Origin of the sequence: Flavobacterium orientale (assembly GCF_014638005.1) — a bacterium.
Classification (GTDB): Bacteria; Bacteroidota; Bacteroidia; order Flavobacteriales; family Flavobacteriaceae; genus Flavobacterium; species Flavobacterium orientale.
The window spans coordinates 62,624-293,309 of sequence record NZ_BMFG01000002.1; the positions used below are offsets into that span (position 1 = coordinate 62,624).

The 230,686-nt window shown below is 35.8% G+C and carries 204 protein-coding genes, 4 tRNA genes and 1 pseudogene; 102 read left to right on the forward strand and 107 right to left on the reverse strand.

What is annotated here, in order from left to right; genetic code table 11:
* Positions 1 to 435: 435 nt before the first annotated feature.
* From IEV15_RS02805 to IEV15_RS02885, 17 genes are all read right to left on the reverse strand, one after another.
* Positions 436 to 645, reverse strand: a complete 210-nt coding sequence (locus tag IEV15_RS02805; RefSeq protein WP_188360988.1) for a hypothetical protein — start codon at positions 643 to 645, stop codon at positions 436 to 438.
* Between the two features lie 182 nt (positions 646 to 827).
* Positions 828 to 1,625, reverse strand: coding sequence for an endonuclease/exonuclease/phosphatase family protein (locus IEV15_RS02810; RefSeq protein WP_188360989.1), 798 nt, complete (start codon positions 1,623 to 1,625; stop codon positions 828 to 830).
* A 145-nt stretch (positions 1,626 to 1,770) separates the two neighbouring features.
* Entirely contained in the window at positions 1,771 to 2,214 is a 444-nt protein-coding gene (locus IEV15_RS02815; RefSeq protein WP_188360990.1) for a hypothetical protein, read from the reverse strand.
* Positions 2,204 to 2,599: a helix-turn-helix domain-containing protein gene (locus IEV15_RS02820; protein ID WP_188360991.1), complete on the reverse strand. Its 396-nt coding sequence runs from the start codon at positions 2,597 to 2,599 to the stop codon at positions 2,204 to 2,206. Before IEV15_RS02820 ends, IEV15_RS02815 begins: the two co-directional genes overlap by 11 nt.
* Before the next feature lie 12 nt (positions 2,600 to 2,611).
* A complete protein-coding gene (locus tag IEV15_RS02825) occupies positions 2,612 to 3,151 on the reverse strand; it encodes a hypothetical protein (RefSeq protein WP_229734080.1) in 540 nt (179 codons plus the stop codon).
* 390 nt (positions 3,152 to 3,541) lie between these two features.
* Positions 3,542 to 4,573, reverse strand: coding sequence for a hypothetical protein (locus IEV15_RS02830; RefSeq protein WP_188360993.1), 1,032 nt, complete (start codon positions 4,571 to 4,573; stop codon positions 3,542 to 3,544).
* 2 nt (positions 4,574 to 4,575) lie between these two features.
* A complete protein-coding gene (locus IEV15_RS02835) occupies positions 4,576 to 6,882 on the reverse strand; it encodes an AAA family ATPase (RefSeq protein WP_188360994.1) in 2,307 nt (768 codons plus the stop codon).
* Positions 6,875 to 7,090: a hypothetical protein gene (locus IEV15_RS02840; protein WP_188360995.1), complete on the reverse strand. Its 216-nt coding sequence runs from the start codon at positions 7,088 to 7,090 to the stop codon at positions 6,875 to 6,877. Before IEV15_RS02840 ends, IEV15_RS02835 begins: the two co-directional genes overlap by 8 nt.
* A gap of 1 nt (position 7,091) precedes the next feature.
* Positions 7,092 to 7,310, reverse strand: a complete 219-nt coding sequence (locus IEV15_RS02845) for a KTSC domain-containing protein (protein ID WP_188360996.1) — start codon at positions 7,308 to 7,310, stop codon at positions 7,092 to 7,094.
* 5 nt (positions 7,311 to 7,315) lie between these two features.
* The gene (locus IEV15_RS02850) at positions 7,316 to 7,867 is read right to left on the reverse strand and encodes a hypothetical protein (RefSeq protein WP_188360997.1); all 552 of its coding nucleotides are present in this window, start codon (positions 7,865 to 7,867) and stop codon (positions 7,316 to 7,318) included.
* A 2-nt stretch (positions 7,868 to 7,869) separates the two neighbouring features.
* The gene (locus tag IEV15_RS02855) at positions 7,870 to 8,208 is read right to left on the reverse strand and encodes a hypothetical protein (protein WP_188360998.1); all 339 of its coding nucleotides are present in this window, start codon (positions 8,206 to 8,208) and stop codon (positions 7,870 to 7,872) included.
* A gap of 2 nt (positions 8,209 to 8,210) precedes the next feature.
* Entirely contained in the window at positions 8,211 to 8,642 is a 432-nt protein-coding gene (locus tag IEV15_RS02860) for a hypothetical protein (RefSeq protein WP_229734081.1), read from the reverse strand.
* A 15-nt stretch (positions 8,643 to 8,657) separates the two neighbouring features.
* Positions 8,658 to 9,713, reverse strand: coding sequence for a type I restriction endonuclease (locus IEV15_RS02865; RefSeq protein ID WP_229734082.1), 1,056 nt, complete (start codon positions 9,711 to 9,713; stop codon positions 8,658 to 8,660).
* A 7-nt stretch (positions 9,714 to 9,720) separates the two neighbouring features.
* A complete protein-coding gene (locus IEV15_RS02870; RefSeq protein WP_188361000.1) occupies positions 9,721 to 9,927 on the reverse strand; it encodes a hypothetical protein in 207 nt (68 codons plus the stop codon).
* Positions 9,928 to 10,174: 247 nt separating this feature from the next.
* On the reverse strand, positions 10,175 to 10,534 hold the full coding sequence (locus IEV15_RS02875) for a YegP family protein (RefSeq protein WP_188361001.1): 360 nt from the start codon (positions 10,532 to 10,534) through the stop codon (positions 10,175 to 10,177).
* A gap of 418 nt (positions 10,535 to 10,952) precedes the next feature.
* A complete protein-coding gene (locus tag IEV15_RS02880) occupies positions 10,953 to 11,621 on the reverse strand; it encodes a response regulator transcription factor (RefSeq protein ID WP_188361002.1) in 669 nt (222 codons plus the stop codon).
* Between the two features lie 6 nt (positions 11,622 to 11,627).
* A complete protein-coding gene (locus IEV15_RS02885; RefSeq protein WP_188361003.1) occupies positions 11,628 to 13,277 on the reverse strand; it encodes a tetratricopeptide repeat-containing sensor histidine kinase in 1,650 nt (549 codons plus the stop codon).
* Between the two features lie 524 nt (positions 13,278 to 13,801).
* Here IEV15_RS02885 and IEV15_RS02890 point away from each other — a divergent pair.
* A complete protein-coding gene (locus tag IEV15_RS02890) occupies positions 13,802 to 15,382 on the forward strand; it encodes an NADP-dependent glyceraldehyde-3-phosphate dehydrogenase (RefSeq protein ID WP_188361004.1) in 1,581 nt (526 codons plus the stop codon).
* A 174-nt stretch (positions 15,383 to 15,556) separates the two neighbouring features.
* Here IEV15_RS02890 and IEV15_RS02895 read toward each other — a convergent pair whose 3' ends face one another.
* Positions 15,557 to 18,814 (reverse strand): S41 family peptidase, encoded by a 3,258-nt coding sequence (locus tag IEV15_RS02895; RefSeq protein ID WP_188361005.1) that lies wholly within the window; start codon positions 18,812 to 18,814, stop codon positions 15,557 to 15,559.
* A 912-nt stretch (positions 18,815 to 19,726) separates the two neighbouring features.
* Here IEV15_RS02895 and IEV15_RS02900 point away from each other — a divergent pair.
* From IEV15_RS02900 to IEV15_RS02915, 4 genes are all read left to right on the forward strand, one after another.
* Complete coding sequence (locus IEV15_RS02900; protein WP_188361006.1) at positions 19,727 to 22,555, forward strand: TonB-dependent receptor; 2,829 nt, start codon at positions 19,727 to 19,729, stop codon at positions 22,553 to 22,555.
* A 73-nt stretch (positions 22,556 to 22,628) separates the two neighbouring features.
* Positions 22,629 to 23,615, forward strand: a complete 987-nt coding sequence (locus IEV15_RS02905; protein WP_188361007.1) for a metallophosphoesterase — start codon at positions 22,629 to 22,631, stop codon at positions 23,613 to 23,615.
* Between the two features lie 2 nt (positions 23,616 to 23,617).
* On the forward strand, positions 23,618 to 24,670 hold the full coding sequence (locus tag IEV15_RS02910) for a phytase (RefSeq protein WP_188361008.1): 1,053 nt from the start codon (positions 23,618 to 23,620) through the stop codon (positions 24,668 to 24,670).
* 335 nt (positions 24,671 to 25,005) lie between these two features.
* Entirely contained in the window at positions 25,006 to 25,893 is an 888-nt protein-coding gene (locus IEV15_RS02915; RefSeq protein ID WP_188361009.1) for a dienelactone hydrolase family protein, read from the forward strand.
* Positions 25,894 to 26,557: 664 nt separating this feature from the next.
* Here the strand turns inward: IEV15_RS02915 and IEV15_RS02920 are convergent.
* The 7 genes from IEV15_RS02920 to IEV15_RS02950 all read right to left on the reverse strand — a co-directional run bounded on the left by IEV15_RS02920 (position 26,558) and on the right by IEV15_RS02950 (position 32,323).
* Entirely contained in the window at positions 26,558 to 26,875 is a 318-nt protein-coding gene (locus tag IEV15_RS02920; protein ID WP_229734083.1) for an HPF/RaiA family ribosome-associated protein, read from the reverse strand.
* 17 nt (positions 26,876 to 26,892) lie between these two features.
* The gene (locus tag IEV15_RS02925; RefSeq protein WP_229734084.1) at positions 26,893 to 28,068 is read right to left on the reverse strand and encodes a baeRF3 domain-containing protein; all 1,176 of its coding nucleotides are present in this window, start codon (positions 28,066 to 28,068) and stop codon (positions 26,893 to 26,895) included.
* Positions 28,069 to 28,449: 381 nt separating this feature from the next.
* Complete coding sequence (gene arsB, locus IEV15_RS02930) at positions 28,450 to 29,475, reverse strand: ACR3 family arsenite efflux transporter (RefSeq protein ID WP_229734093.1); 1,026 nt, start codon at positions 29,473 to 29,475, stop codon at positions 28,450 to 28,452.
* 362 nt (positions 29,476 to 29,837) lie between these two features.
* Entirely contained in the window at positions 29,838 to 30,449 is a 612-nt protein-coding gene (locus tag IEV15_RS02935; RefSeq protein WP_188361011.1) for an arsenate-mycothiol transferase ArsC, read from the reverse strand.
* Positions 30,450 to 30,708: 259 nt separating this feature from the next.
* A complete protein-coding gene (locus IEV15_RS02940) occupies positions 30,709 to 31,179 on the reverse strand; it encodes a DUF6428 family protein (RefSeq protein ID WP_188361012.1) in 471 nt (156 codons plus the stop codon).
* Between the two features lie 140 nt (positions 31,180 to 31,319).
* Positions 31,320 to 31,652, reverse strand: a complete 333-nt coding sequence (locus IEV15_RS02945; RefSeq protein WP_188361013.1) for an ArsR/SmtB family transcription factor — start codon at positions 31,650 to 31,652, stop codon at positions 31,320 to 31,322.
* Between the two features lie 440 nt (positions 31,653 to 32,092).
* Positions 32,093 to 32,323, reverse strand: a complete 231-nt coding sequence (locus IEV15_RS02950; RefSeq protein WP_188361014.1) for a hypothetical protein — start codon at positions 32,321 to 32,323, stop codon at positions 32,093 to 32,095.
* Between the two features lie 211 nt (positions 32,324 to 32,534).
* Here IEV15_RS02950 and IEV15_RS02955 point away from each other — a divergent pair, with 211 nt between their 5' ends.
* The 9 genes from IEV15_RS02955 to IEV15_RS02995 all read left to right on the forward strand — a co-directional run bounded on the left by IEV15_RS02955 (position 32,535) and on the right by IEV15_RS02995 (position 38,699).
* On the forward strand, positions 32,535 to 33,107 hold the full coding sequence (locus IEV15_RS02955) for a Crp/Fnr family transcriptional regulator (protein WP_188361015.1): 573 nt from the start codon (positions 32,535 to 32,537) through the stop codon (positions 33,105 to 33,107).
* 233 nt (positions 33,108 to 33,340) lie between these two features.
* Positions 33,341 to 33,730, forward strand: coding sequence for a VOC family protein (locus IEV15_RS02960; RefSeq protein ID WP_188361016.1), 390 nt, complete (start codon positions 33,341 to 33,343; stop codon positions 33,728 to 33,730).
* 12 nt (positions 33,731 to 33,742) lie between these two features.
* A complete protein-coding gene (locus IEV15_RS02965; RefSeq protein ID WP_188361017.1) occupies positions 33,743 to 34,114 on the forward strand; it encodes a MauE/DoxX family redox-associated membrane protein in 372 nt (123 codons plus the stop codon).
* A 98-nt stretch (positions 34,115 to 34,212) separates the two neighbouring features.
* Complete coding sequence (locus IEV15_RS02970; RefSeq protein WP_188361018.1) at positions 34,213 to 34,626, forward strand: VOC family protein; 414 nt, start codon at positions 34,213 to 34,215, stop codon at positions 34,624 to 34,626.
* A gap of 109 nt (positions 34,627 to 34,735) precedes the next feature.
* Positions 34,736 to 35,083 (forward strand): nuclear transport factor 2 family protein, encoded by a 348-nt coding sequence (locus IEV15_RS02975; RefSeq protein ID WP_188361019.1) that lies wholly within the window; start codon positions 34,736 to 34,738, stop codon positions 35,081 to 35,083.
* Between the two features lie 67 nt (positions 35,084 to 35,150).
* On the forward strand, positions 35,151 to 35,591 hold the full coding sequence (locus tag IEV15_RS02980; RefSeq protein ID WP_188361020.1) for an SRPBCC domain-containing protein: 441 nt from the start codon (positions 35,151 to 35,153) through the stop codon (positions 35,589 to 35,591).
* A gap of 114 nt (positions 35,592 to 35,705) precedes the next feature.
* The gene (locus IEV15_RS02985; RefSeq protein ID WP_188361021.1) at positions 35,706 to 36,098 is read left to right on the forward strand and encodes a DUF1801 domain-containing protein; all 393 of its coding nucleotides are present in this window, start codon (positions 35,706 to 35,708) and stop codon (positions 36,096 to 36,098) included.
* An 80-nt stretch (positions 36,099 to 36,178) separates the two neighbouring features.
* Positions 36,179 to 36,625 (forward strand): SRPBCC family protein, encoded by a 447-nt coding sequence (locus IEV15_RS02990; RefSeq protein WP_188361022.1) that lies wholly within the window; start codon positions 36,179 to 36,181, stop codon positions 36,623 to 36,625.
* 517 nt (positions 36,626 to 37,142) lie between these two features.
* On the forward strand, positions 37,143 to 38,699 hold the full coding sequence (locus IEV15_RS02995; RefSeq protein WP_188361023.1) for a T9SS type A sorting domain-containing protein: 1,557 nt from the start codon (positions 37,143 to 37,145) through the stop codon (positions 38,697 to 38,699).
* A gap of 35 nt (positions 38,700 to 38,734) precedes the next feature.
* Here IEV15_RS02995 and IEV15_RS03000 read toward each other — a convergent pair whose 3' ends face one another.
* The gene (locus IEV15_RS03000) at positions 38,735 to 38,905 is read right to left on the reverse strand and encodes a hypothetical protein (protein ID WP_188361024.1); all 171 of its coding nucleotides are present in this window, start codon (positions 38,903 to 38,905) and stop codon (positions 38,735 to 38,737) included.
* A gap of 117 nt (positions 38,906 to 39,022) precedes the next feature.
* On the opposite strand from IEV15_RS03000, the gene IEV15_RS03005 reads away from it, so the two are divergent.
* Together IEV15_RS03005 and IEV15_RS03010 are read left to right on the forward strand one after the other, a co-directional pair.
* Positions 39,023 to 39,409, forward strand: a complete 387-nt coding sequence (locus tag IEV15_RS03005) for a (deoxy)nucleoside triphosphate pyrophosphohydrolase (RefSeq protein ID WP_188361025.1) — start codon at positions 39,023 to 39,025, stop codon at positions 39,407 to 39,409.
* On the forward strand, positions 39,406 to 42,546 hold the full coding sequence (locus tag IEV15_RS03010; RefSeq protein ID WP_188361026.1) for a DUF3427 domain-containing protein: 3,141 nt from the start codon (positions 39,406 to 39,408) through the stop codon (positions 42,544 to 42,546). Before IEV15_RS03005 ends, IEV15_RS03010 begins: the two co-directional genes overlap by 4 nt.
* Positions 42,547 to 42,575: 29 nt before the next feature.
* Here the strand turns inward: IEV15_RS03010 and IEV15_RS03015 are convergent, their stop codons facing one another.
* Together IEV15_RS03015 and IEV15_RS03020 are read right to left on the reverse strand one after the other, a co-directional pair.
* Positions 42,576 to 42,821: a hypothetical protein gene (locus IEV15_RS03015; RefSeq protein WP_188361027.1), complete on the reverse strand. Its 246-nt coding sequence runs from the start codon at positions 42,819 to 42,821 to the stop codon at positions 42,576 to 42,578.
* Positions 42,822 to 43,181: 360 nt separating this feature from the next.
* The gene (locus IEV15_RS03020; protein ID WP_188361028.1) at positions 43,182 to 43,592 is read right to left on the reverse strand and encodes a hypothetical protein; all 411 of its coding nucleotides are present in this window, start codon (positions 43,590 to 43,592) and stop codon (positions 43,182 to 43,184) included.
* Positions 43,593 to 44,153: 561 nt separating this feature from the next.
* Between IEV15_RS03020 and IEV15_RS03025 the strand changes: the two genes are divergently transcribed.
* The 4 genes from IEV15_RS03025 (at position 44,154) to IEV15_RS03045 (ending at position 49,858) form a co-directional block, all read left to right on the forward strand.
* Positions 44,154 to 46,064, forward strand: a complete 1,911-nt coding sequence (locus IEV15_RS03025) for a M1 family metallopeptidase (protein ID WP_188361029.1) — start codon at positions 44,154 to 44,156, stop codon at positions 46,062 to 46,064.
* A gap of 77 nt (positions 46,065 to 46,141) precedes the next feature.
* Positions 46,142 to 47,464, forward strand: a complete 1,323-nt coding sequence (rseP, locus tag IEV15_RS03030; RefSeq protein ID WP_188361030.1) for an RIP metalloprotease RseP — start codon at positions 46,142 to 46,144, stop codon at positions 47,462 to 47,464.
* A gap of 381 nt (positions 47,465 to 47,845) precedes the next feature.
* Positions 47,846 to 47,919: transfer RNA gene (locus IEV15_RS03035), tRNA-Asn, on the forward strand.
* 400 nt (positions 47,920 to 48,319) lie between these two features.
* On the forward strand, positions 48,320 to 49,858 hold the full coding sequence (locus IEV15_RS03045) for a Fic family protein (RefSeq protein ID WP_188361032.1): 1,539 nt from the start codon (positions 48,320 to 48,322) through the stop codon (positions 49,856 to 49,858).
* 166 nt (positions 49,859 to 50,024) lie between these two features.
* Here the strand turns inward: IEV15_RS03045 and IEV15_RS03050 are convergent, their stop codons facing one another.
* From IEV15_RS03050 to IEV15_RS03065, 4 genes are all read right to left on the reverse strand, one after another.
* Positions 50,025 to 51,020 (reverse strand): glycosyltransferase family protein, encoded by a 996-nt coding sequence (locus IEV15_RS03050; RefSeq protein ID WP_188361033.1) that lies wholly within the window; start codon positions 51,018 to 51,020, stop codon positions 50,025 to 50,027.
* Between the two features lie 53 nt (positions 51,021 to 51,073).
* A complete protein-coding gene (locus IEV15_RS03055; protein ID WP_188361034.1) occupies positions 51,074 to 51,892 on the reverse strand; it encodes a UDP-2,3-diacylglucosamine diphosphatase in 819 nt (272 codons plus the stop codon).
* 221 nt (positions 51,893 to 52,113) lie between these two features.
* Positions 52,114 to 54,825 (reverse strand): cation-translocating P-type ATPase, encoded by a 2,712-nt coding sequence (locus tag IEV15_RS03060; protein ID WP_188361035.1) that lies wholly within the window; start codon positions 54,823 to 54,825, stop codon positions 52,114 to 52,116.
* Between the two features lie 208 nt (positions 54,826 to 55,033).
* On the reverse strand, positions 55,034 to 56,635 hold the full coding sequence (locus tag IEV15_RS03065) for a fumarate hydratase (protein ID WP_188361036.1): 1,602 nt from the start codon (positions 56,633 to 56,635) through the stop codon (positions 55,034 to 55,036).
* A 139-nt stretch (positions 56,636 to 56,774) separates the two neighbouring features.
* Here IEV15_RS03065 and serS point away from each other — a divergent pair, with 139 nt between their 5' ends.
* From serS to IEV15_RS03105, 9 genes and pseudogenes are all read left to right on the forward strand, one after another.
* Positions 56,775 to 58,046, forward strand: coding sequence for a serine--tRNA ligase (gene serS, locus IEV15_RS03070; protein ID WP_188361037.1), 1,272 nt, complete (start codon positions 56,775 to 56,777; stop codon positions 58,044 to 58,046).
* 145 nt (positions 58,047 to 58,191) lie between these two features.
* On the forward strand, positions 58,192 to 59,973 hold the full coding sequence (locus IEV15_RS03075) for a tetratricopeptide repeat protein (protein ID WP_188361038.1): 1,782 nt from the start codon (positions 58,192 to 58,194) through the stop codon (positions 59,971 to 59,973).
* 24 nt (positions 59,974 to 59,997) lie between these two features.
* Positions 59,998 to 60,327 carry a DUF4286 family protein gene (locus IEV15_RS03080; protein WP_188361039.1) on the forward strand — a complete coding sequence of 110 codons (330 nt, stop codon included), beginning with the start codon at positions 59,998 to 60,000 and terminating at the stop codon, positions 60,325 to 60,327.
* Between the two features lie 47 nt (positions 60,328 to 60,374).
* A complete protein-coding gene (gene rsmA / locus IEV15_RS03085) occupies positions 60,375 to 61,154 on the forward strand; it encodes a 16S rRNA (adenine(1518)-N(6)/adenine(1519)-N(6))-dimethyltransferase RsmA (RefSeq protein WP_188361040.1) in 780 nt (259 codons plus the stop codon).
* On the forward strand, positions 61,144 to 62,496 hold the full coding sequence (mgtE, locus tag IEV15_RS03090) for a magnesium transporter (RefSeq protein ID WP_188361041.1): 1,353 nt from the start codon (positions 61,144 to 61,146) through the stop codon (positions 62,494 to 62,496). The genes rsmA and mgtE overlap by 11 nt, the downstream gene beginning before the upstream one ends.
* A 70-nt stretch (positions 62,497 to 62,566) precedes the next feature.
* Entirely contained in the window at positions 62,567 to 63,343 is a 777-nt protein-coding gene (gene proC, locus IEV15_RS03095; RefSeq protein WP_188361042.1) for a pyrroline-5-carboxylate reductase, read from the forward strand.
* A 21-nt stretch (positions 63,344 to 63,364) separates the two neighbouring features.
* Positions 63,365 to 64,309 (forward strand): annotated as a pseudogene (locus IEV15_RS03100) (2-hydroxyacid dehydrogenase); the annotation flags it as partial.
* 51 nt (positions 64,310 to 64,360) lie between these two features.
* Positions 64,361 to 64,717 (forward strand): VOC family protein, encoded by a 357-nt coding sequence (locus tag IEV15_RS14690; protein ID WP_373282137.1) that lies wholly within the window; start codon positions 64,361 to 64,363, stop codon positions 64,715 to 64,717.
* A 50-nt stretch (positions 64,718 to 64,767) separates the two neighbouring features.
* A complete protein-coding gene (locus IEV15_RS03105) occupies positions 64,768 to 65,082 on the forward strand; it encodes a TM2 domain-containing protein (RefSeq protein ID WP_188361044.1) in 315 nt (104 codons plus the stop codon).
* 34 nt (positions 65,083 to 65,116) lie between these two features.
* Here IEV15_RS03105 and IEV15_RS03110 read toward each other — a convergent pair whose 3' ends face one another.
* Both IEV15_RS03110 and IEV15_RS03115 read right to left on the reverse strand, forming a co-directional pair.
* The gene (locus IEV15_RS03110; protein WP_188361045.1) at positions 65,117 to 65,470 is read right to left on the reverse strand and encodes a DUF805 domain-containing protein; all 354 of its coding nucleotides are present in this window, start codon (positions 65,468 to 65,470) and stop codon (positions 65,117 to 65,119) included.
* Positions 65,471 to 65,504: 34 nt separating this feature from the next.
* Positions 65,505 to 67,298, reverse strand: a complete 1,794-nt coding sequence (locus tag IEV15_RS03115; RefSeq protein ID WP_188361046.1) for a GNAT family N-acyltransferase — start codon at positions 67,296 to 67,298, stop codon at positions 65,505 to 65,507.
* Positions 67,299 to 67,473: 175 nt separating this feature from the next.
* On the opposite strand from IEV15_RS03115, the gene IEV15_RS03120 reads away from it, so the two are divergent.
* The 3 genes from IEV15_RS03120 to IEV15_RS03130 all read left to right on the forward strand — a co-directional run bounded on the left by IEV15_RS03120 (position 67,474) and on the right by IEV15_RS03130 (position 70,465).
* Positions 67,474 to 68,235 carry an exodeoxyribonuclease III gene (locus tag IEV15_RS03120; RefSeq protein WP_188361047.1) on the forward strand — a complete coding sequence of 254 codons (762 nt, stop codon included), beginning with the start codon at positions 67,474 to 67,476 and terminating at the stop codon, positions 68,233 to 68,235.
* Positions 68,236 to 68,357: 122 nt separating this feature from the next.
* The gene (locus tag IEV15_RS03125) at positions 68,358 to 69,323 is read left to right on the forward strand and encodes an OmpA/MotB family protein (protein ID WP_188361048.1); all 966 of its coding nucleotides are present in this window, start codon (positions 68,358 to 68,360) and stop codon (positions 69,321 to 69,323) included.
* 107 nt (positions 69,324 to 69,430) lie between these two features.
* The gene (locus IEV15_RS03130; RefSeq protein WP_188361049.1) at positions 69,431 to 70,465 is read left to right on the forward strand and encodes an NADP(H)-dependent aldo-keto reductase; all 1,035 of its coding nucleotides are present in this window, start codon (positions 69,431 to 69,433) and stop codon (positions 70,463 to 70,465) included.
* Between the two features lie 64 nt (positions 70,466 to 70,529).
* On the opposite strand, the gene IEV15_RS03135 is transcribed toward IEV15_RS03130, so the two are convergent.
* The 4 genes from IEV15_RS03135 to IEV15_RS03150 all read right to left on the reverse strand — a co-directional run bounded on the left by IEV15_RS03135 (position 70,530) and on the right by IEV15_RS03150 (position 75,054).
* Complete coding sequence (locus IEV15_RS03135; protein WP_188361050.1) at positions 70,530 to 70,814, reverse strand: hypothetical protein; 285 nt, start codon at positions 70,812 to 70,814, stop codon at positions 70,530 to 70,532.
* A gap of 113 nt (positions 70,815 to 70,927) precedes the next feature.
* Entirely contained in the window at positions 70,928 to 72,304 is a 1,377-nt protein-coding gene (locus IEV15_RS03140; RefSeq protein ID WP_188361051.1) for a PQQ-dependent sugar dehydrogenase, read from the reverse strand.
* Positions 72,305 to 72,538: 234 nt separating this feature from the next.
* Complete coding sequence (locus IEV15_RS03145; RefSeq protein ID WP_188361052.1) at positions 72,539 to 73,702, reverse strand: vWA domain-containing protein; 1,164 nt, start codon at positions 73,700 to 73,702, stop codon at positions 72,539 to 72,541.
* Between the two features lie 29 nt (positions 73,703 to 73,731).
* Positions 73,732 to 75,054, reverse strand: coding sequence for a hypothetical protein (locus IEV15_RS03150; RefSeq protein WP_188361053.1), 1,323 nt, complete (start codon positions 75,052 to 75,054; stop codon positions 73,732 to 73,734).
* A gap of 385 nt (positions 75,055 to 75,439) precedes the next feature.
* Here IEV15_RS03150 and IEV15_RS03155 point away from each other — a divergent pair, with 385 nt between their 5' ends.
* The 6 genes from IEV15_RS03155 (at position 75,440) to IEV15_RS03180 (ending at position 81,188) form a co-directional block, all read left to right on the forward strand.
* A complete protein-coding gene (locus IEV15_RS03155; RefSeq protein WP_188361054.1) occupies positions 75,440 to 77,239 on the forward strand; it encodes a tetratricopeptide repeat-containing sensor histidine kinase in 1,800 nt (599 codons plus the stop codon).
* A complete protein-coding gene (locus tag IEV15_RS03160; RefSeq protein WP_188361055.1) occupies positions 77,236 to 77,991 on the forward strand; it encodes a LytR/AlgR family response regulator transcription factor in 756 nt (251 codons plus the stop codon). Before IEV15_RS03155 ends, IEV15_RS03160 begins: the two co-directional genes overlap by 4 nt.
* Positions 77,992 to 78,157: 166 nt before the next feature.
* Positions 78,158 to 78,808, forward strand: coding sequence for a hypothetical protein (locus tag IEV15_RS03165; RefSeq protein ID WP_188361056.1), 651 nt, complete (start codon positions 78,158 to 78,160; stop codon positions 78,806 to 78,808).
* Positions 78,809 to 79,102: 294 nt separating this feature from the next.
* A complete protein-coding gene (locus IEV15_RS03170; protein ID WP_188361057.1) occupies positions 79,103 to 79,570 on the forward strand; it encodes a hypothetical protein in 468 nt (155 codons plus the stop codon).
* Positions 79,571 to 79,656: 86 nt separating this feature from the next.
* Positions 79,657 to 79,923 carry a helix-turn-helix transcriptional regulator gene (locus IEV15_RS03175; RefSeq protein ID WP_188361058.1) on the forward strand — a complete coding sequence of 89 codons (267 nt, stop codon included), beginning with the start codon at positions 79,657 to 79,659 and terminating at the stop codon, positions 79,921 to 79,923.
* A gap of 2 nt (positions 79,924 to 79,925) precedes the next feature.
* Positions 79,926 to 81,188 carry a type II toxin-antitoxin system HipA family toxin gene (locus tag IEV15_RS03180; protein ID WP_188361059.1) on the forward strand — a complete coding sequence of 421 codons (1,263 nt, stop codon included), beginning with the start codon at positions 79,926 to 79,928 and terminating at the stop codon, positions 81,186 to 81,188.
* 1 nt (position 81,189) lies between these two features.
* On the opposite strand, the gene radA is transcribed toward IEV15_RS03180, so the two are convergent.
* The 5 genes from radA to panC are packed head-to-tail and all read right to left on the reverse strand — an operon-like array spanning position 81,190 to position 85,944.
* Positions 81,190 to 82,551, reverse strand: a complete 1,362-nt coding sequence (gene radA, locus IEV15_RS03185) for a DNA repair protein RadA (protein ID WP_188361060.1) — start codon at positions 82,549 to 82,551, stop codon at positions 81,190 to 81,192.
* A gap of 5 nt (positions 82,552 to 82,556) precedes the next feature.
* Positions 82,557 to 83,702, reverse strand: coding sequence for an alpha/beta hydrolase (locus IEV15_RS03190; RefSeq protein ID WP_188361344.1), 1,146 nt, complete (start codon positions 83,700 to 83,702; stop codon positions 82,557 to 82,559).
* A 56-nt stretch (positions 83,703 to 83,758) separates the two neighbouring features.
* On the reverse strand, positions 83,759 to 84,727 hold the full coding sequence (locus IEV15_RS03195; protein ID WP_188361061.1) for a lysylphosphatidylglycerol synthase transmembrane domain-containing protein: 969 nt from the start codon (positions 84,725 to 84,727) through the stop codon (positions 83,759 to 83,761).
* A 4-nt stretch (positions 84,728 to 84,731) separates the two neighbouring features.
* Positions 84,732 to 85,082, reverse strand: coding sequence for an aspartate 1-decarboxylase (gene panD / locus IEV15_RS03200; RefSeq protein WP_188361062.1), 351 nt, complete (start codon positions 85,080 to 85,082; stop codon positions 84,732 to 84,734).
* Between the two features lie 13 nt (positions 85,083 to 85,095).
* Entirely contained in the window at positions 85,096 to 85,944 is an 849-nt protein-coding gene (panC, locus tag IEV15_RS03205; RefSeq protein ID WP_188361063.1) for a pantoate--beta-alanine ligase, read from the reverse strand.
* Positions 85,945 to 86,050: 106 nt separating this feature from the next.
* On the opposite strand from panC, the gene IEV15_RS03210 reads away from it, so the two are divergent.
* The 13 genes from IEV15_RS03210 (at position 86,051) to IEV15_RS03270 (ending at position 102,478) form a co-directional block, all read left to right on the forward strand.
* Positions 86,051 to 86,860 carry a glycogen/starch synthase gene (locus IEV15_RS03210; RefSeq protein ID WP_188361064.1) on the forward strand — a complete coding sequence of 270 codons (810 nt, stop codon included), beginning with the start codon at positions 86,051 to 86,053 and terminating at the stop codon, positions 86,858 to 86,860.
* 14 nt (positions 86,861 to 86,874) lie between these two features.
* Positions 86,875 to 88,464 carry a BamH family beta-barrel-assembly machinery protein gene (bamH, locus tag IEV15_RS03215; protein WP_188361065.1) on the forward strand — a complete coding sequence of 530 codons (1,590 nt, stop codon included), beginning with the start codon at positions 86,875 to 86,877 and terminating at the stop codon, positions 88,462 to 88,464.
* A gap of 6 nt (positions 88,465 to 88,470) precedes the next feature.
* Positions 88,471 to 90,318, forward strand: coding sequence for a glutamine--fructose-6-phosphate transaminase (isomerizing) (gene glmS, locus IEV15_RS03220; protein WP_188361066.1), 1,848 nt, complete (start codon positions 88,471 to 88,473; stop codon positions 90,316 to 90,318).
* 293 nt (positions 90,319 to 90,611) lie between these two features.
* Positions 90,612 to 93,416 carry a carboxypeptidase-like regulatory domain-containing protein gene (locus IEV15_RS03225; protein WP_188361067.1) on the forward strand — a complete coding sequence of 935 codons (2,805 nt, stop codon included), beginning with the start codon at positions 90,612 to 90,614 and terminating at the stop codon, positions 93,414 to 93,416.
* Between the two features lie 31 nt (positions 93,417 to 93,447).
* Positions 93,448 to 94,986 (forward strand): SGNH/GDSL hydrolase family protein, encoded by a 1,539-nt coding sequence (locus IEV15_RS03230; protein ID WP_188361068.1) that lies wholly within the window; start codon positions 93,448 to 93,450, stop codon positions 94,984 to 94,986.
* A gap of 217 nt (positions 94,987 to 95,203) precedes the next feature.
* A complete protein-coding gene (gene atpD / locus IEV15_RS03235; protein WP_188361069.1) occupies positions 95,204 to 96,715 on the forward strand; it encodes a F0F1 ATP synthase subunit beta in 1,512 nt (503 codons plus the stop codon).
* A 75-nt stretch (positions 96,716 to 96,790) separates the two neighbouring features.
* Positions 96,791 to 97,069 carry a FoF1 ATP synthase subunit delta/epsilon gene (locus IEV15_RS03240; RefSeq protein ID WP_188361070.1) on the forward strand — a complete coding sequence of 93 codons (279 nt, stop codon included), beginning with the start codon at positions 96,791 to 96,793 and terminating at the stop codon, positions 97,067 to 97,069.
* Positions 97,070 to 97,134: 65 nt separating this feature from the next.
* Positions 97,135 to 97,638: a hypothetical protein gene (locus IEV15_RS03245; RefSeq protein ID WP_188361071.1), complete on the forward strand. Its 504-nt coding sequence runs from the start codon at positions 97,135 to 97,137 to the stop codon at positions 97,636 to 97,638.
* 93 nt (positions 97,639 to 97,731) lie between these two features.
* Entirely contained in the window at positions 97,732 to 98,925 is a 1,194-nt protein-coding gene (locus IEV15_RS03250) for an aminotransferase class I/II-fold pyridoxal phosphate-dependent enzyme (protein WP_188361072.1), read from the forward strand.
* A gap of 41 nt (positions 98,926 to 98,966) precedes the next feature.
* Positions 98,967 to 99,356 (forward strand): GxxExxY protein, encoded by a 390-nt coding sequence (locus IEV15_RS03255; protein ID WP_188361073.1) that lies wholly within the window; start codon positions 98,967 to 98,969, stop codon positions 99,354 to 99,356.
* Between the two features lie 37 nt (positions 99,357 to 99,393).
* Positions 99,394 to 100,014 carry a dethiobiotin synthase gene (bioD, locus tag IEV15_RS03260; RefSeq protein ID WP_188361074.1) on the forward strand — a complete coding sequence of 207 codons (621 nt, stop codon included), beginning with the start codon at positions 99,394 to 99,396 and terminating at the stop codon, positions 100,012 to 100,014.
* 17 nt (positions 100,015 to 100,031) lie between these two features.
* The gene (gene bioA / locus IEV15_RS03265) at positions 100,032 to 101,297 is read left to right on the forward strand and encodes an adenosylmethionine--8-amino-7-oxononanoate transaminase (protein ID WP_188361075.1); all 1,266 of its coding nucleotides are present in this window, start codon (positions 100,032 to 100,034) and stop codon (positions 101,295 to 101,297) included.
* 23 nt (positions 101,298 to 101,320) lie between these two features.
* A complete protein-coding gene (locus IEV15_RS03270) occupies positions 101,321 to 102,478 on the forward strand; it encodes a beta-ketoacyl synthase N-terminal-like domain-containing protein (RefSeq protein WP_188361076.1) in 1,158 nt (385 codons plus the stop codon).
* Between the two features lie 49 nt (positions 102,479 to 102,527).
* On the opposite strand, the gene IEV15_RS03275 is transcribed toward IEV15_RS03270, so the two are convergent.
* From IEV15_RS03275 to IEV15_RS03285, 3 genes are all read right to left on the reverse strand, one after another.
* A complete protein-coding gene (locus IEV15_RS03275; RefSeq protein ID WP_188361077.1) occupies positions 102,528 to 104,945 on the reverse strand; it encodes a RemA C-terminal-like gliding motility protein in 2,418 nt (805 codons plus the stop codon).
* Positions 104,946 to 105,252: 307 nt separating this feature from the next.
* Complete coding sequence (locus IEV15_RS03280) at positions 105,253 to 107,712, reverse strand: RemA C-terminal-like gliding motility protein (protein ID WP_188361078.1); 2,460 nt, start codon at positions 107,710 to 107,712, stop codon at positions 105,253 to 105,255.
* A gap of 506 nt (positions 107,713 to 108,218) precedes the next feature.
* Positions 108,219 to 108,689, reverse strand: a complete 471-nt coding sequence (locus IEV15_RS03285) for a regulatory protein RecX (protein ID WP_188361079.1) — start codon at positions 108,687 to 108,689, stop codon at positions 108,219 to 108,221.
* Positions 108,690 to 109,058: 369 nt separating this feature from the next.
* Here IEV15_RS03285 and IEV15_RS03290 point away from each other — a divergent pair, with 369 nt between their 5' ends.
* Positions 109,059 to 109,607, forward strand: coding sequence for a GNAT family N-acetyltransferase (locus tag IEV15_RS03290; protein WP_188361080.1), 549 nt, complete (start codon positions 109,059 to 109,061; stop codon positions 109,605 to 109,607).
* Between the two features lie 128 nt (positions 109,608 to 109,735).
* Here IEV15_RS03290 and IEV15_RS03295 read toward each other — a convergent pair whose 3' ends face one another.
* From IEV15_RS03295 to IEV15_RS03310, 4 genes are all read right to left on the reverse strand, one after another.
* Positions 109,736 to 110,275, reverse strand: a complete 540-nt coding sequence (locus tag IEV15_RS03295) for a DinB family protein (RefSeq protein ID WP_229734085.1) — start codon at positions 110,273 to 110,275, stop codon at positions 109,736 to 109,738.
* A gap of 19 nt (positions 110,276 to 110,294) precedes the next feature.
* Positions 110,295 to 110,855, reverse strand: a complete 561-nt coding sequence (locus IEV15_RS03300) for a Crp/Fnr family transcriptional regulator (RefSeq protein WP_188361082.1) — start codon at positions 110,853 to 110,855, stop codon at positions 110,295 to 110,297.
* Positions 110,856 to 110,871: 16 nt separating this feature from the next.
* Positions 110,872 to 111,354, reverse strand: coding sequence for a RidA family protein (locus IEV15_RS03305; protein ID WP_188361083.1), 483 nt, complete (start codon positions 111,352 to 111,354; stop codon positions 110,872 to 110,874).
* Between the two features lie 198 nt (positions 111,355 to 111,552).
* Positions 111,553 to 112,221 (reverse strand): porin family protein, encoded by a 669-nt coding sequence (locus IEV15_RS03310; RefSeq protein ID WP_188361084.1) that lies wholly within the window; start codon positions 112,219 to 112,221, stop codon positions 111,553 to 111,555.
* Positions 112,222 to 113,055: 834 nt separating this feature from the next.
* Here IEV15_RS03310 and IEV15_RS03315 point away from each other — a divergent pair.
* Both IEV15_RS03315 and IEV15_RS03320 read left to right on the forward strand, forming a co-directional pair.
* Entirely contained in the window at positions 113,056 to 118,980 is a 5,925-nt protein-coding gene (locus tag IEV15_RS03315) for a RemA C-terminal-like gliding motility protein (RefSeq protein WP_188361085.1), read from the forward strand.
* A gap of 353 nt (positions 118,981 to 119,333) precedes the next feature.
* Positions 119,334 to 122,930 carry a RemA C-terminal-like gliding motility protein gene (locus IEV15_RS03320; protein ID WP_188361086.1) on the forward strand — a complete coding sequence of 1,199 codons (3,597 nt, stop codon included), beginning with the start codon at positions 119,334 to 119,336 and terminating at the stop codon, positions 122,928 to 122,930.
* Between the two features lie 21 nt (positions 122,931 to 122,951).
* Here the strand turns inward: IEV15_RS03320 and IEV15_RS03325 are convergent, their stop codons facing one another.
* The 5 genes from IEV15_RS03325 to IEV15_RS03345 all read right to left on the reverse strand — a co-directional run bounded on the left by IEV15_RS03325 (position 122,952) and on the right by IEV15_RS03345 (position 129,553).
* Positions 122,952 to 123,821, reverse strand: a complete 870-nt coding sequence (locus IEV15_RS03325; protein ID WP_188361087.1) for a cupin-like domain-containing protein — start codon at positions 123,819 to 123,821, stop codon at positions 122,952 to 122,954.
* Positions 123,822 to 124,027: 206 nt separating this feature from the next.
* The gene (gene bioB, locus IEV15_RS03330; RefSeq protein WP_188361088.1) at positions 124,028 to 125,110 is read right to left on the reverse strand and encodes a biotin synthase BioB; all 1,083 of its coding nucleotides are present in this window, start codon (positions 125,108 to 125,110) and stop codon (positions 124,028 to 124,030) included.
* A gap of 90 nt (positions 125,111 to 125,200) precedes the next feature.
* A complete protein-coding gene (locus IEV15_RS03335) occupies positions 125,201 to 126,523 on the reverse strand; it encodes an HTTM domain-containing protein (protein WP_188361089.1) in 1,323 nt (440 codons plus the stop codon).
* Positions 126,523 to 127,455, reverse strand: a complete 933-nt coding sequence (locus IEV15_RS03340) for a bifunctional riboflavin kinase/FAD synthetase (RefSeq protein WP_188361090.1) — start codon at positions 127,453 to 127,455, stop codon at positions 126,523 to 126,525. The genes IEV15_RS03335 and IEV15_RS03340 overlap by 1 nt, the downstream gene beginning before the upstream one ends.
* A gap of 100 nt (positions 127,456 to 127,555) precedes the next feature.
* Entirely contained in the window at positions 127,556 to 129,553 is a 1,998-nt protein-coding gene (locus IEV15_RS03345; protein WP_229734086.1) for a M43 family zinc metalloprotease, read from the reverse strand.
* A gap of 213 nt (positions 129,554 to 129,766) precedes the next feature.
* On the opposite strand from IEV15_RS03345, the gene IEV15_RS03350 reads away from it, so the two are divergent.
* On the forward strand, positions 129,767 to 133,054 hold the full coding sequence (locus IEV15_RS03350; RefSeq protein ID WP_188361092.1) for a zinc-dependent metalloprotease family protein: 3,288 nt from the start codon (positions 129,767 to 129,769) through the stop codon (positions 133,052 to 133,054).
* A gap of 52 nt (positions 133,055 to 133,106) precedes the next feature.
* Here the strand turns inward: IEV15_RS03350 and IEV15_RS03355 are convergent, their stop codons facing one another.
* The 4 genes from IEV15_RS03355 to IEV15_RS03370 all read right to left on the reverse strand — a co-directional run bounded on the left by IEV15_RS03355 (position 133,107) and on the right by IEV15_RS03370 (position 136,102).
* On the reverse strand, positions 133,107 to 133,622 hold the full coding sequence (locus IEV15_RS03355; RefSeq protein WP_188361093.1) for a hypothetical protein: 516 nt from the start codon (positions 133,620 to 133,622) through the stop codon (positions 133,107 to 133,109).
* A gap of 38 nt (positions 133,623 to 133,660) precedes the next feature.
* Positions 133,661 to 134,284, reverse strand: coding sequence for an aminoacyl-tRNA hydrolase (gene pth / locus IEV15_RS03360; RefSeq protein ID WP_188361094.1), 624 nt, complete (start codon positions 134,282 to 134,284; stop codon positions 133,661 to 133,663).
* A gap of 123 nt (positions 134,285 to 134,407) precedes the next feature.
* Positions 134,408 to 135,016 carry a 50S ribosomal protein L25/general stress protein Ctc gene (locus IEV15_RS03365; RefSeq protein WP_188361095.1) on the reverse strand — a complete coding sequence of 203 codons (609 nt, stop codon included), beginning with the start codon at positions 135,014 to 135,016 and terminating at the stop codon, positions 134,408 to 134,410.
* 144 nt (positions 135,017 to 135,160) lie between these two features.
* Positions 135,161 to 136,102, reverse strand: coding sequence for a ribose-phosphate pyrophosphokinase (locus tag IEV15_RS03370; RefSeq protein WP_188361096.1), 942 nt, complete (start codon positions 136,100 to 136,102; stop codon positions 135,161 to 135,163).
* Between the two features lie 226 nt (positions 136,103 to 136,328).
* Between IEV15_RS03370 and IEV15_RS03375 the strand changes: the two genes are divergently transcribed.
* The 3 genes from IEV15_RS03375 to IEV15_RS03385 all read left to right on the forward strand — a co-directional run bounded on the left by IEV15_RS03375 (position 136,329) and on the right by IEV15_RS03385 (position 137,100).
* Positions 136,329 to 136,408, forward strand: a tRNA-Leu gene (locus tag IEV15_RS03375).
* A 48-nt stretch (positions 136,409 to 136,456) separates the two neighbouring features.
* Positions 136,457 to 136,729 carry a GIY-YIG nuclease family protein gene (locus tag IEV15_RS03380; RefSeq protein ID WP_188361097.1) on the forward strand — a complete coding sequence of 91 codons (273 nt, stop codon included), beginning with the start codon at positions 136,457 to 136,459 and terminating at the stop codon, positions 136,727 to 136,729.
* Positions 136,730 to 136,827: 98 nt separating this feature from the next.
* Positions 136,828 to 137,100, forward strand: coding sequence for a GIY-YIG nuclease family protein (locus tag IEV15_RS03385; protein WP_188361098.1), 273 nt, complete (start codon positions 136,828 to 136,830; stop codon positions 137,098 to 137,100).
* A 113-nt stretch (positions 137,101 to 137,213) separates the two neighbouring features.
* Here IEV15_RS03385 and IEV15_RS03390 read toward each other — a convergent pair whose 3' ends face one another.
* From IEV15_RS03390 to aspS, 6 genes are all read right to left on the reverse strand, one after another.
* Positions 137,214 to 137,645, reverse strand: coding sequence for a LexA family protein (locus IEV15_RS03390; RefSeq protein WP_188361099.1), 432 nt, complete (start codon positions 137,643 to 137,645; stop codon positions 137,214 to 137,216).
* Positions 137,646 to 137,698: 53 nt separating this feature from the next.
* The gene (locus tag IEV15_RS03395) at positions 137,699 to 138,964 is read right to left on the reverse strand and encodes a Y-family DNA polymerase (RefSeq protein WP_188361100.1); all 1,266 of its coding nucleotides are present in this window, start codon (positions 138,962 to 138,964) and stop codon (positions 137,699 to 137,701) included.
* A gap of 128 nt (positions 138,965 to 139,092) precedes the next feature.
* Positions 139,093 to 139,596, reverse strand: coding sequence for a GNAT family N-acetyltransferase (locus IEV15_RS03400; protein WP_188361101.1), 504 nt, complete (start codon positions 139,594 to 139,596; stop codon positions 139,093 to 139,095).
* 215 nt (positions 139,597 to 139,811) lie between these two features.
* Positions 139,812 to 140,009: a cold-shock protein gene (locus tag IEV15_RS03405; RefSeq protein WP_188361102.1), complete on the reverse strand. Its 198-nt coding sequence runs from the start codon at positions 140,007 to 140,009 to the stop codon at positions 139,812 to 139,814.
* 86 nt (positions 140,010 to 140,095) lie between these two features.
* The gene (locus IEV15_RS03410) at positions 140,096 to 140,329 is read right to left on the reverse strand and encodes a hypothetical protein (RefSeq protein ID WP_188361103.1); all 234 of its coding nucleotides are present in this window, start codon (positions 140,327 to 140,329) and stop codon (positions 140,096 to 140,098) included.
* Between the two features lie 4 nt (positions 140,330 to 140,333).
* Positions 140,334 to 142,085, reverse strand: a complete 1,752-nt coding sequence (aspS, locus tag IEV15_RS03415) for an aspartate--tRNA ligase (protein ID WP_188361104.1) — start codon at positions 142,083 to 142,085, stop codon at positions 140,334 to 140,336.
* Positions 142,086 to 142,402: 317 nt separating this feature from the next.
* Between aspS and IEV15_RS03420 the strand changes: the two genes are divergently transcribed.
* Positions 142,403 to 142,756 carry a toxin-antitoxin system YwqK family antitoxin gene (locus IEV15_RS03420; protein WP_188361105.1) on the forward strand — a complete coding sequence of 118 codons (354 nt, stop codon included), beginning with the start codon at positions 142,403 to 142,405 and terminating at the stop codon, positions 142,754 to 142,756.
* 128 nt (positions 142,757 to 142,884) lie between these two features.
* Here the strand turns inward: IEV15_RS03420 and ahcY are convergent, their stop codons facing one another.
* Positions 142,885 to 144,201, reverse strand: a complete 1,317-nt coding sequence (gene ahcY, locus IEV15_RS03425; protein WP_188361106.1) for an adenosylhomocysteinase — start codon at positions 144,199 to 144,201, stop codon at positions 142,885 to 142,887.
* A gap of 137 nt (positions 144,202 to 144,338) precedes the next feature.
* On the opposite strand from ahcY, the gene IEV15_RS03430 reads away from it, so the two are divergent.
* From IEV15_RS03430 to IEV15_RS03455, 6 genes are all read left to right on the forward strand, one after another.
* Positions 144,339 to 144,977 (forward strand): 4'-phosphopantetheinyl transferase family protein, encoded by a 639-nt coding sequence (locus IEV15_RS03430; protein WP_188361107.1) that lies wholly within the window; start codon positions 144,339 to 144,341, stop codon positions 144,975 to 144,977.
* Complete coding sequence (locus IEV15_RS03435) at positions 144,974 to 145,693, forward strand: phosphoglycerol geranylgeranyltransferase (RefSeq protein WP_188361108.1); 720 nt, start codon at positions 144,974 to 144,976, stop codon at positions 145,691 to 145,693. Before IEV15_RS03430 ends, IEV15_RS03435 begins: the two co-directional genes overlap by 4 nt.
* Positions 145,686 to 146,309, forward strand: coding sequence for a nicotinamide riboside transporter PnuC (gene pnuC, locus IEV15_RS03440; RefSeq protein WP_188361109.1), 624 nt, complete (start codon positions 145,686 to 145,688; stop codon positions 146,307 to 146,309). Before IEV15_RS03435 ends, pnuC begins: the two co-directional genes overlap by 8 nt.
* Positions 146,270 to 148,384, forward strand: a complete 2,115-nt coding sequence (locus tag IEV15_RS03445; RefSeq protein ID WP_188361110.1) for a DUF4301 family protein — start codon at positions 146,270 to 146,272, stop codon at positions 148,382 to 148,384. Before pnuC ends, IEV15_RS03445 begins: the two co-directional genes overlap by 40 nt.
* Complete coding sequence (gene arfB / locus IEV15_RS03450; RefSeq protein ID WP_188361111.1) at positions 148,384 to 148,785, forward strand: alternative ribosome rescue aminoacyl-tRNA hydrolase ArfB; 402 nt, start codon at positions 148,384 to 148,386, stop codon at positions 148,783 to 148,785. Before IEV15_RS03445 ends, arfB begins: the two co-directional genes overlap by 1 nt.
* A gap of 307 nt (positions 148,786 to 149,092) precedes the next feature.
* Positions 149,093 to 151,306: a TonB-dependent receptor gene (locus tag IEV15_RS03455; RefSeq protein WP_188361112.1), complete on the forward strand. Its 2,214-nt coding sequence runs from the start codon at positions 149,093 to 149,095 to the stop codon at positions 151,304 to 151,306.
* A gap of 44 nt (positions 151,307 to 151,350) precedes the next feature.
* Here IEV15_RS03455 and IEV15_RS03460 read toward each other — a convergent pair whose 3' ends face one another.
* Positions 151,351 to 151,773, reverse strand: a complete 423-nt coding sequence (locus tag IEV15_RS03460; protein WP_188361113.1) for a Rieske (2Fe-2S) protein — start codon at positions 151,771 to 151,773, stop codon at positions 151,351 to 151,353.
* 159 nt (positions 151,774 to 151,932) lie between these two features.
* Between IEV15_RS03460 and greA the strand changes: the two genes are divergently transcribed.
* Positions 151,933 to 152,409, forward strand: coding sequence for a transcription elongation factor GreA (gene greA, locus IEV15_RS03465; RefSeq protein ID WP_188361114.1), 477 nt, complete (start codon positions 151,933 to 151,935; stop codon positions 152,407 to 152,409).
* A 10-nt stretch (positions 152,410 to 152,419) separates the two neighbouring features.
* Entirely contained in the window at positions 152,420 to 152,809 is a 390-nt protein-coding gene (locus IEV15_RS03470) for an HIT family protein (protein WP_188361115.1), read from the forward strand.
* Positions 152,810 to 152,837: 28 nt separating this feature from the next.
* Here the strand turns inward: IEV15_RS03470 and IEV15_RS03475 are convergent, their stop codons facing one another.
* Positions 152,838 to 153,986: a sensor histidine kinase gene (locus tag IEV15_RS03475; protein WP_188361116.1), complete on the reverse strand. Its 1,149-nt coding sequence runs from the start codon at positions 153,984 to 153,986 to the stop codon at positions 152,838 to 152,840.
* A 100-nt stretch (positions 153,987 to 154,086) separates the two neighbouring features.
* Here IEV15_RS03475 and IEV15_RS03480 point away from each other — a divergent pair, with 100 nt between their 5' ends.
* The 3 genes from IEV15_RS03480 to aat all read left to right on the forward strand — a co-directional run bounded on the left by IEV15_RS03480 (position 154,087) and on the right by aat (position 156,152).
* The gene (locus tag IEV15_RS03480; RefSeq protein WP_188361117.1) at positions 154,087 to 154,965 is read left to right on the forward strand and encodes a flavin reductase family protein; all 879 of its coding nucleotides are present in this window, start codon (positions 154,087 to 154,089) and stop codon (positions 154,963 to 154,965) included.
* A gap of 35 nt (positions 154,966 to 155,000) precedes the next feature.
* Positions 155,001 to 155,375, forward strand: a complete 375-nt coding sequence (locus IEV15_RS03485; RefSeq protein WP_188361118.1) for a DUF3127 domain-containing protein — start codon at positions 155,001 to 155,003, stop codon at positions 155,373 to 155,375.
* A 135-nt stretch (positions 155,376 to 155,510) separates the two neighbouring features.
* Positions 155,511 to 156,152 (forward strand): leucyl/phenylalanyl-tRNA--protein transferase, encoded by a 642-nt coding sequence (aat, locus tag IEV15_RS03490; RefSeq protein ID WP_188361119.1) that lies wholly within the window; start codon positions 155,511 to 155,513, stop codon positions 156,150 to 156,152.
* Here aat and IEV15_RS03495 read toward each other — a convergent pair.
* The 7 genes from IEV15_RS03495 to rplM all read right to left on the reverse strand — a co-directional run bounded on the left by IEV15_RS03495 (position 156,149) and on the right by rplM (position 163,743).
* A complete protein-coding gene (locus IEV15_RS03495; protein WP_188361120.1) occupies positions 156,149 to 156,712 on the reverse strand; it encodes a DNA-3-methyladenine glycosylase I in 564 nt (187 codons plus the stop codon). The genes aat and IEV15_RS03495 overlap by 4 nt on opposite strands.
* The gene (locus IEV15_RS03500) at positions 156,709 to 156,930 is read right to left on the reverse strand and encodes a VF530 family protein (protein WP_188361121.1); all 222 of its coding nucleotides are present in this window, start codon (positions 156,928 to 156,930) and stop codon (positions 156,709 to 156,711) included. The genes IEV15_RS03495 and IEV15_RS03500 overlap by 4 nt, the downstream gene beginning before the upstream one ends.
* 11 nt (positions 156,931 to 156,941) lie before the next feature.
* Positions 156,942 to 160,658, reverse strand: a complete 3,717-nt coding sequence (locus tag IEV15_RS03505; RefSeq protein ID WP_188361122.1) for a TraB/GumN family protein — start codon at positions 160,656 to 160,658, stop codon at positions 156,942 to 156,944.
* A gap of 184 nt (positions 160,659 to 160,842) precedes the next feature.
* Entirely contained in the window at positions 160,843 to 161,805 is a 963-nt protein-coding gene (tsf, locus tag IEV15_RS03510; protein ID WP_188361123.1) for a translation elongation factor Ts, read from the reverse strand.
* Between the two features lie 145 nt (positions 161,806 to 161,950).
* On the reverse strand, positions 161,951 to 162,757 hold the full coding sequence (gene rpsB, locus IEV15_RS03515) for a 30S ribosomal protein S2 (protein WP_188361124.1): 807 nt from the start codon (positions 162,755 to 162,757) through the stop codon (positions 161,951 to 161,953).
* Positions 162,758 to 162,901: 144 nt separating this feature from the next.
* Positions 162,902 to 163,288 carry a 30S ribosomal protein S9 gene (rpsI, locus tag IEV15_RS03520; RefSeq protein ID WP_188361125.1) on the reverse strand — a complete coding sequence of 129 codons (387 nt, stop codon included), beginning with the start codon at positions 163,286 to 163,288 and terminating at the stop codon, positions 162,902 to 162,904.
* Positions 163,288 to 163,743, reverse strand: coding sequence for a 50S ribosomal protein L13 (gene rplM / locus IEV15_RS03525; RefSeq protein ID WP_188361126.1), 456 nt, complete (start codon positions 163,741 to 163,743; stop codon positions 163,288 to 163,290). Before rplM ends, rpsI begins: the two co-directional genes overlap by 1 nt.
* A 311-nt stretch (positions 163,744 to 164,054) precedes the next feature.
* Here rplM and IEV15_RS03530 point away from each other — a divergent pair, with 311 nt between their 5' ends.
* Positions 164,055 to 165,077 (forward strand): LacI family DNA-binding transcriptional regulator, encoded by a 1,023-nt coding sequence (locus IEV15_RS03530; RefSeq protein WP_188361127.1) that lies wholly within the window; start codon positions 164,055 to 164,057, stop codon positions 165,075 to 165,077.
* A gap of 41 nt (positions 165,078 to 165,118) precedes the next feature.
* Here the strand turns inward: IEV15_RS03530 and IEV15_RS03535 are convergent, their stop codons facing one another.
* Together IEV15_RS03535 and polA are read right to left on the reverse strand one after the other, a co-directional pair.
* The gene (locus IEV15_RS03535; protein WP_188361128.1) at positions 165,119 to 165,436 is read right to left on the reverse strand and encodes a hypothetical protein; all 318 of its coding nucleotides are present in this window, start codon (positions 165,434 to 165,436) and stop codon (positions 165,119 to 165,121) included.
* Positions 165,437 to 165,513: 77 nt separating this feature from the next.
* The gene (gene polA / locus IEV15_RS03540) at positions 165,514 to 168,381 is read right to left on the reverse strand and encodes a DNA polymerase I (RefSeq protein WP_188361129.1); all 2,868 of its coding nucleotides are present in this window, start codon (positions 168,379 to 168,381) and stop codon (positions 165,514 to 165,516) included.
* A 230-nt stretch (positions 168,382 to 168,611) separates the two neighbouring features.
* Here polA and IEV15_RS03545 point away from each other — a divergent pair, with 230 nt between their 5' ends.
* Together IEV15_RS03545 and IEV15_RS03550 are read left to right on the forward strand one after the other, a co-directional pair.
* Entirely contained in the window at positions 168,612 to 169,844 is a 1,233-nt protein-coding gene (locus IEV15_RS03545) for a metallophosphoesterase (protein ID WP_188361345.1), read from the forward strand.
* A gap of 74 nt (positions 169,845 to 169,918) precedes the next feature.
* Positions 169,919 to 170,215 carry a thioredoxin family protein gene (locus IEV15_RS03550; RefSeq protein WP_188361130.1) on the forward strand — a complete coding sequence of 99 codons (297 nt, stop codon included), beginning with the start codon at positions 169,919 to 169,921 and terminating at the stop codon, positions 170,213 to 170,215.
* Position 170,216: 1 nt separating this feature from the next.
* Here IEV15_RS03550 and IEV15_RS03555 read toward each other — a convergent pair whose 3' ends face one another.
* Entirely contained in the window at positions 170,217 to 170,861 is a 645-nt protein-coding gene (locus IEV15_RS03555; RefSeq protein WP_188361131.1) for a polysaccharide deacetylase family protein, read from the reverse strand.
* Between the two features lie 41 nt (positions 170,862 to 170,902).
* Positions 170,903 to 174,106 carry a protein O-mannosyl-transferase family gene (locus tag IEV15_RS03560; protein WP_188361132.1) on the reverse strand — a complete coding sequence of 1,068 codons (3,204 nt, stop codon included), beginning with the start codon at positions 174,104 to 174,106 and terminating at the stop codon, positions 170,903 to 170,905.
* 212 nt (positions 174,107 to 174,318) lie between these two features.
* Between IEV15_RS03560 and IEV15_RS03565 the strand changes: the two genes are divergently transcribed.
* A tRNA-Gln gene (locus tag IEV15_RS03565) sits at positions 174,319 to 174,389 on the forward strand.
* A 42-nt stretch (positions 174,390 to 174,431) separates the two neighbouring features.
* Here IEV15_RS03565 and IEV15_RS03570 read toward each other — a convergent pair.
* The gene (locus tag IEV15_RS03570; protein WP_188361133.1) at positions 174,432 to 174,872 is read right to left on the reverse strand and encodes a retropepsin-like aspartic protease; all 441 of its coding nucleotides are present in this window, start codon (positions 174,870 to 174,872) and stop codon (positions 174,432 to 174,434) included.
* A 90-nt stretch (positions 174,873 to 174,962) separates the two neighbouring features.
* Here IEV15_RS03570 and IEV15_RS03575 point away from each other — a divergent pair, with 90 nt between their 5' ends.
* The 9 genes from IEV15_RS03575 (at position 174,963) to IEV15_RS03615 (ending at position 181,297) form a co-directional block, all read left to right on the forward strand.
* Positions 174,963 to 175,730 carry a TatD family hydrolase gene (locus tag IEV15_RS03575; RefSeq protein WP_188361134.1) on the forward strand — a complete coding sequence of 256 codons (768 nt, stop codon included), beginning with the start codon at positions 174,963 to 174,965 and terminating at the stop codon, positions 175,728 to 175,730.
* Positions 175,731 to 175,791: 61 nt separating this feature from the next.
* Positions 175,792 to 176,928 carry a 1-acyl-sn-glycerol-3-phosphate acyltransferase gene (locus IEV15_RS03580; RefSeq protein ID WP_188361135.1) on the forward strand — a complete coding sequence of 379 codons (1,137 nt, stop codon included), beginning with the start codon at positions 175,792 to 175,794 and terminating at the stop codon, positions 176,926 to 176,928.
* On the forward strand, positions 176,918 to 177,946 hold the full coding sequence (locus IEV15_RS03585; RefSeq protein WP_188361136.1) for an asparaginase: 1,029 nt from the start codon (positions 176,918 to 176,920) through the stop codon (positions 177,944 to 177,946). The genes IEV15_RS03580 and IEV15_RS03585 overlap by 11 nt, the downstream gene beginning before the upstream one ends.
* A gap of 78 nt (positions 177,947 to 178,024) precedes the next feature.
* Positions 178,025 to 178,112, forward strand: a tRNA-Ser gene (locus tag IEV15_RS03590).
* An 83-nt stretch (positions 178,113 to 178,195) separates the two neighbouring features.
* Complete coding sequence (locus IEV15_RS03595) at positions 178,196 to 178,999, forward strand: MotA/TolQ/ExbB proton channel family protein (RefSeq protein WP_188361137.1); 804 nt, start codon at positions 178,196 to 178,198, stop codon at positions 178,997 to 178,999.
* A 20-nt stretch (positions 179,000 to 179,019) separates the two neighbouring features.
* Complete coding sequence (locus tag IEV15_RS03600; RefSeq protein ID WP_188361138.1) at positions 179,020 to 179,436, forward strand: hypothetical protein; 417 nt, start codon at positions 179,020 to 179,022, stop codon at positions 179,434 to 179,436.
* A gap of 2 nt (positions 179,437 to 179,438) precedes the next feature.
* Positions 179,439 to 180,038: an ExbD/TolR family protein gene (locus IEV15_RS03605; RefSeq protein ID WP_188361139.1), complete on the forward strand. Its 600-nt coding sequence runs from the start codon at positions 179,439 to 179,441 to the stop codon at positions 180,036 to 180,038.
* A gap of 21 nt (positions 180,039 to 180,059) precedes the next feature.
* Positions 180,060 to 180,533 carry an ExbD/TolR family protein gene (locus tag IEV15_RS03610; protein WP_188361140.1) on the forward strand — a complete coding sequence of 158 codons (474 nt, stop codon included), beginning with the start codon at positions 180,060 to 180,062 and terminating at the stop codon, positions 180,531 to 180,533.
* 80 nt (positions 180,534 to 180,613) lie between these two features.
* On the forward strand, positions 180,614 to 181,297 hold the full coding sequence (locus tag IEV15_RS03615) for a porin family protein (RefSeq protein ID WP_188361141.1): 684 nt from the start codon (positions 180,614 to 180,616) through the stop codon (positions 181,295 to 181,297).
* Here IEV15_RS03615 and IEV15_RS03620 read toward each other — a convergent pair.
* The 4 genes from IEV15_RS03620 to IEV15_RS03635 all read right to left on the reverse strand — a co-directional run bounded on the left by IEV15_RS03620 (position 181,292) and on the right by IEV15_RS03635 (position 187,371).
* A complete protein-coding gene (locus IEV15_RS03620; RefSeq protein WP_188361142.1) occupies positions 181,292 to 181,897 on the reverse strand; it encodes a hypothetical protein in 606 nt (201 codons plus the stop codon). The genes IEV15_RS03615 and IEV15_RS03620 overlap by 6 nt on opposite strands.
* Positions 181,898 to 181,907: 10 nt before the next feature.
* On the reverse strand, positions 181,908 to 183,371 hold the full coding sequence (gene rpoN / locus IEV15_RS03625; protein WP_188361143.1) for an RNA polymerase factor sigma-54: 1,464 nt from the start codon (positions 183,369 to 183,371) through the stop codon (positions 181,908 to 181,910).
* A 107-nt stretch (positions 183,372 to 183,478) separates the two neighbouring features.
* Complete coding sequence (gene asnS / locus IEV15_RS03630) at positions 183,479 to 184,915, reverse strand: asparagine--tRNA ligase (protein WP_188361144.1); 1,437 nt, start codon at positions 184,913 to 184,915, stop codon at positions 183,479 to 183,481.
* Between the two features lie 44 nt (positions 184,916 to 184,959).
* A complete protein-coding gene (locus IEV15_RS03635) occupies positions 184,960 to 187,371 on the reverse strand; it encodes an efflux RND transporter permease subunit (protein ID WP_188361145.1) in 2,412 nt (803 codons plus the stop codon).
* Positions 187,372 to 187,501: 130 nt separating this feature from the next.
* On the opposite strand from IEV15_RS03635, the gene IEV15_RS03640 reads away from it, so the two are divergent.
* Positions 187,502 to 187,828 carry a DMT family transporter gene (locus tag IEV15_RS03640; protein ID WP_188361146.1) on the forward strand — a complete coding sequence of 109 codons (327 nt, stop codon included), beginning with the start codon at positions 187,502 to 187,504 and terminating at the stop codon, positions 187,826 to 187,828.
* A 2-nt stretch (positions 187,829 to 187,830) separates the two neighbouring features.
* Here the strand turns inward: IEV15_RS03640 and IEV15_RS03645 are convergent, their stop codons facing one another.
* The 4 genes from IEV15_RS03645 to IEV15_RS03660 all read right to left on the reverse strand — a co-directional run bounded on the left by IEV15_RS03645 (position 187,831) and on the right by IEV15_RS03660 (position 192,560).
* A complete protein-coding gene (locus IEV15_RS03645) occupies positions 187,831 to 190,320 on the reverse strand; it encodes a DUF5686 family protein (protein ID WP_188361147.1) in 2,490 nt (829 codons plus the stop codon).
* A 68-nt stretch (positions 190,321 to 190,388) separates the two neighbouring features.
* A complete protein-coding gene (gene frr / locus IEV15_RS03650) occupies positions 190,389 to 190,952 on the reverse strand; it encodes a ribosome recycling factor (RefSeq protein ID WP_188361148.1) in 564 nt (187 codons plus the stop codon).
* 45 nt (positions 190,953 to 190,997) lie between these two features.
* The gene (gene pyrH / locus IEV15_RS03655) at positions 190,998 to 191,705 is read right to left on the reverse strand and encodes a UMP kinase (RefSeq protein ID WP_188361149.1); all 708 of its coding nucleotides are present in this window, start codon (positions 191,703 to 191,705) and stop codon (positions 190,998 to 191,000) included.
* A gap of 78 nt (positions 191,706 to 191,783) precedes the next feature.
* A complete protein-coding gene (locus IEV15_RS03660) occupies positions 191,784 to 192,560 on the reverse strand; it encodes a patatin-like phospholipase family protein (RefSeq protein WP_188361150.1) in 777 nt (258 codons plus the stop codon).
* Positions 192,561 to 192,662: 102 nt separating this feature from the next.
* Here IEV15_RS03660 and IEV15_RS03665 point away from each other — a divergent pair, with 102 nt between their 5' ends.
* Positions 192,663 to 193,277, forward strand: a complete 615-nt coding sequence (locus IEV15_RS03665) for a thioredoxin family protein (RefSeq protein ID WP_188361151.1) — start codon at positions 192,663 to 192,665, stop codon at positions 193,275 to 193,277.
* Here the strand turns inward: IEV15_RS03665 and IEV15_RS03670 are convergent.
* The 7 genes from IEV15_RS03670 to IEV15_RS03700 are packed head-to-tail and all read right to left on the reverse strand — an operon-like array spanning position 193,269 to position 197,078.
* Positions 193,269 to 193,892, reverse strand: a complete 624-nt coding sequence (locus IEV15_RS03670) for a YiiX/YebB-like N1pC/P60 family cysteine hydrolase (RefSeq protein WP_188361152.1) — start codon at positions 193,890 to 193,892, stop codon at positions 193,269 to 193,271. The two genes, IEV15_RS03665 and IEV15_RS03670, sit on opposite strands and share 9 nt — an antisense overlap.
* Positions 193,889 to 194,221 (reverse strand): type II toxin-antitoxin system RelE/ParE family toxin, encoded by a 333-nt coding sequence (locus IEV15_RS03675; protein WP_188361153.1) that lies wholly within the window; start codon positions 194,219 to 194,221, stop codon positions 193,889 to 193,891. The genes IEV15_RS03670 and IEV15_RS03675 overlap by 4 nt, the downstream gene beginning before the upstream one ends.
* On the reverse strand, positions 194,194 to 194,361 hold the full coding sequence (locus IEV15_RS03680; protein WP_188361154.1) for a hypothetical protein: 168 nt from the start codon (positions 194,359 to 194,361) through the stop codon (positions 194,194 to 194,196). Before IEV15_RS03680 ends, IEV15_RS03675 begins: the two co-directional genes overlap by 28 nt.
* 44 nt (positions 194,362 to 194,405) lie before the next feature.
* Positions 194,406 to 195,101 carry a tRNA pseudouridine(55) synthase TruB gene (gene truB / locus IEV15_RS03685; RefSeq protein ID WP_188361155.1) on the reverse strand — a complete coding sequence of 232 codons (696 nt, stop codon included), beginning with the start codon at positions 195,099 to 195,101 and terminating at the stop codon, positions 194,406 to 194,408.
* Between the two features lie 3 nt (positions 195,102 to 195,104).
* The gene (gene uppP, locus IEV15_RS03690) at positions 195,105 to 195,899 is read right to left on the reverse strand and encodes an undecaprenyl-diphosphatase UppP (protein ID WP_188361156.1); all 795 of its coding nucleotides are present in this window, start codon (positions 195,897 to 195,899) and stop codon (positions 195,105 to 195,107) included.
* 45 nt (positions 195,900 to 195,944) lie between these two features.
* Positions 195,945 to 196,187: a DUF3098 domain-containing protein gene (locus IEV15_RS03695; protein ID WP_188361157.1), complete on the reverse strand. Its 243-nt coding sequence runs from the start codon at positions 196,185 to 196,187 to the stop codon at positions 195,945 to 195,947.
* Between the two features lie 15 nt (positions 196,188 to 196,202).
* Entirely contained in the window at positions 196,203 to 197,078 is an 876-nt protein-coding gene (locus tag IEV15_RS03700) for a cell division protein FtsX (RefSeq protein ID WP_188361158.1), read from the reverse strand.
* Between the two features lie 159 nt (positions 197,079 to 197,237).
* Here IEV15_RS03700 and IEV15_RS03705 point away from each other — a divergent pair, with 159 nt between their 5' ends.
* From IEV15_RS03705 to IEV15_RS03715, 3 genes are all read left to right on the forward strand, one after another.
* Positions 197,238 to 200,261 carry a leucine--tRNA ligase gene (locus IEV15_RS03705; protein ID WP_188361159.1) on the forward strand — a complete coding sequence of 1,008 codons (3,024 nt, stop codon included), beginning with the start codon at positions 197,238 to 197,240 and terminating at the stop codon, positions 200,259 to 200,261.
* Between the two features lie 138 nt (positions 200,262 to 200,399).
* A complete protein-coding gene (locus IEV15_RS03710) occupies positions 200,400 to 201,077 on the forward strand; it encodes a hypothetical protein (RefSeq protein WP_188361160.1) in 678 nt (225 codons plus the stop codon).
* A 92-nt stretch (positions 201,078 to 201,169) separates the two neighbouring features.
* Positions 201,170 to 201,841: a zinc metallopeptidase gene (locus IEV15_RS03715; RefSeq protein WP_188361161.1), complete on the forward strand. Its 672-nt coding sequence runs from the start codon at positions 201,170 to 201,172 to the stop codon at positions 201,839 to 201,841.
* A 187-nt stretch (positions 201,842 to 202,028) separates the two neighbouring features.
* On the opposite strand, the gene IEV15_RS03720 is transcribed toward IEV15_RS03715, so the two are convergent.
* Complete coding sequence (locus IEV15_RS03720; RefSeq protein WP_188361162.1) at positions 202,029 to 202,499, reverse strand: Lrp/AsnC family transcriptional regulator; 471 nt, start codon at positions 202,497 to 202,499, stop codon at positions 202,029 to 202,031.
* Between the two features lie 181 nt (positions 202,500 to 202,680).
* Between IEV15_RS03720 and IEV15_RS03725 the strand changes: the two genes are divergently transcribed.
* On the forward strand, positions 202,681 to 203,283 hold the full coding sequence (locus IEV15_RS03725; protein ID WP_188361163.1) for a tRNA (guanine-N1)-methyltransferase: 603 nt from the start codon (positions 202,681 to 202,683) through the stop codon (positions 203,281 to 203,283).
* Between the two features lie 3 nt (positions 203,284 to 203,286).
* Here the strand turns inward: IEV15_RS03725 and IEV15_RS03730 are convergent, their stop codons facing one another.
* A complete protein-coding gene (locus tag IEV15_RS03730) occupies positions 203,287 to 204,657 on the reverse strand; it encodes a saccharopine dehydrogenase family protein (protein WP_188361164.1) in 1,371 nt (456 codons plus the stop codon).
* 115 nt (positions 204,658 to 204,772) lie between these two features.
* Between IEV15_RS03730 and IEV15_RS03735 the strand changes: the two genes are divergently transcribed.
* Positions 204,773 to 205,156: a DUF423 domain-containing protein gene (locus IEV15_RS03735; protein ID WP_188361165.1), complete on the forward strand. Its 384-nt coding sequence runs from the start codon at positions 204,773 to 204,775 to the stop codon at positions 205,154 to 205,156.
* Positions 205,157 to 205,239: 83 nt separating this feature from the next.
* Positions 205,240 to 206,865 carry a phosphoenolpyruvate carboxykinase (ATP) gene (gene pckA, locus IEV15_RS03740; RefSeq protein ID WP_188361166.1) on the forward strand — a complete coding sequence of 542 codons (1,626 nt, stop codon included), beginning with the start codon at positions 205,240 to 205,242 and terminating at the stop codon, positions 206,863 to 206,865.
* A 74-nt stretch (positions 206,866 to 206,939) separates the two neighbouring features.
* Here the strand turns inward: pckA and IEV15_RS03745 are convergent, their stop codons facing one another.
* Both IEV15_RS03745 and IEV15_RS03750 read right to left on the reverse strand, forming a co-directional pair.
* Entirely contained in the window at positions 206,940 to 207,689 is a 750-nt protein-coding gene (locus tag IEV15_RS03745; protein ID WP_188361167.1) for a uroporphyrinogen-III synthase, read from the reverse strand.
* Between the two features lie 20 nt (positions 207,690 to 207,709).
* Positions 207,710 to 208,375: a DUF4271 domain-containing protein gene (locus tag IEV15_RS03750; protein ID WP_188361168.1), complete on the reverse strand. Its 666-nt coding sequence runs from the start codon at positions 208,373 to 208,375 to the stop codon at positions 207,710 to 207,712.
* 111 nt (positions 208,376 to 208,486) lie between these two features.
* On the opposite strand from IEV15_RS03750, the gene IEV15_RS03755 reads away from it, so the two are divergent.
* Genes IEV15_RS03755 through IEV15_RS03765 form a run of 3 tightly spaced genes read left to right on the forward strand, consistent with a single transcriptional unit; the run spans position 208,487 to position 211,013 of the window.
* Positions 208,487 to 209,212: a polyprenol monophosphomannose synthase gene (locus IEV15_RS03755; RefSeq protein WP_188361169.1), complete on the forward strand. Its 726-nt coding sequence runs from the start codon at positions 208,487 to 208,489 to the stop codon at positions 209,210 to 209,212.
* A gap of 9 nt (positions 209,213 to 209,221) precedes the next feature.
* Positions 209,222 to 210,562, forward strand: a complete 1,341-nt coding sequence (locus tag IEV15_RS03760; RefSeq protein ID WP_188361170.1) for a dihydroorotase — start codon at positions 209,222 to 209,224, stop codon at positions 210,560 to 210,562.
* Positions 210,563 to 210,581: 19 nt separating this feature from the next.
* Positions 210,582 to 211,013, forward strand: coding sequence for a DUF4296 domain-containing protein (locus tag IEV15_RS03765; protein ID WP_188361171.1), 432 nt, complete (start codon positions 210,582 to 210,584; stop codon positions 211,011 to 211,013).
* On the opposite strand, the gene IEV15_RS03770 is transcribed toward IEV15_RS03765, so the two are convergent.
* Positions 210,991 to 212,004, reverse strand: coding sequence for an NAD-dependent epimerase/dehydratase family protein (locus IEV15_RS03770; RefSeq protein WP_188361172.1), 1,014 nt, complete (start codon positions 212,002 to 212,004; stop codon positions 210,991 to 210,993). The two genes, IEV15_RS03765 and IEV15_RS03770, sit on opposite strands and share 23 nt — an antisense overlap.
* 139 nt (positions 212,005 to 212,143) lie before the next feature.
* Between IEV15_RS03770 and tyrS the strand changes: the two genes are divergently transcribed.
* A complete protein-coding gene (gene tyrS, locus IEV15_RS03775) occupies positions 212,144 to 213,451 on the forward strand; it encodes a tyrosine--tRNA ligase (RefSeq protein WP_188361173.1) in 1,308 nt (435 codons plus the stop codon).
* A gap of 33 nt (positions 213,452 to 213,484) precedes the next feature.
* Here tyrS and IEV15_RS03780 read toward each other — a convergent pair whose 3' ends face one another.
* The 6 genes from IEV15_RS03780 to IEV15_RS03805 form a co-directional block, all read right to left on the reverse strand.
* Positions 213,485 to 214,465 (reverse strand): LuxE/PaaK family acyltransferase, encoded by a 981-nt coding sequence (locus tag IEV15_RS03780; protein ID WP_188361346.1) that lies wholly within the window; start codon positions 214,463 to 214,465, stop codon positions 213,485 to 213,487.
* Between the two features lie 67 nt (positions 214,466 to 214,532).
* The gene (locus IEV15_RS03785) at positions 214,533 to 215,384 is read right to left on the reverse strand and encodes a T9SS type A sorting domain-containing protein (RefSeq protein ID WP_188361174.1); all 852 of its coding nucleotides are present in this window, start codon (positions 215,382 to 215,384) and stop codon (positions 214,533 to 214,535) included.
* Between the two features lie 97 nt (positions 215,385 to 215,481).
* The gene (locus IEV15_RS03790; RefSeq protein ID WP_188361175.1) at positions 215,482 to 215,814 is read right to left on the reverse strand and encodes a T9SS type A sorting domain-containing protein; all 333 of its coding nucleotides are present in this window, start codon (positions 215,812 to 215,814) and stop codon (positions 215,482 to 215,484) included.
* 93 nt (positions 215,815 to 215,907) lie between these two features.
* Positions 215,908 to 216,465, reverse strand: coding sequence for a hypothetical protein (locus tag IEV15_RS03795; RefSeq protein WP_188361176.1), 558 nt, complete (start codon positions 216,463 to 216,465; stop codon positions 215,908 to 215,910).
* 83 nt (positions 216,466 to 216,548) lie between these two features.
* Positions 216,549 to 217,928 carry a beta-helix domain-containing protein gene (locus tag IEV15_RS03800; protein ID WP_188361177.1) on the reverse strand — a complete coding sequence of 460 codons (1,380 nt, stop codon included), beginning with the start codon at positions 217,926 to 217,928 and terminating at the stop codon, positions 216,549 to 216,551.
* A gap of 24 nt (positions 217,929 to 217,952) precedes the next feature.
* The gene (locus IEV15_RS03805; RefSeq protein ID WP_188361178.1) at positions 217,953 to 220,760 is read right to left on the reverse strand and encodes a TonB-dependent receptor; all 2,808 of its coding nucleotides are present in this window, start codon (positions 220,758 to 220,760) and stop codon (positions 217,953 to 217,955) included.
* Between the two features lie 181 nt (positions 220,761 to 220,941).
* Between IEV15_RS03805 and IEV15_RS03810 the strand changes: the two genes are divergently transcribed.
* Positions 220,942 to 221,625, forward strand: a complete 684-nt coding sequence (locus IEV15_RS03810; protein WP_188361179.1) for a response regulator transcription factor — start codon at positions 220,942 to 220,944, stop codon at positions 221,623 to 221,625.
* Between the two features lie 59 nt (positions 221,626 to 221,684).
* Positions 221,685 to 222,725 (forward strand): sensor histidine kinase, encoded by a 1,041-nt coding sequence (locus IEV15_RS03815; RefSeq protein WP_188361180.1) that lies wholly within the window; start codon positions 221,685 to 221,687, stop codon positions 222,723 to 222,725.
* Here IEV15_RS03815 and IEV15_RS03820 read toward each other — a convergent pair.
* Complete coding sequence (locus IEV15_RS03820; RefSeq protein WP_188361181.1) at positions 222,702 to 223,766, reverse strand: glycosyltransferase; 1,065 nt, start codon at positions 223,764 to 223,766, stop codon at positions 222,702 to 222,704. The two genes, IEV15_RS03815 and IEV15_RS03820, sit on opposite strands and share 24 nt — an antisense overlap.
* An 86-nt stretch (positions 223,767 to 223,852) precedes the next feature.
* Here IEV15_RS03820 and trmB point away from each other — a divergent pair, with 86 nt between their 5' ends.
* The 5 genes from trmB (at position 223,853) to IEV15_RS03845 (ending at position 230,684) form a co-directional block, all read left to right on the forward strand.
* Complete coding sequence (trmB, locus tag IEV15_RS03825) at positions 223,853 to 224,527, forward strand: tRNA (guanosine(46)-N7)-methyltransferase TrmB (RefSeq protein ID WP_188361182.1); 675 nt, start codon at positions 223,853 to 223,855, stop codon at positions 224,525 to 224,527.
* 24 nt (positions 224,528 to 224,551) lie between these two features.
* Complete coding sequence (locus IEV15_RS03830) at positions 224,552 to 225,184, forward strand: LysE family transporter (protein ID WP_188361183.1); 633 nt, start codon at positions 224,552 to 224,554, stop codon at positions 225,182 to 225,184.
* An 8-nt stretch (positions 225,185 to 225,192) separates the two neighbouring features.
* Positions 225,193 to 225,531, forward strand: a complete 339-nt coding sequence (locus tag IEV15_RS03835) for an MGMT family protein (protein ID WP_188361184.1) — start codon at positions 225,193 to 225,195, stop codon at positions 225,529 to 225,531.
* A gap of 466 nt (positions 225,532 to 225,997) precedes the next feature.
* Entirely contained in the window at positions 225,998 to 227,851 is a 1,854-nt protein-coding gene (locus tag IEV15_RS03840; RefSeq protein ID WP_188361185.1) for a tetratricopeptide repeat-containing sensor histidine kinase, read from the forward strand.
* A 1-nt stretch (position 227,852) separates the two neighbouring features.
* Positions 227,853 to 230,684, forward strand: a complete 2,832-nt coding sequence (locus IEV15_RS03845; RefSeq protein WP_188361186.1) for a PAS domain S-box protein — start codon at positions 227,853 to 227,855, stop codon at positions 230,682 to 230,684.
* The last annotated feature ends 2 nt before the right edge of the window (positions 230,685 to 230,686 follow it).

Below are 230,686 nucleotides of genomic sequence, written 5' to 3' on the forward strand. Positions count from 1 at the left end.
TGGGTTGCCGGGAGGCACATAAAAAGATTTGTGCGGCGGTATTTTTTGCCACGGATTTAAACGGATTGCTGCGGATTAACGCGGATTTGGTTATTTCGTTTTAAGAGCTGCCTGATTTTGTTTTCCCCAGCCCTAAAGGGAGCAAAATCAGGACGTGTATCGTTATTTGGTTTTCAGTTGGGGGTTGGGTTGCCGGGAGGCACATAAAAAGATTTGTGCGGCGGTATTTTTTGCCACGGATTTAAACGGATTGCTGCGGATTAACGCGGATTTGGTTATTTGGTTTTAAGAGCTGCCTGATTTTGTTTTCCCCGTCCCTAAAGGGAGCAAAATCAGGACGTTTGTAGTTATTTGGTTTTCAGTTGGGGGTTGGGTTGATGGGGCTTAGAGAATGTTAGGAGGGAGTTTTGAATAAGCCTACTTCGCAGAACAAGGTTAATCTTCCCAGCTGCAGAGGGTTAGGCCTTTGTTTTTGGCTTCTTGGAGGGTGACTTTTACGGTTTCTTTTTTGCAGGCGTTAAGGCCGCGGCAGAATTCTTTTTTGTGGTATTTGGTGGCATTTTTGCTGTTGCAGATGTATACTTTTTCTGTACTTCCGGAGGTAAGTAGTAGCGTGAGCAAGAGTAGTGCAACTATTTTTTTCATCTTTTAGAATTTAAAAGGAATGGGGAAGATACGGAATTTTTTTGAGGGGTGGAGTGTTAGTTATCAAGCAGTAAGAATTGAGATGGGTTTTGTTTTCCTCCCCCCGACCCCCTCCAAAGGAGGGGGAGACTGGGTGGATATGCGTTGTGTGTTAGGTTTTGTAGCGTTTCTTTAGTTTTTGTTTAGAGGAGGTCGAAGGTGATCCAGATGGGGATGTGGTCGGAGATTTTTCGGGCTTGGTTGAGTGATTTAAAGTTCTCGTGGAAGGGGATGATTCCTTTTTGTTTGATTTTTATTTTTTGGGTGTGGTAAAAGATGTTGTCATAGGGTGAGGCGAGGCAATCTTGTTGGATGCATTTTGACCGCAGGGTTGTTTTTTGGTTTTCGAAGGCGGGTTGGTAGCCCATTTTTTTTAGTGGGTTGAATACGGTGTGTGTTTCGGGGCAATTGAAGTCGCCTACGAAGATTAGGTTTAGGTTGGGGTATTGTTCGGGTAGGTATTTGAAGTATTTGATTTCGGTTTCGGGTTGTCTTTTTTTGGTGATGGCGTGGAAGTTGACCACTGTAAATTGTTTGTTTTGGTATTGGAATGTGGCATAGAAGGGTTCGCGGTCGATTTCTTGGGCGTATTTTTTTTCGAGCCAGGGCTTGCCGATTAGCTTTACTTTGGCGGTTTGCCAGAGGTAGGCATAGCGTTCGGTTTTGTAGGCACTGCTGCTTGTTGGGTCGCTGATGGCATAGCTCCATTTGTTTCCGGTGCGGTTGAGCAGGTCGGTGAGTTGGGCTACGGCTTGGGCACCGCTTGGGTTGGTTACAATTTCCTGAAGGGCTATGATGTGGTAGTCTTTGATTTGTGAGGCGATGAAGCGTAGGGTGCTGTCGGATTTACTTTCTCCCAGGTTTTGGAGGTTCCAGGAGAGGAGGGTGGGTTGGGCGTTTACACCGAAAGCAAACAATAAAAGAAGTAATTTTAATTTCATAGGAATGTAAATTTAAATACTTTCTTGTTTGTCTGTTAAAAACCAACTTGATGCGAAAGCGGTTGAGAAAGTTCACCTATCAATTAATTTGCAGCGAAGTCAGAGACGAAGAGCGAGACTTCAGTCATGAGTTGTCTTCCCAATTTTATTCAATCAACTTATTAGGATTGATAACAGGTAAAATAAAACCGCTAAGGGCTGTGCCTTGAAATCGCGTCATCAAAATTCCTCTTGTGGTAGAATAGGTAATTGAGGCTAGAGCGTTACCAAGTGCCGGACTTACAGTCACCGTGTTATCTTGTTCTACTTTAGCCAATTCTTCGATATTCTCTACGTGAAAAACGTACACAAAACTGAATGCTCCAATGGCTTCCTCAGTATCTTCTTTGAGGCTTTTGGTTTCAACATTCACTGAAAAATCAGCTTTAATTAATTTATCGGGAACATTAAACCCGAGTTCAAAATTGACATTAAAAAGATGTCCGTTCACTTGGGTGACATCAAACTCGAAAGGACTGTTAATTTGTCCTTTGATGATTTTGAAATCAACAATTTCTATTTTTTCAGGTTGTAATAAATTAGCTGACATAGGCTAATGTTGATTTTTTAGGATTTGTTTTTGATTTTTTCCAAGTTTTTGTAAATGCAGCCGCATTACTGGGATTGTTGTTACGATATACGGTTACGTATCCACTTGTTCCTATAGGTTTGCGTTGTGGAACGTTAACAATAGGTTCTCCCAATTCTGCCTCTAGTTTGGCTAAAGAACGAATTGTAAAATTGTGTTCGCCAATTAACCATTTGTTAATTTCTGAGGGTCTTTTTTCCAGCTTTTCAGCCAAATCTTTTTGACTAAAACCGCTTTGTTTTAACAACTGATTTACCCGAACCACAATGTCTGCATACAACCTTGCGAATATTTTTGTTTCTTCAGGTGTTTCTGCTAAAATTCTTTGTGCTACTTTGCTTCTCATTGTTTTGTTTTTTTAGAGGATGATTACATCTGAACCATCATAATTAATAAGTTTCCTGTTTGTTTCATCTACACTGATTACACCTTCGCGAATAGCTTGCTCAATTCGCTTAGCAAATTCACAAGCTGCTCGCCATTCTAGGTGTAAGGAACTGGTTTGATTGGTTGGGCCATCTTTGATACCTCCATTGAAAAGTATAACGATATTGTTTGTAATTTTTAAGGCATAAAGCCTTAAGGGAAATTCAGGAAAATGATAGGTAATTTTTTCTACCGTTCTTTTTCCTTGAACAGGCAATCCTTTCACTTCGTTTTCGTCTCTGTTAAATAATTCATCTCTTGCTCCATGATGTTCTCCGATAGCTACTAACACAAATGACAACAACATTTGATTCGCTTCTTTGAATTCTTCTATCGCATCATACTTCTCAAAGAATACATCTGTTTCGTTGGTTTGAGCATCATCATACCGCACAGTATAAAAAGTGCATTTTGCACCTTCATCATCCCATACTTCTAGAGCAAATATATTCACTTTATTATTTGTTTGCAAACAAAAATACACTTTTAAGTGTATTTTGTGACTGTTTTAGTTTATTTTTTTAATTTGAGAAACCATTGTGACTGGATATTCTTTTTTCAGGTCTGTAAAATTAAAGACTCAATTTAATTTATTTGCTTTGAAGTCAGAGACGCAGAAACAGCTTGGGTAAAATTGATTTCATAATTAAAGTTGATTCTTTTCAATTATTTTTGTTAGAAGTTCAATAGTTTTTTCTTGCAAAGCTATCCTTTGGTTTATCTTGAAATACCAACATACTACTTCTCTTAAAATGATGATTGATAGTATAATGAAGATTACAATTAGCATCAAATACAATTCTGAGTTTTCCATACTATTTATTTTATTTATAAATTATTTAAAATCTGTTTTTAAATAAATTTAAATTTCTCCAATTTCCTTTTCAATTAATTTAAATTTATCCTTAATCTCTTCACCCATATAAAAATCTAATAGGTCTTTTTTGGTTAGCGTTCCAAGACTTAAAAAACGTTTCAAATATTCTTGATTAAATTCCATTAATAAAATGGATTTTTCCAATTGCTTTAAAATTGCTTTATTGTTTTCAATGTTATTTAGAACCAATGATTTTATGGAGTGAATTTCGTTAATGTCTTTAATAATTCTATTGACTATCATCGCCAAAACATCTTTGTCTAATTCTAATTCTTTCGCATTTAAAGCAATATCTCTTGCCAACATATAAGCAATCGCTAAGTTGGAATAATCTCCTTTTTGCGAATTAATAATCGCTACAAAACCCACTTCGGGAATGTAACCCACATTATCAAAGTTTTTGAGAATGGAATTATCTACTAATGAAATATCAAAAACAATCAAACTTACTTTTGCATCCCGATTTGCTTGCGATTCAATTAACTGACTCCAAGCGGTATCTGTTTTTCGAGTGAAAATTTCTTTGTTTTCGATTTCTCCAAATCGGATGCTTTTATCAAATTTACATTCAATAGCAATTTTTAAATCAGGTGACCCATTAACTTCACAAACAATATCTCCGGTTTTGTTTTTAGGTAAATTTCCGGCAGTATTTCCGGTTAAAAAAGCCCTATCTTTTAATCTTCTTTCAGAAAAATAGGTGTTTAAATAATCGGCTATGTCATCTTCGGCTAATGTTCCTTTAACAGTAGATTTATAAAACAACTCTTTTTTCATTTCGAAAATCATTTTCAAACTTTCTAGTTCTGTTCCTAACTCGTTATTGGTCTTGGCTAAAAAAGCAGAAATTCGATCTTCCATTAATGCTAAAACACCAATATAAATGGCACGAAGTAATTTTTCGTCTCTCTCCGTTGCAGATAAATTATCAAAGTAATTGAAAACGATTGGGTTTTCAATTTCAAATTCTTTGATTTCGATGCGTTTGAGTTGTTGGTTTATTTTGATTGTTGCCATAGTTAATTTATTGCTTTATTAAGAGCTTCAAAATGATTTCTGTCTTCTGTTTTTATAAATTCTACAAGAGTTGAACATGCGATTGGTATATCTGCTAAAAACTCACTTTGTTTTCCGATTCTATCAATATTATCAAGATGGCTGAAATAATGAAACGCTTTTAATATTCTTTTAGATTTTACTTTATTAAAAACTTTATCAGCTCTTGATTCTAATGGCTCACCACTTGGATATTTTGTTAGTGTATAAATTTCTGTAAACCTTCTTAAAATATTTGGCATCATAAGAAATTTTGGCGAATTATTTTTGTTAGGGTCATTATTAAATGTAATTATTTCATTAAATAAAAATTGATACTCTGATTCAAAAGAATTATAAACATTTGGTAAATTCTCAATATTTTTAATTCTAGAAATAAAATATCTTGATTCACTGTTTTTTGAAATTGGTAATTCCTTTAGAAGATTAAAAAACTCAAAACTATGCGTAGAAATAAATAGTTGTTTACATTTCACAATATTTAATAAGGCTTTTTGCTTAGGATCAGGATTGGGTCCCTTTCCAAAGAAAAACTCTTTAATAAATGAATTAATTTGAAATACATGATTAGAATCTAAGCTTGACATTGGGTCATCAATAAAAACAACATAGTCCTTAAATTTTCCAATTGATTCTAGTGATTTAATTGTAACTAAAAAATGAGAAAATGCAATAGCAGTTTTTTCCCCTTCACTTAAATTAGATGCATTTTCATTATCTCGCATTAATTTAAATTTATTAGTTTTATCATCTAACTTAATTTCTATATCAGCTCTACAAAGAAAATCTTGTATAAAGCTAGAGTATTGTAATGCACCTTCTTTGTCGCTTCTTTTTCTCGATTCATTCCAAAAAATTAAGTCTTCATATTTTTTAACTTTCAGATTAAGTTTTTCAATCTCAACAATAGCTTTATTATATTTTTTTTCTTTCAACAAATATTTTTCTCGTTTAAGGAATGAAGCTACTAGATGATTTTTAAATTTATCTCTTTTAGAATCTATTTCAATATTAAAATTTTCAGAAAAATTATTATTCTTTTTTATAAGTTCATTAAGGTTTTTTACTGTTTTTTCAATTTCTTCTATTTTCAATTCATTCACTTTACCCACATCGAAGTAAAGAGATTTATTAATTTTTTCATCAATCTTTACAAGTAAAAATTTAAGGTGCTTTTTATAAGCAAATAGTGATTTAGAAAATTGTTTGTTAAGAATTTTAAAGTTTTCTGTAAAACCTAAGTTAAAGTCATTGAAACTTGAAGGAATGTTTATGAGATTAATATTTTGTTCTTCCTGAAAAATCATTTTCTTTAGAATGTTAGCATTTTCTTTGAGTATTGAAGCTTCATTGTTAAAATAATCTTTAAGAAAATCAATTCTTTCTTTTGTAATTATATTGTCACAAAAAAGACATTTGCTATTTGGTTTGTGAAAATTTTGACCGTCTTTAACCCAAGTATATGTTTCTATATTACCATCAAGTAATTTATTTATTAATTCATTATCAGGAATTTTAGTTAAAATTTGGTTTGTCTTTTCAATTATTTCAGAGTAAGAATGAAAAAATTTAATCTCTTCGATTTTATCTTTTGGATTGCTGGTTTTAACAATTTCACTTAATGAAGAAAGTTGCTTTTTGTCTTTTATAATAAATGACTCAACATCTTTTTTAACATAATTAACTATCGGTTTTAATTGAGTTTTTGTAAAAGTTATTAAACTTAAAAAATCTTCATTTAATATTTTTTTTGCTAAAACTGTAAAATGTCCTGAATTTGCTCTATCATATACTTCAAACTCATCAATACTTTTCAAAAAATTAAATTTCTTTCCTTTTAATGTTTCTGATCCATTGATAGATTCGATTTGAGATTTTAATTGTATGACTTTGGCTTCATACTTGGCATTATCACCTACTTCAAATAAAATAGTTTTTGAGTCTGAAGTTGAATCTTTATGAGTACTAAAATTTAAATTTTCATAAATATAGTCCGAATTAAAAACAAGTATATCATATGGGAAATTATCTAAATTATTTGAAGAAAAAGAACCTTCTTTAGTTTTTATTTTAAATGAACCGTTTTGGTAACTTTCAGGAAGTTTTTTGTCTCGTAAAGAACTAAATATTCTAGATAATGTTGTTTTTCCTGAATAATTCCATCCATAAAAGATATTTTTTAAATTGAAATCTTTAATATTTGGAGATGTTACCCAATTAAAATCTTTGTAGATTCCAAAATCTTTTATTTCTTCTATTTTTTCAATCATATTTGAATTTTACATTAGAATTAATATAACTATTCAGTCCTGAACCTCTTCTCGCTAGTGACTTCATTTTTTCAACATGCATGCTTCCAGCTTTTCTGTAACTGTACGTATATGTACTTCCAGTACTAAATTTGACCGTAATATAGTCATTTCCTATTTCAAATCCATAAACTCCAGAATTTCCACTTGCATTTCTATATCGTTCCATATTATTTAAGCTTTTTAGTTTTGTAATTAGTGTTATTTCTTATGTTAGCTGAAAAATAGGTTCCATGTGATTTTGCATCCATTAACTCTTCATAAACATCAAATGAAACATTTGAATACTGGTAAACTCCTCCGTTATGAAATTCGATTTCTAGAATTTTATTATTCACATCATAGCCAATTGAGACTAAATTTGATGATCTTACTGATTTTCTTTCCATTTGTTTTATTTTTTTAATTCATCAATTTTAATTTTTGCTTCTTCAAAAGCTTTCTCAACTATTTGAAGATTTTCTATAAATATGGTGTTATCTGAGCCATATTTTTCAAGTTGTAAAAACCATGTAGTTTTTCCTTTATTTATCATATAACCAATCTTAAAACCATCTACAGTTGTAAATTTATTTTCAAGATACTCTGGGTTCGTTGCAAGATCTTTTTCAACTTCGCTTTTTAAAGAATTAATTGCTTTGATTACTTCTAGTAAATCAGAATATTCTATTGAAGCAGTTGAAGTACTGTATTTTCCTTGCTTTTCAATCTGGAAAAAATAACTAACTAAAGAACCTGAATTTATTTTTCTGATTCTTGTTTCAGACAATCCTCCATAAAGTGTTTTAATTCCTGAAAGCTTATAGTCGGTTAACTTGATTATACTTCCTGTTTTGGATGCAAAAGCATCAATTTTTGTTTTTTCTTTTTCAAGTTCTTTTTTTGTTTCTTGTGAGAAAGTAACAGTAGTTGCTATAAAGAGCAAAATGATTAAATAATTTTTCATAATTATTGGTTTAAAAAATTTTCAACTTCAATTTTTAATTTGATTAATTCATCATAATTTTTTTTAAATTTTGTAATTCTAGCTGATAGTTCTTCAGCTTTTAACTTTCTATCGTCTGTAAATCTATCAGGATGAACTTTTGTAATTAAAGATTTATAGAGTTCTTTTGATTTTGAAATACTAAAAACCATGTTTTTAAAAATAGATTTAAAATTATCTCCTTCTTTTTCAGATAATTTTTTTCTTATATTTCTTCTAAGTCTTCTTTTTTTGTTAGTTAACAAATAGTAAACTCCAAAAAGGAATAGAATAATTCCGAAATAAATAAAATATGTTTTCATGATTATCCGTTTAGCATATATTCCTGAAGGTTAGCAATTTCCTTTAGTGGAATCTGAAGTCCTTGTCTGTAATTTTTTCCAATAATAATCAAAGTGTCATATCCTAGAGCCATTAATTGTCTTACGAAAGCTTTACTTTCTATTACATATCTTGATATTTCAATAAAATCTGATTCTGTCAATCTTTCATCATTTTCAATTGTAATTTTAAAGCCACTTCTAAGATAAAAAGTACTTAGTTCATGCCTGAAATTTGGATTTCCGGGAGATGTTGTAACTCTGCAAAGTCTTTCTAAGTCTCCTTGAAAATAAGCTTCTCTAAAAACTAAATTGAATTGATTTAAAATTGTAACTCGTTCTAAATTTCCTTGTGAAACAACATCTACAATTCTGTTTAAAAATGTTGTTATTTTTGATAGTATGTTATCTGCCATATTTTCTTATTTTAATTATTCTTCATATAAATTCACCGTCTCCAACAACTCTTTTTCAAACAAATAAATATCATCAATGCTTTGAATGGCTTGTTTGGTTTCGTTTTTGTTGTCGTTGAATAGTCCGATGTATTTTTTGCTTCCGTTGAGGTGTAAGCGGCATAGGGGTTTTCGGTTGTTGTCGTCTAATAGGATGCCGAAATAGGATTGGGTGTCGCGGTGGACTATTCGTTCAACGGGAAGTTTTCTTCGGAGGATTGCGATTACAATTCGGAAGGCTTCCATTTCTTCTTCTGTGGTGGTTATTCGGTTTTCTTCTTCTAAAACGACATGGATTTGCTCTTCTTTTTGTTTCTGGGCTTCTTTGTTGAGGGCGGCATTTAATCGGTCGTTTATTTTTTCGCTGATGGATTGGTTGAAGCCTTTTTGCACTAGTTCTTTGAATTCTTCCATTACCTTTTCGGTAAGTCTACCGGAATATACTTTGTTGGCAAACAGTTTGACAAATTCTGCCGATGGGTTTTCGAGTTCGTTGTCAATTTGTTGTTTGATTTCTTTGGTATATTTTAGTGAGCTAGCATTGTTTACAATTTTATTGACATCAAAAGTGGATTTATGAAACTTGGCGATTTCATTTACTACATTGTCTTTCAAATTGGTTACTTCAAATTCAAAGAATGGCTTTTCATCCATCTTATTGGGATGTTCTAAGTCAGTGAAAAACTGGTAATGGATGCCGTTTGTCAATAATGAAAAGCGGGTTTTTGTTACATGGAAGTAGCGGAAAAGTTGTGAATTATGCACCGTTAACTTTTCTTTCCAGTTTTTGCATTCGATTATTAGTATGGGATCTCCATTTTGGTAAATGGCATAATCTACTTTTTCCCCTTTTTTAATGCCCAAATCGGCTGTAAATTCGGGTACGACTTCGGTTGGGTTAAAGGAATCGTAGCCTAAAATATTGATAAAAGGCAATACAAACGCGTGTTTGGTTGATTCTTCTGTGTTGATTTTGTCTTTTAGTAAGTTGATTTTTTCGGCTAGGGCTTTGAGTTGAGGTTGTAGTTCCATATTAAATTTATTTAGTATGACATTCATTACAACAGTAATAGCAGCCATTGGATTGTTTATACGTTTTTTTTGCTTCTTCTACAGCTTTGTTACAGGTTGCAAAAAGGCCTAAGTATAATTTGTTATCTACAATTTTTAGAAAGTTACAATCGGATGTATGTACTTCATGGTCTCCGTTTGGTTGGGCTTTTTTGTTTACGTAATAAAGCTTCATGAGTTATTTGTTTTTTGTTGCATAACAAACTTAAAGACATTCAAAATCACTTTTTTACGGTTTTCCGTAATGGGAGGATTTTTTTGAGCATTAAGCTATTTAAGATGCTTTGTTTTTTCTAGTAGGAGACGCTAAGAGGTGTAAACGGGTGCTTTTTCTTTTGTTTAGATTTAGCAGTTTTTGGGAAGGACAGGTCGCGACCTGTCCGTACGGGGGATTTGATTGGAGGTTGATTTGATTATTTTGATCAAGTTGCTACTATCTCGGCATTTTCGGCTTCTTTTCTTACCCGATTACTTGTTTTAAGGCAATCTTCAGCGTTGTTGAAGAGTTCACTAGTGCCAATTACTTTTTGGCTTCCCATAGAACGAAGCGTAAAAAAGTGTTTCTTTTTATGCGATTGGCTTATCTCGTAATTTTCTTTGTAGCTACTGTTCATTTTGACAGAGAGTATTTCGCCTAGGCAGCTTTGTTTGAATTCGTGTGGTGTTCCGTTGAGGAGGATGTGTCCTTCCGAGGTAAGGAGTTGGTAGAACCAGGTGTGGTTTTCTTGTTGTTGGATGGTGAAATGTGGCATTTTGGTTTTGGGTGGGGTTGTTTTTTTCAAAGTTAAGAGGTGTTGGGGTGGGGATTTTACGGGAAACCGTAATGGGGTGAAAAAAAGGCAAGAGGCAAGAGGCATGAGGCAAGAGGCAAGAGAAAAATTGGTTCCTGATATAGGTTGTTGTATATGTTTGAGGAAAGGGATTATGGGATCCCTCCTTACGTCGGGATGACAAACTGGGCGTGACATACGGGGGGAGACAAACTGTGTGGGGAGCTGCCTACTGCGTAGGAGGTTCCTATTTCGTCTTCGACATCTTGCGGAATGACAAACTGTGTGGGGAGTTGCCTACTGCGTAGGAGGTTTGCTTCGCCAGTTCGCTATCGCTCGTGTCTTCCGTCTGGGATGATACAATTTTGTCTGCGACATCCCGCGGAATGACAGTGTGGTCTTCGACATCTTGCGGAATGACAGGGTCTTTTTAGATAATACCTAGGTCTTTGGTGATGGCGATGAGGTGGATGGTGTTGTTGGCTCGGAAAAGGATTTTGAGTTTGCTTACTCGTTTTTCGATGGTGCTTTTGCTGTTGGGGGTGATGCCTTTTTGTTTGAAGGCGTTTTCCATGTCTTCTTGGGCGATTCCTGCTGCGAGGTGTTTGATGATTTCGATGTCGATGTTGTCAATGGCTGCCGCTGTTTTGTCTTGGAGTACGTGGGCTAACTCCGGAATAATGTAGGGACTGTCGGAGTTGTAGATGGTTTGTACTGCTTTTTTTAATTGGTAGATGCTGTCTCTGCTTTTGAGTATGAAGGCATTGATTTTTTGGTTGTCAAAAAGTGATTTGATGCGGTAATTTTTATCTTCCACCGAATATACCAAGACTTTTATGTTAGGTTGGATTTGTTTTACGGCGTCTATTAGTTGTTCGCCCGAGTGTAGTTTTACTTTCTTCCCATCGTCTTTAAAGGAAAGGTCGGAGATGAGTAGCTCATAGGGTTCGTTGTCGGCTACTGCTTTGCGAATTTTAAGCAGGGCTTCGTCACAATATTTGTCGTGGTGGATGGTGGTAATTTGCAATTCTGCCGTTACATGTTGTACAGCCAGGTTTATAGCATCAAGGTCTTCGGCGATTAAAACTTTTTGAAACATCGTACTTTATATTGGTATCATTAGTATTGCTTTGCATCCTTTTTGTAGGGATGTGTCAAAAGTAAGTGTTCCTTTTATGGCCTGAATACGGTTTTCCGCATTCTGTAGTCCGGATTTGTGATTTTGGGTGTTTTTTAGTCCGATTCCGTTGTCGGTGAATGTGATGACAAGCGTGTTGTTTTTTTCGGTGATGTCAATAATTACAAGGGTTGCCTGACTGTGTTTTGTAGTGTTGATAAGCAATTCCTGGACGACACGGAACAGTGCGATTTTTTTTTCTGCTGTGATTTTTTTCCAGTTTATTTCCTGATTTACTTTTCGAATCACGCTCCTGGTTGTATCGGTATAGCTTTCTATCATTTGCACCAAATCGGATTCGAAGTGCTCGTTGGTTCTGATGTCGCTGTTTTCTTTGGAAATGTCTCGTGTTCGTTTGTAGATGTTTTCCAGATTGTCGACCAGTAGTTCTTTGTTGTTGGGGTTTTCCAAGTTTTGTGTTTGAGCGTAGGTCATGGTGTTGAACACATCGTTTGCGAGTTCGTCATGGATTCGTTTGGAGATTCGTGTTTCGGTCAAATAGGTGGATTGTTGTAGTTTTCGTTTGTTTTTTGTTTGGTATAGTTTGTAAAGCAAGAAAGCAACAAGAATTATTAAACCTATCAAAATTAAAAGAAACACTTTTTGGTTTTTGTATTTTATGGCTTCTTGTTTGGCAAAACCGGCGTCGTATTTAATTTTAGCAAATTGATTTTTGGCTGTATTTCGCTCCCGATTGATTTGTTCGTTGCGTTCGAAATATTCTTCCAGGTATTTTTTAGCATCGGATTCGTTGGAATGGGTCGTCAGCCATTTTAACGCTTCCAATTTATCGTCAGGGCTGTTCATTTTTACTGCAGCCAGATAGGCGTTTAGGGCGTGTTTTTGTGCCAAAGCGACTTCTTTTTGATGGTAGTATTCTGAGAGGTGCATGTTGGAGGCGATTAACCCCATGTCGTCAGCGAGGCTGTCGCGAAGTTGCCATGCTTTATACATGTCTTCAAAACCGGTATTAGGGTTGTTTTTATAGTTGGCGTAACCCAGATTGTCTAACATTCTTGCATATTCGAGTGTGTTGTTTTTTACGCCTTCGTTTTCCAGTAATGGGTTGAGGAGCTGTATGGCTTTTGTATATTTTTTTTGTTCTAAATGGACGAGTGCTTTGTTGTTTTGAAACAGTAGTTTTTGGACGGTATCAATGGTTGCGTTTTGGGCGTTATTGTAATTCTCTATGGCCAACTGGAATTCGTCTTGTTTTTCATAGTTAATGGCGAGCATGTTATAGAGGTAGGGCCAATAGGTTTGGCCGGTATAGTTGGCTATTGCTTCGGTGAGTGTCTCTTCACATCCCGCATAGTCGCCATTGATTTGTTGGATATTGGCAATTTGATAGATGGTATAGGCCCATTGTTCGCCTTTGGTATCGGTGCAGTTGTTTTTGGCTTCCGTAAAATAATAGAATGCACTGTCTAATTGTAGTTTAGCCAAGTATATTTGTCCTAGTTCATTGTTTTTGCTGTATTGTTCGTTTTTGTTAAGAACGTTTTGCTCTTGACAGGACCATAGTGTTATGAGCCAGCAACCTATGAAAAAGGGGAAATAAATTGATTTGTGATTCATTTTTCGAAAGTAGTGAAAATTTGGTGATTAGTGGTTAGTGATTAGTGAATAGCTTGGTATTAAGATTGGAGTATTAAGTATTAAGACGGGTTGGGTGCTACCTGATTTTGTTTGCCCTACCTGAAGGTAGGCAGGCCCAGTCTGTCTAGGCAGAAGCAAAATCAGGGCGTTTGTAGTTATTTGGTTTTCAGTTGGGGGTTGGGTTGCTTGGGGGTAATCTAGAAGGTTTTATGAATTTTTTTTGCCACGGATATAGACGGATTTAAATGGATTAACGCGGATTTGGGTTATTTAATCTAGGCACACGTTGGGGTATTTCATTTTATTATTAAAATTTGCATTTACATCATTTTGAATGCACTATTCAGAAAATTAACTTCACGATTGGGTATTGATTTAGCGTGTTTTATCAAAAATTTCTGAAGTTATTCAGCTTGATTACTTTCTATATCGTTTTAGTTCATTTCTTTCAAGAATATACAACCCTCTTTTGGTTAAGAATTACTAGATTTATAGAAAAAACTATGAAAACGATTCCTTTGGCTTTTCAGATTGACACTCTTTTGCATCAAGATGCTTACTTAGTGGATGGTGTTTTGAAAAAATGGACAGGAGCAACAACTCCCGTTTATTCTACTATTTCCTCCACTTCCGACTATGCTCCTACCTTGTTGGGGACTATTCCTTCAATGGGAGAGGAATCGGCTTTTGAAGTGGTTTCAGCCGCAGAAAAGGCCTATGATAATGGGCAGGGATTATGGCCGACGATGAAAGTAGTTGACCGTATCAAATGTATGGAGACTTTTGTAACACAAATGAAGGCTACACGTACTGAGGTTGTGAAGTATTTGATGTGGGAAATTGGTAAATCATTACCTGATTCTGAAAAAGAATTTGACCGTACGGTCGATTATATTTATGATACTATTGAAGATTACAAACAGTTGGACCGGAATAGTGCCCGATTCACAAAGAGTCAGGGTGTTAATGCGATGGTGCGTAGAGGACCATTAGGGGTAGTGTTGTGTTTGGGGCCTTATAATTATCCATTGAATGAAACTTTTGCGTTGTTAATACCTGCCATTATTATGGGAAACACGGTTATTTTTAAACCGGCAAAGCATGGTGTTTTACTACTTTCTCCTTTGATGGAGGCTTTTCAAAACAGTTTTCCAAAAGGCGTTATCAATATCATTTACGGTAGAGGAAGAGAAGTTGCCTCACCGATTATGAAATCAGGAAAAGTTGCGGTTTTAGCGTTGATTGGAAATAGTACTTCGGCAATTGCTTTGCAAGACCAGCATCCGAATAAAAATAGGTTGCGATTAATTTTAGGGCTTGAAGCTAAAAACCCTGCCATCGTTTTGGCGGATGCTGATTTGGATTTAGCTATTCAGGAGTGTATTACAGGAACACTTTCGTTTAACGGACAACGGTGTACTGCTCTAAAAATAATTTATGTTCATGAAAGTATTGCCACAGAGTTCAACCGAAGATTTGCTGAAAAAGTAGATGCACTGCCTTTCGGAAATCCATGGGAAGAAGGTGTGCTATTGACTCCTTTACCGGAACAGGACAAACCCAATTACATTAAAGCATTACTAGATGATGCTCAACTTCACGGAGCAGCAATTTTGAATACGAAAGGAGGTCAGATTTCTGAAAATTATATCTTTCCAGCGGTTTTATTTCCTGTCAATAAAGAAATGCGTGTTTATCACGAAGAGCAATTTGGTCCTGTAATTCCAATTGTATCTTTTAAAAATATTCAAGAACCGCTTGATGATATGGCAGAGTCAAATTATGGCCAGCAAGTGAGTTTGTTTGGTCAAGATATTAGAACTATTGCTCCCTTGATTGATACGTTAGTGAATTTGGTATGTCGTGTAAACTTGAACAGTTCTTGTCAACGTGGTCCTGATATTTATCCCTTTACCGGGAGGAAAGATTCCGCAGTCGGAACTTTAAGTATTCACGATGCTTTACGCTCCTTTTCCATACGAACCTTTGTGGCCTCGAAGGACAACGCTTATAACAATGAAATTTTGCAGGCGTTGTTGAATAGTAAGGAGTCGAATTTTATTACGACGGATTATATACTTTGATGGAGGTGCTGAGTTATTGAGATGCTGAGGTTTAAAGCTTTAAAATTGTTTAAGAGTTTAAGAGTTTAAGAGTTTAAGGGTTTGAGGTGGGTTAAATAGGATGATTGGAGTTATATGGGTTTATTTTATAATAATCCAAACGGACTGTGACTGACAGTCCGTTTAGCTATTATATTATTTTTTCAGGAGTTCATTTACTGCTGCTTTGAGTTGTGCATCTTTTCCGTATAGAATTTCTTCATAAGGTGTGGCGACATTGATATCGGGTTCCAGTTGCAGGTTTTCCAGGGGTCTATTTTCTTTTACGCCATAGAAGGCAATCATGGGTATTCCGAAAACGAGGGTTGGATCAATTTGGGTTTCCCACCATACATACGTCATGGTTCCTGCAACGGGTTTACCGATTAATTTACCGGTTCCTTTCGCTCTGTAGGCATACGGAAAGCCATGAGCATCTGAATAGTTTCCTTCACTCATCAGTACTACACTTGGTTTGACCCATTTGTTTCTGGGTTCGCCACCACCACTTTCGAAGCCGTAAGGTTTAAATGTTGCATAGGTTTTGCCGTCCAGAAAGTTCGAGAGGTCTTCGTGCAAATTTCCGCCTCCATTAAAGCGAGTGTCTACAATCAATCCTTCTTTGTCGGCATTGAGTCCTAATGCTTCATCGTAAACCGTTCTGAAGCTTGCGTCGTTCATTCCTTGCACATGCACGTAACCTATTTTTCCACCACTTAGGGAGTCGGTCATTTTTCGCATGGTTGTTGTCCAACGTTTGTAAAGCAATGCATTTTCTGCGGCGGGGGTTATTGGTTTTACGATTTCATCCCATCGCTTTTTTTTGTCAGCGTCGTACACACTTACCAATACATTTTTTTTAACTTTTCTGTTTAACAGCACATTCCAATCTTTATCGGAAGTAATTTCTACGCCGTCAATTTTTTCAATGATGTGACCGGCTCTTATTTTACTTTGTGATTTATCGATAGGCCCTCCGGCAATTACTTCGGTTATTTTCAAACCGGCCGTTGTTGCTTTTTCATCATAGAAAAGTCCTAAACTGGCTGTTTGGTCACCATTTTCAGCTCGATGTGCATAGCGACCTCCGGTGTGCGACGCATTTAACTCACCCAACATTTCACTTAATAATTCCTGAAAATCGTAGTTATTGTTGATGTGTGGTAGGAAACGGGCGTAATTATTTCGGTACATTTCCCAATCCAAACCGTGGAGTTTCGGGTCGTAGAATTTATTTTTTACTTGACGCCACGCATGGTGAAAAATGTAGTTTCTTTCGCCCGCTGTGTTTACAATCATTTCTTCTGAAATCCCTACATTCGTTGTTTTTCCTCCCGCCGTTTCAATTTTCGTTATTTTTCCATCGGCTAATACAAAAAGGATTTTTCCGTCTTTGCTTAGTTCAATTGAACCGGATGAGCTGTTTGTTTTTGCCAAGGATTGTATTTCTTTGGTTCTAGTATCAAGGCTCCATACGTTGTGTTTGTCTTCATATCGAGCCATATAATACATTTTATCCCCATCGGGAGAAAAGGCATAGGATGTTATGTTTAGCGAACTTGGCGTTATGCGAACTTTTCGATTATTTAAATTTTTAAAATCGAGTACCAGTGGAGCGGGTTTTTCTTCTTTCGATTTATCTTCGTCTTTTTTGTTTTTTTCTTTTTCCTTGGCTTTTTCCGCTTTTTCTTTGGCTTCTTTTTCTTTGGTTTCTATTTCTTTTACCAATTCAAATTCTTCTTTGCTTAAGGTAAAGCGATCATATTCCTCTTGACTGAAAAAGACCGCATATATATCTAATTCTCGAGGACCTTGGATTGCCAATGGTTTTTTCCCTTCCCTGCCGGATGCCCATGTAAGGGCTTTTCCTTTGAGCATCCAATGTGGATTACTATCCACGAAACCACTTTTATTTACATTGATTCCGGGTTTGTTTCCTGTAGCATCGTACCACACTAAATGACCATTTCCAAATGTTCCTTGCGAACTGCGGGCGATAATTGATTTGCTATCGGGGCTCCATTCATAGTATTGGTCGCCATCTGCATAAGAGAAGTTTTCTCCCAGCGGAATAATTGTTCGTGCTGTTTTATTTTGTAGGTTGAACACTTTCAATTCATTGCGGTTTTCCAGATAGGCAATTTCTTTCCCATCGGGTGAAACCTGTGGTTGGAACTCATCTTTGTCGGTAGTAATGACACCTTCTTCATCAATTTGTGTTGCGGCAAAAAAGTAGGGGTCTTCTTTGCGATTGATTGTTGCTTTGTAGATGTCCCAACTTTCTCCTCTTTCCGTTGCGTAAAAAAGAGTCCTGCTATCTGAACCCCAGCTTATCGTTCTTTCTTGAGCGGGCGTGTTGGTAATTCGCTTGGTTTGGTTGTTGTCTGTTGAAGTCACAAATACTTCACCTCTAAACACAAAAGCAATTTCTTTTCCGTTGGGGGCCAAAGCCATTTCGGTAGCACCGTCTTTTACGGAAACAATTTTTTCCTCATTTCCTCTAAAATCAGCGTTGATCACTACATTTACTTTAGCCGGTTGTTGCCCTTCTGTCATTGTATATATTTCACCATTCCAGGTAAAGCAAAGCTTATCACTTTTGGAGCGGCTCAAGTGACGAACGGGATGGTCTTTGAAAAAAGTTAGCTGTACTTCGCTTTTGGTCGCTATATTTTTTTTAAACACATTTTGGGCTCCTTTTTTTTCGCTAAGGTAATATATCGATTTTCCGTCTGTTGAAAAAACAGGTTCGCGATCTTCCCCTTCGAAGTCACTTATTTGCGTATATTTTTCCGATTTAGTATTGTAAATCCAAATATCACGCGTTACGGAAGAGGTGTGCCTTTTTCTCCATTCATCTTCGTATCCTTTTCGATCTTGAAACACGATGTTTTCGCCTGTTGGATCAAAGTTGGCAAATTGCAATCCGGCAGTTGAAATCAAAATATTTCTACCACCTGATACCGGCACTTTGTAGAGTGCACGGAAGAGCCCTTTATTTGGGAATCGGACAGAGGATTGTAAATCATTTCTATTTCCGCTAAAAATCACTTCTTTCCCATCGGGAGAAAAAGCCGAAGGTATATCGTTTCCGGAATGCGTAGTTAAACGCAGAGCCTCGCCTCCTATTGAAGGCAGGACAAAAACATCAAGGTTTCCGTATCGATCACTGGCAAAAGCAATTTGTTTGCCATCGGGACTCCAAACAGGAGTAGCATCATATGCTTCGTGAAGTGTTAGCGGTGCTGCTATTCCTCCATTGGCGGCTACTTTAAATAAGTCGCCTTTATAACTGAAGGCAATTTCTGTTCCATCCGGAGACATGGCCGGAGTTCGAAGCCATAGGGGGTTATTTTGGGAAAAAGAAGCACAAGTGATTCCCAAAAAAGTAAAAAAATAATAGAAATTTTTCATTTTTTTCTGCTTGATTAGACGTTTTTATTGAATACAGACTGAAATTATACTCTTTTTTTGGGGCGTACTACTAATTCATTTTTTAAAGATAGTTAAATTTTTTTATTCCTTTGAGGTACTAAAGTTGTGTAATCAATAGTATAAGGTGAGCTGCCTACTGCGTAGGAGGTTCCTATTTCGTCTTCGACATCTTGCGGAATGACAAAACTGGGAGGTGAGCTGCCTACTGCGTAGGAGGTTCCTATTTCGTCTTCGACATCTTGCGGAATGACAAACTGGGGGTGAGCTGCCTACTGCGTAGGAGGTTCCTATTTCGTCTTCGACATCTTGCGGAATGACAAAACTGGGAGGTGAGCTGCCTACTGCGTAGGAGGTTCCTATTTCGTCTTCGACATCTTGCTGAATGACAAAACTGGGGGTGACAAACTTGGTGGGGCCTTAATCTCGCGTTTGATGCCATTATTAAGTACGGCTGGTTTTTTTCTCGCAAAGTCGAAAAAAAACGCATCAATATTTAGATACTTAGCTAGTTTATTTCGAGAACTTCTTTCTTTTTCAACTTACAAAATCCTTAATTTTATAACATTGAGCGAACAGGCGAAGCAATTGGTTATGGTGTGATTTAAAGATCTTGGGTTGTGTAATCCACAGTATAAAAAGAAGAAGCAGGTGTGTGCTATTGCGATTTTGTAGGTTCAATAAACAGTAATTTTTGGCTGTAGTTGTCTCACCTATTCTATTTACTGTAGTTGGAGCTTCTTTTGGAGTTACTATCACCTTTCAAATTAACATTTAATTAATAATCATTACAGAAAGTTAACTAAAACCCCTTTTAAACATAATTTTTGAATAACACCTTTTTTTTTCACATGGAGTAGTATTGCAGGATTAAAAAACTACAAAACAACTATGATGAAAAAATTATTTTTATTTGTACTACTTTTTGTTTCCGGTTGGGTAACTACAGCTCAGGAAAACGGAGTAATTTCAGGAAAAATTACAGAAACAGAAGGGAATTTTTCACTTCCCGGTGCCACGATTCGTTTGAATGTCGGAAACAAATACACCATTACTAATCAGAATGGGGATTATGAATTTTTAAATGTTCCGGCGGGAACCTATCAAATTGAAGTCACTTATATTGGGTATCAAAAGCTATCTAAGGAAGTAACAGTTACAGCCGGTAAAAACACAACGGTTAATTTTTCACTACTTCCGGGTTCAGAAGAATTATCGGAAGTTGTCGTTTTGGGAGACCGTTTGCGAGGTCAAGCCAAAGCAATTAACAAACAAAAAAGCAATCAGAACATTACCAACGTGATTTCTTCCGATCAAGTAGGTCGTTTTCCGGATGCCAATATTGGTGATGCCTTAAAACGAGTTCCGGGTATTACGATGCAAAATGACCAAGGAGAAGCCAGAAACATTATTGTTCGTGGATTAGCACCGAGTTTGAACTCGGTTACACTTAACGGCGACAGAATACCTTCTGCTGAAGGGGATAACCGAAATGTGCAAATGGATTTGATTCCAGCAGATATGATTTCCACTATTGAAGTAAACAAAACACTTACTTCTGATATGGATGCTGATGCTATTGGAGGTTCCGTAAATTTAATCACCCGTGCTACACCCAATGGCGAGCGTATCTCTGCTACCTTAGCCGGAGGTTATGGGCCTATTCGTGAAAAAGGTAATTATACAGCAGGATTTGTATACGGAAATCGTTTTTTTGAAAACAAGTTAGGGATGGTTTTCAGTGCTTCCTATAACAATAATGATTTTGGTTCTGATAACGTTGAAGCCGTTTGGGTTAGAGGCGAAAAAGATCAAGTTTATATTGAAGAATATGACATCAGAAAATATGATGTGCGACGTATTCGAAATTCTTTTGCCTTGGCAACAGATTATAAGTTCAACGAAAACAACAGCATTTATGTGAATGCGATCTACAATTTCAGAGATGACTTAGAGAATCGTTACCGTGCCCGTTATCGTGGTATTGATCCCATTTATGATGCCAATGATGACATAATTGGTTTTGAGGGTGATGTTAGAAGACAAACGAAAGGGGGAATCGATGACAGTAAAAACAAAAACAGACGTTTGGAACGACAAACCGTTCAAAACTACTCCATTGGAGGTGAGCATTTATTGACTTCAAAGTTGGATATGGATTGGTCTGTTAATTATGCCCAAGCTAGTGAAGACCGACCCAATGAACGATATATTGAATATCAAAACCGTGGCTTGGAAATGGATATGAATTTAGCGAATCCGAGATTTCCTTTGATTACAGCCGTAGGAGACAATGCTACTGAAGATTTTGAATTTAGAGAGTTGTCTCAAAATCAAGATTACACAGAAGAAAGTGAGTTGGGAGCCAAATTGAATTTCAGAATACCTTTTACAGCTATTGCCGATCAAAAAGGAAGGTTGCGTTTTGGAGCTCGTTTGCGAATTAAAGACAAAGAGCGAAATAATATTTGGTTTGAATATAGTCCAGTTGCTGATTTTGGTAATTTGAATACGCTACCGAATTCTTTTTATGGAGGCGAAAATTGGCAAGCCGGCTCTCAGTATATTCCCGGAACATTTGTGAGTAATTCCTTTTTAGGCGGTCTGGATCTTAACAATACCGATTTGTTTGATAGTGAAACCGTACCTTCAGAATACTTAGCCTTAAATTATAAAGCCAAGGAGAATATTTATGCCGGATATGTTCGTTGGGATCAAGATTTTAATGAAAGATTGTCAATGATAGCCGGATTACGTGTAGAGAATACGTATATTGACTATACCGCTAATTATATTTTAGATGAAGATGATTTAGTAGGAGAAATCAATAACACCAACTCTTACACCAACGTTTTGCCAAGTATCGCTTTTAAATACAATGCCGATAAAGATTGGGTATATAGAGCGGCTTTTACCACTTCAATTGCTCGCCCGGATTACTTTGCTTTGTCACCGTTTATTAGTGTTATTCCCGATGATGATTCTGCCATTGATGCCGGTAATCCAAATTTGAAAGCTACTTATGCTTATAATTTTGATTTGATGGTTGAAAAATATTATAAGTCTGTAGGGTTATTATCCGGAGGTGTTTTTTATAAAAACTTAAATGATTTCATTTATACGTACCGTGACAACCAGTATACTAATAGTAAATTTGCTGCTGATTTTCCGGGTCAGGTAAACCCGATTCCCGAAGTAAATCCGGGGAACTGGTCTTTGACACAACAACGCAATGGTGAGGAAGTGAGTGTTTATGGTTTTGAGGTAGCCTTCCAACGTCAATTGGATTTTATACCCGGTACTTTTTTCAAAGGTTTGGGTATTTATTTGAATTATACCTTTACAGAGTCAGACGCAAAAGGAATCACCAACTCTGATGGAGAGGCAAGATCAAATGTGAGTTTACCCGGAACGGCTCCACACATGTTTAACAGTTCGCTGTCTTGGGAAAACAATAAATTCTCCGCTCGTATATCATTGAACTACGCTGCTGATTATCTTGATGAGCTAGGTGGTGACGCTTTTGACGACAGGTATTATGACGAACAATTGTTTTTGGACGCCAACGCCTCTTATAAAATTACACAACGATTGCGGATTTTTGCAGAAGCCAATAACTTGACCAATCAACCGTTACGTTATTATCAAGGGATTTCTTCAAGAACAATGCAAATGGAATACTATCAAGCCCGATACAATCTAGGTTTGAAGTTTGACTTATAAGTTTAGGTTAGTTATATTCATAAATGTTTGACAGGGTTTTTAATCCTGTCAACATTTTTTAATTTTTAGAAAAATGAGAAAAAATCATCTAGTTTTAGTATTTCTGGTGTGCTTCCAATTTACACAAGCTCAAAAATATTTGGAAGAAGAAAAGTCAGGATATAAAGGCGGTTTTATTCCGGAATTGAAAATTTTGGAGGACAGCGAAAATTTTTTGGTATTGGGCGATTTCGGACGTCATGGCGATTATTACCAAAAAGATGTTGCCACACAAATGACAAAAGCTGCGGCTACTTTGGATTCTGATTTTGTCATCTCTGTAGGCGATAATTTCTATCCAAACGGTGTTCAGAGCACACAGGATTTGCAATGGACTGCCTCTTTTGAGTCTATTTACAGCAGTCATCAATTGCAAAACGACTGGTTTGTAACCTTAGGGAATCACGATTATAACGGGAATATTCAAGCTCAAATTGATTATTCACAAATCAGTCGCCGTTGGCAATTGCCGAACCAGTACTATAAAAAAATCATTGGATTGAAAAACGGCAGTAAGATGCTGTTGGTTTTTATTGACACCAATCCGTTTATTGACAGTTATCATTCGAAGGGCGATGAAATGGAAGCGAATGTGAAGCAGCAAGATACCACAGCTCAAAGAAAGTGGCTTATTGAGACGTTAAACACCACGGATGCGAGTATTAAATGGAAATTGGTTATCGGTCATCATCCCATGTATTCCGGTGGGAAGCGAAAAGACAATATTGACACCAAAAATATGGAGACTAAATTTGCCTCCCTTTTTGATCGCTACAAAGTAGATGCCTATTTGTGTGGTCACGAACATGATTTACAAGTTATCAAACCTAAAAACCGTTATACTACTCAGTTTTTGTCAGGAGCCGGTTGTGAGGTGCGACCTACGGGAACTCGCGAAGGTACCCTATTTGCCTTATCTGAACCCGGTTTTATGGCGTTTTCAGTGAATGAAAAAACGCTTTTGGTGCAACTTGTCACGGCAGCAGGAAAAATTGTTTACACTACCGAATTAAATAAATAAAAATGAAAAAATCAGCCTTGTTCTCCTTACTCTATTTGCTTACTCTTTCCTGCGGTGATAAATTAGCTCCGGTTAGAGAAGACGCTATATCGCCCACCGTTGTTACGCAGCCTACTCCTCATGATACGGATGATCCTGCGATTTGGATTCATCCTGAAGACGCCACCAAAAGTGTGGTTATCGGAACCGATAAGGATTCAGACGGTGGACTTTTTATGTATGATTTGAATGGAAAAATCATCAAAAAATCAATTCCGCTTCAGCGACCGAATAATGTGGATATCGCCTATGGGCTTCTTTTGGATGGAAAAAAAGTGGCTATTGCTGTGACAACCGAGAGGGAAACCAATAAAATACGAATTTTTTCTTTACCGGATTTAGTTGCCATTGATGGCGGAGGTATTGATGTATTTGTCGGCGAAGTCGAGCGTGATCCGATGGGTATTTCACTTTACACGCGACCTACGGATGGAGTTATTTTTGCGATAGTAGGCAGAAAATTTGGTCCATCAGGTACCTACTTGTGGCAATACCAATTGTCGGATGCAGGAAGCGGGACTGTTGGAGCGAACGTGGTCAGAAAGTTTGGTAATTTCAGTGGTAAAAAGGAAATAGAGGCTTTAGCTGTTGACAATGAATTGGGTTATGTGTATTGTTCGGACGAACAGTTTGGTGTTCGAAAATATTATGCCGATCCTGCTAAAAACGACAACACTGAATTGGCTGTTTTTGGTCAAAACGATTTTAAATCGGATCATGAAGGCATAGCTATTTACAAAAAAACAGCTACTACGGGCTATATTTTAGTGTCTAATCAGCAAGCTAATACTTTTGTTGTTTATGCAAGAGAAGGGGATTCCGGCACTCCGAATCAGCATACTATGTTGGCTGAAGTTCCTACTTCTACGGTTGAATGTGATGGAGCAGATGCTACGCATGTAGCATTAGGAAGTCAGTTTCCTAATGGTATGTTTGTGGCGATGAGTAATGGTATGACTTTTCATTTTTATGATTGGAACACGGTTCAAAAGGTGATTGATTCTCAAAAGAAATAAGTTTGATTTTCGAATCAGATTTCCACATTATGCGTCCTTTTGTGTGACAACTTGATTTTGTTTTTTTAATTGTTTACTTGATTTTCGTAAAAGTTTTCGAAAAGCTTGTTTTTAAGGTTGCACAAAAGGATTCGTGGTGTGGTTTTTAGGTATTAAGATGGGAGTATTAAGTAGTAAGACGGGGAGATTTAAGTATTAAGACAGGTTGGGAGTGATGGGTTGGGTTTTTTGTGAGATTTTGATTTATACGATTGGAGTGTTTGATAGATGAGTTTGTGCAGTAACGTGTTTACAACTTAAAGATTTTCACTACTTTAGTAAAAAGAAAAAGCACTATGAAAAAATTAACTAAAGAAGACATCAGTCAGGAGGTATTTGATTTGTATGATGACTATGCACACAACAAAATTGAGAGAAGGCAGTTTGTAGAACGTTTGTCTTTATATGCTGTAGGCAGTTTGACGTTGCCTTCACTTTTGAGTTTTATGACGCCTAACTATTTGGATACGCTCTTGATACAACCCGAGGATCCGAGATTGAAATCGGGCTATATTCATTATGAGTCGCCCAAAGGAGGGGGTAGCATCAAAGGACTTTTGTCGCAGCCTGTTTCCGCTACTAAAAAATTACCCGGAATTATTGTGGTGCATGAAAATCGCGGTTTGAATCCGTATATTGAGGATGTTGGACGAAGAGCCGCTGTTGATGGTTTTATCACTTTAGCACCGGATGCTTTATCGCCATTGGGTGGCTATCCCGGAAATGACGATGAAGGTAGGGAATTACAACGCAAACGTACCCGTGATGAAATGCTGGAGGATTTTATTGCGGCGTATGACTATTTGAAATCCCATAAAGATTGCAATGGGAAAGTGGGTGTTGTCGGTTTTTGTTTTGGGGGTTGGATTGCCAATATGATGGCGGTAAAGATTACAACGTTGCCGGCCGCTGTTCCATTTTATGGTGGTCAGCCTACTGCTGAGGAAGCCGAAGCCATTAAAACCCCTATTCAATTGCATTTTGCCGGATTAGATACACGAGTGAATGAGGGTTGGCCTGCTTTTGAGGCGGTTTTGAAAAAAAACAAGGTGGTTCATACGGCTCATTTTTATCCGGAAGTGAATCATGGTTTTCACAATAACACTACGCCACGATATGATGAGGCGGCGGCGGTTTTGGCTTGGTCGCGGACGATTGCTTTTTTTAAGGAGTATTTGGAGTGATTTTCTTGTATTTTGTATTTGTTATTGATTCAACCACGAAAGGATTCGTGCGGCAGCGGTGGAACTTATATGACTTATATGGTTTACATTTTTAGCCACATAGATACATAGGAAAAAAGGACATAGAACCAATGCTTAGTTTCGCATAGCTAGGTGTTACTTTGATTGAGCGAAGCGTCTTTAAAAACTATGAAAAACTATGTCTCTACGTGGTTAAAAAAATAGTTTAAGAGTTTAAAAGGTTTACATTTTTAGCCACATAGATACATAAGAAAAAAGGACATAGAACCAATGCTTGGTTTCGCATAGCAAGGTGTTACTTTGATTGAGCGAAGCGTCTTTAAAAACTATGAAAAACTATGTCTCTATGTGGTTAAAAAAATAGTTTAAGAGTTTAAAAGGTTTACATTTTTAGCCACATAGATACATAGGAAAAAAGGACATAGAACCAATGCTTGGTTTCGCATAGCTAGGTGCTACCTTGATTGAGCGAAGCGTCTTTAACAACTATAAAAAACTATGTATGTGGTTTGAAAAAATCTAAATCAGAATAACACTTATTTAAACTTATATGCCTTATATGGTTTAAAAAAAAAGATTAATACTGAGACAATAAAGTATTGAAAATCTTAAATGACTTCTTTGGTAAAATTTAAAACGTTGGTTAGTTGTTTAGTTTTCCCAAAACGGTTTCCAGTTTGTTTTTTAGTTTTCCAACAGCGTCTTTAGCGGCTTCGGCAAAGGTGTTGGCTTGTGTGGTTACGGCGATGGGTTGCATACCGGCTACACGTGCTTCCAATAGGCATCGTTTGTCGTTTTGGCCATTTTTGTGACCATTCTCATCGGAGAGGTGTACTTCCAAACGGGTTATTTTATCTTCAAATCTGCCGAGGGTGTTGTCTACTAATTCATTTATCGTTTCTTGTAGGCGTACTTCTTCTTCCTCTATATTGGAGGTGTTATATTGAATTGTCATGTTCATGTGTTTTGTTTTTATGGTTAATATCTAAAGATCGCCGCTAATCCCGTTTCAGAAGGCATTTGATCTGCGGGTAATACGATAACTGCCCCTCCCATTTTGGTGACCAATTCACTCATGTCATCGAGTAGGTCATCTACTCTCGGGTTGTTGATGTCTTTGTTTTGAGTGTTTCCCGTGGTTAAATTGGTAATTCGCATAGCAATAACACGATCGGCTTCAATAAGTAGGGTATCAATACGACCTTCCACAGCGGCTATGGCAACTTCTTTACTATTGTCACTCCCTTTGTTTCCTGATTTGGCCAGTTCGTATTTGTCTACTATTTGTTCGATTTTTTCCAAATATTCGGGTTCCATGATTTCCCAAGCTTTTTCTTTTAGGTTGTCAATAGTGGTTGCCCCCGGATTAAATTTGATACCTCGGTGTAACAGGTGTGGGTTTTTGCTCACTTTTTGAAACAAACTATGGTGTTCCGAAAGGGCTGTTAGAATCAATGGCCATCCTGTTGGTTTGGAGTACTTCTCATATATTTCTTGAGCAACTACCCGGAAATAGCGTTCGGTATCGTTGTTCATTTCTTCTTTTTTACCACCATGTCCGTGATGCATGTTTGCACTTTGACTTCCTGCACCACCATAGGACGCAACCGTCAAGTGTTTGTCGGTTAATTCATCACCCAATGCTTCTACCATATTTTGTGGTATCGTGGCATCCAATTCAATTTCCGTCAAATCGCGGTGGTTTCCTTCATATAGTTTTACGCCATTAATGCTCAATCCCAATACATGGAAACGGTCCATAGACTGGATGTACTGTCGCAATGGTTTGGTGTGGAAGCTATCCGCTACCATGGCTAGTTCGGAGGTGGTTTCTTGTAGTGTGACTACTTCAAAGAGGTCGTCGGCACTAAAAACGGCCAGTCCTTTTGTAGTGTGATTCCAAAAAGAGGCATCCTGACTCAATTTTTCAAACGGAGCCAAGTGTTCTTTGGTGGTTGCTTTGTCGTATTTCAACAAAAGTGATGCTTCCAATTCTTTTAAAAGGTTTTGAAATCGAATTGGGTCTTGGGCATTATCGGGATGACTTTGATGCGTTGGCATATACAACGAAAGGCAGGGTTCGGTTTGGACGTTTAGGAGTTTTTGAATGACTTCATGGGATACTTTCTGAATGGGCGTGGCTGTGTCTTGCATAGTGTCTGTTTTTATTGTTTTTGATTAGTTATACAAAGGAATTGTATAGTTGTAAAGTTACTTAAACAGCAGCCGTTTGGGTTATATAATTTTGAGGAAGGGTTATATAATTGCTAGGTGTGTTAGTGTTTGGGGATTTGGCTACGAAGAAAAGAGGGCACTAAGTTTTTTTTGCTTCGTAGCAAAGAAGTCACTAAGAAATACTATTTTTTAAAAATAGAAACAAATTAACCACATAGATACATAGGAAAAAGGACATAGAACCAATGCTTGGTTTCGCATAGCTGTGTGTTGAGCGAAGCGTCTTTTAGAACTCAAAATACTATGTATCTATATGGTTTTAAATAGGCAGGTTTCGCGGACTACACGAATTTTTTTGGTTTATTGTTCTTTAAAAGTGTGTTTTTGTTTGTTCGCGAAGGCGACTAGGGATAGCATTATGGGGACTTCTACAAGGACGCCTACGACGCAGACTAGTGCAGCGGGGCTGTCTAGTCCGAACAGGGCTATTGCAACTGCCACAGACAATTCGAAGAAGTTACTGGCTCCAATCATCGCTGCGGGGGCACAAACGGCATGGGTCAGCTGTAGTTTTTTACCTGAATACCAGGCTACAAAAAAGATAAAATAGGTTTGAATGATGAGTGGGATGGCAATGAAGACAATAATTAACGGATTGTTTACGATGTTTCCTCCTTGAAAGGCAAAAAGAAATACTAAAGTAAGCAGTAATGCGATGATGGATATCGGTTTTAATTTTGGTAGAAATACGTCGGTGAACCACGCTTTTCCTTTTGATTTTATTAGTGTTTTACTGGTAATAAACCCTGCTACTAAAGGCACTACTACATAGATGACAATACTCAAAAACAGCGTGTTGTAAGGTACGGTAATGTTGGTGATTCCCAGTAACAATCCCACAATAGGAACAAAAGCAACTAAAATGATTAAATCGTTTACCGATACTTGCATCAAGGTGTAATTTGGGTCGCCATCGGTTAAATAGGACCATACAAACACCATAGCCGTACACGGTGCAGCTCCTAATAAAATGGCTCCGGCGATGTATTCACCCGCCAATTCCGGGGAGATAAACGCACTGTAAATGTTGGAGAAAAACAACCACGCAAAAAACGCCATGGTGAAGGGTTTGATCAACCAATTGATGATTACGGTTAACACAATTCCTTTTGGTTTTTGTGTGACTTTCTTCAGACTTGAAAAGTCGATTTGCAGCATCATGGGGTAAATCATCATCCAGATTAAAATAGCAATCGGGATGTTTACTTTTGCGATTTCCATTTGACTTAGGAAGGTCATGGAGTCACCGGCGAGGTTGCCTAGGGCGATTCCAAATAGGATGCAAATGGCGACCCAGAGGGTGAGGTAGCGTTCGAAGAAGGCGATTTTTTTTGGAGGGGCTGAGTTGCTGAGTTGTTGATTTGCTGCCGTTTTTTGTGGGTCTGTTTTTTTCATAATCTGTTTTTTGAGAGGCTGAGTTATTGAGGTTGATCTTAGTTAAATTGTTTTCAGTTCTTATTCTTTACTTTTTTTCTTGATAAAAAAAGTAACAAAAAAATCAAGCCTCAACAGCCCTGTCTTGAAAACTACCTCGTCAGTCTCTCCGCAACCCAAGTCGCTCGTCGTGCCCCCGCCTGCCGGCGAGGCACGTCCTCGGCTATGAGGGTTGCTGCCGTTCCTTCCTTCGTTGTTTTCTACGTCAGTTCTGTTAGGGCGAGTTGACGTTCGTACTTATAGGGACATTTAATTTACATTTTTATCTGTGAAAAGACAAAGCTCATTTCGGTGGCGATTTGAAGGCTGCGTTCTTCGTATTTTTCGGCTTGTTGTGGGGTGTTGTCAAACGCTTTTGGGTCTTCATAGGTAATTGGTATTCGTAATTCGGCTCCCGCAATGAAGGGGCAACCGCCGTCTGCTTGTGAGCAGGTCATGATGGCTGCAAATTCGCTTTTGGGATTGAAGGCATTGTCATAGGTTTTGGAGAAACCAATGATGGGATTTGCGTTTTCGGCATATTTTATGGCGTAGATGGGGTTGGTTCCGTCGGCAATAGTTTGGATTTGGAAACCTGCTTTTTCCAGTGTTTTTGCGGCCATTGGAAACATTGCGGTTGCTTCGGTTCCACCGGAGTAACACAATACATTTGGAATTCCGTAATAGGCACCTGCCGCTTGGGCCCATACTTGTGATAAATGGCTTCTGCGGGAGTTGTGGGTGCAGATTAGGTTGAGGCGTATTTCTTTTTTATCGTTTACTTTGGATTGGATGTAGTTGATGAGGGGTTGGAGGGTTTGTTTTCTTTCCTTTGAGATAGTTGTTAAATCAAGGGATTTAATTATGGATTGGATTTTTTGGTACATAGTTTTTGGTGCTAATGTTCTAGTGTTGTTCTTGGTTTTATTGTTTTCAAATTAAGTTATTTTCTTTTTTCTTGATAAAAAAGAAACAAAAAATCAAGCCTTAACAGCCCTGTCTTGAAAACTACCTCATCAGTCTCTCCGCAACCCAAGTCGCTCGTCGTTCCTCCTCGGCTATGGGGGTTGCTGCCGTTCCTTCCTTCGTTGTTTTCTACGTCAGTTCTGTTAGGGCGGGAAAAACGTTAATGATTACACGATTTCCCTAACAACAGCCGCCGCCGGGGGTGCAAGAGCCGGATTGGTTTTGCATGTCGGATAGTTTCACTCTTGGTTTTTGGGTTGGGATGCCGCATTGGTCTTCGGCTAAACAAGCCGTTTTTTTGTTGACGAGCCTAAAGGTTTCGCCATTGAAGTCGAGGTCAAATTTGCCAATGGTTTCGCCTTGGTATTCCACTTCAATTTCATGGTCTTCGATGCCGAGGACTTTTTCAGATAAGGCAATTATTTTTGCTAACTTTTGTGGTTTTAAGCGATGGTCGTAGTCGTTGGCGTCCCATAATTGGAAGTTGACTACGGTTTCTTTGCGAACGGTGCCGCCGCAATCGATGAAGTTTTTGGTGATTAGACCTACTTCGGTTACGTGAAAATGTTCAGGAACGAAGGTTCCGTTTGGTAATTGGAAAGTAACGGTTTCTAGGGTAGAAAGGACGTTTTTGATTTGTGATAGTTTCATTTTTTTTGAGGTTTTGAGGTTCTGAGATTCTTAGGCTCTAAGGTTCTTAGGTTCTTAGGTTGTTCTCGGTTAATTTGTTTTTCTTTTTTTCCTCCCCCCAACCCCCTCCGAAGGAGGGGGAGACGAGACGGGCTTCTATTTTAACAACATTGTATTCTTTTATCATCCAGATGCGAATTGACAAGTTTGAAAAATGCTTTTACTTTGTCAAAGCCGGTTTCATTTATGCAATAGCAAATGGCGGCACCTTCTACGTTTCCTTTTATTAATCCTGCGTTTTTCAGTTCTTTCAGGTGTTGGGAAACGGTGGGTTGAGCCAAAGGTAGTTCGTTAACAATGTCACCACAGATACAACTCTCTACTTTGAGGAGGTATTCAATGATGGCGATTCGAGCGGGATGGCCCAGGGCTTTGGTTAAAATGGCCAGTTCGTTTTGACTGTCTGAAAAGTGATCGGTTTTGGTTGCTCCCATGATTGTATTATTATATTGCAATATTACGATATAATTTTGAATGGGGGATAATTTTTGTGGTTTTTTTTCAAAGTTTTAGGTTTAGAACGCAAAGATGGGAACGCGGATTTTACAGATTGGCTTCGCCAAATGCGGATGATTTTGATTTAACTACAAAGTTCGCAAAGGTTTATGCTAAGAACGCAAAGATGGGAACGCGGATTTTACGGATGGCTTCGCCAAACGCTGATGACGCAGATTTCTCGCAAAGTCGATAATTATCGGGAGCTAAGACGCAAAGATGGGAACGCGGATCCCGATAGTTATCGGGACGGGTGGCTTCGCCAACGCTGATGATGCGGATTTTTTGTAGACCCATTGCCCATTACCTTTTTAGAACCTCATCCACTTAGTGTCTTAATTCCTTTGTGGCAAAATTAAAATGCAGATGCGGCGGATTTCTATTTGTTATGTCTATGGGCAGAATTGTCATTGTCGTTGTCAGGAAATGATTTTCTTCGGAAAGACCGTCCCATGAAACGTCTGAAAAATGAGGTGCTTTGTTTTTCGGAAGGTAGTGTGTTGTCCACCGTAAAAATCCAAAATAGGATGCCGAATATCACCGCTAAGACGATGGTAAAAACCAACCACCAAGCCATGGGATTGTTCTCTAAAAATTGAAAAGGTTCCATAATTGCGCTATTTTAGGTTAGGTTATAAAATTAGGCTGTTTTCAGGGGATTGTCCTTATATAATTTGTTGAAAATGTTATATCATTCTTATGTTTCTGATGGGGTGTATTTTGTGTTAAATTCACTGTAGCAACCTTGTTAATTCGCTCAGTAACTGATTTTTTCACTGCATTTTTTCTTACATTCGCTTCTACATTTTTCCGATAGCAGTATGAACAAACCACTTTTATCGCACGTTTACCAGCACCCCTTAATCAATCCGCAAGAGCTCGACCGATTGATTGCTGCACATTATAAAGTCACCTTTAAAAAAGGAACCGTTGTTTTAGAAAAAGGGGAAGTTTCCAAAGGATACCTTTTGCTTGAAAGTGGTTTGATGCGTTCGTTTGCTTATGATTATAATGGGAACGACACTACCACCGATTTTTATTCGAAACATGAAATTGTGATTGAAGTTTTGTCGTTATTTCAACGCATTCCAAGTCAGGAAACTATTCATGCACTTACCGATTGTGAAGGTTGGATGCTTGATTTTGACGTGTTTCAAGAACTCTACCATTCCATTCCCGGTTTTTCGGAATGGGGACGCCTTTGGATGACCAACCGATTGTTTCACTTTAAACAACGTTCTGTGGAAATGGTTACGATTTCGGCAAAAGACCGCTACTTGCAATTGATTAAAGAAAAGCCGGAAGTGGTTTTGCATTCGCCGTTGAAATATATTGCGAGTTATCTTGGGATAACGGATAGTTCGTTTAGTAGGATTAGGAAGGAGGGGTTTTGAGGGGTGATTGGTGATTGGTGATGGGTAATGGGCTATGGGTAATGGGTGATGGGTAATGGGTAATGGGTTTTTTGGAAGTCTTAAACGAGTTTTCTACGATGTAATTTTTCCCCCAATTACCCATTACCCATAGCCAATTACCTTTTTGAAGTAAAGTGATTTCTTGTCATAGGGCAAGTAGGGTTCCCTTTTTTGCTGTTATATTTGTATGACTAACCAATAAATATAAAGTAATGAACACAAATTCAATCTGCTGGTTTGAGATTTATGTGGATGATCTTGAACGGGCAAAGCGGTTTTATACTGCCGTATTAGGTACAAAATTTCATGATTTACCGTCCCCTGACGGGAGTGACGAATTTAAAATGGCTTGTTTTTCATCTCCTGAAAACCAAGGGGTAAGTGGTGCTTTGGTGCAAATGAAAGAAACCCGAACTAACAACCCCGGCAATACCTCAACCATTGTTTATTTCCCATGCGAAGATTGTAGCGTAGAAGAAAGTCGTGTAGCGAATGCGGGCGGAACGGTACATTGTCCTAAAATGTCCATTGGTGAGCATGGTTTTATCAGTATTTGTCTTGATACAGAAAATAATACGTTTGGATTGTATTCCATGCAATAATTTATAGTTTCGATGAAAATTGCAAAATTAATTTTATTCACATTATTCGGATTGATGTTTATCAATGCCGGTTTAGACAAGTTTTTACATTACATGCCTGTTCCGGAATTGGAACCGGAAGTAATGAAAGTAGGCGAGGCATTTGGTTCCATCCTATGGTTACTACCACTAGTTGGAGCTGTGGAACTCATTGCAGGATTATTATTTCTCTTTCCAAAAACACGATTGTTGGGGGCTTTACTAATTTTTCCGGTTATGGTGGGAATCATGCTTCACAATGCCGTTTATATGCCGGAAGGATTGGTGATTGCAGGTGTGTTTTTCCTCATCAACCTTTGGGTGTTGTATGAAAATAAAGAGAAAATTAACGGGTTATTTGCTTAATGGTGATTGGTAATAATAGGTTTACTACCAAGAAAAAATTCAAACAACTAACCGATAACTGATACTTGACAACAGAAAACAGAAAACAGACAACAGACATGACACTAAATCCCTACTTAAATTTCGATGGAAATGCTGAAGAAGCTTTCCGATTTTATCAAACGGTTTTTGGCGGTGACTTAACCGTTTCCAAAATGAGTGATGCTCCAGGAGGAGAAAACTTACCGGAGCATGAAAAAAACAGAGCGATGCATGTGGCACTTCCTATCGGAAAAGGGCAATATTTGATGGCTTCGGATTGTTTGCCCAGTGCAGGACATGTGCTCAAGGTTGGCAACAACAATTATATTTCCATTACACCCGACAGTCGTGATGAAGCCGATCGATTGTTCAACGGATTGTCTGCCGGCGGAAAAGTAGAAATGCCCATGGACGATATGTTTTGGGGTGATTATTTTGGTTCGTTTGTGGATAAATTTGGGGTGTGTTGGATGGTTAATTATAGTGGTTAGTTTTTGGGGTCTTCGACAGGCTCAGACTGACAGTAGTGTATGAAATTGTGATTTATGTTATGATTGACGGTTTGGGTTTAAATTGTTTAAGGATTTTGATAATCATAAAATGACTATAAAAAGTATAGCACAAGCCTTTTCAAACGGGGATTTTCAAACTGTTTTTCCTTATCTTGCTGATACTATTGTATGGCAAGTGGTGGGTGAAAGTGAATTTCTCGGAAAAGAAGCCGTGATGCAGCAGTGTTTGCAAGTGGAAGCGTATTTCAATTCGGTAACCACGCAGTTTGAGACTTTACATTGTCTTGTTGATGGTCGGAATGTGGCCATCAACGGAACAGCGGCGTTTCACATCAATCAAAAACCGAAAGCGTTTGTTTGGGCTTGTGACTTATACGAATTTAATGAAGCGAATCAGTTGCAAAGCATTACGTCGTATTGCATTACAAAAAAATAAATAAAGTACCACGAATGCACGAATGAAAACTTAAATTCGTGTATTGGTAGCAAAAACAATAAAAAACATGAAACTCATCATCCAAGCTAAAATTCAAATTCAAAAACCCATTGCAACAGTTTTTGAAAATATCGTTACTCCCGAAAAAATGACGCAGTATTTTATAGGCAGCAGTACCGGTCGTATGGAAGAAAAGGCCGAACTCCTTTGGACCTTTCCTGAATTTGAGGAACAATGTCCGATAACTGTCACTGCCGTTGTTCCAAATCAGAAAATTGTGTTTGTTTGGGATACGGATATGGTTGTGACTATTCAATTAACGGAACAAGCGGACAAAAGTACGCTAGTTCATGTAACAGAAGACGGCAAAGAAAACAACGAAAAAGGCATCAAATGGTATGGCGGTAACACGGAAGGCTGGGCCAATTTTCTTGCGTGTTTGAAGGCTTTTTCGGAATATGATATCAATTTGAGAAAGGGGGCTTTTGAGTTTATGAAAAGGGGCTGAGGTAATAAGGTTCTGAGGTACTAAGGTACTAAGGGTCTAAGGTTCTGAGGTACTAAGGTTCTGAGGTACTAAGGTTCTAAGGTTCTGAGGTTCTAAGGTTTTAAAAAATTAATTATGAATGACACGATTCAACATTACATTGATCAACTTTCAACAGTAAGTGATCAGGAGATTGGGCAACAACTAACGGCACTTATTGATGCCAATTTATCGTTTACCGAAAGTAAAATTTGGCATGCACATCCCGTTTGGTTTATCGACGGAAATCCGATTGTGGGTTTTAGTAAGCAAAAGCCGGGCATGCGGTTAATGTTTTGGAGTGGTGCCGATTTTGAAGAAACCGCTTTGAAAGTTAGAGGCGAAAAGTTCAAAGATGCCTCCATTTTTTATACTTCAGCTTCCGAAATCAATGCGGATGATTTGAAACGTTGGCTCCAAAAATCGGAAACCATTCAGTGGGATTATAAGAATATTGTGAAGAGGAAAGGAAAGTTAGAAAGGCTTTGAGGTACTTTAGAAAGGTTCTAAGGTACTAAGGCACTAAGGCTTTGCAGACTTAGCACCTCAGCACATAAAAATAAAACATCATGAAAAAATTAAATTATTCTATAGCAATCCATGCAAAAGCGGACAAGGTTTTTGAAATCATGCTTTCCAAACCAACTTATGAACAATGGACGGCTGCATTTAATCCGTCGTCTACTTTTGAAGGGGGTTGGAACAAAGGCGACAAAATCTATTTCATCGGATTTGGTGAAGATGGGAAAAAAGGAGGGATGGTGTCCCGAATAGCCGAAAATATTCCCAATCAATTCCTCTCGATTGAACATTTGGGCATGTTGGATGGTGCTACCGAAATAACCGAAGGACCAATGGTTGAAAGTTGGAAAGGAGCTTTGGAAAATTATTCGTTTTCAGAGGCCAATGGTGTTACTACCGTTTCAGTGGAAACCGATACTAGTGAGGATTATGCTGATTATTTCAATGAAACTTGGCCTAGGGCGTTAGGTATTTTGAAGGGTTTGTGTGAGTAGGGTTTTTTAACCGCAAAGGACGCAAAGTTTTACGCGAAGGACGCGAAGTTTTTTTTAAAACATTAAGAAATTAAGACGCTTCGCTTTTTTTCATTAAGGGAAATAAGTTAGTTTAAGAGTTTAAGGGTTTAAGAGTTTAAGGGGTTTGAACACGGATTTAAAAAATTGGAGAAATAATAGCTCAATTTTTTTTAACATTAGGGAAATAAGACGCTTCGCTTTTTTTTCATTAAGGGAAATAAGTTAGTTTAAGGGTTTAAGGGTTTAAGAGTTTAAGGGTTTAAGAGTTTAAAAGTTTAAGGGGTTTGAACACGGATTTAAAAAATTGGAGAAATAATAGCTCAATTTTTTTTAACATTAAGGAATTAAGACGCTTCGCTTTTTTTCATTAAGGAAAATAAGTTAGTTTAAAAGTTTAAGGGTTTAAAAGTTTAAAACCTAAAAGTTTATCTTTCCAAAAAGCAACCTTTTTATCCTTTTTTCATCTTATCTTTATCAACTACTAACCTGAAGACCAATGCTTAAAAAACTACACGTCATATTTTTACTGTTTTCTTTTCATTTTGTTATAGCACAATCGGTGGAATGGGTGGCTACTCCGGCCATTGCAATAACCACTCCGGTTCCTTCGGGTTATATTTGTGCTACGGATGCGTTTGGCAATGCTTATTTTGCGGGATATAAAGACAATCCGTATTCCTATACCGAACTTTTTGGGAATTTGTTATATCAAAAATACACTACCTCAGGAACACTGCTGTTCTCCAAAACCATTAGCGAAAGAGCTGTTGTACATCAAATGCAAAGCGATTCCCAAGGCAATATGTTACTGGCCGTTGAACATTTGAATACGCTGACCTATGAAACAACCACGATTCCCAACGCAACAGGTTTACCACAACATGTGTTGCTTAAAATCAGTCCGACAGGGGATTTGTTGTGGCATAAAGTGTTGACTATGCCTGTTGTGGGGGTCAACACGTTTAAAGCCATTGCTTTTGATGTGTTAGACAACATCTATTTAGGTTATGACAATTACGGTACGTGTCACATTGAAAAGTTGAGTCCTGCCGGGGTTTCCTTGCAGTTGATTGTACAACAAAATGTGAATCGTTTGACTTCTTTGGCTGTTGATGCCGCCGGCAATATATATGCTACGGGTTCGTGTGCGAATATTAATTCCGTTTACGCAGGGGTGTTACAACCCACCAATTTTGATTATACCGTTTACTTGGTGAAATACAATGCGGCAGGTGTTTTTCAGTGGATTAAGTATGTGCAAGACATTACCTGTACGACACCGATGGTGCAAGTTGCTACTGATGGAAATGTGTATTGGGCTGCGGAGCTGTTTTTACCCGTACAATTGGGCACTATTCAACTAGAAGGTCCCACAACAGGAGGCTCTGATTTTTTCTTGGCCAAACTGAATGCTCTCGGTGAATATGTATGGGCAAGAGAAGTTCCCGGAGCCGGTTCCGTTGAAGTAGGCCACCATAATTTTTTACAATTGGATGCTTTTGGAAGTGTTTACCTTACCGGAACTTTGTCTGGCGGCATCACGCAATGGAATGAGCAAGTGACCACCAACACGGGAACCTTTTCAAACCGACAAATTTTGTTGTTGCGTTATTTGGATAACGGGGCTCTTATTTTTGCCTTTACGGCAGGAGGTGCTCAAAACGATTATGGCAATAGTATTGCCACCACCTCGACTGACACGGTTTTGCTTACCGGAAAAATGCAAGGCAACGCCACGCTAGGATGGTACACTCATACCAATGCGGATTCCTTTGGGTACAATCCGTTTTTGGCTAAAATTTCACCGATTACTTTGTCCCTTCCCGATTCGGAAACTACTAGCGTACGCATTTATCCCAATCCTGTGATGGATGTATTGACGGTTGAAACATCGCAAACCATTGTGGGGATAACGGTTTTTTCGTTAAATGGGCAACGGATGTCACTTCCGCAATTTGGGAATCAAGTTGATTTTAGTGGGGTGGCGAATGGGGTTTATGTGGTGGAGGTTGAGACGGAAATTGGGGTTAAGAGGGTGAAGGTGGTGAGGTAGGTATTCTGTTGTCGGTTGTCAGTTTTCAGAACAAATTATAAAATAAAGAGCTCTTCCCCTGTTTCAAAATCTTCTATTTTGAAATCTTCACTACAATTGTCGCAGTGGTAATAAATCACTGTCTTGTTTGGGAAATAGTCATCGTTTTTAACAACTATTTCTTCCCAATAGTCTTCATGGCAAGAGCATTTTTTGTGGGGAATCATTGTTTTTGAATTTAATTTAAGATTTATAAATTTTAATATAAATTTTTTCCTCTTTTGGTGTCAACATTTTTTTTTCGACTAAATTTACGAGAAATCTTTTTTTATTCTAAAAATATCATGCTAAATGTTACTTGTGCTATCATTGTTTTTGATAATAAAATTCTTGTTACTCAACGAAGTGAGAAAATGAAGCTGCCCTTGAAATGGGAATTTCCTGGAGGGAAGTTAGAAGAAGGAGAAAGTGAAATTGAATGTATAAAAAGAGAGATAAAGGAAGAAATAAATTTGGATATTGAAATCGTAAAAAAGCTTACAAGCAATATTCATGATTACGGAACTTTTAAGATTAATTTAATTCCTTTTGTAGCTTATCATCTTAATGGAGAAGTTAATTTGACAGAACATAAAGACTATATTTTATTGGAAAAGAAAGAATTATTAAATCTTGATTGGGCAGAAGCTGATTTACCGATAGTTGAGGAATTTTTAAAATTTGAATTATGAATCAAGGATTATATGAAGAACTAGTGACAAAACTAGTGGCTTATAAAATTAATGAGTTAGACAAAGACAAGTTTCAAGTTAAAAAGACTACGATAGATAAAGCAGAGGCAGCTCAATTATTATCTCAACATATTGGAAAAACTATAAAGCATGCTTTTTCACTGATTAAAGGAGAGGATACATTAGAAACTCAAATTGAAATTGCCAATAAAATCATTTTATTTCTGAAGGAAGAGCTTAATAAAGAAGAGTTTGAAGATGATTTAATTGAGACGGAGGGTAAAATATTAAAAGCAGTTTTCACAAAAGTCGACAATCACTTTACAGATTTAGATTTACATTTAAGAGAAATCACACCTTACACTAGATTAATACATAGTGAGCTTTTTACGGGAGGAAATTCTGGTACAACTTTAGAAAGTGAGTTAAGAAAAGAAATTTTGTCCTCAGATGAAATAGATTTACTGGTTTCTTTCATAAAATGGAAAGGAATTAGAATTTTAGAACGTGAATTATTAGAATTCACTAATCGTGGAGGTAAACTTAGAGTCATTACAACTACTTACATTGGAGCAACTGATGCAAAGGCAGTTGATTTTTTATCCACTTTAAAAAATACTGAAGTTAAGGTTTCCTATAATACTGGAAATGAAAGATTACATGCTAAGGCTTATTTATTTCAACGAAAAACAGGCTTTCATACAGGTTATATTGGTTCGTCAAACTTTTCTCGTTCTGCGTTAACTGATGGATTAGAATGGAATTTAAAAATAACTACTAAGGAAGTGGCCCATATTATCGATAAATTCAAAAAAACATTTGAAGCTTACTGGCAAAATTCTGAATTTGAATTATATGATAAAAACATTCATTCCGTAAAATTAGTGGAAGCTTTAAAGCAAGGAAAATTTTCAAAGGAATATACTTTTGCGACAACTTTTTTTGACATCAAACCATTTCATTATCAAAGTGAAATACTTGAAAAATTAGAAGTTGAAAGAACAGTTCATAACAGGTATAGAAATCTTTTAGTAGCAGCTACGGGAACTGGAAAAACAGTTATTTCTGCTTTTGATTATAAAAATTTTAGAAACATTAATAAATCTTCAAAGTTGCTTTTTGTTGCACATAGAAAAGAAATTTTGATTCAAGCAAAAGCAACTTTTCAAGGTGTTTTAAAAGATAATAATTTTGGCGACTTATGGGTTGATGGAATTGAGCCAAAATCTTACGAGTATCTTTTTGTATCAGTACAAACATTAAATAACAGATTAAAAGATTTAAAACTTTCTCCAAATTTTTTTGATTTTATTATTTTAGATGAAGCACATCATGGACCAGCATCTAGTTATAGACCATTTTTAAATTATTTTCAACCAAAAGTGTTATTAGGGTTAACTGCTACTCCAGAGAGAATGGACAATGAAAATATTCTTGAAGACTTTTGTAATCGTATTGCTGCTGAGATTAGACTTCCGGAAGCATTAAATAAAAAATTATTAAGTCCTTTTCAATATTTTGGTATAACAGACAGTATAGATTTGACTAATGTTAAATGGGAAAAAGGAAAGTATGTTGCAAGTGAATTAACAAGTTTATATACAAAAAATGATATTCGTGTTGGTCAAATAATTTCTAATCTGGATAAGTATACTAATAATTTAAATGATGTACGTGCCATTGGTTTTTGTGTGACTATTGAGCATGCTTCTTTTATGACTGAAAAGTTCAATCTAGCAGGTTTAAAAGCAGAATGTTTAACCGCCAAAAACTCTAAAGAACGAGATGTAATAAGAGAGAAATTTAGAAAAAAAGAATTCAATTACCTATTCGTAGTTGATATTTTCAATGAAGGTGTTGATATACAGGAAATAGATACTGTATTGTTTTTGAGACCTACTGAAAGTTTGACTATTTTTCTACAGCAATTGGGTCGTGGTTTGCGTTTAGCTGAAGGAAAAGATTGTTTGACAGTTCTAGATTTTGTAGGGAATTCTAGACCTGAATATGATTTTGAAAGCAAGTTTAGAGCACTTATTGGTAAAACAACTACTTCAGTTTTAAAAGAAATAGAAGATGATTTTCCACATTTACCATTAGGATGTTCGATAGTTTTAGAGAAAAAAGCTAAAGAAACAATTTTAGAGAATATAAGAAAAGCAACATTATTAAATGTAAATCAACTTATTGCTAAAATAAGGAATTTTCCACATCAAACAAATATGCCATTGACTTTGAAGAATTTCTTAGAATTTAATCATATTTCGATAGAGACAATTTATAAAAAAGATAGTTGGTCGAGACTATGTCAAAGAGCAGGTTTAATTGATGATTTTGATAGTAGTAATGAAAAGCAAATTTTTTCTGCCATAAGTAATAAATGGCTTTCTACAAATTCTACTAGTTATTTCAATTTTATTCTTAATCTGGCTAAGAAAGGATTTGATGTTAATTTGAATGATTTCGATGAGAATGGAAGAGCAATGTTATTAATGCTTTATTATGATATTTGGCAAAATCATGGTTTGTTCAAATCATTAGAAGAAAGTATTAAAGCAATAGGAAAGAACAAAGTTTTAGTAAAAGAAATAATTGAAGTATTAGAAATATTTTTAGATAGAGTTGACTTTAAAGAAATTGATATTAAATTACCATATAAACAACCATTGAAAGTTCACGCTAGATATACAAGAGATCAAATTACTGCAGCATTTGGGAAAACTACTTTTGAAAAAAAATGGCCAAGCAGAGAAGGAGTTTTAGAGATAGAAAATATAAATACAGAATTACTTTTTATCAATTTAATAAAATCAGAAGAAGATTTTTCTCCTACAACAATGTATGATGATTATGCGATTAGTGAAACTTTGTTTCATTGGCAAAGTCAAAACTCATCAAGACCAGAAATAGGAAAAGGATTGTCTTATATAAAACACAAAGAAAATAATAAAAAAGTATTACTATTTGTTAGAGAGAAATCGAGTGATGAAAATGGAAATACTATGGGTTATGTCTTTATTGGAGAAGCCCATTTTATTGAAAGTGAAGGAGCAAAACCAATGAATATTAAATGGGAACTCAAAGAACCTATGCCCAATTATTTGTGGAAAGCTTCTGCCAAACTATCTGTGGGGTAGTTTATGTCTGAAGGGTATTCATTTTTTAATTAATAAACCAACTCAAAATAATTCTCCAAAGCAATTTGAAACAATTCCGTTTCAATTTTGATGAGTTCTTCTTTGTAGTTCCAACCTTCAATGTAAGCTTCGTCTTCGGGGCAAATAGGATAACCGTGGAGTTTTCGGCTCAGAATATCACTCATTAAAACATTGTCGCAACTGTAATAAAGAGGATAATATTTTTCGATAAAATCCCAGTATTCTGTAGATGAATATTTTAATTTTGGTTTCATAATAATTGTGTTTATTCAAAATTATGCATTCCAATTTTTAGTAGCAGCCTACAATTGTATGCTTTTGTAATTATTTTGAAACATTCGGAATTAGTATTTGGTATTCCATTTTGGAATAATTGAGGAGAAGTTTGTTCCTTCCTCGTTTGTAAACAAACTATGAAGGAGGTTCCTATTTCGTCTTCGACATCTTGCGGAATGACATAACGGGGGGTGACTTGGATTATGGGATTGCTTCGCCGGTTCGCTGTCGCTCGAGTCCTCACGCCTCGACGGACACGCCTGCGTCTGATGATATACTACTTCACAACAGTGCCAAAAAAAACCCAACTTTCGTTTGGGTTTATAGGGTGTATTTGTTTAATACGCAATCGGCTTATCTGTCTTCAGCGGAATTTTAAAATGTGTTTTTACGAAGGCTTTCATTTGTTCGGTAGTCATTTTATCGGCTTCGAGGGTTTGGATGTAAAGGTTGTTGCATTCGGGGTTGGCTTTGATGAGGTCAAACAAGGCGGTTTTGGCTTGGGTTGGGCCAAAAAGTAGGGCTTCTTCATAGCCTTTAACCAGTACCAGTAAATCATTGTAGAAGGCTTGGTCGGTTTGGTTTTCTTCGTTGTGAATGGGGCTTTCGCTGCTTGCTTCTCCTTTTTTCTTAATTGGTAGGTAGAAGTTGGACTCCATAGAGGTGAGGAGAAATTCGCCGGTGGCGTTTTCGTAAATTTGGGCACTGGTGTAATCCATCCAAATGCCTATTCTTTTTTTTAGGTTCATGTTTAGTGTTGATAATGGGTTTAGGATTTAAATTTACGGAGAATAAATGATGGGGTGGGGTTATTGGGTTTTATTTAAGATTCTGAGGGTTGGTTTTTCTCGCATTAACGCGAAGGTTGGAACGCGGATCCCGATAGTTATCGGGACAGATGGCTTCGCCAACACGGATGGTGGCGGATTTTTTTACTGCAAAGTTGATAAAGGTTTACGCAGAGACGCTTCACTTTTTTTGGGTTTATTTATCTCAAGGGTTGGAAAGTTTGGAACGCGGATGACGCAGGTGGCTTTGCCAACGCGGATGGGGGCGGATTTTTTCCTCGCAATCCCGATAAAAATCTGGAGATGGGACGCAAAGGGTGGAACGCGGATTAGCCTATCGACGGACAGGTGAAGCGGATTTTTAAACTGATGTATAAATTCATGGCTTTTCGTAAATTAAGCGTCTCCACTTTTAAACTCTTAAACCCTTACTCTTTTAAACCTTTAAACGATTCTTAAATTTTTGCAAGGTGTTGAATGAGTTGCTTAATTTTCAGTACATTTGATTTTATTTTTTTACAAATGACTAAAAACCTACTACTTCTACTATCACTCTATACTTGTGTTTTGTTTTCGCAGGAGACACCCTCTGAACTTGCGGAATTGGCTCAAGCGGAAATGAAATCGGCTTCTTCTACTATGAATTTTGTGGCGAATGTCAATACCCAAAATTATGATATGGTTTATCAACGGTTGGAATTGACCGTAGATCCCGCGGTTTATTTTGTGAGTGGGAATGTGACATCGCATTTTGTGGCCAAGCAAGCCATGAGTACGATTACGTTAGATTTGGCTCATCAATTGACTGTTGGTTCCGTAATGAAAGGCAACACCTCTTTGGCTTTTACACAAGCCAATAATGAATTGGTGGTTACGTTAGCTCAGCCCATTGTAGCCGGAACGTTAGACTCCATTGCGGTAAGTTATGCGGGTGTGCCGCCTTCGGGTCAGCAGGCTTTTGCTACGGGAACACATTCCGGGACACCGGTGTTGTGGACGTTGTCGGAACCTTATGGTGCGAGAGATTGGTGGCCTTGCAAGCAAGATTTGAATGATAAAATTGAAGCGATTGATGTGTATTTGACTACTCCATCACAATATGTAGCCGTTTCCAATGGTGTAGAACAAAGTCAGGTGGTAAACGGTTTGACCAAAACCACGCATTTTGAACACAATTATCCGATTCCGGCGTATTTGGTTGCCATAGCCGTGACCAATTATCAGATTTTTACACAAACGGCCGGAACAGCTCCCAATCAGTTTCCGGTTGTCAATTATATTTATCCTGAGAGTTATAACAGTGCTGTAACGAGTTTGGCTCAAACCCTTCCAATTATGGATTTGTTTGAAACCTTGTTTGAAACCTATCCGTTTTCTGATGAAAAATACGGTCACGCTCAATTTGGTTGGGGTGGCGGCATGGAACACACTACGGTTTCCTTTATGGGGAATTTCAGTCGCGGTTTGATCGCTCATGAGTTGGCTCACCAATGGTTTGGCAATAAAATTACGTGTGGCACTTGGAAAGACATTTGGTTGAACGAAGGTTTTGCCACCTATTTGTCCGGTTTGGTCATAGAAAATTTAGATGGAGCTCCCAATTTTGTAAGTTGGAAAAACAGTTTGATTAACAACATCACCTCACAACTTGGCGGTTATGTCTATTTGCAAGACAGTGATTTAACGAATGTGAATCGTATTTTCAGCAGTCGTTTGAGTTACAACAAAGGAGCCATGGTGTTGCACATGTTGCGATGGAAATTGGGCGATACTGCTTTTTTCCAAGCCTTACGAAATTATTTGGCCGATCCTAATTTGGCTTTTGATTATGCGGTTACCACCGATTTGCAATATCATTTAGAAACTGTTTCGGGACAAAATTTAACCGAGTTTTTCTCGGATTGGCTGTATAATCAAGGCTATCCCACTTACACGGTAACGGCACAAAATATGGGCAATTTAGAAATGCAGGTGCAATTATTTCAAACGCAATCGCACCCGTCGGTTTCGTTTTTTGAAATGCCGGTTCCCATTCGCTTTATCGGCGTTAATGCCGAACAGTTTGATGTAGTTTTACAACATACTGAAAACGGTCAGTTGTTCACTGTGGCTGTACCTTTTGGAGTAGCTGACATCCAATTTGACCCGCAACGTCATTTGATTTCTAAAAACAATACGGCTACTTTGGGATTGCCTTTTGAAGCTATTGATGCACTTATTGAGCTGTATCCAAATCCGACTAAAGATTTGTTATCGATTGATTTACCGGCTTCCATTTCTTTTGAGAAGATGGAGATTTATTCCACTTTGGGGCAACAGGTGGGTGTTTCCACTTCGCCATCGTTTTCTATTGCTGCTCTTTCGGAAGGTATTTATCAAGTGAGAATCACTACTTCAGCGGGTGTATTTCATAAAAAAGTGATAAAAAAGTAAATCAGTTGCAGATAAACGCATCACTATTAGTAGTAAAACCTTATTTTTGTCGGCAATTTAGATTTTAACCCAATTAAATGGAAACATTGATTCAAATAGCACAATTGATATTGTGTTTGTCCTTCTTAGTTATTTTACACGAATTAGGACATTTTATACCAGCCAAATATTTTAAAACGAAGATTGAAAAGTTTTATCTTTTCTTTGACCCTTGGTTTTCTTTAGTAAAGAAAAAAATTGGTGATACCGAATATGGAATTGGGTGGTTGCCGATGGGTGGTTATGTGAAAATTGCCGGTATGATTGATGAGAGCATGGATAAAGAGCAATTGAAACAAGAGCCACAACCATGGGAATACCGCAGTAAACCGGCTTGGCAACGTTTGATTATTATCTTAGGTGGGGTTATTGTCAATTTCTTTTTGGCCTGGATTATTTATGCGATGTTGTTTATCAATCACGGTGATAATTTTGTAGACAATTCCAAGATCAAACACGGTATTGTGGTAGATTCTGTTGGGAATTTGTTGGGATTACAAAACGGCGATAAGATTTTAAAAGTAGACGGAAAAGTTCAGCCTAAATTTGAGCAATTGCCTATTGCTATTTTATTTGGTGATAACATTACGATTGAACGTGACGGTAAAGAGTTAACCTTTGATTTGTCTGATGAAGGCAAACGCGATGTGATTAAACGCAAAGGGAAAAACTTTTTGAATGCACGTGAGGAAACGGTGGTTGACAGTGTTGTTCAAGGTATGCCGGCTGCTTTAGCGGGTATGCAAAAAGGGGACAAGGTAGTAGGTGTTAATGGCAAACCGGTTGCTTATTTTGATGAGTTTACCGCTGAATTATCACAATACAAAAACGATTCGGTATCTATTGAAATACTAAGAAACAACGAACCTCTTACACTTAGAGCCAAAACTACAGCAGATGCTAAATTAGGTTTTAACAGTGGTCAATCGGTAATTAAGGATGCTTTTACGACAAAAGAAGTATCGGTTATGGAATCGATCCCTGCCGGTTTTACTAAGACGATTAACACCTTAACGGGACAAATAAAACAATTCAAGATTATTTTCAATACTAAAACGGAAGCCTACAAAGAAGTAAGCGGACCGTTACGTATGTTTAAGATATTCAAACCAACCTGGGACTGGACATTTTTCTGGTCGTTTACAGCGATGTTTTCGGTGTGGTTGGCGTTCTTAAATATCCTTCCAATTCCGGGATTAGACGGAGGTCATGCGGTATTTATCATCATTGAGTTGGTTACCCGTAAAAAACCAACCGAAAAAACATTGGAAATTGCACAAACGATTGGTGTGGTTATCTTATTGAGTTTGATGGCCTTAGTATTTGGTAACGATATCTGGCATTTGATAAAAGGCACCTAGATAAAAAAAACTGCAAACTTTTTGCGAATTTTATTTGTATAAAACATTTTTCGCTCTATATTTGCACTCGCAAAAAAGGTTATACACCTTCCTCCTTAGCTCTCCCGATAGCCATCGGGATTGGTTCGAGCTAAGAAGTTTAAGTTATAAATTGAAAGATTGAAAATATAGTAACCTATACGGTTATTCCTCCTTAGCTCTTCCGATAGGAATCGGAAAGTTAGAGCAAAGTAGGATAAAAGATTAAATTGAAAGATTGAAAATATAGTAACCTATACGGTTATTCCTCCTTAGCTCTTCCGATAGGAATCGGAAGGTTAGAGCAAAGAAGGATAAAAGATTAAATTGAAAGATTGAAAATATAGTAACCTATACGGTTATTCCTCCTTAGCTCAGTTGGTTAGAGCATCTGACTGTTAATCAGAGGGTCCTTGGTTCGAGCCCAAGAGGGGGAGCTTAAAAGCCTAACATGAAAATGTTGGGCTTTTTTTATATTTAGCTGTCATGTATGTTGTGGACGGGTTAAAACCCGTCCCTACAAAATGGGTCGAGCCTACGGCTCTTTGACGTTGGGCTGCAACTCATCCCATCAAAATGGATTTGAAAATAGACGGATTGAAACCCGTCCCTACCTTATACACTCAGATAAACATAATCGATTTTATATCGGTTACACTGCAAATTTGGGCTTGAGGTTAGATTTTCATCTGAATGATACCCAAGTTATGAAATATAAAAGTAGCTATTCTTTCCAAGAATAACTATTTTTCACCAATTTGTATTTTTTATAACTATTTTTCACCGATACTAACTATTTTTCACTTATTTTTGAATAATCATTTTTCACTAGGAAGTATGAATAGTAATCATTTCTCACTAAAAATAAGTGTTTTTCACGGTAGACAAGCTCCAGAAGAAGGAACCTTAGTTGGTTATGGTGCTTTAATAGAAAAATATAGACTACAGGTACCATTACCTAATCGATTGGCTCTAATCAGTACAAAAAAGCGACACTATTCAACAAATCAATGGCTGGTTCTTACTTCAAGACATGAACCTGAAGACACATTGTATAAACAACTAGTATTTGCCTTAAAATATGAGGGGGTAAATATGTTGTTCTTTAAAAAACTCTTTGAGAAACTTTCGGAAAACAACATCAAGGAATTGGTGCAAATAGAACCAAATGGTCAATATAGTCGTAAAATGTGGTTTTTATATGAGTGGTTAATGGGTACTAAACTAGCTATACCGGATTTAACTACCGGTAATTTTGTATACTTAATTGATGAAAATTTACAGTATGCCTCTCCAATTTCAATTAATTCCGGGAGGCATCGGGTAAAGAATAATTTAGCAGGGACCGTTGACTTTTGTCCGCTACTTTTTAAAACAGAAAAATTAGAACATTATATTGCTAAGAATAATGTAGCGAACATCGCTATGCTGGTGAATGGTTTTCGAAAAGACATTTTGTTACGAACATCTGCCTTTTTGCTTTTAAAAGACTCTAAGGCTTCATTTGGAATTGAAGGAGAAACACCCACTCAAAATAGAGCTGTGCGTTGGGGGAAAGCTATCGGGCAAGCAGGAACTAAGCCTTTAAGCAACGAAGAATTATATCGTTTACAACAGATTGTTATCGAAAACAGTCGTTTTATTACAATGGGTTACAGAACGGAAGGCGGATTTGTTGGCGAGCATGATAGAATCACAGGCGAGCCAATCCCGGAGCATATTTCTGCCTCCCCCAAAGATGTAACACAATTAATGAACGGACTTCTAAAAACCAGTAATCAATTAGAGTCAGTTGGGTTTCATCCTGTTCTAACTGCCGCAATAATTGCATTTGGCTTCGTTTTTATTCACCCTCTTGTAGATGGAAATGGTAGAATTCATCGCTATCTAATTCATCACTTATTAGCGGCTATGAAATACAGTCCGCAAGGAATAATTTTTCCCATATCAGCAACTATATTAGAAAGAATTGATGATTATAGAAGAGTACTAGAAAGCTACTCGCTTCCATTGTTAGATCATATTGAATGGGAGAAAACGACTAGCAATAATGTAAATGTGCTGAATGAAACCATCGATTATTACAAGTATTTTGACGCAACACCCCAAGCGGAATTCTTATTTGAGTGTGTAGATACGACTATTCATAAAACACTACCCGAAGAAGTAGCTTATTTACAAAAATATGACGAAATGAAGTTATGGCTTGACAATCTTTTTCAAATGCCTGATAGTATGGTCGCTTTGTTAATTAGATTTTTAGAACAAAATAATGGGGTACTCTCAAAAAGAGCTTTAGAAAAAGAATTTTCTGCCTTAACTCTTGATGAGATTACAACTATACAAGAACACTTCAAACGTGTTTTCGTTTCTTAATCCTAGTTATTGCATGTGGTTCTAAAGATCAAGTTGTAACCATTGAAAAGCATAGTAAGGCAATGAAAAGTAAGGTCTACATAGAGAATTTGTTGCGTTATCCCGAGATGGGTTTGAAATTGCCGGAAAATAGCAATAGTATCAAACATTGTTTCTTTCTCAAAAATCAATAGGGAGCATGATACGTATCAAACAAAAACTGCAACGTTTCGTTGATGTTGTTGGCTTCAATTGTCGGAGTTTCAGTCGAGGCATTTAACCAGTTTTCAATTCGGTCTTCGAAATTAGTTCCTACTTCAGAAAGCACTTGCACGCCTAGTTTTTTCAAAGCCGCGGCATTACATTCTTGTTCATAATGGTTTAAGATGGGAATACTGAGTACTTTCTTTTTGAGATACAAGGCTTCAGAAGGCGTTTCAAAGCCGCCACCCGTAATGATTCCGTGACAGGTTATCAAACTTTCATTAAAATACTGTTGGTTTACGGGATAGTAGGTAATGTTTTTGATGGTATGCTTCGTTTTTACCTCACTTAAAAACCAATGGAACTGCTGACCAGGGAGTTTATTAAAGGCTTTTTCCAAACAATCTTTGTCAAAGGAGGGTAAGTAAACTGTGATGTGTTTCAAATCTTTGGGTTCGGCTTGCAGGATTTCATCTTTAATTATGGGTGGATAAATAAAGGAATCATATTGTTCAAAATGTAATCCTATGTGTTTGGGAGATGGGGCATAATGTTTAAATATTGTTTCTCCTAAAAAGCTTTTCTTTTCGGGTCTTGGTGTCAATTCGGAGATAAAACTTGCTTGATGGCCAAATTGAACGGACTTTACTTTTTGCAGTTTACACGCCAAAGCTGTAACGGAATCAAAATCATTAATAATGACATCGTACTGCTTTAAAGGTAACGCTTTGGCATCTTTATACATTTGAATGGGTTTGATGTTCTGAGCTATCGCCAGGTAGTCTAAACCACCACATTTACTGTAAAGCAAACTACAGCCTTTACTTTTGTACTTCACGGGTAAGTCAACCGGTAACGTAGCATTGTTTCCGCTTAAAAAAAAGTCGACCGAACCAAATTTTTGTAGATGGGGATACAGCTGAATCGCTCTGCTGATATGCCCGTTCCCTGTTGCTTGAATTGCATAAAATAGTTTCATTGCTTATATTTTAATTTAATGGAGTAGTATGGTGTGAGTACCATTATTTGATGTTATTCGGATAAAATTTTAGTTACAACATCATTCGGACTATCTGTTTCGTTGGCTTCCTGATCAGCAAATTCCGCTTTTTGGTAGTGGTAAATACTCCATTTCTTTTTTTTGTATTCCAAGGCGGTCAGGTTCTCCACCCAATCGCCGCTGTTTAAGTACAACACTTTTCCGTGTTCGTTTGCCATTTCTTTCATTTGCGGTTTATGGATGTGTCCGCATACCACATAACTATATCCTTTTTCAATGGCAATTTCGGCAGCAGTAGTCTCAAAATCAGAGACAAATGCGACTGCTTTTTTTACACTGTCTTTAATCATTTTGGAATAGCTTCTTTTTTCTTTTCCGAATAGCACGCGTACCCAATTGATGAAACTATTAATCAGAATTAGTAAGTCGTAGCCTTTTCCGCCCAATTTGGCTAAGATTTTTGCGTAGCCTTTAGTGGAAGAATCGAACACATCACCATGAAAAATCCATGTTTTTTTACCGTCGAGTTCCAAGATTAATTTGTCTACCAGTTCAAAATTTCCTAAAATAAGGTCGGAATATTTGCGTAAGTTTTCATCATGGTTTCCGGTGATGTAAATCACTCGTGTTCCTTGGTTGGACATCTTTAATATTTGACGGAGTACGTTTCTGTGGGAAGCCGGAAAATAGCTTTTGCTGAAGCTCCACATGTCGATGATATCGCCATTCAATACAAGTGTTGTAGGGTGAATGGATTTTAAGTAGTGAAGTAATTCTTTGGCTTGGCAACCATAGGTTCCTAAATGCACGTCACTTATTACTACCAGAGGAATTGCTCTCTTTTTTTTCAAAATAAGTTTTTGCAAACATACAGCCGGTATGTTATGGGAATGTTTGGGGAGTATTATTATTTACTTACGGGTTGTTAAGTCTTGTTAAATAATTGATTGTAGGCGGGTTGCGGTTTGATTGTATAATTTTGGATTTGAAAATGTGCGGGATCAAACATGTCTGTTGTGGACGGGTTAAAACCCGTCCCTACAATATGAGTCGAGCCTACGGCTCTTTGACGCTACATTTTAATTACATTTTTTTTGTCATATCTAATGTGATACAAAAATTTGTATAATTCACCCATCCACAGAATAGAAGAAGCTAAGCCGGCAAACACGACAAACTCTGTAAAGGAGACGGGATCAAATTGAAATAAATCTTGAAAGAAAGGGATGTCAATAATCATAACTTGGATGATTATAGAGGCAATCAAACCTATATTTACCCATTTATTTGAGAATAGACCAATGGTAAAAGCCGAGTGGCGTAAGGATCGCATGTTAAACATATTAAACAATTGACTAAATGCCATGACTACAAAAGCGGCAGTTCTCGCTTTTTCGATTCCTTCCGGCAGGTAATATTTAAAAACACTTAACGCTACGGTCGCCATTAAAATAGCATTAATGATTAAAAAAGGCACCACACTTTTGTTTAAGATTTTCTCTTTGGGATTCATAGGAGCTTGTTCCAATTCATCGCCATGTCCTTTTTCAGTGGCCATAGTGGTCGTACAAGTTCCGTCGGTAACTAAGTTTAACCACAAGATTTGCGTAGCTGTTAATGGAATGGGCAATCCCATAAAAATAGCTGACAACAACGTAACAATTTCCGAAAAGTTGGTAGTGAGTAAAAAGAAACTGGTTTGTCTAACATTATTAAAAACTACCCGACCTTCTTCAATCGCTTTTACAATCGTAGAAAAGTTATCATCTGCAAGTACCACTTGAGCGGCATCACGGGCTACATCGGTACCCATAATTCCCATGGCCACGCCCACATCTGCTTTTTTTAGTGCAGGAGCATCGTTTACGCCATCACCGGTCATGGCAATCAGTTCTCCTTTTTCTTGCAGCGTGGTGGCGATTCGCAACTTCATCTGTGGGGTCAGTCGGGCAAAAACACGGGTTTCCATGATGGCTTTTTCAAACTCTTTTTCATCCAATTGCAGGAGTTGGGTTTCCGTCAAGCCTTGATGCGAAGCATTGTCGTCGTCCAGAATAATATGAGTCGCTTTTGCAATAGCAATACCGGTGTTGATGTGGTCACCCGTTGCCATAATCACTCGAATTCCAGCCTTGTGACAAGCATCTACGGCTTCTTTTACATCCGGACGAGGCGGGTCTATCATTCCTGCTATTCCCAGAAAAGTGAGTGCGGTTAAGTCATTGTCTTTTAGGTGGTCATGATTAGTTGTGGTTTCTTTTTTTGCTAATGCAATTACACGCATGGCATCACCAGACCATTGTTCTATTTGTTTTCTTATTTCATATTTTGCCGTTGATTCAAATGAGATGGTTTTATTTTTATGAGCCACATTCGTACACGCATCCACTATTTTTTCAGGAGCACCAATCACATAAATTTCTTTTTCTTCCCCATTTTGAACTAACGTAGCACGCATTTTAAGGGTGGCACTAAAGGGTAGGTCGTCAATTTTAACGCAATGGGTTTGTTTTTTGGGGAACACTCCTCCTTTGCGAGCTAATGCCAATAAAGCTCCTTCTGTGGGGTCGCCTAACAATACATAAGAGTCACTTTCAATATCATGACGGATATCGCTGTTATTGCTAAAAGCAGCTACTTGGAGCAATGCTTCTAAAACGGGTTGGTTTTCTATTTCCGTGATGTTTCCTTCGCGATGAAAGTTTCCGATAGGCGACCAACCTTCGCCGCTTATTTCCCAAGGGATTTCTCCCGGCACCATTACTTTTCTAACCGTTAATGTATTTTGAGTGAGTGTTCCTGTTTTGTCTGTAATAATGGTTGTAACCGCTCCAAGAGTTTCCGTGGCACTAAATTCGCGAACAATAGCATTTTGTTTACTCATATTGTGGGCTCCAATAGCCAGCACTATGGCAAGTACCGCCGGCAGTCCTTCCGGTATCGACGAAACCAAAGCGGCAATGGCAATCATTAGTGTTTCATCCAAGCTTTGCTTACGGATAAAGTAGGCTACAGAGAACAAGGTCAATGCACTGATTATTGCAATAAGTCCCATTTGTCTCGCCAGTTCGTTGGTCTTCTTTTGAAAATTAGTCAGACCGTGTTTGATAGAGTCCAGTGAATGGGCAATCTCTCCTAAAGCAGTCTTCATTCCTGTTCCGGTCACAATGGCTCTCCCGTAACCGCCGGAAATAAAGGTTCCTTTATAGACAGTATTTTTCCGATCGGCTAAGGGTAATTCATCCGGTAGGTCAATTGCCGATTTATTCACGGGTAAAGATTCTCCGGTAAGTGGAGCTTCAATAGCTCTGAGGTTTTTGGCTAAATAAAGTCGTGCATCTGCCGGTATGCTATCGCCTTCCTCTAGAATGATAATATCACCCGGCACAAGTTCTGCCGCTGCAATGGTTTTTTTTTCACCATCGCGAATGACTTTGGCGGTTGTTTTAAGATAGGATTTTAAAGAAGCTACTGCTTTTTCTGCTTTCCATTCTTGAATAAATCCAATAAATGTATTAATCAATATAACTGCCAAGATTACATAGGTATCCACTTCATGTCCGGTGAACCATGAAATTAAAGCGGCCATAAACAAAATCAGAATCAAGGTGCTCTTAAACTGTTTTAAAAAAAGCATCCACCAAGTTCTGCCTCCGGTTTCCTGAATTTCGTTTTTCCCATATTCTTGTTGCCTTTTGGGAATGTCGCTTTCAGAAAGACCGCTTTTTTCAGAGGTTTGAAAAAATTCAAATAATTCAGGAATGGTTTTTTGATAGGCTTTCATGTAATACAATTTATTAAATTGTAAGTTACTGATTTTATATTGTTTACGAAATGATAATTGTCATTGTGTCGAAAATTGGCGGGGTGAAAATCCATTCCTACAATATGGATCAAACCTAAGGCTCATTAAGGTTTGGACTAGTAGATTTTGATATAAAAAAAGTCCAACAATTGTCGGACTTTTATACGTATTACATTTTATAATGATTTTACAAATTTGCAAAGAAGTCATTTCCTTTATCGTCGGTAATGATAAACGCAGGGAAGTCTTTGATGGTGATTTTCCGAACGGCTTCCATGCCTAATTCTTCAAAATCGACCACTTCAACGGATAGGATATTTTCTTTTGCAAGAATCGCTGCGGGGCCTCCAATGGAACCTAAATAGAATCCGCCGTATTTTTGACAAGCATTTCGAACTTCGTCGGTGCGGTTTCCTTTGGCCAACATAATCATGCTGCCGCCGTGTTTTTGGAATTCATCCACATAAACGTCCATTCTGCCAGCTGTGGTTGGTCCGAAACTTCCGGAAGGCATTCCTTCGGGTGTTTTTGCCGGGCCTGCATAATATACGGGATGGTTTTTGAAATACTCGGGCATCGGTTTTCCGGCATCGAGTAGTTCTTTGATTTTTGCATGAGCGATATCACGGGCAACAATCAACGTACCGTTTAATTTTAATCGGGTTTTGATGGGGTAATTTGAAAGTTCAGCCAAAATCTCTTTCATCGGTCGGTTCAAATCGATGGTTACCGGTTCTTCTAAATGCGGAGCCGTTTCGGGCAGGAATCGTTTTGGGTTGGTTTCCAATTGTTCCACAAAAATACCGTCTTTGGTAATTTTACCTTTAATATTTCTATCGGCAGAACACGAAACACCCATTCCAACAGGACAAGAAGCCGCATGTCGCGGTAAACGAATCACCCGTACATCATGCGTTAAATATTTTCCGCCAAATTGAGCTCCAATGGCACTTTCTTGACAAATTTGTTGCACGCGTTTTTCCCATTCCAAATCTCGGAAGGCTTGACCGGCCATATTTCCTGTGGTTGGTAAATGATCAAAATAGCCTGCAGAGGCTTTTTTGACTACGGCTAAATTCGCTTCAGCGGAAGTACCGCCAATCACTAAAGCTAAATGATAAGGTGGACAAGCGGAAGTGCCTAAATCCATGATGCGTTCGCGTACAAAAGCTTCTAGCGATTTTTCGTTTAACAACGATTTTGTCTTTTGGTATAAGAAGGTTTTGTTGGCCGAACCTCCACCTTTTGCCAGGAATAAAAATTCATACGAACTTCCTTTTTTGGAATAAATATCAATTTGAGCCGGTAAGTTGGAGCCTGAGTTTTTTTCTTCAAACATCGAAATCGGTACAATTTGCGAATAACGAAGGTTTCTTTTTTGGTACGTATTAAAAATACCTCTGGAAAGCCATTCGCCGTCGTCAGCACCGGTATACACATTTTCACCTTTTTTTGCCATAACGATAGCCGTTCCGGTATCTTGACAAGAAGGCAATTGTCCTTCCACAGCAACAACCGCATTTTGTAACAGGTTGTACGCCACAAAACGATCGTTGTCGGTCGCTTCCGGGTCGTCAATAATTTTTCTAAGTTTTTCTAAATGCGAAGAACGAAGCATGAACGATACGTCGCTCAAGGCTTCTTCGGCTAATAAGGCAATTCCTTGTGGGTCAACTGTCAAAATTTCTCGGTCTCCGAGTTTTTCTACTTTTACAAAATCAGTTGTTATTTTGCGGTAGGCTGTATCGTCTTTAAGAATGGGATAAGCGTCTTGGTATATAAAATCCATAGTCATGTAATTAAAGTGTAAAGTTACCATTTATTGGGGAATTTGAAAATAGTAATGAAACGAAACTTGCTTGCAGAATTCATTTTCAACTCCCAAACATTTGTTTACCTTTGCTTTTTTAAAAATTAAGCTTCTCACTATGTTACAAATAGCCGTTATTCGGGAAAATAGAGATCAAGTTATCGCAGCTTTAGCGAAACGAAATATGGATGCCGTTACTTTGGTAGATACCGTTTTGAATTTGGATGAAAAACGCAGGGCTACACAAGTGGCTTTAGACAACGTGTTGGCGGAGTCTAATTTACTGTCAAAAGAAATTGGTGATTTGATGAAATCAGGTCAAAAGGACCAAGCGACTGCTTTAAAAGAAAAATCGACTTCTTTCAAAGAGCAAACGGCTCAATTGAAAGAAGCGTTGGAAAAATACACCACCGCTTTATCGGAAGAATTATATAAAATCCCAAATACGCCTGCTGCGATTGTTCCTGAAGGGAAAACGCCGGAAGATAACCTGACTGTTTTTCAAGCAGGAGCAATTCCGAAATTACATGAAGGTGCTTTGCCGCATTGGGATTTGGTAAAAAAATATGACATTATTGATTTTGAATTGGGAGTAAAAATCACCGGTGCCGGTTTTCCCGTGTACAAAGGAAAAGGGGCCCGTTTGCAAAGAGCTTTAATTGCTTATTTTTTAGATAAAAATACCGAAGCCGGTTATGTAGAATACCAAGTGCCGCATTTAGTTAATGAAGCATCGGGTTTTGGAACAGGACAGTTACCTGATAAAGAAGGCCAGATGTATCATGTTGGTGTTGATGATTTGTATTTGATTCCAACTGCTGAGGTGCCGGTAACTAACTTGTTTCGCGATGTGATTTTGAACGAAAGTGAATTACCTGTTTTGTGTACCGGTTACACCCCATGTTTTCGAAGAGAAGCGGGATCCTACGGAGCTCATGTTCGCGGGTTAAACCGTTTGCACCAATTTGATAAAGTAGAAATTGTACGCATTGAACATCCGGATAATTCCTATCAAGCACTTGACGGTATGGTTGAACATGTCAAAGGCTTGTTGGACGAGTTGCAATTGCCTTACCGTGTATTGCGTTTGTGTGGCGGAGATATGGGCTTTACTTCATCCTTGACTTATGATTTTGAAGTGTTTTCTACGGCACAAGACCGCTGGTTAGAAATCAGTTCGGTTTCTAATTTTGAAACGTTTCAAGCCAACCGTTTGAAATTGCGTTTTAAAGACAAAGACGGTAAAAACCAATTGGCACATACGTTGAATGGAAGTTCGCTAGCCTTACCAAGAGTAATGGCCGGCATTATAGAAAATTATCAAACTCCGGAAGGCATTGTCATACCGGAAGTATTGCGACCTTATACCGGTTTTTCAATTATTGACTAATTGTAAAATCGTTTAAAGAAGAGGTCCCTTTTACATCAAATGGGACCTTTTTTTATACAAACCCACATGGTTTTCGTTAATCTTACCCTAACGGGACCTTGATTTAGTAAAAAAAAGTTACTTTAGTGCCTAGTTTTTTTGAGTTATGTTACAACGTTGTATTCTTTTAGTTTTTCTTTTGACCGGATGGGTACATTTCGGCCAAAATGAGCAGTTGGCACAAAACTACTTTGATAGTGGTTCTTTTGAAAAAGCTTTGGTTAGTTATCAAGAACTATTGAAAACCAATCCCGGAAACGGCGTTTATTTTTTACGAACTATTGAATGTTACCAGCAATTGGAACAGTATGATAAAGCGGAAAAAGAGTTGAATGAACGTTTATTGAAATACAAACAAGCTTCGTTGTTGATTGAATTAGGTTATAATTATCAGCTACAAAAAAATACCACCAAAGCCGAATCGTTGTATCAGGAAGCACTTTCAAAAATTAAAGAAGCTCCCACCAATGTCTATTCCGTTGCTTCCACTTTTGAGAAGAAAGTACTGTTGCAGTATGCACTCAAAGCTTATGAAACGGCTTATGAAATAGATCCAAAATCCCGTTTTAATTATCAAATGGGTTTACTTTACGGGCAATTGGGTCAACCTGACAAAATGATTGAGAAGTTTTTAGATGAGTTGTATACTAATCCACAAAACAGTGTACTAATTCAAAATCAATTGTCTCGATTTATGAATGACGATACGGATGAACAATTTAATAATCAACTTCGCAAGGCCTTATTGATACGAGCACAACAAGACCAAGACCTTTTTTGGAATCAAATGTTGAGTTGGTATTTTGTACAACAGAAAGAATACGGCAAAGCCTTTATTCAAGAAAAGGCCATTTATAAAAGAGAACCGGAGACGTTTTCCAATATTGTTTCCTTGGGCGAAATGGTAATAGAAGCGGAAGAAAACGATTTGGCTAAAGAAATATTCAATTTTATTTTAGAAAACACCAATGATTTGGATTTGCAGATTCAATCCCATTATTATTTGATGCAAATGCAAATCGATCAGGCAGCAGAAAAAGACTATGCTACCATTGACGCTGCTTTGGAATTACTTCTGAAAAAATATGGGGTGAGTCCTTACACACTTTCTATCCAATTGATGCAAGCCAATTTTGCTACTTTCAAACGCAACAATCCCGAGCAAGGGAAAGCTATTTTGGATCGTACGATGGAGTTGCCTTTGAATCGTTTTCAATTGGCTGATGCCAAAATGGAATTGGCCGATATCTTATTGTTTGAAAACAAATTCAATCAAGCATTAATTTATTATACGCAAATCCAGGAGGATTTAAAAAATGATGTGATTGGACACGAAGCCAGTTTAAAAGCGGCAAAAACCAGTTATTTTAATGTTGATTTTGATTGGGCTTTGACCCAACTCAAAGTATTAAAAACAGCCTCTACCCAATTGATTGCAAATGATGCTTTGGAATTGTTTTTATTGATTAACGACAACACCGTGGCGGATTCTACGCAAGCAGCTTTAAAACGATTTGCCAAAGCAGATTTTTTGGTTTATCAAAACAAAAAAGCAGCAGCATTAAAAGAGTTTCAGACCTTGTTGCAGGAACACCAATCGGATGTTATTGCGGATGCTACGTTATTGAAAATAGGCACATTGCATGAAGACTTAAAAGACACTTCAAAGGCATTAGAAGCCTACCAAAAAATAATTGATGATTTTCCCGAAAGTATTTACAGGGATGAAGCCTTGTATTTTTCGGCCGAAATCTATCATAAAAAACTTCAAATGCCTGATAAAGCGAAAGCCTTGTATGAGAGCTTGCTTTTTAATCACCAAGACAGTATTCATTTTGTGGATGCGAGAAGAAAGTACCGACAATTGCGAGGCGACAGCAATTTGTAATTTTTTAATTTAACAGTAAAGCGTATGATTATTTATAATGTTACCATCAATATAGACAATAGTGTTCACGATAAATGGCTGCATTGGATGCAAACCAAACACATCCATGATGTGTTGGCTACCGGAAAATTTTCCACAGCCCGAATGGTTAAAGTTTTGGTAGAAGAAGAAGGGAGCGTTACCTATTCCGTTCAATATGTAACCGACAGTAAAGATAAGTTACAACGCTACTACACGGAAGATGCTCCGCGATTGCGTCAGGAAGGACTGCAGTTGTTTGCTGATAAAATGCTAACCTTTCGAACCGAATTGGAAGTGATTAGCGAGCATTTTTCAGAAGTTGCCATGCAGTAACTGTTTCAGCATCAAACCACATTTTTTAATGCCTAAACCCCATCAACATGGAACAAGTAAGAGCAAAAAAACACCTTGGGCAACATTTTTTAAAAGATGAATCCATCGCCAAAAACATAGCTGATTCGTTATCTTATTCCGGTTATTCCAAAATCTTAGAAATTGGTCCGGGAATGGGCGTTTTAACCAAATATTTATTAGAAAAACCCACCGAAACTTTCGTCATAGAAATTGATCGGGATTCTGTGGTTTATCTCAATACCAATTACCCTCAATTGGCCGGAAAAATCATTTCCGAAGATTTTTTAAAATATGATTTAGGAGCCGTTTTTGGTCAGGAACCATTTGCTATTATTGGTAATTTCCCGTATAATATTTCTACACAAATAGTGTTTAAAATGTTGGCTATGCGAAATCAGGTTCCTGAGTTTTCAGGGATGTTTCAAAAAGAAGTAGCCGAACGAATTTGTGAAAAAAAGGGTACTAAAACCTATGGTATTTTATCGGTTTTGACTCAAGCTTTTTATGAGGCTGAGTATTTATTTACCGTTTCCGAACATGTTTTTTCACCTCCACCCAAAGTGAAGTCGGGTGTATTGCGTTTAAGACGAAAAGAGAACTATCATTTACCGTGTGATGAAAAACTGTTTTTTGCTGTGGTAAAAACGGCTTTTAACCAACGCAGGAAAACACTTCGTAACAGTTTAAAAACATACCAACTGTCTGATAATTTAAAAGAAGATAGTATCTTTGACCTCAGACCGGAGCAATTGTCGGTTGAACAATTTGTGGCACTAACTCAAAAGATTGCGGCCAATGGAGTTTAAAATCAGCAGGGACTTTTTAGCTCAAATAGAGCAACTTATCAGTGAAAACAAGGGACAGGAACTCTATGATCTGCTCCATGACATTCACTATGCTGATATTGCCGAAATCATGGAAGAACTTGACCAGAAAGAGGCAAGTTATATTTTCAACCTATTAGATTCCGAAAAAACCGCAGAAATTCTTCTGGAATTAGATGAAGAAGTCCGCGAAAAAATACTTAAAAACCTAACGGCAAAAGAAATTGCAGAAGAGTTGGATGAACTTTCCACCGATGATGCTGCCGATATTATTGCTGAATTACCGCAAGAGAAAAAAGAGCAGGTAATCTCCGAATTAGAAGACGTTGAACACGCTAAAGACATTGTGGATTTGTTGCGTTATGACGAAGATTCTGCCGGAGGTTTGATGGCGAAAGAGTTGGTGAAAGTCAATGAAAACTGGAACGTACTGACGTGTGTCAAAGAAATGCGAATTCAGGCCGAAAACGTTTCGAGAGTACATTCCATTTATGTTGTAGATGAGGATGGTCGTTTAAAAGGGCGGTTGTCTTTGAAAGATTTATTGACTACTTCCACCAAAACACCCATTAGCGAAATTTATATACCGAAGGTAGATTATGTAAAAGTAGATACTAAGGATGTTGAGGTAGCCCGTATCATGCAGAAATACGATTTGGAAGCCATTCCGGTTGTAGATGAAATGGGACGATTGGTAGGACGCATTACTATTGATGATATCATTGACGTAATTAAAGAAGAAGCCGATAAAGATTATCAGTTAGCTGCAGGTATCTCGCAAGATGTAGAAGCAGATGATAGTATTTTAGAATTGACCAAGGCCCGCTTACCTTGGTTGGTTTTAGCACTTTTGGGTGGATTTATAGCGGTAAAAGTCACCGGACAGTTTGAAGGGGCGATGGAAAATTACAGAGTATTGTTTTTTTTCACACCACTTATTGCTGCCATGGCAGGTAATGTTGGTGTTCAATCTTCGGCCATTATTGTACAAGGTTTAGCCAACAATACATTAGGAGGGACTCTTTGGCAAAGGTTGTTTAAAGAGATGAAGTTAAGTCTTTTCAATGGATTGCTATTGTCGATAATTCTTTTATTTGGCAGTCATTTTTTATTAGGTCATGATTACATCATTGGAATTACGGTTTCTATTGCACTTATTTCAGTGATTGTTATTGCGTCATTGATTGGGACTTTTGTTCCCATTACATTAAATAAATACGGCATCGACCCGGCACTTGCAACCGGACCGTTTATCACCACGAGTAATGACATTTTTGGGATTTTAATCTATTTTTCTATCGCAAAAGCCATCTTAGGATTCTAAAATTTGTATTTTTAGTGAGCCAAAACCTGCTATTAGTTACTAACAGGGGCATAACCGTAAACCCTACGCCATGAACATTCACATTATCGGAGGAGGTAACTTAGGTGTTGCCATCGCCTTAGGATTAGCCAATTATACAACCGGAAATCAACTTACGATTACCCGAAGAAACACGGCTCAAATTGCCCATTTAGCAGCAAATGGAATTACTGTCTCCGGCAATAACATTGAAAATATTGCGAATGCCGACATGGTACTGCTTACTATTAAGCCCTATCAAGTGGATACGGTTTTAAACGAGATTTTACCGCATATTTCCAACAAAATAATAGCTTCAGCTGTGAGTGGCGTATCGTTGGAAACCTTACATCAAAAAACAAAAGGAGCACATCCGATAGTTCGGATTATGCCTAATATAGCTGCACAATTTGCCGAAAGTGCGACTTGTATTTCCTTTTCAGAACAAAACAAAGTAGCCGGAGCACAAGTAGTAGCCCTTTTCAATCAACTGGGAACGGCTGTAGTAATTGAAGAAAAACTCATGGATGCTGCTACTGTTTTGGGAGCTTGCGGCACTGCTTATGCATTGCGTTACATTCGTGCTTCGATGCAAGCCGGTATTGAAATTGGGTTTGATGCACCAACCGCTTTGGCCATTGCCTCGCAAACCGTAAAGGGTGCTGCAAAAATGGCGTTGGACGAAAAAATTCATCCGGAACAATTAATAGACCGAGTAACCACGCCACAAGGTTGTACCATTGTAGGATTGAACGAAATGGAACATCAAGGCTTTAGTTCTGCGTTGATTCGTGGGATTAAAACGTCGTTGCAGAAAATAAAAGAATAGTAGTTTATAAAAAAAGTAGTTTTGAATTCAAAAAAAATAAAGATACTTCATCTCGATTCCAATCACCCGCTTTTATGGGAACAATTGGAGGCATTGGGTTTTGAAAACCACCAGGATTTTACGTCTTCAAAAGAAGCCATTGAAGCTAGAATTAGGGATTATCAAGGTATAGTGATTCGCAGTAGGTTTAAAATTGACAAAACATTTTTAGACAAAGCGACAAATTTGGAATTTATAGCTAGAGTAGGAGCCGGTCTGGAAAGCATCGATTGTGATTATGCTCTATCCAAAAACATTCATCTCCTTGCTGCACCGGAAGGCAATCGCAATGCGGTTGGCGAACATGCGTTAGGTATGTTACTTTCGCTGATGAACAAATTAAACCAAGCCAATCAATCCGTAAAAAGCGGCAACTGGCTTCGCGAAGGTCATCGCGGCTATGAACTGGAAGGAAAGACTGTTGGCATCATCGGTTACGGCAACATGGGCAAATCATTTGCCAAAAAACTGCGTGGTTTTGATGTGAACGTTTTGTGTTATGATATTTTACCTTTTGTTGGTGATCAAAATGCCAAACAAGTCTCGTTAGAGGAATTGCAATTAAAAGCGGATGTGCTTTCACTTCATACGCCTTGGACATCGGAAACGGATAAAATGGTTAATGAAGCATTTATCAATGCGTTTGCAAAACCGTTTTGGTTTCTCAATACCGCTCGCGGAAGGTCGGTGGTGACAGCTGATTTGGTAAGAGCACTACATTCCGGCAAAATTTTAGGAGCCGGATTAGATGTGTTGGAATATGAAAAACTTTCGTTCGAAAAATTATTTGAAGGCGAAAAACCGGAGGCATTTACTGCTTTATTAGCAGCAGAAAACGTTTTGCTTTCGCCTCATATAGCAGGATGGACGTTTGAAAGTCATGAGAAATTAGCTCAAGTTATTGTAGACAAAATCAAAGCCATCTTTTTTCCAACAGAAGAAACAGCTGAACTAAAACGAGTAACCGGAATTGGCGGAATCTTTTTTAAATCAAAAGATTCCAAAAAATTAGTAGAATGGTACGGTAAACATTTAGGTTTAAAAACTGATCAATACGGTTCTACTTTTTGGTGGAAAGACAACGAGGGCAACGATTGTTCCACCCAATGGTCGCCATTTGCTGCCGATACCACCTATTTTTCACCTTCAGAAAAACCATTCATGCAAAACTTTAGAGTAGCCGATTTAGAAGGGCTTTTAGTAAAATTAAAGGAAGAAGGTGTAACAATTGTGGGTGACATAGCGACATATGATTACGGTAAATTTGCTTGGATTCTTGATCCCGAAGGAAATAAAATTGAACTTTGGGAATCTAATGATAAAGCCTTTTTATAATTTTTTTCTATTTTTATAGCAACTAACTAACCAATTTATATAAAAAAATCATGGAAACATCAAAACCAAAAGAAGAGTGGAACACATCAAAACCAAAAGAGGAGTGGAACACACCAAGTTATCCAAAAACACAACCAGAAAATAAAAAAATTGTAGCAGGTGTTTTGGCTTTGCTATTGGGAGGTATTGGAATACATAAATTTGTTTTGGGATATACTCAAGAAGGGATTATTCAAATTATACTTTCGCTAGTTAGTTGTGGTATATTAGGAATAATTCCATTTATTGAAGGAATTATTTACTTAGTGAAGACAGATGAAGAGTTTTACCATACTTACCAAGTTAATAAAAGAGGTTGGTTTTAAAAAAAGAAAGTCCCCATATTTGGGGACTTCTTATTTATTCTTGACCAATTTCATTAAGTTCAATATAACTGTTTTTTGGATCCGACCCATATTCATTAGGGCCTTTATCTCCTTCAGTACAAGCTAATATCAAATTGTATATAGGTATTAAAATATACCAACCGCTTTTACCTACATCGTGCATTCTTCTAACTCCAACAGCTATAGACGGAATAAGTACAGCAAGGCTATAAATGGTGTTGATAAACATTGTTTCAAAATAGACGTCAATAAATAATAAAGAGTAAGAGATAATAACATTGAATAAAACAAACATCCAATATTCTTTTCTTCGTGCTCTACCGTTGAATTCGGCATACTTCTGTAGAACTTCTAAATAATACTTCATATAATATAGTTAATTTAATGGTTACTTACTAAAATTATCCTTTCTCCTTCTTCTCTAATTCCGCTTGGAATTCTTCCATAACAGGTTTGACGGTGCTTTCCGGAATATCAGCAATTCGGATATACATTAAGCCATCCACTGCATTATTAAAAAGAGGGTCCACATTAAAGGCGACTACACGTGCGTTTTGTTTGATGTATTTTTTAATCAATACCGGCAGACGTAAGTTACCCGGTTCCACTTCATCAATAATTTTGTCAAATTTATTTAAGTCGGCCTCTGTTTCGTTAAATACAAAATCCTTGTCAGCATCTTTCAGTTTCACTTTGTATTCTTTTTTAGGATGAATGTATTGTGCGATATACGGGTCGTAATAATGCGACTTCATAAATTCAATCATTAACGATTTTGAGAAGTCCGAAAATTGGTTGCTGATACTAACACCGCCTATCAAGTATTTATGTTCCGGATAACGAAGTGTAGTATGCACAATGCCTTTCCACAACAAAAATAAAGGCATTGGTTTTTGTTGGTATTCATTGACGATAAAAGCACGACCCATTTCAATGGATTTTGACATGAAGTCATATAATTCCGGTTCAAATCGGAACAATTCATGAAGGTAAAATCCATCTATTCCATATTTTTCATAAATCCGAGAACCCAACCCCATGCGGTAAGCACCGGCAATAACTTTAGCTTCATCGTCCCACAAAAACATGTGGTGGTAGTATTTGTCATATTGGTCTAAATCCAATGATTCATTGGTGCCTTCCCCAACGGCTCTAAAAGTAATTTCGCGTAAGCGTCCGATTTCATGTAAGATATTCGGAATTTTATCTGCGGTAATTAAATAGACATGATAGTTTTTACTTTGTAATAAACGATAATCGCCTTGTTTAATCATGCTTATTTCCTCCAGAATCTTGTCGTGATTGACAGGTTTTGCAATTTCTTTCGGACTTTTAGGCATTTTTAAACTTGGTGCTGTCAATAATTTATTTCCTTTTTCAAAGGCATTGGCCAACATATACGTTTTACGTCTTAAAAATTCGGAATACGATTCAATCGTTTCGTATTCATTTTGTTCCGCAACCGAAATGGGTTTCCCAATTCTAACTTTGATGACTCTGTTTTTCTGTGTTAGTAATTCCGAAGGCAGTTTTGCTGTTCGAAATGTGTCGTTAATTTTAGAAAGAAAATAAAACAAACGGCTGTTTTTGGCGTGAAAATAAATAGGAACAACAGGTACTTGGGCTTTTCGAATTACCTTAATAGCCCCTTCTTCCCAAGGTCTGTCCACCACCAGTTTGCCGTCTCTATAGGTTGAAACTTCCCCTGCAGGAAACATACCCAAAGGTTTGCCATCACTTAAATGACGTAGTGTTTCTTTGATTCCCAATACGCTTGATTTGGCATCCTTATGATTTTCAAATGGATTTACCGGCATAATGTATGGTTTCATCGGTTCGATGCGGTGCAATAAAAAGTTGGCAATGATTTTGAAATTGGGTTCTCTTTCCAACATTAATTTCAACAACAAAATCCCATCAATTCCGCCAAGGGGATGATTGGAGACCGTAATATAAGGTCCTTCTTTCGGAATTCGTTTCAGGTCTTCTTCAGGGATTTCGAATTTAATTTCAAATTCGTCTAATATACCGTTCAAGAAAGGAACATCAGAGAGATGTTTGTTGCGGTTGTAGATGTTGTTTAAGGTTGAAATTTTAAGTACTTTCATTAAAAGCCATCCTACAAACGTTCCTAACACGCCGTATTTGTCGGCATGAATTGCTTTTGCAACCTCCTTTGCGGTAACAAGCCCCATAGTTGTTATCTGTTTGTTTAATTTTTGAGCGAACCACAAATATAGTAATTCTGCGTCTATTCGATTAAAAAAAGTAAACAAAAGCAAAAGTTGTTAAACATTTATTATAATTGATTTGTAGTTGTTGCATTCCTGCTGAGAATAGTTAATTTTGAAAAACTTTTAACTTTTCTACATGAAGATTATATCTTATAATGTAAATGGAATTCGAGCTGCAATAGCAAAGGGTTTTTTGGACTGGTTGCAGCATGCAAATCCTGATGTAATTTGTTTACAAGAAATTAAAGCTACTGAAGATCAAATACCCACCGAGGCCATTACTAATGCAGGATATCCCTATCAATATTATTTTTCGGCCCAAAAGAAGGGATATAGCGGCGTTGCCATTTTGTCTAAAATAAAACCCAATTTAGTGGTTTTTGGCACAGGGATTGAGCACATGGATTTTGAAGGCAGGAATTTGCGAGCTGATTTTGATACCTTTTCTGTCATGAGTTTGTATTTACCTTCAGGAACGAATAGTGACCGATTGGGGCATAAGTTTACCTATATGGATGATTTTCAAATGTATGTTAACACCTTGAAACAAGCGATTCCCAATTTGATTATTTGTGGGGATTACAACATTTGTCACGAGGCAATAGATATTCATGACCCGATTAGAAATGCCACCGTTTCCGGATTTTTACCCGAAGAACGCCGATGGTTGGATGGATTTATGAAGAGTGGTTTTATTGACAGTTTCCGACTTTTTAATAAGGAACCCCATCATTACAGTTGGTGGAGTTATCGAGCCAATGCACGAAACAATAATAAAGGATGGCGGATTGATTACCATTTGGTAAGTGAACCCCTTCGTGACCGAATAAAAAGAGCTTATATTTTGCCGGAGGCCAAGCATTCTGATCATTGTCCGATTGGAATTGAGATAGAGTAGAGATGGGAATGGCAATAGCAATGACAATAAGAATGTCAATAACACAATTTATTTGTTGTGCAGAGCAACAGAAAAAACTTTAATATAGCAGTGGATTACTTAACCTCTAAATAGTTTAAAAAATGATTAAAAAAATCTCAGTAGTACTGATAATAGCGGCACTTTCAACCTCGTGTGTTTCAAAGAAAGTTTACAATGATTTAGAAAGTAAATATGCGGCTTTGAAAAAGGAACAACGCCAATTGGAGGATCAAAATGAAGAATTGACTGCGGCTAAAAACAAGTTGGATACCGATTTGAAAGCGAATCAAGAGGAATTGGCTCGTATAAAAGCAGAACGCGATAAGTTGCAAAATGATTATACAGCGGCATCAAACAATTTGAAAGCTTTGCAGACTTCCTATGCGGCTTTAGAAAAAAATTCAGATGAAGCATTACAAGCTAACATGAAAAAGAACAGAGAATTGTTGGCTCAGTTGGATGCCAAAGAAAAGGCGTTAGCAGCAGAACAAGACCGATTGAACAAATTGCAAGCAGATTTACAAGATCGTTCGCAACGTATTAATGAGTTAGAGAGCATGATTGCTTCCAAAGAAGAAAGCATGAAACGCTTGAAAGAAACGTTATCAAAAGCCTTGAACAGCTTTGAAGGAAAAGGGTTGACCGTATATCAAAAGAACGGAAAAGTATACGTGTCTATGGAGAACAAATTATTATTCCAAACCGGAAGTTGGGCTGTTGGTTCAGAAGGACGAAGAGCTGTTGTTGAGGTTGGAAAAGTTTTAGCTCAAAACTCGGACATTTCAGTATTGATTGAAGGACATACGGATAACGATAAAATTTTAGGAACACTTGGCGGTGGAATTGAAAACAACTGGGATTTGTCCACTAAAAGAGCTACGGCTATTGTAACTATTTTAGCAGAGAACAAAGAAATCAATAAAGAAAACTTAACTGCAGCCGGAAGAGGAGAATTTGCCCCAATTGCATCGAATGAAAATGCAGAAGGAAAAGCTAAAAACCGTCGAATTGAAATTATTTTGACACCTAAATTGGATGAAATTTCTAAAATGTTGAATGATTTATAAAAATAGGTTCTGAGTCGCTAAGGTGCTAAGTTACTAAGGTTTTTCAATCTTTGCTTAGCACCTTAGCACCTTAGTATCTTGGCACCTTAGTATCTTAGCACCTCAAAATGAATTACACCACCCTTTCCCACACCAACATAAAAATCAGTAAAATCTGTTTAGGAACGATGACTTTTGGCGAACAAAACTCCGAAAGTGAAGCTCATGAACAATTGGATTATGCTGTTTCCAGAGGCATTAATTTTATTGATACCGCCGAAATGTATCCCATTGCAGCTCGAGAAGCGACTTTGGGTAGCACCGAGCGTTATATAGGAACTTGGTTAAAGCACCGAGGCAAAAGAGATGATTTGGTCATTGCTACTAAAATAGCCGGACCCAATCGCGGAATGGGATATATTCGTCAACCTCTGGATTTTTCCGCTAAAAGCATTCGTGAAGCGGTTGATTTGAGTTTGAAAAATCTACAAACCGATTACATCGATTTGTATCAATTGCATTGGCCGGAACGGGTGATGAACATGTTTGGTCAGCGAGGTGTGTCAACTATTGACTCAAATTGGAAAGAAAATTTCTTTGACATTTTGACTGTTTTTGACGAATTAATCAAAGCAGGCAAAATCAAACATATTGGTGTATCTAATGAAGCACCTTGGGCTGTGATGAAGTTTATCAGTGAAAGCGAAAAACATCAATTGCCCAGAATTGCAAGCATTCAAAATCCTTATTCCTTATTAAACCGATTGTTTGAAGTGGGATTATCTGAAGTTTGTATGCGTGAACATGTTGGTTTGTTGGCCTATTCTCCTTTAGGATTTGGGGTGTTATCCGGCAAACATTTAGAAAAAACAGTTCCCAATTCCCGCATCGATCTGTTTCCACAATTCACAAGATATACCAACGCCAATGCAACAAAAGCGACCAAGCGTTATCAAGAATTGGCTCAAGACAACGGATTAACACTTACGCAAATGGCTTTGGCCTTTGTGCAACACCAATCTTTTGTAACGAGTACCATAGTTGGTGCCACAACATTAGAACAACTCAAAACCAATATTGATTCGCATCAAGTTGAACTTTCTGAGAAGATAATTAAAGAAATTAACAGTATACAAGAGTCAATACCCAATCCTGCTCCGTAGGATTTTCATAAACTAAAAAGGTGTTCCAAACGGAACACCTTTTTTTTAAAAAAGAATTTTTAGATTATTTGTTCATGGCTTTTTTAATCACTCCTACAATGGCCAATAAAACACCGCCTCCAACACCGCCTCCTGCAATACTGCTAAGAATTCCTTCTAAGTCCATACTGCCTGATGTTGTTGCAAAGCCCATCATTCCCAATAATTGTCCACCGAGTGCACCCCCTAGTATTCCTACTATAGAATTTCCAACTTTTCCTAACGAAAGATTTTTAAATAGTGATCCTGCTAAGTTTCCTCCAACTGCACCACTGGCTAATTGAATCAGCAACGGGATTAGATTTTCCATATATAACTATTTTTTTGGTTAATTAAGGCTAATTTACCAAAAAAAATGTTAAATAATAACTGAAATAGTAAATTGAAAAGCAACTTATTAACACTTCTATCAACCGAAATACATTAGTTTTTCATTAATTTAGTTCTGTGCCATTCCCCATTAGCCGTTTCAATACTTAAGAAATAAATACCACTCGTAAGGTTTTGAACCGATAGTGTAGTTTCAGTACCGGTAGTTGGATGGAAGGTTCCCACTATTTTTCCCGACGCATCATTCAACACAATTTGTTTGATGGCCGATAAGTTAGGGTTTTTAAGTGTCACCATTTCTTCAGCAGGATTAGGGTAAACAGAAAACCCTTCATTTACAAAATCGGCTGTTCCCAAAGAAGTGTCGTTAATCTTGTAGATAATGCCACCGGAAACTCCGGCCACATACAATTCACCGTTAACATCTTCACCAAAAGTCGCTAGGCCACCTGAAAAAGGTGCTGTCCAAGTAATAGTGCCACCCGAAGTGGGAATCCAGCCAATTCTATTGGCACAATAATCGGCAAAGAAATATTTATTTTGAAAATTAGGGTATAACAAACCGGTATAGGAATAACCTCCGGTGACGGAACAATAGCCTCCTCCATAGGGATAGGTGGCAATCGGGAATTTATAATTTGCTATGGGTCCGCAACCCACAGTACTGAAAACGGAATTGCCTTCATAGCATTTCCAACCATAATTCAGCCCGGCCTCAGTTGGCAATGCTTTGTTTATCTCTTCCACTGAATTTTGTCCCACATCAGCAATCCACAAGTCGCCCGTATTTCTATCGAAAGAAAATTTCCAAGGATTTCGCACCCCCACAGCCCAAATCTCATCAGCTCCGGGAGTAGCTCCGGCAAACGGATTTCCGGCAGGAATACTATAAGGAGTGCCATTATCGACATCAATTCGCAACATTTTTCCTAAAAGGGAATTGATGTTTTGTGCATAATTCTGTGGATCGCCACCACTACCGCCATCACCCATTCCGATGTATAAATAGCCATCAGGACCAAAAGCCAAGGAACCGCCATTATGATTGGAATAAGGTTGTGAAACAGTCAATAAAATCTGAGCACTTGCCGGATTGGCAATGTTAGCATCCGTAGTGTTCACGGAGTAACGTGCAATCACGGTTGCTCCATCACCCACTCGGGTATAGTTTACATAAAAATAGCCATTGGTGGCATAATTGGGATGAAAAGCTAAGCCTAACAAGCCACGTTCGCCACCTGCTAAAACAGTAGTTGAAGGTATGGTTAAAAAATTGGTAGCGTTAATGGTTCCGTTTGCATTCAAAATTCGAATCGCCCCGCCGCGTTGTACGACAAATAAGCGGGAATCACCGGCATTTACGATAGCTACCGGACTAGAAAATCCGGTTGCGAAGGATTGCAAAGCAATGGATTGCGAGAAAAGAGTGGAAGTAATACAAAATAAGGTAAAAAGTACTAATTTTTTCATAGCAGGTTGTTTTTGGATTACTGTAAAATTACAAAAAAAAAGTACACCTTCTTAATTAGAAACAAGTTAGCTATTGATTGGGTTAAAATTTAAATGATTAACGTCACTTTTTGTATACTTCGTTTTTGAGTAATAGTATTCGTTTGTAGTAGTTTTTTTATCTCTAATAGCAAATAACATCAAAAAAACCGCCCCAAATTTCTTCAAGGCGGTTCAACCACAATCCAACTAAAATTAGTTCACCACTACATAGCCTTTTGCTTTGGCATAACTGTGAATAGACGTTGCCATCGCATTGCCCAAATCGTCTTGTGTTTTAGTGTTCTTCGATTCGTTGTCAATATATTCTTGACGTTTCTTAGCCAACTCCGCCATTTCTTTTTGAATGGTTTCTCGTTCTTTGGTTTTCTGCGTGATAATCGTTTTAATTTCTTCTTTCGATTTGTTCTTTAGTTCCGCCGGAAGTTCTTCTTCTTTCAAATTGTCTAAGGCTTTGGCATCGGTTTTAGCTTTATCCACCAAATCCCAACTGTCGTTTTTATATACTGCTTTCGATTTACTCACAGAACGTTCGGCCAAATTGGCTCCAGAGATCGATTGAGCATTGGCATCCTGCACTTCTTGGCTTCTTTTTTTCTCCATTCCTTTTGTACCATACCCAATATAAGTCGTATTCAACCGCACATTGCATTGCGAAATTTGATCATCATACGGCGTCACGATGTAGCGAACTTTGGCGTTGTAATCAATGTTAAAGTATTTTCCTTTGCCCACATCGGCACCGTCTTTCCAAAAGGTCGAAATCCCTTCGGCAGCATTTCCACAGAAAATTGTGTTGATAAATATGTCTTTTTTCAACGCATCGGCAATGGCTTCTTTGTAGTTTATACTTCCTTGATTGAAGGGTTCGTTACCGGCAATATAGACGAGTTTCATACTTTTTTGATGGTCGTCCCAAGTTAATTTATCAACGGATTCTTTGATTACAGCTCCGCAATATTCATAGCCACCATTGGTTCGCAACGCAAACAACTGTTCCGAAATCAAATCTAAATCGGTGCTCAACGGCGTAATTTGTCGGATGTAATTCGATTGTTCGCTCAATCCGCTATTGCCATATTCATACAGCGAGATTTGAATTTCAGGACTTTTTCCTTCGTACTTCAACGTGGTCAAGGTGTTCACAATGTTCCAAAGGCGTGATTTGGCTTGTTCAATCAAACCATTCATACTGCTTGACGTGTCTAACAATAAGGCTACTTGAATTTTGGTGTCGGCTGTCGCTACAACTGTTTGTTCTGGTTGCGGATTGATAGCTAACGTTTCGTTTTTCTTCTCACAATTGCTAAAGAGCATGCAGGAAGACAATAAGGCGATGGATAAAACTAAATTTTTCATAGTGTTGGATTTAAAAGTTGTAATTACAATTATTTTTGAAGGTTTTTGATGTCGTTTTCTATCGAAAGAATCATCAAACAAGTGGCAGTACAAAAGGAAGGACTTGTGATGCAGTGATGACCGTTCCAGCTCCCGTCTGCATTTTGAATTTGCATCATGCGGCCGCCGATGTTGTCATACCATTTTTTCCAGTCGTCGTCGTGATTGACCACCATCGATTCGCCGGTTTGAAGGAAGCTTAGGAATTCTTCCCCGCCGTTGTTGCCAAATCCGGATAATACATCGTCCTTCATCGCGGTTACTTTAGCAGAATTATAAACTTTATTTGCCACATCATACGACTTTGCTTTTTCTTTAGAATAACCCAATCGCTCTAAATTTTGCTCGTTCAAAACGGCATCGCGTTCAATTTTGCCTTCGGCTTTGGCTTTTTTAAATAATTGGTTGACTTCTTTGGCTTCTTCGGCACTGTTGCGAACGGAGCTGCTCACGGCATACAGCATAATTCCGGCTCCGTCTTCGGTTTTGGCTGACTGACTTTCGGGATTGTAATTGCTTTTTTGATATTCTCTGGCTTGTTGAATTTTGTCTTTATCGACTTTGATGCCTTCATTTTTAGCAGCCATTTCTAAACTGGAATTCGCAAAAGACGACTGTAAAACACCCGCCCAACCGGAGCTTCCGACTTTACCGGAATCGCCCATCGATTTTTCAATTTTATCGACACAAACCTGAATACCGTCTTTCACTCTTGCTTTAATGGACGCATTTTGTAAAGTAGGCAACAATTGGTTGAAGAATTGCAACGTGAGAATGGCATCAATGTGTTCGCCCAGTTTTCCTTGAATTTGCGTTCCACGAATTTGTGTGATGTAAGGAGAATTTTGGTTCTTTTCGATTTCATTTAATAAAAATAAAACTGATTTTTTAAGGGTTTCTTTGTGCTCGCCTTTTTCCATTGAATGGCCGCAACGGTACAATGCCATAGCTGACATTGCCGTTGTAGCAGGATCGGAAGAAACGGCGTGCGGATTTCTTTCGGATTGCTTGTTTCGAGAACCGGCTCCCCAACCCCCATCGGAGTTTTGGGCTTCAATGAGCCATAATTCACCTTTGGAAATGGTTTCGATGAATTTGGAATTCGTTTTTACTGTTGATGAACCTTCAATTGGTTGTTCGCCCATTAAGGACATAAATACACAGGGTTTTTCTTCGTCTTCCACAATTTCTCGTTGAGCGATTTCTTTTTTTGGAAGAAGTTCTTTCGTTGGTGCTGAATCATTTCCCAACAAATAAATAAACGGAACACAACTTACTAAAGCGGATATTCCAAGGATGATTTTTGATTTCATATGGTATTGATTTTGATTATTACTTATTATTTTGCCGCTGATTCGCTGATTTATTTTTTAACCACATAGGGGCATGTTTTTTATAGATTTTAGAGGCGTTTCACTTTACATTAGAAAAGGATAGCTATGTGAACCCAAGCATTGGGCTATATTTTCCTTTTTGCCTATGGTCTCTATGTGGTTAAGTGGCATTTATTATAAAAAAACTGCGAATCAGTGGCTTGTTACATCATCAGTAAAAAATGATTTTGCGTTTATTTTTTGATAAAATTACTTTTCATACTAATTCAACTTTGGGCGACTTGGTGAAACCCATTTTTGACTTGGTGAAATCGTTTTTTAAACCCGATTTTATTTTCGTACTTTACACTATAATATAAATGAGATGTATAATCAACTGAAAATACTACTGTTTACGTTGCTTTTCCCTTTGATGATGGTGGCTCAAGACAGCACTAAAACCAAATCAGGGAAAACTTCTGTGAGTAAAAAGGCAATAGAACTGACGGAAACTTTGTCTGAAAGCAATCCTACTGCCACAGCAGATAAATATGTGGAGTTGGCTACCGAATTGGATAAAAAAGGCGATTATACGAAAGCTGAAGATTATTTGAAAAGAGCTTTACCTCTTTATCAAAAGCAAAAAAATAAAGATAAAATAGCATCGACTACGCGATTGCTTGCACAAATTCAAGAGAAGCAAAAAAAGTTCAATCAAGCCATTTTGAACTATCAATCGGCCAGTGAAGATGCGATGGATAAGAGTGCTTCAAGAATTAACTCAAACGATGCAAGTCGCCTTCAAAATACGAGTCCGAAAGCCCAAGCCGAATACTTGGATTCCAACATCAAAATTTTAGAGAAAGAAGGAAAAAAAGAGGAAGCTGTAGCAGTGTACAAACAAAAAGCGGAGGTAGATTTAAAGTCAGATAACAAAGGCATGGCGATTGAAAGTTACGAAAAAGCCATTGCTGTTTCCAAAGACAAACCGGAAGAAGTGTTGAAATTGAAAAGCGAGATTTCGAAAGTCTATGCTTCGGAAAACAACTTGGATAAGGCGATTGAAATTACGAAAAACACCATTTCGGATGCGGAGAAATTAGGAAGTGTTTCGCAACAAATTGAGCAACAGCAAACGTTGGCGGGTTTGTATTTTAAAAATGAAAACCAAGATGATGCCATCGTTTTGTTAGAAGAAACCTATGATTTGGCTTTAAAAAACGGACGCACTTTTGATGCAAAGAAAGCGATGTTGGCACTTTCGGATTATTATAGAGCACAAGGCAATCAAACGAAAGCAATTGAATTATACGACAAATTTTTGAATGATTTTGATCGGATGGTGCAAGCGGATAGTTCGTTGGTGGATTCGAAGATTTTTCAAGTTACTGAAGAAAAAATCAAGCAATTGGAGAAAGAACGTGCGTTGAAAGATGAATTGATTACGAAGAAAAATAAGTTCAATTATGTGTTGATTGGTTCGGTGATTTTGATGTTGATTTTATTGGGATTGATTGCGAAAGCATTGTTTTCCATCAAAACCAAGAACAAAAAAATTGCATTGCAATCGTTGCGAAGGGAAATGAATCCGCATTTTATTTTTAATAGTTTGAATAGTGTGAACCAATTTATTGCTCAAAATAATGAGTTGGAAGCCAATAAATATTTGACTTCGTATTCCAATTTAATGCGGAATATGATGGAAACATCGAATAAAGATTTTATTTCGTTGTCCAATGAATTAGAGCAAATTAAGAAGTATTTGGATTTGGAACATTTGCGTTTTCAAGACAAATTTGAGTATGAAATTGTGGTGGATGAGAAGTTAGATTCGGATGCCATTTTGGTTCCGAATATGTTGATTCAGCCGCATTTGGAGAACGCCATTTGGCACGGTTTGCGTTACAGAGAAACCATAGGAAAATTGAAAGTGACTTTTGCGGAAGAAAATCAATTGATCAAAGTTTCGATTGAAGATGACGGAATTGGCGTAGAAAAAAGCAGGGAATTGAAAACACAAAACCAAAAAGTGCACGAATCCAGAGGATTAAACAATGTGGAAGAACGGATTAATTTGTTGAACGATTTGTATCATCAACAGATTTCGTATACCATTTCGTCGGGAACAGATGGCAACGGAACATTAGTCACGCTTTATTTTTCTAAAACCACCAAAGTTGTATGAACGATTTTCAAAAAATAAAAAGTGTCATTGTTGAAGATGAGTCGGCTGCTCGCGAAGCGTTGAAAAATTATTTGGCAAAATATTGTCCGCAAATCGAGATCATTGGCGAAGCACAAAACAGTCGGGAAGCGATTCCGTTGTTGCACGAACTACAACCGCAATTGGTTTTTTTGGATGTAGAAATGCCGTTTGGTAATGCGTTTGATGTGTTAGAAGGATGTAAGGATTTGCATTTTGAAACCATTTTTGTCACTGCTTTTTCGGAATATTCGTTGAAAGCGTTGAACCAAAGTGCAGCGTATTATTTGTTGAAACCCATCAGCATTGAAGAATTGATTTTGGCGGTTAACAAAGTGCAACAACAATTGATGAAGCAGGAATTGTTTAATCGAAATCAAATCATCGTACAAAATTTCCGCGAACCCAAAATCGAGAAGCAACAAGTCATTTTACCCACGTTAGAAGGTTTTGAAGTAGTTAAAATGGAAGAAATCGTCCGTTTGCGAGGCAATGGCAACTTCACCGATATTCATTTGGCCGATGGAACCAAAAAAATGGTCTGTCGTTTTTTGAAACACTTTGATGAAATGTTGGATTTTCCGTTTATGCGGGTGCACAAATCACATATTATTAATTTGAATTTTGTGAAATCGTACCACAAATCGTTGGGTGGTTATGTGATGCTTTTTGATGAAACGGAGATTGAGATTTCGGTGGGTTATAAAGAGGAGTTTTTGAGGAGGTTTAGGTGAGGTTTTTATATATGATCGAAGAAGTATTAATTTTAAAAGAATAAAAGAAAAGCTTTTAAACCATCAATATAGAACCAACTTTCATCAAATGTTATGATAAAACAGATGGAAGTGAAATTGAAGATTTAAAATTGATTACTAACATAAACAGCTAATAATTAAAAAAATGGATACTGTATATACGAAAACAAAACTTATTGCTCATCTTAATGCAATAAAACCTGTGGGATACACTCTTAATAGTGATTTGTTTTATGAAAAAGCAATTACAAATGCCATCATTTATATACGTTGTAGAGGTCAGGAACATTTCCCACATAGTTTTATTTTTAGTTCTATTTTGGTGAGGATTAGATTTACAAATGTCGAAAATATTTTTAATCAGGCATGTACAGCAACCAATAATACTGTATATCAAGCAGATGATGACGATCCTACCTTTAGCAAAGGGTTTTCTGGAAACGTAATAGGTCAAGCCAACTTTGATTCTTTATATGACAATGAAGTTTATGACGACCAATCATTTAATGTAGTTCGTCCACTTTTAGAACAAATGATCAATGCAGCCATACAATGGGCAAATCAAAATGATACACTACAAAATGCTTATAACAATGCCGAGTTGCTGTCTTTTGATGCACGATCAGATTTGTATTCTCAACCATTTCCTGCTAAATACATGATTGCTAAAAAATTAGTTGGAGCTTCGGATTATTCTAGTTATGCAACAACAGTAATTGCAAGTTACAACTCTAGAGGAGAAACAAATAAAGCAAACTTTTTACAGACCTTAAAAAACATATTAGATGCTTTATAATATCATAAAAACAATTTATAATAGAGAAGATTTGCAAGCTCACTTGGAGATTAAAGTTCAACTAGTTTATCTGAAATAGGAATTAATTTTTTATTCATAAATTTAAAAGTGATTTTAATAATTATAAAATCACGATTTTTGAAGATAGGTTTAGTAAAGAAGTTTATCCTAAAATGTTATAACTTTTGATCAATTTAAAATTTCTGTGAATTATAAGGAGGAGTTTTTGAGGAGGTTTAGGTGATTTTATTTGACTAAAATATTCTATAATTTATATATTTAATTATTCGGAAAATGAAAAAATTTTTAATCGTACTATTTTGTTCTACTTCTTCGCTGATGATGTCGCAAGAAATCATTTTTAATGAACCATTAAAATCTGAAATTGATTATTATCTCAGTAAAGAAAACATTGACGAGTTTAAAAATCATGAAAGAGCACTAATAATTGGCCAGCTTGACACAGATGAAAAAGGCACAAAATATTATATTTCAAATAGAATAGAATACTATCAAAAAGCTAAGGTTAATTTTTTTCAAACCTACAATGGTATTTATGTTTTTATAATTTTTAAAAACTATAGGTTATCTGAGTTGTCTCAAGCCTTTTATGATGATTTGGCTAAAAAACACTTTCCTGAGGCAGTAAAACATTTAGAGGAAAACGGTATGTATCTAATACAAAGTGGTTATCATCCAAGAGAAATTTATATAACTATTAAGGACGGAGTGGTTACGGATAGAGAGGAATATTCGAGGTAATAGCAATATTCTAAGATTTATAAATACCATTATAGTAGTATATTTGTTCAAAAATAACTACTTTTGATTAATATAATGGTATTTTTATGCTACATTCCATCAACGTAAAAGAAGTCAAAATCCAAATCGGACAGCTTTGTAAGGCCAAAAGAAAGGAATTTAACCTTACCCGAGAACAGTTGGCAGATGCTTTGCAAATGTCGAGAGCTACCATTCAAAACATTGAAAGTGGCAAAAATGCTACGTTGGATAATTTGCTCAAAATAGCCAATCACTTTCATTTGTTGGAAACCATTTTTGAGGGTGTTCAGTCGTTACACAATTCTTCATCAGATCCACTTTCATTATACTAAGTATGGCAACAACTCCTTTGATAGCAGTAGATGTTTTTGGTATAGAAATAGGGAAATTGGGGTATGATGCCGACCAAAAGAAATGTTATTTTCAGTATAATGCTGATTTTTTGGCATCCGGAAATTTTACTAACTTATTTCCATTTGTTTTTAAACGCATTCAATCGGTCCAGGTTTTTACACAATTTGAAGGTGAAACGTTTCGGGGACTTCCACCGATGATTGCCGATTCGTTACCCGATGTTTTTGGAAATATTATTTTTCAAGAGTGGTTTTCAAGAAGAGCACCTAACAAAAAAATTTCTCCTTTAGAACAATTGACGTATGTTGCCAATCGAGGAATGGGAGCATTAGAATACCGCCCGGTTCAAAACTTGCCTGAATCTGCTGCTATTGATGTCAGCGAAATGGTGCAGGTACTTGAAAAAGTGTTGCAATTAAAAGAGGAAACTACTGCCCATGAATTAAATGAGTTAGCTCTGTTTAACATTTTCAAAATAGGAACGTCTGCAGGGGGAGCACGACCAAAAATTTTAATTTCTGAACACAAAAGAACGAGGCAAATTGTCGCAGGAGATAAACATTTTTCAGATGATTATTTTCATTATTTAGTCAAATTGCATCTGCCGGAACAAGCTCCGTATCATCAGGAAAAGGTGGAATATGCTTATTTTTTACTGGCTCTACAAGCAGGAATTGAGATGATGCCTTCTAAGCTGATTGATGACAAACATTTTGCAACGCTTCGTTATGACAGACAAAATGGCGAAAAACAACATGTGTTAACCGCTTCTGGGTTAACGGGTTGGGATTTTACAAAACCGGAATATTCCAGTTATGAAAACGTGTTTAAATTGGCAACTACTTTGCAAGTGCCACACAAAGATTTACATCAACTTTTTAAACGAATGGTTTTCAATTTGATTTTTCAAAATAGTGATGATCATTTAAAGAATCACAGTTTTATCTTTGATAAAGAAAAAAACAATTGGCATTTAGCTCCGGCTTACGATATCACGTATGCTTTAAATCCGTTGTTGAACTACACTTCTGTTTCAAGGGCGTTATCTATCAACAACAAGCGTCAAAATATCAATTTAAAAGATGTTTTAACAGTTGCAGAAGCGTACGCGATTAAAAATCCAAAAGGAATAATTGAAGAAATTGAACAAGTACTATTGCAATGGCAAATAATTGCAAAAGAATTAGAAATTCCGGAAAAAATCACAAATAGGATTGAGAATGACTTTATGAAGTTGAGCTGATTTAACCAAACAATTCCCCTACCACATCTTCAATCTTCGCCACTAATTTCACTTGAATCAACGTGTCTTTCAACGAAATTTTATTGTATTTCGAGACAAAAATGGTAGAAAAACCTAATTTCTCCGCTTCCAAAATGCGTTGTTCTACACGGTTAACAGGGCGAATTTCTCCTGCTAATCCCACTTCTCCCGCAAAGCAAAAATCTTTACCAACAGGAATATCTTCGTTAGAAGAAAGAATAGCGGCAACAACTGCCAAATCAATCGCAGGATCATCCACAGAAATGCCGCCTGTCACATTTAAAAAAACGTCTTTCGCTCCCAAACGAAATCCGGCACGTTTTTCTAAAACCGCTAAAATCATGTTGAGTCGTTTGGCATTGTAACCGGTTGTGCTGCGTTGCGGCGTACCGTAAACAGCGGTGCTGACTAACGCTTGAATTTCAATCATCAACGGTCGCATTCCTTCCAATGTTGATGCGATAGCAGTACCTGAAAGTTCTTCGTCTTTATGCGAAATCAGTATTTCCGATGGATTGGCAACTTCTCGCAATCCCGAACCTTGCATTTCATAAATGCCAATTTCAGCCGTAGAACCAAAACGGTTTTTGAGCGAACGAAGAATTCGGTACACGTGATTTCGATCGCCCTCAAATTGCAGCACGGTGTCGACCATGTGTTCCAGAATTTTAGGTCCGGCGATGGTTCCGTCTTTTGTAATATGACCAATCAAAAGCACGGGAACATTCGTTTCTTTCGCAAATTTGATAAGTTCGGCCGTGCATTCGCGAATTTGTGAAATACTTCCGGCAGTGGATTCAATATAGTCGGTATGTAAGGTTTGAATGGAATCAATAATCACAATTTCAGGTTCCATTTCCTGAATTTGTTTGAATATGTTTTGTGTTTTAGTTTCGGTGAGAATATAACAATTGTCGCCGTTGGGTGTAATCCGTTCGGCTCGCATTTTTATTTGTTTCTGACTTTCTTCGCCCGAAACATATAAGGTTTTAAACGGTAGTTTCAAGGATATTTGCAATAGCAAGGTGCTTTTTCCAATGCCGGGTTCGCCACCCAAAAGCGTTAAAGAACCGGGAACCAATCCGCCACCTAACACTCGGTTTAGTTCACCATCAGTAGTGTCTAATCGAATTTCCTGAGAAGAGTCGATATCGCTGATTCGAAGTGGTTTTGGAGCTTTTTTTACTTCCGAGGAGGAAGGTTTCCAACCCGATTTTTCTTCTTTTTGAATGACTTCTTCCACAATGGTATTCCATTCGCTACAAGCATGACATTGGCCTTGCCATTTAGAAAATTGTGTACCGCAATTTTGACAGAAGAAAGACGTTTTAATTTTTGCCATTAGTATTACTGCATTTTCTTCATTTCCTCTGATTTGTCAAACATCATGTCTTTGTTTAAATCGCCAATAGGTTCTTTGTTGAAGGCATTGATATAGTATTTTTGAGCTCTTTTATAATCTTCTTTTTTCTCAAACATCAAAGCCAAATGATAGTCCGGCAACATTGATTTTGGATAATGTTTGCGGGCTAAAATGGACAATTCATCAAATTCATTATAGGCTTTGTTTCTCAAAATTGCGGCTTCAATCGCTTTAAAGTCATTCAAACGAATAGGCATACTGATGTTTAATGATTTTTCAAGCGTTTCATATTTATCAGACAAATACGTCACATAACCACTTTCCATTTTGACAATTTTTTCTTGAAATTCTACACTGGTAATGGGTTGGTATACGGCAAAAAATTGATATAACGCATTGGGAATGGCGTGTAACACAAGTGAATAATGAGATGCTCCTTTGAAATCATCAAATTTATAATTGAATCCCGTTTTAGTGATTTTAGACAAACCTTCATCTAATTTTTTAATGCGGGTTTGCATTTTTTTCAAATCACCATCGGCTGTAGCATGGTAGTAAAATATGGGTTTGGTGATTTGGTTGATTCTTTCCGGCAAGCGGTTTTCCATTTCGATGGGAAGTTCCGGGCTCAAAGAAATATAGGCATCAAAAAGAGGCGTTTCTTTATAAAGATAAATATTCAAAAAACCGGCAGTTGTGTCATGACCGGCAATTATTTTGAAGGGAGCGATTCGGTAATTTTTTTCAATGTAGGGAACCAGTTCCGTACCGATAAATTCAAAGAAAAGATTGCCTTTTTCTTCCGGAAGCCCGGTTTCTATAGAAACTTCACAATCGTCATAACGTTCTTTGTTTTTATTTTGTGAAATAGCCACAATAAAAACTTCGGGCATGTCGTCCCAATAATTTGAAAAGTCCAAAGCTCCTTGAAACGGGTTTACTAAATAGTCACCGTCTAACAACACGAGCAGCGGGTATTTTTTAGTTTTATCAAATCCATAGGATTTGGGAACAACGATAGTAATTTCTCTGTCTTCGCCTAATTTTTTTGAAGTAAATTGTTCGGTACTTTTTTGTGCAAATGAAGTAAAAACTACGGCTAAAAAAGTAAAAATGAGTGCTTTTTTCATCATGACTCGTTGCTGTTTAGAGATTAAAAAATAATTTTTAAAGCAGCAGCAAGATACTAATTTATTTGTTTTTTATGCAGGATAGGTAAGATTAAAAAAGACAAGAGTCCTAAGGCAACAATCATTAGGGTTTGCGAGGTCCAAACGATCCAACCAAAAGCATTACCGGCAGTTTCGGGAACGGCATACACCAATAAAATTTTAGAAATTAAAAAAGGGTAGGCACCAAAGCCGCTATTGGTAACTGTTATGGCAACGCCACCTGTAATAAACGCCATCAAAACAGCATTAAAACTCAAATTGGACGTTTCGGGTAAAGCAAAAATAGTGACATAAAACATTAAGATGTAGCACAACCAAATGAAAAGAGAGTGGAAAATAAACCAGCTCTTTTTTTTCATGGTGAGTACACTTTGAATGCCTTCCACAAGTCCTGCAAGTTTAGCTTTCAGGGCGAGAATCCATTTGTTGTTTGATTTTTTATAAAGCCACAATGCTAGGCTAAAACACGCTAAAGCCACAAAAGCCAGCAGTCCTAATTGTTTTACTGAAAGATGGTCTAAAACAAATTTTTTAAAAATATCATATTGAAGTACGATTGCCAAAGCGATAAAGCTCAACAAGAATATAAAATCAACAATTCTTTCAGCAATTATAGTTCCGAAGGCTTTGTCAAACGGAACGTCTTCGTATTTTTTTAAAACTAATGCCCTACTCACCTCTCCGGAACGTGGAATGGTCATGTTCATAAAATAGGCAATACAAACTGCCATAAAGTTGGAGCTTAGTTTGGGTTTATAACCTAAAGGTTGGAGCGTGAAACTCCATCGGTAGGCTCTGGAAAATAAGGCCATCATTCCAAAAAACAAGGAAATCAGAATGTACCAATAATTGGCATTTTGAAATTGAGATTTGATTTCCTCAATTTGTTGCGGTGTAAATTTGTTGTAGGTATAAACAATTAAAAATACTCCCAATGCAATTGGAAGCACAATGGAAAGCCATTTACTGATTTGTTTTTTCAACAGACTAAGTCAAAGAGTTATCTTTTTCGTTGGGGAAAACTAACGAAGGCTTGAAGGTTTTGGCTTCTTCAAAATCAAGGATTCCGTAAGAGATAATAATGATAATGTCCCCTTTTTGAACTTTGCGGGCTGCAGGTCCGTTAAGGGTAATCTCTCCACTATTTCTATTTCCTTTGATTACATAAGTTTCTAATCGCTCACCATTGTTGATGTTTACGATGGCTACTTTTTCGCCTTCTAAGATATTGGAAGCTTCCATAAGGGCTTCGTCAATAGTAATACTTCCGATATAATTTAAATCGGCACCAGTTACCGTCACACGGTGAATCTTGGATTTAACAACTTGAATTTGCATGGTGCAAAGGTAATTAATTTAATGAAATCGTATCTATCAATCGGATATTGTTAACAAAAACAGCAATAAAAGCCCTGTATTTTTTATTCTTTGATTTTCTAAAACAGGTTTTTAATGTGGATTCATCTGCAATTTCAAAATATTCCAAGGTGAACGTTTGGTGGTTTTGGAATACTTTAGTCACCCAATCGCTAACCTCTTTAGCACTTTTCGTGCCAAACTTTAGTTTTACCTGTTGTAATGTCTTGTAAATCAGAGCAGCATCTTTCCTTTCTGTGTCAGAAAGGCGTTCGTTTCGCGAACTCATTGCCAGTCCATTTACTTCGCGATGGATAGGGCAAGACACGATGTTTACAGGGATTTTATATTTTGAAACCAATTTTTTGACAATTTGCAACTGTTGGAAATCTTTTTCACCAAAGTAGGCATTGGTCGGTTGAACGATTTCAAAAAGTTTTTTTACCACAGTGCCCACCCCGTCAAAATGTCCGGGTCTGAATTTGCCTTCCATTTGAAACTCCAAACCATCAAAAGAAAATGGAGCTGCTTTTTCATTAGGCCTATAGAGGTCTGCAACTTCCGGTGCATAAATGACAACAGCAGGGTTTTGTTTTTCAATTTTTTGAATATCAGCTGCTAAAGTGCGGGGATATTTTACCAAATCTTCCGGGTTGTTGAATTGTGTGGGGTTGACAAAAATACTGATTACAGTTACTGTATTGTTTTTGGCAGCAGCATCTAAAAGTGACAGGTGACCTTGGTGCAATGCTCCCATTGTCGGAACAAAACCTATCGATTTGCGTGCTGCCCAAAAGGGCTTTAAATGAGTGGCTAAATCTGCTTTGTTTTTAAAAACGAGCATTTGTTTTGAGTTAAATAAGATGCAAACTTACTATTTTAGTAATTAACTCCATAAATTTTTGTAATTTTGCATGTTTTTAATCTAACCCATAAAAGTTCAAAACCTTATGAAGGACAAGAGGATATTGTATGTATCATCTGAGGTGGTGCCTTATTTAGCAGAAAATGAAGTTTCCAATATGTCGTATGACGTGCCGAAAATGATTAATGATCAAGGAGGACAGATACGCATTTTTATGCCTAGATATGGTAACATTAACGAGCGAAGACATCAATTGCATGAAGTAATCCGACTATCAGGAATGAATTTGGTTGTTAATGATTTGGATATGCCTTTGATTATTAAGGTAGCTTCCATTCCAAAAGAGCGAATTCAGGTTTATTTCATTGACAATGATGATTATTTCAAAAGAAAAGCAACGTTTACCGATGAATTGGGTGTTTTATTTCCCGATAATGACGAACGAGCTATTTTCTTTGCCAAAGGAGTTGTTGAGACTGTAAAAAAATTAAATTGGGTTCCGGATATTATTCACGTACACGGTTGGTTGGCTTCATTGTTGCCACTTTACTTGAAACATTATTACAAAAACGAAGCGTTATTCGCTGAGACAAAAATTGTAACTTCTGTGTATAGCCAATCTTTTGACGGTAATTTAGACATGCAATTGCTCAATAAAGTAGCATTTGACGGCATTTCAAAAGAGGCCGCTCAATTTTTGGCAGCCCCTAATTATGAAAACATAATTAAAACAGCCGTGATGCACTCCGACGCTGTAATAATTGCATCAGAAGGCGTTTCTTCAAGTTTAACAAAATTTATAGAATCATCAGAAAAACCTTTTTTACCTTTCGCATCGAAAGATCGTTTTGCAGAAATGTATACCGAATTCTATAAAAATACTGTATTACTCTAATTTTAAAATTTAGAATGTTGTCACATAAAAATTTATACAACGCACTAGTTGCCGTTTTTTTTCTTGCTTTCCTATCGTCATGCGACAAGGATTTTAACACCATTGGAGGTGATATTATCGGAGATGATCATTTTGATTTACTTGCTTATCGCGATGCTACATTAACCGCTTACAATCAGCGAGTAGGTGTGGTGCAAAGTAATAATTTGGATGTAAATCCTTTGGGCGTTTACAACAATCCCGTTTTTGGCAAAACGATTGCTCATTTTGTAACCCAACTTGAAGTAAGCTCAACCAATATTAATCCAACCTATGGAGAAAATATTGAAGTTGAATCGGTTGAATTAATCATCCCTTATTTTAGTACAAGAACAGATACCAATGATGATGGGGAAAGTACTTATGAACTGGAATCTATCTATGGTACTGCGTTATCTAAGATGAAATTGGACGTTTATGAAAACGGTTATTTTCTTAGAGACTTAGATCCGGATTCCAATTTCACGCAATCACAAAAATATTTCACCGACCAAAAAGCAGATTTTGATGCTAACATTGTTGGGAATCGTTTAAATGACGATGAAGCTGTTTCACAAAACGATGAGTTCTTTTTTGATCCTGCGGAGCGTGTAGTCACTACCGTTGATGAAGATGATGAGGAAAATGAAACCGTTACTCGTTCGGCACCGGCTATGGTTTTACAATTAAATAAAGACTTTTTTAAGACCAAGATTTTAAGTAGTCAAGGAAAGTCAAATATGGTGAACAACAATCTTTTTAAAAATTATTTTAGAGGGTTGTATTTTAAAATTGATGAACTTGGTGCATCTAATACATTAGCGTTATTAAATTTTAAACAAGGTAAAATTACCATTAAGTATAAAGAAGATGCTGTTTCGGGAGAGGAGACCACCCGAGTAGATAAAGTGGTTGAACTTAATCTTCTTGGGAATACCGTTAGTTTACAGGAAACAACAAATAGTCCTGCATATGAAAATGCTTTAGCCAGCAGTAATACTTCTACCGGCGACCCTAGTTTGTATCTTAAAGGAGGTCCCGGCTCCATGACAGTAATTGATTTATTTACACCGGAAGAATTAGAAGATTTACGTGCCAAAAGATGGTTGATCAATGATGCCAACTTAACGTTCTTTATAGAAAATACTACCATGAGTAGTGCTCCGGAACCGGATAGGGTTTTTCTATACGATTTGAATAATAAACGACCTTTGGTTGATTTTTTCATCGATATAACCACTAATGCAACAAACCCAAAAGAAGGAAAGATTATACACGGTGGTAGTATACAAAAAGAGGCAACTGAGGATGGGCGAGGTGTTTTTTACAGAATTCGAATTACCAACCATATTGCCAATATCATTCGTAGAGATTCAACGAATGTTAAGCTAGGTTTAGTGGTGACTGATGATTACAGACAGACCACAAATTATAGTAGAAAAAATGCTTTGCCGGAGGATTTGCTAAAAAGTGTTTCAGCAGGAGCTGTGATGAGTCCTTTAGGCACGGTGCTTCATGGAAGCCATCCTTCAGTGCCGGACGATAAAAAATTACGTTTGGAAATATTTTACACAAAACCTAATTAATATATTATGTGTGGAATTGTAGGCTATATAGGTAAAAGAGATGCTTATTCTGTTGTAATCAAAGGATTAAAACGCTTAGAGTATCGAGGATATGACAGTGCAGGAATTATGTTGCATGATGGCACTGATTTGAAAGTTTCTAAAACAAAAGGAAAAGTTACTGACTTAGAAATTAAAGCGGAAGCAGAAGGTACTATTTACGGAACAATCGGCATGGGTCATACCCGTTGGGCCACACATGGTGTTCCTAACGACGTCAATTCACATCCTCATTTATCAAACTCCGGTAAAATTGCTATTATACATAACGGAATTATAGAAAATTATGAGCCTTTAAAAAAGGAATTATCAAAACGTGGGTATGTGTTTCATTCCGATACGGATACCGAGGTTTTAGTAAATCTGATAGAAGATGTTCAAAAGCAAGAAAAAGTGAAACTTGGAAAGGCAGTTCAAATTGCTTTAAACCAAGTGGTTGGAGCCTACGCAATTGCGGTGTTTGATGTGGATAAACCGGATGAAATTGTTGTAGCAAGATTAGGTAGTCCTTTGGCTATTGGTATAGGTGAAGATGAATTTTTTATTGCCTCTGATGCCTCCCCATTTATTGAATATACTTCTAATGCCATTTATTTGGAAGATGAAGAAATGGCAATTGTACGTTTGCACAAACCAATTAAAGTTAGAAAGATAAAAGACGATACCTTAGTTGATCCGTATGTTCAGGAATTAAAAATGAACTTGGAGCAAATTGAAAAAGGAGGCTACGAGCATTTTATGCTTAAAGAAATCTATGAACAACCTAATGTAATTAAAGATACGTACAGAGGACGTCTTTCTTCCACCACCGGAATAATTAAAATGGCCGGAATTGAAGACAATATTGAAAAATTTCTTCAAGCCGACAGAATACTTATTGTAGCTTGTGGTACTTCCTGGCATGCCGGTTTGGTTGCTGAATATATTATTGAAGAATTTACCAGAATTCCTGTTGAGGTGGAATATGCCTCAGAGTTTCGTTATAGAAATCCGATTGTCAATCAAAAAGATGTGGTAATTGCCATATCGCAGTCCGGAGAAACGGCCGATACTTTGGCAGCCATAAAATTAGCTAAAGAAAAAGGAGCTTTTGTTTTTGGCGTATGTAATGTGGTTGGTTCTTCTATTTCCAGAGAAACGCATGCAGGAGCTTACACCCATGCAGGCCCGGAAATTGGAGTAGCTTCAACAAAGGCATTTACTACGCAAATCACGGTGCTTACATTAATTGCGTTACGATTAGCTAAAGCAAAAGGAACACTTTCTAAATCTGATTTTTTCAGGTATTTGAATGAATTGGAGTTGATTCCGGATAAAGTACAAGAAGCATTGCAGACCAATGATGAAGTAGAAAAAATTGCAAAAATTATAAAAGATACCAATAACAGTTTATATTTAGGTAGAGGCTATAACTTTCCCGTTGCTTTAGAAGGAGCTTTGAAGCTAAAAGAGATTTCGTATATTCATGCAGAAGGTTATCCCGCTGCAGAAATGAAACACGGCCCGATTGCTTTAATTGATGAACACATGCCTGTAATTGTTATTGCACCTAAACAAGGACACTATGACAAAGTGGTGAGTAATATTCAGGAGATTAAATCCAGAAGCGGAAAAATTATTGCAGTGGTAACAAAAGGAGATACGCAAGTAAAAGCTTTGGCCGACCACGTGATTGAAATTCCGGAAACCTCCGATGCTTTATCACCGTTGTTAACAACAATACCTTTGCAGTTGTTGTCTTATCATATTGCAGTGTTACGAGGATGCAATGTAGATCAACCCAGAAATTTAGCAAAATCAGTTACGGTAGAATAACCTAATTTGACAGATAATATAAGCAAGAGCGAGAATTTTTTCTCGCTCTTTTTATTTTGTTTAAAAATTGATAATTTTTGTTATTAATGTAAATATTATTTGTAAAATAGTATGAACGCATAGTATTTTTCGATTTTTTATTACATTCGTTACATATTTCACAATAACTGTCGTTACGAAAATCACAAATTCAACTCGCTTTTAGTGTTAAATATCACAAAAAACACCCTCATTTTTAATAATATCAAAATTATTTGTACTTTGGTATCTTAAACTAACAAAATTTCAACCTTATGAAAGTGTATTTATTTATTCTGTCATTGTTTATTTGTGGCGTCTCATTTGCACAAAGTACGATTTCAGGATCTGTTGTTGATGCAACCAATCAACCCATTCCTGGAGCAAGTATTAAAATTGTTGGCGAAGCCATAGGAACAGTTACCGACTTTGACGGTAACTTTACTTTGTCAACCCAAAAAAATCCACCTTATGTCATAGAGATATCAAGTATTGGATTTGCTTCTCAAAAAGTAAACATTACCAGCAGTTCTCAAAAAGTAGCTGCTCAACTTAGTGAAGAAGAAACCCGATTAAACGAGATTGTGGTGTCTGCTTCTCGAACACCGGAGCGAATTCTAGAATCTCCTGTAACCATTGAAAGAATGACTTTGCAGGAAATTAAAAACACAACATCTGCAACGTATTATGATGGTTTAGAAAATTTAAAAGAGGTGCATTTTAACACTAGTAGTTTAAACTTTAAATCAATAAATACCAGAGGGTTTGCAACTGTTGCTAATACACGTTTTATGCAATTGGTTGACGGAATGGATAACTCTTCTCCGGCGTTGAACTTTGTATTAGGAAACCTTATAGGACTTTCTGAACTAGACGTTCAAAGCGTTGAATTATTACCCGGAGCCTCATCGGCTCTTTATGGGGCTAATGCCTTCAATGGTATTTTATTTATGAATAGTAAAAGCCCTTTCACACATCAAGGAATAAGCTTTTATTCAAAATATGGACAAACGTCTCAAAAAATTGCCGGCGATAATGATTATTGGGATTTTGGAATTAGAGCAGCTCATGCTTTCACAAAACATTTTGCTGCAAAAGTTAATTTTACTTACCTAAGAGCAACAGAATGGATTCCTGCTGATGAAAGAAGTGTTTCAGGCGGAACTATTGGTCATGCAAACAACCAAAATTATGATGGATTGAATATATATGGAGATGAGGTTACTACGTTTATACCAAACGTGGGACAAGTTTCCAGAACAGGTTATGCAGAGCAAGATTTAAACGATAATAAATTGGAAAATGTAAAATTTGATGCTTCGATTCATATCAAACCTTGGGATGATGATTTTGAGATTATTGCAACCCACAAAATTGGTTTGGGAAATACAGTTTACCAAGGAGCAAATCGCTATCGTTTAGAAAACTTTAGAATGCAACAAAGTAAATTAGAAATCAAAAATAGAAATTTCTTTGTTCGTGGTTATATTACCACAGAAAACGCTGGTGATTCTTATGACATGCGTTTTGCCGCATGGAATGTGAACAGATCTTGGAAATCAGATCAAGAGTGGTTTACAAATTATGCAACTGCTTATTTAAATTCAAGTATATTTTTAGGAGCAGATGCCACTACAGCATCCGGCATTGCTAGAAATTTTGCTGACTACAACCAAGTGCCAGCTGCTTTAACAGGAATTTTAACACCATCTACTTCTCCATCAAGATTTATGCCCGGTACTCCTGAATTCCAAAATGCGTTGGAGGCTGTAACCGCAGATCCGGATTTAAGAACAGGAGCAAAATTTAAAGATGAATCCAGAATTTATCATTCCGATTTAAATTACAATTTTAAAGAAATTATAAATATTGCCGAAATTCAAGTAGGAGGTTCTTATAGAATGTATGAATTAAATTCCGATGGAACTATTTTTACGGATTACGACGGGCCAATCAGATACAAAGAATATGGAGCCTATACACAACTTCAAAAGAAGTTCTTAGCAGAGGAACGCCTAAAATTTACAGGATCTATTCGTTATGACAAATCTCAAAATTTTGATGGACAGTTTTCACCAAGAGTTTCTTTGGTTTATTCAGCAGGGGAACTTAAAAATCATAATTTTAGAGCTTCCTTTCAAACCGGTTTTAGAAATCCGACAACTCAAGATCAATATATTGGTTTAGATTTAGGACCATTTGCTTTAATTGGTTCAACTCCTGACAATTTATCTCGCTATGTTGAAACTTTAAACGTTAGTGCTCAAGGTCAAACATTTCCGGGTGTTGGTCCAACAGTGACTTTTACCGGAGCAGATGCTTATAACAACAATTTATATACAGCTTCCTCTGCAGCACTTTTTGCTGCTACTCAAAATCCAGGGGTTTTGGAAGTGGCCAATATCGCTTTAGTTAAACCGGAATTTGTAAAAGCTTTCGAAGTGGGTTATAAATCGGTTTTAGAAAATGGACTTTCTGTTGATTTGAATGCTTATTATAACATTTATGATGATTTCATGAGTACATCTCGTGTTATTAAGCCTTACTATGGAACCGTTGGTACCGATTTTACTGATCCGGAAGTACAACAATCATTACAGGCCTTAGCTAATGGTGACCGTAGAGTATATCAAGTATACACCAATACAACAGAAACTGTGAATTCACTTGGATTTGGTGTAGGACTATCTAAAAAAGTATTTGGTAATTATGAAGTAGGGGTGAATTATAACCATGCTCAGTTTGAGTTTGATCAATCAAAAGATCCTTCATTTATTGCCGGTTTCAATACACCTAAACACAGAGTAAAAGCATCTTTAAGCAATACGGAGCTATTTAAAAACTTTGGTTTTGGAGTGAATGCAAGATGGAGTGACGAATATTTGTGGCAATCTTCATTTGCAGATGGCTTGATACCTGCAGTAACTGTGTTTGATGCACAAATTACCTATGCTGTACCTACCATTAAATCAGTTTTCAAACTTAGTGGAGCCAATATTGGAGGTAATGATTATCTTCAAGTTGTTGGTGCAGGTAGAATTGGGCAACAGTATTTAATTGGATGGACAATTAATCCATAAGAAGTATTTAATTTTAAAAAAGTAAGAAACCATGATAAAAAATTTCAAATTGCTACTATTAGTTTCCTTAGGGTTTGTAGCTTGTAATTCAGATGAAGAAGATATTTCGGGTATTTTACCTGAAGAACCACCTGTAACCGCAGGAAGTGCCGATTTTTCAAAATATGTTGCTTTGGGAAATTCATTAACGGCGGGATTTAGCGATGGAGCTTTATTCATTAAAAGTCAAGAAAACAGTTATGCTAAATTACTCGCCGATCAATTTGAGTTGGCCGGTGGCGGAGAATTTAGGATTCCATTTATGAATGATAACGTAGGAGGTTTGCTTTTTGGAGGCATGCCTAATGCATCTTTCGGTCCCAGATTAATATTTAACGGTGCCGCTCCAATTCCTTTACCTGGGGGTACCCCTTCAACTGAAACGTTTAATGTTGTTAGTGGGCCTTTTAATAATTTAGGTGTTCCGGGAGCCAAGAGTTTTCACTTATTAGCTCCGGGTTATGGAAATCCCGCAAATCTGCCGGCAGCTGCAAATCCTTATTTTGTAAGAATGGCATCCGCTCCGGGAACCTCAGTTTTAGCTGATGCTATGGCTCAAAATCCGACCTTTTTTTCGCTGTGGATTGGGAATAATGATGTGTTAGGTTATGCTCTATCAGGTGGCGATGGAACAAATCCAATTACTGATGAAGCTACTTTTACTTTTGCTATAAATACATTAATTACCACTTTAACTTCAGCTGGTGCTAAAGGTGTTGTAGCTAATATACCCGATGTAAAAACTATTCCTCATTTTAAAGTGGTGCCTTTTAATCCTTTAAGTCCTTCTAATCCATCATTCGGACCAATGATACCGACATTGAATGCAACTTTTGCTCAATTAAATCAGGCTTTTGCATTTTTAGGAGTTCCTGAGCGTTCTATTCAATTTAACACAAATTCCAATAGCCCCGTGGTGATCCATGACGAATCGTTATTAAATATTTCCGCTCAACTTACAGCCGTTCTTCAAGGAGGTGGTTTAGATCCGGTTACTGCCGCTCTGTTTGGCAGTCAATTTGGACAATGTAGACAAGCCACAAATCAAGATTTATTTGTATTACCTTCTTCAAATATCATTGGTCAACTCAATACGGCTAGATTTACAACCTTAGTAGGTATGGGTGTGCCGGCTGCTACAGCAGGACAGCTTTCAATTAATGGTGTAACTTTTCCATTAGAAGACAAATGGGTGTTGTTGCCAAGTGAACAGGCAGATTTGGCTGCCGCCACTGCTACTTTCAATACAATAATTAAAAATGCAGCAGAGGGAGCTAATTTGGCTTTTGTTGATGCCTTTGCAATATTAACTCAATTATCTACTACAGGAATTCGTTTTGATAACTTTCACATGACGAATGCATTTGTTTCGGGAGGAGCTTTCTCCTTGGACGGAATCCACATTACGGCTCGTGGAAATGCCTATATTGCAAACAAATTTACGGAAGCAATTAATGCTACCTATGGATCTACGCTTCGAATGAATAAAATGAAAGATTTTCAAATTCATTACCCTCCTATTTTAAATTAATTTAAAAAATCCATTTTAAACCACCTCTAATCAAGGTGGTTTTTTGTTTTTATGTACTTTGTTTAAGCGTTAGGAGTCTATGATTAGAATAATTCAAAAAAACCTAAAAAAAACACGCATTTACTATTGATTTTATATTTTTAAAAATTATCTTTGCACTCTGAAAAAAGAGGTGTTTACCATAAACATAAATAGCTATTAAATAAATACATAAGCAATGTCAAAAGTAATAGGAAAAGTTTCCCAAATCATCGGTCCGGTAGTAGATGTAGTGTTTAACGCTAAAGATGCCGAATTGCCAAAAATTTATGATTCTGTTGAAATCACTAAACAAGATGGTACCAAGTTAGTTCTTGAAGTACAATCTCACATTGGTGAAGACACTGTTAGAACCATCTCTATGGACTCTACAGACGGTTTAAGCAGAGGAACAGAAGTGGTAGCTACAGGTGCTCCAATTCAAATGCCAATTGGTCCGGATGTTTACGGAAGACTTTTTAATGTAATTGGTGATGCCATTGATGGTTTAGGTGATTTGCCAAAAGCAGGTGCTGATGGAATTTCTATCCACAGACCGGCTCCAAAGTTTGATCAATTATCAACTTCTACCGAAGTTTTATTTACAGGTATTAAAGTAATCGACCTTATCGAGCCTTATGCAAAAGGGGGTAAGATTGGTTTGTTTGGTGGTGCCGGTGTAGGTAAAACAGTATTGATTCAAGAGTTGATTAACAATATTGCAAAAGGTCACGGTGGTCTTTCTGTATTCGCAGGAGTAGGTGAAAGAACACGTGAAGGGAATGACTTACTTCGTGAGATGTTAGAGTCAGGAATTATAAAATATGGTGATGATTTCATGCACTCTATGGAAAATGGAGGATGGGATTTGAATAAAGTGGATAAATTGGGGATGAGAGAGTCTAAAGCTACTTTCGTATTCGGTCAGATGAATGAACCGCCGGGAGCTCGTGCTCGTGTGGCTTTATCAGGACTTTCTATCGCTGAATATTTCCGTGATGGTGCAGGTTCAGACCAAGGGAAAGACGTACTTTTCTTCGTAGATAACATTTTCCGTTTTACACAAGCAGGTTCTGAGGTATCGGCTCTTTTAGGTCGTATGCCATCTGCCGTAGGTTACCAACCAACATTAGCTACAGAAATGGGAGCGATGCAAGAGCGTATTACGTCAACTAAAAAAGGTTCGATTACTTCTGTACAAGCGGTTTACGTACCTGCGGATGACTTAACTGAACCGGCTCCTGCAACAACGTTTGCTCACTTAGATGCAACAACCGTATTGTCGCGTAAAATTGCGGAGTTAGGTATTTATCCTGCAGTGGATCCATTGGATTCTACTTCAAGAATTTTAACTGCTGATATCTTAGGTGATGAGCATTATGATTGTGCACAACGCGTAAAAGAAATTCTTCAAAAATACAAACAATTACAAGACATTATCGCCATCTTAGGTATGGAGGAATTGTCTGAAGAAGATAAATTATCGGTATCAAGAGCTCGTCGTGTACAACGTTTCTTGTCACAACCTTTCCACGTTGCGGAACAATTTACAGGTATCCCGGGTGTTTTAGTAGATATCAAAGATACCATCAAAGGATTTAATATGATTATTGACGGAGAATTAGATCACCTTCCTGAAGCGGCTTTCAACTTGAAAGGAACTATTGAAGATGCTATTGAAGCCGGTCAAAAAATGTTAGCAGAAGCGTAAACCAGTCAGGAGTTGGTAGTTGGCAGTATTCACATAGGGCTAATTACTAATTACTAATCACTAATCACTGAAAAAATGATTTTAGAAATAATATCACCCGAGGCAGTTTTATTCAAAGGCGAAGTAATCTCAGTAACCGTTCCGGGAACTAATGGAGAATTTCAAATGTTGAACAATCACGCTGCTATAGTTTCTTCTTTAGGAAAAGGAACCGTGAGGTTTGAAGGAAATAATGTAAGCTTTTCTAAAGATGTTGCTGCTAAATTCAGTCAACAAGGTGCTACTTATAGCTTGGCAATCAATTCGGGAACGCTTGAAATGAATAACAATAAAGCTATTGTTTTAGTAGATTAAATTACATTTTTATAAAATACTTTAAAGTCATACAGCAATGTGTGACTTTTTTTTATATTTGATTAATGGAAAGCTATAGAACTATAAGCATCGAAAAGAAACCCATTTGGTCTGTAATTGTCGGGGCACTTCTTTATACATCTTCTGTTTATGTTTTTTATTTGGTTTTTCATTATTGGACCATAAGATGGATTGCAGTAGGAAACGAATTATTGCTTTTAGGATTGCTGTTATTTAATAGTGGCACCATGTTCTCAAGCACTAGAACTATATTGTTTGAATCAGAAAAAAAAGTAATTAAAATTCAATATTCGGTAGGAGCTATAAACCATTATTCTTATAAGATTACTGATTTAAAATATATTTCCGTATTTCTTAATCCTTCAAGTAAACAATTTGAGATCAATTTATGGTACAAAAAAAATAAACATATAAAACTAGCTTTGTTTAAACATTTTGAAATTGCTTTCGATTGCGGATTGAAATTTTCTAACATACTTGACATCGATCTTCTTGATGCTACACAAAAAGGAAATTTTAAATGGGTTGATAAATCTAATAGTCAGTAATTTTTCCAAAAGCTATTTCCCGCTTTTATCTTCAAACTTATTGCCGGCAGATTGGTTAGGTCTAGATTTGCTTTAACTTAGTATATTTGTATCATGAAGCCATTTCCAAATTCATTAGCACAAAAACTTACCCTTCGGGAGCAAAATGACTCGCTTCGGAAACTTGCCTCCAAAAATGGTTGTATTGATTTTTCTTCCAATGATTATTTAGGATTTGCGAAGAATGAGGAAATTTTTCATCAAACACATGCGTTATTACTTGAGAGAAATTTAAAAAGCAACGGAGCCACCGGATCAAGATTGCTTTCCGGGAATCATGCTTTATATTCAGAAACCGAAGCATACATCGCTCAATTTCACCAAATCGAAGCGGCACTCATTTTTAATTCCGGTTATGATGCCAACCTAGGGTTTTTTAGCTCCGTACCACAACGTAACGATATTATTTTATACGACGAATTGTGTCATGCATCCATTCGCGATGGAATTCAAATGAGTTTAGCCAAATCCTATAAATTCAATCATAACGATTTAACCGATTTAGAAAACTTACTCACTAAGTTCAGCACATCAACCGAAAACAAAAAACAGACAACGGACAACAGACAACGGACAACAGACAACGGACAACAGACAACGGTGTATATTGTCACCGAATCCATTTTTTCCATGGATGGCGATTCGCCGGATTTGGAAAAACTAGTTGCATTAACTGAAAAGTACAACGCTTATTTAGTGATTGACGAAGCTCATGCCTTAGGTGTTTTTGGGGAAAATGGGGAAGGTTTGGTTCAAAACTTACAACTTCAAGACAAAGTATTTGCTCGAATCGTGACTTTTGGTAAAGCCTTAGGATGTCATGGAGCTGCTGTTTTAGGTAGTCAGGAATTAAAAAAGTACCTCATCAATTTTGCCCGTAGCTTTATTTATACCACGGGTTTGTCACCTCATGCGGTGGCTACGATTTGGGTTGCCTATCAACAGCTTGCTAAAAGTCAAAAAGAAAGAGCATTGCTTTTTGAAAACATAGCTTATTTTAATGAAAAACTCCAATCTACTATTGTTACTATTCCATCCACTTCGGCGATTCAATCCGTCATATTAACCGGAAATGAAAAAGTAAGATTAGTCGCAAGTCAATTACAAGAAAAAGGGTTTAATGTTAAAGCTATACTCTCGCCAACAGTTCCGCTAGGTCAAGAACGCTTAAGATTTTGTTTGCATTCTTATAATTCGCAAGAAGAAATTTCTAAAGTTTTAAAATTGTTGAGTATTTTTGTGTTTTAAGCCACGGATAAAACGGATTTTAACAGATTTACACGGATGACATGACAAATTTATTACACAAATCTATTACCGATGCAATTATAAAGTCTTATTACAACGTTTATAATGAATTGGGATATGGTTTTCTTGAAAAAGTATATCAAAATGCAATGTTTATAGAATTGACATCGCTAGGTTATAAAGTTGAAGCTCAAAAACAAATTAAAGTGTATTATAAAAACAATCTTGTTGGAGAGTATTATTCCGATTTATTAGTTGAAGACAAAGTAATCGTGGAATTAAAAGCAACTGAACTTTTAATGAATGTACATATAGCACAAATAATGAATTATTTGAAAGCCACACCAATTGAAGTGGGTATGTTATTAAACTTTGGTGAAGAAAAAGAGTTTAAGAGAATAATTTATACAAATAACAGAAAAAATCAGTGATAATCCGTTGAAATCCGTTTTATCCGTGGCTAAAAATATGAAATTATTTATTACCGGAATTGGTACCGACGTAGGCAAAACCATCGCCTCCGCTATCATTTCCGAAGCTTTACAAGCCGATTATTGGAAACCTATCCAAGCCGGTGAATTGGATTTTTCAGATAAAGACAAAGTCAAATCGCTCTTGTCCAATTCCAAATCAGTCATACACAACAATAACTATGCATTGCAAACTCCCGCCAGTCCGCATTACGCAGCCGCAATTGACGGAATTTCCATTACCATAAAAAACATACAAGCACCCCAAACCAAAAACCATTTGGTCATTGAAGGAGCCGGTGGTATTTTTGTGCCTATCAATCAAACGGAGACGGTAATGGATTTGATTCAAACCGATTACAAAGTAATTGTAGTTTCCCGACATTATTTGGGAAGTATCAATCACACTTTGTTGACCATTGAAGCGTTGCAAAACAGAAAAATAAATATTGGAGGCATCCTGTTTTCCGGAGATGAAAACCAAGGAACGGAATCCATTATTTTATCCAAAACCGGCATCAAATTTTTAGGAAGAATTGACAACGAACCCTATTTTGATCAAAATGTAATTTCGTATTATGCCGAAAAATTCAAAGAGAACCTTATCAGCCTAATCTAACAATCCAACAATCTACTATGACGCTCTCCCAAAAAGATCAACTTTATAATTGGCACCCTTATACCCAACATCAAACCACCGGACTTTTACCGGCAATTGTGAAAGGAGATGGTGTTTATCTATGGGATGAAAACGGCAAACAATACCTCGATGCAATTTCCAGTTGGTGGGTCAATCCTTTTGGGCATTCCAACCCTGTTCTGGCCCAGGCAATCTACAAACAGCTGACTACTTTAGAACATGTTTTGTTTGGTGGTTTTACTAACAAACCGGCAGTTGAATTGGCGGAAAAGTTACTGGCTATGTTACCGTCCAATCAAAAGAAGTTGTTTTATTCGGATAATGGTTCCACCGCAGTAGAAATTGCTATTAAAGCCGCGTTGCAGTATTTCTATAATAAAGGAGAAAAACGCACCAAAATCATCGCTTTTGAAAATGGTTTTCACGGCGATACCTTTGGAGCAATGGCCGCGAGTGGCATTAGTTTTTTCACGGAAGCTTTTCAGGGCTCGATGCTGGAAGTGGTTCGAATTCCGATTCCGACTGCAGAAAATGATAGTTTGACGGTGTTGAATGACTTACTTCAAACCAATGAATTTGCAGCTTTTATCTTTGAACCCCTTGTTCAAGGAGCTGCGGGAATGGTGATGTATGAAGCCTCAGAATTGGACAAATTGATAGGGCTATGTAAAAAAAATAAGGTTTTTACCATTGCCGATGAAATCATGACGGGATTTGGCAAAACCGGAAAAACCTTTGCTTGTGATTATTTAACCGAACAACCGGATATGATTTGTTTGTCAAAAGCCTTAACCGGCGGAACTATTCCTATGGCTGTGACGAGTTTTTCACAACAAATTTTCGATAGGTTTTTATCTGAAAATGTCAATAAAGCTTTGTTTCACGGACATACATTCACGGGAAATCCAACCGGATGTGCAGCGGCTTTGGCGGCTATTTCCTTATTGGAATCTGAGGAAATGCAAAGCAACATACAACGAATTGCTGCACAGCATTTAGCATTTCAAAAACAAATTAAAGCACATCCTAAAGTAAAAACCACACGCGTTTTGGGGATTATCTTTGCTATGGAAATTGCATCCGCCGGTGACCAAAGCTATTACGGATCATTGCGAAACCAACTCTATGATTTTTTTATTGAACAAGGAATTATACTCCGACCGGTTGGTAACGTGGTTTATATTTTACCGCCATTTATAACTTCCAATGAACAATTGGAAATAATTTATACAACACTTTCAAAAGCTTTGGAGATAGTGTAAATTTGTATTCCAAAACTACACTATTGCACACCAAAATTGCCATAACATCACTTGCTTCTTTTTCGCCATTAGGTCAAACAAAATCTGCCCTTTGGAAAAGTTACCTTGCAAAAGAATCGCTGATTTCTGAAAAAGGAATTGGAAATACTTCGGCTTTAGTTGCGGCTTTGCCTGAGGCTTTGACTACAGAAGTGGAACAACTACGAAATTCTGATTCGAAATACAAGTTTTTAGATGCTTCTGTTTTGTATGCTATTGTAGCGGCTCGAGCTGCTGTAGCTCAAACGGATTGGTCAGCTACTTCTGATTTTGGCATCAATATCGGTTCGTCAAGAGGGGCCACCCGGTTATTTGAAAACCACCATGAAGATTTTTTAAAAACCGGAAAGGTTTCCACTTTGGCATCGCCCACGACCACTCTGGGAAATATTTCCAGTTGGGTGGCTCATGATTTGCAGTCTACAGGACCTGAAATATCGCATTCCATTACCTGTTCCACCGCTTTGCATGCGTTACTAAATGGTGTGGCTTGGTTAAAAAGCGGAATGGCTCACCAATTTTTAGTGGGAGGAAGTGAGGCTCCTTTGACTCCCTTTACCATTGCACAAATGCGAGCCATGAAGATTTATGCTTCCGAGCTTGCTGATTATCCGTGTAGAACGTTTGATTTTGACAAAACAAAAAACACGATGGTTTTGGGCGAAGGTGCTGCTGTAGCTTGTTTGGAAGTAGGTGAAAAGGCAAAAGCTTTGGCTTATATTGAAGGAGTTGGGTATGCTACTGAAGTTTTGCAACACGGTGTTTCCATTTCAACCGATGCGTTGTGTTTTCAGCGTTCTATGAAAATGGCATTGGGGACAGTTCGTCCGGAAGAAATAGATGTGATTGTTACCCATTCTCCGGGAACGGTGAAAGGGGATGTTAGTGAAAGCAACGCTATCAAAGCTGTTTTTGGATTAAAAAAACCTTTGCTGACCAACAACAAATGGAAAATAGGACACACGTTTGGTGCTTCCGGATTATTAAGTATCGAAATGGCCGTTTTGATGATGCAACACAATCACTTTATACAAGTCCCTTTTTTAAAGCACCAAGAACAGCACAGACCGATTCAGAAAGTACTAGTTAATGCCGTTGGTTTTGGTGGAAATGCCGTGAGTGTCTTACTCTCTTTAACATAAAAAAAAATACCGCTACTAGAGCGGTATTTCTTAATTAACAAGCAGTAAACTATTGAAGAATAATTTTACGGGTTACTGTTTTATTGTTTTCCAATGTTAGTTTTACAATTAAAAAGGCAGCATTTAAATCGAAAGCGTGGGTTACAAATTCCGACGTGTCAAGTGTTGTGTTGAAGTAAATTCGTTTACCTAAAACATCATAAATTTCTATTCCGGTAATAGTAGCAGCTGTTGATGCCGCTGTAATGGTTTTATTAGAACCATAAATCACGACACTTTCTTCATTAAATACAGGATTATTTACACTTAAAAGGGGGTTGATATAATGAACTTGGAAACGCTCATTAAAAGTACCCGCTATCGATGTAAATGTAAATGGACCCTCTTTTAAATTGTGATAGGTTTCAGTAGTGGTATCTTTGATATAGATAGCTTGGTTGGTATCAAAAAGTCCTTCTGCACTGTCGAGTTCAAAGGTGTAAGTTCCTGCCGTGGGCACTTTATAGCCTAAAGTCACAACATCTTGATTGGTAAAGGGTAATGCCCTGCCTTGTATGGTTGCATTTTTACCGTCAACGATAGTATAGATATCGATTGTGCTACTTGTAAAAGTCATGGCATCATACGTTAGGTCTAAATCATTGGATGCTCCTTCTATATAGCCCACTAAAAGCTGTCTAAACATGTTTGAGTTGGCTCCTTTGATATTAATCCAGTACCTGTCATATTCCTGAGTTAAAGGGGGGTATTGGTAATCATATATGGTATCGGATTGTGTGGTGTTTCCAACAGCGGTTCTATAAAACGTGGTGTTGCTTGTGCTTTGTTGCAAAATTCGCATACTGTTATCAAAACGCACATTGCCATCAACAAATAGTTTAGCAAAGAATCCCTGACCTGCGGCAATTTTTCCATTTGGTCTAAGGTTTTCTAATGGTGTTGTGGAAGTTGTAGTACTACCGGTTAGGTTCCAAGAAGCATAATCGGATTGTGAATAGGACCCTCCTGTATAAAGTGTGTTGGATGTCCAAAGGTATAACGTACTGATTTGTAATGATTGATTTATGGAGTTTCTAAGAAATCGTGTGGCATCAATAGCACTAGGATAGGGGTTTGCCAGTAATATGGTGTTTCCGGAAACATCTGAAGAACCATCAAAGATGTTAGCGGCCACAGCAATGGTACCATTGTTGGGCTTACCGTTGAAGGTAAACGATAACGTTCCGCCGGCTGCATTATAAGGAGCAATGTTCTTTACTCGTGTTATAAAACCTCGCCCGGGTGTTGTAGTGGCAAGATTTACCCAGCTGCCGTCCATAGTTCCATTCAAATTCCAAACGTATTTACGATCAAAATCTGCCGGTATTTGACTGGTTACGTTTTCTTGTACCGGGCTGCCCCAATACACATAATCCAAGCCTTTCATCGTGCGGGTAACTCTTGTCATTTGCAGGTTGTTGCCGGTATAAGTGGCATCTTCTTCTATTTGCACTAAGCTACCACCATTCTGAATGGTTATTGTTCCGTTGTTTACAATATCATGTCTTACGTTTACAAAGTTTCCGTCAGCAATAGTTAGCGAGCCTGAGGCAGTAACAATCAGTTTACACGCATCAAAACTAGCACCAGTATAAGGTCCTGCAATTTCGATTGTTTTAGCATTGTTGGGCAGTCCTTTAGACCAAGCACTTCCATCCCAAGTGGTAGTTAATAAGGAAAGGCAAGTGCCAAACACTTCTTCTACCAGATTGGTGTAATTGGCAGGGAAACCATTGATAGGCGTTACATTACTGTTACCCCCTTGAATGGTGATATTAATGGTTGCATTTGGATCTAAAAAGTAAAATTGACCTCCTGATCCTTGATTGATAAAGATACCGATAATGTCACCACCTACGATTAGGTTACCATTGTTTTGTATTTGCGAAGCGGTATTGGAATTTAAATTGCCAACAATGGCTACTTCTGCCATACCAAATTTGGTTGTACCGTCATTGGTATAATTACCATATACAACAATAATTGCAGAATCACTATTACCATTTCCTACGCTAAATGTACCGCCACTATTGACGATTACATTACCTTGAACGTTAATTCTTCGATTGTTGCTGATGTTTAAAGTACCGCTATTTCCATTAATGGTTGTGTTTCCGGTGTTGAGGTAGGGGCTTGTTCCGGAATGACTAATGTTTAAGGTGCCGTTAATTATCAAATTAGCGGGAGAAATCGAGCCATTTGCAGCAGTGGAAACGGTGTGGTTTAAAATGGTAATGGTATTGGTGTTGGTAAAAGAAGCAGCATAAGGTGAAACAGTTGCTGCCGCCCACGTAGTTCCATTATACACTTGCCAGCCGGCATTTGTGTTAAGATTAGTGTTGCCACTTGTTCGATAATCGCCTGAGACTTGCGAAAAAAGACTGCCGGTTGCGACCAGCAGAAACAGGAATACAAATTTTGTACGCATGGTTCATTTTAGATTTAGGGTTAATAGACAGTACAATAGTACAAAAAAAATTAATATAAATACACTTTATCGATAAAATATTACACTTAATCGATAAAAGTGTACACTTTATCGATGAGGCCTCGTAAACACTAGTGTTTATAAAATGTAAGAAGTTGTGTTATGTAGCGTAAGAATATGTATAGTATATTGCAAATCACTATTTTAACAATTGTTGAAGTAGGATGTCACTTAATAAATAACATAAAAAAACCGCAATTTTTCAATTGCGGTCAGTTTTTGTGTTAGGGTTGTAGAAATGGTAATGTTATTGGAATATGATTTTTTTCGTACTTGTTGTATTGTTTTCTAATGTTGTTTTTACAATTAAAAAAGAAGTAGTAGTTGTATGTATCGGCGTAACAAATTCATTGGCATCCACCATTGTATTTAAAAACAACTGTTTTCCTAAAATATCATACACTTCAATTGCTTTTATTTTTATTTCTTTTGAAGTAACATAGATAGATTGGTCCGCACCATAAACCAGCACCTCATTTTGGCTCATTTCATTTTTGCCGTAAGTAGTGTCTTCATTATCAAAAACCAATTCAAATCGGTTGTTAAAGGTGCCTGCTGCTGTGGTAAAGCTGTATGATGCACTTCTTATGTTGTGGTAGGTGTTCGTTGTTTTGTCATGGATATAGACAGGAAATCCTTTACTGAAAAACCCATCAACGCCATTGATTTGAATAGTGTATTGTCCGGCTTGCGTTGTTTTGTAGCCAAGGGTGATGACATCAGAGTTATTAAACGGAAGTGCTCTACCTTGAATTACTAAGTTTTTATCGTTCAATACGCTGTAAAAATCGATAGGATTCGATGTAAAACTTACACCGTCAAACGTATCTTCAAAGTTGTTGGTAGCACCTTCAATATAACCAACCATCATGTTTCTGAAGACACCATTGTTGTTTGACAGCAATAACCACAAACGATTCTTTTGTCTTTCAATGTTGATAGCTTGACTTCTTTCAGCAGAATTTTCCGTTCTGAAAAATTGGTCGTTGTTATCAATTTCACGCATGGTGTTGCTGAACGTAACCGTGCCGTTAGCTTTCGCTTGAACAAACATTCCTTGAGCGGAAGCAATTGTGCCTCTTGGATTTAAATCTTCGTTCTCCGGATCACTAGACGGAGGCGTACTAGCTCCACTTAGATTCCAGCTCGCATAATCCATAGCCGTATATTGAGTAGCTAAAGTATAGGCCGATAAGGAAGTCCAAAAATAGATAGTTCCTGATAAAACATCTGTATTAGCAATGATAAATGCCTCTGCATCAATACCACTTGGATAGGGATTAGCTATTAAATTATAATTTCCGTAATTAGTTGTTTCAGCATTGACAAAAGAAACAGGTACAGTTACCTCTCCATTGTTAGGCTTTCCGGAGAAAGTAAACGTAATAGGTGTAGCCGTTGTGTTGTAAGGAGCAATATTACGCACTCTGGTGATGAATCCATTACCGGGAGTTGGTGTAGTTGTTGTCAAGTCAAACCAGTTATAACTGGCTCCCGCTTGCCATCTGAATTTTTTATCAAATACTGTTGGAATTTGAGTCAGTACATTTTCCTGAACCGGTGATCCCCAATATACATAATCACTTCTTCGCATCGGACGCGTTGTTCTTTTAACAGTGATGTTGTTTCCTGAGAAAGACGATGCATCATCATTTTGCACTAAGCTCCCCTCGCTTTCTACAATGATAGCCCCTTGGTTATCAATACTGCCTGCAACTTCTACATAGTTGTCGGGATTGATAGTAAGAGTAGCCCCATTGTTTATTTTTAAAAAACAACTGCTAAATGAACCTGCTGAATAATCTTCTGCAATTACCACTCTCGTGTTAAGGTCAGGAATTCCATTAGTCCAATCGCCATCCCATGTAGTAAGCTTATTATCATATTCCACTACTCGAGTATGAGTATAGGAAGTATTGTTATAATAGGTAACATAGGTTAAACGGAATTGATACACACCCTCTTTGTTAAGATCCACACTAAACGGATTAGCGGTAGAAGTAACTTCGTTTAGATCCGGTTCTGTAACTATCCATGAAAAGCTTGTATTGGTTCCGGCCAATCCTACATAACTTGGTAGTAAGTCGGCAGTAAAAGCAGCGGCATTACAATCTGCAAAAGTCGCATTAATTACACTAATTAAAGAACCATTAGCTTCCATTAATTCTAGAAAGGATATAGGGTCACCAGGACCATTACCGTTACAGGTTGAAAACAATATCGTTCCTATGTAAACTCTTTTAGAAGCGTTACAGTTTCCATCAGGGGGTAGCAAACCATACGGGAATACTGAAATTGGCATATTAGCAGGAAATCGTAAATCCGCATTTCCTTGAAAATAAATGGAACCTTCATTTTCCGTAACTACCGTGGCAGAAGCATTTACATAAACGTTTTGGTTTGGTGATAAATACAATTGACCATTTATTGTTAAGGTACCAAATTGATAAGGCATAAAAACATTAAAACCAGTACTAGATGGTAATGTAATGGTGTGATCTGACGCTATTTCAACGTCATAATTGCCTTCATTTTGACCAGGGTAGTCTATTGCATCTTCCCAAGTTGTTCCATTGTATACTTGCCAACTGTTTGCATTATTCCAAGCAACGGGGCCGGCACCTTTAGTTCGATAATCTCCAATACTCTGACTAAGTACGCTTAAGGTACTTAACAGAGAAATAATAAGTAGTAATTTTGTACGCATGATTCGTTAAGTTTTTCATTATTAAATAATTGAAAACGTTATAGGGTTGGATTTGGAGAGACAAAATTCAGTACAAAAATGTGAGATGCCTATTTTTTTCGATATACAACATAGAAAATCGATTAAATGCGTTTTTTTGTGCATCTTGTTGTGTTTTTTTTAACGATTTTCAAAATGGTTTAAGATAAAACCAAAATAATCGACAAAATACACACTATGTTACGGATTTAACAAAATTTTGTAAATTTAATTCACACATCCCTAGGATATTTTTATTTTTAATAGAGAATTACGAAAAAAGTACCATAGTGGATGTAAAAAAAGGTAGTTGGTCGATGTTTTTTTGTTACGAGATTGTAAATAAATAGTTGATAATAAAGAATCTAAAGAACCAAAAGAATCTAAAGAATTGAAAAAAATAGGTGTAACCTGCCCGTCAGCTACGGATTAAAAATTGAATAATCAAACAATCTAATAATCTAAAAATCCAATAATCCTTCCCCAATCTATTTCCCCGAAAGCGATTTTACCTTAGCATATACCAAATCTGATTCCCAACCTTTGCGGAGGAGGTAGTCGCAACACTTCTTGAATTTTTTTACGGCATTGCGTTCTGTAGTGGTTTCCCAGATTCTTTCGGCGAGTTGCTCAAAGGTGTCATGGTATTCTTCAACCGGGAGGGTTTTTAACGCACTTTGGATTAACCGCTCGTTTAGGTGGCGTTGTTTCAATTCGTTTAGAATGCGGATTTTACCCCATTTTTTTTGATGGAACTTACTGATGGCAAACGTATGGGCAAACCGTTCTTCGTTCAAAAAGTTGTGTTGCAGTAAGTGTACTACAATTTCATCTTGCTGGAGGGTGGTCAACGGCAATGCCCGAAGTTTTTGGGTTACTTCCTGATGGCACCGCTCTTGGTAGGAACAGTAGTATTCCAGTTTTTTAACGCAATCCGAATAAGAAAAGTTTTTATCCATAACAAACCATCGTGTGGTGTTGCAAAAATACATTTATTTAAATAGGTACCGCAATTTTCATTCCATGTACCATTTGTCAAGCACTATCACCTTTTTGAAATAAAGACGCTCATGAAACCTTTTGTTTTAGTAGTGCTTACCTTTCTTTTTCTAACAAAAGAAGCAACCGCTCAACAACCAACAAAACAAAAGGAGGTATTGTTGATTTAGAGGAAAATTTTAGAGTGGTAGAACTAAAAGAGATGCCGGAGAAATAAAATAGTGTCCAAAAGATTTTGTGTAAATGGAAATAATGAAATGCTATCGCACTTTTATTATATTTGAATTGCTAAATGCAATCGAACAACACAAAAAGCAGAAAATAAGAAAATGGCAAGCCACAATTTTCCCATACTACAAACAGAAAAATTTGTACTCCGACAATTTGTCGAAAGCGACTTGTCGGCTATTTTCAAAGGATTATCAGATCCGGAGGTGATACAATACTACGGCATAAGTTTTAAAACCCTCGAAGAAACAAAAGAGCAACTGCAGTTCTTTGCCGATTTAGAAGCAAATGAAACCGGCATATGGTGGGCCATTTGTTCGTTAGACAATCAAACTTTTTATGGTGGTGGCGGATTTAACAATCGCAGCAAAGAACATAAAAAAGCAGAAATTGGATTTTGGCTACTGAAAGACTTTTGGGGTCAAGGCATCATGACCGAAATCCTACCGCTACTTTGCCAATATGGTTTTGACCACTTAGACCTACACCGAATTGAAGGATTTGTAGAAACCGAAAATTTCAAGTGCAAAAAAGCCATGCAAAAACTGGCGTTTAACCACGAAGGAACAATGAAAGACTGCGAAATAAAAGATGGAAAGTTTATAAGTATTGACATTTATGCCCTACTAAAAAACGATGGAGTCCAATAAATGGAACCCAATTGATTTTGAAAAAGGGTAGTAATAGGTTATATAACATAAATCCGTGACCATCCGCAATAATCCGTTATATCCTTGGCTAAATGAATACCCCCAACCCTACACGAGCAGGTTAATGACTACCGCCTAGTCATTTCCATTTTAGCCAAAACCCCATCCACTTGATGCAAATGCCGTACATTGTGATTGATTAAAAAACGAAAGGTATCGCCCAATTTAAGGGTAAGAAAGGAAAGGGTGGTTGTAATCTTTACCGCGTTCAAGCTAACATTCCTCGATTGGTTCAACAAGTCAAGAAGCTGCAGTTGCTGTAGTAAGAATTGGTCAATCACCTTTTTGTCCAATTGGGTACGAATCGGATTTTTACTTTTAAAAGTTTTCATTTTAACCATTTTTTCTTTCGGCAACATGCTTTTTGCAAAGTAGTCGCCTAAAAAGCTACTAGTGAATTCAGGTTCGCCATGTGAAGTGGCTGTTTTAATTTTGTGCTCAATTTGGGGTAAATAAAAAGCACCATACAAATTCAAATGCTCCAAACATTCCAAAATGTTCCACGAGTCGGGATGGTCTTTCCAAGTTAAAGTAGCCAAGTCGTAGTTTTTAAGTTGCTCCGCGTGGTTACTGTTTTTACGCGTTTGCTCGATAAGTACTTGTAGCATTTTTTCAGATTCCATGTTTTCAGTATTTGCAACAAAGTTCAAAAAAACAAAGGGTAAAAATCTTGATTGGCGTCAAGATTTTTTTTAAACGTGACAGCGTTTCAGCACTCATTCGCAGGTAGTTGGCGATGTAGCGACTTGGAATTTCCTGAAACAGTTGCGGACTTCTCTTTAACACCCGTTGGTAGCGTTCTTTAGGTGAGTTGGTCAACAAATCAATTTCCCGTTCCATTTGCTGCACCACTAAGCTTTCCATAATTTGAATCCACAGCGTAGCATTGTCGCCTTCTTTTAAAAATTGGTCCAATTGCTTTTTAGTAATGATTCGCACCACCGTTTTTTTTAGGGCTTGAATAAAAAAATCAGAAGGTTTACCGGTCAAAAAAGAGTCCAGCGAAGCAATCAAATTGTCTTTATAGCCAAATCGGATGGTTTGCTCTTCAAAATCATCCAAAATAAAGACACGTAAACTGCCGCTTTCCACAAAATAAACATTCGTGTCAATACTGCCTTTTACCTTTAGATATTCATTTCGTTCCAAGGTTATGGTTTTTTCAGAAAGTGCTATAATTGCTTCCATCGTGCTTTTTTATTACCTATTGCTGAAGAGAATGTTCTTTTTTTATCGTAAAAGTGGCTGTCAACCCCACACAAAAGTTCCGGGGTAATTTGTGTACCCCAAATAGAGCACGTGAGTGCTCCCCTTTGCTTCCCAATACGTTTACAAACAAATCGCTGGCACCGTTAGCTACCACAGGAGCATCGTCCCAATGGTCACCGGATTGAAAATAGATATCCAAGTGATTGAGTCCTACCAGTTGGTCAAAACCAATTTTTTTATCCACCTGAGCCAACACGTTTAAAGCACATAGTTCCATGGCTTTATAACCCTCCTCGGTGGTTAGTTCTTCCCCCAATCGTCCTTGATAGAAATAAACCTCGTTTACTATAGGAAATTGAATGGCCACATAGGCAATGTGTTCGCGAATATTCACGGAAACATAACTGCCACCCGGAGTGGAAACTTCGGGTAATGTAAGTTGCAGTTGTGCTAAAATTTCTTTCGGATTTTGGTGCATGGTTGCTGTTTTAAAATCGCCTTTTTAACTTATAATGACTTGTAATAACTTCAGTATATAAAAACATAAATGACTTATAGGGTGTATTTTAATTTATCATTTCTTTAGCCTATCAAAAATAAGCATTTGTTTAAAGCAAAAAAACCGGTCCGTACTGAAACAGTACAAGACCGGAAAAAACAAACCTAATTTTTAGGATTAGAATCGGTAGCCAATACTAAATTGAAAACTCGAGTTTTTAATTTTTCCTAGAGATTCTGAAGGTTCTTCTTCAAAGCCCTCTTCTTGCAAATCTTTATTGATATCGGTCAAACCAAGGTGATAGCGAGCTTGGAAAAACAAATTGTTTTTTAACTGATAACCCAAACCAAAATTCACGCCTACGTTTATTTTTTCAACAAAGTCTTTGATGTCTTCTTTTCCGGATTCATCGATGTTGATTTCATCCCCAAAATTGATGTTAACATCATAGTGGCTGTTGGCATGAAGTAAATAGCCTATTTGTGGACCCACTTCAAGGCTTAGGCCATCCGCAAAATGGTATTTAGCCATAACAGGAAGATTTAAATAACCCAATTCATATCTTTCTTTGGTGTCGAAAAGCGTAAATTCATCTTCATAGAAGAACGAAGATTTACCACCTTCCAACGAATACAAAAGTTCCGGTTGGATTGAAAATTTTTCAGTTATTTGAATGTCGGCAATACCACCAACATGATAACCGGGAATGGTTTTTACACCATCAATATCGCCGGTTAGGGTAGCCAGGTTCAAACCGGCTTTGGCTCCAAAAGTTACTTTTTGAGCAGCAACGTTAAGTGTTGTTAGCAACACTACTACTAGACTTGTGATTAGATTTTTTGTCATTTTTTTGATTGATTTAAATTACTACTTGTTGTGGGTTTGTTTTTTTAACTTTTACTAAGACTGAATATGTAACACTTTGTTACAGCCCCCGATTATTTTCGACAAAATTATCGGAAGTGTTGGATAAAAAAGTTGATTGAAATCAAGAAATTTAGTGCAGTTTTTTCAGTTTTTTGTATAGAAAACCGTTGAGTAACTGGAATAGGATGTATTTAATTAGCTTTACAGTTATTTTAGGACGGGTCAGACGGGTCAAGGACGGGTCAGTTTAATAGATAGTCCATAGATAAGCCATAGATACTCCCTATATAAGCCGTACATAAGCCATCAATGGTGACAGATTGTAACAAATAGCAGAGGTAGAAATAAAAGCAAACAACACAATGCCGACCAAAAGTAAGTATGGTTATTTAACTATAAAAAGATAGTCATTAAGCTGTATTGTTATTTCAGGAAGAGTCAAACTACTACTTGTCACACTAACTGGGTCAACTTGCCTCCGACAATACCTCGACATTACTTCGATGATACCCCGACGATACTCCGACGATAGTTCGACTTTAATGCGACGAAAAAAGTTTCGTAAATCAAAACACAAAGTCCAACAATCCAACCACCTTAACCCGAACCCTACTACATTTTTTTGTACGAATAATTTAACCCCACTGTTGCAATGGGCAGTAAACACAGCCCCATAAAAAACAATAATGCAACCATAATAATTTCCTAACTTAAGCCTCTTGTAAACTAGTGATTTAGTGCTATATTTGTAGCCCCCAAATTGCGTTAGCAAATACAAAACCAATAGCGGTTTTATAAAATATTTTTTTCTATATGAAATTAAGAATACTAGTGCTCGCTTTGTTCTCGAGCGTTTTGGGTTGGGGGCAGATTGCTGCTTGGGATTTTAATGGTGAAAATACTTTAGCTACATCTGCTGCTGAAGTTTATAATGGGAATTTAGATTCATCCAATTTGATTACAAGAGGAGCAGGGGCCGCAGCAAGTGCTGGAGCTAATTCTTTTCGAACTGTTGGTTTTCAAAGCAATGGTATTTCAACTGCAAATACTGATTATTTTCAGATAACTCTTTCGGCTGCAACCGGTTTTACTTTGTCTTTATCCACTATTGATGCTCGATTTGCTGGAACTGCAAGTTTCTTTGTTTCTCCGGGAGTCTCTAGTCAATTTGCATATAGTTTAGATGGTGTTAATTTTACATTGATTAATACTCCGTTACTAATTACTGGTCCCACTGTTCCTTTGATTTCTCCTCAGATAGATTTGACTGGAATACCACAGCTTCAAAATGTACCTGATGGAACAACCATAACTTTACGGTATTATGCTTCTGGTCAAACAACAACTGGAGGTTGGGGGTTTAATTCAGCTACCACACCAGGAACTTATGGCTTAGCGATTGGAGGAACATTAGGTTCAGCTTGCCCGGCACCAGCTAATCCAACCGGTATCATTTCCGGCACGACTCCGGCATGTGATGCTACGACATTGAGTTTTTCGGGAACAGCACCTGCCAATGTGGTGTACTATTGGCAAACTGCAGCTTCAGGTACCAGTATGGGAAGCAATGCTGCAGCTACTTTAAATGCTACAGCAACAGGTAATTATTATGTTCGGGCCTATAACACTGTTGATATGTGTTGGTCAACCGGTTCGGTTGGACCGTATGCGGTGGTTGTGAATGCAACGCCAACAGAGCCTACAAATGACCCTACTGCATCCGGTTGTCAAGGTACTGCTCTTACAATTATAGGTGCTGGAGCAACCTCATATACCTTTTGGGATTCCTCAACGGGAGGGGCTCAATATACAACGGGAGGAAATTTCACAGTAAATGCTTCACAACTAACATTTGGTGTGGGTGTTGTTAGTGGCACCTACATAATTTATATTCAAGGTCATAACGGCACGTGTGTTAGTGCTACCCGTAGGCAGGTTTCGGTTACTATCAATCCGGTTCCTGCAACACCACCTGGTTCTATAACAGTTTCAGCCAATCCGTCTTGTGGTCCGGCTACTTTGAGTTATCCCGCAGGCTTTTATTGGCAAACCACTGCTATAGGAACCGAAACTACGAATCCTACATCATCCGACTTAGTATTAACTGCTTCCGGAACACGATATGTTCGAGCACTAACCGGTTCGTGTTGGGGTCCTGCTTTGGCATCGCCGGCAGTTACGGTGCATACTCCTGTGACTATTACTACGCAACCAACTCCTGAAAATATAAATTTACCGGGAAGCAGAACTTTTACGGTTGCTGCAACCGGAACAGGTTTGTCTTACCAATGGCAAATTGATACAGGAAGTGGTTTTTCAAATTTAACCAATGGCGCTCCTTATAGCGGTGTAACTACAAATTCATTAACCATTAATCCGACCACATTAGCCATGAACGGGCATTATTTCCGTTGCGTGGTTTCCGGAACAGCTCCTTGTACTGCGGTCAATTCGGATGCAGGACGATTGAAAGTGTTTCCTAATAATGGTCTTAGCTTAGTTGGATGTATCGGAAATACTGAAGTTGGTTTGTCATGGAATGCAGCTACCGGAGGTGCAACCGGTTATTTAGTTTTTGCATTGGCAGGTGCAACAGCTCCCGCATTATCACCTGCACTGGCAGGCGATGCTTCCGGTTATACCGCAAATACTAACTATTCTTTAGCCACAACCTATGGCACATTAGGCCGATTGGTTTATAAAGGTGCTGCTTTAAACACCAATGTAACGGGTTTAACACTAGGGCAACAATATTCATTTAAAGTGGTGGCTTATAATATGGAAACCTATACAGGTTGGGCAAATGGTATCAATACGTTGGGTTCATGGAATCAAACCTACACTACGGGCGTACAAAATGTAACCATTACCGGAGCTTCCATAGCACCCAATTCCTCTACTATCACTTGGACAAATCCGTTGCCTTTAGTATGTTATGAAACTTTAATTGTGGCCAATCAAGGAGGCCCGGTTGTGTTTACACCTTCAGGCGATGGTTCAGCTTATACCGCAAATTCAGTTTATTCAGGTCCTAATCAAGTCGTGTTTAAAGGTTCAGGAACCAGTGCGATAGTAACCGGATTAACCCAAGACGTGGAATATTGTTACAGGATATTTGTTAGAAGAGGTTCAGAATGGAGTACCGGTGTTGAAATTTGTCAAACAACAGGGGTGGTGTATTGTGATTCAAATCAAAGTCCGTCTTATGATGATGGTACGGGAATAGTAAGAGTCCGATTTAATACCATTGATCAAAGTTCATCAAGTGCCCCTAGTTATTCTAATTATACAGCTGTTTCCACTAATGTATTGTTGAATCAAACGTATGATTTAACAGTAGATGTGAACACGATTGGTTTTCAAAATTACACCAAAGCTTGGATAGATTGGAACCGAGACGGCGATTTTAGTGATGCCGGTGAAGAATATGATTTAGGCGATACCTATGACCCCGAAACACTAACATCCAATTCACCGTTAAGTATTTATGTGCCGGCAAATGCCGTTCCCGGAGCTACGCGAATGCGAATAGCTTCACAATACTTTTTTAATGATTCCGATATTATTTTGTCACCTTGTGCCAGTGAATATGATGAGGGAGCCGAAGTAGAGGATTATACCATAAACATTCAACGACCTCCGGGAGCTGAGATTAACGTGATTTCAAATAATATTACGATTTTAAATGGTTTTGATGCCCCTTTTGGGTTGAACAACACCTTATATGGGCCAACAGACTTGCTTGACACAAACGGGCCAAGAACGTTTACAATTCAAAACTTAGGGTTGTCCCCTTTAAATTTAACAGGAGCTCCATTAGTAAGCGTTGTTGGTGATCATCCGGGTGATTTTGTAGTGACACAACCTGCTGCTGCAACAATTGGTTCGGCAACGTCTTTAGATTTTACGATAACTTTTCAACCACAAATAGGCGGTATTCGCAATGCGATTATTTCAATTGCGAACAACGACACCACCGGAAGTGAAGATCCTTATACGTTTGCCGTTAGAGGAACCGGAGTTTGTGCCACGCCAATAGTGAGTAGCATCACACCAACATCAGGTCCGGTTGGCACTGAGGTGACTCTTACGGCCACTCAAAATGATTATGTTGGAGCAGTGGTTCGATATAATGGCGTTTTGTTAACCACTACCCAAGTTTCAGCAACAGTGCTAAAAGTAATAGTTCCGGCTGGAGCCATTTCAGGAAGTTTTTCAATAACCAATAGCACAGGATGTTCCATTGAGGTGCCATTTACGATTATCGATAATGTCATTCAAGGTTGTGCCGGAAATACGGCCGATGTAAGAACCGAATTATTCATTAGCGAAGTAACCGACCACGGTTCGGGAAGTCATACGTATATTGAACTGTACAACCCGAGAACTACTTCAATTAATTTGTCGGGATATACTGTCCGAACGCATAATAATGGGGCAACTACAGCAACTAGCACTATTAATTTAACCGGGACTGTCGCTCCAAACAGTACCTATGTTATTGCGATTGGAGGAGCAGATGCGAACTCAAATTTTGGCGGACATACACCCAATTTAATCAGCTCAACAACTCAGGGTATCAACAACAATGATAATGTCCGTCTTTATAATGGAGGGACATGGCAGGATTTATGGGGAAACACCAATAATGTTAACTTTACTATTGAGCCAAAAGATTATACCTATCGCAGATTAAATGAAGGAATTATTGCTCCCAGTACTACTTGGAATCCAAGTGATTGGACCGCATTAACACCGGTGGATTATACCAATATTGGTCAATATACCAACACGGAGGGAATACCACCTTCAATTGACCAACAACCCACTTTTGAACCCACATGTAAAACAGTAGTTTTAGAAGTAGAAGCTAGTGAAGGAGTAGTGGATGCTACAACTATACTTTACCAGTGGTATGTGGCAATTCCCGGTCAAACGAGCTGGGCTGCTTTATCAAATGGTGGGGTTTATTCCGGTGCAACTACCAATGTCTTGACAATTTCAGACATTACCGGATTGGAAGGCTATCAGTATTATTGTCAGGTTAGAGAGAATACAGTAACTTGTTATGTAGCTTCAGAAGCTGTAGTCATCCGAGAGCCACAAACTATTGTTTGGGACGGAATAGATTGGACTTCAAGTATAACACCGAGCTTTACCACCAATGTTGTTTTTGATGCTGATTATGATACAGCTATCCATGGCGATGTAACCGCTTGTGCGTGTCAAATCAACTCCGGAAATGTTGTTACTATTGCAAGTGATGATTATTTTGATATTTTTAATGGGGTAACCAATTTGGGTACTTTAAATATCGCCAATTCAGGAAGTTTAAGACAACACAATGACGATGCCATAAACACAGGAAACATAACCATGACACGCAGAAGCCGCAACATGTTCCGATTAGATTATATCTATTGGGGTTCACCGGTGGAAGAGAATGTTATTGGGCAAATTCCGACTGACTTCGATAAAAAATTCAAATGGGTGCCGGGTGTAGGTTCTACCTGGGCTGTTTTAGATGCAGTTATACCAGGGCAAGGTTATATTACCCGAGTTCGAAATATTGCTCCGTTTAATACTATAACAATTCCTGATCGCACCATCACTTTTAATTTCACGGGAACACCAAACAACGGTTTGGTTACTGCAACTACAACAATGGTGAATACTGACGATACCAATTTTGATAATTATAATTTATTAGGCAATCCATACCCGAGTGCTATCAATGCAGAAGATTTTTTAACGCAAAACAATGGAACTATTGACGGTACCATTTATTACTGGACCTCCATCACACCCTATCCCGGAATTGGCAATTATCAAACCGGCGACTACGCCAAATGGAATCTAACCGGAGGGGTAGGGACCAATGCTCCAAATGATTTGGCAGCAACCCCGGCCTTAAAGCCCGACGGTCAAATAGTGGCCGGACAAGGATTTTTTGTTCAGGCTTTGGTCAATAATGCAACGGTTACGTTCAGAAATTCCCAACGTTTGATTTCAGACAACACGCAATTTTTCCGAATGGCACAACCTGAAGTGACGCAGGAAGCTGCAGTAGAAAGACACCGCTATTGGTTGAACCTAACCAGTAGCAACGGACATTTTAACCAAATGTTAGTGGGTTATCTTGGTGGAGCCACCAACGGTATTGATTGGGGATATGATGGATTTTCTATCGTGAATAATCCGGTGAATTTATACAGTATTGTGGATGGCAAATCGCTTTCCATTCAAGGGAAAGCCTTGCCGTTTGAAACGTCTGATGTGGTTCCCTTAGGACTTCGCATCACTACAGCCGGAACCTATACCATCGCTATTGATGAACTGGATGGGTTGTTTGCTGATGACCAAGCCATCTATATTGAAGATTTTACTACGGGTGTGATTCATAATTTGAAAACCGCACCTTATGCCTTTACATCCGCTGCCGGAACGTTTACCATGCGATTCCAAATTCGTTACACCAATGTTACATTAGGAATTGATGACGTTACTGTGCCTTCTAACTCGGTTTGGGTGTATGGCAACGATGTGATGACTGTGGCTTCTTCAGAAGAATTTTTAGCCACTGTTGTGGTTCATGATTTATTGGGTCGTCGTTTGTATGAAGCCAAAAACATTTCAGCGTCGCAACATGTGATTGCTTTAAAACCGGCAGAACAGGTGTTGTTGGTAACGATTACTTTGGCTAATGGGCAAGTGGAAACGAGGAAGGTTAAGTTTTAAAGAGGAGTTTAAAAGATTAAGGGTTTAAATTGTTTAAGAGTTTACAGGTTTAAATTGTTTATTATACTAAAATCGTTTGTTCTATTAGATTGGAACAAACGATTTTTTTTGGAATGAATTCGCTGTACTACAATTGTTTAGAAAAAAGGCATCCACTAATTTGTAGGATTTATTGAAACACGATGCCTTTTAATTAGTGTGGTTATTGCTACTAAATTGACAAATCTTCAGTATAGTATCTAAATACTGGTAAAAACACAAAAAGTTATCGACACGAAAACGTTTTCGGTGCATTTTTGTTAAGACGGTATGTATCTATTTTGTAAATTTAAAATTCCTAAAAGGTTAAAAATTTGGAGTTTACAAAACACATACCTCATAAAACACTGTTACTACTTTTTTTAGTGGGAGCCATTGGTGTGTTTTCACAAAATGCAGTTGTTGGTACGGGATTTTCAAGTGGTTGGGGAGGTGGAAGTTGTCCTTCAGGAAATACTGATTTTTCTTTTATGGGCAATAGTGATAACGGGACTTTTATCCGAACCACAACGGCCAACAATACTGGGCATCAATATTTTCGATTTGGCGTAGATTGGAGCGGTACAACGAAGCAACTGACCATCACGCCGGGTTCAGATGATGCGGTTAGTCCAAATCTAACCTACAACTTAAATGCTTCATGTGTAGTAGTAGGTGCAATGTATGTTAATGTGCCGAATGCTTCCTATAATTATGTTTTTAAAACACTAGATGGAGGTACCGACCCAACGGGAAGGTTTGTGTTGTTTGAAGTGCAAGGAGACATTCGAACAGTAACAGCAGTAACGCAGGTGCCTCAAGTTGTTTTGCCAACTACAGCGGTAACCATCACAGCTACTACCGATGGCTTGTTTAACCCGGGTCAGGCCGCGTATTTACGATATGCCGTTAATGATGACTGGAACAATTCGGTAGTTCAAAAAATGACCTTTAGTTCCGGAACGGATTATGTAGCGACCATTCCTGCCATGGCAAACGGTACGAACATTAAATATTATGTTTTTACTTCAGGTGATGGCACCGTAGGTTCGGCAACCGGTCCTGCTGCAAATGGTTCTGATGCTCCATTGCGAACCATTAACTTGAATAATAACAACTATTCGAATTATCAATATGACAGTAATGTGGCCGGTCTTTTTTCTGCTAAAGTGTATTTGCGAACAGTCGATTGGACTGCTACCCGTTATTATAATGTAGATACGAATTTAGCTTGTGACCCGGGTGTTACTTCCAATTGGGAAAATGTGGAGGTGGCACGAGTGGAACCGGAAAGCACCATCAACTTAGGCGGAAATATCATTTCATATGGTGGAGCCGCTTGGTCCAATCAACGTCTTTTTTATCGGATGTATTTGGATGGTTTTCCAACGGGTACATTTACATCTATTTCGTTATCGGCACCTAATACTGTATGTAATAGTGGTGATATTAAGCATGAATCTTTGGAGGGTAATACCACAATTGCAATGCCCTCACAAGAAGGAATTTATGTTTTAGAAGTATATTTTCAAGCTAGGCGTTCCGATAACACTGAGTTTTTTTGGTCTAATTTTGGTCAAAATTATAAAGCGAGAATTCAAGTCAAAACACACAGCAATATTTTTGAGAGCTATGCTTTTATCAATTTGAATGATGTTACTACTTTTTATAATTTAGATGGAGCCAATGGCAGTTCGAATCCTGATTTACCCGCCAATTTAGGCACCTTTCAACCTGGTTTGGTATTCAAATTGGGAGCTGAACAAAAAATATATTCGCGAAACGAGCACCAAGTTTGTGAATGTTCGGTTTGGTATTCTATTTATGACGACGACGACGGCAGTGATCCTACTCCAAATGATTTTCCTTTGCCACCTGCGGGAGCCTATTTTGATTCTGACATTAATGAAAAATTTATCAGAGCATCCAATTTGTCGTTTTTAGAAGATACCGGAACCGGAAATTCAACAGGCAACGGGACTTATGATGGTATTCTAAATGGTATGACCCGCAAGCAAAAGTTTCAAAATATTGGAGCTGCTTTGGATACGCAGATTAATTTTCCGGATTGTATAGGAACGTATCGGTTTGCTATTGCTAATTTAGCGGCTGTTTCTACTACGGGTGATTGTAATGACACCTCCAGTTATCGTTATATACGAGATATTAATGAAGATTTAAAGTTTTTATTGAATACTTCCACAGATGTAATTTTAAACCCGAAACGGCCTAATCAAACTATTTCTTCTAACGATTATTTTTATACTACCAAAATAACGATTGGTGACACCAACACTCGAACTTGGGATGGTTTGGGTTGGGATGCAGCTCCAAACCGAGGTTCGAATGTCATCTTTACCGGCGATTACACCGCATCTCCTTTGGGGTTGGAAGTAAATTCCATCACTATACAAAATGCAATCACAGTTACAATACCCAACAACACTTTTATCAAAGCTTTTAATGATGCAGAAACTTTTGGAACGGGTAAGTTGTCCATTGCCCCACAAGGAAATTTTATACAAGTATGTGAAAAAGTTGATTTAAAAAAGCCTTATATTGAATTGTTGAAAAATACCCGAATGATGCGAAAATGGGATTATGTGTATTGGGGTAAACCCATTGTTGAAGACGTTTTTACGCAAATTCCCATTGCATTTGATAAAAAATACTATTGGCAATCCGGGGTAAATGCTACATGGGTACCATTGGCTGAAACTAAAAACGGTGAAGGTTTTATCACTCGCGTAAAAGTGATTGATGCAGGTAATCCAAATGCTCAAATCAGTATTCCTTTTGAATTTAAAGGAACTGCCAATAACGGTTTGCAATTTGTGACGGTGACCCCATTAAATTTGACAGATAACATTCCGGCCAATACTGCTTTATTGGCAAATCCGTATCCCGGAGCGATTGATGCGGAAACCTTCTTACGCTATCCCGGCAACAATAAATTGGGGGGTACCTTATATTTTTGGACCTCTACAACACCTTATCCCGGAATTGGGCCCTATCAACAAGCCGATTATGCCTCTTGGAATTTAACCGGAGCTACCGGAACACAAGCTCCAAATGATAGCAGTAATCCTTCGGAATTAATTCCGGATGGAAGTATTGCTTCGGGTCAAGGTTTTTTTGCAGAAATTAAACAACCCGGGACTATTGTGTTTGCCAACAGCATGCGAACCACCGATGGGAATGAACAATTTTTCAGAACGGCTTCACCTATTAATCAAACCAATACTGCTTCTTTAGGGACAATAGAAAAACACCGCTTCTGGTTGAGTTTACGAGGTACTAATTCCTATTGTCAACTACTTTTAGGCTATGTTGACGGAGCTACCAACGGACTCGACAGATTGTATGATGGAAACAGTTTGTCAATTAGTCCTAATCCTATTTATTCAATAGTTGAAGGTAAAAAATTAGGGATTCAAGGGAGGAGCTTGCCTTTTACTACTTCCGAAATTATTCCTCTAGGAATTAAAACAACAACAAGCGGCACTTATCAAATTGTATTGGATGCTTTTGATGGCTTGTTTGAAGGTTCGCAAACCATTTATTTGGAAGACCAATTGCTCAATGTAGTTCATAATTTAAAATTGGGGGCTTATTCTTTTGCAACAACAGCCGGTGTATCTGATGCCAGATTCCGGATTCGTTTTGTGAACGAACCGGAATTAACAGTACCTAACTTTGATGATGAGGTAAATGTTTTGATTTTTAGTAACGATGGGATTCACGTAAAATCAGCTACAGAAAATATGAAAGAGGTAGTTGTGTATGATGTTTTAGGAAAACAACTCTACAAACAAAATGCCAGTTTGTCCAATGCGATTTCCATTATGTCATTGCAGAAACAAAACCAAGTACTTTTGGTACGTGTGGAATTGGAAAGTGGCAAAGTGGTTACCGAAAAAGTAATTCATTAGTTGGCTGCCAATTTCTTTCATTTAAGTAATACCCAACTTTTTATGGGTGCGTTTGATCGCTTCTTCATTTTTATAATCAATCCAAGCTTGGCCTTTTTGTCTTCGCATAAAATTGTCATAGTGTCGCATGATAAAAACATTATAAGCCGCTCGGAACAGATTGGAAACTCTTCGAGGAAAAGCACGCAAACTCATGGAAAATCCGGGAGTAAGATAGGTCATGTAATGCCAGTAGCCTTCGGGCATGTATAGCATTTCGCCGTGATTTAATTCGCAAACCAAGCCTTCTGCATTTTTAAGAGCCGGCCATTTTTGATAATCAGGATTGTCAAAATCAATATCTTCTCTGGAAATTAAGGCGTGAGGGACTTTATATAAATAAGGTGTTTGGTCGGGAGGAAAAAGTAGGCATTTTTTCTTGCCATGAAAATGGAAGTGGAGTATATTGGAATAATCAATATCATAATGCATAAAAACTTTAGCATTCTCACCGCCAAAGAAAAGCATGGGTAATTGTTTCACTAATCGCAAACCGATGTTAGGCCATTTAAAATCATGCTTTAAAACAGGCACTTCTTTCATTAAATTATAAAGAAATATTCTGTAGTTGGTAGGTTTTGAAAGTAGTAAATCTACATAGTCTGACATTTTCATTTTGGCATGAGCTTCATTGAATCCGTCTTTGTGCGAAACCGGTCGGTCGTCATATAAAGGAACGATTTTATCACCGGCAACTTCTTTAATATAATTAAGGTGCCATTTAGAATAGGCCGGCCAATCTGCTGTTAATTGCTCAATAACAACCGGTTTTTGTTTTTTTACATAGTTGTTATAAAAGTCGGTTTTAGTTATGCTTTTTAAGCGTTCAATTTCAATAAGATGTAATGCCATAATTATAAACTACTAATTTTATTTTGAGAAAGCTAGATAACTCAAACAAAATTAATAAACGTTTTTTTAATAAAACTACGAAAGCTTAGTTAAAATTATAGTAGAAATGTAACACTAAAATGGAGTTCTATTTAGCATGCTTTCAAGGCGAAATGTATGGTATTATCAAAAAAAATCCTTCTTGTAAATCAAGAAGGATTTGGTGTTTATTTTTTGAGTGACGCTTCTTTGTTGCGTTCGATTATGTGACCGGGTCGAGACCATTTGGGTTTTTCCCCTAAGGCTTGCCATTGGGAATCTTCGGCTTCTACTGTTTTGGGTTGTTCCATTTTTACAAACGGTTTTTGTGGAACCAGGCCTAATAATTCAAACATTTTCATGTCGTCGTTTACATCAGGATTTGGCGTGGTGAGTAATTTATCACCGGCAAAAATGGAGTTGGCTCCCGCAAAGAAGCACAACGCTTGTCCTTCGCGACTCATTTCTGTTCTTCCTGCAGAAAGACGCACTTGTGTTTCGGGCATTACAATTCTTGTGGTAGCTACCATTCGAATCATGTCCCAAATTTCAATTGGTTTTTGGTCTTCCAAAGGTGTTCCTTCAACAGCCACTAAAGCGTTGATTGGCACCGATTCCGGTTGTGGGTTTAAGGTGGAAAGAGCGACTAACATTCCGGCTCTGTCTTCGAGGCTTTCACCCATTCCAATAATACCACCACTACAAACGGTGACATTGGTTTTTCTTACATTTTCAATGGTTTTCAAACGATCATCAAAAGCCCGTGTTGAAATGACTTCTTTATAATATTCTTCAGAAGAATCTAAGTTGTGGTTGTAGGCATATAAACCGGCTTCTGCCAAACGCAGGGCTTGGTTTTCGGTAAGCATTCCTAACGTACAACAAACTTCCATGTCGAGCTTGTTGAGTGTTCGCACCATTTCCAATACTTGGTCAAACTCAGGGCCGTCTTTTACATTTCGCCAGGCAGCTCCCATACAAACACGAGAAGAACCTGATGATTTTGCACGAAGGGCTTGAGCTTTTACTTGTTGCACCGACATTAAATCGTTGCCTTCTACATTGGTGTGGTAACGGGCCGCTTGCGGACAATAGCCGCAATCTTCGGGACAGCCACCGGTTTTAATGGATAATAAGGTGGAAACCTGAACCACATTAGGGTCGTGGCGTTCTCTGTGAATGGTTGCCGCTTCATATAGTAAATCCATCATTGGCTTTTGATAGATAGCCATGATTTCTTCTTTAGTCCAATTGTTTCTGGATGGTGTCATAGTCAAATTTTAGATAATCAAAAATACATATTTTAGGTAAAGCATTTTAATTAGCAACTCAGAAGATATTCACAAGAGGTGTTTACTTCCTTATTTTTCGATTGGATTGCCCTGAGAATCATAGCGAATGATCCAGTTGTTATGTGAAAAATAATTCCATTTTGCTTGGGCAAAATCAACTGCAGGGTCAACAAACATGAGGTAAGGTTTGTTGTTGACACTCACTCTGGAATCAATAAAGATGGAAATGTCTTTGCCTTGAGCTTCATATTCTTTTTTTATGCGTTGTGCATATTGCCAAATGCCATCGGGTTTGTTGAGTAAACTGTATTGTTTGAAAGTCACTTTGCTTTGGTGTGGATACATCCATTGTTCTTTGGTTTGTTTGTCCACAATGCGATAGGTGATGGTGCCATTTCGTTGTCGTAGCATCATTCGCCAACTTAAACGATGGCCTTCTTCTGTCCACAACACATCTCCTTTTATGAACCAATGCCGAATGGGCAATACCAGTTGTAGGGTGAAAAAGAGAATAAAGAAAAGTAAAATTGGTTTTGCCGGTTTTAGATTGAGAGCCGTATCAGGAACGGGATTTTGGTTTCTGAAAAACAGTTTTCTAATTTTTTCAGGGGGATAAAAAAACACAACAAAACTAAGAGCAAAAAAGGGGAAAATACCAATTTGAAGTGTGACCGCATTAAACAAGTGAAAAATCAGTGATGCGATAAAAGCAATTGTTCTGGTTTTTTTCCATAGTAAGGCGGGGATAATTAAGCCATCAAATAAAATACCTGAGTAGGCTATAAATAGTGGAAACCATTCTGAGGAAAAGACAGCTCCAAAGAAGGGAAAATTTTTGTGCGGTTGAAATAAATTTCGAGTAAATGTACCATCCAACCAATCAGGATAAAATTTGGCGATAGTAGCAAAACCATAAACGATGGCCATTTGCGTAATCATTACTGCCAAAACAAACTTTGGCATGTAATTCGTTTTGATTTTTGGATTTTGTTTGGCATCGATTGAAACGGCTCTGTTTGCGGGTAAAAAAAGCATGATAATGCACACCAGAATCAGTAAATAATAGTGGTTGTTGTAGGCTTCTTTTTGCATGAGATAAACGCCTGTCCACAGCAACGTAAAGATTCCCAGGCTCCAGCGGTATTTGTAGCCTAACATTACGGCAATACCCATGGTTCCCATTACGGAAAAATAACCATACATGCCAAAACCGGGTAGTGGTTGTAACCATTCAAAGCCAATATGAGAAAAAGTAAATTCGGGTTGTACTAAAACTTTTCGAACCCATCCTGTGAGTATGGCACCAAAAGACTCTGCAGCAATCAGAAATCCGAAAAAGATTCTGAACACAATTAGTGGAGCATTATCTATAGGATTCCAAAGGTTTTTCATTAGTCTTGTATTTCAAGCCACGCCATGGCTGTTTTTTTATCGGATTCCAATTGGGTTTTTAATTGGTCTAAGGTATCAAATTTAATTTCGTCGCGTATTCGATTCAAAATAGCGATTTGAATTTTTTGATTGTAAAGGTCTTCATTAAAGTTAAAAAAGTGTACTTCAATGGTTTTTTTATCTCCTTTAACCGTTGGATTGTAACCAATATTCATCATTCCAAATACAAGTGCTTCTTTGTGTGTTGAAGAAACAATATAAACCCCTTTTTTAGGAATTAGTTTATGGTTGTCTTTTAAGTCTAAATTTGCTGTTGGGAAATCGATGGTTCTGCCAATACTTTTTCCTTTGGTTACCAATCCTGTTAAGAAATAGGGATAGCTTAAGTAGGAGTTGGCCAATGGGATATTGCCTTCTTCTAAAGCATTTCTGATTTTGGTAGAACTCACGGCAACATCATCAATTTCTTGAGCGGAAATTTCTTCCACTTCAAAATTAAATTGTTTGCCAAATTCTTTTAAGTCATCAATATTTGCGGTTCTGTTTCTACCAAACCGATGGTCGTAACCAATGATTATTTTTTTTAAATTGAGCTGTTTTACCAGTACTTCTTCTACAAATTCTTCGGCTGTTAATCTTGAAAATTCTTGATCAAAAGGATGTATGATTAGATTGTCCACTTCTAATTGTTCCAAAAGTTGTGCTTTTTCATCCATAGTATTCAATAGTTTTACAGAAGATCCGTCTTGTAAAACCATTCTGGGATGAGGGAAAAAAGTAAGGATTACACTCTCACAGGATTCTTGTTTGGCTGTGGCAACTAATCGGTCAATGATTTTTCTGTGACCTAAATGTACTCCGTCAAAAGTTCCAAGGGTTACGATGGTTTGCTTTTTGGATGTGAATTTTTGTATAGAATGGAATAGTTTCAAACGAGGTGACTTAAGATGCACAAATTTAGTATTTCTGTGTGTAAAAAAAAAGGAGGATTGCAATTCAATCCTCCTTTTGGGTATAATTACTACATACTTCTTAGTTTTTGATAAACTGAAGCGTTTTGCTTTCGTTGTCTTTTGTTATTTTAACAAAATAGACACCTGTTGTATAACCGGAAGTATTCACTGAAAGGTTGGCCTCTGTGCTGATAGTTTTGTTTTCAACAACTTGTCCTAAAGCATTATAAATGGTTAAGCTTTCAGGGAACCCATTCATGCCGTCAATTTTGATATTTAAAACATCTTTCGTTGGGTTTGGATATAATGTGATGCCTTGTAGCGAGTCAAAACTATCATTGCTTAATAGATTAATGGCAAAAGTTTTGCTTTCTCCATCACCAAAATCACCACCACTGGCAATAACAATTTCCTCAGGAGTTTTGATATCGTAATAACCATCACCCCAAGCACAGCAGATACCATCGCCAAAAACATCATTTATTTGAAAAGTATAACAATCGTTATTTGGAAGGTTCCATTGCTGTTGAATTAAAGGGCCTAGATTAGGATCCGTATCAAGATACGGACCTCCGAAATATAAAGTGTTACCCAATCCGTTTTTAAGTGTCCAAGTTATATCAGAACCATAATTATCTAATTGTAAACGGAAATTGATTAAATTGGATGCGTAGTTTTGAATAAGTTCTCCTTCAAAGTTTTTAGTAGCGGTATTGTTGGAAACTCGTTGATCTGTTGTGTTGTTTGCCGTTGCTACTGTAACAGTAAGCAGCCCTTGGGCAGTAGAATTTGGTAAAGTTATAGTTGCAAATTTATTGCTCAATAAATTTCCTGTCCAATTAACTACTTGGTTAGTGCCGCCATTAAAGTTGTAGTTTAGAGTTGCCGCAGTTAAATTAGAAGTACCACGGTTATAGAGTAATACTACTTTGTTGGTTCCGGTGCCGCATCCTCCGGTTTCACAACTGTTTTCAATTTTCACTTCTGCATCAATAGCGAACAGTGGAATTGCAACGTCTTTTGTTGAGGTCTTAAGCGAAGCTCTTCTTGCTGCATTGTTCATAATTACTACCATTCTGTCTTTTTGGTTTTGGGTAAAAATGTTCATGCATAAATCATCGGAATAGTCCATATAATTTTCTACCATATCAGTTGACGTACAAGAGACATGACCAATTGCACAACCAAAATTGGGAGCATCAGATAAAGGCGTGTCTACACAAAAATCATCTACACCACAGCCACCATCTCCCCAGATATGACGTAATCCTAACCAGTGGCCTACTTCATGAGTCATGGTGCGACCTCTGTTGTAGGGAGCACTTAGTAAGAAACTACCATCGTTGAAAGCAATACTTCCAAAAAAGTTATAGTTGGCAACAACACCGTCAGTAGTTGCTAAACCACCATTTGTATTAAGACCCGGCAGACCTGATCCGTCAGGAAATTGAGCAAAACCCAATACATCATTTTCTACAAAGTTTACTACCCACATGTTGAGGTATTGTGTAGGGTCCCAAATGGTTGCCGGTTTTACAATAGTATTCACTTCGCCATTGGTGATATTTCCAATCTGCCATGCAGTTTTACAAAGGTTCACTCTATCAATACCATTTGTTGGATTTCCGTTAGGATCAACTTTAGCGAGAGCAAATTGAATCTGCGTATCTGCACCAGCAGGATTGTTGTTAAAGCCGGGTGTTCCGGTAATTCTTCTGAAATCTTGGTTTAACACCGTAATCTGAGATTCAATTTGACTGTCTGTAATGTTAGGGGCCACACCTACGGGCTGTCCGTTGTGAATTACGTGAACCACAACCGGAATTGTGATGATGCTTCCGGATTGTGAACTTACAGCTTGTTGGGCTTTATATTCTTGAATTTTTAATTCAAGAGCGGCTTCAAATGCTTCTTTAGAATTAGCTCTTGCGTTTTGATTTCTCTGAAACTCTTCATATTCATCAGTTAAACATCTTATGTATCCTTCCGGAGATATTTTATCGGCTGAAATTTCTTTGCCAAAAAATGTGGGTTTTGATTGAACTTCTCTTTGTGCAGTTACGGAGTTTATACCCAAGCATAAAAAAGCTAGGCATACGAAAGTATTTTTAAACATCAAATAAAATTTTCGCAAAAATACTTTTTTTTTTAAAACAGCCTAAAATTAACTTCAATAAAACACTTTTTTTAAGAATAATGTGGTATTTTTTAATTATTGTGAATTTTTAGCTTATTTTCTTTTGAAGAGGATATCATAAAATATATATTTGTAGTAATTAATATCATCAAAATGAAAAGACTATTACTCCAGATCACAGTATTTCTCTTTGCTTGTACCGCAGCATTTTCACAAGAAAATTTATGGATGCAGACTGATGAGAATCGGTTTTCTATTTTAGAAAAAGTAGAAAGATCATCAACATTAACATCTTATGATGTTTATTCAATGGATTTAAACACATTGAAGTCACAATTAACGGGTGCACCAAATCGTATGCATGCCTCTGCAAACTCGACATTATTGTTGCCTTTTCCGAATGCGAAAGGTGAAATACAAGAATTTAGAGTTTATGAAGCCTCTATTTTGCATCCTGACTTAGCCAATCAATTTCAGGACATCAAATCATATGTAGGATTTAGCACAACTGATCGTACTGCAGTGATTCGATTCAGTACTACTGTTTTTGGATTTCATGGTATGATTTTGTCTAGTGAAGGAACTACGTTTATTGATCCTTACACGACAGATAGAGCTAACTATGTGGTTTATTTTAAAAGTGCCGCACAAACCGATAGGCTTTTTGAGTGTATGGTTGAAGATGTTGAGGAAAGAATGCCTGAAGTGGCATATTTTTCACCAAAAAACGCACAGTCGATTGAAAGTAATACAGGGATATTCAGAACCTATCGATTGGCTTTAGCTTCAACAGTAGAATATTCCCAGTTTCATATCAATCAAGCAGGTCTGGCTGGTGGTACACTTGCACAACGTCAGAATGCTGTTTTGGCGGCGATGAATGTTACCATGAACCGAGTAAATGGAATTTTCGAGAGAGATATGTCATTAACGATGCAAATTATTCCTTTCAATACGGCGATTATCTTTATAAATCCTGAAAATCCAGATACGTTATCGAATACGAGTAGTATGATTAATCAAATTCAGGAGGTTATAGATAACGCTATTGGTTTTTCAGAATATGACATTGGTCACGTATTTAGTACAGGTGGCGGAGGAATAGCCTCTTTAAACTCACCATGTACGGTGAATAAGGCAAGAGGTGTAACAGGTTCTTTTGCACCTGTTGGAGATCCTTTTGATGTTGATTATGTAGCTCATGAAATGGGACATCAATTTGGAGCAACACACACTCAAAATAATAGCTGTCAACGCACTGCAGCAACGGCTGTAGAACCGGGTAGTGCAAGTACCATTATGGGTTATGCCGGTATTTGTGCACCTAATGTTCAAAATAATTCTGATGCTCATTTTCATGCCGTAAGTATGGCTCAAATGGATAATTTCGTTGCCGGCACCGGAAATTGTTCAGATAATATAGGTAACAACAATGCGGCTCCGGTAATTCAACCGTTATCGAATTACACGATACCTATCAGTACACCGTTTGTGCTTACAGCTGTAGCTACAGATGCTAACAATGATGCATTGACCTATTGTTGGGAACAGATTGACAATCAGGTTTCGCAACAGCCACCACTGACTATAAACACAGAAGGACCTAATTTTAGGTCGTTACCACCAACAACATCCGGAGCCCGTTATTTTCCTGCTTTGCCAACGGTTTTAACAGGAGCAACAGATTCAACATGGGAAGTGGTGCCGTCAGTTTCAAGAAATTTAAATTTTGCAGTTACTGTTCGTGATAATAGAACTCCAAACGGCGGACAAACGGCAAGAGCAAATAACACTATAACCACAACCGCAGCTGCAGGTCCATTTGTTGTTACAGCACCCAACACTCTAGTTTCATGGCCGGCCGGTTCTAACCAAACAGTAACATGGAACGTAGCGGGAACAACTGCAAACGGAGTGAATACACCACTTGTTGATATCTATCTGTCTACAAATGCAGGATTTAATTTCCCTATTTTATTGGCAAGTCAAGTGCCAAATGACGGCTCTGAAATTATCACTGTGCCAAACACGGTTGGGTCCTTAAATCGCATCATGGTTATGGGACATGGCAATGTTTTTTATGATGTGTCAAATGTAAATTTCAACATTACAGCGGCACCAAGTTCAATGGCAATTGGTTTTTCAGGAGTAGCAGGAGAGCAGAACAAATCAGAGTGTAGAGGAAATACAATAACTTATACTTTTCCATATACTACTTTTGGAGGCTATTCAACGCCTACTACTTTTAGTGTAACGGGTCAACCAACAGGTTCAACGGTTACATTTACACCTAACACTTTATCGGCTAATGGAACAGTTACCATGCAAGTAGAAACAACCGCATTGACTCCTATTGGTTTTTATACATTAGCGGTTACAGCCACTTCAGGAGCTCAAACCAGAACGGTGAATTTTTATCTTAATTTAGCTGAGGGAGGATTCGGACCCGTTGTTTTACAGTCACCTGCAAATGGTGCAACAGGAGTAAATCCTAGTAATGTTCCATTTTCATGGACAAGTTCAGCCGGAGCAACAGGATATGACATACAAATTGCAACTGATTCTAATTTTACCAATATTATAGAAACCGGTACTTCTGCCTCTGCAAGTTATACGGCTTCAAGTGTTACTAGTTCAACAACACTATATTGGAGGGTTAGACCAAAAAATGTTGCCTGTGCGGGTAATTATACAACAGCCTCCTCATTTAGCACTATTTTTTGCGGTACTATTGCTTCCACAAATGTACCGGTTGCTATTCCTGTAACAGCAGCAACTGTATCTTCTACACTTACGATACCTACAAATCAAAACGTAACCATTCAAAAAGTTACGGTTAATTTACAATTAACACATACCTGGATGAATGATTTGATTGTAACGCTTATCAGTCCAACCGGAACTCAAGTTCAATTAATGAATAGAGAGTGCGTGAGTAATCCGGCCTTTCAAAATGTTTCGGCAACTTTTGATGATGGAGGGGCTGTAGCAGTGTGTCAAACAGCACCTAATCCTGCTTTATCAGGGGTGATTTTACCGGAACAACCATTAAGTGCTTTCAATAATCAAAATTCACAAGGGTTGTGGACATTGCAAGTTCAAGACGTATTTGATCAAGATGGGGGAGCTATAGTTAATTGGAGTTTGACTATTTGTAGCATTAATGCACCTTTGTCAATTGAAGACACTAAAGTGTTTGATTTTAATTTGTATCCGAATCCAAGCAATGGAACGTTTACCTTGCAAATGGATAATACGAACGGAGAACCTGTTGATGTATCCGTTTATGACATGAGAGGAAGAATTTTGTTTGACGCTACTTATAATACTGTAGGTGCGATGGATGAAACTATTCAATTACAAAATGTTCAAACAGGTGTTTATTTAGTTTCAGTTAAGTCAGGAAATGCTAAAGAAGTAAAACGAATTATTATAGAATAATAGCCGTTATATAAAAGTAAAAGGGTTGAAATGTTTTATTTCAACCCTTTTTTTATTTTGCAGTTCCCGAAAATGAACTTATAATTTGAGGCACTTCCTTACTAATAAAGGTACTCTGTATTTCAAAACCAGCTGTTGTTTTTTTAACTTGAAGTGTACCTGAATTTACTTTAAAAAAACCGGCTTGACCTTTGCAATAACAATGTCTTCCAAAAATCATTTTTGTTTGTTGTAACGCTTCGTTTTCAATTGTTAAGTTGGTTTCATTAGCGTTAATTTCAAAATATACTTCCTCAATATGTTGGCCGTCTTGAACATCTTCCGGTACATTTCGTTTGTATTGATAATGAAAAACATGAGTGGCTTCATTATCACTAAGAGAAAAGTATAAACTACCTAAATCGTCGGAAAGTACATTTAGTTTTTTATTTTTTAATACTACAAGGGTACATGTTCCGTCTTCAGGACATTTTTCAAAAACAATGTCTTTGTTCTCAATAGCACAGGTATTTGTGCTTTTACAGCTTAACAGGCTCACCAGCAAGGAGGTCAAAAGTAGTTTTTTCATGATGTTATTTTTTTGAAGAAGTCAAAAGTAATGCCATTTTATTTTCCATTAAAATCATTCATTGTGTTTTGTAAACCTGCTAATACAAAAGAGTGTATAACATCTGAGGCTATTGTTAAGCGTTCGGGCAAAAGATTTTTTTCTTGTTCGTCCCATTCTCCTAAAACATAATCTACTTGTCTTCCTTTTTTGAAGGCATCACTGATTCCAAATCGAAACCGAGGATATTCCGTTGTGCCAAGACTACTTTGAATGCTTTTTAAGCCATTGTGTCCTCCGTCGCTCCCTTTGGCTTTAATTCGAATTGTTCCAAAACTTAAATTCAAATCATCGGTTATAATCAAAACATTTTCCTTGGCTATATTTTCTTTCTCCATCCAATAATGAACCGCTTTTCCACTAAGATTCATGTAAGTGTTTGGTTTAAGAAGCAACACAGTTCTTCCTTTTGTTTTGAATTGTGCAATTTCACCCAGTTTTACGGTTTCAAAAGGGACGAGTTCTTTTTTAGCTAAAAATTCAACAATTTTAAAACCTATATTATGGCGTGTATTTACATAGTCGGCACCGATGTTCCCTAGTCCGACAATTAAGAATTTTTTCATATCCGATGGTGTAGCGGTTTTAGAAGATTTAAAAAAAGAGGTAATCCAATTGCTCATGATGCAAAAGTACAAAAGTTTCTATTGTCAACTTTAATTAGTTTGTCAAGGTTAAAAGCGAAATAGTTAGCATAAAAAAAGCACCGGCGTAAACCGATGCTTTTTGTATTGCTAAAAATGAAATTATTTTTTCTTTTTTGCTCCACCTTTTTCTGCTTTTGCAGCTTCTTGAGCGGCTTTCATAGCTGCACGAGAGATTCTCACTTGAGCAACAACAGTGTTGTCAGGGTGAATTAATTTGAAATTATTGGCAACCAATTTGGTTACATATAATTTGTTACCCATTTCTAATTCAGAGATGTTCGCTTCTACAAAGTCAGGAAGGTTTTTTGGTAATGCTTTTACTTTTAAACGACGTTGGTTTAAACGCAATACACCACCGGCAAGAACACCTGGAGAAGTACCTGTAACTTTTACAGGAATTTCCATTGTGATTTCTTTGTCGTCTTTTAATTGGTAAAAGTCAACGTGTAAAATTTTGTCAGACACCGGGTGTACTTGAATGTCTTGAAGAATAGCATCTGCTTTTTTACCATTTTCCAATTCAATCACTACTGTGTGTGCGTTTGGAGTGTAAACCAAGTTTTTAAATGCTTTTTCTTCTGCAGTAAAATGTACTGGTTGATCTCCTCCGTAAATAACGCAAGGAACCATTCCAGCATCACGTAAGGCCTTCGTTGCCTTTTTGCCTACGCTTTCTCTTTCTGATCCTTTAATCGTAATCGATTTCATTGTAAATAATATATAGTTAATAAATAAAAATTCGTTGTCTGTTGTCTGTTATCTGTTGTCGGTTATCTGTTGTTGGTTGTCAGTTATTTTTATATGCCAAATTACTGATTACCTTTCACCGATTACCCATCGCCATCCAAAAACCTACATTAAAAATTTTCCACTAATGGAATTGTTGTGTTGTACCATCTGCATTACTTCTGCAAAAAGCGGTGCACAACTCACCACTCTTATTTTGTTTGATTCTTTCTTTAACGGAATAGAATCGGTAACTATCAATTCGCTCAATTGCGATTTTTCAATTTTTTCGTAAGCATCACCGGATAAAATAGCATGCGTACAAATGGCACGAACACTTAAAGCTCCTTTTTCAATCATTAGGTCAGCTGCTTTTGCTAATGTTCCTCCGGTATCAATCATATCGTCTACCAAAATTACATTTCTTCCTTTAACCTCTCCGATTAGTTCCATTGTGTCAATTACATTGGCTACTTTTCGTTGTTTGTAACAAATCACTACGTCTGATTCTAAAAATTTAGAATAAGCATAAGCTCTTTTTGAGCCTCCCATATCGGGTGAAGCGATTGTCAAATTCTCCAAATTCAAACCTTTTACATAAGGCAAGAAAATGGTGGAAGCAAACAAGTGGTCAACCGGTTTTTCAAAGAAACCTTGAATCTGATCGGCATGTAAATCCATGGTCATAATTCGGGTAGCTCCGGCAGTTTCTAGTAATTTGGCTACTAGTTTTGCTCCAATCGGTACTCTTGGTTTGTCTTTTCTGTCTTGTCTTGCCCATCCAAAGTAAGGAATAACCGGTGTAATATGTCGGGCTGATGCTCTTTTTGCAGCATCAATCATCAATAATAACTCCATTAAATTATCTGCACTTGGAAAAGTGGAACAAACAATAAAAACCCGTAATCCACGAATTGACTCTTCGTAAGAAGGTTGAAATTCGCCATCACTATAATGTGAGAACGTAACTTTACCTAGTGGGATGCCATAGTTTTTAGCTATTTGTTCCGCTAGATAGACACTTTGTGAACAAGCAAATATTTTTGCTTCCGGTTCGTTGTGTGACATTTTTAATTCGTTGTTATTACTCCGCTACGCTCCATACAATTCGGCTTCAGAATTCTACTAAAACAAAACATATGTAAACGCCTCGGGTGTAGTTAGTTAGTTGTGTGTCGCCGAAACGAGGTGCAAATTTAGAAATAAAAATCAACTTGTAAAGCAATTTTTGCACATTTTTCTTGAATGTATGTCAAAAAATTATTTACATTTGCACCCACAAATAAGCATCCTTGCCCGGATGGCGGAATTGGTAGACGCGCACGACTCAAACTCGTGTACTTAGGTGTGTGGGTTCGATTCCCACTCCGGGTACAAAACCTCTCAGAAATGGGAGGTTTTTTTATTTTTAAATTGAAAATTATGTATTATGTATATGCTTTATCAAGTTTAGAAAGAAATTATATCTATGTTGGCATGACTGATAATTTAGAAAGACGTTTTTGTGAACATAATTCAGGAAAAAATAAAACAACACAACCCTACAAACCATTTCAGCTTATTTATTTTGAAGAATGTGCAACACGAGCCGAAGCTCGAGTAAGAGAAAAATATTTTAAATCTGGAATAGGAAAAGAGAAGTTAAAAAGGATTAGGGATAATTTCAAAAATAATGACCCAAACACTTGTACTTAGGTGTGTGGGTTCGACCTGCCTGTCGGCAGGCGGGTTCCCACTCCGGGTACAAAACCTCTCAGAAATGGGAGGTTTTTTTTATTTTTAAATTGAAAATTATGTATTATGTATATGCTTTATCAAGTTTAGAAAGAAATTATATCTATGTTGGCATGACTGATAATTTAGACAGACGTTTTTGTGAACATAATTCAGGAAAAAATAAAACGACACAACCCTACAAACCATTTCAGCTTATTTATTTTGAAGAATGTGCAACACGAGCCGAAGCTCGAGTAAGAGAAAAATATTTTAAATCTGGAATAGGAAAAGAGAAGTTAAAAAGGATTAGGGATAATTTCAAAAATAATGACTCAAACACTTGTACTTAGGTGTGTGGGTTCGACCTGCCTGTCGGCAGGCAGGTTCCCACTCCGGGTACAAAACCTCTCAGAAATGGGAGGTTTTTTTTTGTTTGGTACAAAACTGAATTTTTACTTTTCTACTATATTTTTTTCACCACAAACGTCACAATTCCCCAAATGATTAATTGGTTTTCATCTGTGATTTTGATGGGTTCAAAAGCTTTATTTTCCGGCATCAAAAACATTTCTTCTCTGCTTACTTTAATTCGTTTTACAGTAAATTCACCATCCAACAAACATATAGCCACCTTGTTGTTTCGGGGCTCTAAACTTCGGTCGATAACCAAAATGTCACCATCGTCAATTCCGGCTCCCGTCATGGAGGTTCCGGAGGCTTTGGCATAAAAAGTAGCTTCCCTATTTTTGACTAAAACGGCATCCAGACTGATTTTGGTTTCATCAAAATCGGCTGCAGGAGATGGAAAACCGGCTTTGATTCCCGCTGTTATAAACGGAAGTTCAATTGGATTATCTAAATCAGGACGAAAAAAAGTAAGTTTATTTTTTGACATATTTTTTAACTGCAAAGTTTGCTAAGACGTCACAAAGTTCGCAAAATAAAGGATTAGTGACAATTTACTTTAAAAATATCGCGGATGTCCGTCGTGTATTTTGGTGAAAGTAAATTCTGTTTCATTTTCCAAGTGCGTTGCAAATCCTGATTGCCCAATCGTATTTTGCGTTCGCCGGTTTTCTTGTGAAAGGCATCCATCACTTCCATGATTTTTTGGTGTTTCGGATTTTCTTCTTCAAACAGATGAAATTGCTTTTGGTCTTGTGGAATAATTTGCGTGACAATCACTCCTGCTTTTTTGTAAATTTCGCCTTCTTCAAAAATTTCTTTCAACATTTTTACAGCTATTGCACTGATGGTAATACTGGAATTACTCGCAAAAGGCAAGGTTTCCATTTTATAAAAATTATATTTGGGTTTGTCGACTTTGTATTTGTCTTTTCGCAAATATAAAATTACGCCGTAGCAACAGGATTTTTGTTTGCGAAGCTTCTCGGCACAAACGGTAGCGAATGTAGAAACGCGTTCTTTCATTTCGTCAAACGTAGTGATGTTGCCGTCGAAACTTCGTGTGATGGCAATGTTTTTACGGTCTTTTGGTTCTTCGAGTTCTAAGACGGATTGACCTAATAATTCCAATCGCAAGCGGTTGCCCACCACACCCATTTCTTTTTTAATAAAGGCTTCGTTGTGTGGCAAAGTAAAATCGTAGGCGGTATGAATATTTTGTGCCTTCATTTTTTTGGTTAACCGATAACCGATGCCCCAAACGTCTTCGATTTTGGTCCATTTTAAACCTTTGATGCGTTTTTCTTCCGTGTCGATTACATAACTTCCTAAGGTTTGTTTTGGGAATTTTCGAGCTATTTTGTTGGCTACTTTTGCCAATGCTTTAGTTGGAGCGAAGCCAACAGAAACGGGAATGCTCAACCATTTCATCGTTCGCTTTTTCATTTCCAAACCGTAGTGTTGGTAATCCGGAATGTTCATGCCGTCAAAGTTGAGAAAAGCTTCGTCAATGCTATATACTTCAATGTTGGGGGTGAATTGTCCTAAGATGGCCATTACTCGACTACTCATATCGCCATACAACGCATAATTGGAAGAAAAAACGGTGATGTTTTTTTGCTTGAGTTCGTCGCGTATTTTGAATTCAGGTGCTCCCATTGGGATACCCAATGCTTTGGCTTCGTCGCTGCGGGAGATGATGCAACCGTCGTTGTTAGACAAAATAACAATGGGTTTTCCATTCAGTTGTGGTTGGAAAACACGTTCGCACGAAGCATAAAAATTGTTACAATCGACTAAAGCATACATGTGGTAAAGTTAGTGGATTGTTACTTTTTTTGGAAGCGAACGGATGTTAATGTTGATAAGAAAATAGAAGAAAGAAGAAAGAAGAAAGATAAACAGTTAACTGCAAGCGACAACCGATAACAGACAACTTATAACACCTTCTCATATGCTCGTCTCGGGCTTCCTCTAAAATGAACAATACCACAGAAAACAAAGCCTGATTTTTCAAAGATGTTCATCATGGCATAATTATCGTGGTTGGTATCGGCTTTGAGGCTATGAATATTGTTGGCTAATGAAAAAGCTTCGATATGTTCGATTATTTTTTTAGACAAGTTTTGACCGATATAGTTTTGAGCAATCGCCACGCGATGAAAAACAACAAAATCGTTATTGGTTAACCATTCGCCTTGCAGATTGTCATATTCCGGTTCGTCGTTGATTAAAACAGCTGAATAACCCACAATAATTTCACCATCGGTTAGCACATAACCAATTTCTTTTTCAATATCTTGTTGAATGATTTGTGGGTTGGGATAGCCGTCTTGCCATTGGTTGCTGCCGTCGGCTTTTCTTCGTAGAATGGCATTTTGTAAGATGGTCCAGATTTGTGGAGCATCGGAGCTGGTGGCTTTTCTGAATTGGTAGTTCATGGAAAGTTGGGTTCTGTTTACTAAGCAATAAGTTGTAAAGTTAGCAGAATTTTTACTGAAGCACAAATTGTGTTAGGGTTTGAAGTGGAAAGACTGAACCCAAAAAAATATTTTTAGATTTTTCTAATTATTTTAATCCGTGTTCTTTAAAATAAAAAAAACGTCTCGATTGCTCGAGACGTTAACCATTCATTCGGTAATCTAAATAATATATATTATTCGATCACAGCTACTTGAGCTGCTACTTTACCTTTTCTACCTTCTTCTTCTTCGTAATGAACTCTGTCACCTTCTTTAAGCTCTTCAGCTTTAATTCCGGTTGCGTGAACGAAGATGTCTTTTCCGGTTTCTTCATCTGTGATGAATCCATAACCTTTTGACTCATTGAAAAATTTTACTGTACCTGTACGCATTGTGTAATAAAAAAATAATTAATAATGGCCAAAGGTAGTCTTTAATTAATTACGAATGTTAAAACAATGTTACTTTTTTGTGAAAATTATTGATTTTCAGCATTTTCACCGTTTTTATTATCAAATTTAAAACTATAGTCTTCTAATTTCTTGTTTTTATATCGATGCCATAAAAAAATGGGCATAAGTACCAAAGCTGTAAGTAAAACGCCAATGCCTACCCATTTATCACCTTCTTGACCAACGGTATTTTTGATATAAAAGCCATAAGCAATGAAGCCAACGATGATGAAAAACAAGATGCGGATGACGTATTTCATAAGTTTATTTTAAATCTAATTTGATATGTAGTTCCTTTAATTGTGCTTCGTCAATTGTTGAAGGAGCATCAATCATGACATCGCGACCGCTGTTGTTTTTTGGGAAAGCAATGAAATCACGAATGGTTTCTTGTCCGCCCAAAATTGCCACTAAACGGTCTAATCCGAAAGCTAAACCTCCGTGTGGTGGTGCTCCGAATTGGAAGGCATTCATTAAAAATCCGAATTGATTTTCGGCTTGTTCAGGTGTGAAGCCTAATAAAGAGAACATTCTGCTTTGTAAATCACGGTCGTGAATACGGATGGAACCGCCACCGATTTCGTTTCCGTTTAACACCATATCGTAAGCATTGGCACGCACTTTCCCCGGTTCGGTTTCGATGAGTTGCATATCTTCCGGTTTTGGTGAAGTAAACGGATGGTGCATGGCATGGTAGCGTTGTGAATCTTCATCCCATTCCAATAATGGAAAATCAACTACCCAAAGCGGAGCAAATTCGTCCGGTTTACGCAAACCTAAACGAGTAGCAACTTCCATACGAAGTGCTGATAATTGTGTTCTGGTTTTATCCGCTTTTCCGGAAAGAATTAAAATTAAATCGCCGGGTTTGGCGTTGGTGATTTCGGCCCATTTTTTTAAATCGGCTTCATCATAAAATTTATCTACAGATGATTTTAGACTTCCGTCTAATTCGTATTTTACATACACCATACCGGTAGCACCGATTTGAGGACGTTTTATCCAATCAATCAAGGCGTCAATTTCTTTTCTGGAATAGGAGGCACAGCCTGGAACGGCAATTCCGACTACTAATTCAGCAGAATTGAATACCGGAAAATCTTTATGTTGAGCAACGGCGTTTAACTCTCCGAATTTCATGTCAAAACGAATGTCCGGTTTGTCGTTTCCGTAGGTTTTCATAGCATAATCGTAGGTGATTCTTGGGAATTTATCTACTTCAATACCTTTTATTTCTTTTAATAAATGACGTGTCAATCCTTCAAAAACATTCAAAATGTCTTCTTGTTCAACGAATGCCATTTCGCAATCGATTTGTGTGAATTCCGGTTGACGGTCGGCACGCAAATCTTCGTCTCTAAAACATTTTACGATTTGAAAATATTTATCCATTCCTCCCACCATCAATAATTGTTTGAAGGTTTGCGGCGATTGTGGTAACGCATAAAATTGTCCTTCGTTCATTCTACTTGGAACGACAAAGTCTCTTGCTCCTTCGGGAGTTGATTTAATCAAATAAGGCGTTTCAATCTCACAAAAACCTTGTTTAGACAAATAATTTCGAACTTCCATCGCTACTTTATGACGGAAAATCAGGGAATTTTTTACCGGATTTCTTCGAATATCTAGGTAACGGTATTTCATTCGAATGTCTTCGCCACCATCGGTTTCGTCTTCGATGGTAAAGGGTGGAAGTTGAGCTGCATTTAAAATCGTTAATTCAGAAACTAAAATTTCAATATCTCCGGTGGGAATGTTTTTATTTTTTGCTTCGCGTTCGATTACAGTTCCTTTCACTTGAATCACAAATTCGCGACCCAATGTTTTAGCTGCTTCAAAAACGGATTTTTCAGTACGGCTTTCATCAAATATTAATTGAGTGATTCCGTAACGGTCACGTAAATCTACCCAATTCATAAATCCTTTGTCACGCGATTTTTGCACCCATCCGGCTAAGGTAACTTCTGTATTGATGTGCGAACTGTTTAATTCTCCGCAAGTATGACTTCTGTACATTTTGATTCGAAATTTTTTGAGTTGCAAAAGTACTATTTTGTTTGAAGAATTTTGGTTTTTTTTTTGAAAAGCCATTAGCCAATAGGCAATAGCCAAAAGTAGTCTATGTAATAGTAAAGATTGTTACAGCTAAAAAATCATTTATATACATATGCTACCTCAAAACTTTTGCCTTTTGGCTATTGGCTCTTGCCTTTTCAATTTTCCAATGTTAAGTTTTCATCTAATGTTACCAAATTGTTACCAAATTGTTTTTTTATTGTGAATTAATTTATACATTTGTTGTGTTAATGTTAACCTACTTAAAAAGAAAGAATATGAAAAAGTTATTTATTGCAGCAATGCTAGTAGTTTCAGGGGTTATTTCAGCACAAGATGCTAATGTAAAACATGAGGTAGTTGATCAAATGGTAAAATCTACATTTTATCATGACAATGGTCAAGTGAAACAAGAAGGTTTTTATAAAGACGGAAAAGTTCACGGTCAGTGGGTTTCTTATGATGTAACGGGTAAAAAAGTTTCAATGGGTCAATATAATGAAGGAAAGAAAATCGGAAAATGGTTTTTCTGGACAGGAGTTGAACTTACTGAGGTAGATTATTCAGACAGTAGAATAGCTCAAGTGAAAAAATGGTCAGAAGGAGCTGTTGTAACAGTTACCAAAAACTAACCAACTTATTTAAATTTTAAAAAGCTGTTCAGAAATGAGCAGCTTTTTTTGTTGGGGCATATTCACAAAAAAACCCTTACTTTTCAGCAAGGGCTTGTCTTAATACTAAAATCTTAATACAAAATATACTAGTATCTGTAATACTCCGGTTTATACGGTCCTTCAACAGCTACACCAATGTAAGCTGCTTGTTCGTTATTCAACGTTTCCAATTCAACGCCCAATTTAGCTAAATGCAAAGCCGCCACTTTTTCATCTAAATGTTTTGGTAACATATATACTTCATTGTTATAAGCAGCAGCATTGGTAAACAATTCAATTTGAGCCAAGGTTTGGTTGGTAAATGAATTACTCATTACAAAACTTGGGTGACCTGTAGCACAACCTAAGTTTACCAAACGGCCTTCAGCTAAAATAATGATATCGTTACCTTTGATGGTATATTTATCAACTTGTGGTTTGATTTCAATTTTAGAAGCACCATGGTTTTCGTTCAACCAAGCCATGTCAATTTCGTTGTCAAAGTGACCAATATTACAAACGATAGTTTTGTCTTTCATTTGTTCAAAATGTTTTCCAACAACAATATCTTTATTACCGGTTGTAGTAATTACAATATCCGCCGTTTTGATAACCGTATCTAATTTTTTAACCTCAAAACCATCCATGGCCGCTTGAAGAGCACAAATTGGATCAATTTCTGTAACAGTTACAATCGAACCCGCACCTCTAAACGAAGCTGCTGTTCCTTTTCCAACGTCACCATAACCACAAACGATTACTCTTTTTCCGGCTAGCATAATGTCTGTTGCACGACGAACCGCATCAACAGCCGATTCTTTACATCCGTATTTGTTGTCAAATTTCGATTTAGTAACCGAATCGTTAACGTTGATAGCAGGAATGTGTAAAGTTCCGTTTTTCATTCTTTCATATAAACGGTGAACTCCTGTAGTTGTTTCTTCAGAAAGTCCTTTGATTCCAGGGATAAGCTCAGGATATTTATCAAAAACCATATTGGTTAAATCACCACCATCATCTAAAATCATATTTAGTGGTTGTCTGTCTTCACCAAAAAATAAGGTTTGCTCGATACACCAATCAAAATCAACTTCATTTAAACCTTTCCAAGCATACACTTGAATTCCGGCAGCAGCAATAGCAGCAGCAGCATGGTCTTGTGTTGAAAAAATATTACATGAACTCCAAGTAACCTCTGCACCTAAAGCGATTAACGTTTCAATTAAAACAGCAGTTTGAATGGTCATGTGTAAACATCCCGCTATACGAGCTCCTTTTAAAGGTTGGCTGTCTCCGTATTCTTCACGAAGAGCCATTAGACCCGGCATTTCTGCTTCGGCCAATTCAATTTCTTTTCTTCCCCAAGCGGCTAATGAAATGTCTTTCACTTTGAACGCTACAAATGGCAATGTTTGTGTACTCATCTATAAATTAGTTATATTAGCTAAAAATTTTTGCAAACTTACGGAATTAGCTACTATTTTAAAAAGCTTTTGCCATTTTTTGTGATTTGTTTAGTTTGCTAAAGTTTTGAAATACAAATTGATATTGCATTTTTATTATGCCTTTTTTTCAAAAAATTGTTGTTGACGCTTTTACCAATGTTTATGTTTGGAAGATTTCTGAATCGTTTGACGAGTTGTTTCGAGCAGTTTCGTTAAAAGATATTTCGTTGACTCGATTAGAAACTATGAAATCAGAAAGCCATAAAAAAGGGTTTTTAGCCGTAAGAATGTTGTTGCAACACGCCGGTTATACCGATTATGATTTGTATTATGATGCATTTGGAAAACCCAATTTAAAAGATGGTACTCACATTTCCATATCGCATTCTTTTGAATTTTCTACTATAATATTGTCAAATAAAAATTGCGGTATCGATTTGGAATTGCGTCGTGATTTGATAAAAAAGATAGCTCGTAAATTTGCCGAAGAACCTTTTGTCTATCACTGTGATGAAAATTCATCAGATTATGTAAGCAAACTTACTGTTATTTGGGGCGTGAAAGAGGCGGTTTTTAAAGTGAGAAACGAAGTGGGAATTAGTTTCAAAGACCATATTTTTGTGAGTCCTTTTGAAATGGAGGCTCAAAACACTACCGCTTTATTGGACTTTAACGAACTAAAAATTCCTTTTGAGGTGTATTTTACAGAAATTGAAAACTATACGTTAGTTTGGCTATGGGAAAAAGAACTATGAAAAACTACTACCAAGAAATAGTTCATGCCAAAAGCGACAACAGAAAATTAATTGCAATACTCTTAGATCCTGATAAAATAGTGTTGAATAATTTGCCAACGCTTATTGAGAAAATCCAACTTTCACCGGCAACACATGTTTTTGTGGGCGGGAGTAGCGTTTCCAATCAAATTATGGATGTATTGATTCAAAGGTTAAAAGAAAAAGTAACACTACCCATCGTTTTATTTCCCGGAAATCCATCACAAATTTCTGAGCATGCTGATGCTATTTTGTTCTTGAGTTTAATTTCCGGAAGAAATTCCGATTATTTAATCGACCATCAAGTGAATGCAATTCCGATTTTAGAAAAAACGGATTTAGAAATCATTTCAACGGGTTATATTTTGATTGAAAGTGGGAGTGAAACAGCTGTGGAACGAGTGAGCAAAACCAAGCCATTAGACAGAAATAACAGTGATTATGTTTGTCAAACTGCCGTAGCCGGAGCCTACTTAGGAAACAAACTCATTTATTTAGAAGCCGGTAGCGGAGCAAAATTAGCCGTTCCTTTGGAAATGATTCGGAAAGTAGCGGATGCTATTTCAGTTCCTTTGCTTGTTGGTGGCGGCATTAGAAGTCACAAGGAAATTAAAGAGGCCTTTGATAACGGAGCAGATTTGGTGGTGATTGGAACTGCTTTTGAAAACAATCCTAATTTTTTCCATCATGATTGAGTTTTTATTCTCACAATATAACGACTATTCAACCACTGCTATCATTCTTGAAATAGTGGGTGTTTTGTTTGGTTTAGCTAGTGTTTGGTTTGCCAAAAAAGACAATATCCTGGTTTTTCCAACGGGAATTGTTAGTACCACCATTTTTATTTATTTGTTGTGGCAATGGGAACTTTTAGGGGATTTGATAATCAATTGTTATTATTCCATCATGAGTGTATACGGTTGGTACCATTGGTCACGTAAAAAAGGAGATGAAATTCAATTTCCAATTGCGTCAATTTCAAGAATAGAAAAAATTTGGAGCTGCGTTATCTTTGTTTTAACAATCATTGCAGTGGTAGTTATCTACGATTTTTTTGATAAATTTACAACTTGGTACAGTTATGTTGACACATTAACCACCGGATTATTTTTTGTTGGTATGTGGCTCATGGCTAAACGAAAAATAGAACATTGGATTTTTTGGATTATAGGTGATGTAATTTCAGTTCCATTGTATTTTTCAAAAGGATATACCTTTACCAGTATCCAATATTTAATTTTCACAATTATTGCCATTTTTGGCTATATCGAATGGAAGAAGCACTTAAACAAGAACCAACAAAAATTATAAAAATTGCTTTATACGGACCGGAAAGTACCGGAAAAACAACGTTAGCAAAACAGTTGGCAAAACACTATACAACCACTTGGATTCCGGAATTTGCTCGTGATTATTTACAGCAAAAATGGGACAGTTCAAAGCAAATTTGTACAGAAGACGATTTGTTACCGATTGCCGTTGGTCAAATTAAATTGGAAAATGAAGCGTTGCATTCGGCAAATCAAGTTTTATTTGTGGATACTACTTTATTAGTTACTAAAGTGTTTTCCGATTTGTATTATGGCAAAACAGGAGCAGTTTTAGAACAAGCAGCAAAAGAACATACCTATGACCTTTTTTTACTTACAGATGTTGATGTGCCTTGGCAAAAAGATGATTTGAGAGATAGTCCTGAAAATAGGGAACAAACGCTGCAACAATTTGAAAAAGCGTTAATCGATTTGAAAAAGCCATATATAAAAGTCTCAGGGGCAAAAGAAGCGAGATTGAATAAAGCCATTGCCATTATAGACGAATTAAAACAAGCAAAAGAATTTGGATTTACTTCTACTGACTTTGTTCAACTCTACTACCATACTGTTTCCGTTTCAAAGATTATCAAGCAAGTTGCTTTTTTGAAAGAGGGGATTCCTCATGCAGCATTGAATAGAGTTGCAAAAATTGGCGATGGTATTGAAACACTTTCTGCAGAAGGAGCCAATTATTTTTCAAATTTATTTGACTCCAAAAAAGAACATTTAAAACTCAAAAAGTTTGTTCCAGCTTCAGGAGCCGCCAGTAGAATGTTTAAATTTTTATTGGAATTTTTACAAGATTTCAATCCGGAAACAGAGAGTATCAATGCCTATATCAATAGAAAAAAAGCAAGAAATGTGACGCTTTTTTTAATTGGAATGGAGAAATTTCCGTTTTATAAGGAAATTTTAAAAGCGACCAAAAACAAGTATCCGGAATATAGTCAATGGTCAAAAGACAAGAAAGATTATGCTTTTATTAAAACGATGTTGTCAGAAAGCGACTTTAATTTTTCCAACAAACCAAAAGGGATTTTGCCTTTTCATCACTATCCAACCCATATTGCAACGCCCATAGAAGAACATCTCATTGAAGCTTCTATATATGGCAGTTCTAATTCAAAAGCCTATGTACATTTTACAATTTCAGAAGAACATCAAAAAGCCTTTGATGCAATTGTGGATAAAGTAAAACCTAAAATTGAAGACCAAAACGCAATTCGAATTAACGTCAATTATTCCTATCAAAATCAAGCTACTGATAGTCTTGCTTTTGACATGAATAATAATCCGTTTCGGGATGAAAATGGCAATTTGATTTTCAGACCCGGTGGTCATGGAGCTTTATTGGAAAATTTAAATCAAATTGATGCTGATTTGGTATTCATCAAAAACATTGATAATATCATCCAAAATCACGTAGCTACTATAGCTTTGTACAAAAAAGCATTAGCCGGAGTTTTGCTGGAAAAACAACAAAAAGTATTTCACTACCTGCGAGAATTAGACGCTCATCAGCTTACTAAAGATACGATTTATGAAGTGGTAGAGTTTTTAGAAACACAATTCAATATAGAGGTAAGTGATGATTTCGCAATGTTTACCAAACAAAGTAAAATAGATTACCTTCATAAATTGCTCAACCGACCTATTCGTGTTTGCGGAATGGTAAAAAATGAAGGGGAACCCGGCGGCGGTCCTTTTTGGGTAACCAACAATAAAGGACAGGTTTTTTTACAAATTGTAGAAACCTCACAAATTGATACTGCGGATGCACATCAAGCCAAAATTCTTGAAAATGCCACCCATTTTAATCCGGTTGATTTGGTTTGTGGTATTCGAAATTACAAAGGTTCGCGATTTGATTTGATGCAATTTGTAGATTATAACAGCGGATTTATTGTTTATAAAAATAAAGGCGGCAAAGATTTAAAAGCCTATGAATTACCCGGATTGTGGAATGGCGGCATGGCAAAATGGCTAACTGTTTTTGTGGAAGTGCCCCTAATTACTTTTAATCCCGTAAAGACGGTAAATGATTTATTAAAAGCCCCTCATCAACCGCAATAATGGATAGTGAAAAAATCATAACGGAATTGACTTTTAAAGCGGTCAGAAGTAGTGGAGCCGGAGGACAAAACGTAAATAAAGTTTCCTCAAAAGTGGTGCTTTCCTTCGATTTGCAAGCGTCCAAATGTTTAACAGATGAAGAGAAAACGCTGCTTTCAGAAAAATTAAAAACAAAACTCACTTCAGATGCTGTTTTAATTTTGAATTGTGACGAAGACAGAAGCCAACTGAAAAACAAAGAAATTGTAATCAAACGATTTTTAAAATTACTTAAAAACGCTTTGATTGTTCCTAAAAAAAGAAAACCTACTAAAATTCCACGTTCCGTAATAGAAAAGCGAATCAAAGAAAAACGAACGACTTCGGAGATTAAGCAAAACAGAAAAAGACCGGATGTTTAGTAGGGAGTTTAGAGTTAGGAGTGCCCATTACCTTTTACCTTTGATATTGATTTTTGCAATTGAAATTGATTTTTGCAATTGAAATTGATTTTTGACATTGCCATTATAATTCTTTTACTACCTTTGCCCCGTCTCAAAGGGGTGCTCTAAAAAACGAGCTGAGATTATACCCAACGAACCTGGAACAGGTAATGCTGTTTAGGGATTAGACAAAAGAACAAAAGTGCACGTTTGTTTTGCTGTCAAGAGTATCAATTTTAATTTTTAACCAAGAATAATTACCCCTTTTATTCGTATATTTTTACGAATGAAAACTTTATTCAATTATCACCAAAATGGCTCGAAGTCGCTTAGCAGGTATTGCTTAGCAGGCTTACTTTTCTATTCTTTTTCCGGATTTTCGCAAGAAACCGTTGTTGACACCATCAAAGCAAAAGAAATTTCATTAGATGAGGTTTTGGTTGGTGCAGTTCGTGTAACCGCACAAACACCGGTAACCTTTTCCAATCTGACCAAAAAAGAATTTCAATCGCGAAACCTCGGACAAGATATTCCGATAATGATGAATTATCTTCCGTCAGTAGTCACCACAACCGATGCAGGAGCCGGAGTAGGTTATACCGGAATTCGGGTGCGTGGTTCTGATGCTACACGTGTCAATGTGACTATCAACGGAATTCCTTACAATGATTCTGAAAGTCAAGGTACATTTTGGGTAAACATGCCCGACTTTGCCAGTTCGACTGAGAGTTTGCAATTGCAACGCGGTGTTGGAACTTCAACTAATGGAGCAGGAGCTTTTGGTGCCAGCTTGAATATTTTAACAGATTCCTATGCTCAGGAAGCTAGTGGAGAAATTTCCAACTCTTTCGGGAGTTTTAACACCAGGAAACATACTTTAAAATTCAGTACCGGAATGATGAATGACAAATTTGAGATTGCCGGAAGGTTATCCACTATTTATTCTGATGGCTACATTGACAGAGCTTTTTCTGATTTGAAATCCTATTTTCTGCAAGGTACTTATGTTGGCGAAACCACATTAATTAAAGGATTGGTTTTTGGAGGCAATCAAAAAACCTATCAAGCTTGGTATGGTTTAGAAGACCCGGAATTGCTACAAAAAAACAGAACCTTTAATGTTGCGGGAATGTATTTTGATGAAGAAGGCAAGATGAAATTCTATGATAATGAAACGGATAACTACCAACAAGATCATTACCAATTGCATTGGAATGAGCGATGGAATGAAAACTGGAGCACCAATCTGGCGTTTCATTATACCATGGGGAAAGGTTATTTTGAACAATACAAAGAGGATGAAGATTTTGCCGATTATGGTTTAAGTCCGATAACACTTGGCGGAGAAACCATCGATGTAACTGATTTAATTCGTCGTCGATGGCTGGACAATAATTTTTATGGGACTACTTTTTCGGCCAATTATAAAAAAGAAAAAGTAGATTTAATTTTAGGAGGAGGCATCAACAACTATGAAGGTGCTCACTTTGGTGAAATCATTTGGGCACGTTATGCCTCGCAAAGCGAAATTAGAGACCGCTACTATGATGATTTTTCAACAAAAAGAGACATCAATTTATTTTCTAAGCTAAATTATCAAGTAACGGAAAAATGGCGTTTGTTTGGTGATGTTCAATACCGAAATGTAAATTTCACAGCCAATGGTGCTGATACGGGAATTGTTGATGATACGTTCCATTTTTTTAACCCAAAAGCGGGTGTTACTTATACGTTAAATCAAAAAAACAACTTTTACTTATCCTATGCACAAGCCAACAGAGAGCCGAATCGTAATGATTATGAAAACGGCAATCCAAGACCCGAGCAATTGCATGATGTTGAATTAGGATGGCGACATGTGACGGAAAAAACCCAATTGAATGTGAATGGTTATTTTATGAAATACAAAGATCAATTGGTGTTGACGGGCGAATTAAATGATGTGGGAGCTCCAATTCGAGCAAATAGTGGCGATAGTTACAGAATTGGATTAGAGGTGGATGCCACACTGAAATTAACTGAAAAATGGTTTTTGCAACCTAATGTCACTTTAAGTCAAAACAAAAACCAAGATTTTGTTTTTCAACGTGATGGCGTTTTAGAAAATTTAGGCACTACTAACATTGCCTTTTCACCCAACTTTATTGCCGCGAATCGATTGACCTTTATACCAATAAAAAATTTACAGCTTTCTTTCTTATCTAAATTTGTTGGAGAACAATATATGGGTAATATCGATGCGGAAAGTTCAAAATTAGACAGTTACTTTGTGAACGATTTGAATATTTCTTATGAAATCACATTTAATAAAGTATTCAAATCGATGCGATTTAATGCTCTTGTGAATAATATTTTTGATTTGAAATATGAAAGCAATGGATATTTTTACACCTATGACGATGATTTTTCAAACCCCGGAACGATTTCAACTATAGAAGGAGCCGGATTTTATCCGCAAGCGGGAATTAACTTTTTGATTGGTTTGACCTTGCTGTTTTAACAATAGACTATTGAAAACCCTGATCTTGAAATCAGGGTTTTTTGTTAATTATAAACTCTTATAATATTTCCTAATACTTCCACGCGGTATCTTTTTAAAGGATATTGCAACGCTCCTAGACCGGTGAACAAACTGTATTCCTCATTATCACACGGACAAACGGCATTGATGCCATTGATGGTCATCGTAGAGCAGGATGTCAAAGGTTGGTTTGGACAACCTGCATCAAAAGCATTAAATACTCCATTGCCGGCGTTAAAAACAATAATGCCATTCACACCAACGCCCGGTTGTGTAATTAAAACGCCATTACTCACAAATTGTAACTGACTGTATAAAGGAAGATTCATGTTTACATCAAACGAAAAACTATAATTGGGCAAATACGGATTGTTGTTGTTAAACCCGTCGCTGTCACAATTTAAAAGAGTGAAACTAAAAATAAGTACTAAAATTGCTTTTCTCATTTTAAAAATTGGTTAAAGGAAATGAAAACAAATTTAATTTAATTAACTTTGTATTGTTCGAAGGAACGAAAAAAATTAAAATAAAATTAAAAATACTATCTTTGTAGAGAGAAATCCCGTGCAAGTGGGATTTTTTCTATTTATATAAACGAATATATTATGAGTACAGTATCTTATTATACCGCAGAAGGATTAAAAAAATTAAAAGACGAGTTAGAACATCTAAAACATGTGGAACGTCCTAAAGCATCTCTAGCTATTGCAGAAGCTCGTGATAAAGGTGATTTGTCTGAAAATGCAGAATATGATGCAGCAAAAGAAGCTCAAGGTTTGTTAGAAATGCGAATTTCTAAAATGGAAGAAATATATGCTAACGCCAGATTGATTGATGAGTCACAATTGGACTTAACAAAAGCATTGGTGCTGTCTAACGTAAAAATTAAAAACCAAGCCAACGGCATGGAGATGAAATATACCTTAGTGGCAGAAAGTGAAGCCGATCTAAAAACCGGAAAAATTTCTGTTACTTCTCCTATTGGTAAAGGTTTGTTGGGCAAATCAGTTGGTGATGTAGCCGAAATTACAGTGCCAAATGGTGTCTTAAAATTTGAAATTTTAGAAGTTTCAAGAGATTAAATAGGGAACCATGGCGAGCATTTTCACCAAAATAATCAACGGCGAGATTCCATCTTATAAAATAGCAGAAAATGAAAATTTTATTGCTTTTTTGGATGTTAATCCCAATGCCATTGGTCATACACTTTGTGTGCCTAAACAAGAAATCAACAAGCTTTTTGAAATGGAAGAAGACCATTATTTGGCTTTACTGCAATTTTCAAGAACTATTGCTCTTGCTTTGGAAAAAGCAATTCCGTGTAAGCGAATTGGTTTAGCTGTTGTCGGTTTGGAAGTGCCACACGTTCATGTGCATTTAATTCCGCTACAAGAAATGGATGATATGCGATTTCAGCGGAAAGTGACTTTGAGTGAAGAAGAATTTGAAGCTACGGTTTTAAAAATCCAAAATCAATTATAAAAAATATCCCGATAAACTCGGGATTTTTTTATGTCTTCTTAAAACTAACCAACATCGTTGTCCCTTTGCCAATATCCGAATGTTGTACTCTGATTTTTCCTTTGTGGTATTCTTCAACAATGCGTTTGGTTAAGGAAAGCCCTAAACCCCAGCCGCGTTTTTTGGTGGTATAACCGGGTTCAAAAATCTTTTTGAATTGGTTTTTCGGAATTCCTTTCCCGGAATCAGAAATATAGATATTCACTTCTTTCTCAATTTCAATTATATTCACATCCAAAACACCTTTGCCCTTCATAGCATCCACCGAGTTTTTGATGAGGTTTTCAATAGTCCAACTGTGAAGAGCGGGATTTAATAAAACCATTATTTCTTTATCAGGTGCTGAAAATGAAAATTCAACTTGCTTTGAAAAACGGGATTGTAAATAGTCAAAAGAATTTTTGGTTTCTGCAATAATGTCTTTTTGTTCCAAAACGGGTTCCGATCCCACTTTTGAAAATCGATCTGTAATGGTTTGCAGGCGAAGGATGTCTTTTTCAATTTCAGCAATTATCGTTTCATCATAATTATTTGCTTTCATGATTTCCAGCCAACCAATTAATGACGATAAAGGAGTGCCAATCTGATGAGCTGTTTCTTTAGCCATTCCGGCCCAAAGTTTGTTTTGCGTTGCAATTTTTGAAGTTTTATAAAAATTGAAAATGAGCAAAGCAAATAGCAAGATAATTAATAATAACGCTATCGGATAATATTTTAACTTACTGATTAATGGTGAATTTCCATAATATAAATTGTTGTATTTGTTTTCATCATACTCAATTTTAATAGGCCTATTTTCAGCTTTAAAAGATTGTATCAAGGCGGCTGATTTTTTAGGGTCATTTAAAAGCAAAGAATCAATATTTCTTCCGTCAATAATACTGTCGTTGGCATTTGTTAAGATTAAAGGAATACTGGTGTTGTTGTTTAATAAAACCAGGGTCAGTTCAATGTCGGTATTACTATCAGCATTATTCAACGATTTTTGTGCTTCTGCCCAAAGTTCCATTTTCATACGTTCGTCTTCTTTAAAGATTTGAAAAAAAGAATAGGTATTCCAAAGTATCAAAGTAATGATTACGAAGGAAAAGAAAATAAGTAGCCAACGGGTGATATTACGACTTTCGGAAAATTGCATTTCAAAATATTTAGGTTAAATGTAGTAAATCTTGATTGAATTGAAAAAATCAAATTAATTTAGGGTCAATTTAGTACTTTTGTATAAACTGTAAATTACTATGATTAGTATAACTCCTGAGTCTATTTCACCTGTTCAATTGCAAGGGTATTTGCAAAGCTCTGTGGGTCCGCGACCTATTGCTTTTGCGAGTACTATTGACAAAAATGGCGTTCCCAATTTGTCGCCTTTTAGTTTTTTTAACGTGTTCAGTTCTAATCCACCAATATTAATTTTTTCTCCTGCTCGAAGAGTTCGCGATAATACTATAAAACACACGTTGATTAATTGTGAATCCACTAAAGAAGTTGTGATTAATGTCGTGAATTATGATATCGTACAACAAATGTCACTTTCCAGTACAGAATATCCCGATGGAGTGAATGAGTTTTTGAAATCAGGATTAACCATGTTGCCTTCCGATAATGTAAAACCGTTTCGGGTAGCGGAAAGCCCGGTTCAATTTGAATGCAAAGTAAACGATATCATTTCTTTAGGGACAGAAGGGGGAGCCGGAAATTTAATAATTTGTCAGGTTGTAAAATTGCATATTTCGGAAACCATTTTAGATAAAAATGGAGCCATTGATCAAACCAAGATTGATTTGGTTTCCAGAATGGGCGGCAATTGGTATTCGCGTTCCAATCAAGGTTTGTTTGAAATACCAAAACCTTTGGCAACACTAGGTATTGGAGTTGATGCCATTCCCGATTTTATTAAAAAAAGCCCTGTTTTTGACGGCAATGATTTAGGCATGTTAGGAAATGTAGAAAGTTTGCCAACTGAACAAGAAATTGATATATTTGTACAAGAAAATATTCAGGTAAAAGGTGTTTTGAGTTCCGCTGATGAAATGAAAGTACATCACAAAGCCAAAGACTATTTGAACAATCAAGACGCAGTTGCAGCTTGGAAAATTTTATTAGCCAAACGAGTTTAATTAAAAGCCAATAATAACATTAAAATTTAAAAAGTATGGAAGTTACAGGAAAAATCAAATTGATTAATGCAGAACAACAAGTTAGTGCAACATTCAAAAAAAGAGAATTAGTAGTTACTACTGATGAACAATATCCACAGCATATTTTAATTGAGTTTACTCAAGATAAATGTGATTTATTAAATTCCTATAAAGTGGGTGAAGCTGTTAAAGTTTCTATCAATTTAAGAGGTAGAGAATGGATTAATCCACAAGGTGAAGCAAAATATTTTAATGCAATTCAAGGATGGCGAGTAGAACGCTTACAAGCAGAAGCACCGGCCGCTTCAATGCCTCCAATGCCTGCTGCAGAAGCTTTTGAACCGGCGACTAACTTTAACGAAGAAGAGCACGACGATTTACCTTTCTAGTTAGAGCATTGAAAAGTAAAAAATCATTCTAAATAGCAAACTGAGTTATGCGTTTAGAATGATTTTTGGTTTTTAACTAGTTTGTTCTTTTTCTTTTTTGTTGTTTCTTCTCATTACATTCTATTTTTTTAAACCATGTATTTTTTAAGTAAAGAATTATACTTTCCACCTGCCTCAGAAGCTTCTTTTGAGGGGATTTTGGCTGTTGGTGGTGATTTGAGTACCGAAAGATTGCTTTTGGCCTACAGAAATGGTATTTTTCCTTGGTTTGAAATCGATGAACCAATACTTTGGTGGTGTCCACCGCAACGAATGGTGGTAAACCCTTCCGGATATAAAATAGCAAAAAGTTTGAGGAACATTTTGAATAGAAAAATCTTTGAAGTGACATTCAATCAAAACTTTTCGAAAGTAATTCAGCATTGCCAATCAATCAAAAGAAACGGCCAAAACGGTACTTGGATCACCGATTCCATGATTGAAGCCTATCTGAAATTACATGAAATGGGAGTTGCCAAATCGGTTGAAGTTTGGCAAGATAATGAATTAGTTGGCGGACTTTATGGTGTAGATTTAGGCACTATTTTTTGTGGCGAAAGCATGTTCAGTAAAGTGCCAAATGCGAGCAAAGTGGCTTTTGTTTCACTTATTCAACAATTGAAAGAAGCCAATTATCATTTGTTAGATTGTCAAGTGCACAACGATCATTTGGAAAAACTAGGTGCTTTTGAAATTTCAAGAGCTAATTATCTTAAGATTTTGAAAGCCTCACTTTAATTTCGTTTCCAACAACTTACTACATGATCATTTACCATTCCTGTAGCTTGCATGTGAGCATACATGGTGGTTGGTCCGATAAATTTAAAGGCACGCTTTTTTAAATCTTTACTTATTTTTTCGGCTAATGGTGTAAATGCGGGAACTTCGCTTAAAGCGGTATATTGGTTCATGATTGGTTTTCCGTCAACATAACCCCAAATAAAATTGGAAAACGAACCAAATTCTTCTTGAATTTTTATAAATGCTTTTGCATTGGCAATTGCTGATTTTATTTTTAATGTGTTTCTGATGATTCCGGCATCTTTCATTAATTCTTGCACTTCATAGTCGCCAAAATGAGCTACTTGTTTGTAATCAAAATCAAGAAAAGCTTTTCTGAAATTCTCTCTTTTTTTTAAAATTAAATGCCAACTTACTCCGGCTTGAAACGTTTCTAAGATTAAAAACTCAAATAATTTATGATCATCAAAAACAGGATTTCCCCATTCTTCATCGTGGTATTTACGATATAAATCATCTTTTTCGCACCAAGCACATCTGTTTTTACTAGCTGTCATTGTTTTTGATTTAAAAGGGTTTTTACATACAACTCTTCCACTTTTTTTCTTGCCCAATCGGTTTTACGCAAAAAAGTTAGACTTGATTTTACAGAAGGGTTTTCTGTAAAGCATTTGATTTTTATTTTTTCGCCAAGAACATCAAATCCATAAAATTCAACCAAATATTCAACAATGGATTGCAATGTTTTGCCATGAAGCAGATTGTCGTTTTGCATGGTAAATTGTATTAATAAAACCCGAGCATATTCCTGTTTTCAAAATCGGATTCAATTTTGCCAAATGAAGCTCGAACGCGTTTTTTGTGTATTGATTCATCTATCATTTCTATCATTAACGAAGGGATAAGTTCATCATCCACCAATTGTTTTTGAATAGGACTAAAATAAGCTTTTGGGTTACACTTGTTGTTTTTATCTAAAACAAAAGCTATACAAAGCAATTTCTCAGTTTGCATGTTATAATAGTTATTGTCATCTTCTTTTGAAGGAATCATTTTATAAAACCAATAGCCAATTTCTTTGTTTTCAAATTCCAGAGTTTTTTTCTCTAAAAACACTAATTCCTCTTTTTTTGCATTCACTTTATCCAAATGAATTATTGCGGCTTCAATCAATTGCTCATCGGTAATACTTTCCAGAATTTGAAATTCTTTTGCATCATACAACATTTGATAAGAAGCAAATAGTGTTTGTTTATTTGAAAGTAAATTTTCAACGAATTGTTTGTCAATTGTTGTTTTGTTTTTTAGTTCTATGTTTAGTATTTCCAACTGAATCGGTTCTATATTTAAAGCAACAATTTTAGAAATTAGAGCTTCAAAATCTTTTTCTTTTTTGAAAGGATAAATCAATTGAATGTATTTTTTTAAATCGCCACTAACCGATTCCGAATCATCATACATTTCATCATCGCTGGTTTTTTTAGATTTCCAACCCGCCACTCTTTTGTATTCTAATTTGGCATTGGTTAAAATCATTTTTTTATATGATTTTAATTTTTTAGGTTGTATCATGTTTTTGTTCAACAAAGCTGCACAAAAAGAAATAACGGGTTCGTGATATTCAGGAATGCTATAAAATTGAAAGATATCGGGAAACAAAACCTGACTGTTTTCCAAGTCTTTTTGAAACAATCCCATCAAGTTAATGATTTCAAATTTATTGGTTGATAATGGCAAATCATGAACTAAAAGTTCAAGAATTTTTTCATAAGCCTTTTTTGACTTTTGATGTGCCAAACCTTTTAAAATCGAAAGTTGTAATTGTGTACTAATTTCGTCTCTCTTATAATTTTTCTCTAAAAAGGTGATAACCGCAGGATCTTTTAAATGACCTATTTTTTCATAAAGAGCGGCCAAAGTTTCAACTTCATCCGTATTAAATTCAAACTGATTTATGAATTCTTGTAATGTGTTTATTTCTTCTTTTTGAATTTTAAGAAAGGCAATCGATTTTAATGCCGAATAGCGAATGCTGTCATGTGGACTCTTGGCATCTTCAATAAAATCTTTGAGTTTGGGTTCATACAATGAATGTTGAAAAACGGTATCTGTTGGTGAAAATGACTGATATACTTTTTCAATAAACGGATCGTCATTTTGATAGTTTTTTGGAACAATTGTTTTGAGTTGGTAGGTAATACCATCTTTAAAAATGGCTTTTAATTTTATTGCTTGTTGCGACGTTGCTTTTGAAATCAGAGCGTCATAGGTTATTTGACCTGATTCAGTATTCTTGTCTGTGTTTTCAGAAATAATGGTTAATTGTGAAGCTTTCTTTTTTGAATTATAACCCAAACCCAATTCGGTTTCCCATTTTGAATTGAAATAGGCAACATCATTCGAATCATAAAAACCCCATTCCTCATCTTCATAAAAATCTTCCATTACGATTTCGTTTTCACCAAATCCCAAGTCATTATTTTTTTGAAATATTTTTTTAAATTGAAACAAAGTAGAGTCGGCATTTTTTTCAAATTCATATTTATGAAATTTGTAATAATCTAAATTAATGGTTTTTCCACTGGCCGATTTTATAGCAACACTATTGGATTGGCTTTTAAAATGATTTGTTTTTTTTCCTTTTTTATTTGTTGCTTTTTTGTGGTTTTTTAGAAATAAAATTTCATTTTGTTTCTTTGGAATTTCAACTTGAAAGTGACCCGTACTGTCATTTAAAACTTCAAATTCTTCAGAGATTGTTAGAGGTTTAAATTCAAAAGAGTTTAAAAATTGCGTTGCTTTTTTCGGACTTGCGTTCACCGCTCCCAAAAGATAATAGCTACTTCCATTTAACAAAGTTTTGAGCTGAATAGGTTGTTCGTATAAAATGGATTTTGAATGATAGCTTTTTTCCGATTTTGCCACTTCGCTAAAATCTTCCGTTGCGTCATATTGGGTATAAAATTCTTCTTGAATTCGCTTCAATTCATAGGCCGTTTCTTCAAGAACGGACTTGTCATTTAAATGTCTTTCAATAATAAAGTAATAGGCGTTTTCTTCTTTGTCAAAGGCATAAATTTCAATGTCTTCATGTTTTGCTTGGTTGTTTTGGTTGCCATAAATAATGTGATAATCAGGAATTGAAACTTCAAAAGCCCCCTTTTTAGGAACTATGTTTTGCCATTGGTTAGTTGCGTTGCGTAATTTGATTTTTGAAAAAACCTCATTTTCATATTGATTCACATAATCACCGTTTCCAATCATGTTAATGCTGATAATTTCTAACGGTGTGACATAGAAGCGATACCTTTGATCGTTTCCTGTTTTGGTTCGGTTTTTAATGTCGTATGCCACAAAGTTTTTGTCTTCAAAAAACTTTTTCTCGATGATATTTCCAGGAATATTTTCGTAGAATAAACTATCAAGCGATGTATGCGAGATATGCTGTTTCTTCTTTTTTAAGAAATTCAATAATAGCGAACGTTTAACATTTATATAGCCGCCATTAGCCAAATCCGGACTGTTATAGTCTTCTTTTGAAGGAATTATCATGGAGTACATTGGAAGCGATAAAAAACCATCATTAGAAACTTTTGTTTCCATGAAAGGGTTTGTAAAATATTTATCGATTTGTTTTTTTATCGTTTTTCCTTTTTCAGTATAATTGTCAAAAACGGGAGTTACAGTATAACCTTTGCTGCGAAGCATTTCGATGACCCCTTTTTTTCCGGGTAAATGAGCGGCACCAATAGCAGCAAATAAACTTCCTTTTTTTACAATTGAGTCAATGCTTCTCACCATATTGTAATTTCTTTTATAAAGCATTCCTTCTAAAAAAGGTTCTGGTGATGAAAGTGTCAATAAAGAATCAATCATATCCAAATCTTTATCTCTGTAAAAATCGGAGAGTGCTTCTTCAAAAGTTTTGTTTCTGAGAATACGGGTTATCTTTTGGATATTCTCCTCTTTTGGCATGGCGTCATCATAATCAATATTCATGACCAACATCATTGATTCTTTGGCATCCTCCAAACCAATAGTTTTTTTGTTGTATTTTTTGCCGGTTTGATAAATGAACATGTCCAAATAGGTTTCTTCCTGAAAATCTTTTCCGTGTTCGTTGGTTCTGAATAATAAATTATCCATCGTGTAATTTTGAGCACGAAACAATTCTATTAAACCTCTTTTGTCTAGTGGTTTTAAATAAAATTGTTGGTAAAATTTAGTGTAATAATTGTAATTTTCATTTGGTAAAAGATCATAAAGTTCTGACCAACTGCTAGGTTCGCTTTCGTTTGCTACATAATCAGATTCCAGCAAATGTTTGAAAAAAGCATCCGATAAATGATAGGATATCTTTTCACTTACATGCATAGAGCCATATAAATAGGAGTTTTTAGTGACACCGTTACCGGAAATTTCCCAAAGTAAACTTTGGTATTTTTTGGATTGTGCCGTTACTATAAAGGGTACAATTAAAAGCAGGAAGATTATTTTTTTCAAAACATTTTATTTTTTAGAGCTAATTTCAAATATAAAAGAAATAGGTAATATAAATGAAAATTATATCATAAAATTATTTTAAAGAAATTGGAGTTGATTTTAGTTTTAGAAGTTATATAAAATAAAAAAACCCCAATAAAATTGAGGTTTTGTATATGGAATTTGAATCGAGTTTAGGATTATGCTATCCTAAAGCAACTCTTTTGAAACCTGTAATTTCAACGTTGAATCCTTTTACGTAATCACCAACTTTTTTACTGTCATCTTTGATGAAGTTTTGATCTAGTAAAGCTTTTTCTTGATCTAAAGTTGTGTTGTCAGAAATGAAACGTTGGATTTTTCCCGGAATGATTTTATCCCAAATTTGCTCTGGTTTACCTTCTGCTTTTAATTCAGCTTTAGCATCTTCTTCAGCTTGTTTGATAACTTCTTCAGTTAATTGAGAGAAAGAAATATACTTAGGAACATTTTTTAATGTTTTTCCTAAACGTTTTGCTTCTTCATTTTCTTTTTCGATTATAGCAATACGAGCAGCAAGTTCAGAAGCAACGAAAGCAGGGTCAAAATCTTTGTAAGATAATGTATCAGCTCCCATTGAAGCAACTTGCATAGAGATGTCTTTAGTTAAAACGTCACCATTAGAAATTGGTTCAGAAATTGCAGTTAATGCAGCAATTTTATTAACGTGAACATAAGATCCAACGAAAGCACCTTCTAAAATTTCAAAACCACCGATTTCGATTTTTTCACCGATAACTCCAGTTTGCTCGATTAATTTTTCGGCAACAGTAATTCCGTTGAAATCTGACGCTAAAAATTCTTCTTTAGAAGAGAAGTTGATAGCTTTTTCAACTAATTGTTTAGCTAAAGTTACAAAAGTTTCATTTTTACCTACGAAATCTGTTTCGCAGTTTAAAGTAATGATAGCTCCTTTAGTTTTGTCAGCATTTACAAAAGAAACAGCAGCTCCTTCACTTGACTCACGGTCAGAACGGTTAGCAGCAACTTTTTGCCCTTTTTCTCTAAGGATTTGTATAGCTTTATCGAAATCTCCCTCAGCTTCAACCAAAGCTTTTTTACAGTCCATCATTCCGGCACCTGTAGTTTGTCTTAATTTATTTACGTCTGCAGCAGTAATTGTTGCCATTTTGTATCTATTTTTAAGTTTTTAATTTTTTGTAAAAAAACAAATTCCAATATTCAAATTCCAAATTCCAATTTTAATAAATCATCAATTTTGAGAGAGACAATTTTTTGGAACTTGGAATTTTTCCTATCGGAATTTAAATTATTTATTCTTCTGAAGTTGTTTTAGCTTCTTCTGCTTCCACTGCTGGAGCAGCTTCTGTTGCTGCTACTACTTCTTCTACTGTTTCTTCAGTTACAACTGCGTCAGCATCTTTTTCAGATCCTCTTTCAGAATGACCTTCAATGATAGCACCGGTTACTAAAGATAAGATTTTGTCAATTGATTTAGAAGCATCATCATTTGCAGGAATTACATAATCCACTTCACGAGGATCTGAATTAGTATCAACCATTGCAAAAACTGGAATGTTTAATTTTTGAGCTTCTTTTACTGCGATGTGTTCCGCTTTGATATCTACTACAAATAATGCAGCAGGTAATCTAGACATGTCAGCGATAGAACCTAAGTTCTTCTCTAGTTTAGCACGAAGACGATCTACTTGAAGTCTTTCTTTTTTAGAAAGTGTATTAAAAGTGCCATCTTTCTTCATTCTATCAATAGAAGCCATTTTTTTAACAGCTTTACGGATAGTCACGAAGTTAGTAAGCATACCACCAGGCCATCTTTCCGTGATATACGGCATGTTCGCTGCAGCAGCTTTCTCGGCTACGATATCTTTTGCTTGTTTTTTGGTAGCTACGAAAAGTACTTTTCTACCGGAAGCTGCAATTTTTTTCAAGGCTTCGTTAGCCTCTTCAATTTTAGCAGCAGTTTTATATAGGTTAATGATATGAATACCATTACGTTCCATATAAATGTAAGGAGCCATGTTTGGGTCCCATTTACGAGTCATGTGTCCAAAATGAACACCAGCCTCTAGTAAGTCTTTAACTTCAACTTTGTTTGCCATTTTTGTACTAGTTTACGTTCTGTTGATTAGCAATAATGTAGTAGCGATTACTCTGGTCTTCATTATTTAGATGCTAAACTAATTTTCCGATCGCATCGGAATAATAACAACAATAACTTTTTTAATAATAATTTTGTAAATCGATTAACGTTTAGAGAATTGGAATCTCTTACGAGCTTTCTTCTGTCCAAATTTCTTACGTTCAACCATTCTTGGATCTCTTGTTAGCAATCCTTCTGGTTTCAAGATAGCTCTGTTTTCAGCTTCTACCTCACACATTGCTCTTGCAATAGCCATTCTCACAGCTTCTGCTTGCCCTGTTGAACCACCACCATGTACATTTACTTTTACATCAAAGTTGGTTGCATTTTCTGTCATAGACATTGGTTGCATCACTTTGTACTGTAAAGTAGCTGTAGGGAAGTAGTTTTCAAATTCTCTTTTGTTTACGGTGATTTTTCCTGTTCCTTCTGAAACATAAACACGTGCCACAGCACATTTTCTTCTACCGATTTTGTGAATAACTCCCATTACTTTAGATCGTTTAAGTTAACGGTTTTTGGTTGTTGAGCAGCATGTTTGTGCTCAGTACCAACATTTACATTTAAATTTCGGAATAATTCGGCACCTAATTTGTTTTTAGGTAACATTCCTTTTACAGCTTTTTCTACTAAAGTTGCAGGGTTCTTTTGCTGCAGTACTTTAGCGGTCAAGCTTCTTTGTCCACCTGGGTAACCTGTGTGACGGATGTACGTTTTGTCATCCAACTTGTTACCAGTCAGGTTGATTTTTTCTGCGTTGATAACGATTACGTTATCTCCACAATCAACGTGCGGGGTATAATTTGGTTTGTATTTACCTCTTAATAGCATCGCTACTTTTGAAGCAAAACGACCTAAGTTATGACCCTCAGCATCTACAACAACCCACTGCTTATCTGCGGTAGCTTTGTTGGCTGAAACTGTCTTGTAGCTTAATGTGTTCACAATAATTTATTTTAATTAAACATTCCATCCCCAATAAAGGGGTTGCAAAAGTACAATTAATTATGATAAAACCAAATAGCAATTTGAGAATATTTTTTTTAGTGTTTTTAAACCGTTATTTTTATGTAAAATATGTAGTTTTTAGCCACTTATGAAGGGAATAAAATTGTAAATTATTAAAATAAAAATTGCAATTGTATCTTTTTTTAGCTTGTATATTCTATTTTCTTTCCCGGATGTAGTATTAGTTTATTAAAACACCTCAATTTTCGTAGTTTAATTTTATTATTTTTACAACTTAAATTGTTCGTATGAAACCAAAAGTCACATTAAAGCAAATTGCAAAAGATTTAGGATTGTCTGTTTCAACTGTTTCAAAAGCGTTGAGCAATAGTCATGAAATTGGAGATGCAACCAAAACCCGTGTTCAGGAATATGCTGTGCTTCAAAAATATAAGCCCAATACGATGGCTAAAAATTTGAAGAACCAAAGAACGAATACCATTGCAGTAATCATTCCAAATATTTTGAATCCCTTTTTTGCAAAAGTATTTAGTGGAATTGAAAAAGCCGCGAATGCTAAAGGTTATAATGTTATTACTTATATTTCAAACGAATCCAATAAGAAGGAAAAGCAGGCAATGGATTTGTTGAGTAACGGAACGGTTGACGGATTTATACTCTCAGTAGCCCAAGAAACTCAAACTTTACATGATGTTTCTCATTTTAAAGAAACACTTCGTGAAGGATTACCCATTGTCATGTTTGATAGAATCATGGAAGAGGTTTCTTGTGATAAAGTGATTGTGGATGATTTTGAATCTTCAGTGGAAGCAGTAAATCATTTAATAAAATTAGGCTGTAAAAAAATAGCATTGCTATCATGTATTGACAATTTAAGCGTTGGAAAACACAGAGCTTTGGGTTATGAAAAAGCGTTAGAAAACAATAAAATTAAACCGGATGCTAATTTGATTTTGAAAATAGAAAACCAAGAAGCTTTCGATATTCAATTAAAACAATTGTTGGACATGCGAGAGGTAGATGGCATTTTGGCTGTTGACGAACATTCATCAACTATGGCGATGAAAATTGCGATTCAGAAAGGCATAAAAATACCGGAAGAATTATGCATAATTGGTTTTGCAGACGGTGTTTGGTCACGACGATTAACGCCAAGTTTATCCACCATTAGTCAACACGGACCGGAAATTGGTGAAGAAGCAGCTAAACTTTTGATTGAAAAATTAGAAAGCAAACAAGAATCACCAACATATAAAACTACGGTTGTGAAAACGGAGTTACGACAAAGGGATTCGACAAGGAGGGTTTAGGTTTTATTTGACTGGAATTCGGAAAAGTTGTTCTTTGTATTTTATTCATTTTCTTCTAGAATTTCATTTTTCTTAGATAATTTCTTATTTATAAAATGTGTTAATGAAATTCCACCATAAATTGAAATTAGTAAGCATAATATTAGATTGTCAAAATCAGTTTTTAAAGAGTGTGCGTTTATTTGATTTTGAATTTGATTGATTTTTGAAATGTCTTCGATTTGATTTTTTAATAAAATGTTTAAATCAACTTGTTCGTTGTATTTTTCTCTCGCACTTAATGTTAAATAACATAAAAATATTATTAAAACGAGGTTAATAATCCAGTTTGAAATTATTAGAAATTTTTTATTCAACATAATTAATATTTATAAATATAATTTTTCAAATTTTTACTTTTTGATCTCCATATTCAAAACTGAAACAGACAACTACCTTAATGAGCCTCCAACCAATTCCTTCCCATTCCTAATTCCACATCCAACGGAACATTCAATTTAAAAGCATTTTCCATTTCGTATTTAATCATCGGTTGAATTTTTTCCAATTCAGAATTGTGCACATCAAACACCAACTCATCGTGTACTTGCAATAACATTTTGGACTGCCAGTTTTCGGAAGTTAATTTTTGATGAATATTGATCATTGCAATTTTGATAATATCGGCAGCAGAACCTTGAATTGGAGCGTTCACGGCATTTCGTTCAGCACCGCTTCGCACCATCGCATTCGCGGAATTAATATCTTTTAAATAACGTCGTCTTCCTAAAACGGTTTGTACATAACCATTTTCTCTGGCAAAATCTACTTGGTGTGCCATATAAGCTTTCAATTTCGGATAAGTGGCATAATAGGCATCAATCAACTCGGCACTTTCTTTTCGGGATAAATTGGTTTGGTTGGAAAGTCCGAATGCCGAAACGCCATAAATAATTCCGAAGTTTACCGTTTTGGCATTGCTTCGTTGTTCTTTGGTGACTTCTTCCAGCGGAACATTGAACACTTTGGCGGCAGTACTTTTGTGAATATCTTCGTTGTTTTGAAAGGCTTTAATCATATTTTCTTCGCCTGATAAAGCGGCAATAATGCGAAGTTCTATTTGCGAATAATCGGCAGAAACTAACGTGTAATTTTCATCTCTGGCAATAAATGCTTTTCGGATTAATCGTCCTCTTTCGGTACGAATCGGAATGTTTTGCAAATTTGGATTATTCGAACTTAATCGTCCTGTTGCGGCAACCGTTTGCATATAATCGGTATGCACACGTTGCGTTTTTGAATCTACTTGATTCGGCAACGCATCAATATACGTGCTTTGTAATTTCACCATTTGTCGCCATTCTAAAATGTCTTTTACGATTTGGTGCTCATTCACTAAATAACTCAAAACCTCTTCACCTGTGGCATATTGACCGGTTTTAGTTTTCTTTTGTTTGGCTCCGCCGATTTTTAATTTATCAAATAAAATATCGCCTAATTGTTTTGGAGAAGCTAAATTGAATTTTTCTCCGGCTGTTTCATAGATTTTTTGTTCAAAATTAGTAATGTCTTTTTGCATATCAACCGACATTTTTTTCAGAAAATCAACATCCAATCGAATGCCTTCGGATTCCATTGCGGCTAAAACCGGAATTAACGGAATTTCGATTTCATCAAACAATTTCTTCGTTTCGGCTTTGTCTAAAATCGGACTGAAAACTTCTTTTAATTGAAATGTAATATCAGCATCTTCAGCAGCATATTCTTTGATGTCTTCCAAATTGACATCACGCATTGATTTCTGGTTTTTACCTTTTTTTCCAATTAAGGTTTCGATGGATTTTGGCGAATATTTTAAATACGTTTCCGATAAAACATCCATATTGTGACGCATATCGGGATTAATCAAATAATGAGCAATCATCGTGTCAAATAATTTTCCTTTGACAGCAATGCCATAATTTGCTAAAATTTTCAAATCATATTTTAGGTTTTGACCGATTTTTTCAATGGTTTCATTTTCAAAAAAAGGTCTGAATTTCTCCATTAATTGTTGAGCTTCTTCTTGATTTTCCGGAAATGGAACGTAAAATGCTTTTCCTTTTTCCCACGAAAGTGCCAAACCAACCAATTCTGCATTCAACGCATCAATTCCTGTGGTTTCAGTATCAAAACAAACGGAAGTTTGATTCATCAAATTTTGCATCAATAATTTCATAGGCAAATCGCCTTGAACACTTTGGTAAAAATGTTCGGTCGTTTCTAAGGTAGCATAAAACGAATTTGTTCTCACTTCGTCTGAATCATCATCACTAAAACCAAACAAATCAAATTGATCTTCGTTGGATTTTTTGGAGGATGGTTTCTTTTGAATTTGATTTTTGTCATTGCTATTGACATCTCCATTTCCATTAGTACTAATTTCATCATACTCTTTACCAGTGCCAAACCATTTATCAAACTGAGCTTTCATTTGACGGAATTCTAATTCTTGAAAAATAGCATCCGTTTTTTCAACATCAGGTTTTGACAATTCAAAATCGGCAGCATCAAATGTTACCGGACAATCGAGTAGGATAGTGGCCAGTTTTTTGGACAACAAACCTTGTGCGGCATTATCTTCAATTTTTTGTTTGATGGCTCCTTTTAGTTTGTCGGTATTGGCTAACAGATTTTCAATAGAACCGAATTCTTTTAACAATTTTTTAGCCGTCACATCGCCAACTCCCGGAAACCCCGGAATGTTATCCACTGCATCACCTTTCATTCCTAAAAAATCAATTACTTGTAGCGGATGTTCAATTTCAAATTTTTCCAGCACTTCGGGAATACCCCAAATTTCAATATCGTTACCCATTCGGGCGGGTTTGTACATGAAGATATTTTCGGAAACCAACTGAGCGAAATCCTTATCAGGTGTAACCATAAAAACTTGAAATCCTTCTTTTTCGGCTTGTTTGGCCAATGTTCCAATTAAATCATCGGCTTCAAACCCTGCTTTTTCCATAATCGGAATTTGCATCGCTTTTAATAATTCCTGAATATACGGAACAGCAATTTTAATCGCTTCAGGTGTTTCGTCTCGATTGGCTTTATAGGTTGGAAATAATTCATTTCTAAAAACACTGCCGCCTTTGTCGAAAGCTACTGCTAAATGATCAGGTTTTTCGCGTTTTATCACATCCATAAGAGCATTCATAAATCCCATGATGGCAGAAGTGTCCATTCCTTTGGAATTAATGCGGGGATTTTTGATAAAAGCATAATACCCACGGAAAATTAAAGCGTAAGCATCAAGAAGGAAAAGGCGTTTTTGCGTTGACATAATTCTAAAAATATTGAAGATTTCAAAGATACATTTTTGATTCATAAAAAAGAAAAATGCCAAAACCAATTTCTGATTTCGACATTTTTACTATCACTGAGTTTCAAATAAAATGAAAATCATCAATTGACTTTTATAGAGTTGTCATTACTATTTACAACCGTTAAATTTTTAATAAATACAAATCAATCAACTCTAGAAGTTGTTATTTTGTGTAAAAATTGAAATTGATGATTCGTTTGTTGTTTTTTATTCTATTTGTTTTATTTATTGAAGTTTATGCTTTTCAAGCCTTTAGAACCTTGTCCAAAATAAAATGGGTTCAGTATTCTTATGTGCTTTTGAGTGTACTTATTTTGGCGTTTATCATCTATTCTTTTACGCAGTTTGACCGTCGTGTGGGGCAAAACTCGAGTACACTTCTCACTTTTGGTTTGGTGTTGATTGTTTATATTCCTAAAATTATTTTAACTTTAGTGATGTTTGGGGAAGATTTTTATCGAATAATTTCCGGCACGATTTCTCATTTTTTAGGGAATACAGAGCAGAGTTCTTTTCTTCCCGAAAGAAGAAAATTTGTGAGCCAGATTGCTCTTGGCGTAGCGGCTGTTCCTTTTTTATCACTTTTGTACGGGATGACCAAAGGGAAATACAATTTTAAAGTCATCAAACAAACGCTTTTTTTCAAAGATTTACCCGATAGTTTTGACGGAACAACCATTACCCATATTTCTGATATTCATTCCGGCAGTTTTGATAATCCTGAAAAAATTCAATATGCGGTTGATTTAATTAATGAACAGAATTCTGATATGGTTTTGTTTACCGGAGATATTGTAAACACACACGCCACAGAAATGCATCCTTGGATTGATACGTTTAAAAAAATACATAATCCAAAGTTTGGAAAATATTCTGTTTTAGGAAATCACGATTACGGCGAATACATTGATTGGCCAACGCAAAACGAAAAAGCAGCTAATTTTGAAGCCATCAAAGATTTACATCGTCAAATAGATTTTAAATTGTTGATGAATGAAAACGTAAAATTGAAAAACGGAACCGATGAAATTGCTGTCGTTGGTGTTGAAAATTGGGGAAAAAGTTTTAAAAAAGCCGGCGATTTAGTGAAAGCTTCAACGGGATTACATCAAAAAGATTTCAAAATTTTGATGAGTCACGATCCAAGTCATTGGGAGTATGAAGTTAAAAATAACGAACAAAACTTTCATTTAACCTTATCTGGTCACACACACGGATTACAATTTGGAATAGAAATCCCGGGTTTTATTAAATGGAGTCCGGTGCAATATGTTTACAAACAATGGGCAGGATTGTATGAAAATTTGGGTCGCTATATCTACGTAAATCGTGGTTTTGGCTTTCATGCTTACCCCGGAAGAGTAGGAATTTGGCCTGAAATTACGGTAATCGAACTAAAAAAAGGAGAAAAAGTAGTGTAATTCGTTAAAAATACTACATTTGTATATTATTTATTAAAGAATAGGTTTAATTTCAATATAAAATTTGTCAACTTATGTCAAAATTTGGTGAACTTATTAATGCTCAAGTTCCGGTTCTATTAGACTTCTATACGGAATGGAACGAATCTTCTGTAGCCATGCATCCTGTAATCAGAGATGTTGCGGCAGCTTTGGGTGATAAAGCGAAAGTGATTAAAATAGATGTTGATAAAAATCAAGAATTAGCAGATGCTTTACGAATCAAAGGATTACCAACCTTGATGATTTATAAAGAAGGACAGATGGTTTGGAGACAATCCGGTGAGTTAGATGCTAATACGATCATTGGTTTGGTTCAAGAACAAGTTTAAACTAGCGAATTATATCACATTGGTATCCGTTTTCGGATAGAAATTGTAAAGTTTTTGGAAGCACAAATTCCAAATTCTTAAATGCTTTTATGCTATCGTGAAAAACGATAATGCTACCCGATTCTATGTTTTTAATTACATTTTCAAGACATTTTTCTTTAGAAATTTCTTTTTTGTAATCAGCACTCAGCACATCCCACATTATAATTTGATATCCTAATTTCCGTAAATTTCTGGATTGCGAAGGTTTTATTTTTCCGTAAGGTGGACGAAATAATTTTGAAGTAAGGTTGTTGATAGCAACTTGTTGCAATATCTCTTCACATTTTTCGACTTCTTTTGAATAGGTTTTATTTGATGTATTCCAGCCTTTCACATGATTGTAAGTGTGATTTCCAACAGTATGACCATTTGAGATTATTCTATTAAATATTTCGGGATTTTTTTCAATATTATTTCCAATACAAAAAAAAGTGGCTTTGAATTGGTATGCTTCTAATTGATTTAAAACCCAATCGGTAATTTCCGGAATTGGACCATCGTCAAAAGATAAAAACACTTTTTTTTCAGTAGTAGGAATGCTCCAAACATAGTTTGAAAAAATGCTTTTTATAATTGGGTTTGTTTTTATCCAGAGTAAATCCATATATTTTTAAACAAAAAGAGCCAAATTAATGGCTCTTACTATTATTCGCTTTTGCGTTTAAATCGTTCAAAACGTTTGTTGTAATTGTTAAAATCTATTTTTGATTTTTCATAAAACTCCTCATCTCCGCGATCTTTCATTGTTGTCAATAGAGAGCGATAACGTTCAATGTTGGTTACAATTTCAACAATTAAATCACTTTGTTCTGTTGATTTTAAATTGCTGTAATAGTTCAAATTGTCTTGGTATTTGCCTATTAATTTTGTAAGCAATTGACGGGCTTTTTCTTTTTCGCCAACTTCATAATAACCACCGGCAAAAGGTTCAATCATGGTATAATAACCATAATAATCAATTGGCATTTTTTCAATAGCTAAATTGATGACATCTTTTGCTTTATCAAATTTTTCTTCATGAATCAATTGTTCTGTCAATCGGGCCAGATTAGTTCGGTATGAAATGCTGTTTCTTCGAGTTTCTGTATCGTGATAAATATCAGTACGTTCACCGTTACCCCAATCCCATTTCATTACAATAGCATACATTTTGTCACTATCAATTTGACCCATATCTAACGGACTCGCTGCTTTTTCAACCGGAGTATGAATAGGAACTAATTTGTAAACCAAGCCTTGTAATTGCAAGTAATCCTTCATCCAAATATAATCATCATCACTAAAACTTCCGCCTGTAAAACAAATTGGGCGTTCCCAATTGTTATTATTCACAATGTCCAACATCATCAAACGGTTTTTCAAAAGTGACCTTGATTTGATGGTGATATCGATATAAGGAACAATAGAATCATGGTATTTTTCATGTACCACATTATTGGCAATTACAGCATTTTTATCAACCGGAATTCTTATTTTATTGGTTGGAAAAAAGTTTAATTTTTGACCATTTTGCATTTCAACTTTTGTTCGGTCATCATCCATGGCAATAAAATTCAAGAAATCTTTTAATTCTAAAGCATTTTCTGTTTTTGGAGAATACACGCAGTAATCAAGGTTATCTCCAACATATTGTTTTCTCACAAAAGAAATAGGCAAAGGTTCGGATTCATAAGCTTTGGCTTTCATTTGATCTATGTACCAATCGGTCATTAATAAACTGGTGTTTACAATTCTTACATCGGTTCTGATGCCTTCAATTTCTTGAGCATACCATAGTGGGAAAGTGTCATTATCACCAATGGTAAACAAAATGGCATTGGGATCACAGGATTCTAAATAAGCTTTTGCATTAGCTAATGCGGTATATTTATTGGAACGGTCATGATCATCCCAATTTTGGGAAGCCATTAAACCAGGTGCTGCTAATAAAGTAATAACCAAAACAGCAGGTACTGCAATCTTTGGTTGTAACCATTTTTTCAAATAATCAATTATAGCAAATGCTCCCAAGCCAATCCATATTCCAAAAACATAGAAAGAGCCAACGAGTGCATAATCTCTTTCTCTTGGTTCAAATGGTCTTTCGTTAAGGTAGATTTTCAATGCTAATCCTGTAAATAAGAACAGAACAAACAGGACATAAAACATTTTTAAATCTTTTTTGGCTAAAAAGAGTAAGCCAATGATCCCTAAAATGAATGGTAAAAAGTAATAGGTGTTTCGTCCTTTGTTGTTTTTTACATCTTCGGGTAAATTCTCCTGAGAACCTAATCTAGCTGAATCTATTGGGGTTACGCCACTAATCCAGTTGCCGTCCAAAACATCATATTTTCCTTGAACATCATTTTGTCTACCCACAAAATTCCACATTAAATATCGCCAATACATGTAGCCAAATTGGTATTCAAACATGAAACTTAGGTTGTCCCAAGTACTTGGTTTGTCAACAATTAAATAACTTCCATATGATTGTAAAAAGGTGTTGTAATCTTCAATATCAAGTTTGCCCATTGCAAAAGCTTGTTTGAATTCTAATACAATACTTACCAGTTCTTCTTCGTGACTATATTCAGGGTCAATTTTAAAATCCGGTATGCTTGTAAAGTTGATATAATTTTCAACATGCTCAGTGCTCCACATTCTTGGTAAAATGGCATTGTGTCTGGAGTCACTGTTTTGAACCGCATTTTTGTAGTTATTGGTTATGATATATTTCTTTAATTCATAATCTCTTTCATAGTTTGGAGCATTATCCAAAAATGGATTGTCAGGATCTAAACCGGCATAATCACTAGTATATTGAGGACCGTAAAATAAAGGGTTATGTCCGTATTGTTCTCTATTATAATAAGCCAAAACTTCTCTGGCATCTGAAGGTCTGTTTTCGTTAATTACAACATTGGCATTAGCTCTAACGGGAAGCATCATCCAAGTTGAAAAGCCAATAAATATGAACAAAATACAAAGTAACAAAGTGTTAAATTGTGGTTTGTTTTTCATTCTTGAATAACGTAATCCAAAATAGAAAAACACAATTAATAAAATGGTTGTAAAAATTGTTCCTGAATCAAAAGGCATTCCTAAAGAATTAACCATGAACACTTCAGTTTTGCCAAAGAGTGCCATTGTCCAAGGGAGTAAAAGTTTGAAAATGAATAACAAAACAGCAACAACAACTATGTTGGCAATGATAAAACTCTTTACTGTAATAGTTTTAAAATTTTTAAAATAATACAACAATCCAATTGCCGGAATCGTTAGTAAGGCCATGAAGTGCACTCCAAAAGAAAGTCCAATTACTAAACATATAATTAAAAGCCATTTGTTACCTCTTGGTTTGTGCATGTCTTCTTCCCAACGTAACCCAAGCCAAAATAATAAAGCAATTAAAAAAGTTGCCATAGCATAAACTTCGGCTTCTACAGCATTGTACCAAAAACTATCCGAAAAAGTGAATGCCAAAGCTCCAACAAATGAACTACCTAAAACGGCATAATCATTCCAAACAGTAGCTTCAGTAAATCTAGCTGTTATTTTTCTTAAAATAATTGTAGATGACCAAAACAAAAATAGAATTGTAAATGCACTCGAAAATACAGACATCATATTCACCATCAAGGCTACTTTTGAAGCTTCAGTTGCAAACATGGCAAAAAAGGCACCCATCATTTGAAACAAAGGAGCTCCGGGCGGATGTCCTACTTGTAATTTTGCAGAAGTAGCAATGTATTCGCCACAGTCCCAAAAACTTACTGTTGGTTCTACAGTTAAACTAAAAACAACCAACGCAATTGCAAAAGTGACCCATCCAATGATGGTATTCCATTTAGAAAAATTAAAAGTAGTCATGAATTTGATTTGAATTTTTGAATCACATCCACAAAGAAACTATTTTTTTGTTTAATCAGCCTCGCATTAACAAAAATTTCTATTCTAAATGAATTTCTTTGTGTTTGATAAGCTTGTTTTTTAAGCAATTAAAAATAAAAAAATAAATTTCATCTAAAATACTTGTAAAAATTAAAATATGTTTTAAATTTGCACTCGCAATTAACAAATGCTGGTCCATGGTGTAATGGTAACACTACGGTTTTTGGTACCGTCATTCAAGGTTCGAGTCCTTGTGGACCAACAAAAAACTCCTTCTGAAAAGAGGGAGTTTTTTTTATTGTCTTTATTTTAATAAATAGAGGTAATGGTTGTAATAATCAATGATTGCTTTACCTTTTAATAGAATGTCTGCTCCAATAATTCCGTGAACGGTTTTGGCTTTGTATTGTTTTAGAGCTGTGTTTACATGACTCATGTCAAAGACAATCAGAGTGATGTCTGATGAATTCCATCTGCCAAGTTTTAAATTGTTTTTCTCTGCAATTTGTGTTTCCATACCGATAGCTCCGGCACCGGCAGCAGTGTTTTTTGAAGCTTTTGCAGAAAGGTTAAAATAAAAAGTGTTTTCAAATCCAACGCAACTGTTGGAAGCACCCGTATCTAAGATAAAGTTTCCCTTTACTCCGTTGATAGATGCTTTTATTAATAGATGTTGTGTTTTTGAAACTTTAAAAGGAATTTTTTTATACCCCTTTTCTTTTAAAATATCGTGAAGGTTTTTCATTAGCAGTTTTTCAATTTTCAAAAATAAGTTATTCGTTTCATTTAAGACAACAACTCTTCAACTTTGTATATTTGTAGCTTTAAAAATACTATGCAACTTACAGACACACATACTCATTTATATTCTGACGAGTTTGATTCCGATAGAAATGTAATGATTCAAAGAGCTTTAGAAGCTAATGTTACCCGTTTTTTTATTCCGGCAATTGATTCCAATCACACAGAGGCAATGTATGAATTAGAAAAAAATTATCCCGAGAATGTTTTTTTAATGGCAGGTTTACATCCATGTTATGTTAAAGAAGATTATGAATCGGAGCTAGCCCATGTTGAAATGCAATTGCAACAAAGAAAGTTTGTGGCTGTTGGCGAAATTGGAATTGATTTATATTGGGATAAAACTACTTTACCAATTCAAAAAATTGCTTTCAAACGCCAAATTCAATTTGCAAAAAAACACCAATTACCTATTGTCATTCATTGTAGAGAATCGTTTGATGAAATTTTTGAGGTTTTGGAATCGGAAAAAAGCAAAGATTTATTTGGAATTTTTCATTGTTTTACCGGCACTTTTGAACAAGCACATCAAGCCATAAATTACAATATGAAATTAGGGATTGGTGGTGTTGTTACATTCAAAAACGGTAAAATTGATACTTTTTTAAATCAAATTCCAATAGAACACCTTGTTTTAGAAACCGATTCGCCTTATTTGGCTCCGGTTCCTTTTAGAGGAAAACGAAATGAAAGTAGCTATATAGATGGTATTGCTGAGAAAGTAGCTTTATTGTATGGGATTTCAAAAGAGGAAGTAGCTCGAATAACTACAGAAAATTCAAGGCAGATTTTTGGGATTTAAAATCATTTTAACCTAAAAGTCACAAAATTTTTGTTCATTTGTCACTGATAAATTATATTTAATGTCAAAATTTGATTCCATTCGTCCTTACTATGACAGTGAGGTTAATGAAGGTATAAATTCCATACTACATCACCCAATGATGAAGGCAATGATGAATTTTACCTACCCCGATTTAGACGAATCTGATTGGAAAGAACAATTGAAAAAGACCCATTCCATCAGAGATTTTCAAATTAACTTTATCTATGAATCAGTACAAAAAGTGCTGGAAAGAAGTTCTGATGGATTGACCACTTCGGGGTTTGATCAACTAGATAAAAACACTTCTTATTTATTTATTTCTAATCATAGAGATATTATTTTAGATACTTCGTTGTTAAATGTTTCGCTGTATGATCATCAATTGATTATGACAGCTTCTGCTATTGGTGATAATTTGGTAAAAAAGGATTTTTTGTTGAAATTATCAAAACTTAACAGAAACTTTTTAGTACAACGAAACTTACCACCACGTGAGTTATTGCATTCGTCAAAATTAATGTCAGAATATATAGGTCAGTTATTGTTGCGAGAAAACAGATCAGTTTGGATTGCACAACGTGAGGGAAGAACAAAAGACGGAAATGATGCCACCCATCAAGGAGTAATAAAAATGCTTGCCATGGGGTCTGATGAAAATTTAGTGATGGATTATTTTAAGAAGATTAAAATAGTTCCGGTTTCAATTTCATATGAGTATGACCCAACTGATGCTTTGAAAATGCCACAATTAATTGCAGAAGCAAATAATGAAATCTACATTAAGGAAAAAAATGAAGATTTTATCACTTTATTGAGTGGGATAATGGGTCAAAAAAAACGAATTCACATTCATGTGGCAGGAGTTTTAGATCAGGAAATAGACCAAATTAAATCAAGTATTGATAATTCTAACAAGCAAATTCAAGCTTTAGCTCAAACTATTGATGATGCGATATTGTCCACCTATAAACTTTGGCCAACTAATTTTATAGCTTATGATTTATTGCACAATACTAATCGATTTTCAACACATTATACAGAAAATGAAAAAATGCTGTTTGAAAGAAGATTAGAAATGAAAATTGATGCAGCTAACCCAATGGCTACTGAAAGTTTCTTGTCAATGTATGCAAATCCTGTGGTTAATAAAATGAAATACGAAAATGCCTTATAAAGCAAAAATACTTTTAGTGTATACCGGTGGAACAATTGGTATGATTAAAGATTTTGAAACCGGAGCTCTGAAAGCATTCAATTTCAAAAAATTATTACAACGCATTCCCGAGTTAAAACAATTGGATTGTGAAATTGAAACCTATTCATTCGAAAAACCAATAGATTCATCCAATATGAATCCGGAAAGATGGGTGGAAATTGTAGAAATTATTGAAAACAGTTATGAACAATTTGACGGTTTTGTAGTTTTACATGGTTCTGATACGATGTCTTACAGTGCTTCTGCTGTGAGTTTTATGTTAGAAAATCTTTCTAAACCGGTGGTATTTACCGGTTCTCAATTGCCAATTGGGGATTTGAGAACAGATGCTAAAGAAAATTTAATTACAGCTATTCAAATCGCTTCTTTACGTCAAAAGAACAAGGCGGTTTTTCAAGAAGTATGTTTGTATTTTGAATATAAATTGTACAGAGGCAACAGAACGACCAAAGTAAATGCCGAACATTTTAAAGCGTTTTCATCGCCCAATTTTCCTCCGTTAGCAGAATCAGGAGTTCATTTGAAGGTGAATAATGAACTGGTTCCAACACAAAATAATGCACTAAAATTGCAAGTACACAAAAATTTAGATTGTAATGTTGTAATCATAAAGTTGTTTCCCGGAATTAATCATGCGGTTTTTTCAACATTGTTGGAAGTTCCAAATTTAAAAGGAATTATACTCGAAACCTATGGAGCCGGAAATGCATCAACAGAAGATTGGTTTGTAGCCGATTTGAAAAGTGCAATAAAAAAAGGAATTTACGTTATTAATGTAACGCAATGTTCGGGCGGAAGTGTGAATATGGGGCAATATGAAACCAGCAGTTTGTTAAAAAAAATAGGAGTTATTTCGGGGAAAGACATAACAACAGAGGCAGCAATTTGCAAATTAATGTATTTATTAGGACAGAATGTTTCACCTAAAGTGTTCAAAACCATTTTCGAAACACCTTTAAGAGGAGAATTGTCATAAAAATAACGAATTAAATTTTTACAAGTGATAATTTTTTTGTTATTTGGCACCTTGTAAATGCATACTTTAAATGTATGGGGAGAGGTGTCCGAGTGGTCGAAGGAGCACGCCTGGAAAGTGTGTATACTCCAAAAGGGTATCAAGGGTTCGAATCCCTTTCTCTCCGCAGTTTAAAAAATATGTTTTTATATAAGAATTTTTATTAATACCTTTAACCTGATTAACTAATTAAAATTAAGAACAAAAAAAATGAAAAGACTATTTTCTATTTTAGCTATCTCTGGTTTGTTTTTGTTTGGAACCATTCAAGCTCAAGAATCAGATTCAATTCAAACTTCAGAACCTGCTGCTGTTGAGGCGGTTGTAGAAGAAACTCCACAAGTTGATGCTCTTGCAGATGATGCAGTTGAATCTTCAGAAAGGTCATTTACTCAAGAATTAAAACTACGTTTTATTGAGGGTGGTCCTGGATTCATGGGAATTGTATTGTTGTGTTTGATTCTTGGATTAGCCATTGCTATCGAAAGAATTATTTATTTAAATTTATCAACTACCAATTCAAAAAAATTAATCAAAGATGTTGAGGATGCTCTTAAATCAGGTGGTGTTAATGCTGCAAAAGAAGTTTGTAGAAACACAACCGGACCTGTAGCATCTATTTTCTATCAAGGTTTAGATCGTATTGATCATGGTGTAGAATCTGCCGAAAAAGCTGTTGTAGCTTATGGAGGTGTACAAATGGGTCAATTAGAGAAAAACGTATCTTGGATTTCTTTGTTTATCGCTCTTGCTCCGATGTTAGGATTCATGGGAACTGTAATTGGTATGATTCAGGCATTTGATAAAATTCAAGCTGCAGGAAACATGGATGCTTCACTTGTTGCAGGTGGTATTAAAGTAGCGTTATTAACAACTGTATTTGGTCTTATTGTTGCAATTATTCTTCAAGTATTCTACAACTATATCATTGCAAAAATCGATTCTATCGTAAATGATATGGAAGATGCATCAATCAGTTTGGTTGATATATTAGTAGATTACAAAAACAAATAATAACAAATAATAAGTAACTTATGAATTTTAAAAAATTAACCCGATTAGCGGCTATTGTAATAAGTTTACTTGCAGTAGTTTTTTGGGCAACCATTGCGTTTTCTTCCGAAATTGATGGAGGAATGATAACTCCGATGATATATGTAGCTTTTTTAGTGCTTATTATCGCAATAGTTTTAGCTTTAGGATATACATTCAAAAACTTAGCATCTAAAAAAGGAGATTTAAAGAAAACATTTATTAGTGTAGGAGCTTTTCTTGGTATTTTCTTAGTATCTTTCCTATTGGCCGATTCAACACCGGTAAAAGTCGAATCAGGAGAAGTTTCTTCAACTACTTCTAGATTGGTAAGTACAGGATTAAATGCCTTTTATATATTAGCCTTAGTGGCAATAGGTTTGATGTTTTTTACAGGGTATAACCGTCTAAAGAAATAATTATGGCAAAGAGAAGTGCACCGGAGGTTAATGCCGGGTCAATGGCGGATATCGCTTTCTTACTTTTGATTTTTTTCTTGGTTACTACAACCATTGAAACAGATCAAGGTATTAATAGAAAGCTACCCCCTATTGAAGATGTGACTGACCCACCGGAAATTAAAATGAAAAATATTTTCACTGTATTGGTTAATAAAAATGACCAATTACTGGTAGAAGATAACGTTATGGAATTGAGTGAGCTTAGAGAAGCTGCCATTGCATTCTTGGATAATGGAGGAGATGGAAGTTGTACTTATTGTAAAGGTGAAAAAGATCCCGCTTCATCAGATAATCCGGATAAAGCAATTATATCATTGCAAAATGATGCAGAAACTTCATATAAAGCCTATATTTCTGTTCAAAATGAATTGGTTGCAGCCTACTATTTCTTGAGAGACAGAGAATGTAAAGCAAAATATGGAAAAACTTTTAGAGAGTTAGAGGCCATGTTTGAAGATCCAAAGACAACAGAGGGCGTGAGATTAAGAATTGAGCCTTTGATTAAGGATATTCAAACGATGTTCCCTCAAAAGTTATCTGAAGCCGAACCAAAAAAATAATTAATAGTAAATTTTAGAAGTATGTCTAAATTTAAAAAGAAAAAAGGATCACAAACTCCAGAAATATCTACCGCTTCATTGCCGGATATTGTATTCATGTTGTTGTTCTTTTTCATGGTGGCTACAGTCATGCGTGATAATGATTTATTATTACAAAATGCTTTACCAAAAGCAGATCAGGTAACTAAGTTGGAAAAGAAAGATCGTGTAATGTTCATTTATGCCGGTAAACCACATGAGCGTTATCAGTCTCGATTTGGTTCCGGGGACAAGATACAGTTGAATGATAGACTTTCTGAAGTAAGTGATATTCGTAACTTTGTTTTGGCCGAAAGAGCTTCAAGAAATCCAGAATTAGAAAAAGTTTTAACTACTGCTCTTAAAGTAGATAAAGACACCAAGATGGGAATTATTGGAGATGTAAAGCAAGAATTGCGTAAAATTGAACAATATAAAGTGAACTACACCACTCAAAAAGGAAGTGTATTAGAATAGTTTGAACTTTAATAAATTGAATAAAGGTAATCCGTTTTTGGGTTACCTTTTTTTGTATTTTTATACTTTAAAATCTCCCTATGCGATATTTTTTATATTTTTTATTTCTATTTCAAACGCAATTCGTAGTAAGTCAGTTGGATACTTTACAAACTGTAAAAATTGATTCGTTATATCGAGAAGATCATTTTTATCTTGGTGTAACTTATAATGCTGTTCAAAATAAACCAAATGGATTTGCTCAAAATTCATTTTCTCCCGGATTTAGTTTTGGTTATTTGAGAGATATTCCGTTAAATAAAAATAGAACCTTTGCAATTGCTCCCGGATTGGGCTTTGCTTATTTGGGGTATAAGGCAAATTTAGTGGCTCAAGAAGTTTCAGAAGGATATAATTATTCTCTTGAAGGTTCCTTTAAGTCCAATTTATTTTCTCAATATTTTATAGAAGCTCCAATTGAAATTAGGTGGCGAAATTCCACCCCGGAAAGTCATCGCTTTTTTAGAATTTATACAGGTTTTAAAGTCGGTTATTTGCTTTATGATACATCAAAATTTGATGTTGATGGGCAAACAGAACGAATTACAAATAACAAAGACTTGAACCAATTTGCCTATGGAGCCTATATGGCTATTGGATATAATACGATAAACCTTTATGTGTATTACGGCTTAAATCCAATCTTTAAATCGACTGCAAAGCTAAATGACAGAACAATTGACGTGAGGACTTTGAATATAGGTTTGCAGTTTTATATTTTATAACCAAAAGTACCATAATAGTAGTTGAGGGAAGGTACCTGCCAAAAAACCTAAAACTAATTCGGAAGAGTTATGGGCATTCATTACTAATCGGGAACTGCCAACAAAACCAATCATTAGTATAAAAAAAGTTATAGTATAGAGCAAATCAACTTCAAATGCCAAGCTAATTCCAATAATAAAACACGTCAAAGCACTAATTCCGATAAGGTGAATGCTTATTTTTTTATCAAAATAAAGAAAGATTAATGCAATTAACGAGCTTATAATTCCACCTAAAAAGAAAAAAAATAATTCCGGAACTTTATCATAGGTAATGCTTTTTAGAATTAAAACCAGAAGCAATCCTGCGTTTAAAAGTAGTGGTGTTTTCCTTTGCGATTTTTTTTCGACCATAAACGAATCTATTTTTCCTGTAGAAAGTAGTAAGAAAAAAATAGACAATGGTAGCAGCAAAGTCAGTAAAATAACTTGTATGGAATAAATAAAAATCTCTTGCCAAACAAAAAAGTTGTATGTGATACTAAAATAAAAAAGTGTAGCAAAAAATGCCGTGAATAACGGATGAAATAAATAGGAAAATATAGGAAGAATTTTTTTCAAAAAACGTCATTTATATTTTTTTACGCATTCTTGCCACAGGAATATCCAGTTGTTCTCTGTATTTTGCGATAGTTCTTCTCGCAATTGGATATCCTTTTTCTTTAAGTAAATCAGCCAATTGATCATCCGGAAGTGGTTTCTTTTTGTCTTCTTCTTCGATTATGTTTTGCAATATTTTTTTAATTTCCAAAGTAGAAACATCTTCGCCTTGATCATTTTTCATGGCTTCTGAGAAAAATTCTTTGATTAGTTTTGTGCCATAAGGTGTTTCAACATATTTACTGTTTGCTACACGAGAAACGGTTGAGATATCCAAACCAATTAAATCTGCAATATCTTTCAGAATCATTGGTTTTAACTTTGTTTCATCGCCTTCTAAGAAATATTCTTGCTGATAATGCATGATGGCGTTCATTGTGACATAAAGCGTTTCCTGACGCTGTCTGATGGCGTCAATAAACCATTTTGCTGAATCTAATTTTTGTTTAATAAACTGAACCGCTTCTTTTTGAGCATTCGATTTTTCTTGTGTTACTTTATAACCTTGCAACATTTCCTGATAATCTTTTGAAACATGAAGTTCGGGTGCATTTCTTCCATTTAACAAAAGTTCTAGCTCGCCTTCACTGATTCTGATAGTAAAATCGGGTACTACATGTTCAATAATTTTGTTGTTTCCGGTAAAAGCTCCTCCCGGTTTTGGATTTAACTTTTCAATTTCTTCAATGGTTTTTTTTAATAATTCTTTAGAAATCCCATATTTTTGAAGTAGTTTATCGTAGTGTTTTTTGGTAAATGCTTCAAATTGATTTTCTATCATATCAATCGCCAAATTGATAGATTCTGTGGGCGTTTTGTGTTTGAGTTGTAACAATAGACATTCTTGTAAATCTCTTGCTCCAACACCGGCAGGTTCTAATTCATGAATGATGTGAAGCACACGTTCAACGTTGGCTTCATCAGTATAAATTCCTTGTGTGAATGCTAAATCGTCCACTATATCCTGAATCGTTCTTCGGATATAACCCATGTCATCAATACTTCCCACCAAAAACTCGGCAATATCTTTATCGTCATCAGACAAGATAAAGGTATTGAGTTGATTTATTAAATCCTGATGAAACGTAACCGGAGCAGCAAAAGGCATTTCTCGATCATCGTCATCATCACTATAGTTGTTAGATTGTAATTTGTATTCTGGTGTTTCGTCGTTGCTTAAGTATTCATCAATATTGATATCTTCGGCATCGATTCGGTCAAACTCGTCTTCTTCATAATCGTCAAACTCATCTTTTTCGTAGTCGTCTTCTAAATCACCTTCTTCTTTTCCGCCTTCTAAAGCCGGATTTTCATTCATTTCTTCCTTGAGACGCTGTTCAAATGCCTGCGTTGGCAATTGAATTAACTTCATCAACTGGATTTGTTGAGGAGATAATTTTTGAGATAATTTGAATTGTAGATTTTGTTTTAACATTTAATAATAGTTTAAAGGTTTAAAGTTTAAATGTTTAAGATTGTTTGGATTTAAACAACATTAAACAATTTTTGAACAACATTAAACATTTTTAAAATTCAGCATTTTTAAAATTCAGCATTTTGCGGTGTTCTTGGAAACGGAATTACATCTCTAATGTTTGTCATTCCGGTTACAAACAACACCAAACGTTCAAAGCCTAATCCGAAACCGGAATGCACTGCGGTTCCGAATTTTCGGGTATCTAAATACCACCATAATTCTTCTTCGTCGATGCCGAGGGCTTTCATTTTTTCAACTAAAACATCATAACGTTCTTCTCTTTGTGATCCTCCAACAATTTCACCAATACCCGGAAATAAAATATCCATGGCTCGAACTGTTTTTCCATCTTCATTTAAACGCATGTAAAATGCTTTTATTTTTGCCGGATAATCGAATAAAATCACCGGACATTTGAAGTGTTTTTCAACTAAAAAGCGTTCGTGTTCACTTTGTAAATCAGCACCCCATTCGTCAATTAAGTACTGGAATTTCTTATTTTTATTGGGTTTAGAATTACGTAAAATGTCTATTGCTTCTGTGTAAGTTACTCTTTTAAAATTGTTTTCCATAACGAAATTCAATTTTTCCATTAAACTCATTTCACTACGTTCATTTTGAGGCTTTGATTTTTCTTCTTCTAACAATCGTGTTTCTAAGAATTTTAAATCATCAGCACATTTTTCAACAGTATATTTGATAACATATTTAATGAAATCTTCTGCCAAATCCATGTTGGCATCTAAATCATTGAAGGCAACTTCAGGTTCAATCATCCAAAATTCGGCCAAGTGACGCGATGTATTTGAATTTTCTGCTCTAAACGTTGGGCCAAAAGTATAGACTTGACCTAATGCCATGGCATAGGTTTCTGCTTCTAATTGACCGGAAACAGTAAGGTTTGTTTCTTTTCCAAAAAAATCTTCTTTATAATTTACTTTTCCTTCTTCAGTACGCGGTGTTTTGTCAAAAGGTAAAGCGGTTACTTTAAACATTTCACCTGCACCTTCGGCATCAGAACCTGTAATTATCGGCGTATTTACATAGAAAAAGCCTCTTTCTTGAAAATACTGATGTACTGCAAATGATAAAGTAGAACGCACTCTCATGATAGCTCCAAATGCATTGGTTCTAACACGAAGATGGGCATTTTCTCTTAAAAATTCTAAAGAATGTTTCTTTGGCTGCATCGGATATTTTTCAGCGTCAGAATCGCCAAGAATTTCCAATTGAAGCACTTGTACTTCATATTTCTGACCGGCACCTTTGCTTTCTACTAAATTTCCGCTGATAGATAATGCGGCTCCGGTTGTTATTCTTTTTAAAACAGTTTCCGATGTGTTTTCAAAATCAACAACACATTGAATATTGTGAATGGTTGAACCATCATTTAAAGCAATAAATTGATTGTTTCTAAATGTTCTTACCCAACCTTTAACAGTAATATCGTTAAGAGTAGTGGTGGCGTTTAAAAGGTCTTTTACTTTTTTGTTGTTTTTCATTTTCATTACTTTTTCAGTATACAAATATAATTGAATGTATTTTTTTATTTATCATTTAATTCGTTTTCAATAGTATCTTCAGCAAGAATATCAATTTTTGGTTCAATAAATGCTTGTTCGTTTGCAATAGTTTTTTCTAACGAAAGTAATAAAGCGGGTAATAATAATAAATTAGATAGCATGGCAAATAATAATGTTGCAGAAACCAATCCACCTAATGCTACAGTGCCACCAAAACTGGAAATCATAAACACAGAAAATCCAAAAAATAACACGATAGAGGTGTAGAACATACTAACTCCTGTTTCGCGAAGTGCATTAAAAACCGATTTGCGAATTTTCCAATTGTTAGCTTTCAGTTCCTGTCTGTATTTTGCCAAGAAATGAATTGTGTCATCAACAGAAATTCCAAAAGCAATACTAAATACCAAGATGGTTGATGGTTTTATTGGGACTCCCAAATAACCCATCATTCCGGCGGTTATTAGTAACGGTAAAATATTTGGCAACAAAGAAACCAAAATCATCTTAAATGATCGGAACAAATAGGCCATAAACAACGATATCAAAAAGATAGCAAACAAAAGCGACAAAATTAGGTTGTCAACCAAATAGGAGGTTCCTTTTTGAAAAACCAAAGCTTTACCGGTTAGGGTTACTTTATATTGATCTGGCGGAAATACTTTGTTGATTTTGTCCCACAATTTTTCTTCAATTTTCACCATTTTATCAGTGCCGATATCTTTCATGAAAGTAGTAATTCGGGCATATTGTCCGGTACTATCCACATAACTTTTCATTAGATTTTCTTTGCCGCCTTTGGTTGCATTTTTTGCATAAGTCATAATAAATCCTTGTTCTTGAGCTGTTGGAAGCTCATAATATTCCGGATTGTTATTATAATACGTTTGCTTTGAATATTTAACCAAATTAACAATAGAAGAAGGAGCAGACAATTCAGGAATTTCACTAATCGTCTCTTGAAGTTCATCCATTTTTCTTAAGGTTGAAAGCTTCATTACACCTTTTTTTCTTTTGGTGTCAATCATGATTTCCAGAGGCATAACCCCATCAAATTCATTTTCAAAAAATACAATGTCTCTAAAGAAATCGGTTTTTTTTGGCATGTCTTCAATTAAACTCCCGGAAATTCTGATTTGATAAATACCGATAATACTTGCCACTAAAAGCACTACTACTGATATGTAAATTGAAATGCTTTTTTCTTTTACCGTTTTTTCAATCCAATTTACAAAAGTTTTTGTGTAAGTTTTATTTAAATGTTTCAAGTGCTTTTCTTTTGGCAAAGGCATGAAACTGTAAATAATAGGAATCACCAGCAAACACAAAATGAAAAGCAATACAATATTTAATGAAGCTACAATACCAAATTCTGTTAGTAGTTCACTATCGGTAATGATGAATGTAGCAAATCCGGCTGCCGTTGTAAGGTTGGTCATTAACGTTGCATTTCCTACTTTTGAAATGACACGCTGTAATGATTTTGCCTGATTACCATGATTTTTGATTTCCTGTTGGTATTTGTTGATTAAAAAAATACAGTTCGGAATTCCAATTACAATAATTAACGGTGGGATAATTGCGGTAAGCACAGTAATTTCAAAACCGAGTAATCCTAAGGTTCCAAAAGCCCACATTACGCCAATAATTACAACACACATTGAAATAAAAGTGGCTCTGTAACTTCTAAAAAAGAAAAAGAAAATTAAAGAAGTAATTAATAATGCGGCAAGAACAAAAAGACCAATTTCATCAATAATGTTTTGAGAATTTAAAGTTCTGATATATGGCATGCCCGAAACTCTTAGGTCAATTCCTGTTTTTTCTTCAAATAATTTTATTTCGGGAATTAATACTTCGTCAATAAATGTTTTGCGTGCTTGTGTATTTACAATCTCTTTATCTATATATATTGCAGAACGAATAGTTCCGGTTTTTTTATTATAAAGTAAGTTTTCATAAAAAACCAAATTTTCGAAAAGTTCTTTCTCAATTTCAGCTAGATAAGTGTCATTTTTTTCTTTTTTTGGATCAAAAAGGGGCACCATTTCAAAGGTTTCGTCTTCTTGATTTTTTTGAAGTTTTTGAAGTGATTCAACAGAAACAACAAATTCAACAGCTTTATCTGTTTTGAGTGTTTCCATCATTTTGGTCCAAGCTTCAAATGATTTGGATGAAAAAAAAGTGGTATCTTGAACTCCAATTATTATCAAATTTCCTTCTTCTCCAAATTTATCCAGAAAATGTTTGTATTCTTCATTAACCTCATGATGGTCAGGAAGTAAATTGGCTTCAGTATAAGTAAAACGCATGTTTTTCCACTGTATCGCCATGAATACTGTGAAAAGTGCAATCAGTGAAAGAATAAAGATTCTGTTTCTTAAAATAATTCTGGCAATTGCTTCCCAAAACCCTACGCTAAACCATTTAGCCATACTACTTTTTTAATGGTTGCAAAGGTAAGCATTTATGCTAAAAAACATAAGTTGACAAAGTAATATTATGGTAATTTAGTTACCTATGAAATCATGTTTTATCTTTGCTTCATCTATAAATTAAAAAATCATGAATTGGATAGTTTTGATAATCGCCGGACTTTTTGAAGTAGGCTTTGCATTTTGTTTGGGAAAAGCAAAAGAGTCTACTGGCTCCACTTCACTTTTTTGGATGATTGGTTTTTTTATTAGCTTAACAATCAGCATGTTTTTGTTGTATAAAGCTGTGCAAACGTTACCTATCGGGACGGCCTATGCTGTTTGGACGGGCATTGGAGCAGTGGGAACAGTATTAGTTGGGATTTTTATTTTTAAAGAACCGGCTGAATTTTGGCGAGTGTTTTTTATCACCACTTTAATCGCCTCTATTGTTGGGTTAAAATTAGTTTCAAACTAAAATTAGATTCCTAAATCAAGTGAAAATGTGATTTTTAATGCGATGTTATCTTCAAATCTACTCAATTGATTTGGGCCATATCGATAAAATCCGGCTAAACCAAGACCTTTGTAAATTTGGTTTAATTCAATACCCGACTCAAAAAAACCATCGTTCAAGGTTTTGTAGTTCAAACCAATATGTTGCTCGGGTTTTTCCATTTCGCCCCAAGCCATTCGGGTAACCATAACCAAAGCAGGTTTTACTTTCTTAAAAAGTTCAATTCGTTTAAAACCATGTTTAAAATGCAACATTACATAACGATTCGAAAAAAATTCATTGAAATACATGGTTTCAAAACTGTTTTTACCGGCAACAGTTACACGTTGTAACAATCGGTCTCTGTCAAGATTGTTGGGTTGATTGTTGTATAAATGCGTTAGTGGGACATCGCCATAAGCATAACCCGCTTGTGCTAAAAGTGACGTTTTTTGACCGTTCAGATATTTTTTTTCATAATCAGCCCTAATGTCAATTTTACCAAATGAAAAATCATTTTCAAATACATCAGGCATCGATTGTGTCCATTGAAAAGTGAACTTAGGGAATCGTTTTTCAACTTCAAAATTACCTTTTGGCGTATGCATAAAATCACTAAACGGATTCCATTGCATGGATACCGAAGCAGTGGTCATGGTGTAATTGGTATAAAGATTTCCATTCAAATTGAAAACATAATCAAACAAAGGTGTCACATGACTTCTGTTCAATTGCCAAATGCTTTCGGTTTTAGGTAAAATTTTAGTTTCTACAAAACCTTTCCAAGTTTGATGGTTGTAAAAAGTACTAACGTTGATGGGTCTTGGGTCATAAATTTTAAAAACCCGTTTGTCAATATTAAATTTTGTACTACCAATTTCACTCACATCATCAGTATAGGAAGCACCAATCCATGAGTTGGAATAGTTGCCAATTCGGGTTGCGGCACCAAGTTGGTATTTTATGGTTTCATCTTTCAAACCATAGGCAGTATAACCCTCTAATCTGAATTTCTTTGAAAAGCGATCGTTGGTTTTTCCGCCAATTCCAAGTCGGAAACCTTCATAATTGTTATAACTCAGAAGGTATTTTAAATCAAAATCTATCGGGCCAACCGGTAAATACCCATTGATGATTTTTCTGCCAAATAGTATTTTTGATTCAATGCCACGTTGCATTGAGATGCTATCGAGCGAGGCATAGGTGTTTTTATCTCTAAAACTTAAATTTTCTTTTCTATAATTATCCCAAAAGGATTCGTCTTTTTTGATGGCTGATTCTAAAACTTCTATCGTAAACGTTTTGTTGTTTAAAGAAGAAGTGGGTTCAAAGTTTAAATCAAAATAGGAAGTTTTTGAATCTAAATAGGTGAAATCGGAAGCATATTTAGGTCGGGTGAGTTCTGTGTTTTTATATTCACCTTCAAAAATAATTGTTCCGCCAAGCACTTTTATTGGATCGTCATTTTTTCCTTTTACGATTTTAATTTCGGTTGTTGATGGGAACCATAATTTTTTCGCATCATTGAATTCATAATCATGAATGGAAGTTAAATCCAAAATTCCTCGAATTCGAAATATTGCTTTTGAAATAGCATAATTTTCTTGGTCAATAAATAAAATCCCTTCTAAACCTTTCCGATTTATTTTCTTTTTATTTTTAAAAAACAGCACATACGAAGGTCTATTATTTACAGAAATAGAGTCAATGAGTTGGAAGGTATAATCGGATAAACCAATTTTGGAAATGGGACTAACGTATTTTGATTCAAGTAAATCATATTTGTCATCATATAGATTGTAGGTTTCCAGTTTTAATCCGATAACTTCATAAATAGGTTCTTTGAAACCTGACATTTTTGAACCCACTACCGTTTCTTTAAAAAAATTCTTTTCCCACTGGAACTGCGAAATTTTTTCAGTTTGAAAGAGATGTTGCTTTTCAATTATTTTTTTGAATTTATAATCGGAAGAATCGATTTTAAATTTGTTTTTTTTGGGATTATAAACACTGTCAATTCTGCCAACAATTGAATCCGGATTAGCCGTGATTGTTACTTTATTATAACTTTTAAATTCAAATCTTGAAATGGCTTTTTGAGGGTTGTTTTTGTTTTTATTTTGAAAAACTTTTGCAATTATTTTTTCTGCATTTTCAATAGAAAATAATTCAGCAGCTTGTCTTTTTTCTTTAGATAAAGGATCTAAGTAAATAGTCTTTTCAAATTGTACACTATGTGTTATTGTTTTCTTGGTATAACCTGAACGAATAAAATGTATAGGTAAATTGTTATCAGAATACGAAAAATTAAATTTTCCATTTACGTCAGTAAACAATTTTTCTCCTGAAGAAAATGCAATAGTTACATAAGGAATAGGTTTGTTAGAATCAACATCCTTAACAATTCCATTCAAAGTGTTTTGAGCGGAAATTGAAATTGAAAAAAATAAAAACAAAAAGAGTAGTTGTTTCATGCAGTGTATTCTTATCACAAAAGTAAATCATAAAATGAAAAATCCACTCAAAGGAGTGGATTAGATTATTAAACTTTCATGATTTCTGCTTCTTTGACAGCTAGAATATCATCGATTTTTTTTATAAAAGCATCCGTTAGTTTTTGAATGCTATCTTCGGCTGTTTTACAAATATCTTCTGAAGTTCCGTTTTTTTCTTCTTTTTTGATGTCGGTATTGGCATCTTTTCTGGCGTTTCTAATTCCGATTTTGGCATCTTCAGCTTCCGATTTAGCTTGTTTTACCAAATCTCTTCTGCGTTCTTCGGTTAAAGGTGGAACAGAAATGATGATGTTGTCACCATTATTCATTGGGTTAAAACCTAAATTGGCAATTTGAATCGCTTTTTCAATTGGATGTAACATGTTTTTTTCCCAAGGCGTAACTGTGATGGTTCTTGCATCGGGAACATTTACGTTTGCCACTTGCGAAAGCGGTGTTTGCGAGCCATAATAATCTACAAAAACACCACCTAACATTTGAGGTGTTGCTTTTCCGGCTCTGATGTTTAAAAATTCTTTTTCTAAATGAGCAATAGAACCATTCATGTGTTCTTTTGCCGTATCGATAATAAATTCTATTTCTTCAGTCATGACTATATTTTTTAATCGTGATTTTTTTTTACAATAATTGAGCCATTATAAGGTAACTGTGGTTCCTATGGTTTCGCCGTTACAAACTTTTAATAAATTACCTTCTTTGTTCATGTCAAAAACAATTATTGGCAATTTGTTTTCCTGACTTAATGTGAAAGCGGTAGTGTCCATTACGTTCAATCCTTTGCTTAGTACTTCTTCAAATGAAATATAATCAAATTTAACAGCGTCTTTATTTTTTTCAGGATCGGAATTATAAACACCATCAACACGAGTACCTTTCAAAATAACATCTGCACCAATTTCTACACCTCTTAAAACAGCAGCGGTGTCGGTTGTGAAATATGGATTTCCTGTTCCTGCACCAAAAATAACAATTCTTCCTTTTTCTAAATGGCGAACGGCTCTTCTTTTGATATAGGGTTCGGCTATTGCTTCAATTTTTAAAGCAGTTTGTAAGCGAGTTAACATTCCGGCTTCTTCCAATGCACCTTGCAATGCCATCCCGTTAATTACAGTTGCAAGCATTCCCATATAATCACCTTGCACTCTATCCATTCCGTTACTAGCTCCGGCAACACCTCTAAAAATATTTCCGCCTCCAATTACAATGGCAATTTCAACCCCTTTTTCATGAATCTGTTTGATTTCTTTTGCATATTCTGCCAGTCTTTTGGGGTCAATACCATAGTTTCTATCTCCCATTAAGGCTTCTCCACTAAGTTTTAAAAGTATTCTTTTATATTTCATGAGTCAAGTTTTGTGGTGCAAATATAAAGAATAATTGATTTTATTGCAGTAAAAAATAGTGTAGTTTCTATTTAGTTGTTAGCTGTTTTTAAAATCTTCATATGATTTTTTTGCCGCCTCATATCCAATGTTATAAATAATTTCCATTTTAACTTTGCTGGTTTCAAAAGTCCCAAAGGATGATAATTCATCAGGTTCAATTACCCAATCACATAATGTGAATTTCTGCATTACATTATTGGCGGTGAGTAAATCAAAGGCTCTTGAAGTAATTGCTTTTATAGAATTTAAATCTTTGTTTTCAATTTTTTGAATGGGACTTACATAGATTCCAATTAATAAATCACATCTTCCTTGTAAAATATCCGTTGGAAAATGATTCAAAATTCCTCCGTCACTATAAAGAACTCCGTCAATTTCATAAGGCGACATGATCCCCGGAAATGCACTCGATGCCAAAATAGCATCAACTATTTTTGTTTTATTGTCAAATATTTTAAGTTTTCCTTTAACCATGTCTGTAGCGGTGATATGAATAGGAATTTTTAATTCTGATAAAGTAGCTTTTCCAAAAACATCAATGAAGTATTTTTTAAAAGATTCACTATCAATCAAGCCGGCTTTTTTAAAAGTAAAATGTCGCCAATTGAAAAAATAAATGGATTGGAAAAAGGCTAATATTTCTTTTGGTGTTTTTCCAAAACTGTAGAGAGCTCCAACAATTGAACCGGCACTAGTTCCTGCAATTTGATTAGGAATTAAATCATTTTCTTCCAAAAACTGCAAAGCACCAGCCTGAGCAATTCCTTTAGAACCACCACCTGATAAAATAATGCCAATTTTTTTTGATTGCATGTAAAAGAGTTTATATAAAAATACATTTTTCTGATGAATGTAATTAATGTTACACGCGAAAAATAAATTTAATACTACTTTTGCATTGTCAAATAAAAAGTCATGAAAAATTTACTTAAAAATAGTATTGAAAATAGCTTGTCTTATGCAGATTACCGCAAGCATGTGTCCGAATTGTTGAAAGAGGGCAAATCAACTGGTAACGAACAATCGGAAGACTTAACAAAATATAGTGAACTAAATGAAGTCCGCATGAATCGTTTGGATAAAACCATTCAAATTACTGAGGAGGTTAGGGCAGGTTTAGCTAATTTACAATCAAAATATATATGGCTGGTTCTCTCTGAAGGTTGGTGTGGCGATGCGGCTCAATTGTTGCCAATCATTAATAAAATGACTGAACTATCTGAAAATATCGATTTGCGAATTGTTCTTCGTGACGAGAATGAAGATTTGATGAATCAGTTTTTGACTAATGGTGGAAAAGCCATTCCCAAATTATTGATTTTGGATGCGGAAACATTAACTGTTTTAAGCGATTGGGGACCAAGACCGGAAAGTGCAAAAAACCTAATTTTAGACTATAAAGCTAAACATGGAATTGTGGATGAAACCGCCAAAACTAACTTGCAAAAATGGTATTTGCAGGATAAAGGGGTGAGTACGCAAAATGAAATTATGGCTTTGGTTGACAAATGTGAAAAGCAACTAGTTTAACTTTCCAACAATTTTAATTTTTTTAGAAGTAGAAATTCCACCGGGATTACAACCAAGTTCTCCTTCTGGAATTTCTATTTTTAGTTTTTGATAATAATCAACCCAAGCAGAGAAAAATTCATTTGTATTTGGCTGTTTGAACGTCATCGGTTGTAGTTCGAAAAAAGGTTTACCATAAGCATTTAAAAAAGCATCATAAATTAATTCCGAACAATAATACTTTCCGTTATCATACAAATAATCATCATCATACGGAATTCCGATTTGCTGGTTGGAAAACGAAATAACTTGCGGAATTAGTTTTTTATATTTCGATTTTACTCTTCCAATAAACATAGTGGTTTGTGTGTTTTTTGAAAACTGTTCCAACGTCACTTTTCGAACGGCATTTCCGGCGGCTTCGATGATAAAAACAGAGTCGTTTTCAATTACAACCAATCCCAAATGACTAAAATCATTGCCGTCATATCCTTCGGTTACAGCGTGAATGGCTTCGCATAAATCGCCACAATTCATCTTTTGAAAAAGTAAATCGCCGGTTTTTAATTGAGTTGATTGGCCAAAAATAAATATGGAAACAAGAAGAAATAGAGAGGAAAGTAAATTACGAATCATGTTTTGATTTTTCTGACTTGTTTAATGATTTTTGGTGAACGACTTCCGTGAAATGCTCTTAACACTTCAATTTTATTGGCTCTAATTCGGTAGATAATTAAATAAGAACCTAAAATGATATTTCTGTAAATTTTGGTTTTGGTTTCAAGATGACGACATTCGGGATGAAGGAGGTATTGTGTTTCGAGTTTTTCAACATCGTTTAAAATTGATTCAAAAAAAAGATCAGCCAATCTCAATCCAAATGTAGCTTCTCCATATTCATAAATGTCCTGAATATCCTTATAGTAAAAATTAGATTTTACGACTTCTTTCTCTCTGCTCTCCATTTGTCAAAACGCTCTTTGAATTCTTTAAGTGTCATAAATTCACCTTCTTCCGCTTCTTTAATAAGCGAAACAAATTCATCCTGCGACATAGGTTTGCCTGGAGTTGCTAAGTTTTTAGATTTATCTTTTGATGTTTTCATGGCTATGAATTGAATAGTAAAGATAAGAAAAAAATAAATGCTTCTTATTTTTTCAATAAATTTGATTCAAAATCATCCGGCGAAACTGCACTTTCAACCGAATAATCGCCAATTTTTGTGCGACGCAAAACCGTCAAATGAGCACCGGACTCAAGAGCTTTTCCAAAGTCGTGAGCTAACGAACGAATATAAGTTCCTTTGCTACAAACTACTCTAAAATCAATTTCGGGTAAATCAATTCGGGTAATTTCAAATTCATGAATGGTGGTTTTTCTACTTTCCATTTCCATTTCTACACCGGCACGAGCGTGTTCATACATTCGAATTCCGTCTTTTTTAATGGCTGAAAAAACAGGTGGTTTTTGATCGATTTCACCTAAAAATTGCGGTAAAATTTGATTAATTAATGTTTTGTCAATATGATTTATAGAAAATTTTTCATCAATTTCAGTTTCCAAATCATACGATGGAGTAGTTGCTCCCAATTTGAAAGTTCCTGTATATTCTTTGGGTTGACCTTGAATTTCTGTGATTCGTTTGGTGAATTTTCCTGTGCAAATAATCAATAATCCGGTGGCTAAAGGATCTAATGTTCCGGCGTGACCAATTTTAAATTTTTTAGGTAGACCTAATTCGCGTTTCAAAGCGTATTTCAACTTATTAACCGCTTGAAAAGACGACCAAGTTAATGGTTTATCAACTAAAATGACTTGTCCTTCTAAAATTTCTTCCGCTGTCATTCGTTAAAGCGTTAAACCGATGATAATTGCCAGTAAACCCACAACTAAACAATAAATTGAAAAATATTTTAATTTGCTGTTTCTAACCAATTTAACCATCCAGCTACAAGCAAATAAACCTGCGATAAAAGCCGCCAAAAATCCAGCGGATAAATAACCAAAACTTGATTCATTATAAACTAAATCGCCACTCATAAGGTCTTTCGCGATTTTTCCAAAAATCAACGGGACCACCATCAAAAAAGAGAAACGAGCTGCTTTGCTTTTATCAACACCTAATAAAACAGAAGTTGAAATGGTTGCTCCCGAACGAGAAATTCCGGGAAGCATGGCAATCGCTTGAGCAATTCCGATGAACAAAGCGTTTTTAAAACTAACAGGCTTTAAAGTGTTTTGGGCTTTATCTGCAAAAAAAAGTAATAAAGCAGTAACGATTAACATAAAACCGACAAAAATCACATTGCCGTCGAAAAGTTGTTCTAATTCTTTTTCAAACAACAATCCTATAATTACAGCAGGAATCATAGATAGAATAATCTTCAATGAAAATTGAAAAGATTCATTCCATTTAAATTGAAACAATCCAGTGATGATTTCCACAATATCTTTTCTAAAAACCACTACAGTACTCAAAGCTGTAGCGAAGTGAACGATAACAGTAAATAATAATCCTTCTTCAGGCATTTTATCTTCACCCAAAATCGCTTTAGTAAGTTCTAAATGTCCGCTGGAAGAAACAGGTAAAAATTCAGTTAGACCTTGGATAATACCTAAAATGATAGCTTCTAAAATACCCATTATGGATTTAGTAAATGATTAGTTATTATTGAAATAAATAGAAAATTATTTCTTCGGATTTTTCAATATCGCATAAATTACTACTCCAAAACCGGCTAAAACAACCGTTGGAGCAATTTTTATTCTTCTGGCATTGAAAATCGCATCACTGAAAACAGTTGGATCATCACTACCACCACCGCTCATTAAAATGAATCCTAAGGCAATTACGGCTATCCCAATCAAAAGAATTTTATAATTTACTTTTTCAAACAGAAATTCCTGTTTTTGTTCGTTTTTACTGCTCATTTTTTTCGGTTATAATTAATATAAATCATCTGTTCTAAGGTTTAAGAATTTTTGCGTAGCAAAGAAAGTACTAAACCAAGAAATTAAAATTCCTAAAAATAATACACTCAATAAAACGGCTCCAATCATAAACTTGTCTTCTAAAATATTTAGTTTTGGAAAGTTGGAATCAATATAAAATAAAACGGCAACTATGGCAATGATAGCTAACACTGCCCCGATGATTCCTAGTTTGATGCTTCTCCAAATAAATGGTTTTCTGATAAAAGATTTAGTGGCTCCAACCATTTGCATAGTTTTTATAATGAATCGATTGGAATAAATTGATAATCGCATCGAACTGTTGATTAACAAAACAGCAATCAAGGCTAAAAACCCTGTGATTACTAAAATCCAAAAGGTGATTTTTTTGATGTTATCGTTTACTAAATCTACCAAATGTTTGTCGTAAACAATATCAGAAATCATTTTATTTTGCTTGAATTCTTGCTCGATTTTTTTGATGCTGTCTGCAACAACATAATCCGCTTTTAAATGGATGTCGTATGAATTTTGTAAAGGGTTAAATCCTAAAAACTGCATAAAATCTTCACCAATAATATCTTTGTGTTTTGAAGCGGCGGTTTCTTTGGATACAAAAGTGTCCGTTTTTACAAAAGTGGATTCTTTTAGTTTTTTGCCAAAGTTTTTAAGTACGCTGTCACTTGCCACATCTTTAAAATAGACTGACATTGGGATTTGTTCTTTGAAGTCGTCGGATAATTTTTTAGAATTAATAACAAACAATCCTAAAACGCCCAACAAAAAAAGTACTAAAAACACACTTAATACAACAGAAAAATAGGAAGAAATAAGTCGTCTTTTTTGATACTTTTCGTAAGATGATGCCATAAAACTAAATTTAAGCCGTAAAATTAAAAAAGAAATTGGTTAAACCACAGTTTATAACGTTCAAAGTTTTGACTTTAGTACAATAAACGTAAATTTGCCCTTTAAAAAGAAAAAAAAACTTAGCAACTCAGAAACTCAGTTTCTCAGCATCTCAATAAAATGAAATACTTCCACGAACAAATCGAAGCCAAATGGCAAAAATATTGGGCAGAAAACCAAACATTTGCCGCACAAAATAATTCTGAAAAACCAAAATATTATGTGTTGGATATGTTTCCATATCCATCTGGTGCCGGTTTACACGTTGGTCATCCGCTGGGATATATTGCTTCAGATATTGTGGCTCGATACAAACGTCACAAAGGTTTTAATGTGTTGCATCCGCAAGGCTATGATTCGTTCGGACTTCCGGCGGAGCAATATGCCATTCAAACCGGACAACATCCTGAAAAAACAACTAAAGAAAATATCGCTCGCTATCGAGAACAATTGGATAAAATCGGATTTTCATTTGATTGGAGCAGAGAAGTGCGTACTTCCAATCCGGATTACTACAAATGGACACAGTGGATTTTTATTCAATTATTTGAATCCTATTATTGCAAACAAGCCGATAAAGCATTTCCGATTTCAGAATTGGTAAAAGTGTTTGAAGCCGAAGGAAATGCCAACGTTGATTTGGTATGTGATGATGGTGTTGAATTGTTTACTGCGGCTGAATGGAATGCTTTTTCATCTGAAAAACAGCAAGAGATTTTATTACAATATCGCTTAACCTATTTAGCCGAAACTGAAGTAAACTGGTGTCCCGCTTTGGGAACTGTTTTAGCTAACGACGAAATTGTAAACGGCGTTTCCGAACGTGGAGGTCATCCCGTAATTCGAAAAAAAATGACGCAATGGAGCATGCGAATTTCTGCTTATGCAGAACGATTGCTTCAAGGTTTAGAGACAATTGATTGGAGCGAAAGTATTAAAGAAAGTCAACGAAATTGGATTGGGAAGAGTGTGGGAGCATCTGTTACGTTTCAAGTTTCAAGTTCCAAGTTTCAGGTTGAGGTGTTTACAACAAGACCCGACACCATCTTCGGAGTCACTTTCATGACACTTGCACCCGAACATGAATTGGTGTCACAAATCACAACGCCTGAACAAAAAGCTGCTGTTGAAGCCTATGTTGAAGCCACTGCCAAACGTTCCGAAAGAGAAAGAATGGCTGATGTGAAAACCATTTCAGGTGTTTTCACAGGAGCTTATGCTGAACATCCTTTTACTAATGAACCAATTCCAATTTGGATTGGCGATTATGTATTGGCAGGATACGGAACCGGAGCTGTAATGGCCGTTCCTTGTGGGGACGAACGTGATTATGCATTCGCTAATTTCTTTAAAGGAAAAGAAGGAATGCCCGAAATTAAAAACATTTTCAACCAAGATATTTCCGAAGCGGCTTTTGCAGAGAAAAGTGGTTTTGAATTAGTGAATTCCGATTTCTTAAATGGGTTGGATTATAAATCCGGAACCAAAAAAGCCATTGAAGAATTAGAAAAAATAAAAGGAGGAAAAGCAAAAGTAAATTACCGTTTGCGTGATGCGGTTTTTTCCCGTCAACGGTATTGGGGAGAACCATTTCCTGTTTACTACGTAAATGGAATGCCGCAAATGATTGATGCAAAACATCTTCCAATCATTTTGCCGGAAGTAGAGAAATATTTACCAACTGAAGACGGACAACCACCATTAGGAAATGCTACGCATTGGGCTTGGGATGTTGAAAAGTTGCGAGTTACGAGTTGCGAGTTGATTGATAACAAAACTGTTTTCCCATTAGAATTGAACACAATGCCGGGTTGGGCAGGTTCTTCGTGGTATTGGATGCGTTATATGGATGCTCACAACGAAAACGAATTTGCCAGCCAAGATGCTTTAAATTATTGGGAAAATGTCGATTTATACATTGGAGGTAGCGAACACGCCACCGGACATTTATTGTACTCCCGTTTTTGGAATAAATTTCTAAAAGACCGCGGATTCATCACACCCGAAGAACCGTTTAAAAAATTGATTAATCAGGGGATGATTTTGGGGATGAGTGCGTTTGTTTATAGATTTTATACAATTCCTATGATGGGAAAAAAGGCAACTGGAAATTTCGAAGATGTTGTAAGTAGAAGTTTTACATCTAATATTTTTGTTAGTAAAAAATTAGCTGATCAGTTTGAAAACGAAACTTATGATACAGATTTGTGGTCAAAAATTATGAAAATCTTAAACCAACAAATTGAACTAGCAAATTCTAATCTAAAAGAAAAAGAATCAAAATTTACTCAGTTTACCAATTTTAAAACAATTCCTTATCATGTAGATGTTAACTTAGTAAATTCGTCAGACGAAATAAGTTTGAATCAACTACAAAATTGGATGCCAGAATTCAATAATGCTATATTTATTGATGAAAATGGGATTGAAACTGATAAAATAATCGTCGGTCGCGAAGTCGAAAAAATGTCCAAATCCAAATACAACGTCGTTAATCCTGATGATATTTGCAATCAATACGGAGCCGACACCTTACGTTTATACGAAATGTTTCTTGGTCCGTTAGAGCAAGCCAAACCTTGGAATACGGCCGGAATTACCGGTGTTTCCGGTTTCTTGAAAAAATTATGGCGTTTGTATTTTGACGATAATGGTTTGATTGTCACTAACGACGAACCAACTGCTGAAATGTACAAATCATTACACAAAACCATCAAAAAAGTAACAGAAGACATCGAGAATTTCTCGTTCAATACTTCGGTTTCACAGTTTATGATTTGTGTGAATGAATTGGCTCAGTTAAAATGCAATCACCGAAAAATTTTAGAACCGTTAGCTATTTTAGTTTCACCGTATGCTCCGCATATTGCCGAAGAATTATGGAGTCAATTGGGTCACAAAGGTTCGGTTTCAACGGTTGCTTTTCCTGTTTTTGAGGAGAAATATTTAGTTGAATCCGAAAAAGAATATCCGGTTTCTTTTAATGGAAAAATGCGATTTACCATCAAATTACCGTTAGATCTAACCGCTGCTCAAATTGAAGAAATCGTCATGACAGACGAACGAACACAAACTCAATTGCAAGGAAGAACACCGAATAAAGTAATTATCGTTCCCGGAAAAATCATCAACTTAGTAGGGTAATTTCATAAAAAAGTTTTAGTCACGGGTTTGCAAATTCATTTGTGAATCCGTGTTTTTTTATAAATTATAATAAAATCATAAATTTTAGTTTCAGAATAAAAATCTTATATATTTTTGAAATAATTAAAAATTAAACTCATGAGAAAAATTTATTTGATTGCAGCCTTATTTGTATTCCAGTTTTCATTTGGTCAAGAAGAAATAACCAACACTTCTGATGGTCCAAAAATGGTTAAATTTGATTTATACATAGGTGTAGGTGGAGTTTTTTACAATGATTTTTCAATTAACGAAAAAATTAGAGCTTCCAGCATGCCCGAAATTCGCGAAGCAATGCCGGAATTTTTAGTTGGATTTAATGTGTTGTCTGAAAAGTTTTCGTTTGATACAGAATTTGCTTCGTCGTATTCAAAAAACAAAAACAGTTCCTCACAAAATAAATTGACAAGTTTTTCAACACGTTTACGTGGGCATTATAATTTTGTCAATGAATCTAAGTTTTTATTTTCAGGAGGTATTAATTTGGCGTATTCTCGCAACGATTTAAATTTGTATTCAAGAGACAACACAATCAATTTGAATGATTTGAATCCTGAAAATAATTCGGGACATGTTAGTTTGTATAACAATGTTTTTTATGCCGGACCTTCTGTAGCATTCAATTTAAAAAGAAAAGAAAAATTGAGCATTCGTATGAATGTTGGTTACGAGTTTGCTTTTACAAACGGCAAATGGAAATCTGATTTTGCGAATGTTTCCAATACGGTTAAAGAGAATGGACAAAACCGATTAATGGTGGGCGTTGTTTTCTTTTAAAAACTGACAAAATAGCATATTTGTTAAGGCTGTATTAATTGGTTTAAAATTTGCTATATTTATTGTAATTTTAAACTCTTAAAAAAATAATTATGTTTATAATATTGATGGTAGCAATCATGGGAGCTAGCTGGTTAGTTAGTAATAGATTGCAAAGTAAATTTGACAAATATTCCAAACTGCATTTGCAAAATGGAATGAGTGGAGCTGAAATTGCCGAGAAAATGTTGGCCGATCACGGCATTAGAAATGTACGTGTGATTTCAACACCGGGAAGATTAACCGATCATTATAATCCTGCGGATAAAACAGTCAATTTGAGTGAAGCGGTTTATAACCAAAGAAATGCTGCCGCTGCTGCTGTGGCTGCTCACGAAGTTGGTCATGCCGTGCAACATGCAACTGCCTATTCTTGGTTAACCATGCGTTCTAAATTGGTTCCGGTAGTAAGTGTTGCTTCTCGATTTGTACAATGGATTTTGTTAGCCGGAATTTTGATGGTCAATACATTTCCTGAGTTACTTTTGGTAGGTATCGTGATTTTCTCCATGACTACCTTGTTTTCAGTTGTAACGTTGCCGGTTGAATATGATGCCAGCAATAGAGCATTAGCTTGGTTAGAAAACAAACGAATCGTAAATCAACAAGAGTTAGCCGGTTCAAAAGATGCATTAAAATGGGCAGCAAGAACTTATGTAGTTGCAGCAATTGGCTCAATAGGAACCTTGCTTTATTATGTCATGATCTACATGAATAGAAGATAATTTTTTGAAAATATACAAATCAAATCCGTTATGAAAGTAACGGGTTTTTTTATGGAGCATCACAAGCGAAAGCAAATTAGCACAACAGTTGTTTGGATTTTTTTCATTCTGAATCTTTGAGACTTATTCCCGTTTTCCACTTAGTGCCTTCTTTACTTCGTGGCAAAAAACCCGCAACCCGTAACTTTTAAAGTTGTATCTGTCTCTCAATCTGCTGTTCCAGCGAAATAAACGTTTCCGTTCTCGAAACGCCATCAATCGGTTGAATTCTTTTGTTCAACAATTGCATCAAATGTTCGTTGTCTCTACAAATAATTTTAATTAAAATACTCCAATTTCCGGTGGTGTAATGACATTCTAAAACTTCCGGAATTTTTTTTAATTCTCTCACAGCATCTGAATTGCTGGAAGCTTTATCCAAATAAACGCCAATAAATGCCATAGTTTTATAGCCTAAAACTTTATTATTAATGATGAATTTTGAACCGGAAATGACACCGGCTTCTTCCAGTTTTTTTAACCGTTGATGAATAGCTGCTCCGGAAATTCCGATTTTGTTGGCAATTTGTAAAATGGGTTTTCGGGCATCCTCCATCAAATTACGAAGAATTTCTTTGTCTATTCCGTCTATTTCAATTTGAAGTGAATTGATTTTCATGGTTGTAAATTTTAATCAAAAGTATTTAAAAAGTTTTAAAAATTAGTTTTTCATTTAATTTTAGTTACAATTTAATTATTGCTTTTAATTGTACTTTTCAACTTTATTTTACGTTATTAGGTTTCTAATGTAGAAAAAATTAAATTTGTTTTTATAATTTTTTAGAACCAAACCAACTCTAATGAAACGCAACTCATATCTTCTACTGTTTATTTTTCTTTTCACAACCGTTTATTCACAAGAACAAACCGATTCCGGTTCACCTGCAACTATGAATGGTTCTTTAGATCAACAATTTGAATATGTTTTACAGAAGTCGAATAATTTTCAGGAATATAAAGTAGTAAAAAAGGATTTTTTGTTGTTGCTAAAGAAAAACAGTATTGATTCTTCCAACCGATTCAAAAAGGAATTGGTTGCTATAAAAGAACAAGTAGCTTCACATGATAACGAAGTGAAAATTTTAAAAGACACACTTGCTACAACAAAAGTGGAGTTAGAAAAACTACAATCGGCTCAAAACAATATTTTATTTTTAGGTGCTCCTGTCAGCAAAACAAACTACAATCTTATCATGTGGGGAATTGTAGCCGCATTATTTTTATTTTTGTTTCTACTGTTTTTTCAAATGAGAAATGCAAAAGCCACAGCCAAAGAAGCCAAAGAAGCTAGTGACAAAATAGAATCCGATTTTGAAGATTACAAACAAAAAGCTCTGGAAAAAGAACAAAAATTGGGGCGTCAACTTCAAGATGAAATCAACAAACACAAAGCTTCCAAATAAGGTTTAACTTCCAACATTGTTGGGATTGTAACCCATGTAAGGCACTTCTTTATCATTAAAAATAACACCAAAAGTTTCCAATTCTTTTAAAATGGGTTCATAAACTTCTTTTTGAATAGGAAGTTGAACGCCTGTAGTTTTAATGTTTCCTTTCAGAATTTGAAGAGTGGCAATTGCAACGGGTAGTCCCACGGTTTTTGCCATAGCGGTATAGGTTTGGTCTTCGCCAATACAAACCATGGTGCTGTCAATTTGTTTCTTCTCGCCGTTTAATTCATAACCAAATTTGTGATACATCACAATCATGTCTTTATCGTTTGGTTGCAAAGCCCATTTTTCAGCTAAGATGTGTTCTAGATATTGTGCCGGAGAAGCATTTTTTAAACCTGATTTTTTAGTAGCATTAAACAAATCCAATTCCACCAATTTGTCCCATATTACGTCATCTTGATCAATTTTTAGATAATGACGTAATTTTAATTCTACCGAATCCGTGGGATGGTAGGCCAAAAAAGAATTAGTAAAATCGCGATAACTCATGTTCTCAGAATTTTCCATGGTATAGGTGTCGTCGGTCATGCCTAGTTGAACTAACATGTCCCAAGCTTTTGAATAGCCCACTCTTCGCAATGTTCCGCGATACATGGTTTGAATGGCATCCAAACCATAAATGTTTCTGTATTTTAAGGAGTCACGGTTAGCATAACCTTCAAAACGGCCGTAACCTTCCACTTCCATAAATTCAGTTCTACGGAATAATTTATTATAAGGTATGTATTTGTATTTTCCTTCCTGAATAAATTTTGAAACACCACCTTGACCTGCCAAAACTACATTTCTTGGGTTCCATGAAAATTTATAATGCCACAGGTTTGTATCACTTTCGGGAGCAACTAATCCGCCACAAAACGATTCAAATTGAATCATTTTTCCGCCTTTGGCTCTAATTTCATCAATTATTTTCATGGCACTCATGTGGTCAATTCCCGGGTCAAGACCAATTTCATTCATAAAAAGCAAACCGTTTTCTTTTGCCAAAGCATCCAATTCCTGCATTTCTTTACTAATATAGGATGCAGTTACCATGTTTTTTTTGAAGGTAATGCAATCTTTGGCGATATCAACATGAAGATGAGCCGGAAGCATTGAAATAACAATGTCGGCCTTTTCAATTTCTTTTTGACGGTCGGATACAGCAAATATATCTAAAGCTATTGCTCTTGCATTTTTATGATTTTGAACTTTCTTTTCTGCTAATTCAAGAGATAAATCGGCAATAGTAATTTGAATAGCTTCTTCTTCAGATTTGTTTAATAAGTACTTTATAAGAGAGGATGCCGATCGTCCAGCACCAATAATTAGAATTTTTTTCATGCCATAATTAATATCACACGAAAGTAGGCATTTGTTATAATTCAAACAAAATTTAAGATGTTAATTATAACGTTTGCGTAAAAAGGTTTTTTAAATTTGACTATAAATTCAAAACATGAATAAAAAACTTGTACTGGCCGCATCCGTCTTAGGATTATCAGCAATAATTTTAGGAGCATTTGGAGCTCATGGTTTAAAGAAAATACTAACAGCCGACGAATTAATTACTTTTGAAACGGGCGTGAAATATCAAATGTATCATGCCTTGTTTTTACTGTTCTTAGCATCAAATACTTTGGTTTCGGAATCGGCAAAAAAAGTAATTTTTTATTTGGTTCTACCGGGCGTTTTGTTCTTTTCAGGTTCCATTTATTTATTGGCCACAAATAATGCTACGGCTATTGATTTTTCATATTTAGGACCCATCACTCCAATAGGAGGTTTGCTTTTAATTCTAGCTTGGGGAAAGTTATTTGTAGCTGTTTTTAGCAAAAAATAATAATTTTAAATTAAAAAAAGCAACGTAAGGATTTAATTTTTTACTTTTGCAGTCAATTAATTACACAACACAAATTAAATTTTATGGATAATTACGCTCAATTTACGAAAACGATTTCGTTAGAGAAGTATGGAATCAAAAATGTTCAAGAAATTATATACAATCCTTCGTATGAATTTCTGTATGATGAAGAGTTAAAATCGTCATTAGTTGGATTTGAAAGAGGACAACTAACAGAGCTTGGAGCAGTAAATGTAATGACAGGTGATTTTACCGGTCGTTCTCCAAAAGATAAATATATTGTAGAAGATGAAGTGACCCGTGATACAATTTGGTGGTCATCTGATAAAGCAGTAAATGACAACAAGCCAATTTCAACAACTACTTGGAATGCTTTAAAAGAAACAACGGTTAACCAACTGTCATCAAAAAAACTATATGTAATCGATGCTTTTTGTGGAGCAAATGAAGATACCCGATTGAAAGTTAGATTTATCATGGAAGTGGCTTGGCAAGCACATTTTGTAAAAAACATGTTCATCCGACCAACAGAAGAAGAATTAGACAACTTTGGCGAACCTGATTTTATTGTAATGAATGCTTCAAAAACGTCTTTCAAAGCTTACGAAGAGCACAATTTAAATTCTGAAGTTTATATTGCTTTTAACCTTACTGAGAAAATTCAGTTAATAGGCGGAACTTGGTATGGTGGAGAAATGAAAAAAGGTTTATTCTCAATGATGAATTATTATTTGCCACTTCAAGGAATTGCCTCAATGCATTGTTCTGCAAATAAAGGAAAAGATGGTGATGTTGCGGTGTTTTTCGGATTATCCGGAACCGGCAAAACAACGTTGTCAACAGATCCAAAAAGAGAATTAATTGGAGATGACGAACACGGTTGGGATAATGATGGGGTCTTTAATTTTGAAGGCGGATGTTATGCCAAAACCATTGATTTAAGTGCGGTTAACGAACCGGATATTTTTGGAGCAATCAAAAAAGATGCTTTATTAGAAAATGTAACGGTTGATTCAAATGGTAAAATAGATTTCACAGACGGATCAGTGACACAAAACACGCGTGTTTCTTATCCGATTTATCATATTGATAATATTGTAAAACCGGTTTCAAAAGCGGGTCATGCTACTAAAGTTATTTTCCTAACGGCCGATGCTTTTGGAGTGATGCCTCCGGTTTCTAAATTGACACCGGAACAAACAAAATATTATTTCCTTTCCGGATTTACAGCAAAGTTAGCCGGAACTGAAAGAGGTGTAACCGAACCACAACCTACTTTTTCAGCTTGTTTTGGAAAAGCGTTTTTATCATTACATCCAACCAAATACGGCCAAGAATTGGTTAAAAAAATGGAAGAACATAAGGCAACTGCCTACATGGTAAACACCGGTTGGAACGGAACAGGAAAACGTATTTCAATTAAAGACACTAGAGCTATTATCGACGCTATTTTGGATGGTTCCATCGAAAAAGCGGAAACGAAACTAATTCCGGTATTTAATTTTGAAGTACCAACTGCTTTGCATGATGTGAATTCGGCTATTTTAGATCCGAGAGATACGTATGAAAATGCATCCGATTGGAATGAAAAAGCTACAAATTTAGCCGGATTGTTTATTAAAAACTTTGTACAATATACAGACAATGAAGAAGGACAAAACTTAGTGAAGTCCGGACCTCAATTATAATTTTACACTAACTAACCAAACGAAAAGAGTCCCGCAATTTTGTGGGACTCTTTTTAATTGTATCTGTGTCAGGATTATTTATCCTTGTTTGTCTTTGCAATATATTTTTCCAATGCCATTGTCATGGACGGAGCTTCAGGAGATGGAGCCATAATATCCACTCGCAAACCGTGTTCTAAAGCTTCTTTTTGAGTGGTGCTTCCAAAAACGGCTATTCTAGTATTGTTTTGTTGAAAGTCAGGAAAGTTTTTAAATAATGACTTTATTCCTGTTGGACTGAAAAATGCTAATACATCATAATATACATCAGCCAAATCAGTTAAATCACTCATTACGGTTCTATAAAAAATACCTTGTGTCCAATTTACTTTCAAACCATCTAAAGTTTGAGGGACATCAAAGTTCAATTGATCAGAAGCCGGCAACAAAAACTTTTCTTCTTTGTATTTTTTTATTAATGGCGATAAATCAACGAAGTCTTTTTGACCGACATAAATTTTTCTTTTTCTGTAGATAACATATTTCTGTAGATAAAAAGCAACGGCTTCCGACTGACAAAAATATTTTAAATCTTCAGGAACTTTATACCGCATTTCTTCAGCCACTCTAAAAAAATGATCTACAGCATTTTTGCTTGTTAAGATAATAGCTGAAAAATTATTTAGGTCGATTTTTTGAGCACGAATTTCCTTTACAGGAACCCCCTCAACGTGTATAAATGGTCTAAAATCAATTTTCACTTTATGCTTTTGAATAAGCTCAAAGTAAGGTGAATTTTCTACTTTTGGTTCTGGTTGTGACACCAAAATTGTTTTCACTTTCATAGTTGACATTTTGTAATGCTTCAGCTTCTAGTAAACCAGTAATAAATGAAATAATAAGGGGCTATTTCAAGGGCACAAAGATATAAAATAAAATAAAATATTTTGCTAATTAATAAGGATTGATAAGCTTTAAGTGTTTTGATGTAAGTTATGATATTGATTGTCAATACTATAAATATCAAGATGTATATAAAAATAGTAGAAGAAATTTCATTATAAAACAATATTGCTGCAATTGGAAGCACTAATAGGCCAATTAGGGCTCTGTAATTCAATTTATAAAGGTTGAAATTCTCTGAAAATTCTTCAATAGAGAAAGATGTTGCAATGATTTTTTCGATTAAATATTTCGATAAGATGAAAACACTAAACAAAGTAAATAGTTGTATGAACTTAATACCATCTGTTTTTTCAACGATACCAAAATAACTCAATACAATTTGAGTAAAAAAAGTAAAGGAAACCAGTTGAATTATAAATAAAGAAACAGTAAACCAGTTTAATAGATTAGTACTGTCTTTGTAAATTTTCAAATATTTATCATTAATAAATAAGCGTATGAATTCGTTGAAACGAGTTTCAAAAAAAGTTTTTATAATAGTGATTAGAACCAAACACAAGACAAACAAAATAGTTGCCCAATCTTTAGAAACGGTTTCTCTAAAATTATATAAAAGTTCCATCATAAAGTGCAAAGGTATATAAATTTTGTGGCTATAAACACCTCTTTTAATTATAAAAAATTTATGAAAATACTGCCATAAAAAAGCTATTTTTGTTCCGTATTATAGGTGCTTATGAATCATGGGTTAGTTATTATTCCAACGTTTAATGAAATAGAAAACGTTGAAAACATTATTCGTGCTGTTTTTTCTTTGAAAAAGCAGTTTCATGTTTTAATTGTAGACGACAATTCTCCGGACAAAACACATGAAAAAGTAAAGCAACTTCAAAGTGAATTTCCTGAAAAATTGTTTTTGGAAGTTCGAATGAAAAAAGCCGGTTTAGGCACCGCCTATGTTCATGGTTTTAAATGGGCTTTAAAGCACAATTACGACTATATTTTTGAAATGGATGCCGATTTTTCGCATAATCCAATCGACTTAGAAAGGCTTCATGAAGCGTGTTCATCCGGTCAAGCTGACATGGTTATTGGTTCTCGATATGTGAAAGGGGTTAATGTCGTGAATTGGCCGTTAAGCAGAGTTTTGCTTTCCTATTTTGCCTCTATTTATGTGAAAATTATAACCGGAATGAAAATTCATGATGCTACTGCCGGTTTTATCTGTTACAATAGAAAAGTCTTGGAAACTTTAAAACTCAATAAAATTAAGTTTGTGGGGTATGCTTTTCAAATTGAAATGAAATACAGAGCTTTTTCTAGAGGATTTAAAATTGTTGAGATTCCAATTATTTTTACAGATCGAACAAAAGGGGTTTCAAAAATGAGTAATGCAATTATAAAAGAAGCTGTTTTTGGTGTGATTTCTTTACGAATTCGAAAACTGTTTAATCGTTTATAAAAATTAAAAATGGCAACTACACTTATAAAAAATGCTAAGATAGTTTCAGAAGGTAAAATTTTTGAAGGTGATGTTTTGATTGAAGGTGAAATCATTTCACAAATTGCCAAAAATATAAGTGCACCTCATGATGCAAATAGTATTGATGCGGAAGGACATTATTTAATTCCCGGAGCCATAGATGATCAAGTTCATTTTAGAGAACCCGGGTTGACGCACAAAGCAACTATTTTTACTGAAAGTAGAGCGGCTGTAGCCGGTGGTATAACTTCTTTTATCGAACAACCGAACACTGTTCCCAATGCCGTAACTCAAGAATTATTAGAAGAGAAATATGTGATTGCATCCCAAACTTCTCATGCTAATTACTCTTTTATGATGGGTGGAACCAACGATAATTTGGAAGAAGTCTTGAAAACCAATCCCAAAAATGTTGCCGGCATAAAATTGTTTTTAGGTTCCTCAACAGGAAATATGTTGGTGGACAATCCAAAAATTATTGAGTCTATTTTCTCAAGCACCGAATTGCTGATTGCAGTGCACTGTGAAGATGAAACTACTATAAAAAATAATTTAGCAAACTATAAAGAGCGTTATGGAGATGCAATTCCGGTAACGGCTCATCATTTGATTCGAAGTGCAGAAGCTTGTTATTTGTCATCATCAAAAGCAATTGAGTTGGCCAAAAAAACGGGAGCACGACTTCATGTTTTCCATTTGTCAACCGCCAAAGAAATGGAACTTTTCACCAATAAAATCCCGTTAGAACAAAAACGCATTACAGCCGAAGTTTGCATACACCATTTGTGGTTTACCGATGCAGATTATGAAACCAAAGGTAATTTCATCAAATGGAATCCGGCCGTAAAAACAGAGGAAGACAGAACTGCTTTATGGGAAGCCTTATTGGATGATAGAATTGATGTGATTGCAACCGATCATGCACCTCATACTTTTGAAGAAAAAAGCAAAAGTTATTTAGAAGCACCTTCCGGCGGACCGTTAGTGCAACATGCCGTTGTAGCGATGTTTGAGTTTTATCATCAAGGAAAAATTTCAATTGAGAAAATTGTAGAAAAGATGTGTCACAATCCGGCAAGAATTTTCAATATTGATAAACGAGGTTTTATAAAAGAAGGTTATTTTGCCGATTTGGTTTTAGTTAATCCTTCAAATCCTCAGCAGGTTACCAAAGAATCCGTTTTGTACAAATGCGGCTGGTCTCCTTTTGAAGGAACTACTTTTAAATCACAAGTAAGCCATACTTTTGTGAATGGTGAATTGGTTTATGAAAAAGGGAAAGTAAACGATACAATATTGGCCGGAAAAAGATTGTTGTTCAACAGATAACAGTTAAAATCAAATTACTATGAAAAAAATTGTGTCAATTGTAGCCTGTGTTTTGTTTTTATGGAGCTGCAAAAGCGAAGTAGAAAAACCTGAGAAACTGTTTTCTGAAGAACAAATGGTTGACATGATTTATGATTTGACTATTTTAGAAGCTATTAAAAACAACAATCCTTCTTTTTTAGAAGATAAAAGTATAGATCCGTATACTTACATTTATAAAAAATATAAAATTGATAGTTTGCAATTTGTTCAAAACAACAAATATTATGCTTCCGATGTAAAGGAATATGCAAAAATTTATGAAAAAGTATTGAGTAGAATTGAACAGAACAAATCGGAAGCTGACACTTTAATGAAAAAAGAAAGTAAAACTACTACGCTACAACCTATGTCTAAAGATTCAATTCTGAACATCAAAAAGAAAGTGCTCAAGAAACTCGATAGAAAATAGTATATTTTGAAGCTAATGATTTGCAATACGCTTTTATTGGAATAAAATCATGCGATAGAGCTTCGTTAATTTTCTTGTTAGAGTAGATGGATTTATTATGGAGCGAAATAGCTAAATTTTTTGTTATCCCGAATTTTTTTATTCCAAACAAAGCCAATAACGAAGAAAATCGCCACGCAATTTGTGTCACAATGGATCCTACTTTTATAGTTGGGCTGTTTTTATTCATTGCTTCAGCAATCCATTCCAAAAGCGTTTTATAAGCTATGTTTTCTGATACCAATGAAAACCTTTCATTTTGAATTTCACTTTTCATGAGCGAAAATAGAATTGCGACAACATCTTCTACAGCAATAAAACCGGAAGTGCCATCGGTATAAAATGGATTTCCTTTTGCAACAGATTCAAAAATTTTGCCACTACCAACCTCCCAAAAACCACTTCCTAGAATCACCCCCGGATTTACAATTACGGTCTTTAATCCTTCTTGTTGGGCTCTGAAAACTTCCATTTCTGCACCATATTTTGAAATAGAATAATCGCTATGGTGTTTTTCCGGATTCCATTCGCAGTTTTCATCAATTTCATAACTGCTATTTATTGGGTCACCTAAAGCCGCAATAGAACTCACATGGCAAAACTTTTCAACGCCAAAATGCAAAGCACAATTAACCATATTTGAAGTGCCTTCAATGTTTGTTTTTCTAAGTAATTCTTCATCTTTACTATTGAAGGAAATTAGAGCTGCACAATGATATACATATTTTATGTCTTTGAAAGCAACCTCTAACGAAGGAATGTTTGTTATGTCACCTTGAATCCAATCTATTTCATCAAACCTTTCTAAACTGCCTGATTCTTTAAAAAAAGCGATTGTTTTTTGAATACTCTTTTCGTTGCGATACAAAGCCCGAACTTTTTCACCCTTTTGAAGTAAATGAAGTAATAAATGTGCACCAACTAAGCCGGTTCCGCCTGTAACTAAATTCATAAAAACAAAGATAAATGTTTCTGTACTACATTTTCAAATTATCGAATTAAAACTATCTTTGCCAAAATTATTTTTTTGATGAAATCGCCAATATAATAACTGATTACATCGGATCTTTAAAAATCAATAAAATCCACACATGAAAAATTTAGTAGAAGAATTACGTTGGAGAGGATTGTTTCACGACATGATGCCGGGAACTGAAGAGCAGTTGCTAAAAGAAGCTACGACAGCCTATATCGGATTTGACCCAACTGCCGACTCATTGCACATTGGAAGCATGGTACAAATCATCTTGTTGGTGCACCTTAAAAACTTTGGGCACAAACCAATTGCATTAGTTGGTGGAGCTACAGGAATGATTGGTGATCCTTCCGGAAAATCAGATGAAAGAAACTTGTTGGATGAAGCTACTTTAAATAAAAATGTAGAAGGAATTAAAAGTGTTTTATCTCGTTTTTTAGATTTCAATGCAACGGATTCCAATGCACCAATTATGGTGAATAATTATGATTGGATGAAAGATTTTTCATTTATCGATTTTGCTCGTGATGTGGGTAAACGAATCACAGTGAATTATATGATGTCGAAAGATTCTGTGAAGAAACGTTTTTCAGGTGATGGTGAAGGAATGTCGTTCACGGAATTCACCTACCAATTGATTCAAGGTTACGATTTTTATCATTTACACAAACATTACAACTGTTTACTACAAATGGGCGGTTCCGATCAATGGGGAAATATCACTACAGGAACAGAATTAGTTCGTAGATTAAACGTAAACACCGAAGACGAAGGAGCAAAAGCTTTTGCCTTAACCACTCCATTAATCACCAAAGCGGATGGTTCTAAATTTGGAAAATCGGAAGGTGGAAATGTTTGGTTAACAGCTGATAAAACGTCGCCTTATAAATTCTACCAATTTTGGTTTAATTCATCAGATGAAGATGCTGAAAAGTATATTAAAATATTTACCTTTTTAGATAAAGCAACGATAGAGGATTTGATTGAAAAACACAGACAAGAGCCTCATTTGCGTTTGTTACAAAAGAAATTAGCTGAAGAAATTACAGTTTTTGTGCATTCAAAAGAAGAATATGAAAAAGCAGTAAAAGCATCAAATATTTTATTTGGAAATTCAACTTCGGAAGATGTAAAACAATTGGATTCGCAAACGTTTTTAGATGTTTTTGACGGAATTACACAAGCTGAAATTTCAAAAACAGATTTAGAAAACGGAATTACCATTGTAGACGCGTTAGCCGGAAAATCAGGGTTTTTATCGTCGAATAGTGAAGCAAGAAGAGCATTAAAAGAAAATTCGATTTCGGTGAACCGTGAAAAAGTAACAGAAGAATTCTCGCTTTCAACCAACGATTTAATCAACAATGAATTCGTTTTATTGCAACGCGGAAAGAAAACCTATTTTATTTTGAGAGCAGTTTAAACCCGTAACTCGTAACTTTCAAACCCGCAACGGTTAAATAACCATCAAATTACACCCTCGAATATCACTACTATCAAAACGTCCCAACACTTCAAACGAATGGTTGGGATTTTTTTTCCCCAAATCTTGTGTAGCAATAAAGGAACAGGAATTAATATTGGCCAAATCGATGACATTGATGCCGCCGGTTTTTCCATAATCAACATACGTTAAAGCGTCTTCGGTGTCACGAATCAGAATAGACATCCAAGGCGGACATTCAAAAACACCATTTCCTAACGAATAGGCTTGCGATAACAATTCGGTCATACCGTATTCTGAATGTATAGTGGGAACGCCAAAACCGTTGCATAAAATGGAATGCAACTCTTCACGAATCATTTCTTTTCGTTTGCCTTTCATGCCACCGGTTTCCATGACAATGGTGTTTTTCAATTGAAAGGACTGCTTTTCAACCAAATCCAACAAAGCATACGTCACACCAATTAAAAGGACATTCTGACCGGAAGAATCCAATTCAATTAGTTTATGAAGTAATGCATCATAATTATTCAAATAAAATCCGCTTTCAGGATGATTAGAACCTGCTATCAAGTCATTGACCATATAAATTAACGACGAACCATCACGTTCTAAATAGGAAGGAAGCAAGGCTAAAACAACATAGTCTTCGATGTTCCCGTAAAATTGTGAAAACGCTTTTCTAAAACTTTGTTCGTATAAATTTACATCAGTTACCAAGTGTTTACTTGTGGTTGTTCCTGTTGTTCCGCTACTGGTGAATGTTTCTTGGGTAGGATTTTGCGAACTCAGAATTTCATGACTTTTAAAAAACTGAATGGGTATAAAAGGAATTTCTTCTATCGATTTTACAGTCGTTTTATCTTTTTTCAAAAAGGAACAAAAATCTTGATACACCTTGTTGTTGTCATATTGATGACGAAAAACTTTGAGTGCAATTTTCTCAAATTCTTTTTGACTACTGATTGAAAATAGGTCGGGATAGGGATTCATAGTTGCAAAAATAGCAATAAAAAAAGCACCAACTTTCGTTGATGCTTTCAAAATATAAAGAGTTGGATTATTGAACTACTAATTTACGAGTAGCTGTTTTTCCTTCTTGAGTAACTTTTACAATATAAACACCTTTGTTTAAAGTACCAATGTTTACAGCATCGTTTACTACTTTAGACGAAAGGATTCTTTTTCCTAAAACATCATAAACAGCAACTGTTTTTTCACCAAACAAATCAGAGCTTACATAAAGTGTATTTCCTGCAATTGGATTTGGATAAATTTTCAAACCTGCAATAGCGTTATCGTTTACGCTAGCAGTTGCACAATTATTAATTGGAGAAGCAGTATTTCTTGGAGTTGGTTCGCCAGCTACAAAATCATCTGCGTTGTTGTTTGTGTCAGTACATCCACCATTAGCTCTAATACCAGCAGTGGTATTTGATAGAGCAGGTCCAACAGTTCCTTCAAAACAATTTGCTGTTCCAAAACCTACGAAATCTAAAATTTGTGTCCCAGTAGGACAAGTTCCAGTCTGAGCATCAACAGTATTAGCCAACAGAATTTTAAAGTTAGCTCCTGCCATTGCAATTGCAGTAGCTGGAATTAAATCCGGAGTAGGTAGAGCAACTGTTCCGCCAGCTCCCTGAGCTTGTTGAATTAAGTAATATTGACCTGGAAGTAACGTTACATCAGGTAAAACTGTAACTTGCCAAGTTGAACCTGTAGCTGAACCATATTGAATAGACATCCCGTTTAAACTTGCACTAGTTGTTCCAGTGTTTAATAATTCAACAAAATCATGTGTGTAAGTAGAACCAGCATTTCCACCTCCACCATAAGCTTGACTGATAACAATCTGTCCAATTGATGCGTTTGAAATTAGCATTGCTGCTATTAAAAAGTAAAGTTTTTTCATATTAAATGAATATTTAAAGTTTGTAACAAAGATACTTAGTATTTTGATAAAAATAAAATTTTCAATGTAAAACTAACATTAATTAACACAGAAAGTATTATTTAACGATTAGCTTTCGTGTTGCGGTAGCTTCCCCTTCTTTAATTTTAATCATATAAACCCCTGGAGATAAACTTGACACATTCATCTCTTTAGAAGAGAGGTTGGCTTGTAACACTATTTTACCTAAAACATCATAAATCGTAACTTCTTTAGTTAACGCTAATTTTGACGTAATATAAATCTTTCCGTTACTCACCGGGTTTGGGTAAAAGTTAAGCCCCTCAATAGTAGTATCTTGAGTTTTAGGTTGCTGTTTACTATCTTGTGCATTACCGGAAAAAGTAATCAAGAACAACAAAATAAAAGAATAAGCGTAATTTTTTACCATTTCATTAAATTGGATTTGTAAAGGTATAAAAATATTTCAAATACTGTACCAAAAAAATAGTTCTCGAAGAGAACTATGATTTTAAAAGTGAAATTATTTTTTTGTGACCCATTTTCTCTGATTAACATCATAAGAATTAAAATCGTCTGGAAACTCAATGTAAAATTCATTACCTGAATTTTTTGTATAATAAGGCGATAAATCCTCGTTGTTTACATATTTTTCAAATAATAAATCCGTTTTTTCCTTAAGTTCTTTTTCTTCCATCTTCCATGTTCGTGCCACTTCTTCATAGTAGGTTATTGCTCCCGATTTGTCTTTTTTCAATTTTCCTATAGTTGCTACTTTTTTCACAACCAAACTTGGTGCTATTTTAGCAATCGCAAAATAATAAGTGGAATCACTGTCAACATACAAGTGCATCAAATCTGAATTTTGAGCTTTTTTGATATAATAGGAATCGTGTAGGGTGTCAAATTTGGTTTCGTGAGTAGCATTTTTTTTTGGTAACTTTTCATAATACCGAACAATAGAGAGTTTAAATTCCTCTTGCTGTTCTTTAGATAAATAGTGATCAGGTGTAGAATTGATTTTTTCTTTCGCACAAGAAAGCACTAGAAAAGTCAAACTTAAAAGTAAATATTTTTTCATGACTTGTTATAAGTAGATAATGTTCAAAAATACAAAGAGCTTAACATTTTTGGTGTTAAGCTCTTTATAAAATTTATAAATTATTAATATGCATTGTCATTTGGTACAAAATCAGCCCAACCATCTGTCCAATCAGTAGCTCCAAAAGCTCCGATATAAGTTGTTGGTGTAAACCAAGTGTTTAATTTCTCATCTGTAAAAGAAGCACCTGAAGTTAATAATAAACCTGAAGTCACTGCAAATGAAGGGTTAGCATTATAACCTGAGGTTACATTATTACCAAAAGCGATATTATTATTTAAACCTAATACAGCAAATTGATCTTCAATTGGAGCAGTAATAGTAGTATTTGTAGCTGTAAACCATGTTTGAAGATCCGCTGCAGTAGCGGTCATACCTGAACCAACAGAATATGTTGTTGTTGGAGCAACCATAATGTTGTTTAATAATTTACCCGTACCTGCAGCATAGTTATCATAAACTGATTGTTGGTTAAATCGAATACCTCTTGGGTAACCAATGAATACAGAGTTTGCAATAGTTACAGCAGTTCTTCTTCTTAAATCCAAAGAGTGTTGGTAATTAGCATTGATAGATTGAGCATTTGTAGCTTTTGGACCAATACATGTAAAGTTAGAAAAAGTTCCTGTAGTTAATAAAGCGGTAACGTTATCATTTGGACCGTTATCACACTCAAAAGAGTTTGAACCTGATTGATCAGCAAAACTTGGGTATCTTACTTCAACTCCAAATTGATTTTTTCCTGAATAACCAAAGTCAACGTCAAAACTATCATCCCAAGAAGCAAAAGAAATTAAGTATTTTCCGTTTATGGTTCCACCAAACCACTCAAAACCGTCATCTCCACCGAAAGATACTTGACAGTATTCCATTTCTGTACCACTACCAACACCACCCATTGTGATAGAGTTGGTTTCGTTGTTTGGAGTTAATTCGATACCGGCGTATTCAACACGAACGTATTTTAACGCTCCTGAATCATCATCTGCAATGTTTCCACCGTATACAACAGCAGGAGTAATACCTTCAATTTCTGGATTAGTTTGGTTTACTGGTGCATTACCTAAAATAACTAAACCTCCCCAATCTCCTCTGTCCCTTGAACCAGCTGGTAAATTAGAGGTCATTACAATTGGTTCAGCAGCTGTACCAACAGCTTCGATTTTTCCTCCTTTATCAATAATTAAAGTTCCTTTAGTTGCTTTGTCTCCTTTAATTACTGTACCCGGTTGAATAGTCAAAACTTTACCGGCTCTAACAAAAGCTTGACCTTTGATAAGGTATTTGTTGTCTTTGGTTAAAGTTGTTGTTTCAAGATTGCCCTCCAAAATCACAACCGTATCGTCGTTGTTGTTGTCATCATTGTTGTCATCACTACTACAGCCTACAAATGTAAAAGCGGATAGTAAAAGACTTGCCAGAAAAAATTTTGTAATTTTCATGATAAAAAATAGTTAAGTGTTATGTTAAAATTTATAAGTTACGTTGAAATTAAATAGAGCTCCTGTTTTATGAACAAATACAGGATCATCACTATCGTTAATTTTATTGTCTAAATTGGAATCTTGGAAAAATTGAAATTTGTCGTCCAATAAGTTGGCTATTCCAACTTTGTAAGTTACTTTTTCAAAAGATTTCGAAATTGTAAAGTCGAGTTGATTACGAGCTACTTCAAATATTGTTGGAAATATATCACCACCAACAGCATAAATTCTATCGCCAAATCGATTAAAGATTAAATTCCCGTTCCATCCATTTTCTTTATTGTCATATCCTAAAGCTAGATTCACAACATATGGGGATTGTCCTTGGAGTGCTCTATTTTGCTGCTGAGCCAATGCACCTGATCCTAAATCAACTTCAGAAAAAATATACGAGGCATTCAAATTAAGAGATAAATCAGAAAAGAAGCCGATTTTAAATTCTTCTTTAAAAGATTTTCTTACCTCTAGTTCTGCTCCATACAATGTAGCTGATTCAGAATTATTATATCTCATTCTTCTTTGTTGACTTACCACAGGAAGAATGAATTCAATTGGATTGTCAAATTTTTTATAAAATACGCCTAAACTTGCAGTTTCACCTTTACTTGGATAAAATTCATATCGTAAGTCAAAATTATCAATAGTTGCAGTTGATAAATTACTATTACCGTCAACCTCAGTGTCTTCTTGGAAATCGTAAAATAAGAATGGAGCTATTTCTCTAAACTCAGGTCTGTTTACTGTTCTACTGTATGCAAGTCTTACTAAGTTTTTCTCGTTGAATGTATAACTGAAATTAAAAGAGGGTAATACAGATGTAATAGGTTGCTCAACTAATAGTCTGTTTATTCCTTGATAACCATCAACTTCAAGTCTATTGTGTTCTACTCTTACTCCACCGGTTAAAAGAAATTTGTCAATTGGAAATTCGCCATACAAATAGCCGGCTGCTAATGTATTATTGGCTTTGTAAGAATCACTTAAATTTGAGCCCTCTCTAAATACCCAACCATCAGAAGCAGTCACATTTGTTGGACTGAATATTTCAGTTAAAGGCAATCGCAGTAGCTGTTCTTTTCGTTCTTGACCAACATTGCCGGGAATTAAGTAAGAGAAATACCTAGCACTAAAATCCCTGCTCTTATAATCTCCGAATATCCCTGCTTTAAGAACAATACTAGCAAGTTCTTCATCTCCTTTCACACGTTCAATTTTATATTCGTAGTCAACACCACCATTGACTGAATTTTCATTTAATTCTGAAAAAAACCTTCCCGTGTCAAATGGGTTTGAACTAGGTGGATCAATCATTGCAAATGAATCGTTAGGACTATCAATGTCTCTAAATGTTCTAAATCTTCTTAAATCAGGTAGAATATCATTGATAAGGTTTCCACCAAAAACCCAGTGAACACTGCTTTTTTCAGAAAGTTTATGATCACCATTTAATTGCGAAGTTAAAATCTTCCTACCGGAATAACCAAATTCATAATTATTCAATACTTGTCCTGGTCTTTGATCAAAATCAAAACCTGTTCGTAACGTAGTAAAGTTTTCTCCTATTTGGTTGTATAGATTTTTAAAAGTAATCTTATTATTAGGATTTAATCGCAATGACCAATTTGAAAGTGCTGATAATCTTACTTCGTTAGAATAGTACTGATCATCAAAATCTCTCTGTTGCTGGGGAATGTTGTTTCCTCCGGTAAAATCATTAATAAACGTGTTAACATTTTTAGAGTAATTTTGAAAACCGTTAGAATACGATATCATATTCAACGAACTCAAGTTTCTATCATTCTTCAATTTAATTTGTCTTCCAATACTAAATCCAATTCCTGTGTTTAAAAAGGCAGTGCCTCGAGTCGGATTGAAATTATTAGGTAATTGGTTAGCATAAAACACACTCTGCTGGTTGTCATTTAGTACATTTCTATCACTTGGAAATCCACTTGGTAGTTGTCTATAACCATTATCCATTCCAAGGAAATCTGTCGGAGAACCTTCAGTTTGCCAATAATCATCAAAAGTGGTGTTATTTCTAAAGCCAACACTAAATGATAATTGCGTAAAGTCTGTAAAATTTTCAGAAGTTGTAACATTTATTAAACCACCTGCAAAGTCACCTGGCAAATAAGCGGCTCCTGTTTTGCTGATAGTCATTTTTTCTAAAGTGCTTGTTGGTAACAAATCAAAAGAAAAAGTTCTTCTGTCAACTTCAGTACTTGGTGCCAAGGCTCCATTAATCATTACATTATTATATCGTTCTCCTAAACCTCTAACCATTACAAATTTTCCGTCGTTAATAGTAACTCCCGGAACTCTTTGCATGGCTTGAGCAGCATTACCATCTGTACCTTTGCTCATTTGTTCTGCTGAAATAGCACTAATTACTTGTTTAGCTTCTTTCATCTCCATTACAAGAGCTGATTCCGTATTTTTTCTTCTTGTTGTCGCAACAACTACATCTTTTAGCATAACGCCATCGCCACTGGTTAAAGCTCTGTTGATTGTTACCGTTTGATTGGCTTTTACTTCAACGGGAACCTCTACCGTTTGGTAACCTAAAAAACTGAATTCTAAAGTGTAATTTCCCGGATCTGCTTGAAGAGTAAATTTTCCGTCAACATCAGTTGTTGTACCTATAGTAGTTCCTTTTAATAAAACATTTGCAAAAGGCAAAGACTCATTGTTCATGTCTTTATCAGTTAATGTGCCGGTAATAGTGCCTTTTTGAGAAAAAGAAAAGAGTGTGATTAGTAGCGTGATTAATGTTACTTTTAATTTCATTTTGGGTATTTTAATTTATGGGGCAAAGAAAAGGCTAACTTGTAAATTTGGAGTTACCCGCTTGTTACCATTTTGTTTTAGTTATGTTATGATAAGGTTACTACATTAAATTACCGTTAACACCGTGTTTCGTTTTGTATTATATTTATCTTTACAAACCAAAACAAGTAACTGTATCGTTATGAAAAAAAAGGAAATTAAAATCTTATTAGTTGATGATGAGCAAGATATACTGGAAATAGTAGGTTATAATCTTGCACAAGAAGGCTATCAAATTGTTACTGCCATCAATGGTAAAGAGGCCATTCAGAAAGCTAAAAAGGAGTTGCCACAACTGATTATTATGGATGTTATGATGCCGGAAATGGACGGAATTGAAGCATGTGAACATATTCGAAAAATTCCTGAATTAACCAATGTAATCATTACTTTCTTAACGGCTAGAAATGAAGATTATTCACAAGTAGCCGGTTTTGAAGCCGGTGCTGACGATTATATTGCAAAACCAATTAAGCCTAAAGTATTGGTTAGTAAAGTAAAAGCTTTATTGCGTCGTTTAAAAGAAGACAGTCCTGAAGGAGATGTTTTAAATGTCGGAGGTATCGAAGTGAACCGCGAAGAATATAAAATTGTAAAAGAAGGTAGAGAAATCATCTTGCCACGAAAAGAATTTGAATTATTCTATTTATTAGCATCAAAACCCGGGAAAGTTTTTAAAAGAGAAGAAATTCTTGATAAAGTTTGGGGTAACGAAGTAGTAGTCGGCGGAAGAACAATTGATGTGCACATCAGAAAATTGAGAGAAAAAATTGGCGACGAATTTTTCAAAACAATTAAAGGAGTGGGTTACAAAATTGAATTATAGTAGATACAAGTACAACGTGCAAAAATTTTATGTTACTTTTGGGCTGTTAACCTCATAGAATGGCCTTAAATTTTAAAAAAACATACAAATTTGCTGTTAAATCAGCTTTATACATTACTTTGTTTTCCACAGGTGTGGTTGGCATAATCTCTTATTTTACATCAGGATTAAATTATCTTGTGCTATTGCTTTACTTTGTTTCAATCTATTTATTTTCATTTTTTGTTATTCAATATCGGGTAGAACGATTTATCTATAGAAGGGTAAAAAAGATTTACGATGATGTATCACTTTTAGATTCTACAACTTTAAGAAGCCAACCCATTACAACCGATATGGCAACCTTGACGAAGGAAGTAAAAAAGTTTGCTACCGATAAAAAACTGGAAATAGAAACCCTTAAAATCCGAGAAGAATACCGTCGGGAATTTTTAGGCAACGTTTCTCATGAATTAAAAACACCTTTATTTACGGTTCAAGGTTATCTTTCAACACTTTTAGATGGTGCAATGAACGACAAAACTATTCGAAAAAAATATTTAGAAAGAGCCGAAAAAGGAGTGGAACGGCTCATTTATATTGTTAAAGATTTAGACATGATTACCAAATTAGAAACCGGTGATTTGAATCTGGAATATAGCGATTTCAATATTGTTGAAGTGGTTCAAAATGTGTTTGAGTTACTAGAAATGAGAGCTTCTAAAAAAAATATTACACTTACATTCGATACAAAATACGCAAAACCTATCATGGTTCATGCTGATCAAGAGAAAATACAACAAGTGGTAACCAACTTGGTTGTAAATTCTATAAAATACGGAAAAGAAGGCGGCACAACCGAAGTAAGTATTGAAGATTTAGTTAAAAACAAAGTAATTGTTCGTGTGACTGATAACGGTGAAGGCATTCAAAAACAACACATTCCTCGATTGTTTGAACGGTTTTATAGAGTAGATAAAAGCGGTGCACGTTCGGAAGGTGGTTCCGGATTAGGATTGGCAATTGTTAAACATATTATTGAAGGTCACAACGAACGTATTTATGTGGAAAGTCAACACGGAGTAGGTTCAGAATTTTCATTTACGCTCGAAAAGCAATAACAATCGCTTCCAATCTAGATCGCTTTTAAAAGAATACAGTCCTTTATACATCGCAATTTCATATAAATTTTCTATCACAAATTTATCTTGCTTCGCATAAGGAACAATTCCCTCTTTTTTGTATTTCTTTGCCAAATATTCTTGTTCAAACTGACCCGGAGTGGGGATGAAAAATGCTTTTTTGCCCAATTTTGCTAAATCCATAACGGTGGTATAACCGGAACGACAAAGTACCATTTCACTTTCGTTAAAAGTTTGTTCTAATTGAACGGAAGTCATATAATTATAATACAACACAGCACCTTTTTGTTCCGATTTTTGTTCCGATTCAACTACTCCTCTAATAAAAATAACGTTTCCGTTAAACCGTAACAACTCTTCTTTCAAATGTACTTCAAGCATCGTGCGTTGTGGTTCAGGTCCTGATAGAATAACCATCAAATCATATTTTATGGGTAAATCAACTTTGTTCAATCGACTTAGCGGACCAATATAGTTTATCTTGAAATGCGGATTTTTAATGTGACCAAGTTTGCCGGTTAAATTTGGAATTTCCGCTACATCCGGAACCCAACATTCGTTGTATTTTTTAATGATATATTGATGTAATTTGCTCGTAATCCAACTGGTGTTTCCGGTTAAAACATTCAATTGATGCGTGATAAAAACGGAAGGGATTTTTTTGGAATAGATACCCAATCGATTATCAGAAATGATTCCGGCCAACTTATATTCTTTCACCCATTTTTTGGTTAATTGCCGTTCAATATAAATGGCTTCCATCATTTTTGGGCTGTTTTTAATTAACTTCCATTTAAAAAAAGCACCATTTTTGGCATATTCTATCTGATAAGAAGGTAATTCTAAGAAAACTAAATCGGGAAATTCTTTTTGTAAAATATGAAGTGCAATACCGTCAGAAGCAATTATAGGCTCAAATCCATTTTCTAACAAAGCTTCAATTATTGGAATGCAGCGGGTAGCATGACCAAGTCCCCAATTTAGTGGAGCAACAAGAATTTTAGGTTTAGCTGTTTCCAAGTCTTAATAACTCATTTAATAAATGTAAAAGTACAACTAATTTTGATTACTTATATTTCCCTAATTTTACCAAAAAATTAAATTACGTGGGAAGCAAAAATAAACTCAAACGATTCAAAGAAAATGAAACCTTTCAAAATGTCATAGAACCAACACGTGAAGAGGTTGTTTCAGGAAATTTTAAATGGAAAGGAAAATGGAATGCCGAATTTTTTAAAAATAATAATCCTATTATACTTGAGTTAGGTTGTGGAAAAGGCGAATATTCTGTTGGTTTAGCAGAACGCTATCCCGATAAAAATTTTATTGGAATCGATATCAAAGGAGCAAGATTTTGGCGTGGAGCAAAAACCGCAGTAGATAACGGAATGCAAAATGTTGCGTTTATCCGAACGCAAATTGAACTCATTGAACATTGTTTTGCTGAACATGAAGTAGATGAAATTTGGATTACTTTTCCTGATCCGCAAATAAAATACAAACGAACAAAACATCGCATGACCAATTCGGAGTTTTTACAACGCTATAAAAAAGTTTTAAAACCTAACGGTATTATGAATTTGAAAACCGATAGCGAATTCATGCATGGATATACATTGGGTTTGCTACACGGTGAAGGTCACGAAGTTTTATATGCTAACCATAATGTGTATAAAAATGAAGGAGCTCCCGAAGTAGTTACAGCGATTCAAACTTTTTATGAAAAACAATACTTAGAAATTAATAAAGCCATAACTTACATCCAATTCAGAATTAAATAAAAGGAAAACATTATTTAGAAAAAAATGAATCCAACACTACCACTTTTACTGGGAATTTCTACTGCTGTTATTGGAACACTACCGCCTGGATTACTTAATATGACAGCCGCAAAAGTGAGCATGCGTGATGGAAGAAACAGAGCCTTGTGGTTTGCATTTGGAGCTTCTGTAATTGTTTTTTTTCAAACACTGCTCGCTGTTTTATTTGCTCGCTTTATTGATAGAAGAGCCGATATTAGTGCCGTTTTACAAGAAATTGGATTTGTGATTTTTAGTCTTTTAACCATTTATTTTTTGTGGGTTGCAAAAAAACCTAAAACCAATAAGAAGAAGGAAGAAGTAAAAATGCGAAGCAAAACGAGTCGCTTTTTTATGGGGATGTTATTATCATCGTTGAATTTATTTCCTGTTCCTTATTATGTTTTTGTAAGCGTAACTTTAGGAAGTTATGATTACTTTATTTTTGATTCCTATTTTATTTATGCCTTTTCTTTTGGAACTGCAATTGCGGCTTTTTTAGTGTTTTTTGGATACATTTCTTTCTTTAAAGGAAAACAAAATAATGCTTCGTTTTTATCCAAAAACATCAATTATATCATCGGTTCTATCACTGGCGTTGTTGCTTTACTTACGTTATTTCGAATTATATTCCGATAATGCAGCCTATGGAAGAAAATTTTTTCAATAGAGTGTATGAAATTGTTCGTCAAATTCCCGAAGGAAAAGTCACTTCATATGGAGCCATTGCAAAAGCATTAGGAACAGCTCGATCTGCCAGAATGGTTGGATGGGCAATGAATGCCTCTCACGGTTTAGAGGGAGTTCCTGCACATCGAGTGGTGAACAGAAAAGGGTTGCTTACCGGTAAACATCATTTTGACGGAACAAATCTCATGCAACAATTATTGGAAAGCGAAGGAGTGAAAATTAGTGACAATCAAATCATTGATTTCGAAAAAGTGTTTTGGGATCCGAACTTAATCGATAAAAAGTTAGCAAAGTAAAGTCAGTATAATTTATATTTAAAAAACGTATAAATAAATAAAGATTGTTTTAAAAGCGTATTATCCTACAACTATTTTGACTTTCTAACGCCATGGTAATCCCATGGTAATCCCACAGTAAAGCCATGGTGAAGCCATGAATGTTAAAACTAGCAATATTACGTTATTTCTTGTTAAGAAAAACCAAAAAACAGCAGTGAGCTTTTGTTGAAAAATCAATTTCACAATCTTAGTGAGATGACTTCGTTTTTTGAATTCAATTTATATAACCTTAAGAAAGTTTACTACCTGAAAGACACACTACTTAGATTTTTTTTGTTTTCATAACACAAATAATCGACAAACCACTTACGAATACACCTACAAGAGGTTGTTTTTAATTAATTTATTTAATAAATAATGTTAAAAAATTCTACAGCCACTTAAATTAAACCTACTTTTGTAGCCCCTCAATCTGGTTGTTTATATGAAAAAGACCTACTTTTTTTATGGAGTAATCTTGCTGTTTATTAGCGGATTACTAAATCTTCACGCTCAAAACAATTCCAATCAAGACAGTATTTCAAAGTTGATTGATTTGAGCCGATCTAAGCTTTATGAAGATAAAGCAGCAGCTATTAAATATCTTGATATAGCTGAAAGTCTCTATCTGGAAACATTTGACAAGAAAATATATGCCGATATTATATATGCAAGAGCAACAGTGTTTTATGTTTCTACTGATTATCATTTGGCCTTAGAAAATTTCTTAGAAGGTTTAGAAATTTATCAAGAAACTAAAGATCAAATTGGAATTTCTAAATCGCTAACCGGAATTGGTTTAGTTGAAATGGGTTTGGAAAATTATGAAGTTGCCATCTATTATTTTAATAAAGCAATTGCCAATAAAAGCGAAAAGCAAGAATACATGAACGCAGCAAATTTTTTTAACAAAGGAATTGCTTTTATGGATTTGAATGTGTTAGACTCCTCGGAACATTATTTAAGAAAGTCACTCAAATTAGCTATCAAAAATAAACGTGTTGAAACGGAGCACATGGCAATCAACAGGTTTGGTCAACTGAATCTTCAAAAAGGGGAAATGGACTCGGCTTTTTATTATTTTCAAAAGTTGCTGAATCATCCGGTGGAAATTAATACTTGGGAGAGAACTTTTGCTTATCGTGGGTTGGCACACTATTATTTAGAAAAAAATCAATATGATATTGCAAATAAATATGCTAACGATGCTATTATTTTAGCAAAAAAAATCCCATCAAAATGGGAAATTTTCAAAAGTTATGAAGTTTTAAGTAAAATTGCTTATAAACAAAACAATACTGATTTGGCTTATGAATATCTGAAACTACACAACATTTATAATGATTCAGTTGTGGGCGAAAACGTGGCCAGAAAAGTAAAATACTTGCAGTTTTTAAAAAAGGAATCGGAATACAATAAATTAAATCTTGAAAAAACAGCCATTCAAAAGCAACTTCGGGACAATAAAATCATTGTGGTTTTGCTGATTTTATTTGTTGGCTTTTTTGTTGTGGTTATCTATTTTTTATCCATTCAAGCACAAATTAAATCTAAATTTAATCGAGAACTAGGTGAGAAAAACGATAGTATCGCTTTACAAAACGAAAATCTTGAAAAGCTGAATACTACCAAAACAAAGTTGCTGTCTATTTTATCTCATGACATGAAAAGTCCATTGGCTTCAATCGAGCAAGTACTTAGCATGTATCAACAAGAAATTTTGAGCAAGGTTGAAAAAGAAGAACTCCTCCAAAAGTTACAAATTCAAGTTGGCAACACATTGGAAATGTTGAACAATATGGTTATTTGGGCTCAATCTCAGTTGGAAGGATTGAAAACAGAACGCGTTTTAATAAATCCGCACCTCACCTTAACAAATGTGATACAAAATGCACATTTAAGCTTGGAGTTAAAAAATATAACCGTTGATTATATCAATTATTTTGAACATGAAGTTTGGTGTGATCCAAATCATTTGCGAATCATCTTTCAAAATGTAGTATCAAACAGTATAAAATTTAGCTATCCAAATGGCAAGATTACAATTCATATGGAAGATTTTGCAACAGAAGTAAAAATTTATTTTACAGATAATGGCGTAGGTTTAAGCAAAGAATTAATGGCAGAATTAAATGATAAAAAAGAATCAGTAATTGCAAATGCCGGAACCTCAAATGAAATGGGAACAGGAATAGGACTGTTATTAATCAAAAATTTATTGAAGTTAAACCAAGGAAGATTAGAAATTAAAAACAAACATAATAAAGGAGCTGTTTTTATTATTGTTTTAAAGAAATAATATGATTGCAAAAAAGAATATATTCTATAGAAACATAAAATGTGTTGTCATTGGAGTTTTATTAATTCTCTTTGTCATTGGCGGATGGATGCGTTTGGTAATATTAAATGAAGAACGTTCTGACAAAATGACTTTTTATCTTTTATCAACAAAAGACAGAATTGAGCAAACTTTAAAAAACAGTCATACTGCTTGTATCACTCTAGCGATGACTATCAATGATAACGGAGAACCACAAAATTTTGAACAGGTAGCGGAAGAATTAATTAAAAGTAATAATGATTTTGATGCAGTTCAGTTGGTTCCTAATGGAATAATCAAATACGTATATCCGCTTGAGGGTAATGAAAAAGCTCTTGGTCTTGATATTCTAAATAAAACCGAAGACCCCATTGTTTCTTATGAAGCCAATAAAACCATTTTACAAAAAAATATTTATTTCTCCGGACCATTTGAGCTTAAACAGGGAGGTATAGGTATTATAGGTAGAATTCCTGTTTTTAAAAATAACACATTTTGGGGTTTTTCTGCCGTAGTGATTAAACTTTCCACTTTTTTTGATAATGCTGGACTTTCTAAATGGCAAAATGAAGAGTTTAGCATACAGTTTTCCAAAACAAATCCTTTTGAAAAAGAAAAACAATTTTATGTAAAAGAAAACCCTTCACCTTATGGTTATAATTATGTAGAAACACAACTTTCTAATGAAAGCTGGAAATTATACATCATAGATAACAAAAGAGGAACATTCTACTTTGATTTGCTTTTAGAATTTATTATGTTTTTGTGTTTATTTCTACTTTGTGTAATTGGGATAGATTATTTTTTCAAAAAATTTATATTCCTCGAACAAAAAATCATCATACAAGAAGACAAACTTTTAGAAAATGAAAAGTTATTTAAAGCCGTTTTTGATGGAGCTGCAATAGGATTGATTCGAATTAATAAAAAGTCTAGAAAAATTGAATTAGCCAATGGACATTTCAATAAAATGTTGGGTTATGAATCAGATGAACTGCTAGGCAAAACAACCAGTCAAATCAGTTTTCCGGAAGATAGAATGCAAAACGAAGCAAATCTAAGTCTTTTAGCTCAAAACAAGATTACTCATTTTACAGTCCAAAAAAGGTACTTACACAAAGAAGGTTATCCGGTTTGGTGTAATTTAACAGTTTCTGAGTTTACAGACAACAAGAAAACAGAATACTATCTTGGTGTTGTTGAAAACATAAGTCATCAAAAAGAAATTGAACTAAAAAATAGAATTAATCAAATACGATTTGAAAGTTTATTCAATGATTCACCTATCCCAATGTGGGAAGAAGATTTTTCTGAGATTAAAGCCTATTTAAATAGCCTGAATCTTTCAGACAAAAGTGAAAATGAAATCACGGAATATTTAAATAGTAATCCTAAAGTAATTGAAAATTGCATCAAGAAAATTAAAATTATTGAAGTAAATAAGGCTTGTTTAAAATTGCATCATGCAGACAATAAAAAACACTTAATTCAAAATCTCAAAAATTTGTTTCCAAATGAAGCTCATGAAACATTCAAAAAACAAATAATCAGTATACTCTTAAATAAAAAACAATTCAAAGAAGAAACCATAACCACAACAGTTAATGGAGAATTAAAACATATTAATTTTCAATGGAAAGTAATGACAGAATTTGAAAATAATTATGAACGAGTAATAATTACAACAGAGGACATTACAGAGAGAAAGCAACACGAACAGTTGGTAATAAATTCTCAAGAAAAAATTAATAACTTAATCAATACCATTGAAGGAATTGTTTGGGAAGTCGAAAAAGAAGGATTTGTACCCGTTTTTATCAGTGACAAAGTAGAAACAATTTTGGGTTACAAAAAAGAAAAATGGTTGCAAGATCCTCATTTTTGGATAAATACCATTTATGAAGAAGACAGAGAAAAAGTGATTAAAGATTATTTTGCCTTGAGCAAAGAGTCAGATCAGTTTACTCAGGAATATAGAATGGTTAGCAAAAGTGGCAACTTAATATGGATTCGAAATTATATCAGTGTTGTAAAAAATAAAGATAGCGACGATACTGTAAGAGGTATAATGGTAGAAATCACAAAATTTAAAGAAGTTAAACTGAATTTGAATGCTTCTTTAGAAATATTAACCAACCAAAATAAGAGGCTTTTAAACTTTTCTCATATTGTGTCACATAACCTTAGGTCGCATTCCAGTAATATTTTGGCCATTAGTCATTTAATCGAAAACACAACTTGTGAAATCGAAAAGAACGACTATTTTAAAATGATTAGTGATGTGGCTTTGGAACTCAATCAAACATTAAGCAACCTGAATCAGTTGACCATTTCTGAGGAAAATCCAAACTCTCAAAAAAACGTAATCAATTTATATGATGCTGTTGAATCCGGTATTGCTTATCAAAGAGTAGCCATAAGATTAGCAAAAGCAACCATTGAAAATAACATACCAAAAGATTTGTTCATTTCCTTTAATGAAGATTATTTAAATAATGTAATCTATAATTTATTGTCAAATGCACTTAAATTTAGAAACCCTAACGAAAAGACAGAGGTTAACTTCAAGGCATTTATAAAAGAAAATCATTTGTTTTTTGAAATTTCAGATAATGGCTTAGGCATAGATTTAGAAAAAAATAAAGGCAAATTGTTTCAGATGAATAAAATTTTCCATCTCAATATTTCAACTCGTGGACTCGGACTATTTATGACCAAAAACAAGATTGAAGCCATGGGTGGAACAATAGATGTTGAAAGTAAAGTCGGAATTGGAACGAAATTCACTATTAAAATGCCAATAATAAATTAATT

What these genes read in the sequence shown, in the direction of transcription:
- IEV15_RS03290 (WP_188361080.1), top strand. Translation starts at nt 109,059, where the DNA reads ATGGCAAGCCACAATTTTCCCATACTACAAACAGAAAAATTTGTACTC.
- aat (WP_188361119.1), top strand. Translation starts at nt 155,511, where the DNA reads ATGTATTTTTTAAGTAAAGAATTATACTTTCCACCTGCCTCAGAAGCT.
- IEV15_RS03190 (WP_188361344.1), bottom strand. Translation starts at nt 83,702, where the DNA reads ATGAAAAAAGCACTCATTTTTACTTTTTTAGCCGTAGTTTTTACTTCA.
- IEV15_RS03395 (WP_188361100.1), bottom strand. Translation starts at nt 138,964, where the DNA reads ATGTATGCTTTAGTCGATTGTAACAATTTTTATGCTTCGTGCGAACGT.
- IEV15_RS03725 (WP_188361163.1), top strand. Translation starts at nt 202,681, where the DNA reads ATGAAACGCAACTCATATCTTCTACTGTTTATTTTTCTTTTCACAACC.
- IEV15_RS03500 (WP_188361121.1), bottom strand. Translation starts at nt 156,930, where the DNA reads ATGCAAAACGACAATCTGCTTCATGGCAAAACATTGCAATCCATTGTT.
- IEV15_RS03790 (WP_188361175.1), bottom strand. Translation starts at nt 215,814, where the DNA reads ATGGTAAAAAATTACGCTTATTCTTTTATTTTGTTGTTCTTGATTACT.
- IEV15_RS03295 (WP_229734085.1), bottom strand. Translation starts at nt 110,275, where the DNA reads ATGCTACAAGTACTTATCGAGCAAACGCGTAAAAACAGTAACCACGCG.
- IEV15_RS03755 (WP_188361169.1), top strand. Translation starts at nt 208,487, where the DNA reads ATGAATCATGGGTTAGTTATTATTCCAACGTTTAATGAAATAGAAAAC.
- greA (WP_188361114.1), top strand. Translation starts at nt 151,933, where the DNA reads ATGAGTACAGTATCTTATTATACCGCAGAAGGATTAAAAAAATTAAAA.
- IEV15_RS03130 (WP_188361049.1), top strand. Translation starts at nt 69,431, where the DNA reads ATGAATTACACCACCCTTTCCCACACCAACATAAAAATCAGTAAAATC.
- IEV15_RS02960 (WP_188361016.1), top strand. Translation starts at nt 33,341, where the DNA reads ATGAACACAAATTCAATCTGCTGGTTTGAGATTTATGTGGATGATCTT.
- IEV15_RS03390 (WP_188361099.1), bottom strand. Translation starts at nt 137,645, where the DNA reads ATGTCAAAAAATAAACTTACTTTTTTTCGTCCTGATTTAGATAATCCA.
- IEV15_RS03435 (WP_188361108.1), top strand. Translation starts at nt 144,974, where the DNA reads ATGAAAAACTACTACCAAGAAATAGTTCATGCCAAAAGCGACAACAGA.
- IEV15_RS03830 (WP_188361183.1), top strand. Translation starts at nt 224,552, where the DNA reads ATGAATCCAACACTACCACTTTTACTGGGAATTTCTACTGCTGTTATT.
- IEV15_RS03225 (WP_188361067.1), top strand. Translation starts at nt 90,612, where the DNA reads ATGAAAGTGTATTTATTTATTCTGTCATTGTTTATTTGTGGCGTCTCA.
- panC (WP_188361063.1), bottom strand. Translation starts at nt 85,944, where the DNA reads ATGCTCGTTTTTAAAAACAAAGCAGATTTAGCCACTCATTTAAAGCCC.
- IEV15_RS02980 (WP_188361020.1), top strand. Translation starts at nt 35,151, where the DNA reads ATGAAACTCATCATCCAAGCTAAAATTCAAATTCAAAAACCCATTGCA.
- IEV15_RS03075 (WP_188361038.1), top strand. Translation starts at nt 58,192, where the DNA reads ATGTTACAACGTTGTATTCTTTTAGTTTTTCTTTTGACCGGATGGGTA.
- IEV15_RS03700 (WP_188361158.1), bottom strand. Translation starts at nt 197,078, where the DNA reads ATGGCATCATCTTACGAAAAGTATCAAAAAAGACGACTTATTTCTTCC.
- bioA (WP_188361075.1), top strand. Translation starts at nt 100,032, where the DNA reads ATGACGCTCTCCCAAAAAGATCAACTTTATAATTGGCACCCTTATACC.
- IEV15_RS03580 (WP_188361135.1), top strand. Translation starts at nt 175,792, where the DNA reads ATGTCAAAATTTGATTCCATTCGTCCTTACTATGACAGTGAGGTTAAT.
- pckA (WP_188361166.1), top strand. Translation starts at nt 205,240, where the DNA reads ATGGATAATTACGCTCAATTTACGAAAACGATTTCGTTAGAGAAGTAT.
- IEV15_RS03005 (WP_188361025.1), top strand. Translation starts at nt 39,023, where the DNA reads ATGCTAAATGTTACTTGTGCTATCATTGTTTTTGATAATAAAATTCTT.
- IEV15_RS03105 (WP_188361044.1), top strand. Translation starts at nt 64,768, where the DNA reads ATGGAAACATCAAAACCAAAAGAAGAGTGGAACACATCAAAACCAAAA.
- IEV15_RS03155 (WP_188361054.1), top strand. Translation starts at nt 75,440, where the DNA reads ATGTATAATCAACTGAAAATACTACTGTTTACGTTGCTTTTCCCTTTG.
- IEV15_RS03845 (WP_188361186.1), top strand. Translation starts at nt 227,853, where the DNA reads ATGATTGCAAAAAAGAATATATTCTATAGAAACATAAAATGTGTTGTC.
- IEV15_RS03180 (WP_188361059.1), top strand. Translation starts at nt 79,926, where the DNA reads ATGGCAACAACTCCTTTGATAGCAGTAGATGTTTTTGGTATAGAAATA.
- IEV15_RS03335 (WP_188361089.1), bottom strand. Translation starts at nt 126,523, where the DNA reads ATGAAAAACCTTTGGAATCCTATAGATAATGCTCCACTAATTGTGTTC.
- IEV15_RS02905 (WP_188361007.1), top strand. Translation starts at nt 22,629, where the DNA reads ATGAGAAAAAATCATCTAGTTTTAGTATTTCTGGTGTGCTTCCAATTT.
- IEV15_RS03355 (WP_188361093.1), bottom strand. Translation starts at nt 133,622, where the DNA reads ATGAAAAAACTACTTTTGACCTCCTTGCTGGTGAGCCTGTTAAGCTGT.
- IEV15_RS03780 (WP_188361346.1), bottom strand. Translation starts at nt 214,465, where the DNA reads ATGAATCCCTATCCCGACCTATTTTCAATCAGTAGTCAAAAAGAATTT.
- truB (WP_188361155.1), bottom strand. Translation starts at nt 195,101, where the DNA reads ATGACAGCGGAAGAAATTTTAGAAGGACAAGTCATTTTAGTTGATAAA.
- IEV15_RS03300 (WP_188361082.1), bottom strand. Translation starts at nt 110,855, where the DNA reads ATGGAAGCAATTATAGCACTTTCTGAAAAAACCATAACCTTGGAACGA.
- IEV15_RS02965 (WP_188361017.1), top strand. Translation starts at nt 33,743, where the DNA reads ATGAAAATTGCAAAATTAATTTTATTCACATTATTCGGATTGATGTTT.
- IEV15_RS03635 (WP_188361145.1), bottom strand. Translation starts at nt 187,371, where the DNA reads ATGGCTAAATGGTTTAGCGTAGGGTTTTGGGAAGCAATTGCCAGAATT.
- IEV15_RS02970 (WP_188361018.1), top strand. Translation starts at nt 34,213, where the DNA reads ATGACACTAAATCCCTACTTAAATTTCGATGGAAATGCTGAAGAAGCT.
- IEV15_RS03735 (WP_188361165.1), top strand. Translation starts at nt 204,773, where the DNA reads ATGAATAAAAAACTTGTACTGGCCGCATCCGTCTTAGGATTATCAGCA.
- IEV15_RS02805 (WP_188360988.1), bottom strand. Translation starts at nt 645, where the DNA reads ATGAAAAAAATAGTTGCACTACTCTTGCTCACGCTACTACTTACCTCC.
- polA (WP_188361129.1), bottom strand. Translation starts at nt 168,381, where the DNA reads ATGTCAACGCAAAAACGCCTTTTCCTTCTTGATGCTTACGCTTTAATT.
- IEV15_RS03210 (WP_188361064.1), top strand. Translation starts at nt 86,051, where the DNA reads ATGAAGGACAAGAGGATATTGTATGTATCATCTGAGGTGGTGCCTTAT.
- IEV15_RS03010 (WP_188361026.1), top strand. Translation starts at nt 39,406, where the DNA reads ATGAATCAAGGATTATATGAAGAACTAGTGACAAAACTAGTGGCTTAT.
- IEV15_RS03555 (WP_188361131.1), bottom strand. Translation starts at nt 170,861, where the DNA reads ATGGATTTACTCTGGATAAAAACAAACCCAATTATAAAAAGCATTTTT.
- IEV15_RS02945 (WP_188361013.1), bottom strand. Translation starts at nt 31,652, where the DNA reads ATGGGAGCAACCAAAACCGATCACTTTTCAGACAGTCAAAACGAACTG.
- IEV15_RS03230 (WP_188361068.1), top strand. Translation starts at nt 93,448, where the DNA reads ATGATAAAAAATTTCAAATTGCTACTATTAGTTTCCTTAGGGTTTGTA.
- tyrS (WP_188361173.1), top strand. Translation starts at nt 212,144, where the DNA reads ATGAAAAATTTAGTAGAAGAATTACGTTGGAGAGGATTGTTTCACGAC.
- uppP (WP_188361156.1), bottom strand. Translation starts at nt 195,899, where the DNA reads ATGGGTATTTTAGAAGCTATCATTTTAGGTATTATCCAAGGTCTAACT.
- IEV15_RS03470 (WP_188361115.1), top strand. Translation starts at nt 152,420, where the DNA reads ATGGCGAGCATTTTCACCAAAATAATCAACGGCGAGATTCCATCTTAT.
- IEV15_RS03250 (WP_188361072.1), top strand. Translation starts at nt 97,732, where the DNA reads ATGAAGCCATTTCCAAATTCATTAGCACAAAAACTTACCCTTCGGGAG.
- IEV15_RS03475 (WP_188361116.1), bottom strand. Translation starts at nt 153,986, where the DNA reads ATGCAATTTTCCGAAAGTCGTAATATCACCCGTTGGCTACTTATTTTC.
- asnS (WP_188361144.1), bottom strand. Translation starts at nt 184,915, where the DNA reads ATGAAAAACAACAAAAAAGTAAAAGACCTTTTAAACGCCACCACTACT.
- proC (WP_188361042.1), top strand. Translation starts at nt 62,567, where the DNA reads ATGAACATTCACATTATCGGAGGAGGTAACTTAGGTGTTGCCATCGCC.
- IEV15_RS03600 (WP_188361138.1), top strand. Translation starts at nt 179,020, where the DNA reads ATGAATTTTAAAAAATTAACCCGATTAGCGGCTATTGTAATAAGTTTA.
- IEV15_RS03535 (WP_188361128.1), bottom strand. Translation starts at nt 165,436, where the DNA reads ATGTTGAATAAAAAATTTCTAATAATTTCAAACTGGATTATTAACCTC.
- IEV15_RS03715 (WP_188361161.1), top strand. Translation starts at nt 201,170, where the DNA reads ATGTTTATAATATTGATGGTAGCAATCATGGGAGCTAGCTGGTTAGTT.
- IEV15_RS03050 (WP_188361033.1), bottom strand. Translation starts at nt 51,020, where the DNA reads ATGAAACTATTTTATGCAATTCAAGCAACAGGGAACGGGCATATCAGC.
- IEV15_RS02995 (WP_188361023.1), top strand. Translation starts at nt 37,143, where the DNA reads ATGCTTAAAAAACTACACGTCATATTTTTACTGTTTTCTTTTCATTTT.
- IEV15_RS02855 (WP_188360998.1), bottom strand. Translation starts at nt 8,208, where the DNA reads ATGAAAACATATTTTATTTATTTCGGAATTATTCTATTCCTTTTTGGA.
- rpsI (WP_188361125.1), bottom strand. Translation starts at nt 163,288, where the DNA reads ATGGGAGTTATTCACAAAATCGGTAGAAGAAAATGTGCTGTGGCACGT.
- IEV15_RS02850 (WP_188360997.1), bottom strand. Translation starts at nt 7,867, where the DNA reads ATGAAAAATTATTTAATCATTTTGCTCTTTATAGCAACTACTGTTACT.
- bamH (WP_188361065.1), top strand. Translation starts at nt 86,875, where the DNA reads ATGTTGTCACATAAAAATTTATACAACGCACTAGTTGCCGTTTTTTTT.
- rpsB (WP_188361124.1), bottom strand. Translation starts at nt 162,757, where the DNA reads ATGGCAAACAAAGTTGAAGTTAAAGACTTACTAGAGGCTGGTGTTCAT.
- IEV15_RS03245 (WP_188361071.1), top strand. Translation starts at nt 97,135, where the DNA reads ATGGAAAGCTATAGAACTATAAGCATCGAAAAGAAACCCATTTGGTCT.
- IEV15_RS03285 (WP_188361079.1), bottom strand. Translation starts at nt 108,689, where the DNA reads ATGGATAAAAACTTTTCTTATTCGGATTGCGTTAAAAAACTGGAATAC.
- mgtE (WP_188361041.1), top strand. Translation starts at nt 61,144, where the DNA reads ATGGAGTTTAAAATCAGCAGGGACTTTTTAGCTCAAATAGAGCAACTT.
- IEV15_RS03545 (WP_188361345.1), top strand. Translation starts at nt 168,612, where the DNA reads ATGATTCGTTTGTTGTTTTTTATTCTATTTGTTTTATTTATTGAAGTT.
- IEV15_RS02820 (WP_188360991.1), bottom strand. Translation starts at nt 2,599, where the DNA reads ATGAGAAGCAAAGTAGCACAAAGAATTTTAGCAGAAACACCTGAAGAA.
- rpoN (WP_188361143.1), bottom strand. Translation starts at nt 183,371, where the DNA reads ATGTTAAAACAAAATCTACAATTCAAATTATCTCAAAAATTATCTCCT.
- IEV15_RS03065 (WP_188361036.1), bottom strand. Translation starts at nt 56,635, where the DNA reads ATGGATTTTATATACCAAGACGCTTATCCCATTCTTAAAGACGATACA.
- IEV15_RS02985 (WP_188361021.1), top strand. Translation starts at nt 35,706, where the DNA reads ATGAATGACACGATTCAACATTACATTGATCAACTTTCAACAGTAAGT.
- IEV15_RS03495 (WP_188361120.1), bottom strand. Translation starts at nt 156,712, where the DNA reads ATGACAGCTAGTAAAAACAGATGTGCTTGGTGCGAAAAAGATGATTTA.
- arfB (WP_188361111.1), top strand. Translation starts at nt 148,384, where the DNA reads ATGGATAGTGAAAAAATCATAACGGAATTGACTTTTAAAGCGGTCAGA.
- IEV15_RS03115 (WP_188361046.1), bottom strand. Translation starts at nt 67,298, where the DNA reads ATGGGGCTTGTTACCGCAAAGGAGGTTGCAAAAGCAATTCATGCCGAC.
- IEV15_RS02950 (WP_188361014.1), bottom strand. Translation starts at nt 32,323, where the DNA reads ATGGAACCTTTTCAATTTTTAGAGAACAATCCCATGGCTTGGTGGTTG.
- ahcY (WP_188361106.1), bottom strand. Translation starts at nt 144,201, where the DNA reads ATGAGTACACAAACATTGCCATTTGTAGCGTTCAAAGTGAAAGACATT.
- IEV15_RS03140 (WP_188361051.1), bottom strand. Translation starts at nt 72,304, where the DNA reads ATGAAAAAATTAGTACTTTTTACCTTATTTTGTATTACTTCCACTCTT.
- IEV15_RS03805 (WP_188361178.1), bottom strand. Translation starts at nt 220,760, where the DNA reads ATGAAATTAAAAGTAACATTAATCACGCTACTAATCACACTCTTTTCT.
- IEV15_RS02940 (WP_188361012.1), bottom strand. Translation starts at nt 31,179, where the DNA reads ATGAAACTATCACAAATCAAAAACGTCCTTTCTACCCTAGAAACCGTT.
- IEV15_RS02865 (WP_229734082.1), bottom strand. Translation starts at nt 9,713, where the DNA reads ATGGAACTACAACCTCAACTCAAAGCCCTAGCCGAAAAAATCAACTTA.
- IEV15_RS03720 (WP_188361162.1), bottom strand. Translation starts at nt 202,499, where the DNA reads ATGAAAATCAATTCACTTCAAATTGAAATAGACGGAATAGACAAAGAA.
- IEV15_RS03750 (WP_188361168.1), bottom strand. Translation starts at nt 208,375, where the DNA reads ATGATGGAACTTTTATATAATTTTAGAGAAACCGTTTCTAAAGATTGG.
- IEV15_RS03150 (WP_188361053.1), bottom strand. Translation starts at nt 75,054, where the DNA reads ATGAAATCAAAAATCATCCTTGGAATATCCGCTTTAGTAAGTTGTGTT.
- IEV15_RS03305 (WP_188361083.1), bottom strand. Translation starts at nt 111,354, where the DNA reads ATGCACCAAAATCCGAAAGAAATTTTAGCACAACTGCAACTTACATTA.
- IEV15_RS03275 (WP_188361077.1), bottom strand. Translation starts at nt 104,945, where the DNA reads ATGCGTACAAAATTTGTATTCCTGTTTCTGCTGGTCGCAACCGGCAGT.
- IEV15_RS03645 (WP_188361147.1), bottom strand. Translation starts at nt 190,320, where the DNA reads ATGAAACAACTACTCTTTTTGTTTTTATTTTTTTCAATTTCAATTTCC.
- IEV15_RS02890 (WP_188361004.1), top strand. Translation starts at nt 13,802, where the DNA reads ATGAAAACGATTCCTTTGGCTTTTCAGATTGACACTCTTTTGCATCAA.
- rseP (WP_188361030.1), top strand. Translation starts at nt 46,142, where the DNA reads ATGGAAACATTGATTCAAATAGCACAATTGATATTGTGTTTGTCCTTC.
- IEV15_RS03000 (WP_188361024.1), bottom strand. Translation starts at nt 38,905, where the DNA reads ATGATTCCCCACAAAAAATGCTCTTGCCATGAAGACTATTGGGAAGAA.
- IEV15_RS03420 (WP_188361105.1), top strand. Translation starts at nt 142,403, where the DNA reads ATGAAAAAGTTATTTATTGCAGCAATGCTAGTAGTTTCAGGGGTTATT.
- IEV15_RS03350 (WP_188361092.1), top strand. Translation starts at nt 129,767, where the DNA reads ATGAAAAGACTATTACTCCAGATCACAGTATTTCTCTTTGCTTGTACC.
- IEV15_RS03815 (WP_188361180.1), top strand. Translation starts at nt 221,685, where the DNA reads ATGGCCTTAAATTTTAAAAAAACATACAAATTTGCTGTTAAATCAGCT.
- IEV15_RS03015 (WP_188361027.1), bottom strand. Translation starts at nt 42,821, where the DNA reads ATGAAACCAAAATTAAAATATTCATCTACAGAATACTGGGATTTTATC.
- IEV15_RS03810 (WP_188361179.1), top strand. Translation starts at nt 220,942, where the DNA reads ATGAAAAAAAAGGAAATTAAAATCTTATTAGTTGATGATGAGCAAGAT.
- IEV15_RS02925 (WP_229734084.1), bottom strand. Translation starts at nt 28,068, where the DNA reads ATGCAAGACACAGCCACGCCCATTCAGAAAGTATCCCATGAAGTCATT.
- IEV15_RS03455 (WP_188361112.1), top strand. Translation starts at nt 149,093, where the DNA reads ATGAAAACTTTATTCAATTATCACCAAAATGGCTCGAAGTCGCTTAGC.
- IEV15_RS03315 (WP_188361085.1), top strand. Translation starts at nt 113,056, where the DNA reads ATGAAATTAAGAATACTAGTGCTCGCTTTGTTCTCGAGCGTTTTGGGT.
- IEV15_RS03640 (WP_188361146.1), top strand. Translation starts at nt 187,502, where the DNA reads ATGAATTGGATAGTTTTGATAATCGCCGGACTTTTTGAAGTAGGCTTT.
- IEV15_RS03840 (WP_188361185.1), top strand. Translation starts at nt 225,998, where the DNA reads ATGAAAAAGACCTACTTTTTTTATGGAGTAATCTTGCTGTTTATTAGC.
- IEV15_RS03530 (WP_188361127.1), top strand. Translation starts at nt 164,055, where the DNA reads ATGAAACCAAAAGTCACATTAAAGCAAATTGCAAAAGATTTAGGATTG.
- bioB (WP_188361088.1), bottom strand. Translation starts at nt 125,110, where the DNA reads ATGACACCATCCAGAAACAATTGGACTAAAGAAGAAATCATGGCTATC.
- IEV15_RS03595 (WP_188361137.1), top strand. Translation starts at nt 178,196, where the DNA reads ATGAAAAGACTATTTTCTATTTTAGCTATCTCTGGTTTGTTTTTGTTT.
- atpD (WP_188361069.1), top strand. Translation starts at nt 95,204, where the DNA reads ATGTCAAAAGTAATAGGAAAAGTTTCCCAAATCATCGGTCCGGTAGTA.
- IEV15_RS02830 (WP_188360993.1), bottom strand. Translation starts at nt 4,573, where the DNA reads ATGGCAACAATCAAAATAAACCAACAACTCAAACGCATCGAAATCAAA.
- IEV15_RS03145 (WP_188361052.1), bottom strand. Translation starts at nt 73,702, where the DNA reads ATGAAAAATTTAGTTTTATCCATCGCCTTATTGTCTTCCTGCATGCTC.
- bioD (WP_188361074.1), top strand. Translation starts at nt 99,394, where the DNA reads ATGAAATTATTTATTACCGGAATTGGTACCGACGTAGGCAAAACCATC.
- IEV15_RS03170 (WP_188361057.1), top strand. Translation starts at nt 79,103, where the DNA reads ATGAAAAAATTTTTAATCGTACTATTTTGTTCTACTTCTTCGCTGATG.
- pth (WP_188361094.1), bottom strand. Translation starts at nt 134,284, where the DNA reads ATGAGCAATTGGATTACCTCTTTTTTTAAATCTTCTAAAACCGCTACA.
- IEV15_RS02910 (WP_188361008.1), top strand. Translation starts at nt 23,618, where the DNA reads ATGAAAAAATCAGCCTTGTTCTCCTTACTCTATTTGCTTACTCTTTCC.
- glmS (WP_188361066.1), top strand. Translation starts at nt 88,471, where the DNA reads ATGTGTGGAATTGTAGGCTATATAGGTAAAAGAGATGCTTATTCTGTT.
- IEV15_RS02955 (WP_188361015.1), top strand. Translation starts at nt 32,535, where the DNA reads ATGAACAAACCACTTTTATCGCACGTTTACCAGCACCCCTTAATCAAT.
- IEV15_RS03695 (WP_188361157.1), bottom strand. Translation starts at nt 196,187, where the DNA reads ATGAGCAGTAAAAACGAACAAAAACAGGAATTTCTGTTTGAAAAAGTA.
- IEV15_RS02975 (WP_188361019.1), top strand. Translation starts at nt 34,736, where the DNA reads ATGACTATAAAAAGTATAGCACAAGCCTTTTCAAACGGGGATTTTCAA.
- rsmA (WP_188361040.1), top strand. Translation starts at nt 60,375, where the DNA reads ATGGAACAAGTAAGAGCAAAAAAACACCTTGGGCAACATTTTTTAAAA.
- IEV15_RS03615 (WP_188361141.1), top strand. Translation starts at nt 180,614, where the DNA reads ATGCGATATTTTTTATATTTTTTATTTCTATTTCAAACGCAATTCGTA.
- IEV15_RS03020 (WP_188361028.1), bottom strand. Translation starts at nt 43,592, where the DNA reads ATGAACCTAAAAAAAAGAATAGGCATTTGGATGGATTACACCAGTGCC.
- IEV15_RS03675 (WP_188361153.1), bottom strand. Translation starts at nt 194,221, where the DNA reads ATGGAGAGCAGAGAGAAAGAAGTCGTAAAATCTAATTTTTACTATAAG.
- IEV15_RS03770 (WP_188361172.1), bottom strand. Translation starts at nt 212,004, where the DNA reads ATGAATTTAGTTACAGGCGGAACCGGCTTAGTTGGTGCACATTTATTA.
- IEV15_RS03665 (WP_188361151.1), top strand. Translation starts at nt 192,663, where the DNA reads ATGAAAAATTTACTTAAAAATAGTATTGAAAATAGCTTGTCTTATGCA.
- IEV15_RS03160 (WP_188361055.1), top strand. Translation starts at nt 77,236, where the DNA reads ATGAACGATTTTCAAAAAATAAAAAGTGTCATTGTTGAAGATGAGTCG.
- IEV15_RS03660 (WP_188361150.1), bottom strand. Translation starts at nt 192,560, where the DNA reads ATGCAATCAAAAAAAATTGGCATTATTTTATCAGGTGGTGGTTCTAAA.
- IEV15_RS03795 (WP_188361176.1), bottom strand. Translation starts at nt 216,465, where the DNA reads ATGAAAAAATATTTACTTTTAAGTTTGACTTTTCTAGTGCTTTCTTGT.
- IEV15_RS02895 (WP_188361005.1), bottom strand. Translation starts at nt 18,814, where the DNA reads ATGAAAAATTTCTATTATTTTTTTACTTTTTTGGGAATCACTTGTGCT.
- IEV15_RS02990 (WP_188361022.1), top strand. Translation starts at nt 36,179, where the DNA reads ATGAAAAAATTAAATTATTCTATAGCAATCCATGCAAAAGCGGACAAG.
- IEV15_RS03800 (WP_188361177.1), bottom strand. Translation starts at nt 217,928, where the DNA reads ATGAAAATTACAAAATTTTTTCTGGCAAGTCTTTTACTATCCGCTTTT.
- panD (WP_188361062.1), bottom strand. Translation starts at nt 85,082, where the DNA reads ATGCAAATTCAAGTTGTTAAATCCAAGATTCACCGTGTGACGGTAACT.
- IEV15_RS03430 (WP_188361107.1), top strand. Translation starts at nt 144,339, where the DNA reads ATGCCTTTTTTTCAAAAAATTGTTGTTGACGCTTTTACCAATGTTTAT.
- IEV15_RS03550 (WP_188361130.1), top strand. Translation starts at nt 169,919, where the DNA reads ATGTCAAAATTTGGTGAACTTATTAATGCTCAAGTTCCGGTTCTATTA.
- IEV15_RS03110 (WP_188361045.1), bottom strand. Translation starts at nt 65,470, where the DNA reads ATGAAGTATTATTTAGAAGTTCTACAGAAGTATGCCGAATTCAACGGT.
- IEV15_RS02870 (WP_188361000.1), bottom strand. Translation starts at nt 9,927, where the DNA reads ATGAAGCTTTATTACGTAAACAAAAAAGCCCAACCAAACGGAGACCAT.
- IEV15_RS02935 (WP_188361011.1), bottom strand. Translation starts at nt 30,449, where the DNA reads ATGTACCAAAAAATCCAATCCATAATTAAATCCCTTGATTTAACAACT.
- IEV15_RS03745 (WP_188361167.1), bottom strand. Translation starts at nt 207,689, where the DNA reads ATGAAAGTGAAAACAATTTTGGTGTCACAACCAGAACCAAAAGTAGAA.
- IEV15_RS03370 (WP_188361096.1), bottom strand. Translation starts at nt 136,102, where the DNA reads ATGTCACACAACGAACCGGAAGCAAAAATATTTGCTTGTTCACAAAGT.
- IEV15_RS02810 (WP_188360989.1), bottom strand. Translation starts at nt 1,625, where the DNA reads ATGAAATTAAAATTACTTCTTTTATTGTTTGCTTTCGGTGTAAACGCC.
- IEV15_RS03165 (WP_188361056.1), top strand. Translation starts at nt 78,158, where the DNA reads ATGGATACTGTATATACGAAAACAAAACTTATTGCTCATCTTAATGCA.
- serS (WP_188361037.1), top strand. Translation starts at nt 56,775, where the DNA reads ATGTTACAAATAGCCGTTATTCGGGAAAATAGAGATCAAGTTATCGCA.
- IEV15_RS03045 (WP_188361032.1), top strand. Translation starts at nt 48,320, where the DNA reads ATGAATAGTAATCATTTCTCACTAAAAATAAGTGTTTTTCACGGTAGA.
- IEV15_RS03175 (WP_188361058.1), top strand. Translation starts at nt 79,657, where the DNA reads ATGCTACATTCCATCAACGTAAAAGAAGTCAAAATCCAAATCGGACAG.
- IEV15_RS03135 (WP_188361050.1), bottom strand. Translation starts at nt 70,814, where the DNA reads ATGGAAAATCTAATCCCGTTGCTGATTCAATTAGCCAGTGGTGCAGTT.
- IEV15_RS03710 (WP_188361160.1), top strand. Translation starts at nt 200,400, where the DNA reads ATGAGAAAAATTTATTTGATTGCAGCCTTATTTGTATTCCAGTTTTCA.
- IEV15_RS02845 (WP_188360996.1), bottom strand. Translation starts at nt 7,310, where the DNA reads ATGGAAAGAAAATCAGTAAGATCATCAAATTTAGTCTCAATTGGCTAT.
- IEV15_RS03310 (WP_188361084.1), bottom strand. Translation starts at nt 112,221, where the DNA reads ATGACAAAAAATCTAATCACAAGTCTAGTAGTAGTGTTGCTAACAACA.
- IEV15_RS02920 (WP_229734083.1), bottom strand. Translation starts at nt 26,875, where the DNA reads ATGAACATGACAATTCAATATAACACCTCCAATATAGAGGAAGAAGAA.
- IEV15_RS02815 (WP_188360990.1), bottom strand. Translation starts at nt 2,214, where the DNA reads ATGTCAGCTAATTTATTACAACCTGAAAAAATAGAAATTGTTGATTTC.
- IEV15_RS03560 (WP_188361132.1), bottom strand. Translation starts at nt 174,106, where the DNA reads ATGACTACTTTTAATTTTTCTAAATGGAATACCATCATTGGATGGGTC.
- IEV15_RS03380 (WP_188361097.1), top strand. Translation starts at nt 136,457, where the DNA reads ATGTATTATGTATATGCTTTATCAAGTTTAGAAAGAAATTATATCTAT.
- IEV15_RS03670 (WP_188361152.1), bottom strand. Translation starts at nt 193,892, where the DNA reads ATGATTCGTAATTTACTTTCCTCTCTATTTCTTCTTGTTTCCATATTT.
- tsf (WP_188361123.1), bottom strand. Translation starts at nt 161,805, where the DNA reads ATGGCAACAATTACTGCTGCAGACGTAAATAAATTAAGACAAACTACA.
- IEV15_RS03760 (WP_188361170.1), top strand. Translation starts at nt 209,222, where the DNA reads ATGGCAACTACACTTATAAAAAATGCTAAGATAGTTTCAGAAGGTAAA.
- IEV15_RS03680 (WP_188361154.1), bottom strand. Translation starts at nt 194,361, where the DNA reads ATGAAAACATCAAAAGATAAATCTAAAAACTTAGCAACTCCAGGCAAA.
- IEV15_RS03485 (WP_188361118.1), top strand. Translation starts at nt 155,001, where the DNA reads ATGGAAGTTACAGGAAAAATCAAATTGATTAATGCAGAACAACAAGTT.
- pnuC (WP_188361109.1), top strand. Translation starts at nt 145,686, where the DNA reads ATGATTGAGTTTTTATTCTCACAATATAACGACTATTCAACCACTGCT.
- IEV15_RS02900 (WP_188361006.1), top strand. Translation starts at nt 19,727, where the DNA reads ATGAAAAAATTATTTTTATTTGTACTACTTTTTGTTTCCGGTTGGGTA.
- IEV15_RS03410 (WP_188361103.1), bottom strand. Translation starts at nt 140,329, where the DNA reads ATGAAATACGTCATCCGCATCTTGTTTTTCATCATCGTTGGCTTCATT.
- IEV15_RS03585 (WP_188361136.1), top strand. Translation starts at nt 176,918, where the DNA reads ATGCCTTATAAAGCAAAAATACTTTTAGTGTATACCGGTGGAACAATT.
- IEV15_RS03480 (WP_188361117.1), top strand. Translation starts at nt 154,087, where the DNA reads ATGATTAGTATAACTCCTGAGTCTATTTCACCTGTTCAATTGCAAGGG.
- IEV15_RS02835 (WP_188360994.1), bottom strand. Translation starts at nt 6,882, where the DNA reads ATGATTGAAAAAATAGAAGAAATAAAAGATTTTGGAATCTACAAAGAT.
- IEV15_RS03365 (WP_188361095.1), bottom strand. Translation starts at nt 135,016, where the DNA reads ATGAAATCGATTACGATTAAAGGATCAGAAAGAGAAAGCGTAGGCAAA.
- IEV15_RS03730 (WP_188361164.1), bottom strand. Translation starts at nt 204,657, where the DNA reads ATGAAAAAAATTCTAATTATTGGTGCTGGACGATCGGCATCCTCTCTT.
- IEV15_RS03025 (WP_188361029.1), top strand. Translation starts at nt 44,154, where the DNA reads ATGACTAAAAACCTACTACTTCTACTATCACTCTATACTTGTGTTTTG.
- IEV15_RS03765 (WP_188361171.1), top strand. Translation starts at nt 210,582, where the DNA reads ATGAAAAAAATTGTGTCAATTGTAGCCTGTGTTTTGTTTTTATGGAGC.
- IEV15_RS02880 (WP_188361002.1), bottom strand. Translation starts at nt 11,621, where the DNA reads ATGTTTCAAAAAGTTTTAATCGCCGAAGACCTTGATGCTATAAACCTG.
- IEV15_RS03785 (WP_188361174.1), bottom strand. Translation starts at nt 215,384, where the DNA reads ATGAAAAAACTTTACTTTTTAATAGCAGCAATGCTAATTTCAAACGCA.
- IEV15_RS03325 (WP_188361087.1), bottom strand. Translation starts at nt 123,821, where the DNA reads ATGGCATTACATCTTATTGAAATTGAACGCTTAAAAAGCATAACTAAA.
- aspS (WP_188361104.1), bottom strand. Translation starts at nt 142,085, where the DNA reads ATGTACAGAAGTCATACTTGCGGAGAATTAAACAGTTCGCACATCAAT.
- IEV15_RS03080 (WP_188361039.1), top strand. Translation starts at nt 59,998, where the DNA reads ATGATTATTTATAATGTTACCATCAATATAGACAATAGTGTTCACGAT.
- pyrH (WP_188361149.1), bottom strand. Translation starts at nt 191,705, where the DNA reads ATGAAATATAAAAGAATACTTTTAAAACTTAGTGGAGAAGCCTTAATG.
- IEV15_RS03835 (WP_188361184.1), top strand. Translation starts at nt 225,193, where the DNA reads ATGGAAGAAAATTTTTTCAATAGAGTGTATGAAATTGTTCGTCAAATT.
- IEV15_RS03385 (WP_188361098.1), top strand. Translation starts at nt 136,828, where the DNA reads ATGTATTATGTATATGCTTTATCAAGTTTAGAAAGAAATTATATCTAT.
- radA (WP_188361060.1), bottom strand. Translation starts at nt 82,551, where the DNA reads ATGGCAAAAATTAAAACGTCTTTCTTCTGTCAAAATTGCGGTACACAA.
- IEV15_RS03445 (WP_188361110.1), top strand. Translation starts at nt 146,270, where the DNA reads ATGGAAGAAGCACTTAAACAAGAACCAACAAAAATTATAAAAATTGCT.
- IEV15_RS03705 (WP_188361159.1), top strand. Translation starts at nt 197,238, where the DNA reads ATGAAATACTTCCACGAACAAATCGAAGCCAAATGGCAAAAATATTGG.
- IEV15_RS02885 (WP_188361003.1), bottom strand. Translation starts at nt 13,277, where the DNA reads ATGAATCACAAATCAATTTATTTCCCCTTTTTCATAGGTTGCTGGCTC.
- IEV15_RS03255 (WP_188361073.1), top strand. Translation starts at nt 98,967, where the DNA reads ATGACAAATTTATTACACAAATCTATTACCGATGCAATTATAAAGTCT.
- IEV15_RS03460 (WP_188361113.1), bottom strand. Translation starts at nt 151,773, where the DNA reads ATGAGAAAAGCAATTTTAGTACTTATTTTTAGTTTCACTCTTTTAAAT.
- IEV15_RS02860 (WP_229734081.1), bottom strand. Translation starts at nt 8,642, where the DNA reads ATGGCAGATAACATACTATCAAAAATAACAACATTTTTAAACAGAATT.
- IEV15_RS03400 (WP_188361101.1), bottom strand. Translation starts at nt 139,596, where the DNA reads ATGAACTACCAATTCAGAAAAGCCACCAGCTCCGATGCTCCACAAATC.
- IEV15_RS03570 (WP_188361133.1), bottom strand. Translation starts at nt 174,872, where the DNA reads ATGAAAAACCTTCACGATATTTTAAAAGAAAAGGGGTATAAAAAAATT.
- IEV15_RS03120 (WP_188361047.1), top strand. Translation starts at nt 67,474, where the DNA reads ATGAAGATTATATCTTATAATGTAAATGGAATTCGAGCTGCAATAGCA.
- IEV15_RS03125 (WP_188361048.1), top strand. Translation starts at nt 68,358, where the DNA reads ATGATTAAAAAAATCTCAGTAGTACTGATAATAGCGGCACTTTCAACC.
- IEV15_RS03575 (WP_188361134.1), top strand. Translation starts at nt 174,963, where the DNA reads ATGCAACTTACAGACACACATACTCATTTATATTCTGACGAGTTTGAT.
- IEV15_RS03605 (WP_188361139.1), top strand. Translation starts at nt 179,439, where the DNA reads ATGGCAAAGAGAAGTGCACCGGAGGTTAATGCCGGGTCAATGGCGGAT.
- IEV15_RS03405 (WP_188361102.1), bottom strand. Translation starts at nt 140,009, where the DNA reads ATGCGTACAGGTACAGTAAAATTTTTCAATGAGTCAAAAGGTTATGGA.
- frr (WP_188361148.1), bottom strand. Translation starts at nt 190,952, where the DNA reads ATGACTGAAGAAATAGAATTTATTATCGATACGGCAAAAGAACACATG.
- IEV15_RS02840 (WP_188360995.1), bottom strand. Translation starts at nt 7,090, where the DNA reads ATGGAACGATATAGAAATGCAAGTGGAAATTCTGGAGTTTATGGATTT.
- IEV15_RS03060 (WP_188361035.1), bottom strand. Translation starts at nt 54,825, where the DNA reads ATGAAAGCCTATCAAAAAACCATTCCTGAATTATTTGAATTTTTTCAA.
- IEV15_RS03240 (WP_188361070.1), top strand. Translation starts at nt 96,791, where the DNA reads ATGATTTTAGAAATAATATCACCCGAGGCAGTTTTATTCAAAGGCGAA.
- IEV15_RS02915 (WP_188361009.1), top strand. Translation starts at nt 25,006, where the DNA reads ATGAAAAAATTAACTAAAGAAGACATCAGTCAGGAGGTATTTGATTTG.
- IEV15_RS03610 (WP_188361140.1), top strand. Translation starts at nt 180,060, where the DNA reads ATGTCTAAATTTAAAAAGAAAAAAGGATCACAAACTCCAGAAATATCT.
- IEV15_RS03280 (WP_188361078.1), bottom strand. Translation starts at nt 107,712, where the DNA reads ATGCGTACAAAATTACTACTTATTATTTCTCTGTTAAGTACCTTAAGC.